At 28.4% G+C, this 230,686-nt stretch carries 216 protein-coding genes, 3 pseudogenes and 4 riboswitches (1 of these 223 cut by a window edge); of the genes and pseudogenes, 22 read left to right on the forward strand and 197 right to left on the reverse strand.

The features are described 5' to 3' along the window. Nucleotides 1-542: 542 nt before the first annotated feature. On the reverse strand, nucleotides 543-2,933 hold the full coding sequence (locus tag IC214_RS17180) for a heavy metal translocating P-type ATPase (protein ID WP_227824796.1): 2,391 nt from the start codon (nucleotides 2,931-2,933) through the stop codon (nucleotides 543-545). 22 nt (nucleotides 2,934-2,955) lie between these two features. Beyond that, complete coding sequence (locus IC214_RS17185; protein WP_227434729.1) at nucleotides 2,956-3,321, reverse strand: ArsR/SmtB family transcription factor; 366 nt, start codon at nucleotides 3,319-3,321, stop codon at nucleotides 2,956-2,958. Between the two features lie 202 nt (nucleotides 3,322-3,523). On the opposite strand from IC214_RS17185, the gene IC214_RS17190 reads away from it, so the two are divergent. Then, nucleotides 3,524-4,384, forward strand: coding sequence for a hypothetical protein (locus IC214_RS17190; RefSeq protein ID WP_227434728.1), 861 nt, complete (start codon nucleotides 3,524-3,526; stop codon nucleotides 4,382-4,384). Between the two features lie 328 nt (nucleotides 4,385-4,712). Here the strand turns inward: IC214_RS17190 and IC214_RS21225 are convergent, their stop codons facing one another. Both IC214_RS21225 and IC214_RS17200 read right to left on the reverse strand, forming a co-directional pair. Next, nucleotides 4,713-4,808 carry a DUF6485 family protein gene (locus IC214_RS21225; RefSeq protein ID WP_227483497.1) on the reverse strand — a complete coding sequence of 32 codons (96 nt, stop codon included), beginning with the start codon at nucleotides 4,806-4,808 and terminating at the stop codon, nucleotides 4,713-4,715. A 478-nt stretch (nucleotides 4,809-5,286) separates the two neighbouring features. Next, nucleotides 5,287-6,375 (reverse strand): hypothetical protein, encoded by a 1,089-nt coding sequence (locus tag IC214_RS17200; RefSeq protein WP_227434726.1) that lies wholly within the window; start codon nucleotides 6,373-6,375, stop codon nucleotides 5,287-5,289. A gap of 125 nt (nucleotides 6,376-6,500) precedes the next feature. On the opposite strand from IC214_RS17200, the gene IC214_RS17205 reads away from it, so the two are divergent. Continuing rightward, nucleotides 6,501-7,229: an HAD family hydrolase gene (locus IC214_RS17205; protein WP_227434725.1), complete on the forward strand. Its 729-nt coding sequence runs from the start codon at nucleotides 6,501-6,503 to the stop codon at nucleotides 7,227-7,229. Nucleotides 7,230-7,552: 323 nt separating this feature from the next. Here the strand turns inward: IC214_RS17205 and IC214_RS17210 are convergent, their stop codons facing one another. The 4 genes from IC214_RS17210 to IC214_RS17225 all read right to left on the reverse strand — a co-directional run bounded on the left by IC214_RS17210 (nucleotide 7,553) and on the right by IC214_RS17225 (nucleotide 10,359). Beyond that, on the reverse strand, nucleotides 7,553-8,050 hold the full coding sequence (locus tag IC214_RS17210; RefSeq protein ID WP_227434724.1) for a hypothetical protein: 498 nt from the start codon (nucleotides 8,048-8,050) through the stop codon (nucleotides 7,553-7,555). Nucleotides 8,051-8,060: 10 nt separating this feature from the next. Next, nucleotides 8,061-8,504 carry a CDC27 family protein gene (locus tag IC214_RS17215; protein WP_227866843.1) on the reverse strand — a complete coding sequence of 148 codons (444 nt, stop codon included), beginning with the start codon at nucleotides 8,502-8,504 and terminating at the stop codon, nucleotides 8,061-8,063. Beyond that, nucleotides 8,494-9,333 carry a DUF5685 family protein gene (locus tag IC214_RS17220; protein ID WP_227434722.1) on the reverse strand — a complete coding sequence of 280 codons (840 nt, stop codon included), beginning with the start codon at nucleotides 9,331-9,333 and terminating at the stop codon, nucleotides 8,494-8,496. The genes IC214_RS17215 and IC214_RS17220 overlap by 11 nt, the downstream gene beginning before the upstream one ends. A 411-nt stretch (nucleotides 9,334-9,744) precedes the next feature. Then, nucleotides 9,745-10,359 (reverse strand): TetR/AcrR family transcriptional regulator, encoded by a 615-nt coding sequence (locus IC214_RS17225; protein ID WP_227434721.1) that lies wholly within the window; start codon nucleotides 10,357-10,359, stop codon nucleotides 9,745-9,747. Nucleotides 10,360-10,623: 264 nt separating this feature from the next. On the opposite strand from IC214_RS17225, the gene IC214_RS17230 reads away from it, so the two are divergent. Then, nucleotides 10,624-11,268: a nitroreductase family protein gene (locus IC214_RS17230; protein WP_227866844.1), complete on the forward strand. Its 645-nt coding sequence runs from the start codon at nucleotides 10,624-10,626 to the stop codon at nucleotides 11,266-11,268. Between the two features lie 365 nt (nucleotides 11,269-11,633). Here the strand turns inward: IC214_RS17230 and IC214_RS17235 are convergent, their stop codons facing one another. From IC214_RS17235 to IC214_RS17310, 16 genes are all read right to left on the reverse strand, one after another. Beyond that, complete coding sequence (locus tag IC214_RS17235; protein ID WP_413926675.1) at nucleotides 11,634-13,019, reverse strand: M20 family metallopeptidase; 1,386 nt, start codon at nucleotides 13,017-13,019, stop codon at nucleotides 11,634-11,636. A 164-nt stretch (nucleotides 13,020-13,183) separates the two neighbouring features. Beyond that, complete coding sequence (locus tag IC214_RS17240; RefSeq protein WP_227434718.1) at nucleotides 13,184-13,927, reverse strand: glutamine amidotransferase; 744 nt, start codon at nucleotides 13,925-13,927, stop codon at nucleotides 13,184-13,186. 19 nt (nucleotides 13,928-13,946) lie between these two features. Further along, nucleotides 13,947-15,209 (reverse strand): ArgE/DapE family deacylase, encoded by a 1,263-nt coding sequence (locus tag IC214_RS17245; RefSeq protein ID WP_227831392.1) that lies wholly within the window; start codon nucleotides 15,207-15,209, stop codon nucleotides 13,947-13,949. A gap of 154 nt (nucleotides 15,210-15,363) precedes the next feature. Continuing rightward, a complete protein-coding gene (locus tag IC214_RS17250) occupies nucleotides 15,364-16,362 on the reverse strand; it encodes an ABC transporter permease (protein WP_227434716.1) in 999 nt (332 codons plus the stop codon). After that, nucleotides 16,346-17,857, reverse strand: coding sequence for a sugar ABC transporter ATP-binding protein (locus tag IC214_RS17255; RefSeq protein ID WP_227866845.1), 1,512 nt, complete (start codon nucleotides 17,855-17,857; stop codon nucleotides 16,346-16,348). The genes IC214_RS17250 and IC214_RS17255 overlap by 17 nt, the downstream gene beginning before the upstream one ends. Nucleotides 17,858-17,907: 50 nt before the next feature. Further along, entirely contained in the window at nucleotides 17,908-18,864 is a 957-nt protein-coding gene (locus tag IC214_RS17260; RefSeq protein WP_227434714.1) for a substrate-binding domain-containing protein, read from the reverse strand. Between the two features lie 47 nt (nucleotides 18,865-18,911). Continuing rightward, entirely contained in the window at nucleotides 18,912-19,805 is an 894-nt protein-coding gene (gene rbsK, locus IC214_RS17265; protein ID WP_227866846.1) for a ribokinase, read from the reverse strand. A 41-nt stretch (nucleotides 19,806-19,846) separates the two neighbouring features. Beyond that, nucleotides 19,847-20,869, reverse strand: a complete 1,023-nt coding sequence (locus IC214_RS17270; protein ID WP_227434712.1) for a LacI family DNA-binding transcriptional regulator — start codon at nucleotides 20,867-20,869, stop codon at nucleotides 19,847-19,849. Between the two features lie 220 nt (nucleotides 20,870-21,089). Beyond that, the gene (gene bioB / locus IC214_RS17275; RefSeq protein ID WP_227866847.1) at nucleotides 21,090-22,067 is read right to left on the reverse strand and encodes a biotin synthase BioB; all 978 of its coding nucleotides are present in this window, start codon (nucleotides 22,065-22,067) and stop codon (nucleotides 21,090-21,092) included. A 207-nt stretch (nucleotides 22,068-22,274) separates the two neighbouring features. Beyond that, complete coding sequence (locus IC214_RS17280) at nucleotides 22,275-22,538, reverse strand: hypothetical protein (RefSeq protein WP_227831395.1); 264 nt, start codon at nucleotides 22,536-22,538, stop codon at nucleotides 22,275-22,277. Nucleotides 22,539-22,607: 69 nt separating this feature from the next. Beyond that, nucleotides 22,608-23,681: a DUF362 domain-containing protein gene (locus tag IC214_RS17285; protein WP_227434710.1), complete on the reverse strand. Its 1,074-nt coding sequence runs from the start codon at nucleotides 23,679-23,681 to the stop codon at nucleotides 22,608-22,610. 404 nt (nucleotides 23,682-24,085) lie between these two features. Then, complete coding sequence (locus IC214_RS17290; protein ID WP_227434709.1) at nucleotides 24,086-24,844, reverse strand: ABC transporter permease; 759 nt, start codon at nucleotides 24,842-24,844, stop codon at nucleotides 24,086-24,088. Next, nucleotides 24,841-25,761 (reverse strand): ABC transporter ATP-binding protein, encoded by a 921-nt coding sequence (locus IC214_RS17295; RefSeq protein ID WP_413926672.1) that lies wholly within the window; start codon nucleotides 25,759-25,761, stop codon nucleotides 24,841-24,843. The genes IC214_RS17290 and IC214_RS17295 overlap by 4 nt, the downstream gene beginning before the upstream one ends. Beyond that, a complete protein-coding gene (locus tag IC214_RS17300) occupies nucleotides 25,758-25,958 on the reverse strand; it encodes a PLD nuclease N-terminal domain-containing protein (RefSeq protein ID WP_227434707.1) in 201 nt (66 codons plus the stop codon). The genes IC214_RS17295 and IC214_RS17300 overlap by 4 nt, the downstream gene beginning before the upstream one ends. A gap of 4 nt (nucleotides 25,959-25,962) precedes the next feature. Then, a complete protein-coding gene (locus IC214_RS17305) occupies nucleotides 25,963-27,057 on the reverse strand; it encodes a helix-turn-helix domain-containing protein (RefSeq protein ID WP_227866849.1) in 1,095 nt (364 codons plus the stop codon). A gap of 224 nt (nucleotides 27,058-27,281) precedes the next feature. Then, nucleotides 27,282-27,716 (reverse strand): helix-turn-helix domain-containing protein, encoded by a 435-nt coding sequence (locus tag IC214_RS17310; RefSeq protein ID WP_227831398.1) that lies wholly within the window; start codon nucleotides 27,714-27,716, stop codon nucleotides 27,282-27,284. Nucleotides 27,717-28,043: 327 nt separating this feature from the next. On the opposite strand from IC214_RS17310, the gene IC214_RS17315 reads away from it, so the two are divergent. The 5 genes from IC214_RS17315 to IC214_RS17335 all read left to right on the forward strand — a co-directional run bounded on the left by IC214_RS17315 (nucleotide 28,044) and on the right by IC214_RS17335 (nucleotide 30,933). Next, nucleotides 28,044-28,220: a hypothetical protein gene (locus tag IC214_RS17315; protein WP_227434704.1), complete on the forward strand. Its 177-nt coding sequence runs from the start codon at nucleotides 28,044-28,046 to the stop codon at nucleotides 28,218-28,220. A gap of 55 nt (nucleotides 28,221-28,275) precedes the next feature. Next, nucleotides 28,276-28,455 carry an acyltransferase gene (locus IC214_RS17320; RefSeq protein ID WP_227834855.1) on the forward strand — a complete coding sequence of 60 codons (180 nt, stop codon included), beginning with the start codon at nucleotides 28,276-28,278 and terminating at the stop codon, nucleotides 28,453-28,455. A gap of 213 nt (nucleotides 28,456-28,668) precedes the next feature. After that, a complete protein-coding gene (locus IC214_RS17325; protein ID WP_227834856.1) occupies nucleotides 28,669-28,980 on the forward strand; it encodes a DUF6442 family protein in 312 nt (103 codons plus the stop codon). 5 nt (nucleotides 28,981-28,985) lie between these two features. Next, nucleotides 28,986-29,195 carry a helix-turn-helix transcriptional regulator gene (locus IC214_RS17330; protein WP_021382875.1) on the forward strand — a complete coding sequence of 70 codons (210 nt, stop codon included), beginning with the start codon at nucleotides 28,986-28,988 and terminating at the stop codon, nucleotides 29,193-29,195. Nucleotides 29,196-29,562: 367 nt separating this feature from the next. After that, entirely contained in the window at nucleotides 29,563-30,933 is a 1,371-nt protein-coding gene (locus IC214_RS17335; RefSeq protein ID WP_227434702.1) for an MATE family efflux transporter, read from the forward strand. Nucleotides 30,934-31,002: 69 nt separating this feature from the next. Here IC214_RS17335 and IC214_RS17340 read toward each other — a convergent pair whose 3' ends face one another. Both IC214_RS17340 and IC214_RS17345 read right to left on the reverse strand, forming a co-directional pair. Further along, complete coding sequence (locus IC214_RS17340; RefSeq protein WP_227434701.1) at nucleotides 31,003-31,209, reverse strand: hypothetical protein; 207 nt, start codon at nucleotides 31,207-31,209, stop codon at nucleotides 31,003-31,005. 405 nt (nucleotides 31,210-31,614) lie between these two features. Continuing rightward, nucleotides 31,615-32,010 (reverse strand): pyridoxamine 5'-phosphate oxidase family protein, encoded by a 396-nt coding sequence (locus tag IC214_RS17345; protein ID WP_227834857.1) that lies wholly within the window; start codon nucleotides 32,008-32,010, stop codon nucleotides 31,615-31,617. A 141-nt stretch (nucleotides 32,011-32,151) separates the two neighbouring features. Here IC214_RS17345 and IC214_RS17350 point away from each other — a divergent pair, with 141 nt between their 5' ends. The 3 genes from IC214_RS17350 to IC214_RS21230 all read left to right on the forward strand — a co-directional run bounded on the left by IC214_RS17350 (nucleotide 32,152) and on the right by IC214_RS21230 (nucleotide 34,274). Next, nucleotides 32,152-32,544 carry a winged helix-turn-helix transcriptional regulator gene (locus IC214_RS17350; RefSeq protein WP_227834858.1) on the forward strand — a complete coding sequence of 131 codons (393 nt, stop codon included), beginning with the start codon at nucleotides 32,152-32,154 and terminating at the stop codon, nucleotides 32,542-32,544. Nucleotides 32,545-32,698: 154 nt separating this feature from the next. Then, nucleotides 32,699-33,679: a CPBP family intramembrane glutamic endopeptidase gene (locus tag IC214_RS17355; RefSeq protein WP_227866850.1), complete on the forward strand. Its 981-nt coding sequence runs from the start codon at nucleotides 32,699-32,701 to the stop codon at nucleotides 33,677-33,679. Nucleotides 33,680-34,088: 409 nt separating this feature from the next. Then, complete coding sequence (locus tag IC214_RS21230; RefSeq protein ID WP_413926676.1) at nucleotides 34,089-34,274, forward strand: hypothetical protein; 186 nt, start codon at nucleotides 34,089-34,091, stop codon at nucleotides 34,272-34,274. Nucleotides 34,275-34,706: 432 nt separating this feature from the next. On the opposite strand, the gene IC214_RS17365 is transcribed toward IC214_RS21230, so the two are convergent. The 81 genes and pseudogenes from IC214_RS17365 to IC214_RS17760 all read right to left on the reverse strand — a co-directional run bounded on the left by IC214_RS17365 (nucleotide 34,707) and on the right by IC214_RS17760 (nucleotide 111,732). Then, nucleotides 34,707-34,991: a DDE-type integrase/transposase/recombinase gene (locus tag IC214_RS17365; protein WP_413926677.1), complete on the reverse strand. Its 285-nt coding sequence runs from the start codon at nucleotides 34,989-34,991 to the stop codon at nucleotides 34,707-34,709. A gap of 42 nt (nucleotides 34,992-35,033) precedes the next feature. Continuing rightward, a pseudogene (locus IC214_RS21235) lies at nucleotides 35,034-35,090 on the reverse strand (hypothetical protein); the annotation flags it as partial. A gap of 363 nt (nucleotides 35,091-35,453) precedes the next feature. Further along, the gene (locus IC214_RS17370; RefSeq protein ID WP_227866852.1) at nucleotides 35,454-35,870 is read right to left on the reverse strand and encodes a DUF3788 domain-containing protein; all 417 of its coding nucleotides are present in this window, start codon (nucleotides 35,868-35,870) and stop codon (nucleotides 35,454-35,456) included. Nucleotides 35,871-35,884: 14 nt separating this feature from the next. After that, a complete protein-coding gene (locus tag IC214_RS17375; RefSeq protein ID WP_227866853.1) occupies nucleotides 35,885-36,796 on the reverse strand; it encodes a helix-turn-helix domain-containing protein in 912 nt (303 codons plus the stop codon). A 312-nt stretch (nucleotides 36,797-37,108) separates the two neighbouring features. Beyond that, on the reverse strand, nucleotides 37,109-38,131 hold the full coding sequence (gene splB, locus IC214_RS17380; RefSeq protein ID WP_227866854.1) for a spore photoproduct lyase: 1,023 nt from the start codon (nucleotides 38,129-38,131) through the stop codon (nucleotides 37,109-37,111). A gap of 211 nt (nucleotides 38,132-38,342) precedes the next feature. Beyond that, complete coding sequence (locus tag IC214_RS17385; RefSeq protein WP_227834863.1) at nucleotides 38,343-39,473, reverse strand: iron-containing alcohol dehydrogenase; 1,131 nt, start codon at nucleotides 39,471-39,473, stop codon at nucleotides 38,343-38,345. Nucleotides 39,474-39,780: 307 nt separating this feature from the next. Further along, entirely contained in the window at nucleotides 39,781-41,721 is a 1,941-nt protein-coding gene (gene htpG, locus IC214_RS17390; protein ID WP_227834864.1) for a molecular chaperone HtpG, read from the reverse strand. A 113-nt stretch (nucleotides 41,722-41,834) separates the two neighbouring features. Further along, nucleotides 41,835-43,205 carry a tetratricopeptide repeat protein gene (locus IC214_RS21240; RefSeq protein ID WP_227834865.1) on the reverse strand — a complete coding sequence of 457 codons (1,371 nt, stop codon included), beginning with the start codon at nucleotides 43,203-43,205 and terminating at the stop codon, nucleotides 41,835-41,837. Nucleotides 43,206-43,236: 31 nt separating this feature from the next. Further along, a complete protein-coding gene (locus tag IC214_RS17400) occupies nucleotides 43,237-43,611 on the reverse strand; it encodes a FliM/FliN family flagellar motor switch protein (protein WP_413926673.1) in 375 nt (124 codons plus the stop codon). Between the two features lie 2 nt (nucleotides 43,612-43,613). Continuing rightward, on the reverse strand, nucleotides 43,614-44,495 hold the full coding sequence (locus tag IC214_RS17405) for a FliM/FliN family flagellar motor switch protein (protein ID WP_227434691.1): 882 nt from the start codon (nucleotides 44,493-44,495) through the stop codon (nucleotides 43,614-43,616). A 22-nt stretch (nucleotides 44,496-44,517) separates the two neighbouring features. Next, complete coding sequence (locus tag IC214_RS17410) at nucleotides 44,518-45,279, reverse strand: flagellar hook-basal body complex protein (protein WP_227434690.1); 762 nt, start codon at nucleotides 45,277-45,279, stop codon at nucleotides 44,518-44,520. A gap of 20 nt (nucleotides 45,280-45,299) precedes the next feature. After that, the gene (locus tag IC214_RS21245) at nucleotides 45,300-46,073 is read right to left on the reverse strand and encodes a flagellar hook-basal body complex protein (protein WP_227834866.1); all 774 of its coding nucleotides are present in this window, start codon (nucleotides 46,071-46,073) and stop codon (nucleotides 45,300-45,302) included. 40 nt (nucleotides 46,074-46,113) lie between these two features. Further along, complete coding sequence (locus IC214_RS17420) at nucleotides 46,114-46,299, reverse strand: flagellar protein (protein ID WP_227434688.1); 186 nt, start codon at nucleotides 46,297-46,299, stop codon at nucleotides 46,114-46,116. Then, nucleotides 46,284-46,706, reverse strand: a complete 423-nt coding sequence (locus IC214_RS17425) for a flagellar protein (RefSeq protein WP_227483432.1) — start codon at nucleotides 46,704-46,706, stop codon at nucleotides 46,284-46,286. The genes IC214_RS17420 and IC214_RS17425 overlap by 16 nt, the downstream gene beginning before the upstream one ends. A gap of 15 nt (nucleotides 46,707-46,721) precedes the next feature. Further along, entirely contained in the window at nucleotides 46,722-47,423 is a 702-nt protein-coding gene (locus IC214_RS17430; RefSeq protein WP_227434686.1) for a sigma-70 family RNA polymerase sigma factor, read from the reverse strand. 13 nt (nucleotides 47,424-47,436) lie between these two features. Continuing rightward, nucleotides 47,437-48,315, reverse strand: a complete 879-nt coding sequence (locus tag IC214_RS17435; protein ID WP_227483433.1) for a MinD/ParA family protein — start codon at nucleotides 48,313-48,315, stop codon at nucleotides 47,437-47,439. Then, the gene (gene flhF, locus IC214_RS17440) at nucleotides 48,312-49,325 is read right to left on the reverse strand and encodes a flagellar biosynthesis protein FlhF (protein ID WP_227434684.1); all 1,014 of its coding nucleotides are present in this window, start codon (nucleotides 49,323-49,325) and stop codon (nucleotides 48,312-48,314) included. The genes IC214_RS17435 and flhF overlap by 4 nt, the downstream gene beginning before the upstream one ends. After that, complete coding sequence (gene flhA / locus IC214_RS17445) at nucleotides 49,303-51,378, reverse strand: flagellar biosynthesis protein FlhA (RefSeq protein WP_227434683.1); 2,076 nt, start codon at nucleotides 51,376-51,378, stop codon at nucleotides 49,303-49,305. The genes flhF and flhA overlap by 23 nt, the downstream gene beginning before the upstream one ends. Nucleotides 51,379-51,386: 8 nt before the next feature. Then, nucleotides 51,387-53,201 carry a fused FliR family export protein/FlhB family type III secretion system protein gene (locus tag IC214_RS17450; RefSeq protein WP_227434682.1) on the reverse strand — a complete coding sequence of 605 codons (1,815 nt, stop codon included), beginning with the start codon at nucleotides 53,199-53,201 and terminating at the stop codon, nucleotides 51,387-51,389. Nucleotides 53,202-53,212: 11 nt separating this feature from the next. After that, nucleotides 53,213-53,482, reverse strand: coding sequence for a flagellar biosynthesis protein FliQ (gene fliQ, locus IC214_RS17455; RefSeq protein WP_009888090.1), 270 nt, complete (start codon nucleotides 53,480-53,482; stop codon nucleotides 53,213-53,215). A 12-nt stretch (nucleotides 53,483-53,494) separates the two neighbouring features. Next, complete coding sequence (fliP, locus tag IC214_RS17460; protein WP_227866855.1) at nucleotides 53,495-54,160, reverse strand: flagellar type III secretion system pore protein FliP; 666 nt, start codon at nucleotides 54,158-54,160, stop codon at nucleotides 53,495-53,497. Next, nucleotides 54,161-54,535 (reverse strand): flagellar biosynthetic protein FliO, encoded by a 375-nt coding sequence (locus tag IC214_RS17465; protein WP_227434680.1) that lies wholly within the window; start codon nucleotides 54,533-54,535, stop codon nucleotides 54,161-54,163. It abuts the gene before it with no gap. A gap of 14 nt (nucleotides 54,536-54,549) precedes the next feature. Then, nucleotides 54,550-54,993 carry a flagellar basal body-associated protein FliL gene (fliL, locus tag IC214_RS17470; RefSeq protein WP_227434679.1) on the reverse strand — a complete coding sequence of 148 codons (444 nt, stop codon included), beginning with the start codon at nucleotides 54,991-54,993 and terminating at the stop codon, nucleotides 54,550-54,552. An 11-nt stretch (nucleotides 54,994-55,004) separates the two neighbouring features. After that, complete coding sequence (locus IC214_RS17475; RefSeq protein WP_227866856.1) at nucleotides 55,005-55,700, reverse strand: OmpA family protein; 696 nt, start codon at nucleotides 55,698-55,700, stop codon at nucleotides 55,005-55,007. Beyond that, entirely contained in the window at nucleotides 55,690-56,508 is an 819-nt protein-coding gene (locus IC214_RS17480) for a motility protein A (RefSeq protein WP_227434677.1), read from the reverse strand. Before IC214_RS17480 ends, IC214_RS17475 begins: the two co-directional genes overlap by 11 nt. Further along, complete coding sequence (locus IC214_RS17485) at nucleotides 56,508-56,711, reverse strand: flagellar FlbD family protein (RefSeq protein ID WP_054268815.1); 204 nt, start codon at nucleotides 56,709-56,711, stop codon at nucleotides 56,508-56,510. The genes IC214_RS17480 and IC214_RS17485 overlap by 1 nt, the downstream gene beginning before the upstream one ends. A gap of 12 nt (nucleotides 56,712-56,723) precedes the next feature. Beyond that, nucleotides 56,724-57,710, reverse strand: coding sequence for a flagellar hook-basal body complex protein (locus IC214_RS17490; protein ID WP_227434676.1), 987 nt, complete (start codon nucleotides 57,708-57,710; stop codon nucleotides 56,724-56,726). 26 nt (nucleotides 57,711-57,736) lie between these two features. Then, a complete protein-coding gene (locus IC214_RS17495) occupies nucleotides 57,737-58,345 on the reverse strand; it encodes a flagellar hook capping FlgD N-terminal domain-containing protein (protein ID WP_227434675.1) in 609 nt (202 codons plus the stop codon). 17 nt (nucleotides 58,346-58,362) lie between these two features. Continuing rightward, nucleotides 58,363-59,565 carry a flagellar hook-length control protein FliK gene (locus IC214_RS17500; RefSeq protein WP_227866857.1) on the reverse strand — a complete coding sequence of 401 codons (1,203 nt, stop codon included), beginning with the start codon at nucleotides 59,563-59,565 and terminating at the stop codon, nucleotides 58,363-58,365. Nucleotides 59,566-59,593: 28 nt separating this feature from the next. Continuing rightward, on the reverse strand, nucleotides 59,594-60,043 hold the full coding sequence (gene fliJ / locus IC214_RS17505) for a flagellar export protein FliJ (protein WP_227824824.1): 450 nt from the start codon (nucleotides 60,041-60,043) through the stop codon (nucleotides 59,594-59,596). Between the two features lie 27 nt (nucleotides 60,044-60,070). Next, the gene (gene fliI / locus IC214_RS17510) at nucleotides 60,071-61,390 is read right to left on the reverse strand and encodes a flagellar protein export ATPase FliI (protein ID WP_227434672.1); all 1,320 of its coding nucleotides are present in this window, start codon (nucleotides 61,388-61,390) and stop codon (nucleotides 60,071-60,073) included. Between the two features lie 3 nt (nucleotides 61,391-61,393). Next, on the reverse strand, nucleotides 61,394-62,134 hold the full coding sequence (locus IC214_RS17515; protein ID WP_227866858.1) for a FliH/SctL family protein: 741 nt from the start codon (nucleotides 62,132-62,134) through the stop codon (nucleotides 61,394-61,396). Continuing rightward, nucleotides 62,118-63,188: a flagellar motor switch protein FliG gene (fliG, locus tag IC214_RS17520; protein ID WP_227831411.1), complete on the reverse strand. Its 1,071-nt coding sequence runs from the start codon at nucleotides 63,186-63,188 to the stop codon at nucleotides 62,118-62,120. The genes IC214_RS17515 and fliG overlap by 17 nt, the downstream gene beginning before the upstream one ends. Before the next feature lie 12 nt (nucleotides 63,189-63,200). Continuing rightward, nucleotides 63,201-64,751 (reverse strand): flagellar basal-body MS-ring/collar protein FliF, encoded by a 1,551-nt coding sequence (fliF, locus tag IC214_RS17525; RefSeq protein ID WP_227866859.1) that lies wholly within the window; start codon nucleotides 64,749-64,751, stop codon nucleotides 63,201-63,203. Between the two features lie 24 nt (nucleotides 64,752-64,775). Beyond that, on the reverse strand, nucleotides 64,776-65,093 hold the full coding sequence (gene fliE / locus IC214_RS17530; RefSeq protein ID WP_227434668.1) for a flagellar hook-basal body complex protein FliE: 318 nt from the start codon (nucleotides 65,091-65,093) through the stop codon (nucleotides 64,776-64,778). Between the two features lie 9 nt (nucleotides 65,094-65,102). Further along, nucleotides 65,103-65,507, reverse strand: a complete 405-nt coding sequence (flgC, locus tag IC214_RS17535) for a flagellar basal body rod protein FlgC (protein WP_227434667.1) — start codon at nucleotides 65,505-65,507, stop codon at nucleotides 65,103-65,105. A 7-nt stretch (nucleotides 65,508-65,514) separates the two neighbouring features. Further along, a complete protein-coding gene (gene flgB, locus IC214_RS17540; RefSeq protein ID WP_227434666.1) occupies nucleotides 65,515-65,832 on the reverse strand; it encodes a flagellar basal body rod protein FlgB in 318 nt (105 codons plus the stop codon). A 275-nt stretch (nucleotides 65,833-66,107) separates the two neighbouring features. Beyond that, nucleotides 66,108-66,266: a hypothetical protein gene (locus tag IC214_RS17545; RefSeq protein ID WP_227434665.1), complete on the reverse strand. Its 159-nt coding sequence runs from the start codon at nucleotides 66,264-66,266 to the stop codon at nucleotides 66,108-66,110. Further along, a riboswitch (cyclic di-GMP riboswitch) is annotated at nucleotides 66,237-66,327 on the reverse strand. (Overlaps the previous gene by 30 nt.) Before the next feature lie 298 nt (nucleotides 66,328-66,625). Further along, nucleotides 66,626-67,717 carry a DegT/DnrJ/EryC1/StrS family aminotransferase gene (locus IC214_RS17550; RefSeq protein WP_227434664.1) on the reverse strand — a complete coding sequence of 364 codons (1,092 nt, stop codon included), beginning with the start codon at nucleotides 67,715-67,717 and terminating at the stop codon, nucleotides 66,626-66,628. 81 nt (nucleotides 67,718-67,798) lie between these two features. After that, nucleotides 67,799-68,206 (reverse strand): sugar 3,4-ketoisomerase, encoded by a 408-nt coding sequence (locus IC214_RS17555; RefSeq protein WP_227866860.1) that lies wholly within the window; start codon nucleotides 68,204-68,206, stop codon nucleotides 67,799-67,801. Nucleotides 68,207-68,295: 89 nt separating this feature from the next. Then, nucleotides 68,296-69,240 carry an ornithine cyclodeaminase gene (locus IC214_RS17560; RefSeq protein WP_227866861.1) on the reverse strand — a complete coding sequence of 315 codons (945 nt, stop codon included), beginning with the start codon at nucleotides 69,238-69,240 and terminating at the stop codon, nucleotides 68,296-68,298. 19 nt (nucleotides 69,241-69,259) lie between these two features. After that, nucleotides 69,260-70,492 (reverse strand): ATP-grasp domain-containing protein, encoded by a 1,233-nt coding sequence (locus IC214_RS17565; protein ID WP_227434661.1) that lies wholly within the window; start codon nucleotides 70,490-70,492, stop codon nucleotides 69,260-69,262. A gap of 91 nt (nucleotides 70,493-70,583) precedes the next feature. After that, a complete protein-coding gene (locus IC214_RS17570; RefSeq protein WP_227434660.1) occupies nucleotides 70,584-71,579 on the reverse strand; it encodes a peptidoglycan bridge formation glycyltransferase FemA/FemB family protein in 996 nt (331 codons plus the stop codon). Nucleotides 71,580-71,587: 8 nt separating this feature from the next. Next, nucleotides 71,588-73,702, reverse strand: a complete 2,115-nt coding sequence (locus IC214_RS17575; RefSeq protein WP_227434659.1) for a glycosyltransferase family protein — start codon at nucleotides 73,700-73,702, stop codon at nucleotides 71,588-71,590. Further along, nucleotides 73,695-75,575 carry a bifunctional glycosyltransferase family 2 protein/class I SAM-dependent methyltransferase gene (locus tag IC214_RS17580; RefSeq protein WP_227434658.1) on the reverse strand — a complete coding sequence of 627 codons (1,881 nt, stop codon included), beginning with the start codon at nucleotides 75,573-75,575 and terminating at the stop codon, nucleotides 73,695-73,697. Before IC214_RS17580 ends, IC214_RS17575 begins: the two co-directional genes overlap by 8 nt. A 24-nt stretch (nucleotides 75,576-75,599) precedes the next feature. Next, on the reverse strand, nucleotides 75,600-77,741 hold the full coding sequence (locus IC214_RS17585) for a glycosyltransferase (protein WP_227434657.1): 2,142 nt from the start codon (nucleotides 77,739-77,741) through the stop codon (nucleotides 75,600-75,602). Nucleotides 77,742-77,832: 91 nt separating this feature from the next. Further along, nucleotides 77,833-78,705, reverse strand: coding sequence for a flagellin (locus IC214_RS17590; protein ID WP_227434656.1), 873 nt, complete (start codon nucleotides 78,703-78,705; stop codon nucleotides 77,833-77,835). A gap of 100 nt (nucleotides 78,706-78,805) precedes the next feature. Then, nucleotides 78,806-79,141 carry a flagellar protein FliT gene (locus tag IC214_RS17595; protein ID WP_227434655.1) on the reverse strand — a complete coding sequence of 112 codons (336 nt, stop codon included), beginning with the start codon at nucleotides 79,139-79,141 and terminating at the stop codon, nucleotides 78,806-78,808. 2 nt (nucleotides 79,142-79,143) lie between these two features. Continuing rightward, the gene (fliD, locus tag IC214_RS17600; RefSeq protein WP_227434654.1) at nucleotides 79,144-80,667 is read right to left on the reverse strand and encodes a flagellar filament capping protein FliD; all 1,524 of its coding nucleotides are present in this window, start codon (nucleotides 80,665-80,667) and stop codon (nucleotides 79,144-79,146) included. Nucleotides 80,668-80,689: 22 nt separating this feature from the next. Then, nucleotides 80,690-81,046, reverse strand: coding sequence for a flagellar export chaperone FliS (fliS, locus tag IC214_RS17605; RefSeq protein ID WP_227434653.1), 357 nt, complete (start codon nucleotides 81,044-81,046; stop codon nucleotides 80,690-80,692). Further along, nucleotides 81,046-81,441: a flagellar export chaperone FliS gene (gene fliS / locus IC214_RS17610; RefSeq protein WP_227434652.1), complete on the reverse strand. Its 396-nt coding sequence runs from the start codon at nucleotides 81,439-81,441 to the stop codon at nucleotides 81,046-81,048. The genes fliS (IC214_RS17605) and fliS (IC214_RS17610) overlap by 1 nt, the downstream gene beginning before the upstream one ends. Before the next feature lie 21 nt (nucleotides 81,442-81,462). Further along, nucleotides 81,463-81,675, reverse strand: a complete 213-nt coding sequence (gene csrA, locus IC214_RS17615; protein ID WP_095892764.1) for a carbon storage regulator CsrA — start codon at nucleotides 81,673-81,675, stop codon at nucleotides 81,463-81,465. Beyond that, nucleotides 81,669-82,061 (reverse strand): flagellar assembly protein FliW, encoded by a 393-nt coding sequence (fliW, locus tag IC214_RS17620; RefSeq protein WP_227434651.1) that lies wholly within the window; start codon nucleotides 82,059-82,061, stop codon nucleotides 81,669-81,671. Before fliW ends, csrA begins: the two co-directional genes overlap by 7 nt. A gap of 15 nt (nucleotides 82,062-82,076) precedes the next feature. After that, nucleotides 82,077-83,009 carry a flagellar hook-associated protein FlgL gene (gene flgL / locus IC214_RS17625; RefSeq protein WP_227434650.1) on the reverse strand — a complete coding sequence of 311 codons (933 nt, stop codon included), beginning with the start codon at nucleotides 83,007-83,009 and terminating at the stop codon, nucleotides 82,077-82,079. An 18-nt stretch (nucleotides 83,010-83,027) separates the two neighbouring features. Beyond that, nucleotides 83,028-84,338, reverse strand: coding sequence for a flagellar hook-associated protein FlgK (gene flgK / locus IC214_RS17630; protein ID WP_227434649.1), 1,311 nt, complete (start codon nucleotides 84,336-84,338; stop codon nucleotides 83,028-83,030). A 17-nt stretch (nucleotides 84,339-84,355) separates the two neighbouring features. Beyond that, complete coding sequence (locus IC214_RS17635; RefSeq protein WP_227434648.1) at nucleotides 84,356-84,772, reverse strand: flagellar protein FlgN; 417 nt, start codon at nucleotides 84,770-84,772, stop codon at nucleotides 84,356-84,358. Between the two features lie 4 nt (nucleotides 84,773-84,776). After that, nucleotides 84,777-85,052 (reverse strand): flagellar biosynthesis anti-sigma factor FlgM, encoded by a 276-nt coding sequence (flgM, locus tag IC214_RS17640; RefSeq protein WP_227434647.1) that lies wholly within the window; start codon nucleotides 85,050-85,052, stop codon nucleotides 84,777-84,779. Nucleotides 85,053-85,203: 151 nt separating this feature from the next. Then, nucleotides 85,204-85,518, reverse strand: a complete 315-nt coding sequence (locus tag IC214_RS17645) for a FliM/FliN family flagellar motor switch protein (RefSeq protein WP_227434646.1) — start codon at nucleotides 85,516-85,518, stop codon at nucleotides 85,204-85,206. Nucleotides 85,519-85,541: 23 nt separating this feature from the next. After that, on the reverse strand, nucleotides 85,542-85,970 hold the full coding sequence (locus IC214_RS17650) for a YaaR family protein (protein ID WP_227434645.1): 429 nt from the start codon (nucleotides 85,968-85,970) through the stop codon (nucleotides 85,542-85,544). A gap of 8 nt (nucleotides 85,971-85,978) precedes the next feature. Then, nucleotides 85,979-86,647 (reverse strand): lytic transglycosylase domain-containing protein, encoded by a 669-nt coding sequence (locus IC214_RS17655; RefSeq protein WP_227434644.1) that lies wholly within the window; start codon nucleotides 86,645-86,647, stop codon nucleotides 85,979-85,981. Nucleotides 86,648-86,685: 38 nt separating this feature from the next. Next, on the reverse strand, nucleotides 86,686-87,669 hold the full coding sequence (gene rfbB / locus IC214_RS17660; protein WP_227824845.1) for a dTDP-glucose 4,6-dehydratase: 984 nt from the start codon (nucleotides 87,667-87,669) through the stop codon (nucleotides 86,686-86,688). Nucleotides 87,670-87,704: 35 nt separating this feature from the next. Further along, complete coding sequence (rfbC, locus tag IC214_RS17665) at nucleotides 87,705-88,262, reverse strand: dTDP-4-dehydrorhamnose 3,5-epimerase (protein WP_227434642.1); 558 nt, start codon at nucleotides 88,260-88,262, stop codon at nucleotides 87,705-87,707. A gap of 51 nt (nucleotides 88,263-88,313) precedes the next feature. Beyond that, nucleotides 88,314-89,183 (reverse strand): glucose-1-phosphate thymidylyltransferase RfbA, encoded by an 870-nt coding sequence (gene rfbA / locus IC214_RS17670; protein WP_227434641.1) that lies wholly within the window; start codon nucleotides 89,181-89,183, stop codon nucleotides 88,314-88,316. A gap of 108 nt (nucleotides 89,184-89,291) precedes the next feature. After that, nucleotides 89,292-90,164 (reverse strand): dTDP-4-dehydrorhamnose reductase, encoded by an 873-nt coding sequence (rfbD, locus tag IC214_RS17675; RefSeq protein ID WP_227434640.1) that lies wholly within the window; start codon nucleotides 90,162-90,164, stop codon nucleotides 89,292-89,294. Nucleotides 90,165-90,370: 206 nt separating this feature from the next. Beyond that, nucleotides 90,371-94,177, reverse strand: coding sequence for a phosphoribosylformylglycinamidine synthase (locus IC214_RS17680; RefSeq protein ID WP_227863104.1), 3,807 nt, complete (start codon nucleotides 94,175-94,177; stop codon nucleotides 90,371-90,373). A gap of 24 nt (nucleotides 94,178-94,201) precedes the next feature. Then, nucleotides 94,202-95,452, reverse strand: coding sequence for a phosphoribosylamine--glycine ligase (gene purD / locus IC214_RS17685; protein ID WP_227831429.1), 1,251 nt, complete (start codon nucleotides 95,450-95,452; stop codon nucleotides 94,202-94,204). Nucleotides 95,453-95,462: 10 nt separating this feature from the next. Then, nucleotides 95,463-96,995, reverse strand: coding sequence for a bifunctional phosphoribosylaminoimidazolecarboxamide formyltransferase/IMP cyclohydrolase (gene purH / locus IC214_RS17690; RefSeq protein ID WP_227863103.1), 1,533 nt, complete (start codon nucleotides 96,993-96,995; stop codon nucleotides 95,463-95,465). Next, entirely contained in the window at nucleotides 96,988-97,581 is a 594-nt protein-coding gene (purN, locus tag IC214_RS17695) for a phosphoribosylglycinamide formyltransferase (RefSeq protein WP_227434636.1), read from the reverse strand. The genes purH and purN overlap by 8 nt, the downstream gene beginning before the upstream one ends. Then, complete coding sequence (purM, locus tag IC214_RS17700) at nucleotides 97,575-98,651, reverse strand: phosphoribosylformylglycinamidine cyclo-ligase (protein ID WP_227434635.1); 1,077 nt, start codon at nucleotides 98,649-98,651, stop codon at nucleotides 97,575-97,577. The genes purN and purM overlap by 7 nt, the downstream gene beginning before the upstream one ends. Then, nucleotides 98,645-100,012: an amidophosphoribosyltransferase gene (gene purF / locus IC214_RS17705; protein WP_227434634.1), complete on the reverse strand. Its 1,368-nt coding sequence runs from the start codon at nucleotides 100,010-100,012 to the stop codon at nucleotides 98,645-98,647. Before purF ends, purM begins: the two co-directional genes overlap by 7 nt. 11 nt (nucleotides 100,013-100,023) lie before the next feature. After that, nucleotides 100,024-100,722: a phosphoribosylaminoimidazolesuccinocarboxamide synthase gene (gene purC, locus IC214_RS17710; RefSeq protein WP_227483465.1), complete on the reverse strand. Its 699-nt coding sequence runs from the start codon at nucleotides 100,720-100,722 to the stop codon at nucleotides 100,024-100,026. A gap of 5 nt (nucleotides 100,723-100,727) precedes the next feature. Then, nucleotides 100,728-101,204, reverse strand: coding sequence for a 5-(carboxyamino)imidazole ribonucleotide mutase (gene purE, locus IC214_RS17715; protein ID WP_003420964.1), 477 nt, complete (start codon nucleotides 101,202-101,204; stop codon nucleotides 100,728-100,730). Nucleotides 101,205-101,680: 476 nt separating this feature from the next. After that, a complete protein-coding gene (locus IC214_RS17720) occupies nucleotides 101,681-102,391 on the reverse strand; it encodes an HAD family hydrolase (RefSeq protein ID WP_227434632.1) in 711 nt (236 codons plus the stop codon). An 87-nt stretch (nucleotides 102,392-102,478) separates the two neighbouring features. After that, nucleotides 102,479-103,744: a class II D-tagatose-bisphosphate aldolase non-catalytic subunit gene (locus IC214_RS17725; protein WP_227863102.1), complete on the reverse strand. Its 1,266-nt coding sequence runs from the start codon at nucleotides 103,742-103,744 to the stop codon at nucleotides 102,479-102,481. A gap of 104 nt (nucleotides 103,745-103,848) precedes the next feature. Beyond that, the gene (locus IC214_RS17730; protein WP_227434630.1) at nucleotides 103,849-104,157 is read right to left on the reverse strand and encodes a PTS fructose-like transporter subunit IIB; all 309 of its coding nucleotides are present in this window, start codon (nucleotides 104,155-104,157) and stop codon (nucleotides 103,849-103,851) included. Nucleotides 104,158-104,235: 78 nt separating this feature from the next. Then, a complete protein-coding gene (locus tag IC214_RS17735; RefSeq protein ID WP_227434629.1) occupies nucleotides 104,236-105,291 on the reverse strand; it encodes a PTS fructose transporter subunit EIIC in 1,056 nt (351 codons plus the stop codon). Nucleotide 105,292: 1 nt separating this feature from the next. Then, nucleotides 105,293-105,745, reverse strand: a complete 453-nt coding sequence (locus IC214_RS17740; protein WP_227863101.1) for a PTS sugar transporter subunit IIA — start codon at nucleotides 105,743-105,745, stop codon at nucleotides 105,293-105,295. Further along, a complete protein-coding gene (locus IC214_RS17745) occupies nucleotides 105,742-107,772 on the reverse strand; it encodes a BglG family transcription antiterminator (RefSeq protein ID WP_227824849.1) in 2,031 nt (676 codons plus the stop codon). The genes IC214_RS17740 and IC214_RS17745 overlap by 4 nt, the downstream gene beginning before the upstream one ends. A 435-nt stretch (nucleotides 107,773-108,207) precedes the next feature. After that, entirely contained in the window at nucleotides 108,208-110,451 is a 2,244-nt protein-coding gene (locus IC214_RS17750) for an EAL domain-containing protein (protein ID WP_227863100.1), read from the reverse strand. 372 nt (nucleotides 110,452-110,823) lie between these two features. Continuing rightward, a pseudogene (locus IC214_RS17755) lies at nucleotides 110,824-111,405 on the reverse strand (sugar O-acetyltransferase). 174 nt (nucleotides 111,406-111,579) lie between these two features. Beyond that, the gene (locus IC214_RS17760) at nucleotides 111,580-111,732 is read right to left on the reverse strand and encodes a hypothetical protein (RefSeq protein ID WP_227866862.1); all 153 of its coding nucleotides are present in this window, start codon (nucleotides 111,730-111,732) and stop codon (nucleotides 111,580-111,582) included. Nucleotides 111,733-112,222: 490 nt separating this feature from the next. Here IC214_RS17760 and IC214_RS17765 point away from each other — a divergent pair, with 490 nt between their 5' ends. After that, entirely contained in the window at nucleotides 112,223-113,056 is an 834-nt protein-coding gene (locus IC214_RS17765; RefSeq protein ID WP_227846108.1) for a serine aminopeptidase domain-containing protein, read from the forward strand. 157 nt (nucleotides 113,057-113,213) lie between these two features. On the opposite strand, the gene IC214_RS17770 is transcribed toward IC214_RS17765, so the two are convergent. Then, nucleotides 113,214-114,113, reverse strand: a complete 900-nt coding sequence (locus tag IC214_RS17770; protein WP_227855500.1) for a hypothetical protein — start codon at nucleotides 114,111-114,113, stop codon at nucleotides 113,214-113,216. Between the two features lie 162 nt (nucleotides 114,114-114,275). Between IC214_RS17770 and IC214_RS17775 the strand changes: the two genes are divergently transcribed. Continuing rightward, nucleotides 114,276-114,755: a MarR family winged helix-turn-helix transcriptional regulator gene (locus IC214_RS17775; RefSeq protein WP_227434622.1), complete on the forward strand. Its 480-nt coding sequence runs from the start codon at nucleotides 114,276-114,278 to the stop codon at nucleotides 114,753-114,755. 192 nt (nucleotides 114,756-114,947) lie between these two features. On the opposite strand, the gene guaA is transcribed toward IC214_RS17775, so the two are convergent. The 8 genes and pseudogenes from guaA to IC214_RS17815 form a co-directional block, all read right to left on the reverse strand. Then, nucleotides 114,948-116,486: a glutamine-hydrolyzing GMP synthase gene (gene guaA / locus IC214_RS17780; RefSeq protein ID WP_227434621.1), complete on the reverse strand. Its 1,539-nt coding sequence runs from the start codon at nucleotides 116,484-116,486 to the stop codon at nucleotides 114,948-114,950. Nucleotides 116,487-116,709: 223 nt separating this feature from the next. Then, nucleotides 116,710-116,811: riboswitch (purine riboswitch) on the reverse strand. Between the two features lie 59 nt (nucleotides 116,812-116,870). Next, nucleotides 116,871-118,096 (reverse strand): annotated as a pseudogene (larC, locus tag IC214_RS21250) (nickel pincer cofactor biosynthesis protein LarC). 47 nt (nucleotides 118,097-118,143) lie between these two features. After that, nucleotides 118,144-118,884, reverse strand: coding sequence for a nickel pincer cofactor biosynthesis protein LarB (gene larB / locus IC214_RS17790; RefSeq protein WP_227824852.1), 741 nt, complete (start codon nucleotides 118,882-118,884; stop codon nucleotides 118,144-118,146). Nucleotides 118,885-119,151: 267 nt separating this feature from the next. Further along, nucleotides 119,152-120,780: a chaperonin GroEL gene (gene groL, locus IC214_RS17795; protein WP_227434619.1), complete on the reverse strand. Its 1,629-nt coding sequence runs from the start codon at nucleotides 120,778-120,780 to the stop codon at nucleotides 119,152-119,154. Nucleotides 120,781-120,812: 32 nt separating this feature from the next. Continuing rightward, a complete protein-coding gene (groES, locus tag IC214_RS17800) occupies nucleotides 120,813-121,097 on the reverse strand; it encodes a co-chaperone GroES (RefSeq protein ID WP_227434618.1) in 285 nt (94 codons plus the stop codon). A gap of 192 nt (nucleotides 121,098-121,289) precedes the next feature. Then, entirely contained in the window at nucleotides 121,290-122,780 is a 1,491-nt protein-coding gene (cls, locus tag IC214_RS17805) for a cardiolipin synthase (RefSeq protein WP_227434617.1), read from the reverse strand. Between the two features lie 19 nt (nucleotides 122,781-122,799). Continuing rightward, a complete protein-coding gene (locus IC214_RS17810) occupies nucleotides 122,800-123,675 on the reverse strand; it encodes a DNA-3-methyladenine glycosylase family protein (protein ID WP_227834951.1) in 876 nt (291 codons plus the stop codon). Between the two features lie 293 nt (nucleotides 123,676-123,968). Then, nucleotides 123,969-125,000, reverse strand: coding sequence for a YeiH family protein (locus tag IC214_RS17815; RefSeq protein ID WP_227434615.1), 1,032 nt, complete (start codon nucleotides 124,998-125,000; stop codon nucleotides 123,969-123,971). A gap of 190 nt (nucleotides 125,001-125,190) precedes the next feature. On the opposite strand from IC214_RS17815, the gene IC214_RS17820 reads away from it, so the two are divergent. Then, entirely contained in the window at nucleotides 125,191-126,087 is an 897-nt protein-coding gene (locus tag IC214_RS17820) for a LysR family transcriptional regulator (protein ID WP_227483533.1), read from the forward strand. 236 nt (nucleotides 126,088-126,323) lie between these two features. On the opposite strand, the gene IC214_RS17825 is transcribed toward IC214_RS17820, so the two are convergent. The 12 genes from IC214_RS17825 to IC214_RS17880 all read right to left on the reverse strand — a co-directional run bounded on the left by IC214_RS17825 (nucleotide 126,324) and on the right by IC214_RS17880 (nucleotide 139,686). Next, nucleotides 126,324-127,058 carry an MBL fold metallo-hydrolase gene (locus IC214_RS17825; RefSeq protein ID WP_227831435.1) on the reverse strand — a complete coding sequence of 245 codons (735 nt, stop codon included), beginning with the start codon at nucleotides 127,056-127,058 and terminating at the stop codon, nucleotides 126,324-126,326. 313 nt (nucleotides 127,059-127,371) lie between these two features. Beyond that, nucleotides 127,372-127,881 (reverse strand): hypothetical protein, encoded by a 510-nt coding sequence (locus IC214_RS17830; protein WP_227863099.1) that lies wholly within the window; start codon nucleotides 127,879-127,881, stop codon nucleotides 127,372-127,374. A gap of 87 nt (nucleotides 127,882-127,968) precedes the next feature. Next, entirely contained in the window at nucleotides 127,969-128,895 is a 927-nt protein-coding gene (locus IC214_RS17835; protein ID WP_227831437.1) for a ketopantoate reductase family protein, read from the reverse strand. Nucleotides 128,896-129,114: 219 nt separating this feature from the next. Next, nucleotides 129,115-129,699 carry an orotate phosphoribosyltransferase gene (gene pyrE / locus IC214_RS17840; protein ID WP_227434610.1) on the reverse strand — a complete coding sequence of 195 codons (585 nt, stop codon included), beginning with the start codon at nucleotides 129,697-129,699 and terminating at the stop codon, nucleotides 129,115-129,117. Nucleotides 129,700-129,792: 93 nt separating this feature from the next. Further along, nucleotides 129,793-130,695: a dihydroorotate dehydrogenase gene (locus IC214_RS17845; RefSeq protein WP_227434609.1), complete on the reverse strand. Its 903-nt coding sequence runs from the start codon at nucleotides 130,693-130,695 to the stop codon at nucleotides 129,793-129,795. Then, entirely contained in the window at nucleotides 130,688-131,380 is a 693-nt protein-coding gene (locus tag IC214_RS17850) for a dihydroorotate dehydrogenase electron transfer subunit (protein WP_227434608.1), read from the reverse strand. The genes IC214_RS17845 and IC214_RS17850 overlap by 8 nt, the downstream gene beginning before the upstream one ends. Before the next feature lie 40 nt (nucleotides 131,381-131,420). Further along, nucleotides 131,421-132,341, reverse strand: coding sequence for an aspartate carbamoyltransferase (pyrB, locus tag IC214_RS17855; RefSeq protein ID WP_227824859.1), 921 nt, complete (start codon nucleotides 132,339-132,341; stop codon nucleotides 131,421-131,423). Between the two features lie 291 nt (nucleotides 132,342-132,632). Continuing rightward, on the reverse strand, nucleotides 132,633-133,661 hold the full coding sequence (locus IC214_RS17860; protein ID WP_227483535.1) for an NlpC/P60 family protein: 1,029 nt from the start codon (nucleotides 133,659-133,661) through the stop codon (nucleotides 132,633-132,635). A gap of 439 nt (nucleotides 133,662-134,100) precedes the next feature. Continuing rightward, nucleotides 134,101-135,234, reverse strand: a complete 1,134-nt coding sequence (locus IC214_RS17865) for a M56 family metallopeptidase (protein WP_227824861.1) — start codon at nucleotides 135,232-135,234, stop codon at nucleotides 134,101-134,103. A 529-nt stretch (nucleotides 135,235-135,763) separates the two neighbouring features. Beyond that, nucleotides 135,764-136,894 (reverse strand): M56 family metallopeptidase, encoded by a 1,131-nt coding sequence (locus IC214_RS17870; RefSeq protein ID WP_227831438.1) that lies wholly within the window; start codon nucleotides 136,892-136,894, stop codon nucleotides 135,764-135,766. A 574-nt stretch (nucleotides 136,895-137,468) separates the two neighbouring features. Next, nucleotides 137,469-138,734, reverse strand: a complete 1,266-nt coding sequence (gluD, locus tag IC214_RS17875; RefSeq protein WP_227434603.1) for a Glu/Leu/Phe/Val family dehydrogenase — start codon at nucleotides 138,732-138,734, stop codon at nucleotides 137,469-137,471. A 127-nt stretch (nucleotides 138,735-138,861) separates the two neighbouring features. Continuing rightward, the gene (locus IC214_RS17880; RefSeq protein WP_227863098.1) at nucleotides 138,862-139,686 is read right to left on the reverse strand and encodes an ATP-binding protein; all 825 of its coding nucleotides are present in this window, start codon (nucleotides 139,684-139,686) and stop codon (nucleotides 138,862-138,864) included. Nucleotides 139,687-139,956: 270 nt separating this feature from the next. On the opposite strand from IC214_RS17880, the gene IC214_RS17885 reads away from it, so the two are divergent. Further along, on the forward strand, nucleotides 139,957-141,144 hold the full coding sequence (locus tag IC214_RS17885; protein WP_227824863.1) for an SAM-dependent methyltransferase: 1,188 nt from the start codon (nucleotides 139,957-139,959) through the stop codon (nucleotides 141,142-141,144). A gap of 142 nt (nucleotides 141,145-141,286) precedes the next feature. On the opposite strand, the gene IC214_RS17890 is transcribed toward IC214_RS17885, so the two are convergent. The 4 genes from IC214_RS17890 to IC214_RS17905 all read right to left on the reverse strand — a co-directional run bounded on the left by IC214_RS17890 (nucleotide 141,287) and on the right by IC214_RS17905 (nucleotide 146,093). After that, entirely contained in the window at nucleotides 141,287-142,513 is a 1,227-nt protein-coding gene (locus tag IC214_RS17890) for an NAD(P)/FAD-dependent oxidoreductase (RefSeq protein WP_227434600.1), read from the reverse strand. Continuing rightward, on the reverse strand, nucleotides 142,488-142,961 hold the full coding sequence (locus tag IC214_RS17895) for a 4Fe-4S dicluster domain-containing protein (protein ID WP_227434599.1): 474 nt from the start codon (nucleotides 142,959-142,961) through the stop codon (nucleotides 142,488-142,490). Before IC214_RS17895 ends, IC214_RS17890 begins: the two co-directional genes overlap by 26 nt. Next, nucleotides 142,954-144,855, reverse strand: a complete 1,902-nt coding sequence (gene cooS, locus IC214_RS17900) for an anaerobic carbon-monoxide dehydrogenase catalytic subunit (RefSeq protein ID WP_227434598.1) — start codon at nucleotides 144,853-144,855, stop codon at nucleotides 142,954-142,956. The genes IC214_RS17895 and cooS overlap by 8 nt, the downstream gene beginning before the upstream one ends. A 170-nt stretch (nucleotides 144,856-145,025) precedes the next feature. Then, the gene (locus IC214_RS17905; RefSeq protein ID WP_227434597.1) at nucleotides 145,026-146,093 is read right to left on the reverse strand and encodes a CapA family protein; all 1,068 of its coding nucleotides are present in this window, start codon (nucleotides 146,091-146,093) and stop codon (nucleotides 145,026-145,028) included. Between the two features lie 284 nt (nucleotides 146,094-146,377). Here IC214_RS17905 and IC214_RS17910 point away from each other — a divergent pair, with 284 nt between their 5' ends. Continuing rightward, nucleotides 146,378-146,548: a DUF362 domain-containing protein gene (locus IC214_RS17910; RefSeq protein WP_009888017.1), complete on the forward strand. Its 171-nt coding sequence runs from the start codon at nucleotides 146,378-146,380 to the stop codon at nucleotides 146,546-146,548. A gap of 634 nt (nucleotides 146,549-147,182) precedes the next feature. Here IC214_RS17910 and IC214_RS17915 read toward each other — a convergent pair. From IC214_RS17915 to IC214_RS17965, 11 genes are all read right to left on the reverse strand, one after another. Next, nucleotides 147,183-148,931, reverse strand: a complete 1,749-nt coding sequence (locus tag IC214_RS17915; RefSeq protein WP_227834955.1) for an ABC transporter ATP-binding protein — start codon at nucleotides 148,929-148,931, stop codon at nucleotides 147,183-147,185. A 54-nt stretch (nucleotides 148,932-148,985) separates the two neighbouring features. Then, complete coding sequence (locus IC214_RS17920; RefSeq protein WP_227824865.1) at nucleotides 148,986-150,002, reverse strand: S8 family serine peptidase; 1,017 nt, start codon at nucleotides 150,000-150,002, stop codon at nucleotides 148,986-148,988. An 11-nt stretch (nucleotides 150,003-150,013) separates the two neighbouring features. Further along, the gene (locus IC214_RS17925) at nucleotides 150,014-150,679 is read right to left on the reverse strand and encodes an ABC transporter ATP-binding protein (RefSeq protein WP_227434593.1); all 666 of its coding nucleotides are present in this window, start codon (nucleotides 150,677-150,679) and stop codon (nucleotides 150,014-150,016) included. 16 nt (nucleotides 150,680-150,695) lie between these two features. Further along, nucleotides 150,696-153,269, reverse strand: a complete 2,574-nt coding sequence (locus IC214_RS17930) for an ABC transporter permease (protein ID WP_227834957.1) — start codon at nucleotides 153,267-153,269, stop codon at nucleotides 150,696-150,698. Between the two features lie 107 nt (nucleotides 153,270-153,376). Then, complete coding sequence (locus IC214_RS17935; protein ID WP_153885192.1) at nucleotides 153,377-153,541, reverse strand: hypothetical protein; 165 nt, start codon at nucleotides 153,539-153,541, stop codon at nucleotides 153,377-153,379. A 79-nt stretch (nucleotides 153,542-153,620) separates the two neighbouring features. Beyond that, nucleotides 153,621-154,640, reverse strand: coding sequence for a radical SAM/SPASM domain-containing protein (locus IC214_RS17940; protein ID WP_227824868.1), 1,020 nt, complete (start codon nucleotides 154,638-154,640; stop codon nucleotides 153,621-153,623). Then, the gene (locus IC214_RS17945) at nucleotides 154,630-155,874 is read right to left on the reverse strand and encodes a radical SAM/SPASM domain-containing protein (protein ID WP_227824869.1); all 1,245 of its coding nucleotides are present in this window, start codon (nucleotides 155,872-155,874) and stop codon (nucleotides 154,630-154,632) included. Before IC214_RS17945 ends, IC214_RS17940 begins: the two co-directional genes overlap by 11 nt. A 927-nt stretch (nucleotides 155,875-156,801) precedes the next feature. After that, a complete protein-coding gene (locus IC214_RS21255) occupies nucleotides 156,802-156,939 on the reverse strand; it encodes a LytTR family transcriptional regulator DNA-binding domain-containing protein (RefSeq protein WP_227824870.1) in 138 nt (45 codons plus the stop codon). A gap of 70 nt (nucleotides 156,940-157,009) precedes the next feature. Next, entirely contained in the window at nucleotides 157,010-157,159 is a 150-nt protein-coding gene (locus IC214_RS17955; RefSeq protein WP_227434588.1) for a hypothetical protein, read from the reverse strand. A 223-nt stretch (nucleotides 157,160-157,382) separates the two neighbouring features. Next, on the reverse strand, nucleotides 157,383-157,913 hold the full coding sequence (locus tag IC214_RS17960) for an FmdE family protein (protein ID WP_413926674.1): 531 nt from the start codon (nucleotides 157,911-157,913) through the stop codon (nucleotides 157,383-157,385). A gap of 147 nt (nucleotides 157,914-158,060) precedes the next feature. Further along, complete coding sequence (locus tag IC214_RS17965; RefSeq protein WP_227434586.1) at nucleotides 158,061-158,693, reverse strand: redox-sensing transcriptional repressor Rex; 633 nt, start codon at nucleotides 158,691-158,693, stop codon at nucleotides 158,061-158,063. Between the two features lie 135 nt (nucleotides 158,694-158,828). Between IC214_RS17965 and IC214_RS17970 the strand changes: the two genes are divergently transcribed. Both IC214_RS17970 and IC214_RS17975 read left to right on the forward strand, forming a co-directional pair. Further along, a complete protein-coding gene (locus tag IC214_RS17970) occupies nucleotides 158,829-160,742 on the forward strand; it encodes an ABC-F family ATP-binding cassette domain-containing protein (protein WP_227483540.1) in 1,914 nt (637 codons plus the stop codon). Between the two features lie 15 nt (nucleotides 160,743-160,757). Then, the gene (locus tag IC214_RS17975) at nucleotides 160,758-162,134 is read left to right on the forward strand and encodes an MATE family efflux transporter (protein WP_227834959.1); all 1,377 of its coding nucleotides are present in this window, start codon (nucleotides 160,758-160,760) and stop codon (nucleotides 162,132-162,134) included. Nucleotides 162,135-162,283: 149 nt separating this feature from the next. Here the strand turns inward: IC214_RS17975 and IC214_RS17980 are convergent, their stop codons facing one another. Further along, nucleotides 162,284-162,934 carry a Crp/Fnr family transcriptional regulator gene (locus IC214_RS17980; RefSeq protein ID WP_227434583.1) on the reverse strand — a complete coding sequence of 217 codons (651 nt, stop codon included), beginning with the start codon at nucleotides 162,932-162,934 and terminating at the stop codon, nucleotides 162,284-162,286. A 612-nt stretch (nucleotides 162,935-163,546) separates the two neighbouring features. Here IC214_RS17980 and IC214_RS17985 point away from each other — a divergent pair. The 3 genes from IC214_RS17985 (at nucleotide 163,547) to IC214_RS17995 (ending at nucleotide 168,540) form a co-directional block, all read left to right on the forward strand. Next, nucleotides 163,547-165,559, forward strand: coding sequence for a sigma 54-interacting transcriptional regulator (locus tag IC214_RS17985; RefSeq protein ID WP_227863097.1), 2,013 nt, complete (start codon nucleotides 163,547-163,549; stop codon nucleotides 165,557-165,559). A gap of 368 nt (nucleotides 165,560-165,927) precedes the next feature. Continuing rightward, nucleotides 165,928-167,148: a M20 family metallopeptidase gene (locus IC214_RS17990; protein ID WP_227863096.1), complete on the forward strand. Its 1,221-nt coding sequence runs from the start codon at nucleotides 165,928-165,930 to the stop codon at nucleotides 167,146-167,148. A gap of 36 nt (nucleotides 167,149-167,184) precedes the next feature. Next, nucleotides 167,185-168,540, forward strand: a complete 1,356-nt coding sequence (locus IC214_RS17995) for an APC family permease (RefSeq protein WP_227863095.1) — start codon at nucleotides 167,185-167,187, stop codon at nucleotides 168,538-168,540. Between the two features lie 134 nt (nucleotides 168,541-168,674). On the opposite strand, the gene nhaC is transcribed toward IC214_RS17995, so the two are convergent. From nhaC to metK, 35 genes are all read right to left on the reverse strand, one after another. Continuing rightward, a complete protein-coding gene (nhaC, locus tag IC214_RS18000) occupies nucleotides 168,675-170,096 on the reverse strand; it encodes a Na+/H+ antiporter NhaC (protein ID WP_227434580.1) in 1,422 nt (473 codons plus the stop codon). A gap of 29 nt (nucleotides 170,097-170,125) precedes the next feature. Further along, nucleotides 170,126-171,190, reverse strand: coding sequence for an ornithine racemase Orr (gene orr / locus IC214_RS18005; protein ID WP_227483545.1), 1,065 nt, complete (start codon nucleotides 171,188-171,190; stop codon nucleotides 170,126-170,128). After that, nucleotides 171,175-172,584, reverse strand: a complete 1,410-nt coding sequence (locus tag IC214_RS18010; protein ID WP_227483546.1) for a GlmL-related ornithine degradation protein — start codon at nucleotides 172,582-172,584, stop codon at nucleotides 171,175-171,177. Before IC214_RS18010 ends, orr begins: the two co-directional genes overlap by 16 nt. Next, on the reverse strand, nucleotides 172,584-174,788 hold the full coding sequence (oraE, locus tag IC214_RS18015) for a D-ornithine 4,5-aminomutase subunit OraE (protein ID WP_227866863.1): 2,205 nt from the start codon (nucleotides 174,786-174,788) through the stop codon (nucleotides 172,584-172,586). The genes IC214_RS18010 and oraE overlap by 1 nt, the downstream gene beginning before the upstream one ends. Beyond that, on the reverse strand, nucleotides 174,782-175,156 hold the full coding sequence (locus IC214_RS18020) for an ornithine aminomutase subunit alpha (RefSeq protein ID WP_227434576.1): 375 nt from the start codon (nucleotides 175,154-175,156) through the stop codon (nucleotides 174,782-174,784). The genes oraE and IC214_RS18020 overlap by 7 nt, the downstream gene beginning before the upstream one ends. Nucleotides 175,157-175,233: 77 nt before the next feature. Beyond that, a complete protein-coding gene (gene ortB / locus IC214_RS18025) occupies nucleotides 175,234-176,664 on the reverse strand; it encodes a 2-amino-4-oxopentanoate thiolase subunit OrtB (protein WP_227483548.1) in 1,431 nt (476 codons plus the stop codon). Next, nucleotides 176,657-176,965 (reverse strand): 2-amino-4-oxopentanoate thiolase subunit OrtA, encoded by a 309-nt coding sequence (gene ortA / locus IC214_RS18030; RefSeq protein WP_227831446.1) that lies wholly within the window; start codon nucleotides 176,963-176,965, stop codon nucleotides 176,657-176,659. Before ortA ends, ortB begins: the two co-directional genes overlap by 8 nt. Before the next feature lie 34 nt (nucleotides 176,966-176,999). Further along, nucleotides 177,000-178,067 (reverse strand): 2,4-diaminopentanoate dehydrogenase, encoded by a 1,068-nt coding sequence (gene ord / locus IC214_RS18035; RefSeq protein ID WP_227434573.1) that lies wholly within the window; start codon nucleotides 178,065-178,067, stop codon nucleotides 177,000-177,002. 215 nt (nucleotides 178,068-178,282) lie between these two features. After that, nucleotides 178,283-179,683, reverse strand: coding sequence for a sigma 54-interacting transcriptional regulator (locus IC214_RS18040; protein ID WP_285894659.1), 1,401 nt, complete (start codon nucleotides 179,681-179,683; stop codon nucleotides 178,283-178,285). 427 nt (nucleotides 179,684-180,110) lie between these two features. Continuing rightward, complete coding sequence (gene hpdA / locus IC214_RS18045; RefSeq protein WP_227434572.1) at nucleotides 180,111-181,061, reverse strand: 4-hydroxyphenylacetate decarboxylase activase; 951 nt, start codon at nucleotides 181,059-181,061, stop codon at nucleotides 180,111-180,113. Beyond that, the gene (gene hpdC, locus IC214_RS18050; RefSeq protein WP_227434571.1) at nucleotides 181,054-181,311 is read right to left on the reverse strand and encodes a 4-hydroxyphenylacetate decarboxylase small subunit; all 258 of its coding nucleotides are present in this window, start codon (nucleotides 181,309-181,311) and stop codon (nucleotides 181,054-181,056) included. Before hpdC ends, hpdA begins: the two co-directional genes overlap by 8 nt. Before the next feature lie 3 nt (nucleotides 181,312-181,314). Then, complete coding sequence (gene hpdB / locus IC214_RS18055; protein WP_227866864.1) at nucleotides 181,315-184,023, reverse strand: 4-hydroxyphenylacetate decarboxylase large subunit; 2,709 nt, start codon at nucleotides 184,021-184,023, stop codon at nucleotides 181,315-181,317. A gap of 272 nt (nucleotides 184,024-184,295) precedes the next feature. After that, nucleotides 184,296-185,312, reverse strand: a complete 1,017-nt coding sequence (gene tsaD, locus IC214_RS18060; protein ID WP_227434569.1) for a tRNA (adenosine(37)-N6)-threonylcarbamoyltransferase complex transferase subunit TsaD — start codon at nucleotides 185,310-185,312, stop codon at nucleotides 184,296-184,298. A 5-nt stretch (nucleotides 185,313-185,317) separates the two neighbouring features. Beyond that, nucleotides 185,318-185,794, reverse strand: coding sequence for a ribosomal protein S18-alanine N-acetyltransferase (gene rimI, locus IC214_RS18065; protein ID WP_227824877.1), 477 nt, complete (start codon nucleotides 185,792-185,794; stop codon nucleotides 185,318-185,320). Then, the gene (tsaB, locus tag IC214_RS18070; protein WP_227866865.1) at nucleotides 185,784-186,500 is read right to left on the reverse strand and encodes a tRNA (adenosine(37)-N6)-threonylcarbamoyltransferase complex dimerization subunit type 1 TsaB; all 717 of its coding nucleotides are present in this window, start codon (nucleotides 186,498-186,500) and stop codon (nucleotides 185,784-185,786) included. The genes rimI and tsaB overlap by 11 nt, the downstream gene beginning before the upstream one ends. Further along, nucleotides 186,500-186,952, reverse strand: a complete 453-nt coding sequence (tsaE, locus tag IC214_RS18075) for a tRNA (adenosine(37)-N6)-threonylcarbamoyltransferase complex ATPase subunit type 1 TsaE (protein WP_227434566.1) — start codon at nucleotides 186,950-186,952, stop codon at nucleotides 186,500-186,502. Before tsaE ends, tsaB begins: the two co-directional genes overlap by 1 nt. A gap of 140 nt (nucleotides 186,953-187,092) precedes the next feature. Next, on the reverse strand, nucleotides 187,093-188,133 hold the full coding sequence (locus IC214_RS18080) for a DUF4116 domain-containing protein (protein ID WP_227434565.1): 1,041 nt from the start codon (nucleotides 188,131-188,133) through the stop codon (nucleotides 187,093-187,095). Between the two features lie 336 nt (nucleotides 188,134-188,469). Further along, nucleotides 188,470-189,075 (reverse strand): ECF transporter S component, encoded by a 606-nt coding sequence (locus tag IC214_RS18085; protein WP_227434564.1) that lies wholly within the window; start codon nucleotides 189,073-189,075, stop codon nucleotides 188,470-188,472. A gap of 125 nt (nucleotides 189,076-189,200) precedes the next feature. Next, nucleotides 189,201-189,318, reverse strand: a riboswitch (FMN riboswitch). 59 nt (nucleotides 189,319-189,377) lie between these two features. Beyond that, nucleotides 189,378-190,544 carry an amidohydrolase gene (locus IC214_RS18090; RefSeq protein ID WP_227824879.1) on the reverse strand — a complete coding sequence of 389 codons (1,167 nt, stop codon included), beginning with the start codon at nucleotides 190,542-190,544 and terminating at the stop codon, nucleotides 189,378-189,380. Nucleotides 190,545-190,691: 147 nt separating this feature from the next. Next, entirely contained in the window at nucleotides 190,692-192,833 is a 2,142-nt protein-coding gene (locus tag IC214_RS18095) for a Tex family protein (protein WP_227846092.1), read from the reverse strand. A 146-nt stretch (nucleotides 192,834-192,979) separates the two neighbouring features. Beyond that, nucleotides 192,980-194,087 (reverse strand): peptide chain release factor 2 gene (prfB, locus tag IC214_RS18100; RefSeq protein WP_227434561.1). Its coding sequence is split into 2 segments (ribosomal slippage): nucleotides 192,980-194,011 and nucleotides 194,013-194,087, totalling 1,107 coding nucleotides; the frame shifts between segments, so codons are not numbered across the junction. A gap of 14 nt (nucleotides 194,088-194,101) precedes the next feature. Next, nucleotides 194,102-196,777 carry a preprotein translocase subunit SecA gene (secA, locus tag IC214_RS18105; RefSeq protein ID WP_227831452.1) on the reverse strand — a complete coding sequence of 892 codons (2,676 nt, stop codon included), beginning with the start codon at nucleotides 196,775-196,777 and terminating at the stop codon, nucleotides 194,102-194,104. A gap of 131 nt (nucleotides 196,778-196,908) precedes the next feature. Beyond that, on the reverse strand, nucleotides 196,909-197,460 hold the full coding sequence (gene hpf, locus IC214_RS18110) for a ribosome hibernation-promoting factor, HPF/YfiA family (protein ID WP_227434559.1): 552 nt from the start codon (nucleotides 197,458-197,460) through the stop codon (nucleotides 196,909-196,911). A gap of 564 nt (nucleotides 197,461-198,024) precedes the next feature. After that, nucleotides 198,025-198,699, reverse strand: a complete 675-nt coding sequence (locus IC214_RS18115) for a copper homeostasis protein CutC (RefSeq protein ID WP_227434558.1) — start codon at nucleotides 198,697-198,699, stop codon at nucleotides 198,025-198,027. Between the two features lie 2 nt (nucleotides 198,700-198,701). Beyond that, entirely contained in the window at nucleotides 198,702-199,754 is a 1,053-nt protein-coding gene (locus tag IC214_RS18120; RefSeq protein WP_227866866.1) for a Sapep family Mn(2+)-dependent dipeptidase, read from the reverse strand. A gap of 53 nt (nucleotides 199,755-199,807) precedes the next feature. Beyond that, the gene (locus IC214_RS18125; RefSeq protein ID WP_227483556.1) at nucleotides 199,808-200,767 is read right to left on the reverse strand and encodes a N(4)-(beta-N-acetylglucosaminyl)-L-asparaginase; all 960 of its coding nucleotides are present in this window, start codon (nucleotides 200,765-200,767) and stop codon (nucleotides 199,808-199,810) included. A gap of 93 nt (nucleotides 200,768-200,860) precedes the next feature. Then, nucleotides 200,861-201,379 (reverse strand): GrdB-related putative oxidoreductase, encoded by a 519-nt coding sequence (locus tag IC214_RS18130; RefSeq protein ID WP_227434555.1) that lies wholly within the window; start codon nucleotides 201,377-201,379, stop codon nucleotides 200,861-200,863. A 10-nt stretch (nucleotides 201,380-201,389) separates the two neighbouring features. Beyond that, on the reverse strand, nucleotides 201,390-202,724 hold the full coding sequence (celB, locus tag IC214_RS18135) for a PTS cellobiose transporter subunit IIC (protein WP_227434554.1): 1,335 nt from the start codon (nucleotides 202,722-202,724) through the stop codon (nucleotides 201,390-201,392). 38 nt (nucleotides 202,725-202,762) lie between these two features. Beyond that, on the reverse strand, nucleotides 202,763-203,089 hold the full coding sequence (locus IC214_RS18140; protein WP_227434553.1) for a PTS sugar transporter subunit IIB: 327 nt from the start codon (nucleotides 203,087-203,089) through the stop codon (nucleotides 202,763-202,765). A 26-nt stretch (nucleotides 203,090-203,115) separates the two neighbouring features. Beyond that, nucleotides 203,116-203,424, reverse strand: a complete 309-nt coding sequence (locus IC214_RS18145) for a PTS lactose/cellobiose transporter subunit IIA (RefSeq protein WP_227434552.1) — start codon at nucleotides 203,422-203,424, stop codon at nucleotides 203,116-203,118. Nucleotides 203,425-203,563: 139 nt separating this feature from the next. Further along, entirely contained in the window at nucleotides 203,564-205,468 is a 1,905-nt protein-coding gene (locus IC214_RS18150; protein WP_227434551.1) for a BglG family transcription antiterminator, read from the reverse strand. Nucleotides 205,469-205,811: 343 nt separating this feature from the next. After that, nucleotides 205,812-206,594, reverse strand: a complete 783-nt coding sequence (locus IC214_RS18155) for a ComF family protein (RefSeq protein ID WP_227434550.1) — start codon at nucleotides 206,592-206,594, stop codon at nucleotides 205,812-205,814. A gap of 2 nt (nucleotides 206,595-206,596) precedes the next feature. After that, on the reverse strand, nucleotides 206,597-208,816 hold the full coding sequence (locus IC214_RS18160) for an ATP-dependent RecD-like DNA helicase (protein WP_227434549.1): 2,220 nt from the start codon (nucleotides 208,814-208,816) through the stop codon (nucleotides 206,597-206,599). 271 nt (nucleotides 208,817-209,087) lie between these two features. After that, entirely contained in the window at nucleotides 209,088-210,185 is a 1,098-nt protein-coding gene (locus IC214_RS18165; protein WP_227434548.1) for a hypothetical protein, read from the reverse strand. 334 nt (nucleotides 210,186-210,519) lie between these two features. Next, nucleotides 210,520-211,713, reverse strand: coding sequence for a methionine adenosyltransferase (gene metK, locus IC214_RS18170; protein WP_227434547.1), 1,194 nt, complete (start codon nucleotides 211,711-211,713; stop codon nucleotides 210,520-210,522). 136 nt (nucleotides 211,714-211,849) lie between these two features. Next, nucleotides 211,850-211,953, reverse strand: a riboswitch (SAM riboswitch). 188 nt (nucleotides 211,954-212,141) lie between these two features. Here metK and yyaC point away from each other — a divergent pair. After that, nucleotides 212,142-212,651: a spore protease YyaC gene (yyaC, locus tag IC214_RS18175; RefSeq protein ID WP_021382545.1), complete on the forward strand. Its 510-nt coding sequence runs from the start codon at nucleotides 212,142-212,144 to the stop codon at nucleotides 212,649-212,651. A gap of 144 nt (nucleotides 212,652-212,795) precedes the next feature. On the opposite strand, the gene fabZ is transcribed toward yyaC, so the two are convergent. The 18 genes from fabZ to glmM form a co-directional block, all read right to left on the reverse strand. Beyond that, nucleotides 212,796-213,224, reverse strand: coding sequence for a 3-hydroxyacyl-ACP dehydratase FabZ (fabZ, locus tag IC214_RS18180; RefSeq protein ID WP_227483562.1), 429 nt, complete (start codon nucleotides 213,222-213,224; stop codon nucleotides 212,796-212,798). Nucleotides 213,225-213,239: 15 nt separating this feature from the next. After that, nucleotides 213,240-214,259: a rod shape-determining protein gene (locus tag IC214_RS18185; RefSeq protein WP_227434545.1), complete on the reverse strand. Its 1,020-nt coding sequence runs from the start codon at nucleotides 214,257-214,259 to the stop codon at nucleotides 213,240-213,242. A 197-nt stretch (nucleotides 214,260-214,456) separates the two neighbouring features. Further along, nucleotides 214,457-214,717, reverse strand: coding sequence for a sporulation transcriptional regulator SpoIIID (gene spoIIID / locus IC214_RS18190; RefSeq protein WP_044212029.1), 261 nt, complete (start codon nucleotides 214,715-214,717; stop codon nucleotides 214,457-214,459). Nucleotides 214,718-214,814: 97 nt separating this feature from the next. Then, the gene (locus tag IC214_RS18195; RefSeq protein ID WP_227434544.1) at nucleotides 214,815-215,483 is read right to left on the reverse strand and encodes a M23 family metallopeptidase; all 669 of its coding nucleotides are present in this window, start codon (nucleotides 215,481-215,483) and stop codon (nucleotides 214,815-214,817) included. A 65-nt stretch (nucleotides 215,484-215,548) separates the two neighbouring features. After that, nucleotides 215,549-216,613 carry a stage II sporulation protein D gene (spoIID, locus tag IC214_RS18200; RefSeq protein WP_227434543.1) on the reverse strand — a complete coding sequence of 355 codons (1,065 nt, stop codon included), beginning with the start codon at nucleotides 216,611-216,613 and terminating at the stop codon, nucleotides 215,549-215,551. Nucleotides 216,614-216,699: 86 nt separating this feature from the next. Further along, the gene (gene murA / locus IC214_RS18205; protein ID WP_227434542.1) at nucleotides 216,700-217,953 is read right to left on the reverse strand and encodes a UDP-N-acetylglucosamine 1-carboxyvinyltransferase; all 1,254 of its coding nucleotides are present in this window, start codon (nucleotides 217,951-217,953) and stop codon (nucleotides 216,700-216,702) included. A 20-nt stretch (nucleotides 217,954-217,973) separates the two neighbouring features. Beyond that, nucleotides 217,974-218,711 (reverse strand): YwmB family TATA-box binding protein, encoded by a 738-nt coding sequence (locus tag IC214_RS18210; protein WP_227434541.1) that lies wholly within the window; start codon nucleotides 218,709-218,711, stop codon nucleotides 217,974-217,976. Between the two features lie 85 nt (nucleotides 218,712-218,796). After that, nucleotides 218,797-219,666, reverse strand: coding sequence for a 4Fe-4S binding protein (locus IC214_RS18215; RefSeq protein WP_227483564.1), 870 nt, complete (start codon nucleotides 219,664-219,666; stop codon nucleotides 218,797-218,799). A 185-nt stretch (nucleotides 219,667-219,851) separates the two neighbouring features. Beyond that, a complete protein-coding gene (locus IC214_RS18220; protein WP_227831459.1) occupies nucleotides 219,852-221,153 on the reverse strand; it encodes a rhodanese-like domain-containing protein in 1,302 nt (433 codons plus the stop codon). A 43-nt stretch (nucleotides 221,154-221,196) separates the two neighbouring features. Further along, nucleotides 221,197-221,937 (reverse strand): rhodanese-like domain-containing protein, encoded by a 741-nt coding sequence (locus IC214_RS18225; RefSeq protein ID WP_227434538.1) that lies wholly within the window; start codon nucleotides 221,935-221,937, stop codon nucleotides 221,197-221,199. A gap of 135 nt (nucleotides 221,938-222,072) precedes the next feature. Further along, entirely contained in the window at nucleotides 222,073-223,110 is a 1,038-nt protein-coding gene (locus IC214_RS18230; RefSeq protein ID WP_227434537.1) for an ABC transporter ATP-binding protein, read from the reverse strand. Nucleotides 223,111-223,130: 20 nt separating this feature from the next. Further along, nucleotides 223,131-223,925, reverse strand: a complete 795-nt coding sequence (locus IC214_RS18235) for an ABC transporter permease subunit (RefSeq protein WP_227434536.1) — start codon at nucleotides 223,923-223,925, stop codon at nucleotides 223,131-223,133. An 8-nt stretch (nucleotides 223,926-223,933) separates the two neighbouring features. After that, complete coding sequence (locus IC214_RS18240; RefSeq protein WP_227434535.1) at nucleotides 223,934-224,809, reverse strand: ABC transporter permease subunit; 876 nt, start codon at nucleotides 224,807-224,809, stop codon at nucleotides 223,934-223,936. After that, nucleotides 224,799-226,016: an ABC transporter substrate-binding protein gene (locus IC214_RS18245; RefSeq protein WP_227866867.1), complete on the reverse strand. Its 1,218-nt coding sequence runs from the start codon at nucleotides 226,014-226,016 to the stop codon at nucleotides 224,799-224,801. Before IC214_RS18245 ends, IC214_RS18240 begins: the two co-directional genes overlap by 11 nt. A gap of 23 nt (nucleotides 226,017-226,039) precedes the next feature. After that, nucleotides 226,040-226,636 (reverse strand): CDP-alcohol phosphatidyltransferase family protein, encoded by a 597-nt coding sequence (locus IC214_RS18250; RefSeq protein WP_227866868.1) that lies wholly within the window; start codon nucleotides 226,634-226,636, stop codon nucleotides 226,040-226,042. A gap of 28 nt (nucleotides 226,637-226,664) precedes the next feature. Then, a complete protein-coding gene (locus IC214_RS18255; RefSeq protein WP_413926678.1) occupies nucleotides 226,665-227,822 on the reverse strand; it encodes a (Fe-S)-binding protein in 1,158 nt (385 codons plus the stop codon). Nucleotides 227,823-227,928: 106 nt separating this feature from the next. Then, a complete protein-coding gene (gene glmS / locus IC214_RS18260) occupies nucleotides 227,929-229,761 on the reverse strand; it encodes a glutamine--fructose-6-phosphate transaminase (isomerizing) (RefSeq protein WP_227434532.1) in 1,833 nt (610 codons plus the stop codon). A gap of 267 nt (nucleotides 229,762-230,028) precedes the next feature. Next, a protein-coding gene (glmM, locus tag IC214_RS18265) for a phosphoglucosamine mutase (RefSeq protein WP_227866869.1) crosses the window boundary here: on the reverse strand, nucleotides 230,029-230,686 show its 3' portion. Its footprint extends 689 nt past the window's final position; only the last 658 of its 1,347 coding nucleotides appear in the window; its start codon lies beyond the right edge, outside the window; its stop codon occupies nucleotides 230,029-230,031.

Here is a 230,686-nt window from a genome sequence, read left to right on the forward strand (position 1 = left end):
ATAAAAGTTTATCAGGCTCAGATACTATTGTTATCTAAATATCTGGCTTTATGGTTTGTTTCTTGTTTTTATAAATTAACCTACTGTTTAATTTTCAAAGTTCATTTTTCATGTTTGCCCTTTTCTTAAGGACAAGTAATACTATATCACCTTAAAAATAATTCGTCAACACTTTTTAAATTTTTTTTTTAAGTTTTTTTAATTTCCATTGTCATATATTCCATCATAATGTAGTAATACCATAGTCTCAATCAATTTTAATATATTTATAATTTTTTATAAAAAATCACATTTGCTTATCTTAACTATTAATATTTTAAATATTTCTATATACAAATTCAACAGTTATAATAGAATTATCCCTATATAGATTGAAAAAATACAGTAGAAAATACAGACAATAAATAAGAATATAGAAATAAATGTAAATAAATATAATAATAAAAGAAGAAGTATTAATACAGTTAGAATAAACTTATCAATACTTCTTCTTTTATTATCTATCTTTTAATATTATAATCTATTCATTTTTAACTTACATATTATCTCATAGCTCTCATAGCATTTAGTACTGCAATAAGTGCTACCCCTACATCAGCAAATATAGCCTCCCACATAGTAGCTATTCCTCCAGCTCCTAATGCCATAACTATAACTTTTACACCTAGAGCAAATATTATATTTTGCCATACTATCTTATTAGTCTTATTTGCTATTTCAATGGCTTTAGATATTTTACTTGGTTCATCTGTCATAAGTACCACATCTGCTGCTTCAATAGCTGCATCTGAACCTAAACCTCCCATTGCTATACCAACATCCGCTCTGGCTAAAACTGGTGCATCATTTATTCCATCACCAACAAAAGCTATTTTTTCTTTTTCTGTTCTACCTTCATACAACTCTTCTAGTCTATCTACCTTTTCATTAGGAAGTAAATTAGAGTAAACTGTATCTAACTCCAACTCTTTAGCAATGTTTTTTGCTACTTTTTCATTATCTCCAGTTAACATTACAACTTTTTTTACTCCTATTGATTTTAAACTTCTTATGGCATTTTTACTATCTTCTTTTATCTCATCAGATATAACTATATAACCTCTATACATTTTATCAACAGCAATATACACTACTGTTCCTACTTCTTTAGCTGGTGAATAGAGTATATTTTCCTTTTTCATAAGTTTTTCATTACCTGCCAATATAAGTTGACCATTGTATTTTACTCTGATTCCATAGGCTGCTATTTCCTCATAACTATCTATTGTATTTAAATCAATTTTTTTACTATAGTAGCTTAATATAGACTTTGCTATTGGATGATTTGAATTTACTTCTGCAAGAGCTGCATATTGCAATAATTCTTCTTCTGATATTCCCACAGGATTTAACTTAGTTACATTAAACACACCTTTAGTAAGAGTTCCTGTTTTGTCAAACACTACTGTATCTACACTTCTTAAAGCCTCTAAGTAATTACTTCCCTTTATAAGTATTCCATTTTTAGATGCAAATCCAATCCCACTAAAGAAACTAAGTGGTATTGATAAAACTAATGCACAAGGACAAGAAACAACTAAGAATATCAACCCTCTGTATAGCCAATCACTAAATACTTCACCTGAAATAACAAGTGGTGGTACAAATGCTATCAATAAAGCAGCTATAACTACTACTGGAGTATAGTATCTTGAAAATTTAGATATAAAATTTTCTGTTTTTGATTTTTTAATGCTAGAATTTTCAACAAGGTCAAGTATTTTTGAAACTGTTGACTCTCCAAAGCTCTTTGTAACCTCAATAGTAAGTAAAGCATTCTTATTTATAACACCTGATAAAATTTCGTCTCCTTTTTCAACTTCCCTTAATACAGACTCACCTGTAAGTGCAGAAGTGTCTAACATAGATACTCCATCTACTACTACACCATCCAATGGCACTTTTTCACCAGGTTTTACTACTATTATATCACCTATATTTACTTCTTCTGGAGATACTACTTTCACTTCAGAGTTAACTTTTAGGTTTGCATAATCTGGTCTTATTTGCATAAGTGAAGTTATAGACTTTCTAGACTTTCCAACCGCAACACCTTGTAAATACTCTCCTACCTTATAGAAAAGCATAACTCCTACTGCTTCTGATAGTTCTCCTATTAATAATGCCCCTACTGTTGCTAGAGCCATTAAGAAGTTTTCATCAAATACTCTTCCTTTTGATATATTTCTTATTGCTCTTAAAAGTACATCTCCACCTACTATCACATAAGCAACTATAAATACTATATTGCTAAATTGACTTTCAAATCCTGTTGCTGTTTGATATATACCAAAAATATATACAAGAGCTCCTATTATAAGTGGAATTAATTCTTTTTTATTTGTATCGCTCACAGTTTCTGACTTTTCAACCGTTCTAGATTTTGTTTTGTCAGAAGACTCTACTTGTATATCAAGTCCTGGTTCTGTTGAGTCTATTATTTCTTTTATTTTATTTATAACAGCATCTTCTTCAAAAGTACTTATTATGTTTACTGTAAGTTTTTTATTTACAAAATTCAAATTAGAAGATTCAACCTCTTTTAGTTTAGAAACTTTGTTGTTAATCTCTTCTGCACAATGTGCACAATTTAACCCTCCTAATATAAGCTCCTTTTTAGCTGATGTTTTGTTGGCTATTGTATTGTCTTTAGAGCTTATTTGTATATTAAGTCCTGGTTCTGTTGAATCTATTATCTCTATTATCTTTTCTATAGTATTTTCTTCATCAAAACTATTTTCTATATTTACTGTAAGTTTTTTATTTATAAAATTTAGATTAGAAGACTTAACCTCTTGTAGCTTAGAAACTTTGTTGTTAATCTCTTCTGCACAATGCGCACAATTCAATCCTCCTAATACAAATTCCTTTTTAATTATATTATTTGCTTCCATATATATTCACTCCTCTCATTTATCATTTATAAGTCTCTCTAATATGATTTAATCCACAGTCAAATATTTGACTTATATGGCTATCATCTAATGAGTAATATACCGTCTTTCCTTCTCTTCTAAATTTTACTAACCTAGCCTGTTTTAATACTCTAAGTTGGTGAGATATTGCAGAGTGAGTCATATTTAATAAACTTGCTATATCACATACACACATTTCATTTGCAAATAATGCATATAATATCTTTACTCTAGTAGTATCTCCAAATACTTTAAATAATTCTGCTAAATCATATAACATTTCTTCATCTGGCATAGTTGACTTAGCTTCTGTTACTATTTCCTCATGTATTATATTACAACTACAATCATTTATCTCTTCTCTCATTATATAATCCTCCATTATTTTAATATATGAATAACTGTTCATATGTTCATTATATGCTATTATATCTAATTTCGCAACAATATTTTTTTATTTATTTAATAATAATTAGAATGCACATATTATGGAGTTTTTTAATATATATATTATTAGAATAAGTTTTTGTAAACTTTTTTATAGTTTTTCTAGGAGGTGCAAGTTTAATATGAGTAATAAGAAAAAAAAGAACTTAGATACTAGCTACATGCCTTACTTAGACCCTGCTAATTATGCAGATTATATTACTAATGAAGAAATTCCTCAAGATGAGTTGAGAAATGACCCACAAATCCCTAGTGGTTATACAAAAATACCTAATAATCAGAATATAAGTAACATTTATCCTAATAGCGTAAATAATTATCCTAAAAGTAGTAATTCTCCAAACAACTTGCCTAACACAAATAATACATCTGGAAATATGAACTACAACACATCTACTCCAAACAATATGCCTAACAACATGAACTATAATACATCTAATAATATGAACAATATGGGTGTACCCACTAATATGTCTGGTAACATGAATAACAATATGGGTATGCCTAACAACATGTCTGGTAACATGAATAATAATATGGGTATGCCTAACAGCATGTCTAGTAACATGAATAATAATATGGGTATGCCTAATAACATGTCTGGTAATATGAATAATAATATGGGTATGCCTAATAACATGTCTGGTAACATGAATAACAATATGGGTATGCCTAACAATATGTCTGGCAACATGAATAATATGGGGTATAATATGAATAACATGTCTGGCAACATGAATAATATGGGATATAATATGAATAACATGGGTATTCCTAACTTATCATGTAATCAAAATATGCCTCCTAATGTACTTATGATGATACCAGGTGTTATATGTCATAATACAATGAATGGTATGCCTGTAGTTATGCCTAGTAATATGCCTTCTAACATGTATCCGACTCCTTATGGTTCTAGTAATATGTCTATACAAGGCATGCCACAAACTAATATTGAGGAGTTTGATGAGGAAGAAATGTAAAATATTTTTATTTTTTAAATAAATTGTATAAGACCTTAATAATTGAACATAATAGTAAATGTATTCCTCATAATATTCCCCCAATATTATTATAGGTATAAAATTTTGATTGAATATCCTTTTATTTAGTCAAAAAATATTAACATAATCTAATAAAATAAATGTAAATAAAAAATCAGATAAAATAAAATTTTATCTGATTTTTTATTTACATTTAACTTAATACTTAAAAAATATCCCTGCATATCACTATTTGTTTGATGTTTATGGAAGTAACCCACAAATCCTTGAATGGAGTAATCAATTACATCACTTATATCTTCATTAACTATACCAAAAAACATGCTGGCATTTTCTTCTCTTTTAGATTGTCAAGGATACATGGTCTACACTCTTTCTCATAGTTTTTGGATTTATTTGGCAGTTCTCAACTTAAGTTTACTAACTCTATGTTATAATGACTCTAACAAGTCATTATCTTGTTTATAGTAGGCATTATTTTGAATAAAATATGTGTATTTTACTTTTCTGGAACTGGTATGATTCTAATATATTTACAAATAAATAAAAGCTAGTAATTTTATTATAACTATCATTCATAACTCTTTAAGATTATTTTATTTTCATTATAAAACTTCATTGCTTTATCATATAACAATCATAAAATATATCTTACTCCCTATATATCTAGTAATATGTTTAGATACGGTATGCTAAAAACCAATATTGGCAAATATTATAAAAAAAAGAAATAAAATATTTTTATATAAATTGTATAAAATTTTAATAATTGACCACAATAATAAATGTATTCCTCATAATATTCCCCCAATATTATAGAAATAAATTTAAGCGAGATTAAATTCAGTTAATCTCGCTTAAATAATGTCAAAAATCATATACTATTCCAAAAAATCATCAAAGTCTATTGAATCTGACTCTGCAAAATCGTATAAAGCATTTTGCTCAAAGAAAAATTTCTCTTCAAATTTAATATATTTGCTATAATTAGACTGACTTATTTCATTAATACAATTACAATCATTATCACTATAAGTCCCTATAAAAAACTTGTTTCCCATTAAGTAATATATAGCTTTCATATCATTATTTATTATATATACATTTTCTTTAACATGGTCATTATTAAAATTAAATCTAGTAAAAAATATACCTTCATTCATATTACTTTTTAATAAGAACGGATTTTCTTCATAAAATACTTTTGCAAATTCCTCAGGTGAACTTACGCTATATACACTTACAAATTCACTCTTAGAAATTTCATCAAAAACTTCAAAATCGTACATAGGCTCTTTATCTGTTACTAGCATAGAATTGATTTTAAAACCAGTATCATTACATTTACTTATACAAAAGGCTATTTTACATGTATAATACCCATCATTATCTTCATATAAAGCCTCACTAATATACCTACCTTGTCCTTTATTACTTACTGTATTTTTAAGTAATGTACCATTGATATTTGTAATATGCATATTTGCAATCTCTTCACTTCCTGAAAAGTATCTTAAGCTTTCTCTATCCCATGCTATAAACCTCATAGTCATATAGTTTATGAATTCAACTTCCTCATCAACTCTTTTACATATTTTATTATATAATTTTTCTATAGTTAAATCTGTTTTATAATTTTTTATAATGTCAATGTATTCACATTTATCTCCTGGCAATATCTTGTTATAACAAATATTCTTATTTCCAAAATAAGATACTAAAAACAGAGATTCCTCCTCTGTTAATCCAATTCTATCTGAGCCAAATCCACCCATTAATCTTTCTTCTTCCCTATAAGCTTCTTCTTGTGTTGGATTTTTTAAACTCACATAATCCGCCAGACCTAATCCTTCTGCATCCAATAAAAAATATTGACAAAAGTGATTGTTTTTATTGTCTATCCAATTTATTATAAGACCCAAGCTCCCCATAAGTCTAGAATTTGTAACCTTTGCAAAATTAAAATTCATACAATCACGTCCTTTAAAATTTAAAATCTTTGTTTTTTAATATATAAATTATTATACATATATTTTAACAACTTAGGTATAATTTATAATATAATATAAGGAAATGATTAATTGAGGTGGTTTTTATGAAAAATATAGCAGCTTTTTTTGATATAGATGGTACTCTTTATAGGGACTCTCTTATGGTTGAACATTTTAAGAAATTAATTAAATATGATATAATTGACCAAAAAAATTGGTATAAACACGCCAGAGATACATTTATGGATTGGGATAAAAGACAAGGCAACTATGATGATTACTTACTAGAAATATGTAATCTTTATGTTGACTCCTTAAAAGGCTTAGACAAAACTTGCATTAATTTTACAAGTGACCAAGTAATTAAATTAAAAGCAGATAGAGTTTATAAATACACACGTTCAAGAATAGATTGGCATTTAAATCAAGGTCACATAGTTATCTTTATTTCTGGCAGCCCTGGGTTTTTGGTTGAAAAAATGGCTAAAAAATACAATGTAACTGACTTCTTAGGAAGTGATTATGTATTTGAAGATGATATATTTACAGGAACAGTCATACCAATGTGGGATTCTATAAGTAAAAATAACGCTATAAATGATTTTGTTGTAAAATATGATTTAGACCTATCAAATTCGTACGCTTATGGAGATACTAATGGCGATATAAATATGCTAAAAAGAGTTGGAAATCCAATCGCAATAAATCCTACAAAAGAACTTTTGGCTCAAATATCACTTAATAAGGAAATTTCTAAAAATGTTGAAATAATAGTAGAAAGAAAAGACATTATCTATTCTTTATCTACAGATGTGAATATGGTAGATATTTAATTTATATTAGCTCTTTTAAAGACTTATACAACAAAAGTCTTATTATAATAAAGGATGTCATCATTGAAGTGATATCCTTTATTTTTATTCATATTATATATTTTAGTTCATAGATGGTAAGTATCTATTTCAAATATAAAAATTGTTATTGCTAAAACATTAAAAGTTTGTATAACAACATAAAAAGACTCTGATATAAAAATCAAAGCCTTTTTTATTAAATAAACTCATACATATGTTAATTTTATTTTTATATTTCAATGTACCTTTGCAAATGTATTATTCATATAAAAATTAAAACCATTCTAAAGTAAAACATTAAGTCAGTTGTTATTTTTAAATAACATCTTTCTTAGTCTATTATTGTAATAATCTATAAAAGAACTATATACATAATCGTATATTATAAAGGCTACCTCAAATGAAGCTACTATAATAATATTTATTGGAATATAAACTATTGTCCTTAATATAAAGTACAATATAACTATCATTATATTTGCAAATACTACTTTCATAAGATACTCAATATATATTGACCTATCTTTTTCTATAAAATATTTAACAATACCATATATCCCAAAAGTAAGAGAATATACAATCCATTGAGATTTACTTGCCATTACTATAAATCCTAATGCTACAGAACCTATATAAAAAGCAATTCCACTTTTAAATCCCCATTCCATTATTACAATTGATACTAAAAGCGATGCTAACCCCATAATAAACAATGTATTTACAGGAATAATATTTGTAAGAGTTAACAGTATCACATTTAATGCTAATAAAACTCCTCCATAAGCAACTTTTATACTCATATTTATCATCCTAACAACAAGATATTAAATCTCCACCAAAACATTCACAACAGGAATCTAGACACCAAAGTTTAGCGCAGTTTTCACAACAATCATCACCTAGACAGCAACAACAGTCATCACAACAACAGCAACAACATCCATCTAAATCATTACGTCTTCTTCTATTATAATTATCAGCTCTATTGTTATATTCATTTCTATATTGTGTATAACTTCTAAGTGCATCATTGTATTCTTGATTTTCAGGCTCCATGAATTTTGCTCTCTTTAAGAAGTCTTCTCCTTCTTCATAATATCCAATATTCATCGCAGAAAAACCAGTTAGATAATGCCACTCTGCACATTTGTCAGTTAATGTTTTTAAAAAATCATAGGCTTTTTTAAATTCACTATTTTCCATAAAAGCTCTTGCTCTCATAAAATTTTCATTATTATAAGTATTACTGTACATTCTTTCCACCTCTACTTTCTAATATATTCATGTATCTTAAATAAACTCCAGAATAAATTATATTTTCTATTATTCCAACATTTTTATTTAGATTTAAATTATCAATTCCCCTAGCTAAAAAACCTAATGATGTTACAATTATTTTTTTTACTTTTTCTTTTAACTCATCATTTTTATCTATATATTCTATAAAAGGATTATATCTTCCTTTCTTAAAATCTTCATCTAAATCTTCATATGCATCTAGTAAATATATATATTTACCTATATTAAAGCCTATCATTCTTAGATTTCTCTCATTTTCATCTTTTTTATATGCAAATACTTCTCCCATTATATTTCCAAAGACATTAGACACTTCATCTATATTTATATTTTTGTCCTTTTCCAACTTATTTAATTCATTTAATTGTTGCTTTATATACTCAGCTTTTTCAGGATATTTCTCATAGGCTAAGTTTAATTTGTTTTTATATATATAATATGCTAATTTATCTTTTATGCGTTTATCATCCATTAAATTATCTTCCAATTTATAATACGTTAAAAGAACATTCATACTTGCTGCATATTCGGTAATATCATTTGTTATTATCTTTTTCTTTTTAAATGGACTGACTACACACACTTCTTCTGTACTTATAGACTCTGGCTTATATACTGAAGTTAATAAGATAATTAGAAATGTTATATCGTAGTTTAAAGAAAACCTTGAGATTTCTCCATGATTTCTTTTTAGATATTTACATAACCCACAATAATAAGCTTTGTAATGGTCATATTCTCTAAATGTTAAATCCATTTTGTTTATTTTAACATATCCAAACATAAATACTCCTTCTTGTACTACTTTTTATATAATAAATTATAATTTGTATTGTAACAATCTATATCTATAAATATCGCATTTAACTCTTTTATATTCACAATACTTCTTTATGGTTTATAAAAAGTATTGTGACTTACATAAATATTTACTTTGTTATCTATAAACTCATTATATTTATTTTCTAAATCATTTATTATATAGTACATTTATGTAAGTTTTTACTCTTTTTTACTTACTAATGTTATATATCCTTTTGACTTACTATGTGTTATCTCTAAGTTACTTATATCATTTAACAGTAGTATATCCTTTGCATTTGAACAAGTCATTATTTCTCTATTTTTTATTAATTATTATTATATCATTAATAAAATTATAATTCATTGTTTAGAATTATTTTTCTGATGGTTTTTATGAGTCTTTACGAATACCTACTGCTCTTAATGGACCAAGTAACGACATTCTAGCAAGTATCAGTGCCATTTCATCAGGAGATTCTTTCATGTTTTTTTCAAGCCAGTATTGAATTACACCTAAGTCCGCTGAAAGTATATATTGTATAAAATATTCTTCCGAAATTATTGCCTCATCTATGTTAAAATTTTTTAATTTTTGTTTCTCAAACAGATTGATTTCAATAAATTTTTTTATTTTTCTTTCAAAGGTAGGGTCACCTTTTGGCCCTAAAATAGATTTAATAATTACTGAATTTTTTCTAAAATATTCAAAAAGCTTTACCATAAATGGAAGAGGTTCATTTGAGGCATCCATGTTCATCATGTTGACTGAATCAAGGTGCTTAGTCTCTTCTTCAATTTCCTGTATTATTTCATTTTCAATTTTCTCTAACAAGTCATACTTATCAACATAATGCAGATAGAAGGTTCCTCTATTTATATCTGCCCTTTGAGTTAAGTCAGTAACTGATATATTGTTAAATCCTTTCTCATCTATTAACTCTGCTAATGCAGACCTAATCATTTTTTTAGTACGTATTGTTCTTCTATCAACAGATACTTTTTTCATGAATTATTTCCTCGCTCTATATAAATTTTTTTAATTTTAATTGACAATTTTATATTAAATGTTTATTACTTAACAATTTAAATATTATTGTTCATTGCATAAATCAATATACATATTATAATATACATATAGATTATTAATCAACAATGTGTTCATAAAAAATAGCAAATTGATTTGAAGTAAATGTTTAATATGACCTAAAATTTCGCCTTTATATGGATGCATTATGGGATATCTTAAGAATAGTATTAATGGAGGATAAAAATGAACAATTTAGATAAAAACAATGTTAATGAAGTTTTGGATATGCTATTAAGAACTCGAAGATCCATAAGAAGTTTTACAAAAGAAGTACCTTCAAAAGAACTGGTTGAAAAAATAATTGAAACTGGAAGACTTGCACCTTATGCAATACTTGCAGTAGCAAAACAAACAGATTTCAGACATTTCTTTGTTATCTCAAATAACAGTTTACAAATGGATAAAATAAAAACTATTCTTGTTGATGTTATTAAAACTCAAATATCAACCCATGAGAAGAAGGCTGAGAACGACATCGCTCTACAATCCTTCATTACTTCTTTAAAGATGCAAGTTAAAAAAGGGGTTCTTGGTGTAGAGTCAGCACCTTATCTTATTATTGTGGCAGAACGTCGTGGAATACCAGCCATAGAACAAAAGTCATTATCTCATGTTATGCAGAATATGTGGCTTAAAGCAACTGCTTTAGGATTAGGTTTTGAACTTGTTAGTGTAATAGGAAGATTAAGTAATAATAAAGATTTTTGCGATATTTTAGGAGTACCAACAGGTGAATATGGCTTTGATGCCTGTACAATTGGTTTCCCTACAACATCTGTAATTAAGGAAGGCAGAGCCATTCCTCATCCATCAATAAAATGGATATAATAAATAATATTGAAAACCAAATATTTATAAACTATTCTTACATATTTTTAATAATAGATGACATGCTGTTTCTCAGAGGAATCTATAATTTAACTGAGCCTAAGATAATCAAATTAATTACAAACAAAGAATAAATATAATAAAAGGACTTATAAATTATAAGTCCTTTTATTGAGCCTGAAACTAAATTCTTTTCCTTCAACTCTGGTAAATAACTTTCCTGTATTTCTTTTAAAGTATATGTATACCATCATAATCAATTATTTTTACTTTTGTTTGTGTCTTAGAATTAGTCGTTCCTATGGCTCTCAATATATATTTATACTAATTCATACAATTCAATCTTACTTACATTAAGTTAATTTTTAAATAATTGGAGTATATTCAAAACTGCCTAAAGTATCTTTTAATTCCTTTTTTGCTTTATCTACAATAGATTCATCAAGCATTACATCATTTATTGAACATGCTATAGATTTTGATGCTAACAACATCGCTTTAAATCCCATGTCAGAACCTGCACTAGCGCAAGATTGCCATGTATGAGCAGAAATACCAATAGGCCAAACTGAACAAGAACATTGTGCTGTGGGAGTTATGTAACTAACATCTCCAATATCTAATGATAGTGATATACAGTTATTATGAGTAAAGGTATCATCTGTAACTTCATCATGTAGATTCATCTTAGTAATTTCCTTGTTTCCACTTAATACACTAGACACACTAATTCTTTTATCTATAGAAACTGTTTCAACTAATTTTTTTGCAAAATAGTAGTCATCTTCATCATACTTTTGTACTCCTATCAATTTCATGTTTTTTGATAAAACATCTGTTAATATTGTATTTGGAATATAGTCATATACTCCACTTACAATATTATATTCCATACTAGTACCAGTCATCAATGCTGCTCCTTTTGCTATATCAACAATTCTGTCAAATACATCTCTTACATGCTCCATTTTAACTCCTCTTATGTAATACCATACTTCTGCAAAGTCTGGAACTATGTTTGGCATTTTTCCACCATTAGTAGTTACATAATGAACTCTACAGCTATCAAATATATGCTCTCTTAAATAGTTACAGCCTATGTTCATAAGTTCCACTGCATCAAGTGCACTTCTTCCGTTATAAGGAGCTTGTGCTGCATGTGCGCTAACACCCTTGTATCTAAACTTTACAGAATAATTAGCAAGAGTTGGAATTCTTATTGGAGTGTTTATATCAAATGGATGCCAACTAAATGCACAATCAATTCCATTAAAGAAACCTTTTTTTATCATTAATACTTTTCCTGACAAATCTTCTTCTGCTGGACATCCATAATATTTTATAGTTCCTTTCAATTTTTTTAGTTTGATTAGTTCCTTTATTGCAATTACAACTCCTATTGAACCCGTACCAAGTAAATTATGTCCACAACCATGACCCGAACCACCATCTGAAATAGGTTCTTTTGTAATGGATACTTTTTGAGACAAACCATCTAATGCATCATATTCACCTAAAACTGCTATAACTGGCTTACTTTCTCCATAGCTAGCTACAAATGCTGTATCCATATCCTCTAATTCATCTACACTAAAATCATGTTTTTTTAAATATTCTTTTTGTAAGTTTGAAGCATAATATTCTTTATATTGAAGTTCTGGATTTTTCCATATTTTATCTGATATATCTCTTAACTCTCCTTGTATTTTATCTATATAATCCATTATAAATTTTTTATTTAAATCATTTATATTAACCATATTCTCCTCCATAAGACTAATAATTATATTATTTAATCATATAAAATAATTATTTTTTAAATAGCTTCTATATTATAATCATTTTATATAAGAAAACCTCTTGACTTGTAAATTACACTTTATCAAGTAAGAGGTCTTTTAAATTTATAAAATTTTTAGCATGTTAACCAATCAAGCATATTAACCCATAATTTATTATAATATTTCCAATCAGTAAATTCTCTTGGACCCCAATGAGGTGCACAATCAGAACTAAAGATAGCAGATTTTCCTTTTCCAAATTCGCCAACAGCTACAAATGGGTCTCCTCCAATAGTCGCTAGCACAGGACAATTATCTTTAGCTATTGTCTTATTATATCCTAAAAACTGTGGCCATTCCTTTGGTATATCTTTTAAAACTGGATGTTCAGAATCAACAACGACTGGAGTTATTCCTGCTGGTTTTTCAACCCTATCATCTTTATCTATCATTGTTATTGGCAATACATCTTTGATAGCAGTTTCTCCAAATCTAGCTTTTGCATCTATACCTGTAAATGACATATATCCACCTACCATGATTAATGCTCCACCGCTATTTACATACTCTTTAACTAACTCAAGTCTATCTGGTTTACTATTACAATCTATAAATGTACTATTAGATAATAAGAATGTATTAGAACCTATATCAGATAATATTATACAATCATACTCATTTAACTCTTCCAATTTATATGGAAAACTGTCTGCTGCTACATGTGCAGGCATATGAACTGCTTCATATCCTCCAGACTCTACTGCTTCTTTTAACCATTTTACTGCTTCTTCATAATGTGTTGTAACAAATGTGTCAAATCCCTTTATATGAGTTATATTTTTTACCCACGATTCCCCTACTATTAATACTTTTTTCATCTATATATTCCTCCTACTTTTATAAGTTTAATATTAGACTGGCATACATAAGTATACTGTCTAAATACTCTTGAATTTCAACATACTCATCTATTGAATGACATTGTTCTATTGAACCTGGCCCTAATATTAGTGTTGGGATTTTAGCTAAGTTTTTCATCAGTCTTGCATCATTTCCAGCCGTTGACCCCTTTATATTTAGCTTTCTTTCTAAGGTTTCTTCTAATATCTTTTGAGTATTAACTATAAATTCAGATTGCTTGTCCATCTCAAAACCTAATCCTGATTGATATATATTTATCTCTGGTTTATTATCTTTAAGCCACAAATCTCCATCAGCTCTTGTCATTATAACCTTAGTTATATCTTCCACAACTTGCTCATAACTCATTGTATTTGGCAAGAAATGTACACATAAATTAAATACACATTTATCTGGTACAGTAGAGCCTGCTGTTCCACCATTTATTACGCCTAGATTTATTGTAGGTGGAGGTAATAAAGCATGTTTATATCTCATAAGCCAATTATGTTCTAACTCTTTTATATCTTGGAGTAATAACATTGCCTTTTCTATAGCATTTACACCTTCCCACTTACTTCCACAGTGGAGAGATACACCTTTAACTTCAACCTCAAAGAATACAAATCCCATATGTGCAATTATTATGTCCTTCTCTGATGGTTCACAAATTACACAGTAATCTCCATCAATTCCATTCATAACTGCATTTATAGTTCCATTTCCTCCACCTTCTTCATCTACCACCGACATTACCTTTATATTGCCAGGTATATTTAAGCCACTATCTTTTATAAGTTTTACAGCTAATATTGAAGCTATTAGACCAGATTTCATATCTGCAGTTCCAAGTCCATAAAGCTTCCCTTTATCTTCTGTAGCACAATATGGATTATATCTCCATTTTTTTATATCACCAGGTGGCATAGTATCTACATGACCATTAAAAACTATTGTCTTACCAGGCAAATTATCACTGTACTTACATATTAAATTATATCTATCATCATAATTGTGACCTAGATTACCTTCTTTATATATGTCTTTTGCCTTTTTAATTAAATCTTCGCTCATTTCTTGCCTATTTACACTAAAACCTATGGAATTTGCAAGTTTTTCAATATATTCTTGACCTTCCTTTTCAAATCCACCTAGTATTCCATGACCTACATCTTCGGTTTTGATACTTACAAGCTCTTTTAAATAGTCTATATATTCTTTTTTATTGCTATTTAATGTATCTAAGAGAATTTTTTTCATATTTCCTCCTAAGATTTATTTTCACATTTCAGATTTCAAAGTTAATATCCTCTGCTTAAATTACAATCTTTCTTTTTATTTAATACCTATCCTTTTTATTTAGCATCTATGCAAAACTAATAATTCTTATAGCTTACTAGTTAAGTAATATTTATTATTTTACTTTAGCTGATTTTTTTAATTTTATGTTATTTATCCATATAGCAAATAACATTACCAAACCTTTTATAATCATCTGATTATATGAAGATACACTCAATAGGTTTAATCCATTTCCTAATATTCCTATTATTCCAACACCTATACATGTACCTACTATAGAACCAGAACCACCCATCATATTAGTACCTCCAAGCACAACTGCTGCTATAGCATCCAATTCGGCTCCATCTCCAACAGTTGGTGAACCTGATGCTAAACGCGAAGATAATATTATTCCAGCTAAAGCTGTTAATAATCCAGCTAAGGCATATACTTTAACTATAACTTTATTTACTTTTACTCCACATAGTCTAGCTGCTTCTTCATTCCCACCTACAGCATGTACATGGCGTCCAAAATCAGTTCTTTTTAAGAGAAAATGTCCTGCTATTACGACTATAATCATAATTATAACTGGTATTGGTATTGGTCCAACATATCCTCTACCAAGCATCTTAAATGCATCTGTGTTTACTGATATAGGTCTACCTCCTGTAAACACAAAGCTTGCTCCACTTATTATTGTCAACATAGCTAAAGTTACGATAAATGGTGGTAATTTTTGTGTCGAAATAATTGCACCTTTTATGATACCTAGTATTGTTCCAATTGCTAATGCCAGTAACATACCCACCCATACAGGTGCATTGTAATTCACTACTGTTGTAGCCCAAAATGTACCTACTAAAGCAATTACTGCTCCTACACTTAAGTCTATTCCTCCTGTAATTATTACAAAAGTCATCCCTACTGCAAGAATTGCATTTATTGATATTTGTCTTCCAACATTAATTAAATTATCTAAAGTTAAAAAATTAGATGAAGCTACGCTCATTATTATAAAAATTATTACAAGTCCTATAGCTGCACTCCCCTGGTCTTTAAATACACTTGTTAATTTTGATAATAATGGAGATGAAGCATTTTCTTTATGCTTAGTTATTGAACTCATTAATTTTACCTCCAAAAGCCAATTTTAATACATTATTTTCAACCATTTCTTCACCTTCTAAAAAGCCACTTATATGACCCTCTCTCATAACCATTATCCTGTCACTCATTGATATCAACTCTGGTATCTCTGAAGATATCATTATGATACTTACGCCATCCTCTACCAAGTCACCCATTAGATTGTATATCTCTGCTTTAGCATTTACATCTATACCTCTAGTCGGTTCATCCATAATTAATATGTCTGGTTGTAATAAAAGCCATCTGGCTATTATAGCTTTTTGTTGGTTACCACCACTTAAGCTCTGTATAACCTGATTCATATGTGGAGTCTTTATTTTTAAAGCTTCTATGTATTTTTCTAAAACTTCTTTTTCTTTTTTTCTATCTATAACTGATTTAAATTTAGATACTTTCTTTAATCCTGCCATAGTTGTATTTTCTTTGACACTCATCTGTAAAAATAATCCAGTGCCTTTTCTATCTTCTGTTATCAAACCTAAACCATTTTCAATTGCATCCGATGGTGTTTTAAATTTAATTTCTTTATTATTTAAATATATTTTCCCAGAACTATATGTTCTAAGTCCAAATATAGCCTCTACGATTTCACTTCTCTTGCTTCCAACTAATCCACCTATTCCTAAAATTTCTCCTTTTCTTATATTAAAGCTGACATTATTAAAAACATTGTTTTTAGTTAGATTTTCTACCCTCATAATTTCTTCTTTGATTTCTACCTTTCTTTTAGGGAAAAATTGGTCTAATTTTCTATCTATCATTAAATTAACTAATTCTTCCTCAGATGATACTTCTTTGGTATTCAATGTCGAAATCGTTTTCCCATCTCGCATTATAGTTATTCTGTCACAAATCTCAAAAAGTTCTTCCATTCTATGAGAAATATATATTATACTAACTCCACTACTCTTTAAATCATTTATAAGTCTAAAAAGTATCTCAGTTTCTTTTTTACTTATTGAAGATGTTGGCTCATCCATTATCAATACCTTAGTTTCTGATGATAAAACTCTTGCTATTTCAACCATTTGCTTTTGAGCTATACTAAGTTCTTTGACTAAGCTACTTGGATTTATATCTATTCCCATATTGTCAAAAATCTTTTTAGATTCTTCATTCATTTTTTTATCATTAGTTAAGACCTTGCCATTTATTTCTTTTCCCATAAAAATATTTTGTGCTACTGTCAATTCATCAAATACTGTTAATTCTTGATATATGGCATTTATACCTATTTTTTTAGAAATATCTGGTGATATATTTTCTATCTCTTTTCCTTCAAAAATAAATTTACCAGCAGTCTTTGCATGTGCACCAGTTAAAATCTTTATCATTGTTGATTTACCAGCACCATTTTCACCCAGTAGTGCATGAACTTCGCCATGAGATAACTCAAAATTAACATTATCCAACGCCCTAACTCCAGGAAATTCCTTAGCAATATTACTTAACTTTAGAATTATATTACTCATAATGACACTCCTTTTTAGATAGGATTTCTTTTAAATAATCTTATTTTTTATTAATTCTTAAAGTCTTTTATATTTTCTTTATCATAAAGTAAGGCTGGTACTGGTATATTTTTCTCTACCTTTTCACCTTTTATAGCCTTTACTACCGCTTCTACTGCCAAACGTCCCATTTCTTTAGGTTGTTGCTGAATCATAGCAAGAACAGTTCCATCTGTTATTCCAGTTGCTGCTTCATCAGTTAAATCAAATCCTACAATCTTAACATCCTTATTTTTTGCAGATTCAAGTGCAGCTTTAGCTCCTAATACACTATTTTCAGCTGTTGCATATATTATATCTACATTTGGATTAGATTGAATTAAGTTTTCTACAGTATTAAGAGATTCTTCTCTATCATATCCTGGTTGTGAGTTTAATATTTTAACATTAGCTGAACCTTTTAATGCTTCTTTAAACCCATCTATTCTTTGCATTTGTATTTGAGATTTTAAATCTGTTACTATTGCAATTTCTGATTTTCCACCTAAGTTTTCATCTATATACTTTTTAGTGTATTCGCCTAATTTTTTACCAGCATCGTAACTAACTGTTCCAACATAACTTGTAATATTTTCAGTATTTAATACAGCATCTACTGTAACTACAGGCATTTTTTCAAATGCTCCCTCTACAGCTGGTACTATAGCTGAATTATCTGTTCCAAGTACTATCATTCCATCTACATCCTGTTGTATAAAATCTTCTATAGCTGATGTTTGCTTAGCTACATCTTGGTCTGGGTCATTTACTATGACTTTTACACCTAGTTCTTTAGCTTTTTCTTTTATCCCTTCATCAATGTCTATAAAAAATTGATGTTGAAGAGTTATTGTAGATACCCCTATAGTTAAATCTTTCTTAGCTGAATTATCCTTCTTTTCTGATTTACCTGGTCCATCCATTGAACATCCTGTTAACATTCCTACTGCTAGTGTTGCAACAATTCCTAAAGATAAAATTTTTCTCATAATTACCCTCCATTTTTAATAGTTTTAGATTTGAACAATTTTAATTTTTATTTATTAATATCTAAATATTTTTCAACATCTTCCCTATAAGGCATTCCAGATTGAGCACCTAATTTTGTTACAGATAGTCCTGACACTACTACAGCATACCCTACTGCTGTATATAAGTCTTTGCCTTCTGTTATAGCTACTGACAATGCTCCATTAAAAGTATCACCTGCCCCTGTAGTATCTTGAACATCAACATTTATACAAGACACATGTTTTACTTCTTTACCATCATAAAATCTAGCTCCATTTTTTCCTTCTGTTACTACAAGTTTATTTGGATGTTTTTTTAATACTTCTTCTATACTTTCCTCTGTGTCAAAAACTATCTTATATTCATGTTCATTTGGTGTTAAATAGGTTACTTTTTCTATTATATCTTCATCTAATCTTATTGCTGGTGCTGGATTTAATAAAACCTTTATATTATTTTCAAAACAGAAATTTACTACATATTTTATTGTTTCTAGTGGAATCTCTAACTGTAGTAATACTATATCTGCATCCTTTATCTCTTCTTCATTCTTTTTAATTAAGTTTATATCTACTAGTTCATTTGTCCCTGGCACAACAACAATACTATTATCATTTTCACATAGTGTTATGACAGCAACACCAGAACTTTTTTGATTATTTCTAGCTATCAAATTATAATCAACTTTATTCTCTTTAAAATTTCGTATCAATTCTTCGCCTAAGCTATCTTCCCCTATACAAGATATCATTTTTACATTTGCACCTAACTTAGATGCTGAAACTGCTTGGTTAGCACCTTTTCCCCCAGGTGATGTAAAAAAGCTATTACCTAGTATTGTTTCTCCTTTTTCTGGTCTTTTATCTACAGAACATACCATGTCCATATTTACACTTCCTATGACAACTATGTTTCCCATTACGTTACTCCTTTACATATCTATTTATGCTTTTCATGCTGTTAATTACTTTCTTTAGTTGAAGCTCTTATCACTAGTTCTGCCTTAAAAATTAATTCATCAAAGGATTCTTTCTTATCTCCTCTTAAACAATTTATTAATATTTCACTGGCTTTATATCCTATATCATAAGATGGTTGTCGTACTGTTGTAAGTGGAGGACTTATTAAACTAGAAGTTTGAATATCATCAAATCCCACAACGCTTACATCGTTTGGTATATTTAATCCTCTTTCTTGAAGACCTCTGATAACACCTATTGCAATTAAATCATTTGCACAAAATATCGCATTAAAATCTATCACTTCTAATTTTTTTATAAATTCTTGCCCCCATTCAATCTTATATTTTCCTTCAAATACATAATTAGAATTGTAATCTAAATTACACTCAGTTAAAGCTTTTTTATATCCTTCTAATCTATCTATTGCTATTTCATTTTGAAGTGGACCACTCAAGTATATTATTTTCTTATTTCCAATATCTAATAAATGTTTTGTAGCTATATATGCACCCTCAAAGTTATTTATTTTAACTATGCCTTTTAAGGTTTCTTTATTCATACTTATTTTCTTATCGATTAATACTGTTGGTATTTTTATATCTTTGTAATTTGCCTCTTTCCAGTTTGTATTTGATGATGCTGCAAATATAATTCCATCTATCATTCTTTCTGATAATGTTCTTATCCCTTCATATTCCTTTTTGGCATCTTCATCTGTATTACATAAAATTATATTATAACCTTCCTCATTAGCTTTATCTTCCACACCTCTTGATACATCTGTGAAAAATGGATTTCGTATATCTGGTATAAGAAGTCCTATTGTATTTGTTCTTTTAGTTACTAAACTTTGTGCTAATTTATTTGGAACATAATTTTTTTCCTTCATTATTTTTAAAATCTTTTCTCTTGTTGCTTGACTTATATTTTCATCTTTATTATTAATGACTTTTGATACAGTTGTTTTGGAAACACCAGCCAATTCGCCAATCTCTTTTATAGTTATACTCAAGAAGTTCACCCCCACAATTTAGGAAACCGTTTTACTTAACCGGTTACCTAGATACTATCATATCTTTTTTCGCTTTGCAACTACTTTATACAAATTTTGATATTTTTCTTATTTTTCATAATATTGCAATTTATAAATTCAAATTTAATATTTATATTAATATACAAAAAAAAATTAATATACTTTTATAATTATTTAAAAGTACATTAATTAATTTAAGTAATCTTTATTAAAGTTCAAGTCCTTGTTCTATAATCATTTTTTTATCATTTTCAATTCCATTTCCTACAGTTGTTAAATAATCACCTACAATTGCAGAATTTACACCACCATTAAATCCAATTTTGTCATACCCTTTTAAAGATAGCCTTCCACCAGCATATCTTATGTATACATTAGGAATTATAAATCTAAATACTGCTGTTGTTTTTAATATTTCCATAGGCTCTAATACATCATAATTTTCCATAGGAGTATTCTTAATAGGGTTTAAAATATTTATTGGAATTGATTTGGTATTTAATTCTCGTATTTCAAAAGCCATTTGTAGTCTTTGTTCTTTACTTTCATTCATCCCAATTATTCCACCTACACATACATCTAATCCAGCCCTTTTAGCTTCTTTAATTGTTCTTATTCTGTCTTGATAAGTATGTGTTGTACATATATTATCAAAATTATCTTTAGATGTCTCGACATTATGATGATATGTAGTCACACCTACTAATTTTAGCTTTTTAGCTTGCTCATAATCTATAATTCCTAGAGATGCACATAATTTTAAATTAGTATTTTCTCTTAATCCTTCATAGATATTTAAAATATCATTAAACTCTTTTCCTGTCATACCTTTACCACTTGCAACTAAAGAGAATCTATGTACTCCTTTACTTTCCATTTCTTTGGCTCTCTTTAAAATCTCATTGTACTCGAGTAATGAATATTCATCTACCCCAGTTTTATAATGAGATGATTGTGCACAAAATTTACAGTCTTCACTACATTTGCCAGACTTAGCATTCATTATTGTACATAAATCCACTCTTCTTCCCATAAAAGCTTCTCTTATTTCATTTGCAGATTTTAATAATATACCAAAAATATTTTTGTTATTTGTATCAAGGCTCATTAAATTAAGAGCTTCTTCATAATTTATTTCTTTTCCATCCAAGACTTTATTTTTTAATTTAATTATGTATTTTTCCATATACCCTCCTATTCGTCAACCCATATCCTTTATATAGTTTACTTATTATCTATAGTATTACATAGGCAATATTTATTAGTCAACCTTATTTTACATATAAGTTTACTATTAAACAAAAAAAATACTGCCTCAAAATAGTATTCATATAATATATTATACATATCACTATTAAAGCAGTATTTTTTATTAAATATTATCCTTATTAACTTACAAAACCATCCTTGTCTTAACTCCATCCAAGCTTTCTATTGTAACAACCTCTAAACCTTCATACTCTCTAAATAGCCATTTTAAATCCTTCATAGCTTGATTAACCTGACTTTTTGTTAGATTATTTATAAAATATTCTTTTCTAGTTTCCTCATACTCTTTGCTAGTTAAAAAGTTTCTTAGAAAATTAAATGCAAATACACTTGGAATATTGTTTACATTAGCTTTCTTGCTATTTTCTTTCTCATAGTAAATTTTCATAAATGCATACTCCTTTGATACTTTTAAATTTCTCTTACAATAATTATATGCATTTAAGTCCTACTATTCTTATAATTTTATTAATTCATATTCTTTATTTCCCATTCCCATCTCACACGCATAGTCTATTATTCTAGTTCCATTTACATGAGGATGCTCATGTTTAAACACATCATGACCCATTTCCTTACAAACCAAATCATAGCATGCTTGTTCAATTGCTACTGGGTCTGTTGATGCTAATATTCCTATATCATGTGCAATCGGTCTACCTGACCAAGGCACACAATCACAAAGTGGAGTCACATTCATAACAAAAGTTATATATCCTACCTTATCTTTTTTGTTTGATACTGCTCCATAAGCGTATTCTGCCATCTTTTCAACAAATACATCTGAGTCACTTTCCCATTGTATAGTTACTGCTCTAGTTGGACAGACAGTTGGACATTCTCCACATCCATAACACACATCAGAATCTATAATCGCCTTCTTATCTACTATACTTATAGCTTTTGTAGGACAAGAATTAACACATTTTCCACATCCTACACACTTCTTCTCTTTTACTACTGGTGTAACATCAGAATGTTGCATTTGCTTTCCTGCTGCACTTGCACACCCCATAGCTAAATTTTTTAATGCTCCTCCAAAACCTGCTGCTTCATGACCTTTAAAATGACTCATTACTATCATTGCAGAAGAATTATAAATTTCGCCACCTATTTTCACACTTTCAAAATGTTTTTTATCTATTTGTACATTTTCATAATTTCTACTGTACAATCCATCTGCAATTATTACTGGTGCATTTACCACTGCATAGGCAAAACCATTTTCTATAGCTGTTGTAAGATGGTCTACAGAATTTGTTCTACTCCCTGTATATAATGTATTTGTATCTGTTAAAAATGGCTTTCCTTCACAATCTTTAATCTTATCAACCACTTGTCTAACTGCTACAGGACTCATATATGTAGTATTTCCTTTTTCTCCAAAGTGAAGTTTGATTGCTACTTGGTCATTCTTTTCTATTAAATCTTTGAATCCTGCTGTATCAAATAATCTTCTTACATTGTTTGGCACATTTTTATTTTGCGAATTTGAGTATAAGTCACAAAAATATACTTTTGACTTTTCCATATCTACACCCCTTTAAAATATTTACTTGAATTAATTTTATCACTTTTAAAGTAATTTTTTAGTATATTTTACCACAATTAAAGATTCTTATCTTTATTTAATAAAAACAATATTATTTTAACTCCTTACTACATTTTTTTAATTCTTTACTAGTTTAGGCTCTATATACTATAGCATATCTTAAATAACCTATAATCACTATATTATAATCTATCTCCTTTTTTATTTTTAAACAGTTCCTTAAGGTAATAATTTAATTATTATAAAATATAATGAGTACGACTAAAACAAAAAAAAGACTTGAAACTTAAGTTCAAGTCTTTTTTACTTAGATATATTCTTATATATTACTAAGCATATTTTTACACAATACAGTGATATTTACAATTATAATAAAGATATCATTAAACTGGTTTTTTATTAAATAAAATAACAGCTGATAACAGACACACTATTGAAATAATAATTGTTACAATGATTGGAATAATAAATTCTGGAGCTGTCACTTTACCTGAAATCAAATCTATATTTTTTGATACTATGAAATTAGGTGTATAAGGTGCAATCTGTTCAGGAATAGAAATTAAACTCAAAACAAGAGTTACTACTAATACAAGTAATACACTTGCAAATGCTGGTCTAAATAGTACACATCCAAGAATTAATATAGTAATATACATAATACCAATTATCCATAAGTTAAATGCTGAAAATACAACATGATTAAGATTTGCAGTTGGCCAAAAATACATTGTATAACCATAAGTACATAAAAAGCTCAACCAGAAACCAATGGTCATAATAATTACTGCAATAGAAAATTTAGACAATACTACAGACGAACGTGACAATCCTTTAGTCAACATAATGACAAGTGTCCCTTTAGAATATTCGTTTGATAAAATATTACAAAAAATAATTAGAGTTAAACTCATTCCAAGACCAGAAATATTGCCAGAAAACTGTGTCCAAGAATCTAAAGCAGTTGGTAGAGCAGTAACTTTTAAAGTTGGGGCAAAATGAGCAATCAAGTCTGGCATAAATTTAGCAGAAAGAGGACTCATTATTCCAAATATTAAAAATAAAATAATCAAACTAAATAATTTATAATTTCTTACGTTCTCTACAAATTCTTTTTTTGTAAATGCTATGTATTCTCTCACTTTACTACCTCCAAAAATAAATTTTCAAGTGACAATTCTATTAATTCCATCTTTATTGGACAAAGATTCATTTCTGCAAGTGTAGATATGGCTGTTTGTTGTATTGATTTTATATCTTTACCATAGAAAATAATTTCCATATTAGTCTCTTCTGAATCTTTAAGTAAGGATTTAATGCTACTACTAGACTTAAATGCTTGGATTTCATCATTACTTGAAAACTCCAATAAAAGTCTATCTTTTCCGTGCATACTTTTTATTTCTGAAAGTGTACCACTAAGAGCAATGCTTCCGTTATTTAATATAGCTACATGGTCACAAATTCTTTCAACATCAGACAGTATATGTGTTGAAAATATTACAGTTGTTGAGTCTTTGATTTTAAACATAATATCTAATATTTCTTTTCTCCCAACAGGGTCAAGTGCGCTTGTTGGTTCATCACAAATAAGTAATTTAGGGCGTGAAAGTAATGCTTGAGCTATCCCAAGACGTTGCTTCATTCCACGAGAAAATCCACCTATTCGTTTCTTTTCATTTCCAAGTCCCACAAGTGTCAACAACTCTTCACTTCTTAACTTTATTTCTTGTTTTGAAAGCCCTGTGATTTCTCCACAAAGAGAAAGATATTCAAGTGGTCTCATATAGTTATAAAACTCTGGAACATCAGGTAGATAACCTACATGGCGATTAGAACTTGTTCTTCCATAAGTCACCTTCTCACCAAAAACATTTATAGTTCCACTATCTGCTTCAAGTAACCCAAGCACCATTTTCATTGTTGTAGTCTTGCCTGCACCATTCTTACCTACAAATCCAAATACTGACCCTTCTGGTACAGTAAGATTTAGCTTATCTATTATCTTTCGATTACCAAAACTTTTTGATAACCCATTTATTGAAACAATATTCATCATTCATCACCTCTTCCTATAGTGAAATATAAAATTGGACCTATTATACTTATAAATAGCACTAAAATAATCCATATTGCCTTATTACCAATTTTATAATTTGGATGTTTTATTATATGAATAAGTGCAGTAATTACAAGTATTAAATTTAAAATAATAACAGGAAGTAAAAGTGGTAGATATTCCATTAAATTTTCCATAATCTTATTCCTCCAATAAAGATAATTTTTCTATAAGAAATCTGTGTTCTTTGTTCTCATTTAATACAGAGAACATAGGATTATTCTTAATAGCAGCAACAATACCTGCCTTTACAATTGTATCATCACGTGTAATACCTGTTCCAATCTCAGAAATCCAGCAATCAATATGATTAAAAAAGTCATCACTATGTAGCATAATTGGATATATATCACTTATTGCCAAATCTACATATCTTTGTAACGACTTAATAGCTCCTTTAGTATTTCCATGTATTAAATTAATTTGTATCTGAGTCAAATATACAGAAAACATAACACCAGGAGATAATTCATTAAGGTCAAATGTATCTGAAATTATTAAAATACGTCTTTCTATTTCTTCAATTTGTGATTTATCTGAGTTTTGCAGAAGTCCCACTAAATCTTGAACTAATAATGTAAGATTCTGATATGCTCCAATCTGTAACGTTTCATTAGCTTCATTAGTTTGACCATTCATCATTTGTCCCTGTGCAAGAAGTATGCTTTCATTTACCATGGGAAAATTGCTATCTTGAAATAAATCAATAACTTCTATAGGCTGATTTAACAAGATATAACAAGTTGCCTCCATACCTTTTGACTGACGACAAATTTCTATATCATCACTTGTTTCTCGTATTCGAATAAAAATTTCTAATGCTTCACTAATTAATAGTTCACGTTTTTTTTCATCTACAAGGTCATAATGATTAATTATCAAAATACCCATCTGATAAATCAAAGGAAAGCATGAATAATATTTTTTTATGGTTTCTCTTATTTCATCCATAACTTCATCAAATGGTTTAACAGTAAAATCTTTACACAATCGCTGATATAGTTTATTAATATCTTCCTTAATCATTTGTGGTTCGTAGCAAATTAATTCATCAACTGTAATGTTGAAATATGTCGCGAGTTGTGGTAAAAAAGTGATATCAGGATAACTTTGCCCAGTTTCCCATTTAGACACAGAAGCTTTAGAGATACCTATATAATTTGCAAGTTCATCTTGTGTAATTCCTTTTTCTTTACGCTTTAAAATTAGTGTTTTTGCAATGTTTAATTCATTCATATCAACGCCTCCTTTGTATAATTATATCCTTAAATACATAAACCTAACAAGCGATTTGAAGTTGACTTTTGATGAAAAAATCAACCATAGAGAAACAAATAAGCAGGTATCTTAGATACCTGCTTAAATATATTTTTAAATTCAATTTATATAATTTTTTATTTATTCCAATCATTTCCACATTTTTATACAAAACCACATATGAATATATCCAAATATATTTTTTATTTATCATGTTTTTTAAACGTCTTGTATAAAATATCTTTTAATATGAGTACATTATTCTCATTGCTCATCCTGTATTCCTTTTCAAATCTTGAATATAATTCTTCAATAGCTATTTGATACTTTTCTATCCCTTCTATGTCAACATATGTTTCTAAAATAGGATACTTAGAGCTCCATGCTTTTGTCCAGTCAACATCCTTACTAATATTATCAGTTACATCTTTAGAACATAAATTACTTTCATCGATTAAGTAATCATAAGTAATATTAAATAGCTTTGATATATTTTTTATATTTTCTAAGTCTGGCTTAGCTTGCCCTAATTCCCACTTGCTAATAGTTTGTCTAGATACATTTAGTCTTTCAGCCAACAATTCTTGAGAATAATTATATTTCTTTCTTAGTTTTGTAATCTTGTCTCCTAAATTCATATATTAAACTCCTTTCAAGGTAAAAATAATTATATTTCAATTATAAAGTATTAAACTCAATGATTCTACAAAGCAAAGTTTGAAATATGTAAACTTTAATTTACATACATGATGAATCATTCTATATGAACAATACTAATATTAATATTTAATTATAGATTTTTTAATAAAAATTAATTATTTATTCTTAAATAATAAAAAAGGCTTGTGTTGTAGTTAACTCCAAGTAGTATACTCTATTTAAGAATTGAGTAAAACATAATGAGTTTTATGTAGAGATATTGTACAGTTTATAAATCATATCATACTAAAAAGGAAATAAGGGAATTGTTTTCTAAACTTACAGGTGTTAATGTTGATGAAAGCCTATATTTAATACCACCATTTTATACAGATTTTGGAGAAAATATAAGAGTTGGAAAGGATGTATTTATTAACCATGCTTGTACATTCATGGATAGAAGTGGAATTACGATTGCAGATGATGTACTGATTGGACCTTAAGGTAAATCTTATAACAATAAACCCTCCTTTAGAGCCCTCAGAAAGACATTCCACTGTGTCTACACCCATAGTTATAAAGAGGAATGCTTGGTTAAGTGCAGGAGCAATGATTATGCCAGGTATTACAGTAGGTGAAAATACTGTTGTTTCTGCAGGAGCAGTAGTCACAAAGGATGTACCTCCAAATACTGTGGTTGCAGGTGTCCCTGATAAGATAATAAAGACTGTATGTTAGATTCTAAATTGAAGTTTTGTTATTAGTTCAATAGAATATTATTATAGTATTTCAATAAAAAAGACATTCTTAATTTAATTAAGTTTGTCTTTTTTTATTGATTTTTATTATACTCATTTCAAGTTTTATTGTCAAAGTTCTTGACAAGTAAACTTGTCATAAGTATAATAAAAGTACCAAGTAAACTTGGCATCCAAATAGGAGGTATCTTACATGAATAAAGAAGAAATTTTAAGTAAGAGTCGTCAATCTACTAAAGACGAAGGATTAGAGTATATTGAAAATAAAGGCAGAAAAATAGGATATTCAATTTTCATATGTGTCTTCGCTTTCATTGTAATATTTAACGCCTTTATTGGACAAAAGAGTGATGCAGTATCTGCTTTATTTTGGACATTTGGCCTTGCTGAAAATATAGCAAAATACCAATTCACACATGAAAAAAAGAATTTAATTTTGGCTATTGGTTTCTTAATTACAACTATATTCTCATTAGCTAATTTTGTTTTATCATCATTAAGGTAAGCAATATGAATGAAGAATTAATATTAAAAAATCACTTAAAAATAGCAAGAACAGAGAAAAAATTATCTCAAAGTCAGCTAGCTGAAATGGTCGGCGTGTCAAGAAACACTATTAGTTCAATAGAAACAGGTCAGTTTAATCCAACAGCAAAATTAGCACTTATTTTATGTATAGCTCTAGATAAAAAATTTGAAGATTTATTTTACTTTGAATAAAATGTATTGTAGTCATAAAATATAAAAGAAACCATAGTTATTGTATATTTTATTCACTTCTAAAACTCAAAATAAAAAGAGGTAAATAAATAAAACAAAAAGAGTAAATGGTTAGATATTTATTATCTTATCACTTTACTCTTTTATTTATTTTAAAGTCTTATACATCTCTTTAATACCCTACATTCCATATTCATTAAAATAACTCCTATTTTCAAAAACCTCATTTTTAAATCCATATGTTGTCTAAATATAAAATAAATATACAGGTACCTTAATAAATATGTTGCAAAATTATTAAGGTGCCTGTATAATATATTTCGTAAGGTGCCTTATCATTATAAATCATATTATTTAGGAGGATAACATGGAAAATGAAAAATCAAACATTAAATATTTAAAAGAAGAACCAATAAAAAAAACTATTCTTTATTTATCTATTCCTATGATGATAGGAATGTCAGCTGGAACTATCTATAATGTAATTAATGCCTACTTTATAGGTTTAGTTCATGACACAGCTATGCTTAGTGCAATAACATTGGGACTCCCTATATTTACAATTCTAATGGCTTTTGGAAATATGTTTGGCGTTGGTGGTAGTACATTCATAACTAGGCTAATTGCACAAAATAATAGTGATGAAGCCAAGAAAATTGCTGGATATACTTTTTATGCAAGTATTATAACAGGTCTATTGATAGGTCTAATTGGCTACTTACTAATGAATCCTATTATTAGATTATTAGGTTCCGATATGACTACATTTGAATATACAAAACAATATGCAATTACACTATTTGTTGGCGGATTTTCTATTATATTGAACTTCTCTCTTGAACAAATTGTAAGGTCTGAAGGTGCATCAAAAGAATCTATGTATGGTATGTTTGTAAGTGTAATAGTTAGTATCATATTAGATGTTTTATTTATACTAGTTCTTAATATGCATGTGTATGGTGCTGCATTATCAATGATACTTTCTAACATTGCATCTAGTGCTTATTATGTTTGGTATTTAAATGTTAAAAGCGAGAACCTTAGAGGGTTTTTACATTACATAAAAATCAGCATAAACAGTCAAGTTGAAATATATAAAGTTGGTGTATCCCAATTAATCCAATGCTCTTTCTTAATTGTGACTACATTATTATCCAATAACTACTCTATGCAATATGGAAATAACATAGTTGCTAGTTTTGGTATAGCACTTAGAATTGCTCAAATTCCAGAATTCTTTGTTATGGGTATTGTTTTAGGTGTAATGCCACTTATAGCATATAATTTTTCTAATAAGAATATACCTCGTTTAAAGGAAAGTATAAAGTATTCTGCTTTATTCATATTTGTAATCGCAGTTGTATTTTCAGGAGTTGTTTATATATTTAGAACCCAAGTAATACAAACATTCTCAGTTGATACGTCAGTTATTGAAATAGGAACGTATGTATTGGTAGCTATGTTAGTATCTGCCTTATTCAATGGAGTTACATCTTTATTTATGACAATATATCAAGCATCAGGAAAAGGCATTGAAACAGGTATAATGTCTATAAGCCAAGGTGGATTGTATATACCTATAGTAATATTGCTTAATTATTTTTATGGACTTGATGGGCTAATATGGTCTATGACAGTAACAGAAATTATAACATTTTTAATAGGTGCAGTTTTATATATACCCTATAGTATAAAACTTAAAAAGGCATCAACTAAAAATAAAGTAAGTCTTATATAAGATTTACTTTATTTTTAATTTTAATGTTAGTCAATACAAATTATTTTATTATATGTAATTATTAATATATTAATCAATTTTATTAAAAATAACAGACTTCTCTTTTAAAGAGATTTTTCCTACTTGATATCCATATTCATTTAATTCTTTTTTATATTTTAAAAACGAATGGTCTATCTCTATTCCTGCAATATCTTTTATTTCTTCAAAAGTTAATTTAAATGATTGATTACCATTTTTCTTGACATATTCCCATAAAGAACTATATTTGCTCATTTTATATCACTCCTTTTAAAATTATATCTTATCTATTAGTTTATATTCTATCACTATTAATTTATAAAGTTATGCTACTTATTATTTATATGAAAAAATATACAAATAATAAGTAGCAATTTTTTATAATTATCATATTTTCTTCATATTTAAGAAAAGTCACTCGTAGTTAAAATATTTTTTTAAAGAAAGTTTACTTCATCAGAAAACAAATTTTAATTGTTCTTATTTTTATTATGTAATTATTCAAGACAATATGTCATTGTTGAAATACAACTCTAATAACTAAATATTTTTATACATTCACTATTTAAAAATCTTTTTTATTGAATTTAAGTTAAATTTATCGACATTTCAGTAATATCGTTTTCTTTATTTTCAATATGAATGTCGATTCTATTATAATTAAAGCTCTACATCAATCTTTTTACCACTCATTGAATAACAACTAACTTTTGCCTTATCAATAGAGAATATTTCAAACTTACCGTCTCCTACAGAGTACATCTGACCTAAACTTGGCATTATTTCAAGTGCCTTAGCTTGTGTTTCTTTTGATGTAACAAATACTGCTTCACCCAAAATACGTAGAGTATTAAGTTTTTGGTCTATACAGCAAAGTTCAACCTTTGGATTAAAAATAAGTTGCTTAAACATATCTTTTTGATTAGATGTGCAAAATGTAAGTTTGCCATCATATTCCATAACAAATCCTAGAGGACGCACATGTGCTTGATTGTTCTCATCAACTGTTGCTAAATAATAAACTCCTGCTTTGTTCAAAAATTCTAATACTTTCATAATTACTACACCCCTTTTAAATACTTGTATTAAGGATTATCCTTTGATATAATTTTAATATAAAATAAGAAAAAAACAAGTATGCAGTTTTTTCTGATAAAGTATAAAAAAGATACTATTGGAATTGAGGAGTGAATTAAAATGAGTTTGGATAATAAAAATAATATAACTGAAAATGCTGAAGGATTAACTTGCCCTATACGTTACGCATTAGATATTGTTGGTGGAAAGTGGAAATTGCCTATTATATGTATGTTAGCAGTTGATAATCCAATTAGGTATAGTAGTATAAAAAGAAAATTAGATGGAATTACAAATACTATGCTAGCTCAATCATTAAAAGATTTAGAGTCTGATGGTATTGTTCATCGTAAACAATACAATGAAATTCCTCCAAAAGTTGAATATACATTAACAGATAAAGGTAAAAGTATTGTACCTATTTTGCGACAGTTTGCTAATTGGGGCGCTATTAATATGCAGGAGAAAAACACATGCGGACTTAATTGTAAAGAATGCAGAAAAATAACTTAATCATATAATATACAATCATTACAAACTTTTTTTTAGTTCTTTAATAATATATAAAAATATTTTTGTTAGTTTTCAATATTTGCTACATATATTTATTTCTATATAAAATTTGTTATTATATATAATTTTAAAATTTAAGATAAGGGGAATTAATATGTCAAATAATATCAAGATAATAAAAAAAGAAATAAACTATTTCTTATTAATAAATTTTTTACTGATTGCTTTTACATCAATATTTTTATTTTGGTCAATATCAAAACCAAATAATAGTGAACTTATATCAAGCTTCTCTGTATTATTTATGTATATTCCTGCATTTTCAGCAATTGTTGTCCTAAAAAAAGTTTCTAATTACAAGTTTGATTCAACAGTGGATAAATTTTTAAAGTTTTTTGCTATAACTACAATTGTGAGAATAGTAATATCTATAGCTGAAACATTTTTAATCCATAGTAGTATTATTTCTTCAACAATAGATACATTAACATCTTTTTATCTTTTAGCGGTTGTTCTTTACAATGAATTTCAATTTGAAGTTTTAAATTTATCTTTAAGTAAAAATTTCAAAAAAGTTTTAGGCATTCTATTAATATTCTTGATATTAATTATAGTTAGAAATATTATTGATAAAGAAAGTTTATCAATTAATGTTGTAAATAAATTTGTCACAGTATTTATAAATATAATTATAAATTTATGTTTTGGTTTTAATTTATTTTTTGGAGAAGAATTTGGATGGAGATACTTTCTTCAACCTAGACTACAAAAGATTTATGGCAAAAAATTTGGTGTATTAATTTTAGGTTTTATATGGGGAATTTGGCATTTGCCTCTTTGTGTCACTTTGTACAGTCCCGAAACCCCATTTTATTGTGTTATTTCTCAGATAGCATATTGTACCTTTATAGGAATATTTTTAGGATATACCTATATGAAGACCAAAAACCTTTGGGCGCCAATATTAATCCACTTAGTAAATAACACTGTTTCTATTATACTTGGAGGAAGTATTGAGTCTATATTTACATTAGAATCACTATTATGGAGTATTCTAGTTGATGCTATATTGTTTTTACCATTCTTATTTACTAGAGAGTACAAAACTAATAACTATGATGAAAGTTCTAACTAGTCTATAAATACATAAATCTCTAGACATAGAGGCTTTTTATATTTGTCCATAATATTGATAAAATACCTGTTTTAATATATAGAAGAATAGTCCTTATGGTATTAAGTAAAATAAAATTACTTTTTATGTAAATTTTAATAATTTACTCATTTTAAAAACCACTTTTCATTAGATGTAAAAAAGTGGTTTTTAAAATAATATTTCTACATTTAATTTTTAGTTCATTCTTATCTAAAACAGATTATTATATATTTATATCAATCTAAAAATATCCATTTTATGTTTTATGGTATAATAAAAATAATACATATCTTACTTTATTTTAAGTAAAATAATTTCTTAGTTTAATTTATATAGAACAGTTAAATTGGCAAAAATCAATCTAATAAAGGACTTCATAAATTTAAATATGGATATAGAAGTAGTTCTTCAAAATCTAGTCGTTATTTTACATTGCTCAAATGATGAAATCTCAATCAACTGGGCAACAAAAGAATTATCTGGATACAATAAAGACGATAGCCTTCCTAAATACAGAACATTATCACTTATTACAAAAACCTGGTACACATATAAAGGCTACAGTAAATATTGATTTAACTGATGTTAATGATATAATATCAAAAGTAAAAGTAAATATTTTAGATATACTATTACTTATTGAAAAAAAATTTGGAAATTTATATGACCTCGATATTGATATATCAGAAACAAATGGAAAAGAGCCAGAAAATATAATTCAATATATTCAAGTTAAGCTATATGATAATAGTATAAGTATAGGAGATAACAATAAAATCAAGAAATCTAATATAACAACCAATGAAGGAAATTCAATATCAATGCTTAAAAAACTAATTCATTTAAAAAAACATACTAAGAATTAATAAAAAGATATAAATTTGTATCAAATCCACATTTTGTGGTGTAATGAAAAGCAAGAAGGACTATACTTTATCGCTGTAGAGTATAGTCCAGAAATTATTGATTATTTTTTTTGAACTTAACTTTTAGTTCAAAACTAAAGCTACTCTTTCGTGAACTGTACCCACTGTTTTATACAGTTAAACCATATAAAAATAGGTTTTGCATTTGGATATAGTTCTATTGCTTTATCAAAAGTTTCGAACACCAAGTTATTGTTATTTGATTTTCCAATAACATATGAAATTATACTTCTATCGCCTAAATCTAGAATTGCACTTAAATAGGCCTTCGTCCCATTGGTTAATTTAAATTCAGTTACATCTGTTAACCATTTTTGATAGGTTTTATCTGCACTAAATTTTCTACTTAATACATTTCCAGCGATTACTTCTGGTGTACATTTAACATAACTGAATTTCTTTTTTCTACAAACAGACCTTAAACCTACGCCTCTCATTAGTCTGTACACTCTCTTGTGATTGACATTAAGTTTATACTCTCAGTTTAAACTGCAGAGTCATCCTTAAAGAGCCAAAAAAACCCATTCTTTTCTTCATATATCTTAGTTATCAAAGCTGCTAATTTAATGTTTTCAAGTTCTAAATTACTTTTATATAGATTGAGCCATTTATAGTATGTTTACAAAAATTTTTAGTTTAAATTATAATTTTATAAAAAACTAAATAATTTCAATATTACAATTAATAGATGATAAAATTAAAACTATATTGCTTAGAAAAATAATTAAGAATTTGAAATGGTGTATCTACCATATTATATTTTAAATATTTTTTAAAAGTTAATATATAAAAACAGGATGAGTATATAAGTCACCCTGTTTTATATATTAAACTCTAAATTTAATAAGCTCAAGTGTGTCATTTAATGCTGACATACTATCTATTTGAATCATTAACCACTTACTTCCATTAAAGAATTTTATCTCATTATACAATTGCTTTATATAATCACAACAAGTGTTAATAAATAAGTCAACCTCAACTCTATTACTTTCATTTACAATGACTAAAGCTTTAAAAGAACCTTCTTGTGGATATAAAGTACATAATGATTTACCTCTTTTTTTGTATTTTACATTCCAACCTCTTTGCATTGAACATTTACTATATCCAAGCTTAGGCTCTACATCATAAGTTGAAGTCAAAGCATTATTTAGATTGTCCCATAATGGACTATTAATAAACGCTTTGATTTGTTCAGGTGTTGGTTTATTATCTTGAAAAAACATATCTTGCCAATCCATATTCATCACCCTTTCTATTGTTCAATAGACACTGGAATAGTCCAATGTTCCATATATGCCACTTCAGGTGTAGTAGGATAATACATTTCAATCGCAAAATCAGTGGCTATTAAATTATGATTCTTCATCCATCTTTCCATAAACTTATCCGCTTTAAAAACAGCTGAATCAACTAACTCATTAAAATTTTCTGCTTCAAATCCACACACTAAATATTCTTTAGCAGGTAACTCAAAAATACTATATCCTTCCACTAATGTACCTGGCTCCACTTCTATACCTGCCATATACATACAATTACCTTCTTTTGCACTTCCCATATAAAGAGCATCAAATTCATTTCCACCTGGAATTTTATTTGGTATATTGTGTTTTTGACTTCCAAGTTTCATCCATAATTCCTTTGCTATCGCTATGCCAGTTGTCTCACCACCCATCAACTGGCAAATAGGTATTTCTTTTTCTATTCCAATAAAAGTCCTTGGGTTACTCAATCTTCTGCGAGTTACTTCAATTACTATATCATCGGCAATCAGTGGCACACCTTCATCAACCATAATATAATTTAAAATTAATTCTGGCTTAACAAATTGATTAAGTTTTACTGGATTTGCTCTATATTCCTCTGGAGTTAATCCATATGCTTTTTTAAAAGCACGTGTAAATGTCTCATGACTTTCAAATCCAAAATTTAAGGCTACATCAAGTATACGATTCTTATGTTCTGCTAAATGTTCAGAAGCTTTTGCAAGGCGACGAAGCTTTATATATTCCATTACGGTCTTATTAACTAACCTTTTAAATAATCGTTGATAATAAAATGGTGATAAATTAGCTGCATTTGCTAAATCATCAATAGATATTTCTTCTGATAACCTTTCTTCTATCAATTCTAGTGTAGTTTGAATGGATTCCCATGCATGCATATTATAATTCCTCCTTATAGTTATCTTAAGCTTCTATATTTATATTATCAAAATCATAAAAATTCTTCTTGATATACAGTGCCTTTTTTAATCTTTACAATACTTACCAACAAGATTATTTAAACTTATTTAACTTGTCTTTAGACAAGTATTCTCCCACTTCTAAGTAATATCATAAGTGGTTATTAGTTCTCTACTCTATGTTAAATATTGTAATATTAATAATAGGCTATATGACAATTACAATATTTTATTGTAAACATAAAGTATTGCAGTAAAAATAAAATATAGCAAATCTTATTTGAAGATTTGCTATATTATATATTTTATTAAATTGTTTTTAAACACTGTATTTATTTCTTTACTAAAAAATTCCTTCATATCATCCAACTGCTCTTTAGTATATACATATTTTCCATATCCAAATTGACCATATTTAAACTTTCTATCATCATTTTCCATTGGCAATAATGTGTCTGGATAAATTTCTAATATTCTATTTTTAGCTTTAGTTGTATATCTATGAGATATAACTTCAAATATAATTTTTCTATCAAAATCTTTTGGAAGAGCTTCTTTTATACTTCTAATCAGACTTCTATACTCCTCTTCCCAACCTTCATATAAAAACACAGGAGCTATTATAAATCCAATCTGATATCCAACTTTTGCAAGCTTTACAGCTGATTCTATTCTTTTCTTTGCAGAAGCTGTATAATGCTCATGTCCATCTATAATTCTAGGTGTATTTATGCTAAATCTTATCTCTGTATGGTTATTATGCTCAGCATCCAACAAGCTATCTACATCACTGTATTTAGTAACAAATCTAAATCTTCCTTTTTCTTCTCTTCCAAAAAACTCTATTGTCTTTTTCAATGAATTGGTATATGGCTCTACTGGAACAGGGTCTGATGTAGCTGCTCCTTCAAATATGGTTACTTGTGGTTTTCTATCTTCAATATACTTCTTTGTTTGTTCAAGTATCTCATCTATATTTACAAACACCCTTATAAAGGGTTTATCACCTAGTTGTGTGTTTAAATAACAATATTCACATCTTCCCATACATCCACTGACAAGTGGTAGTTGATAATTAGCAGAAGGTTTACATGTTTGAAATTTCAAGCTTTTCCTAGTGCCAACTACCATTGTTTGTTTTCCATTTCTATATTGTTCATATAGATTTTCTCCTGGGATATGTTCCTTAACCCTATTTGATGATATCTTAATTATTTCTACATCTTTTTTATCCTTAAATTTATCATATATGTTTTTCCCAATATCAGTATCTAAGCTACCTTTTTCAAATATTATTCTTTTAGGATTAAACATTTATTTCACCTCTACTTAAAGTTTTTAAAATGAAGATTTTTATAAAATATTACTTAGTTAATCTTCCCCTTTTTAAGTTTCTTTATTTATCAGAAAGTAAAATAAACATTTGAGATAAATTTATTTTTTTGCATTAACTAATTACAAGTTTATTTACTTATAACAACTAACACAACCAATTTTTATCTAAAATTTAATTTATAAATTTAATTTACAAAGATTTATAGTATATTTCTCTTATTTGTTCCTTATTAAAAGTCTTTGGATGTCTCTTAATATTTGCAGCAGATATTTTCATACAGTTATCAGTTAACCAATCAATATCTGATTTTACAATACCTAAGTCACTTAGCTTTATATCTAAATCTATCTTTTTAAGGAAATTTTTAACTGCACCTGAACAATCTTCTGCACAAGTTCCACCCAATAGTTTTGATATATTTCCAAACCTTTCAATATCACTATCCCATGAACTTTCTACAATAGTTGGTGTTAAAGCTGCAAGCCCTTTTCCATGCATTACATCTCTAAGACCACTTACAGGATGCTCCATTCCATGTTGAAGAGTTGTTCCAGCTGTACCAATTGTCATCCCACCAATAGTGCTTGCAAGTGTTATTTTCTCCCAAGCTTCTAAATCATCAGAATTATTGTATACATTTACTAAGCTTTCTGATATAAGTTCAATCCCATAGATAGCCTGTACATCTGAAAGAGGATTTCTTCCATTAGAAAGATATGCTTCTATGTTGTGAGCAAGTGCATCAAATCCAACTGATGCAATTATATGTTTTGGCATTGTTACCATAAGCTCTGGGTCAATTATTGAGGCTTTTGCATACATGCTATTCTTTTTTATAGATTTTTTATCTTTAGTATCTGAATTTGTAAGCACTGCAAAACAATTCCCTTCACTACCTGTGCCTGATGTTGTTGGAACTAAAACTATAGGTAGGGCCTCTTCACCTTGTTTAATTCCAAATATGTAATCATTTAAATCACCTGGATTTTTATAAGAAAAAGCTATACTTTTAGCTGCATCCATTATACTTCCACCACCAAGACCTAAAACACAATCACAACCAGTTTCTTTTATAGCTTCTACGCCTGCATATATAGTAGTTATAAGAGGATTTTGCTCTACTCTATCAAAAACTTCATATTCTACTTTAGCACCTTTTAGCAAATCTATTGTCTTATCAAGTAACCCTGTTTTCTTTGTACTGTTTTTCCCAGTTACAATTAATACTTTTTTACCATATTTAGATACTTCTATTCCTACATCATTAATTCTTCCTCTTCCAAATAAAATATTTACTGGCAAACTATAATTAAAATTCATGCTAAAACCTCCTATTTTTCTACTTTAGTAATAACTTTATTTTTTAATAAAAGTATAATTATGTATTGAAACATAATTTATAAAATAATCTTTTACTTAATTATATGTATTATTTTATTTCATATCAAGTTAACTCTATTTAATCAAATATATTTCTTGCTGAAGTACCGTTAAATGATTAAAACTTAACTAAAAATTATAAAAATAAAAAAGAGTTATCTAAAGATAATTTCAATCATCTTAAGACAACTCTTTTCATTTTTGTATCATACAAATTTTTTAAACTTTATTTTCCTATATTTTAAGTCTATAACTCTATTAACATATTCATAAGTTTATTACTTCTTTGTACAAATGAATCTAATTCTCCTGGCTTTAATTCTTTATTAGAAAGTAAAGCTAAATCAGCTATTTGATTACATATAAGTGCTACTTTATCTTTCTTTTCTTCATCATCTTTAAGAGAAACTAATTTTTTGATAATCGGGCTGTTTTCATTTATTACAAGAGTCTTTTCTTCCTCAAAGCTCATTCCTAAATCCATTCCAGCAAATCTTGACTGCATTTCTGCCATTCTAATAGATTGTTCAGATACTAAAATCATAGCTGGAGTTTCTTCGTTTTTTAATCCCTCTACAGAATAATTTTTCACTCTTTCTCCGACAGCTTCTTTAAATAACCCTTCTATCTTAGCTATCTCTTCTTTATTTTCTTCACTATCTTTATTTTCATTTTTGTCTTTTAATACATCAGAAAGGTCTGCATCTATTCTGTTGAATTTAACACCATTTTCTTTGTATTCCATAAATGAAATAAAATGAGTATCTATTGATGAATTTAATACCACAGCATTTAGGTCATATTCCTTAAATAATTTTATATATTGTGATTGTTGCTCTTTATCACTTACATAGAATACTTTATTTTCATGTTTTTCTTTACATTTTTCTAAATAATCTTGAAGTGTTATATACTCATCATCAATAGTTTTAAATAATATACATTCTTTCACTTTTTCATAGAAGCTCTCATCTTTTAAACAACCATATTTAATGAATATTTGTATATCATCCCAAAACTTGTTGTATTCTTCCCTTTGATTTTTACAAAGAGATTTTAACTTATCTGCTACTTTTTTAATTATATGTTTAGAAATTTTACTTACATCTCTATCATTTTGTAAGAAGCTTCTTGATACATTTAGTGGTAAATCTGGGCAATCTATTACACCTTTTAATAAAAGTAAAAACTCTGGTATAACTTCTTTTATGTTGTCAGCTACAAAGACCTGATTGTTATATAATTTTACTTTTCCTTCTGTCAATTCAAATTCATTTTTTAATTTAGGGAAATAAAGTATACCCTTTAAATTGAAAGGATAATCAACATTTAGATGTATCCAAAACAAAGGTTCATCAAATACATTGAATACTTTTCTATAAAACTCTTTATACTCATCATCAGTACAATCCTTTGGAGATTTAAGCCATAAAGGATTAGTATCATTTAATGGTTCAATTACCTTTGCATCTATAACTTCTTCTTCTTTTCCATCTTCTTTTTGCTTTTTAGCTTTTTCTTCATCTTCCTTAGCTTCTCTTTCTAATCTTTCAACATCTTCTAAATATATCTCTACTGGTAGGAAAGAACAGTATTTGTTTATTATTCCTCTTACAGTAAATTCATCTAAAAATTCCTTACTATCATCATCAATAAATAGTGTTATCGTAGTTCCTCTGTCATGTCTACTATCTGATTCAGATATTTCATATTCTGTACCACCTTCAGATATCCATCTTACAGGAGTTGCTCCTTCCATATATGAAAGTGTATCTATTTGTACTTTTTTAGACACCATAAATGCAGAATAAAATCCTAACCCAAAATGACCTATTATGTCATTTGACTCTTCCATTTTATCCTTATATTTATTAAAGAAATCTTCTGCACCTGAAAAGGCAACTTGGTTTATGTATTTTTTTATTTCTTCCTCAGTCATACCTATTCCATTATCAATAAATTTAAGTGTACCCTCACCTTTATTTACAGATACAGTAATTTTATAATCTGATGGATTATTTTCTGATATTTCTCCTAATGATATAAGTCTTTTGTGTTTACTTACTGCATCACATGCATTACTGATAAGCTCCCTTATAAATATGTCCTTATCAGAATATAACCATTTTTTAATTATAGGAAAAATATTTTCTGTATGAATTGAAATACTTCCTTTTTCAAACTCCATTTTTATCCCTCCTCATTTTATAATTACTATTTTAAATTTTTTAAAATAGTATGTCAATATATTATAAATAAATTATTTTAAAATAAAATAATTTATTTTTCTTAGTTATTTTTTTATTCCTCTTTTAAAATTTCCTTTACCTTTGAGTTATTATACATACTATTAGGAACCTTATTAGCTAGTTTTTTTAATGTCAATTTAGAGTTTTTTAAATCACCTTTATTATAATACATCATACCTAAATTATAATACGATTCATCAAAATAGGCATCTTCTTCTGAGTAATTTTCTACATACATTTTATAATATTCTTCAGCAGTATTATAGTCTTTTAATTTTTCACTAAGAATAGCTACTTGATAAGTTGCCTCTGATATATTGCCTTTATTTTCACCAGTATCTACTACCTCTTTATATAATTGTATAGACGACTTGGTTTTCTTTTCCTTCTTTAAATTATTCGCTTTAGACATCAATTCATCTTCTGTAAATAAATCAGTATTTTTATCACTTTCATTGTCTACAGTATTTTTTTCAGAATTTACATCTTCTTTGTCATTACCTCTATCATTATTATTTGCATTAGAAGTCTTATCCTTATTTTCTTTATCATTTAAGCTAGAATTTAATTTTTCTTCATTTTTAACACTAGTGTTTTCAGACATCTGATTTTTTAAATTATTCATCTTATAAGAGCTATATATATTTTGTCCTATTAATAATATACCTAATATTATTGCTAAATGTAGATATTTATTTTTTTTAATATTTTTTTTCTCATTAGAAGCTAAGTTTTTCTGTTTTTCTGTTATATTATCTTTCTTAACAACATCTTTAGTTCCATCAAATTTAGAGTGTTTAATATTTTTATGTGAAAATTCACTTTCATAAATATCTACGTCTGCATTACTTTTAATTTTTTTATTATATGTATCTAATATATTATTCTCTTGGTTTAATAAATGATTTTCTTTATCAATTCTTTTTAAAACTTCTAAACATTCATCAAATTTTATGTAATCTTCTTCTTTATCATAAATCAAAGCAAGTAACTCATAAGGCTCTATTAAGTCACTATATTGCTCAGTTATAAATTTAAAACCTTGTATAGCTTCTTTGTACATTCCTTTATTTATGAATCTTATAAGCTGATTATATTTTTCAAAGAAAATTAAAAACTCCTCAGATGTAAGCATATTTATATACTTTTCACACAGAGCAGTTTTTTCGCAAAGGGAACTCTTATAGAAACTTTCTACAGCCTCATCAAAATTACATTTTAGTAGGTTTACAAGACCTATAAGATTTAAAATATCTACATCATTTGGGCTTAAATCTCTTGCTTCTTTTAAAAAGTTTAATCCACTTGATATACAATTATTATTTATATTATCGATAGATTCATTATATAGAACACATGAGTCTTTTTTATTGAGTTTTAATATATCTTTCTTTACATCATTTAAGTTTAAAATAAATACCACCTCATGCCATAAGTATTAATTGATTTTGTTTCTAAACAAGAGATTTTACCATGTCCTCTTCACTTACTATACTTGTTACTTTTACACCAAAGTTTAAGTCTACCACTACCACTTTTCCATAAGCCAGTACTTTATTGTCTATTAGTATTTCTACATCTTGGTCTGCTAAAGTATCAAGTTCAATAAGAGAACCTTTATTTAGATTTAAAATATCTCTCAAACTCATCTTAGTTCTTCCTATAACTACAGATAACTCTAACTTAAGGTCAAGTATTCTATCTATATTATTTCTATTAGTTTCAGAAATTTCTAAAGCTAATTCATCATCTCCACTAATTTCTTTTTCAATTTTATCATTCAGTAACATTTTTGCTTCTTCATCTGAAATAAGATTACTATTATCCATAACTACACCTCTTTTTTGACAGCATCATTTATTTTCACACCCTTTTTACTTGATATAAATCCTGGTGTTGCTGTGTATGATTTTGAATTTTCTACATATACATCTATATAATCATTTATCTTTTTATTTGTTACTATTACATCTCCAACTTCTAGTTTAAGTAAATCCTCAACATTAATTGATACTTTACCTATCTCTGCAATAACTGATAATTCTATATTAGATACACTATCATAGATTTTCTTAGTGAATTCCTCTGAATTATCCCCTGCATCCATATCTAAAAATTCTACTACAGAAATATTTTCCAAAACGGCCTCTAAAGCATTGTATGGGAAACAAAGTGAAACATTACCAATATGCTTATTATCATTTAGCACTTTTAAATCTACAACACATACAGGTGCAGTTGGTGAACACAATTGTGGTAAATTAATATGTGTATGTGTATCTAACACTTGTATGTTTTCAAAGCCTTCAAATAAATGCATATTTCTTACTAAATCCTCCATAAGATGTAAAAGTAATTTCTTATCAAGTTCTGTAAGTTCTCTGTTAGTATCTATTGTAACTCCATTTCCTCCAGATGTTATATCAATCCACATATCAGCTACACTTCTATCTATTCTAAAAGAAAAGTTTTTCATAATAGGTTCCATCGAATTTTGTACTACTAAACACGAAGATGTCACTTTATCTAAAAAAGTTTGATAATTTACTTGGTCTATATTCTCAACCACCATACTAGAATTACACTTAAGTTCATAAACTATATAGTTTTTATATTTTTTACAGAATTCAGCTAATAAAAAATTTAAGCAAGTTAAATTTTCTCTTGAATAACTCTGAGGTTTGCCGAAATCATAATCTTTCATATCATACATGAATATTCCTCACCTTACATAATTATTTAGCTCTTAAATTATTAGCTATTTGCCACATTTCATCAGCTGTCTTTATTCCTTTTGAATTCATTTGAAATGCTCTTTGAGTAGCTATTAAATCAACAAATTCTTCTTGTAAAGAAACATTTGACCTTTCTCTGTAGCCTTGAACTATATCAACTTTTCCAACTTGTTTGACTTCTCCTGCATCAGTTGCAACAAATAGGCTATCTCCTTCAGATATAAAATTTTGAGTTCCTGTAGGCTCATACAAATTTATCGTTCCTATTTTTTTATTATCTACAAATAAATCTCCATTTCTTGAAACGGTTAAGTTTGTATCAGTTATATTTGTATTATTGTAGTTATAACCTGCATCAAATTGGACATCTAGTATATTTCCACTATCATCTACAATCTTACCTAAAGCATCTACATTAAATCCACCATTTCTTGTATATGCATATGTCCCATCATTTCTTATGACTCTAAAGAATCCTTCTCCATCTATTGCCAAATCACTTTTACTATTTGTTGGAGCTAATGCTCCTTGTTCATAATTTCTCATAGGAGCTGAGGCTTTAGAGCCAGTTCCAGTTGATATGTCTTTACCATTTGTCGGGTAAGATGGTCTATTTAGTACTTCATCTACTAAATCAGAATATTCCATATTTAGCTTTTTATATCCTGTGGAATCAGTATTTGCTATATTATTAGATATTATATCTAGTTTACTTTGATTTGCTGATAAAGCTGTTTTACTAGTATAAAACATTGTGTACATAAAAATTCACCTCCTATTATCTATCTTACTGAACCAATCTCGCTTGCTATTTTTGCTAATTTAGAATCCATAGCTTGAATTATCTTTTGATTTGCTTCATATTCTCTTGAAATTGTCATCATATTATTGATTTCAGATACCATATCTACATTAGATGACTCTATAGCATTTTGTATTGTATATGCATTATTTGCTTTTATAGCTCCTTCTCCAGAATACAGGTTATCGCCTTCTTTTTTTAGCTTATTATAGTCATTAAAATCTACCATATTAAATTTGTACATAGCATTTCCGTCCAGTGATATTGTATTATCATTTGCTACTTCAAATTTCTTATTTCCTACATTTATATGACCCACAGCACCAGTTACAGTATTTGTTCCAAGAACATAGTATCCTTCACTAGTTATAAGGTCTCCTTGATTATCTGTCCTAAAATTACCATTTCTAGTATAAAACTGATTCCCAGCTGCATCACTAACCAAAAAGAACCCCTTACCTTGAATAGCTACATCCATTTTATTATCAGTCTGCTTTATAGGACCTTGGTTAAAATTTGTAATAGTTTCATCCATGGAAATACCTGGACTTATTTCACCTATCTCTTGCTTTTGTTTAGTTCCATTTGCGTAGTTATTGTAAGCTTCTAATTTCAATGAATCAAAACTCTTGGTTAAAAGCTGTTTACTTTTATATCCATTAGTGTCCATATTGGCTAGGTTATTGACAACAACATTTTGCTTTTGTTGATTTGTTATCATAGCCGAAACTGCTGTATATAATCCTCTTATCACATTATGACCTCCTTTTTCGTAAATTGTTTAACAAGATTATTTATTCTAAAACTTTCATCTCACTTGAATATTTCATCCCTAATGCTCTGGCCTTTTTTTCTATCTCTGCTTTGCTCATATCATTATTACTAAAAAGCATTATACATAAAGTCGATATTAATATACCAATTCCTATTCCTAAAAGTACTTTTTTATCAAATAATAATATTCTTATATTTTGTAACAACTCTTTATTAATGACAGCTCACCCTTTCCAATATGTAGCATCTTGCATATTTCCACATCATCATAACCAGAATTTATAAGATGTTTCACTTTAAGAGATAGCTCATTTTCTTGTTTTATTTCCTGTCTTGATTCTATAAAGATACTGTCTTTTTTTTCTTCATTAGTTTTTATTAAGTTATAATTTTCATAAACTTTTATATGATTATTACTTCTTATTTCAGCAAGTACTTTATCTAAAAAGAATCTTCTTTTTTCTGCAACTATCAATCTATCATTTGCCTCATATTCCTGTTCAAATATTTTGTCAAAGTACCTGTTATCTTTGTTTTTCGATTCCTTATGTAAATTTGCTATTATAGTTACTATTATCAAAATAGACACTACTATTAATATAATTTGTATCATCACATCAATCACCATCTATATAGAATATTTAAGTTCTTTTATTTTGCTTCTCAAGTTTCTTATTGATTTTCTGTGGAGTTGTGAAACTCTTGATTCTGAAACACCTAGCACTTTTCCTATTTCCTTTAGATTTAAATCTTCATAATAGTACAGTGAAAGTATTAATTTTTCCTTTTCCTTTAAATTACAAATTGCTTGAGATAAAATTTCTAGTTTTTCTTCTTCCTCTATTACATTTGCTGGAATATCTTCATCTCTGTCACTTATTGTATCTTGTACAGTTTCATTTGTATCTTCAAAGATTACATGGTTTAATGATACAATATTTAGCATGTCTATATTATTTTCGATATCATAAAGTTCCTTTTCTGAAATATTTAATTCATTCGCAATTTCATATGAAGTTGGCTCTCTTAATAACTCAGCCTGCAATTTTTCTACTACTCTATTATATTTATTTACTTTAGTTAAATTATGCTTAGAGATTGGACTTTGATTTCTAATTTCATCTAATATAGCTGATTTTATTTTTATATAAGAGTAACTAGAAAATTTTGCTCCTTTTTCAACATCAAACTTATTTATTGCATCAATCAATCCAATAACTCCACTATTTACTAAATCTTGATATTCAAAGCCTTTCCCAGGTATAAAAAATTTTCTTGCTATACTCTTTACAAGAGGCATATTCTCTTTTATTAATTCTTCTCTATTCATTAACTACGCCTCCTTAGCTTTTAAATATACTAAACATTTTTCTTAGTAGACCCTTATTCTCATCAATATCTTCTCTTGACTGACTTACCATTCTCTTTGCTATAGATATAATACACTTTGAAGCGCTACTTGTAGGATATTCCAGAATAAATGGTATCTGCTTTTTTACACATATTCCTACTTTTTTATCATCTATTATATATCCATATAACTCTAAATTAAGATTTAAAAATTTGTCTACAACCATCTTTATTCTGTTGTATGTAGATTTTGCTTCTTCTAAATTTATTACCCTGTTGATTATTATGTTTGCACTTCTCTTTATCCCAAAATTACTTATGGCCTTTAGTAAGCTATATGCATCAGTTAATGATGTTGGTTCTGGAGTTGTTATTAAGAAAAATTCAGTACTACAATATATAAATGACAATAGACTTTTACTCATACCAGCACCTGTGTCAATTATTATAAAATCGACATCATGAATCTGTTCTATGCTATGTATAAACTTATTTCTTTGAGCTTCTGTAAAATCTTCTATATGATTAAGTGCAGAACCTCCAGAAATTATATTCACACCATATTTAGTACGTGAAATTATATCTTCTATATTTTTTTCTCCATTAATTACATCAATTATCGTACCTTTTACATTTACACCCATTATTATATCTATATTTGACATTCCTATATCTGCATCTAATATAAGAACTTTTTTATTAAGCCTAGTCAAACAGATAGACAAATTTGTAGCGAGATTACTCTTTCCAACACCACCTTTCCCAGAAGCTATTGTAATTATCTTAGGTGCATTCCCATTCTCCACTATAAATTCATCAAGTCCTCTTTTTTCTATTGCCATCTTTCTCAAGATTTGAGCTTGGTCAATCATATACTTTCAACTCCTAATAGTAATCTTATAATCTTATCTTCATTAGGTTTTATAATGTCATCAGGAACACTTTGCCCTATTGTAATATACGATATTGGTTTTTGTGCATAATTCACTATGTTAAAGATGGAACCATATGTGATTGTTTCATCCAGCTTTGTAATTATTAAGCTTTTAAAGTTCACATTTCTATATGAATCTATAATTGCTTTTGTATCATTTTCTCTTGTTGTGCAATTCAAAACTAAGTGTATATTATCAGTTTCAGCTTTATCTATGAGATTTTTGATTTCTAATATTTGCATAGAATTTTTATATCCTCTACCTGTAGTATCTATTAATACAACATCACAATCTTTCATCTCATCAAGTGCCAACTCCATCTCATCAGGGCTTATTACTCCTTTAAAAGGAATATTCATTATGTCAGTATATATCTTTAACTGCTCCACAGCGCCAATTCTATAGGTATCTATAGTTATTACACCTACTTTTTTATTTTCCTCAAATACTAATTTTGCGGCTAACTTTGCTATTGTAGTTGTCTTACCTACTCCTGGTGGTCCAACTAGAGCGATTTTCCCATTTATCGTTGGATTTTCTATTTTAATCTTTTTCTTTAGACTTTCCACTAAATTTTTACTTGTATCAATTCCATTGAACTTCATCTCTTGTAAGTCAGTTCTTATGGACTCTACAATTTCTTCATTTAACTCTAGATTTAGTAGGTTCTTACATATTTTATCTATATCATTGTCATTCTTATTATCAAACCCCATATTACTTATAATTGACTTTAATTGTTCTACCTCTCGTTTCAAGTCATTTTGTTCTACATTATCTCTCTTTTCCCATCCGACAGTTAATTCGATATCTCTCTTTGAAAAAATACCTCGTATTCCAGATTTTCTTACTTCTTTTTTATCTATTAATGTAATATTGTCACCCAATTCCATTTTGGCTAGATTCATAGCATCCTGAATTGTATTAGCTGTATACTTTTTCGTCATCATATATGCTCACCACACCTTCTGCTTTGATTTTAACATCATTAGGTATTTCATTTAATGATAGTACAGTCAAATTAGGATATACAATCTCAACTAGTTTTCTAAATGGTGCTCTTATCTTTGGTGATACTACTATTACTGGTATATTATGATTGAAATATACATTACCTATTACATCTTGTATACTCTCAAATATTTTGTTTGTGTTTTCTGGGTCAACAGCTGGATAAGTTCCATTTACAGACCTTTGTAAATTATTAGATACCAATTCCTCTGTTTCTGGAGATAATGTAGCCACTACAATTGACTTATCTTCATCCACCAAATTCGTACAAATACTTCTAGCTAAAGCTATTCTCACATATTCAGTAAGAAGCTCTATGTCTTTTGTGTTTCTGGACTGGTCTGCAAGTGTTTCAAGGATTGTAACCCTATCCTTTATATTTACTTTTTCTCTCAACAGATTTTTAAGTACTTTTTGAACTTCACCAAGTGTCATTAAGTCTGGTATCAACTCATCAACTACAGCACTATAATTTTCTCTTGCTGCATCTATAATAGTCTTAACTTCTTGTCTTCCCAGTAACTCATGTGCATTGGATTTTATTATATCTAGTAAATGGGTTATAAGTATTGTGGATGAATCTACAACTGTATAACCTTTTAACTCTGCATCTTCTACCTTATCACTTTCTATCCAAAGTGCCTCTATTCCAAAAGTAGGCTCAATTGTCTTTATTCCAAATATATTAAAACCTTGATTCATAGGGTCCATACATAAAACCATATTAGGCATTATCTCATATCCACCAACTACATTACCTTTTATCTTTATGTTATATTGGTTTGGATTTAGTTGTAAATTATCTCTTATTCTTATAGGTTGTACAACTATACCCATGTCTATGGCACATTGTCTTCTTATTGATGCTATTCTCTGAAGTAAATCTCCTCCTGCTGATTCATCAGCTAAAGATATTAAGCCATATCCAATTTCTACTTCTATAGCTTCTACATTTATTAAGTTTGTTACATCTTCTACTTCGTTTTTGTCTGGATTTACCATATCAGGTTTTTCAAAATCTAAATCTTCTAAGGTATCCTTCTTTTCTCTTCCTAAGAAGTAACCTGCTGCTATTGCACCTATTCCCAGTGAAAAAAACGCTGGCTTGGGTAATCCAGGCATCATACCAAGTATAATTAAAACACAACCAGTCATCATTACTGCTTTTGGTATTGCTGTTAATTGCTTACCTACTAAGTCACCAAAGTTTTCATCAGTCGAAGCTCTTGTTACGATTATACCAGCTGATGTGGATATTAGTAGAGCTGGTATCTGGCTTACAAGTCCATCACCTATAGTAAGTCTTACATAAGTCTGAGCTGCACCCATAAGAGTCATGTTTAGCATTACAGCTCCTATTACAATTCCTCCTATTATATTTATTGCTGTTACTATAAGACCTGCTATAGCATCTCCTTTTACAAACTTATTTGCACCATCCATAGAACCATAAAAATCAGCTTCTTGTTGGAGTTCTTTTCTTCTTTTTCTAGCAGTTTTGTCATCTATAACTCCTGCATTTAAATCTGCATCTATACTCATCTGCTTCCCTGGCATGGCATCTAACGTAAATCTAGCTGTTACTTCAGATACTCTTCCAGAACCATTAGTTATAACGACAAATTGAACAATTAATATAATTAGGAATATAATTATCCCTACTACGTAATTTCCACCTACAACAAAACTTCCAAATGCCTCTATAACTTCACCTGCGTATCCTTGAGTTAAAATTAATCTAGTTGATGAAAGATTTAATCCCAATCTAAATAGTGTTGTAACAAGTAACACTGTTGGAAATATAGATAAATCAAGTACATTTGTTGTAAATAATGTCATTAATAAAATTAGCACAGATAAACTTATGTTAATTGCCAGTAAAATATCTAATATAAATGTAGGTAATGGCACTATCATCATAAGAACAATTCCTACAACACCAAAAGCCACTATTACGTCCATATGTTCTTTTAGATTAAACTTATTCATTACTTATCCTACCTTTTTGGGACTTTGTATCTATTTTTGATTTTATATACTGCTACTAAGATCTCTGCAAAAGCTTGATACATGTCCTCTGGAATTTCTTGGTCTATTTCTACTTGCTTATATAACAACCTAGCAATGGGTTTATTTTCTATTATTGGGATGTCATTTCCCTTTGCGATTTCCCTTATTTTAAAAGCTAAATAATCTGCACCTTTTGCCACTACTACTGGAGCTTGGTCCTTCCCTTTTTCATATCTCACTGCTATAGATAAGTGAGTTGGATTGGTTACTATTACAGTAGCGCTTGGTACTGCTTGCATAGTCCTTTGAGATGAGATTTGTCTTTGTTTTTGTTTTATCTTAGCTTTTATTTCTGGGTCTCCTTCTGAGTTTTTATATTCATCTTTAACTTCTTGTTTTGTCATTCTTAGTTGTTTTTTATGACTATACCTTTGATAAAAATAATCTGCAACTGCTATAACTATCATAGCTATACAAATTTTACTTAATATGGAATATACTAAGTCTTTAACTGTATACATTAAAGTTGGTAAGTATATATTCCCTAGTTTTAAGATATCTAAATAATTATCTTGAAAAAATTTATATCCTATGTAAGCTAAGACAGATATAATTGCTGTATCCTTTATTAAAGTTGATAAACTTCTCATAGAAAACATGTTTTTGAATCCACTAATTGGATTTAATTTTGATAAATTTGGTTTTAAAGTTTCCCCAGTAAATAATATTCCCACTTGAAATAGGTTAGCTACTACACCTAAGACCAAAAATGGAATAGCTATTGGCAAAAATATCTTGAAAAAATCCATTAATCCTACTATAATTAAGTTTTCTAGGTTTGAATAATTTATGTTCATATAAAAATTCACGCTTAAAAAATGATTGAGTGAAGATTTAAGTGTGTCCACTACATATGAAAATAATGTAGGGACTAACAAAGTGAATGCAAATAAGGTCATTGCAACAGGTAATTCTCTACTTTTTGCTATATTACCTTTTTTTCTTTGTTCTCCCCTTTTCTTTGGAGTAGCGTCTTCTGTTTTGTCTGTTGAACCCATAAAAAACATAGGGGCTAGTGCAAAAGTTCCCTCATACATCTTTGGTATTTGACTCAATAAATGACTTATTTGGTTGACAATTAAAGGTATTGATATGATAAATAATGCTATACCAACCAATATTTTTAATGGCATACCAACTATCATTACGTTTAGTTGAGGTACACTTCTTGATATAAGACCTAATATAAAATCTGCCATAAGCAGACAAAGTACAATAGGTATTGCTATTTTAAACCCAGTTATAAAGCACTGCACAAATATGTTTATTATATAATCTATATTATTATCTACAAATGATTTCCCTATTGGAATTAACTCAAAACTATACCTTATACCTCGAATTAAAATATGGTGACCATCCATGCTAAAAAATATCATAATTGCTGTCCAGTTCATAAGATTATCAATTAGAGTTGTTTGAGTCATTGAGTTTGGGTCAAACATATTAATCATTGATAATCCCATCTGTTGGTCCATCATAGAACCTGCCATTCTGATACTGTAAAAACATAGATTCGTTATATATCCAAGAATAATCCCTGTTATAGTCTCATTTATACCATATAAAGTAAACATTACAATATTGTCTATATTTGTTACATATTCAATTTGCATAGTACTTGAAATCAATATTGATATAATGATTGCAAAGAGTGACTTAAATAAAGCAGGTGTACCAGCTGGAAATAGCATTCTCAATGTTCCAAAGAAGGCTACTATTCTAATAAATACAAAAATCATATGTATCCTACTTACTTAGTTATAAGAGACATCATATTGAATATCTCAGAAGTAAAACTAATAAGAGTATGTAACATCCAGCTTCCACCAATAGCTACTACCAAAAGAATTGCTATTAGTTTTGGTACAAATGTCAAAGTTTGCTCTTGGATTTGAGTTGTAGCTTGAAATACACTTATTAAAAGTCCAACTACAAGAGAAACAATGAGTACTGGAGCTGCAATCATAGCTCCTGTAAACATACCATTTTTAAGAACACTCATTATCATAAATTCACTCATATTATTTTTCTCCTATCCAAATCCCAATATCAATGTTTTTACTATCAAGTTCCATCCATCCACCATTACAAATAATAACAACTTAAATGGTAATGATATCATAACTGGAGGTAACATAAACATTCCCATAGACATTAAAACACTTGCTACAACAAGGTCTATTATCAAAAATGGTATGTATATTAAAAAACCTATTTGAAAAGCAGTTTTTAGTTCACTTATTGCAAAAGCTGGAACTACAACAGATAAGGGTATATTTTCACGAGTTAATTTTTTTTCTTTTAACCCTGCTTGTTCTACAAATAAATCTAAGTCAGTTTGTCTAGTTTGCTTTAGTAAAAACTCTTTAATAGGTACTTCTGCTTCTTTCATGGCTTTTTCCATAGTAATATCTTTTTTCATATATGGTTGTAATGCCTTTTCGTTTATTTCATTTAATACTGGTCTCATTATAAATATTGTCAATACTATCGCAAGCCCTACCAAAACTTGACTTGGAATTGCTTGTTGTGCTCCTAATGCTGATTTCAAAAATGATAAACTTATGACTATTCTAACAAAGCTTGTCATCATGAACATTACAAATGGTAAAAACATTAATGCCGTTAGAAATAAAAACAATTGCATTGAACTTGTATATGGTACGTCAGACAAAGGTAATTTTGATAATAGTTCCATTTACTTATCTTCCTTTTTTGTAAATTTTCCAATATATCTACTGAAATCATATTTTGCTTTGATTTTTTCCATTTTAAAATCTTGGATTTTAAAATTTCTCTCTTTAATGTCATCTTCTATTTTTGATATTTCTTCTTTGGTCAAATCTTTTATCTTATTCATACTAGCCGAAGAAGATGCAATAATACATCCTTCTTCACCTACTTTTAAAATTATTATGCTATTGTTTTTATTTATACTTACAATGTCTAGTATTTTTACATATTTGTCATTGTATTTTTTTAATAAAGTTCCCTGGCTAATTTTTAAAGATAAGACTATCAATATTAAAATTATTGGAATACATATTAATATCTTTAATAAATAAAGTATCATGTCTTACCATCCTTTTATTGTACTACTATATTTGTGAAATATATGCTTTGTATTACATTTCCACCTAAATTTGTATTTAAAGTATTTTTTATTTCATCTTTTATATTATTTAGGTTTTCAGCAGCAAAATCATCTGCTCTTTTTGCCATAAGGCAATTTATAATATTATCTCTAATTAAAGGTGTATTTTTTTCTATATCTTTATATGAAGCATCATAAGATACAGTTATTGACACCTTTAAATATCTTACACCTTCATCAGCTAGCTTCAATACCATTTCTTCTAAATCAAGATTTTCTGTCTTTATTTCATCTTTAGCTTTTCCTGTTGGAATAAACAAACCTATAATCTTATCAATTTGTCCACTTCCACCTTTACCTAATATAAAAAACCCTGCTCCTGCTGAGAAAACAATCAGTATCAAAATAATTAGAATAATTTTTTTATTTTTGAACAAAACTCTTCCTCCTAGTCGATAGTTATAAGTATATTAACTCTTCTATTTTCAGCTCTTCCCTTTGCTGTATCATTTGAAACTAAAGGTTGATACTCTCCACATCCTGTTGCTGAAAACAATTTAGGGTCCATGCCCTTTTCTTCTACAAAGTATCTTACAACACTTACTGCTCTACTAGAAGATAAATCCCAATTGGACTCATGTGTACTTGATTTTACAGGTACATTATCAGTATGACCTTCTATAACTATCTTATTTTTCATCATTTTTATCATGTCATATACTTTATTTAGAGTAGCTTTACTATCAACTTTTAACTCCGAACTCCCAGAGTCAAATAAGATTGAGTCATCTAACTCTAATAAAATCCCTCTACTATCATCCTTAACTGTTACACTATTTTGCAGGTTAGAATTATTAACCTTATCTTTTAAATCTTGTTCTAAATCTGACTTATCATTTTTATCCACTAAACCACTATCTATTGGAGACTTCGCACTTGTACTTGAACCTGTGTTAAACATACTTACTCCAGAAAACTGACCTTTTAATGCATTTGATATATTTTTAAATTTTTCAATATCTACAACTGATGTTGCATATAGCAATACGAAAAATGTAAGAATTAGAGTTATTGTGTCTGCATAAGTGGCCAACCATGCATCTGGATTTATCTCATCTTTTTTTTTATTTTTTCTACGCGCCATTACTCATTGCTCTTTCTGTATTTTTATTGGATTTCATAAACTGTAATTTTTCAGTTTTTGAAAGATACGTCGCTAAACGTTCCTCAACTACTATACTGCTTTCACCAGATTGTATGCTTATTATACCTTCCAGCATCATCTCTTTTATGTAAACTTCTTTTTCCGTTTTTTCATCTATGTTATATGCAATTGGATTTAAAGCAATATTTGCAAGTAGAGAACCATAAAATGTTGTAATTAACGCCTTTCCCATACCAGAAGCAATCAAATCTGGTGACGTAAGGTCAGATAGCATTTGTATAAGACCGATTAGAGTCCCCAACATTCCAAATGCAGGTGCAAATGTTCCCCAAGTTTTAAATATCTTTGAATATCTGTTATTTGTATCTTCAACAGAATCTATCTCTAATTCTAATATAGACCTTATTTCATTGACTTCCAGGCCATCAATACATAACTCTAATCCTTTTTTCATAAATGGGTCTTGTATTTTCATTACATCACTTTCTATTGACAAAAGACCTTCTCTTCTTGCTTTTTTTGAAAGTGCTTTAAATTGATTCAATAAGTCTAATCTTGATATACTCGTTGTTTTAAATGAGTATTGTAATGCATTTTTTATAAGTTTCATGTCATCAATAGTAAATGTAATCATCAACGCTCCAAATGACCCAAATACTGTTATTAATATTGATGAAAAATCAAAGAAACTTTTTAATCCTGAACTACTTCCTTTTACTGCTCCAAATAAAACTAATACTGTAGATAATATTAGTCCAATGAATGTCAGTGAATCTGTTTTTTTCATTACTTTTCGCTCCTAATATAACCTACATTTATTTTCCTTTTATACTTTATCACTTTATCTACTATCTCATCTACAGACTCTTTTACAAGATTCTTTTCTCCTGTTGTAAGTAATATTCTACTTTCTGGAACGGAGTCAATTCTTACTATAAGGTCTGAGTTTAATATGTAGCTTCTTCCGTTTAAGTCTGTTACTCTTATCATGCTATGTACCTACTATCTCTTAAGACTTATTATTTCTTGAAGTATCTCATCTGATGTAGATATTATTTTACTGTTTGCTTGGAAAGACCTACTTGCTATTATCATTTCTGTAAATTCTTCTGCTATGTCTACATTGGAAGCTTCTATTGCTCCTTGTATTATTGTTCCTGTAGCTCCTGCTATTTGTGGATCCCCTGAGTTTGCTGATGGCTTGTATAAGTTTCCTCCTTCTGCATCTAGTCCTGCTGGATTTTGAAATGCATATGTTTGTACTTTTTGAAGTTTTCCATCATTAGTTGCTATTGCAGGATTTGGTACTTTTCCTACTTCAGAATTGTCAGGAATATCATACACAAACTGAGTTCTTTGACCATCACTCAATAAAAATTCTACTGTTCCATCTTTTGATATATTGTACTCCAGTACATTTTGTACTGTACCATCTTTAGGACTTATACTTTGAAGAGGAATTACAATGGGTTCTTTTCCTTCTGCAGTAGCATTTTTAGTAAATTCACCAGTAGTAGCATTATATGTACCCTTATAAACCTCACCTTGTAACATATACCCATCTCCATTTACAAGTCTTCCACCTTTGACACCGTTCAGAGGTCCAGCTGTTGCTTTAAATCCTGTATCTAAGTTAAAAGAACCATCTCTTGTATACATAACTGTACCTTGCCTTACTACTGGAAGATACCCATCTCCATCTATCATTAAATCTGATGGTCTATTAGTTGGCTGTACATTTCCTTGTGTCATATCTTTATTTATACTTGATATCTTACTACCTACACCTACTTGTCCTAAGTTTGTTCCCCCTAATGCAGCTGTTGGAGCACTTGCATATAGTACAGTTTGATAAAATGAATCTGTTATTCTAGCTGAACTTTTCTTAAAAGCAGTAGTCCCAGCATTTGCTACATTGTTACCTATTACATCTAGTTTAGTTTGATTTGCTTTCATTCCACTTACACCTGAATACATCGCTTTTATCATGAATTTACCTCTTTTCTAATTTAATATTATTCTTGTTCAGGAGATTCTTGCTCTGGTGGGTTATTTTCTTCTCCTGAAGTTGTATCTACTTCTCCTATTTTAAGTAATTTTTCATATTTAACATCTACAGTTTTATCACTACCATCTACTTTCAGTTCTAAGTGTACCTCTCCATCTTTTATATATGTAGACTTTACTACACCTACAATGTTTTCATCTTCCTTCTCTTCTCCGGATACTTCTACTTCTTTACCAATTAATGACGTTGCCATACTCAAAGCAGAGTTTATTAGAGTAGAGTTACTTAAAGCTAAGAGTATATCTAGCTTGTCGTTCATAGCTGACATCTTTTCTAAAGTTGCAAACTGAGCTAATTGTGATACATACTCTGTTGGGTCTTGTGGATTCATTGGGTCTTGATTACCCATTTGTGCTACAAGTATTTTCATAAACAAGTCTTTATCAGCATCATCACCCTGTCCTATAATTGGAGTTCCATTATCTGTTACTGTCTGATTTCCTTTACTTCGAACTTGTTTATTAGCAATATCATTAATATTTCTTTCAAGTTGGCTCAAGTTATTTGACCTATAGTTTCCTTGAACCCCTGCTAAAGCTGTTGCCACTCCATACATACAGTATTTCCCCCTTATTAAGCTAATAAATCTACTCTATCATCATCAATATTTTCTTTAATTTCATCTTCTATGACCATATTGTTACGCTTATTATTTGTATTTTGCTTATTCATATTTTCTTGGTTATTTTGTCTATTCTGTTGTTCAAATGCTTTATCAAAAGTATCTGATGTACTTCTATTATCACTATGCATTTGCACAGATACATCTTTTATATTTACATTCGTAAGTTCAAGATGTTGCTTTAAATCTGTTATATTTTTATTTATAGAGTCAAATACGTCTTTATTAAAAACAGTCACAACAGCTTTCATACTTTCGTTATCTTTCAATAATTGTATGTTCATATCTCCCAATTCTTTTGGCCTTAATCTAATTGTTAATTCTTGGATGTCATTTGTTTTCATATGTTTAATAGCTTTGATAGAATCATCCATAACATTTGATTCTATATGTTTTAAGTCAACATTATCATTTTTAACTTTGTTTATATCCATGCTTTTATTTATTACTTGACCAAAGTTTCCACTTTTATTTCCATTAATACCTGCTAGTTTTTCCAAAATATCAGAGTTATCATCTCTTTTCTTATTTGAATTAAGGTTATCCATTCTATTACTATCAAAGTTGTATAAATCTATGCTTTTATTATCATCCTCTGTAGTTTTACTAATTACTTCAAAGTTTTCATTAACATTATTATCTAAAAACTCTCTTAACTTCATCATGTCTAAATTTTGCATATCATTAGAGTTATTCATGTCAGCCTTATTTAACTCTGCATTTTGCTTTACAATATTATTCAATATATTTTTATTAAGTTTAAGCTCTTGTTTCAATTCATCCGATATATTTAGTTTTTCCATACCATTCAATATAGAATTTATATCTTTATCTTTTTCAGTATTATTTTTTAAAAGATTCAATAATTGTTGTAAAATCTCATTATTCTTACTACAATCTTTTTCATATGTACTTTCATCCTCTAAGTGATTACTTTTATCTACATCTGAATGACACTCATTATCACTATCTTCTGATTTATTTGAACTGATATTTTGATCACTTGTTTCTTTTTTGTCTTTAACTTGTCCATTATCTGTTGCCTTATATAGATTATCCTCAAATTTATTATTTTTCACATCTTTATTCTTAGATGAACTCTTTTTATTCCCAATATCTTTAATAACATTATAAGAATCTGCTTGTATCTTCATACAATAATATCCTCACTTCCTACTCTTCTTATAGAACTTGTCTTTTTCTCAAATAACTCATGCTTGCAAACTCATCATTAGTTTTTTGTTCTTTTAAATTTTCTTCTTTATAATATTGACCATATTTTTTTTCTTTTAGTTTTTCTAATGATTTTCTTTCTATCTGCTTATCTATGAGTTGTTTTCTAGCCTTTTCAAGTTCATTTGTTGACTTGTCCAATTCCTCTGATAAATCTTTTATAGAGTTATTTAAAGCTAACAAATAGTTAATAGTTATTTTTTGATTTTGAATACTATCATTATTTTTACTTATTGAATACTTGTTATAATTACTTTCCAGGTTTTCTAAATTATTTTCTATATCTATTTTTTTTTGTTGAATCTTAGCAAATTCCATTTTTATCTTCTCTTCATCTTTCATTTTTAAGTCTAAAACCTTCTGTAATCTAAACTTAAAGTTCTTATCCAACTCTATCACAACCTATTCAAATATTTTTTTAATTATTTATTCAAATATTCTTTTCAAACTACTTATAGTTTCGTTAAAAGAACTCTTTTCATTTATCCCTTGTTTTAAAAAATTGATAATATGCTCATGATAATAGATTGCTTCATCTATTTTTTTATTGGTCCCTGAAGCATATGCACCTATATTTATCAAATCTTCTGCCTCCCTATATTCAGAGAGCATATCTCTTGCAAATGATGCTACTTTTATATCTTCTTTTGAAGCAATTTCATTCATAAGTCTACTTAAACTATTTAAAACATCTATAGAAGGATAATGATTCTTGTTAGCTAAATCTCTAGATAGAACTATATGACCATCAAGTATTCCTCTTGTAGTATCTGCTATTGGCTCATTAAAATCATCTCCATCAACTAATACTGTATAAAAAGCGGTTATAGAGCCTTTATCTGATGTCCCTGTTCTCTCCATGAGTTTTGGTAAAATTGCAAATACAGATGGTGTATATCCTTTTTGTGCTGGTGGCTCTCCTATGGCTATTCCTACTTCTCTTTGAGCCATAGCAAATCTAGTCACAGAATCCATCATAAGTATTACCTTTTTCCCTTGGTCTCTAAAGTATTCGGCTATTGCAGTGGCTGTAAGGGCACCTTTAAGTCTAACTAATGGTGCTTTATCTGATGTTGCGCATACAACAACAGATTTTTTCATTCCCTCTTCACCTAAGTCTTTATCAATAAAGTCTAATACTTCTCTTCCTCTTTCTCCAACAAGGGCAATTACATTTACATCTGCTTTTGCATTTCTAGCAATCATACCTAGCGTTGTACTCTTACCTACTCCACTTCCTGCAAATATTCCTATTCTCTGTCCTTCACCACAAGTAGTAAATGCGTCTATTGCTCTTACACCTGTTTCCATTATATTTCGTATCTTTTTTCTCTTCATTGGGTCAGGAGGTTCATTATTCAAGTTGTATCTATCTCCTAAAACAACTTCTGAGTTATCTATAGGATTTCCAAGACCATCAAGTACTTTACCTAGTAAATTATCACTACACATAACACTTAGAGGTATGCCCTTAGAAATAACTTTACAACCAGGTGATATTAATGTTAACTCTCCTAATGCCATTAATATTACTTCTTTATCTTTAAATCCTACTACCTCACAATTCACTGGCTTATTGACTTGATTATATATAACACATAACTCGCCAACAAAAGCTTTTATTCCTTCAACTTCTACAGTAAGTCCTATTATCTTTTTAACTCTACCTTCTGATATAGTGAGTTCTAAATTTTCTATTTTCTTATTTATTTTGTCAAAATCTATAGAGATATCAGTTTTATACATATTTTATTCACCAAGCAATTCTTCTTTTAGTTTTTCCATAGCACAATCAATACCAACTATTATTCTCCCATTTTCCTTTTGTATAATAGCATTTCCTTTATCTATACTATCATCTGCGATAACAAATACACTTGATTTTAATGATGTTTCTTCTTTAAATAATTCAAACTCTTTCTCTATATTGTCTTTATAGAAAGAATTACATCTTACTATGAATGAACTACTTCCTTCATAATCTTGAATAATTTGTTTTAACAAATCGCTCATAGAGTCTTCATCTTCAAAGCGATTTTTTAGCACAGAACTAGCCATATTAATAGCAAGTCTTATAATCTCTTTATTTTTTTCTTTTATGAACTCAGTCATTTTCTCATTAGCTTGTAATAAGATTAAATTTGCCTGATTTCTTATAGAATCTGCTTCATCTTTAGCTTTTTGGGTATACTCATTATACGACTCTTTATATCCATCCTCATATCCATTTTTCTGACCTTGACTATATCCTTTTTCATATGCTTGCTTTTCTATATTTTGTGCGTTTATTTTTGCTTCTTCCAATATCTCATTCTTTTTTATCTCAGCAGATTCTATAGCTTCTTTTATTACTTCATCTCTAAATCTACAATCATTATCCTCGTTTATATTTGATTCTCCCAATCTAGCTTTATCTATTATAGATAAGTCCAGCACTCCTTTATATGATGCTTTTTCACTCTTAATAATTTTATTATTCAACAAAGTCATCACCAAAATTCCTTACAATAGTTATGGCACCTTCTCTTTCAAGTTTCCTTACAATACTTACTATTTTTTGTTGAGCACCTTCAACCTGAGTAACCTTTATAACACCAACCATTTCCATTTCTTCTTTAAGTGCTTCTGCTGCTCTAGAAGATTGGTTTCTATATATAGCATCTGATATTTCATCATCCACACCTTTTAAAGCATATACTAAATCCTTCATAGTTACTTCTTTCAGTACTTTCTGTATGCTTATATCATCTAACTTGACAATATCTTCAAATACAAATATATTAGATTTAATTTGAGCTGCTAAGGCTGGGTCTTTTTCTTCAATAGTATTTAAAATATTCTTTTCTGTTTTTCTATCAGAATTAAGTAATATTTGAACTAATGTAGATATTCCTCCATAGTCTTTAAAATCTTCACCACTTATTGAATGTAATTTATCCTCTAATGAGCTTTCAATTACACTTATAACATCTGGAGATATTGAACCCATTGAACTTATTCTCATAGCTACTTCATTTTGTAAATCAAAATCTAAATAAGCTAAAACTTCTGCACCATTTTCAGGTTCCATATGTGCAAGTAAAATAGCTATAGTCTGTGCACTTTCATTTCTAAGTATTTCTAATATCTTCTTTACATCTAGTTTTATAATATGTTTAAAAGGTTTTGTACTTGTATCTATTGATATACCTTCAAGTAATTTACTTGCTTTGGCATTTCCCAGAGCATTACTTAACAATTCTTTGGCATATTCAAGCCCGCCTTCTATAACATAATCTTTCGCTTTATTTATTTCTACAAACTCTTTTAATATTTCTCTTCTTTCTTTTGAAGCTATTGAAGAAATATTTGCAATTTCCAAACCTATTTTTTGAACTTGTTTATCTGGTAGACTTTTTATTATATCACTAGCCACAGTTGGACCTAATGTCATTAACAGTACAGCGGCTTTTTTTAAACCTTCACCTTCTACCTTCTCTTTCTTATCATTTTCACTTATATCACTTAAATCAAACGCATTAACATTTGTAATTTCCGCGGACACTTTCTATCCCCCTTACTCGTTTAACCAAGTTTTTATTATCTCTGTGACTTGGTCTGGTTTTTCTTCTGCATACATTTTAACAGCTTCCTCTAATGTCAATTCTGGGTCATCCCCTAATAGAGGATTGTCTTTCTTATCAATAGAATTAGAATTAGTACTATAAACTTCATCTTCATAGTCCATATCTTCTTGTTCACTTCTCTTTTTATATATTAAGTATCCAATAACACCTACTGCAACAACTGCTACTACTCCAACAACCGCTTTTATTATATTGTTTTTGAATCCTTCTTTTTCAATATCTTCCATTTCTTGTTTAGCTTCTGCCTTACCTTTAGGGTCAAATACCATTGAAACAACGCTAAGAGTATCTCCTCTCGCTCCATCCATACCTATAGCATTATTAACAATATCTTCCACATCAGCTTGAACACCTTTAGCTATTTTTCCATCTATAGCAACAGAAGCTGTCAGTCTTTTAAGTTCTCCAGGCGCAACTATAGTGTGAGTTTCAATCTTACCTGTTTCATATTCAAAACTCTCATCCAAACTATCTTCTGTATTAGTACCATTTTTATTTCCTTGGTTATTCATATTAGCATCTACACCTTGGACATTATTTGTCGAAGATTTAGATGAATTTTTTGACCTTGTTTCCTTTATAGCAACTTTATCAGGGTCAATTTTTATTTCAGTTTTTTCAGCTGTATCAAAACTCAAATCAGCATTTACTGTAGCTTTTACTTTTCCTGTACCAAATATTGGTTCTAACATATCTAAAATAGATTTTTCTAATTGTTTATTCAGCGCCTGCTCAGATGCCTTATTTTTTTCAATACTAATAGCACCATTTATCGGTTGATTGTTTTCATCAACTTCTTCATCATCTAAGATGCCTTCAGATAATAAGTTCATTTTGTTATCAATAACTTGAACATTTTTCTCTGGTATATTTGTAACACTTCCTGATACAAGTGCCATAACAGATTTTATTTGATTTTTCTCTAAAGTAGTTCCTGGCTTTAGCATCAAATAAACTGCTGCACTTCCTGGAACAGCTTCCTTCTCAAATACAGAAGACTCACCAAATGTTATATGTACTCTAGTATCTTCCACCTGAGGAAAACTCTTGATTGTTTTTTCTATTTCTCCTTGTATCATTCGTTGCTTCTTAATTTGAAACTCTTCATCAGTAAGACCTATTGATGAACTATCATCCATAAGTGCAAATCCTTTAGAACCACTTGTCAAACTTGGAGCTAACTCTAATCTCAACTTATCAACTTCTGTTCTAGGAACATAAATTGTACTTCCTTTTACCTTGGTATCTATCTTTCTAGACTCTAATTCTGCTGATATATCTGCAGCATCTTGAACATCTAGTTCTGAAAATAAGACTGCATACTTATTTTTGCTTGCAGATATTGCTGTAAATACTAGTGCTAAACATATAGCAACAATCCCTATACCTAATGCTATCTTAGTTCCCTTTTTTAGAGAACTTATTTTTGTCCTAGATTTAGCAACTTGCTCCTTAATCTTATTTTTAAAACTGGCTATCATTGATTATTACTCCTGTTCAAAAGGCTAAATTTGTACTTTATTCATTTCTTGATATGCATCATGAATCTTATTTCTAACTTCTATTAAATATTGCATAGATAGTTGTGCTTCTTGACCTTTTAACATAACTTCATGCATAGAAACATCTTCGCCTTTTATAAATTTTTCTTTCATATTATCTGCTGTAACTTGCTGAAAATTGACTTTATCTATAGTATCCATTATTACATCTTCGAAATTCTTTTTTTCTTCTTTATTATTAAAATTTAATGGTTTTGTTTCTCCAATTAAATTATCTAACTTTGCACCTTGCATTAAATTGTTAATTTGTGTAATTGGCATAATTTATCCCTACTTTCCTATTTCCAGTGCTTTTGATATCATAGACTTCTGAGCATTTAATGTATCTATATTAGACTCATATGCTCGTGAAGCTGTTATTAAATCTGTCATTTCAACCAATATATTTACATTTGGATATTCTACATATCCATTTGGCTTTGCATCTGGATGAGATGGGTCATATACTTCTTTAAGAGGTGATTTATCATCTTCAACAGATGTGACTTTTACTCCTAGCATACCTAATTTGTTATCATAATTTTCTTCAAAGGAAACAATTTTTCTTCTGTATGCTTCCCCATTTGGACCTCTTGTAGCGTTTATGTTAGCTACATTAGATGATATGATATCCATTTTCAAGCTTTCTGCTGTTAAACCACTAGCAGAGATCTCCATTCCACTGAACACACTCATCTTCTAATTACCTCCCACTTATTATTGATTTGGTCATTGCTATTTTACCATTTGCAAAACCTATCAAAGCATTGTATTGTAACGTTGTCATTGCTTGATTTACTTTTTCTTCTTCTATATCCACATTATTTCCATCCACTCTTAAACCTTTAGAATTATCTGTTTTTTCTTCTATTTTTGGCATGGCATCATTTAATGTTTCTTCAAAGGTTACGTAATGTTTTTTGTAGCCTTCAGTATTTATATTTGCTATATTATTCGCTATTGCCTGACTTCTTAGATTAGTTGCATCTAATCCCATTTTTATAATGTCATATGTATTCATACTCACTCCTCCTCAAAATATATTTATCTACTATATTTAGTGATTAAAGTTGAAGTTGCTATATTACAAAAAATGACTTCTTTACCCATCTAAATTTATTACATTTCTATTATATTCAATATAACGCTTTATTTTTTAGTAATAAAACAAATCTTTTTTTAATTAACCTCAATGAAAATAAAAAAAAATTTTAATATGTATTTAAATATTTCTACGTAAAGTTGCTCTTTTTTGTAAAATAGCAACTTTTCTAGATAGTCTATTTTTATTTTTACTTATACTTGGTAAAATATGTTATAATTTATATTTCCTACTGTAATAAAGTGAACTTTAGCAACAAAATGACTGCCAAAAAGGCAGTCATTTTCGACTAATTCTACATATACAGTATACTTAGGATTCTTTTTGGCAACTGGCTGACATAGTTCGTACATACAAACCTTAGCCCCTATAGCTTTGCGTCACTAGATTTATCTAGTTTTGCCTATTTAGTTTTAATTTAAGTATACAATAAATAACAATTTTTTTAAATATTTTTTTTATGTATACTTAAACATTTTATTTTAAAAACTTAGTTATTATTAATTATACAGATTATAAATACTATATTCTACAATTTTATAATAAATTATCTGAAAATATTTTTATTTTAGAAAAATATAAGACAAATCTCATCTTTATTGTATATATTTCAATTTTATTTATATAATATATCAATATCTAAAAATATTAATTAACGAATCTTAAATAAACTATACATAAAAAATTTATTTATGGTATTATTATAATTCATTTAATATTCATTTATAATTTTAATTACATAGCTAACTTCTTCATCTTTCATACCAACAAATAAAGGTATACTAACAACTTTATTCGAATAATTCTCAGCTATATTAAAACTTCCCTTTTTATATCCCAAATAAGAATATGCTTCAGATAAATGGGGTGGTATAGGATAATGTATTATAGACTCTATACCATTTTTCTTTAAGTATTTCATAAATGTCTCTCGTTTTTCAACTTGTAAAACAAATAAATGCCATACATGTGTACAGTTCTTTTCTATTTTTGGAAGTATAACTTTTGAATTGTTAATTTCATTAAGATATCTATGTACGATTTTTGACTTTTCATTTTCAATTTCATTAAGATATTTAAGTTTTACTCTTAACAAACCTGCCTGAATTTCATCCAATCTTGAATTATATCCAACAAATTTATTATGATATCTCTTTTCTGAACCATAATTTCTAAACACTTTCACTTTATCAGCTATTTCTTTATTACTCGTTACTATAGCACCTGCATCTCCAAATGCACCTAAATTTTTACTTGGATAAAAGCTAAAACATCCTACATCTCCAAATGTCCCTGTCATTTTTCCATCATATTTAGCTCCATGAGATTGAGCACAATCTTCAATTAAATACAAATTATATTTTTCACACAATTCTTGTATCTCTTTCATTTTACTTGCCTGACCATATAAATGTACTACTAATATAGCTTTTGTCTTACTATTTATCTTTTTTTCTATCTTAGATGAGTCTATATTATAATACTCGTTAGGTTCTACAAATACTGGTTTAGCTCCATTTATACTTATTCCCATGACACTAGCAATATATGTATTTGATTGCACTATTACTTCATCGCCTTTACCTATCCCTAATGCTCTAAATGCAATTATCAGTGAATCTAAACCACTAGCTAAACCTACACAATATTTGCTACCTACATATCTAGCAAATTCTTCTTCAAAGTACTTTACTTCATTTCCAAGGATATAATATCCACTTTCCATTACATCCATAACCTTCTTTTCATATTCTTCTTTATGGATCTTAAATTGTTCTAATAAATTATTAAACTTAACTAACATAAAGTTACATCCTTATCTATCTATTATCTATGTGGCTATGCTAAATTCATTTAATTAATAAGATATCTGTATGCATAGTAACTAGATAATATCTATGTATTTTAAAAACTCTTCATAATCTCTGATATAATCATCTTCATTATAGTATTCAGAAGCTATTGAAATTAAAACAGTTTTCTCATCAAAATCAAACATTTCATGCCATACCCCTGGTCCTATATACAGTCCCACATCATTTCTATTTAGAACAATGGTTGTATCTCTCACACCATCAAAACATCTTATCTTAACACTTCCATTTAGGCAAACTAACACTTGCTCTAAAGTTTTATGAGCATGAAAACCTCTCCTTACACGATGTGGTACATCATATATGTAATACACTCTCTTTATATCAAAAGGTATAGCCTTATTTGATTCTAATGCAATTAAACTTCCTACGTACTCACTTCCAATAGATTCAAACTTAATTAAATTGTACTTTTCCATAAATGTCCCTACCCTGTTTATAATAACTTTTTAATAAGATATTACTTCATATTTTAATTTACAATAAATTCTCGTTAATAAAAAATATACTACATCCAATATTTGTCCTTTGGCTCTTTTAAGTCTATCTCCTCACAATTTAGAGTTTCACATAATTCATAGATTTTACTTGCAAATAATATATCATGTATTGATAGGCCTATATTGTAAGACACTATTCTCTCGTCATCAAGTTCTCTTCCTTGTGCTTGTTTACTTAAAACATCATGAAATTCACATGAATACTTGTATTTATCTATATTTTCCAGATGTTTCAAATGATTATAATCGTCTAAATATACTTTATCAAATAAATAATCTACATTTCCAAAGCCCATAACATGTACAGGTAATAGTAAAGCACCTTTTTTAAACCATTCAAATTCTGAAAGGTATTCATCTGTATATGTAACAGTTGAAATTACCACATCTGAATCCATAATGAGTTCTTTATGTGTATCACATATCTTAAAACTAAACTGGTCATTATCCTTATATTTTTGTACAAACGACTGTGCTTGGTCTTTATATCTAAGCAACTTTATATTTATATTCATATTTTTAAGGGTATACAAAAGCATATTCATTATAGAAGAAGCAGTTACTCCTAACCCCATAATAGCAATAGTATTAAAGTCTTTTTTAGCAAAAGTATCAATCGCGAGAGCAGCCACAGCAGCAGTCCTAAAGGCTGTAATATAATTACCATCTAAAATAGCCTTTAGCTTAGCATTCTTCATATCATATAGAAATATATCTGAATTTAAACTTGGATTTCTTCCTGGTAATCTTGTAACCATTTTTATTCCACCAATCATATGATTATGATTTAAAGATGGCATTATATTGTAAAATACATGCCCTTGTTCTACCATACTTATTTTTGGTGGTAATTGACAATCTTTTTTTGTTAAAAATGATTCTTTTATCCACTCATATCCTTGCTTCTGAGATATATTCAATGACATAATTTGTTCATGAGTTATTAACTTCATATCTACCATGCTCCCTTATTTAAAAATTTTCTATCATATTCTCATTATTCTCATCAAGTATTTCTATCATTTCATGAATATATTTCTTCTTTATATTTGCATCAAATATATTATTTGCTATTCCATAAATTCTTCCACAATCCTGTCTCTCATCCTCATATAATCCTATTGTATCTCCGTCTTTTACTAGTAATAGAAATTGAGTTACATAATCTAATTTTTCTATTTTATCTATATTATTTATCGTCTTTATTGTTCCAGGCCTTATGTATATTGGTAATGCGTATGCACACTTTGATAAATGCATATTATATTTTTTTATTTCATTAAAATCTATGTCATTATTCACACTAAAATTTGCAAATAGCCTTCCTATATCTAAATCTGTTATCTGTGAAATTGCTAAATAATCACATCCTCCAGGTAATCTTGGCATAACTTCAGATACCTTTATTCCATCTTCCCCCACTAGCATCTGAACATAAAGAGGTCCATTCTTTATATTAAAAGCCTCTGTTATCTTTTGATATATCGATTTTATTTCTTCTTCATACTGAAAACAATACTTTGATGGATATAGTAATCTGTCTGGCTTTCCAGCTCTCCCTACATGTATATTTACAAGTTCTCTATCTCCGATATAAAATACATGTGACTCTCCATTGTAGACCCAAGCTAGTCCTTGTATTTCCTCACTTTCATAAAATTCTTCAATTATTACTTTTCCATCTTGTGAAATTTCCCTAGAATATTTAAATTTTTCTATTAATTCCTCTATATTTGATACAAAATATACACCTCTTGAACCATAACCATCAACAGGTTTTATTACAAGCGGAAAATTTAACCCTTGTATTTTTTCTAAATCTTTTAAACTTTCAAGAATACAATAATCAGTTGTAGGTATTCCATTGTTTTTAAAATATTTTTTCATAACAGCCTTATTAGTTACAGACTCAAGTTGATTGCAAGAAATCACACATGGTAAATTTAATTCATTTGCAATATAAACATATGGTTTCATTAAAGAATCTGTAAATCCAGTCAAAATTCCATCTATCTTTTTATCTATGGCTATATTTTTTATTTTATCAAAATCAAATACATCAACATCTATTGCTTCATCACAAACTTTTTTTGCAGGAGTATCAATTCTATTATCACAAACAATTGTGTATATTCCTTCTTTTTTAGCTGACATAACAATATTCTCAAAATACTTAATTGAGCCTAAAATCATTAATCTTTTCATATACAAACCTTCTTTATAAGTTAATTACTTTTATGTAAAATTATAATACTAGATATTTACTATATTCTATAAACTCTATAAATCATAATTATCACTTATTTATACTTTTATAGTATGTTCTGTTACAGATTGCACTCGATCCAAAACCTTCTTTAAATGTAGCTAGACCTTCATCTAAATATTTTCCTCTATTTAGAGTGCTAATTCCAAAAGAAAGATACTTAAAATTTCTCTCTAAGGCATTTTTTATTAGATTATAGTATAAAAATATCATTGGATAATATTTATTATACTTTGAGTTTGATGCTAGATATTGAGTATGATAAACTCTTTCTTGAAAGTTAAATACCATACTTCCACAAATCATAATGTCATCAATATATACTGCATAAAATTCCACAATATCTCTTAATCTATTATTTTTAAACTCCAAAAGTTCTTCTATTGAATGTATTACTTTAGCTCCTTTACTATCTAAACAATTAGAAAGTAAATCAAAAAAATATACTATATCTTTATCACCATGTAGTCTTTTAAAGGTAAGATTGTTCTTCAAAGAATATTTAAAATATCTTCTTTTACTATATCTAAAATTGGCTAATATATCTTCTTTATACTTATTCAACTCTAAAAACATATTTAGTTCATCATAAAACATGTAATTATTCTTAAATAGAAAATACTCTAGTAATGAAGTATCTTCCTTACAAAATATTCTTGATGTATTTTTTAAATATACTTTATTAAAATTTTGTTCTTGTAAATACATTTCTAACTCATTTGTAATGGCATTTACATGCCTAATATCATTAAAACCACTTCTTATTATAATGCCCCCAAAGGTGCTTCCTAAATGAGAAAAAAATATTTTTTCACCATTTTCATAAATTTCACATGCAGGCACAACTGCGAGTATTTCTTCACCTTTATATATTACTAATGAGTGGTCAGAGAATTTTCCCTCTTTATGATAATTAAGGAAATTTCTAGTTTGCAGAAATGTACCATTTATAGATTTATTTTCTACAAAATAATCCCAGTTCTTTTCACAACTTTTTTCAAATTTATTAATATGAATATTGTTCATTTTATCACCTATAACATTTTTTTATTTTCTACCATATAACCATATAAAGCTACAAAAAATTGATAATCTTCGATTTCATCATTTTTATGTAAATCATACTTAACTTTATGATAATTAGCCTCACTGTATATTTTGTCTATATAGTTTTTTATTTCAACACAATGTTTATTCATAACAAAATGTTTTATTTCTAATTGTTTTTCTTTTAGATCATTCCTATCAAATTCATTAGCATTGTATCTTTTTATCATATCTACAACCTCTTTGATATTGTTATAATCAAATTTATCTATAAAATCCCACATATTTGTGAAAATTGGTGAAACTTCATTTTTAAATTTAACAGGAATTAAACCATATAAAATTGCATCTAATTTTGAAGTATGGCTTCCTACCATAAAAGATTCTAAATATATGTCTGAAATTCTGTAGAAATCATCTATATTCTTCGCAGTCCCAAAGCATAGAATTCTATTATTTGTAACATTACTTAGAGTTTTCCAATAGATATTATCTGTATCAACTCCTACAACAATAATAATTGTATTATCTGTATTTTCAATTAATGTCTTAGCAATCTTAAAGTAATTAATATCATTTACACTATTGTATTTTCTTTCACTAGCAATAGTTAATATTATTGTCACATCATCATCCAAATTATATTGCTTTCTAATTTTAGATTTTGAAAAAACTTCTTTTTCTATTAATGGAATTGGCAATATTTCAGATTTATCTACACCTCTTTTATTCAAAGTAATTGATTGACTAACTTCGCTAAAATCAATAACAATATCTGCAGTACTTGCTCCTAACCAAAAAGTACTATCATAATGATTAACATGTAAAATGGGTATTTTTCCATCAATTCCAAAAGCAACAACTGGTATTGTATCCCACATATGAACATATAAAACAACTATATCAGCCCAATCATAGGCTATTGTTCTTAAAGCCATAGCTCTTTTTAAATAATCATCTGAGACTGAATCCAAAGATATAATTTCACCACCACTCTCATCTGTTGCTTTTAATAACCAATCTGGCAATGTCTCTGATTGCCATGTAGTTATAATTGAATGAACAGAATCTTTGTCACTTTCAATCCAATTTTTAACTACTCTTGTATGACCTCCTGTTGAATACCCCTCACTTAAAACATGTAATACCTTTCTTCTTTTTAAATCTTTTTTCGTAAATAACTTTATATTTTCTACATCAGGTAAATTATTGGCACATTCTAACAATGCTCTTTCGCATTTTTCACAAGAATACAAACCAGTATGATTAAAAACAGAAAAACGAGCAATTTTAGAAACAATGTCTAAAACAGCATTATAGTTCTTTAATTTTAATTGTTGCTCAATTCCTTCTTTTAAACACTCTGTTACATACTTGTTTTTATTAAGTATAGTACAGGCCTTATCTTTATCAAATTCATAAAAATCTTCTCTTTCTAAATCAAGTTTTATGTACTCTTTTACAAATTTTAGTCTATATTCATCATAGCCATTACTTATATTTGCTATCCCAGAGTCATGCATGCACCAAGGTTTATCTTGTTTTGGTACAATAACCTTGTAGTTATTTTGCTTAAATTCCATACTTTGTGACAAATCATAAAAATGCCATCCATCAAATTTATCTTCTCTCCATAATATATCATACTGAGTAATCATAATTAATCCATCTATAGCCATGACTGTATCAAAATCTCCTTCAAAGCTATTAAATTCATAAATATCCATTCTACCTGTATGACTATCATATACTTTCCCCACTTTATTATTAGAATCCCACCAAACTCCACTTACAGGTATGTCTTTCACTCCAGCTACACCAATCATTCCTACATCAATATTTTTATTAAATATATCTAAAATATCATATATAAAGTTTTTATTAATTATAAATGTATCTTGATGTAAATATACCTTATATTTAGCATCTACTTCTCTCATAGCTTTATTATAAGCAGATGAAATTGAATTAGCTCCTCTCAAAGCAATTGTTTCTATACTAAAATCTTTTGGAATATCTAGACTATTTATATATACAAGACATTCCTCATAAAGTCTTTCATCATTTACACAGGTTATAAAACATAGCTTTTCATTATTCATATTTCTTTCTTCCTTCAATAAAATAAAGTATATCTTGTATATCACTTTCACTCTGTACTTTCTCACTACTATTCTTAATTAAGTCATAAGCAATTTCAAATTCTTTTAAATCACACAATACAGTAGTTATATTGTATATTGTGTCAATGTTATCTCTATCTATATTTAAAGCCATCATAAACATACTTATGCTAAAATCACCCAGACCTCTATTAAATGCCTCAGCACCCAATCTATTTAGTATAGTTGTCTTATTTATTGAAAACATATCAACTAAATATTCAATATCATCAATAAAACATTGTTCAGTTATATTATAATTATCAAATATATAACTTAAATTATCATCCACATCTAACTCATTATCAATTCTCATTAAAGCATATTTTAAATTAACCATACTAACGCTAGAATATCTTCTAGTATCTACACAGTTAGAAGCTTTTACTATATATTGATAACACTCATATTGTTCTCTCATATCTTTATGGCTTTCTTTACACATTGTATCGATGAATCTATTGTCATCCTCTGAAAGCCTCATTCTAGTAGCACTAATACTATCTATTATGTAATTACTATCATTAAACATTCTTATTATCTCATTTAATGTAAAAAATCTTAAGTGAGTCCTATCCAAAATTCCTGAATCAGTATATGTAAAATTACCTTGTACAAGGTTTCTTAAAACGGACACATGCATAATATTTGGTATACTTGATATCAAATGACCATCCTTCTTTAGATATCTCTTTAGGTCATTGACTATCTTCCATGGATTAACTAAATGTTCAAGTACATCTCCCAATATTATATAATCGAAGAAATTTTTATTATAATCTAATTGTACTTTTTCTATGTCTGCTATCAGTACCTCTCCAGTGTTTTTTGCTAATTTACCTGCTGATTCACTTATTTCTATTCCATATATGGATGAATTTTTATATATATTTTTTATTTCTAAAAGAGTAGCTCCTAAACCACAACCTATTTCTAAAACATTGATATTTTTCTCTACATTACAATCTATTTCAGAAATTAAGTCAGTTCGTATCATTCCACTGTATTCTGGATTAAAGCCCCATTTAGTCTCAAATTTTCTTCTATTAATATCCATTATATCTGTGTATTTATTACGATTTTCTTTAAAAGATACACTTCCAAAATGGTGTATAAAAGTATCCTGGCATAATAATAATTTGTATCCTTCTTCTAACATTCTAAAAGATAAATCATCATCTTCAAAATTTCCAGGTGTAAATAGCTCATCTAAAACACCTACATTATCTACTACAGATTTCTTTATTAACATACAGAAACCAACTAATTTAACTCTATATTTCCATGAATTGATGTTAGATTTATTTATTTTTTGTGCAAATATAAACATATCCTCAATTGATTTGTAATCCACATCAATTTGTTGATAATATGAGCATGCATTTGTTATTGGACCCACAGCTCCTATATTATCTTGTGACCATAAAGCTTTATTCAAATTATAAAGCCAATTAGGAGTAACTATTACATCATTATTTAATAATAATATGTTTTCACCCTTAGCTAACTCAATACCTTGGTTGCACCCTTTTGGAAACCCTAAGTTTTTATTATTATATACAGATTTTATATCTGATTGTTCCTTTAGCCAATCCACTGTTTCATCTGAAGAGTTATTATCAATTATTATTATTTCATATTTATTTTTTGGCGTAAATTTTCTAATACTTTCAATGCATAATTTGGTATATTCTATTTGATTATATGTCAATATTATTATACTGGTAAATTTTATATCTTCATTTGCAAACGTATATTGCCAATCTTTTATTATATTTTTAGATTCTTCATTAACGGTTATTGGTATGCTCATTCTCTAAGTCTCCTATTTTTAAATTTATTTTAAACTTTTTAGGTATTCTATATTATATATAGTATCCTCATTTTCTACATCTAATGATAACGCCTTTTTTAACATAAAATCAGCTTTCTCAAGTTTATTTTCAAACATATATAAAATCCCTTTTATATTTAAAATTTTGACATCATCTACAAATGTTTTTGAATAGTCTTCTACCAATAATTTTGCATCATTTATTTTGCCATTTTCAATCATATTTTCTATACTAATAATAAATCTATCTTTTAATTCTTTAAATTCTTGACTTTCTTTTATATTTTCTTCTAATTCATTTATAAGTATTTTTATTATTTTGTTATAAAAAGGATATTCATTTAGTAATTTACTCATATTATTTATATATTCTAATTTTTCATTAGTATCATTTATTTTGTTCTTAGTATCAAGTAGATTCTTAAATTCTATAGTAAATTTATCTAAATCATTACACACAAACTTTATTAATTCAAAATCACTTAGATTACTATATATGTATTTTATATATTTATAAGAGTACATTATATAAATATAAAAAATATCCTTATACTTTTCATCACTTAAACTAATATTTTCTAAAACTACTTTCGATATAACTTTATATACTCTTATCTTTTCTATTTCTGATGTGTTTGGACGACTAATTATGTACTTATATAATTCTAAATTAAAACTTCTTTCCAATGCTAAAAGATATTTTAGATATTTCTCTATCCAAACATATTCCATATCATAAAAAATATCTAGTAAATCAATTTTTTCTTCAAAAGCTATTTTTATAATACATGCATAAATTATTTCTTTCTCTTCATTTAGTATTTCTTTGCATGTATCTACAGATACATGTTTATTTATTCTTATCTGATTTAAAAGTCCATAATTACCTTCAATATCACAAAAGCTTTTATATACAGCCTCTTTTTCATCATCTTTTATATTATTTATAAATTCTTCTATATTTCTATAAAAACTATTTCTTTCAACTTTAGAATTTGGAATTTCCTTATAATAGTTTTTTATATCTTCAAATCTATTCAATTTATATAAGGACATAAATAAGCTAAAATACACATTTTTCTTTTTTTCTATATCTTCAATATTATCATATTCTGAAATCACTAAATCATATTTTTCAAGCTTATAATAGACCTTTATCAATGTAATAATAGCCTCATCTCTAAGCCCTACAGTATCAGTATCTGAAAATAAGCTATTTGCTTGTGTACTTATTTCATAATTATCTAACAGATAAATATATCTCTTGTACGAATCTATACTATTCTCGTATTTACCTAAATCAACTTGTGCTCGTGCAACATAATAATATATATCAATATTATTCATATCTTTCTTGATATACTTTAAACATAATTTTTCACATTTCTTATGTTTTCCTAAGTATAAATATGTTTTTACAAGGCTTGTTATCAAGTAACCAGGTGCCGATTCTAGTTTAGAGTATAATTCATAAGACTTCTCAAGATAATCTAAAGCCTCTTGATATTTTCCTAATATAATAAAATTTTTCCCTAATTGGTAATTTATATATGGAGATCTCTCATCCTCTTTTAACTCTTCAAACAATAATTTTTCATTTCTTTTTACTTTATTTAACCTTATTTCTTCATCTTCAAACAAATATCCATAATGTTCAAAGTCAGCAATATTATTAAATATAGGATTTTTGTACATTGGTTGTTCATGAACTTTCCCATGGTATTTAAAATCAACATTCTTGAAAAGTCTAAGTACTGAACAATATCCATATGATTTTTTATCATATGAATAAAGATTTTTTAATTGTATAGATGCAGAATTAAATTTTTTATCAAGTCCATCTTTAAAAAATCTTACAATAGTTGAAGAATCAATTAGTATTTCATCTGCATCTAATATAAGTAGCCATTCACCCTTGGCATATGATATTGATATGTTTCTCATACTAGAAAAATCATTATTCCAATTATGAACATATACCTTCTCTGTGTATTTTCTAGATATTTTTATAGTGTCATCTGTAGAACCTGTATCGACTATTATAAGTTCACTGTCTATAGAGTTTCTTAATGTGGTTAATGATTTTAAAGTTTTTTCAAGTATCTTCTCTTCATTTTTGACAATCATGACTATACTAAGTAACATATATATTTTCCTTTCAAAGCTATATTTTCTAAAAAAGAAAAGAGTAAAGCAAAGCCCTACTCTTCTTCTCTATCCAATATACAAAATTATTTTATCCTAATAATTGTAAAACTCCTTGTGGCTGTTGATTAGCTTGAGCAAGCATTGATTGTGATGCTTGAACTAATATATTCATTTTAGATAAGTTAACCATTTCTGAAGCTACATCTGTATCTCTTATTCTTGATTCAGCAGCTGTAACATTTTCTAAAGTATTACTCAAGTTAGTTTGAGTTGACTCTAGTCTATTTTGTTGTGCCCCTAATTTTGCTCTTGATGTATTTAATTCTTTAAGAGCTGCATCTAAGCTAGATACCATTTGTTTAGCTGCCTCAGTTCCTGAAGTTCCATCTACATTCATACTTGCTATTGTAGAACTAGTTATTCCAGCTGAACTCATTATACTTGCAGTGTTTACTAGTGCAACTTTTATTTCATTGTTATTATAAGATGTACCTGCAACATTTGTTCCATAGTTAGCTCCAACTTGTAATCTTACCTCTGTAGAACTTCCATCAAGTAGTTTCTTACCATTAAACTCTGTTGAACTTGATATTCTTTCAACTTCATCTTTTAGTTGTGATAACTCATTAGCTATTTTTTCTCTTTCTTCAGCATTATTAGTTTCATTTGAAGATTGTACTGATAAAGTTCTCATTCTTTGTAGTATGTTTCCAGTCTCTTCTAATGCACCCTCTGCTGTTTGTACAACAGATATACCATCTTGAACGTTTCTTCCTGCTTGGTCTAAACCTTTTATTTGAGCTCTCATTTTCTCAGATATTGCAAGTCCAGCAGCATCATCAGCAGCTCTCTTTATTCTAACCCCAGAAGATAACTTCTCCATAGACTTACTTTGCGCATTTACGTTTCTTCCCATTTGATTATTTGCTACCAAAGCACTTACATTTGTATTAACTCTCATTATTTTACCCTCCTTAGTATAGTTGACATCCTTGTCATTTCTACTTTTAACCTTTATATTAATTCTTCAATTATATCATCGGACAAGTTAACCTATAACTTTATACTTTTTTATTAAAAATATTTACTTTTTCTCTATTTAAGCTATAATACATTGTGTTTACTTGTTTAGTAAGCTTGTACTCATGTAACTCTTTTTTTACTTCTGACAATTGTTCTTGTAAAGAATTTCTTATTCTATCATCAATTTCAATTAATTCCATATCATTATAAAACTGTATAAAGTCATTTTTATCCACTTCACTTATACTATTTATAATATTTTGTCTCTCATTTAATCTATTACTTATATTTTTATACTCCTCTTTTTCAATCAAGGTTATAATTTGTAAAGATATATCTTTATATAAGTTTATTTTTTCTTCTAATTTATCCATAACTAATTACCTTGTGCTTGTGAGAAATAGTTCATTTGGGAAGAATATTGATTTAATAAAGACTCCAAAGCTGAATATTTAGCATAAAGTCTTTTCTCTTTATCATTCATTTTTTCAACTAGTCTGTTTATATTTTTTTCTTGCTCTGCAATTTGTTTTGAATACACATTTTCACTGGCAGAAGAAGTCTTTTCTATACCTGATTTTTTAACAAATTTAGAAAATGAACTTCCTGAATAATCATATACGATATCTTTCAGTTTTTCAAACATTCCCTTATCATCATAATTTGAAGAATATCCAGCTAAAGTTTTGTACACCTTGTCACTATCATCTATAAGTGCTTTTGAAAAAGCATCTGCATTAAATGATATTTGACCTTTTTTATTATAATTCTCATGTTCATTGATACCTAATTTACTTAATACAGAAATATTTTTCCCATCTCCAAAAAATGCAGATTGAATCTCTTCAACAAAAGCTCTTAATTCATCATCGTTTCTAAGTATACCTTCTTTAGCCTTTTTTTCCCATTTTTCTATTTCTTCAGTTGTCATATCTTCTTTTTGGTCATCTGTAAGAGGTGGATAATCTTTTGGCTTTTTAGTAGTAACTAGTCCATAAACCTTATCCATCAACTTATTATAGTCATCTACAAATGCCTTCATATTTTTAGTAGCTTCTTCAGTATCAGTAACAGAAACTAGTTTAGCATTTCCTTTTGAATTTACATTGTAATCAATATTATCTATTTTAAATGAGTTCTGTTCTTTACTTATATGTGTTACTCTTCCTTGTTCATCAGTTACATCAGCTTCTAGATTTTTTCCATGTACCACTGCAAATTTACTTCCACTAGTATCAGTTCCAAATGTAATACCATTATCAGTAGCAATTTGCTGAGCTAAATTATCATTTCCAGTTACTTTTAAATCAAGATCTGATGACGAACCAGTCTGTTTTCTCGAAATAATCAATTCACCTGTCATCTCGCTATAAGAAGCCTTTATATCGCTATCTGCACAAAGTGAATTTATCTTACTTACAATAGTACTTGTAGTATCTTGTTCAGATATTGGTACATTTACACCACCTATAGTTAAAGAACTAGCTCCACTAGCATTTGGTGGGAATTGTTGAACAATAGGGTCACTTGAGTTTAACTTAATAGTCACTTTTGCTGGTTCAGCCATTTGAGAAACTGCAAATTGATAATTTATTTTCTCTGCACCAGCTGACCCTTTTGCTACTATAATGCTTTCATCAGAGCTAGTTATTCTTGTAGCAGAGTATGCATTTTTACTTACTATACTGTTAGGAGATTCTATACTTAAATACTTATCATAAAGATCCTTTGATTCCTGTATAATATTTCTATATATTTCTTGTTTCCATTTAACTATTTGTTGATCCTGTTTCGCTTTATCAACTTTTTCCTTATCTCTTGTCATACTAGCTTCTATTATACCTTCCATATCAAAATTTCCTGAAAGGCCTGTAACTCTTATAGGACTTATACTTGACATATATTTATCCCCCCATCCATAATTATACTTCTAATTTACTATAAACTTCATGCCATGTATCTCTAATCTGTTCTACTATTGGCAATATCTCATCAATTATTTTAATCTCCTTATTTACATCAGCTCTTATTAATTCAGCTTTTATAAACTCATAAACCTTATACATATCTTTTGCCCATTGTCCTGCATTTTGGTCTAATGTAGTCATTAATTCTGTAAATATATTTTGAACTCTCACAAGTTCACTATGTGCTTTCAAATAATCCTTATTTAAAAGTGCTACTCTTGATATATTAGTATATTCTACTGTAGCATCTACAAGCATTAATAGTAGTTCTTCTTTTGATAACTCATTTAGTTTATCTAAATTTAAATTCATTATTTATACCTACTTCTTTCTTCTTTGCTTTTTTTATCAGCTTCATGCCATGTATCTTTAATTTGCTCTATTACAGGTAACACATTATCTATTATCTGAATGTCTTTTCTAATATTGGCTCTTGAAAGTTCATATCTTACAAAATCATAAACTTTGTACATATCTTTTGCCCATTGTCCTGCATTTTGGTCCAATGTAACCATTAATTCTGTAAATATATCCTGTACTCTTATAAGCTCTCTATGTGCTCTTTGTGTATTTTTATCTACAATAGCTCCTCTGGCTATTTTTGTATATTTTACTGCCCCATCAACAAGCATAAGCAACAATTGTTCCTTTGATGCCATAAAAACAGCATTTTGCTTATAAGAACTATAAGGGTTTTCTCCATACATATATTACTTCCTCCAAGAATTTTATTTTAATGATTTTAAAATTTTTATATTTTTATTTGTAGCCTTTATATTTTCACTCTTTACTTTCTCATATATTTCTTTTCTTAGTATATTTATATTGTTAGGAGCTGATATGGCTAGTTTGACATTATTTCCATCTACTCCTACAACTTTGACCTCTATGTTCTCTCCTATAAGTACTGCTTCATCTTTTTTCCTTGAAATGACTAGCATCCACCATCACCTCTCAGTAATGGATGCCTTATTGAATATTTCTCATCCTGTAAAATTATTTGCATTCCAAAATTATTTCTTACATTTATTACTATAGGAGCTTTCATGTTCACAGTTGATTCTTCAAGCGTCTGTCCAAGAGTGATTATGTTCAATAACATAATATCATTTGGAGATTTCACTTCTAGTTTTTCAATTGTATCCTGATTTAGGACTATCTCATATTCTTTAATAATTTCAAATGGGGATACAACAATAAATCCGATACAATCTTCCTTGGTAGAATTAAACTCTTTTAAAATATCATTATCTTCTATATCTAAAAGCTTGTATTCTCTTAAATTTTCAAATCCTAGTATCCCTTTTTTTAATGTAACCTTCATCATATCTGCGTTATTTTACTATATGTAATCTAATATAGATACATTAAATAACTTTCCTCCTGTTTGTAGTGAAGCTTGATAAGTTAATTCTGCTGCCTTTAATTGAACAAGTTTTTCTCCATAATCTATTTCTTCATTTTGTGACAGAATATCCTTTAACTGTATCAAACTATCATTATTTTTTTCCTTCATAGCCTCTACTGTATTTGCTTTTGTACCATATATAGACCTAACATTCACTGTATTTTCTATTAGTTGTTCCATGTCACCTAAACAAGTTGTTGTCAGCTCTTTTATAGCATCCGCATCTGGATTTGCTAATTTTTTTGATATATTATTTAACTCTTTAAAGGGGTCAGCCTGTGTTGGGTCAAATCCAAGACTACTCAATTTAACGTTATAATCTACACTTATCCCTTGAGCTATATCCATACTCAAAGAGTCATTTAATTTATTAAGATTTAGACTAGAATTAAACTTTAAACTCACTGAACCGTCAGCATTATCTATACATTCAACAGGTGGTACACCTGTATTTGAGCCTGAAAATATGTACTTTCCTTCATGTGTTGCATTTAAAGCATTTGCAATTTCTTTCATTTTTTCATTAGTTTCATTACTAAGAGTCTTTAGTTCATCATCTGAATATGCACCATCACCACTTGCCACCAAAGTTTTCTTTATATCTGATAATAGTTTTCCAAGCTGATCTAATGCGGTATCAGTAGTTTCTAACCAATCTCCTGTATCTTTACAATTCTCAACATAAGTCTCCATAGTTTTTATTTCACTTTTTGAGTTCAATATTTTTATTGCTTTATATGGATTATCGGATAGTTTGTTTATTTCTTTTGTTGTATTAACTTGTCTATTAACCTTATCTAATCTTTGTAGATTATCTTGTAGCGAGTTTAGATAACTGCTAGACATCATACCTGTACTAACTCTCATTATAAATTCCCCCTTCTATTAAATTATTCCATTTATTACAACATCCAATAGTTGCACAGCCGTGGACATAACTTTTGCACTGGCTTGATATGAACGTTGTACTTTTATAAGCTCTGTCATTTCTTCATCTAAGGATACTCCTGAAACACTCATTCGAGAGCTATCAATATTATTTATAATTTTACGTTGATTCACTTCATCTTGATTTACTTTTTTAGAATCTAAACCTACTGATTCTGCAAAAGCTTTATAGTGGTCACTTATTGTACTTACTTTTCCACCAACTACCCCAATATCTATTTTTTCATCCTTTAATTTAGCAATCTTTGAAGCCTCATCAGCAGTAAGCTTTAATTCATTTGGATTACTCTTTATAGCTGGATTTACCTTTATGATATCTTCACCAGCTACATTTGAAGTTACAAAAAAATCTCTTACTGTTATTCCAGCAGATGTATTATAAACATCATTTATCTGTTTAGCTAATCCATCAGATACATCTTTTAAATCGCTTTTATATGTATCAATCTTACCATGCATTTCAAACAGCCCTTGTAAAGTTCCTGATACACCTGTTTTCCAAGTTCCATCTGGATTTTTTAATTCATTAAGTTCTAATTTACCATCTGCAAGCATATTTTTAACATCACCATTTTCAAGGTCTAATTTAAAACTTAAGTCATCTAATATTCTATCTCTTTCATCAAGTAAATCATTTGGAGTAGAACCTGAGCCAGATATAACATCAATAGATTTATTCAAATCTTCAAGACTTTTTAACATATCATTTATCTGTTTTATTTCAGAGTTTATATTATCATCTATATCTCCTTTTAACTTATCAAGCTTCTTATAACTTTCACTTATTAAAGTTGCTAAATTTGATGCATTTTCTACCACGAGACTTTTTTTACTGTCACTATTTATATCTTTTGCTAATGATTCCCATCCTTTAAAAAAGTCATCTATACCTGCAGATATTCCATAATCCGATGGTTCATTTATTATAGTTTCTATAGTATTATAATAGTCATACTTTGAAACTGTCTTACCATATTTATGGGCTTCTGCTCTAAATTGATAATCATAAAAACTATTTCTAGCTCTTGTTACATCTGTTACATGTACACCTGTACCTAATTGACCTCTCCCAATTGCATTGTTCAAGCTAGGCATATACATAGGGCTATTTGTGGCAAATTCTGTTCTTTGCCTAGAATAACCTTCCGTATCTAGATTACTTATATTATGAGAAATCGTCTGTATTGCTTTTTGATGTGCATTCATTCCTGAATTGGCTGTATTTAAAATGGAAAATAATCCTGCCATATTTTTCCTCCTAATATCTATTTTCTAATATTTCCATAAGAATTATAAGTTGTAGTTTGTTTGTCCATTGGTTTTATAAAATTAATCATCTTTTTTGTAAAGATAAGTTCTTTCTTTATTAGAGAATCATTTGACTCTTGTTGATTTTTAGCCAAAGCAATAATGTTCTTTAAATCTGTATATATTTCTTTTAGATATTCATCATTACTATTTTCAACAACTTCACTCATTGAAATATCTTCATTAAAAAGTTGTCTTCTCTTTATCTCTATAGATGCAAGTTCCCTACTAATATCTTCTAATTTAGGATTTAACCTATTTAAATTTTCTATATCTTTTGCAACTATATAGTCAAATTGCTCTTTTAATAATTCCATCATATTACTAAGTATCTTTTTTTCTTCATATATTATAACTTTTAAGTCTGTAATCATGACTTTATCCTCGCATATCCTCTATCATTTTTTTCGCAATTTCTTCTGGTTTTATTTTGTAAGTTCCATTTTCCAATGCATTTTTTATTTCATCGATTTTTTTATTTCTAATAGTCTCATCACTCATATTTGATACACTTGCCATTTCCTTTGCAAATTTAGATAGCTCTATCTTGTCTGTTTTACTAGTTTTTTGAACTTCTTCCACTTTTTTTACACCTGATGTATTCTTTAAATAATTATTTATTACAATATTTGAACTTACATTTTTAATATCCATATTTTCACCTCCAAAATTACATACTTATAATTTAGTTATCGCTCAAAAAATAAAAACATTTATATGATTCAAACATATTTTAAATTTTTTATAAAAATATCCCCTTAGCTAAACTCATACAGAACAGCTTAAAGGGATACTATTTAAAATGCTAATTTATATCTGAATCTTCTATTTTAGATAATCTTACAGATAATTTCTCATTTGTAATAATGCTTTCTCCATAAGCAAACAATCTATCATTTGCATATATATCTAATTTTTCATCCACATTCTTATTTAGTTTTATTATAGAACCTTCTTTTAATTCTAATATATTTTTTATTGTTTCTGTTGTATTTCCTATAGAAACAGCTACATTTACTTTTGCATTAAAAACATTTTGATTTTCTTCTATAACGCCAGTCTTTTCTTCTATTAGTTGCCCAAAATTCAATTCATATATATCCTCTTTTTTGCTATTCATAAAACTTTTCTCCTTGTATAACCTTATCTATACATATCTATCAACAAGCCTTGTATCATATCAACAGTAGAAACAATATCTATGTTTTCTTTTTCTTCACTAAGTAATTTACTAGTCATATCCTCAAGTTTATCATCAACAATCTTTACATTCTTATAGTATTGATGCTCCCAAAAACTGCTATTTTTATCAAGTGAATACATATTATCTACAACAGATTTTAGGTATTCTTTTACTGCATTTTTGTATATACTAATATCACCATAGTTTTGAGTAAGTACAAGCCTTTCCCCCGCCTTTTTTACACTTTCCAGATTTCGTTTTATATCTTCCATTGAAGAAGATTGTTTTACAGAGTTTAAGTTATCAGAAAATTTATTATTCTCTTTTAGTTTTTTAACCTCTATATTTCTACTTGGACTTATGTTTAGCTTATCTATATTTATACCCATAATAAAGCCTACCCTCTATAATATTTCATAACCTTAGGAATATAATTTTGTGTTTCTTTTGGCATTTTATACAGGTCAGAAATTGATTCTACCCCTCTGCTTTTCATCCTTCCAGGACCACCATTATATGCCATCAATCCCATTTCTATGCTCCCTCCAAACATATCAATGTATTCCTTAATGTGTCTAGTTCCAGCATCTATATTCTGTTCTATATTAAAAGGGTCTGTAACACCCAAATCTTTGCAATTTTCCGGCATAAGTTGCATAAGACCCTTCGCACCAGCAGAAGATACAGTATTTGGATTAAAATCTGATTCAACTTTAATTATTGCTTTTATAAGGTTCGCATCCACATTATATTTTTTTGATGCTTGCTCTACAGCACTTTCAATTCTTGACTTTAAATTTTTATCTTTTGTATCAACATCTATAAACCTACTAGATGTATTATTTACTGCATTATCAAGCTCGTTAAATAAATTTTCAGAATTAGACAATAAATTATATCCATTAGAAGTCTGTTGATTATTTTGTGACAATGCTTTTAACAATGTCATCATAACCATGTCAAATCCAGATGAATTATTATATGTACAGTTACACTGATTTGTAGTGTTGCTACCAGATAATTGAGTTAATGCCAATATATTAATTAATGAACTTATCTCATTCAATATAAAACTCCCCTTTCTAAATTTTATAAACTTCAAAATTAAACTGATAGAACAGATTTCCACCAATATTCATGCTCTATATACCATTTAACTGTTTCTTTTATACCTGAATCAAAATCATATTTTGCCTTCCAACCTAACTCATTCTCTATTTTAGATGGGTCGATAGCATATCTTAAGTCATGACCAGGTCTATCATTTACATAGGATATTAAATCCTCAGATTTACCTAAAATATTTAATATAGTTTTTACTACTTCTATATTACTTCTTTCATTATGACCACCTATATTATAAACCTCACCAATTTTTCCTTTATGTATTATTAAATCTACAGCAGTACAATGGTCGTATACATGTAACCAGTCTCTTATATTTTCTCCATTTCCATACACTGGCAATTGTTTGTCTTCAAAAGCATTTAAAATCATAAGCGGTATCAATTTTTCAGGAAAATGATATGGCCCATAATTATTTGAACATCTAGATATAGTTGTTGGAAGTCCATATGTCCTATAGTAAGAGTTAACCAATAAATCTGCTGCTGTTTTAGACGCTGAATAAGGGGAACTTGGATTAATAGCTGATTTCTCTGTAAAGAATAAATCCCTTCTATCAATTGGTAAATCACCATAGACTTCATCTGTAGAAACCTGATGATATCTTTTTATCCCATATTTTCTACATGCATCTAAAAGTACTTGTGTTCCTATAATATTTGTTTGTATAAATAATTGTGGATTTTCAACTGACCTATCTACATGAGATTCTGCCGCAAAGTTAACAACTATATCAAACTTTTCCTCTTCAAATAATTTATAGACATGCTCTCTATCTGAAATATCTCCTCTAACAAATTTATAATTGGGCTTATCTTGTACTTCTTTTAATGTTTCCAAATTACCAGCATAAGTCAATAAATCTAGATTAACAATAGAATAATTTAGATACTTATTAAGCATATAATGTACAAAATTACTTCCAATAAATCCTGCTCCTCCAGTTATCAGTATTTTTTTCATATTTTTCTCCTAAATATTAATTCTAATAAATTTTATTAACGTTCTATACAGATATCTTTAAAACTTTTTTGTTTTTTGTCCTTTACTGATAAGAATATTTCTTCAATTCCTTCTAAAGGCCAATCAATCGATACTTGCTTATCATTCCACATAAAACCACTCTCAAATTCTGGATAATAATAATTTGTACACTTATAACTAAATACAGCTTTTTCTGATAAAACTAAAAATCCATGTGCAAATCCTTCTGGAATATAAAATTGCTTTTTATTTTTATCAGACAGTATTACTCCTTCCCACTCTCCAAATGTTTGTGAATCTTTCCTTAAGTCAACTGCAACATCGAAAACTTCTCCCTCTGTAACTCTAACTAATTTTCCTTGAGGATATCTATTTTGAAAATGCATTCCCCTTAATACGCCTTTCCTTGAGCTAGATTCATTATCTTGAACAAAACACATATCAAGTCCAAACTCCATAAAATCTTTTTTATTATAACTCTCAAAAAAATATCCTCTATTATCATAAAACACATTTGGTTCGACTATATATAGCCCTTCTATTTTTGTCTTTATAAAATTGAATTTTACCATTACAATAAACTCCTTTATTGAAATAAAATTTATGATAAATTTTATTTCATATTACATATCTTCATTGGCTAGTTTTAATAGATACTGGCCATACTCAGTTTTTATCAGTGGTCTAGCTAGTTCAATTAACTTCTCTCTACTTATATATCCCTTTGTATATGCAATCTCTTCTAAACATGCTATATACAATCCCTGTCTTGTCTGAACTACTTCAACATAATTAGAAGCATCTAATAGCCCCTTATGTGTACCAGTATCCAACCAAGCCATACCTCTTCCTAAAAGTTCTACTTTTAGTTTTCCTCGTTTTAGATATTCATTATTTATTGAAGTTATTTCTAGTTCCCCTCTATCTGATGGTTCAACAATCTTTGCTATTTCTACAACATCATTGTCATAAAAGTATAACCCTGGTATAGCATAATTAGATTTAGGTATTTTAGGTTTTTCTTCTATTGATAAAACATTAAACTCTTCATCAAATTCCACAACACCAAAAGCATTTGGATTACTAACATGATATCCGAATATGGTTGCTCCAGTTCTTTTAACTGCATTCTCTAATCTTTCGCTAAATCCATACCCATAAAATATGTTATCACCTAATACAAGAGAAACACTATCACTTCCTATAAATTCTTCTCCTATTATAAATGCTTCTGCAATCCCATTTGGTTTTTCCTGAATTGCATATGCTATTTTAAGTCCCAATGAACTTCCATCTCCAAATAGTTCCTCAAAAGCTATTATATCTCTTGGTGTAGATATTATAAGTATTTCTTGTATCCCTGCCAACATAAGAACTGACATTGGATAATATATCATTGGCTTATCATATATTGGAAGTGTTTGTTTTGATATACATTTTGTTATAGGATATAGTCTTGTTCCAGACCCTCCTGCTAAAATAATTCCTTTCATATTTATTCCATCCTTAAATTTACTTTGTCATATAATGATTATCGGATAAATAAAAGAAATATTTATATTTTACGTAATATCTTATTTTATTTTTTATAAATAGAATATTTACCTTCTAATGATATCATATTCTTTTAAATACTCTTCTATAGACTCTTCCCATTTTCTAAATGAATTTAATCCAATTAATTTCAGCATAAAATTATCAAGTACAGAATATTGTGGTCTTTGAGTTTTACTCTTAAAATCTTTACTTTTAATTGGATTTACTTTTATATCTATATTTTTTAACTCAAATATCTTTTTAGCAAAATCATACCAACTACACTCACCTTCACATGTGGCATGATAAACTCCATAATTCTCTGTTTCCATAATATTTATTATAACCTTTGCTAAGTCTACTGTACTTGTTGGACTCCCAAACTGGTCATCAACGACATTAACTTCTTTATTTTGTTTAGAAAATTTTATCATAGTCTTTACAAAATTATTTCCATCACCATATAGCCATGCTGTTCTCAATATAAAGTACTTATGTGAGAATTGTTCCACAAATTTTTCTCCCATAAGTTTACTTTTTCCATAAATAGAATTAGGTTCAGTTTTATTATCTTCTTTATATGGATATTTAGAAATACCATTAAATACATAATCAGTTGATATGTGGACAAGTTTAGCATTCACTTTTTTTGATGCTATTGCTAAATTCCTAGCTCCTAAAGAATTTATTTTATATGAAGTTTCTATATTGTCTTCACATGCATCGACCTTTGTATATGCTGCACAGTTTATAATTACATCAGGTTTATTATATGTTATAAAGCTATCTACATTAGCTTGATTAGATATATCTAAATCATCTCTTGTTGTAGGTAATATATCATATTTTACTTGTTTTATACTTTGATTAATTGATTCTAATTGATTGACCAATTCTCTCCCTAATTGACCATTAGATCCTGTTATTAATATTTTCATTGATTGTTTTTACCCTCCAATAAATATTCAATTCCTCTTAATAATTAATTATAACATAGCTTATATTTTGACTTAGGTAGAATATATATTATTTTTATATAAATAAAAAAAGAGATGTAACATTAAATGATTATCATCACATTATTACATCCCTTTAAATCTAAATATATAAAATATATTGTAATTACCAATTAATTACCAGAATCCTATCTAAAATACTTAACTCCAGATTCAAATATCTTTTGATCTTTCTCACCTATGATATTCTTAAATACTTCCTCACCAATTCTCTCAGAATGTCCCATTTTACCAAACACTCTACCATCAGCACTAGTTATACCTTCAACAGCATAGAATGAACCATTTGGATTAAATTCAATATCATAAGTAGCTTCATTATTAAAATTAACATATTGAGTTGCTACTTGTCCATTAGCAATTAATTCTCTCATAACATCTTCACTAGCAACAAATTTACCTTCTCCATGAGAAATAGCTATATTGTGAATATCTTCAACATTAGTTTGAGCTAGCCAAGGAGATTTATTAGATGAAATTCTAGTTCTAGCAATCTTAGCTTGATGACGTCCAATATTATTGTAAGTAAGTGTTGGTGCACTTTCACTTGGAACTCTTATTTCTCCATATGGAACTAAACCTAACTTAATTAATACTTGGAATCCATTACAGATACCTAACATCAAACCATCTTTTTGAGTTAAAAACTCATTTATAGCTTCTTGAACTCTAGGGTTTCTAAATACAGTAGCTATAAATTTACCAGAACCATCTGGCTCATCACCAGCACTAAATCCTCCTGGTAACATTATTATTTGAGAAGATTTTATTTCATTCACTATTGTATCTATAGAATCTTCTATGTCTTTATAAGTTAAATTCTTAAATACTCTTATATTTGCATTAGCCCCTGCTCTTTCAAATGCTCTTGCAGAGTCATATTCACAGTTTGTTCCAGGGAATGCTGGTATAAATACTCTTGGAGTAGCTATACTTAATGATGATTTTTTAGCCTCTCCTTGTGATATATAGCTTATAGTCTCTATTTTTGACTTTACTTCTTCTGTTTTAGTTGGGAATATAGGCTCTAAAGTACTACAATGTGCTTTATATAATTCATCTAATGAAAGTTCTTCACCTTTAATGAATATACTAGCATCTTTAACTGTACTTCCAAGCACTATGTAATTATATCCATCTAACATGCTTAAATCATCATTTGCTAATTCAAGTACTATATCTCCATAACTAGCTTCAAATAATTTATCATCTGTATATACTTTTTCAGCTTCTTCATTAAACTTAAATCCTATTTTGTTACCAAAAGCCATTTTACTTATTGCTTCACCTACACCTGCAAATCCCAATGCATATGTTGATAAAACTTTATTTTCATGTATAAGTTCTCTTACTTTATCTAAGTTTTTCTTTAGTTCTTCAAAGTCTATAACATTATTTTCTGCTTTATTTACACATAACATTACTACTTTTGAATCTGCTTTTTTAAATTCTGGAGATACTACTTTTCTAGCATCTACTGTATCAACAGCAAATGAAACTAATGTTGGTGGAACTTCAATATCTTTAAATGTACCAGACATACTGTCTTTTCCACCTATAGCAGGTATTTCAAACTTACTTTGTGCATAAAATGCTCCTAAAAGTGCTGAGAATGGTTTGCCCCATTTTTCTGGATTGTTACCAAGTTTTTCAAAGTACTCTTGGAATGTAAGTCTTGTTGTACTGTAATTTCCTCCAATAGCAACTAATTTACATACAGATTCTACTACTGCATATAAAGCTCCATGGAATGGACTCCATTTCCCTACTTTTGGATTATATCCATAAGTCATTATTGTAGAAGTATTAGTTTCTCCACCAAGAACTGGTATCTTAGCAACCATACCTTGAGTTGGAGTAGCTTGATACTTTCCACCAAATGGCATAAGTACTGTATTTCCACCAATTGTATTATCAAACATCTCTACTAATCCTTTTTGAGAACAAACATTAAGGTCAGATAATACTTTTGTAAATTTGTCTTTCATACTTGCACACTTAACATCTTTTACTATTTCATTAGAGCTAAAGAATGTGTTTTCTTCATCTACTTTAGTAACATGGACATCAGTAGTTTGTTTCACTCCATTTGTATCTAAAAACTCTCTATTTATATCTACAATTGCTTTTCCATTCCAGAACATTCTTAAATATCCTGTGTCAGTTACTGTAGCTACATGTGTAGCTTCTAAGTTTTCTTCTACTGCTAATTGTATAAATTTATCTTTATTTTCTTTTTTTATAGCTACTGCCATACGCTCTTGTGATTCTGAAATTGAAAGTTCAGTTCCATCAAGCCCATCGTATTTTTTAGGCACTAAATCTAAGTTTATATCTAAACTATCAGCAATCTCACCTATAGCAACACAAACTCCTCCTGCTCCAAAGTCATTACATCTTTTTATCATTTGAGCAACTTCTTTATTTCTAAAGAATCTTTGTATTTTTCTTTCGTTAGGAGCATCACCTTTTTGGACTTCTGCACTACAAGTTAATATTGATTCTTCACTATGTTCTTTAGATGAACCAGTTGCACCTCCACAGCCATCTCTTCCTGTTTTTCCGCCAAGAAGAACTATTACATCTCCTGCTTCAGGTCTTTCTCTTACTACATTTTCTTTTGGTGCTGCTGCTATAACTGCACCTATTTCCATTCTTTTTGCAACAAAGTTTTCGTCATATACTTCTGCAACTTGTCCAGTTGTAAGACCTATTTGGTTCCCATATGAACTATATCCATGAGCTGCTTCTGTAGTTATTTTTCTTTGCATAAGCTTTCCAGGTAAAGTGTCCTCTAAAGTTGTTCTTGGGTCAGCACTTCCTGTAACACGCATTGCTTGATAAACATAACTTCTTCCTGATAATGGGTCTCTTATAGCTCCACCTAAACAAGTAGCTGCTCCACCAAACGGCTCTATTTCAGTTGGATGGTTATGAGTTTCATTTTTAAACATTACTAAATATTTTTCCATCTTTCCATCAACTTCAACATCCACATTTATACTACATGCATTTATTTCTTCACTTTCATCTAGGTCATTTAACTTACCATTTTTCTTTAATTCTTTTACTGCAACTGTAGCTATATCCATTAAGCATATATCTTTATGTCTATTAACATATACATTGTCTCTTGAGTTAAGATACATTTGATACGCTTCTTTTACTATATCATTAAATTTACCATCTTCTATTTTCACATTTTCTATTTCAGTCATAAAAGTAGTGTGTCTACAATGATCAGACCAATAAGTATCTAGAACTTTTATTTCTGTTATAGTTGGGTTTCTCTTTTCTGTATCTTTGAAATATTTTTGAACATGTTGTAAGTCTCCTAAAGTCATTGCTAATCCTTTGTCACTTACAAATGATTTTAATCCGTCTTCATTTAAATCTATAAATCCATCTAATATTTCAACTGCTGTTGGTATCTCAGTTTCCATTTTTAATGTTTCTGGTTTTTCTAAAGATGCTTCTCTACTATCCACTGGATTTATGCAGTAATCCTTTATTTTGCTAAATTCTTCATCAGTTATTTTACCTGATAATATATAAACCTTTGCTGTATTAATAGCAGGTCTTATACCTTGATTTACTATTTGGACACATTGAGCTGCCCAGTCACCCCTTTGGTCATATTGACCAGGTAGGAACTCTATTGCAAATACTCTTTCTCCATTTAATTCTGGTATTTCCTCATAGTATACTACATCTAGATTTGGCTCAGAAAAGATTGTCTTTGCTGCATTTTCATAAACATCTTCTGATATTCCTTCTACATCATATCTATTTAATATTCTTAAATCTTCTATACTACTTATGTGCAAGCTTTCCACTAAATCCTTTTTTAAAGCTTTAGCCTCAAGGTCAAAACCTTCTCTTTTTTCAACTAGTACTCTTCTAACCATTGAGTCTTTATTTCCAGTATTCAACATACCTTATCCTCCATTTTAGAAAAATTATCTACCTATGTCTGTTCTATAGTGCATTCCTTCAAAGTTTATTTTTTTTATATTTTCATAAACTTTTTCTGCTGCATCTTTAACTGTAGCTGATTTTGTAGTTATACCAATTACTCTTCCCCCATTAGTAACTAAATTGCCGTCAAGCATCTTAGTACCACTGTGGAATACTACTATATCATCATCTAAATTTTCAAGACCAGTTATAACTTTTCCTTTTTCATAACTGTCTGGATACCCACCTGATGTAAGCATAACACATACAGCTTCATCATCACTATAATTTATTTCTATGTCTTTTAACTTATTATCAAGTATAGCTTCCATTATTTCATGTAAATCTGTTTCTAATCTAAATAAAACAGATTGTGTTTCAGGGTCTCCAAATCTTACATTATATTCAAGTACTTTCTCTCCATCATCAGTTATCATAAGACCAACAAATAAAATACCTTTAAAGTTAAGTCCATCTTTTTTGAATCCTTCTAATGTTTTTTCTAGTACTGTTTCTTTTACTTTATTTGCTAATTCTTCTGTATAGATTTCACTAGGTGAAAAAGTTCCCATTCCACCTGTATTCGGTCCTTGTTCATAATTGTTTACCTTTTTATGGTCTTTTGCACTTGCCATAGGAACTATTGTATTATTGTCTACAAATGCCAAGATAGAAGTTTCTATACCTTTTAAAAATTCTTCAATTACTATTTTATCTCCAGCAGTTCCAAATTTCTTATCTGACATCATTTCTTTTAAAGTTGCTATAGCATCTTCTCTATTTTCAGGTATTACAACACCTTTTCCAGCAGCTAATCCGTCCGCTTTTATTACTACTGGATACCCAAAGCTATCTATTTCTGATATAGCTTCTTCTAAGTTTGTATATTCTTTATATTTTGCAGTAGGTATGTTATGCTTTATCATAAAATCTTTTGAAAAAGCTTTACTTCCTTCAAGTTGAGCACATTTTTTATTAGGTCCAAATACTCTTAAACCTTCTTTTTCAAATTCATCTACTATTCCCATAACTAGTGGTACTTCTGGACCTACTATTGTTAGACCTATTTTGTTATTCTTGGCAAATTTTAAAAGCCCTTCTACATCAGTATCACCTATATTTACACATTCTGCTACATTTGCGATTCCTGCATTACCTGGCGCACAATAAACTTTTTCTACATTTTTTTCATTGCTTAATTTCCAGCATATAGCATGTTCTCTTCCGCCACCGCCTACAACCAATATCTTCATAATATCCTCCTTAGTGTTTGAAGTGTCTTATTCCTGTAAATACCATAACCATATCATACTTATCACAAGCTTCTATTGAATCTTTATCTTTTATAGAACCACCTGGCTGAACTACTGCTGATATTCCATATTCATGAGCTAATGTTACACAATCATCAAATGGGAAAAATGCATCTGATGCTAAAACAGCTCCTGTAAAATCTTTATCTTTATTATTTTCAAGAGCATTTTTTAATGCCCAAATTCTTGATGTTTGTCCACAACCTAGAGCTAGAGTTTGACCATTTTTTACTATTGCAATTGCATTTGACTTCATATTTTTTACCACTCTCATACCAAATTCCATGTCTTTAAGTTGCTCATCTGTTGGTTTTGCTTTTGTTACATTTTCACTTTTTTCTGCTAATGTATTGTTTCTATCTTGTATCAATAATTTTCCATCTAAGTATTTCATTTCATATGGTTGTAAACTATTTTCTATCTTAGCTAATTTTAAGATTCTTAGATTTTTCTTTTGTTTAAGTATCTCTAATGCTTCTGGTTCAAAATCGTATGCTACTACTATTTCTAAGAATATTTCATTTAATTTCTCTGCTGTAGCTTTGTCTACAGTAGAAGTTATTCCTACTATTCCACCAAAGATTGATACTTTATCTGCTTCATAACATTTTGTATATGCTTCAAAAGCATCTTTTCCTAATCCTACACCACATGAATTAGCATGTTTTATAGCTACTGAAACTACTTCTTCACTGTCTTTAAATTCTCTCATAACTTCTAAGCAACCATGTAAATCATTTAAGTTGTTGAAAGAAAGTTCTTTACCACCTAGTTGTTCATAATTTAAGATTGGATTTTTTGCATTTGATTGTGAATATAAGAAACCATTTTGATGTGGATTTTCTCCATATCTTAAAGTTTGTTCTTTTTGGAAAGTTAAATTTAATATGTCAGGATATGTATCTCCTACTTCTCCAGCAAAATAGCTAGATATTAAAGCATCATATCTTCCTGTAGTTGAGAAAGCTTTATATGATAATTTTTTTCTATCTTCTAATGTCATTGTCTCTGTTTTTAATTTTTCTATTATAGAATCATAATCTTTTATATCTACTACTACTATTACATCTTTATAGTTTTTAGCAGCAGAACGTATCATAGATGGTCCACCGATATCTATATTTTCTATCATTTCATCGTGGCTTTTTCCAGCTTTTAAAGTTCCTTCAAAATCATATAGATTTACAGCTACTAAATCTATTGAATGTATTTTATGTTCATTCACAGTTTCTACATGAGATTCTTTGTCTCTTTTATAAAGTATTCCACCATGTATATATGGATTTAATGTTTTTACTCTTCCATCCAATATTTCTGGGAAGTTTGTAACATCTTCAACTTGCATTACATTAACTCCATTTTCTTTTAATGTCTTAAAAGTATTTCCTGTAGATATAATTTCATAGTCTAACTTATTTAATTCTTTAGCAAATTCAACTACACCTGTTTTGTCAGTTACACTTATTAAAGCTCTCTTACTCATTTATAAACACTCTCCTACCTTGAAGTTTTAATTTATTTTCACAAAAAAGACTTAAACTCTCTTCCAAAATCCTATGTTCAACTTCTAACACTCTTTTTGCAAGTGTTTTTGCATCATCATCTTGATTTACCTTAACTACATCTTGCATTATTATTGGTCCAGTATCAGCACCTTCATCCACAAAATGAACTGTAGCACCAGTTACTTTAGCCCCATAATCTATTACTCCCTGATGGACTCTTTCTCCATAGAATCCAGCCCCACAAAATGAAGGAATTAATGATGGATGTATGTTTATCATTTTGTTTCTAAACTCATTAACCAGCTTTGGGCTGATTATTTTTAAATAACCAGCCAAAACTACTAAATCTATTTTATTTTCTTTAAGAATTTCTATTATCTTGTCTTCATTAGTTTCACAAATTGCCTTTATGTTATGATTTTTAGCTCTCTCTAAACCATAAGCATCTTGCTTACTTGAGATAACTACTTTAACCTGACCTTTTATTTTTCCAGACTCAGTACCATCTATAACTGCTTGTAAATTTGTTCCTCCACCAGATATCAAAACTCCTATATTTAGCATAATTCTACACCTTCATGACTATCTACTACTTCACCAATTATATATGCTTTATCTTCTAATAATTCACTATACTTTTTATCTACATAAGCAGCATTGTCATTTTCTCTATTATTTATAAAGTTTACAACATCGTTGGCATTTTCTTTATCTACTATTAAAACTAGTCCAATACCCATATTAAAACTCTTATGAAGTTCTCTCTCATCTACAGCATTAAAACCTTCTATCATTTTGAATATAGGAGGTTTCTCCCAAGATTTCTTATTGATATCTAATCCTAATCCTTTAGGTATAACTCTTGTTATATTTTCTATAAGCCCTCCACCAGTTATGTGAGCTATAGCTTTTATATCATGTTTAGCTAATACATCTAAAGCTAACTTAACATATATTTTAGTTGGTGTTAAAAGTGCTTCCCCAACTGTCATTCCTAGTTCTTCTACATATTGTTCCATCTTATAATCATAAGTTTCTAAGAATATCTTTCTTATAAAAGAAAATCCATTACTGTGTACTCCACTTGAAGATATACCAACTAATACATCTCCTGATTTAACATCATTTCCAGAAACAATCTTTTCTTTGTCAGCTATACCTACAGAGAATCCTGCTAAATCATAATCATCATCTCCATACATTCCAGGCATTTCAGCAGTTTCTCCACCAATTAGTGCACAACCAGACATCTTACAGCCATCTGCTATTCCACCAACTACTTTTTCTATATGCTCAGGAACTAATTTTCCAAGAGCTATATAATCAAGGAAGAATAATGGCTTAGCACCTTGACATATTAAATCATTTACACACATTGCAACTAAATCTATTCCAACAGTATCATGCTTGTCCATCATTTGAGCTATTTTTAACTTAGTCCCAACACCATCTGTAGATGCAAGCAAAACTGGCTCTTTCATTCCCACAAAATCTTTTAAACTGTATAATCCACTAAAGTTTCCTAAATCTCCAACTACATTTCCATCATAAGTTCCTTTAATTTTACCTTTTATAAGGTCTACTGCTCTATTTCCTTCATCTATATCTACACCTGATTCTTTATATGTTAACATGAAAGTAGTTCCTCCTTATCAATTTTTTTAACTGGGTATTCTCCATCAAAACAAGCTTTACAGAAAGTAGACTTATGTTCTGCTGCATCTAACATTCCTTCTATATCTAGGAATTTTAAACTATCACATCCAATATATTCTCTCATTTCTTCTACGTTGTTACTTGATGCAATTAACTTAGAGCGATTTGGAGTATCTATTCCATAATAACAAGAGTAAGCTACTGGAGGAGATGTTATTCTAAGATGAATTTCTTTTGCTCCTGCTTCTCTTAAAGATTTTACTAACTGTTTAGATGTAGTTCCTCTTACTATTGAATCATCTACTAAAATTATAGATTTTCCTTTTATTACTGTTGAAAGAGGATTTAATTTTATTTTTACAGCTATTTCTCTTTCCTCTTGTGTAGGTTTTATAAATGTTCTTCCTACATATCTATTTTTAACTAGACCTTCACTTATTTTTAATCCACTAGCATTTGCATAACCAATAGCTCCTGGCCAACCTGAATCAGGAACTGGAACTACTACATCTGCTTTTACATTTTCATCTTGAGCTAATCTTTCCCCACATTTAATTCTGAACTCATATGCATTTACATTATCTATAGTTGCATCATTTCTTGCAAAGTATATGTGTTCAAATATACAACTTTTCTTAACTGGTTTATAATTTTCTGAATAAAAATATGATTTTAATTCACCATCTTTAACTACTATTATTTCTCCTGGCTCTACATCTCTTATAACTTCTCCGCCAAGTATGTCTATTGCACAATTTTCTGATGCAAATATATATTCATCGCCCTTTTTACCAAGTACAAGAGGTCTGAATCCATGTGGATCTCTAACTGCAACCAATTCATCTTGACTCATTATTACAAGGGCATATGCACCTTTGATATAGTCCATTGTTACTTTTAAACTTTCTACTATATCACCTTTGTAATATCTTGCAAGTATATATAAAATTACTTCTGTATCTGAATTAGTTTGGAACATATATCCATCTTCTTCTAGCATATCTTTTAAATAATTTGCATTTACTAGATTTCCATTATGAGCTATAGCTAATTGTCTTTTTCTGCAACTTCCAACTAAAGGCTGACAGTTAGAAACATGACTTCCTCCAGCTGTTGAATATCTAACATGTCCAATACCTATATTTCCTTTTAACTTAGATAATTCACTTTCCTTAAAAACATCTCCAACTAATCCCATATCTTTTTTGTACTTAATTTCTCCATCATCTAAAAGAGCTAAACCACAGCTTTCCTGCCCTCTGTGTTGCATAGAATATAAAGAATAATATAGTTCTTTAGTTACATCTTTATTAGAGTAAATCCCTAAAACTCCACACATACATTTGCCTCCTATTTATTATTCATTCTCGAAAGTACTTCCATATAACCTTCTACAAGGTCTCCAAGATCTCTTCTAAATCTGTCTTTGTCTAATTTTTCATTTGTGTTTACATCCCAAAGTCTACAAGTGTCTGGTGATACTTCATCTGCCAATATTATGTTTCCTTCTGAATCTTTACCAAATTCTATTTTAAAGTCAACTAACTTTAGGTTTAATTTTAAGAAGAATGTTTTTAGCAATTCATTTATTTTTAGAGTTTCTTCTCTTAAGAATTTCAATTCTTCTCTAGTTGCTAATTTCATTGCCACTGCATAATCGTCATTTAGCATTGGGTCACCATAATCATCGTTTTTATAGCTTATTTCAAAGATTGGCTCATCGAAAACTACACCTTCTTCAAGACCAACTCTTTTGCAGATAGAACCAGCAGCAATATTTCTTACTATCACTTCTAATGGTAAAATTTCTACTTTCTTAACTAGCATTTCTCTGTCTGATAAACTTTTTATAAAGTGTGTATTTATATTATTTTCTTTTAACATTTCAAAGATTATTGTTGATATTTTATTATTTAGTATACCTTTTGAAGATATTTCTGCTTTTTTTTCTCCATTAAATGCTGTTGCATCATCTTTATAATAAACAACATATTCGTTTTCATTATCTGTAGAATATACTTGTTTTGCTTTTCCTTCATATAATAACATTTCTGTTACCCCCTTAAGTTCTTGTCGTCTTCTAGCACCTTTTGTGCCATTTCTTCTCTATATGATTTCAAATCTTCTTTTAATTTTGGGTATTTTAGAGTCATTATTTGTAATGCCAATAAAGCTGCATTTAAACCTAAATCTATTGTAACTGTTGCAACTGGTATTCCTTTTGGCATTTGAACTATTGATAAAAGTGAGTCTAATCCATCCATAGTTGATGATTTAATAGGCAATCCTATTACTGGAATTAGAGTTTGTGAAGCTATTACACCTGGTAGATGTGCTGCTTTTCCTGCTGCTGCTATTATTACATCTGTATCATCTTCTATTTCTTTTAGGAATGTTGAAAGTTGTTCTGGTGTTCTATGAGCAGATAATGCTCTTGCTACAACTTCTATTCCATATTTTTCAAGCAGTTTTATCCCTTCTTCTAATTTTGGATAATCTGATTTTGAACCCATAACTACTGCTACTTTCATTAGACTTCCCCTCTCCGTTTATAAGTTATTTTACATTTTAAATCATTCGTATCATTATACGAATGATACACCTTAAATTTTATATTAATATACATATATTATCAACTCTTTTTTGAAATTTTTTAAAAAAAATATTACTTGTATTTTTTTTATTCGCCCCATATCGAACTTTATTCGCTTTTTTTGATACCTAATAAAATTACTTTTCATTTATTTATTATTTTTTGATAAATAAATATATTTTATATAATTTTAAAGTAAACTTGCATAGTATTTTTTAAATTATAAGATTTATAATTCAGTAAGATACTCATTTCTATACATACTTGTATCAGAGTCTATACTAAAAAAGGAAGTTAATTATCATAAATCATCTTCCTTTTCATTAGTGTATAATTTTATAGTTGTTAATTTAAAAATATAAAGTGCCGTTTTTAATTCTGTATTTTATCAATAAATTCATATCTTGCCAATAGTTAATCATCCTTAAATAATCTTTTATATAACAATTTCATTTCTTGATAATCTAAAATTACAAAATCAGGCTCATAAATCAAATCTTCTAAACTATTCCCCCTATGATTCATCCAGATACTCTTCCATCCAGCTTTTTTAGCACCTACTACATCATTTTTATAAGAGTCACCTATATAATATGTATTTGCCCTATCTAAACCCATAAATTTCTCAGCTAATCTAAAAATATTAATGTCTGGCTTAGAAAAGCCAACTTCACTAGAAATAAAAATATTCTCTTCATCAACCCACTTTTCAATATTTAATTGCTTTAATTTCATTCTTTGATGAGAAGATGGTCCATTAGTTATAATTCCAATATTAATATTTTTTTCTTTAGCAAAATTCAAAACTTGCTCCATCTCTGGTATTAGAGTTATTTGTGATTGTTGATATATATACTCATCTTGAAAATTTTGAGCATCTTTTTCTGTAATGGGGTTTCCTAACTCTTCAAAAGCTTTCATTATTCTATACACATGCATTTTTTCAATTGGCATCTCTCCACTCTCAGTCAAATGAAATACCTCATCACTATACTTTCTGCTACTGATATATAAATCTTTAACAGAAATATTCTTTATTGAAGAAAATACTTTATCATATGCGATATAAAAAGGTGTTAACTGATTGTATAAAGTATCATCTACATCAAAAATTAAATTAATCAAAATATTAGTCCTCCAAAATTTAATAGTGGTAAATATAATTATAACTATAAATACCTAGTATAACAATACCTACCACTATAAGTCCTATTATTTATTTAAAATTCTAGTAGTTACACCTTTTAGATTATAACATTCTGCATAATCACGTAAAGGACGCTTAATATGGTCTACAACAAATCTTTGACCATTGATGTTATTTTTTCTTAAATTACTATAAAGCATTTCTATCTCTCTTTTAACATCATCATTATTGAATGTATAGTGACCTGCAATATCTAATATTTCATTAGATAAAACTTCATCCTTAAAGATTTCTTCAGTAGTTATATTTTTCTGTTCTCCTATCACCCATTTTCTCCAACGTCCACATTCAATAGCATCTACAAGAAGAACATGTCTAATATTTGAAGTCTTTTCAATTAATCCTTCTTCCTTTAGTTTTCTTTCAACTTCTGCTAGCTTTAAGTATGCTCTAGTCTCTTCAGTACCATATTGAGGAGCAACATTTGTCGCAATAATTTGAGATGGTATATGTTCTAATAAAGTCACATCATCCAAATAATCTCCATTATGTTCCTTTAACCCAACTCCATACTTTTTAGCCATTTGAGCTAAATCATAAGCATTCTTAAAGTTAAAAGTGCCTACCTGTTCTGTTTTTCTAGTTAGAGTACCTGTCTGACCAACTATAAATGTCGGCATTGGCAAATCTCTCTTTTCAAGTTCAACTTTTAATCTAGTTATAAATGTTTCATATGTCTCAGTTGAAGTTAAGCCTCCATTTGTTTCCTCTGTCCCAACTTCATATCCTATCTCTGGCAAATTAAGTCTTTTTCTTTCTTTTTCGCAATATTCAATTAATTCTACAGTTCGTTCTAACACTATATCCAATGGAATCACTTTTCCCATTTCAAATGGGTCTTTTGTAGGGTCAATCATTAATAAATCAAAACCTGCCTCAATATCAGCTAAATAAGATTTTTTTCCTAATTCCATAGCTTTGTCAACAGGTAAATGGTCATTTCTCTCTTTATCTCTTTGCCATGGTCCTCCATGGTCTCTGCATAAGTAATATAAACCATCAAATCCCACTTCATCAGCTATTTTCTTAATATCTCTTGTAAATGTTTCTTGATTCCAACCATTTACATAACCTCCTCCTAGCTCATCTGCATCTACTTGATTTCTACTTGCAATAAACATTAAAGGAAAATCATCATCCTTTGCTAATTCAAAACTCGCTTGTAACAAATTAGGTGACATAGGACCAATCCCTAAAAGTGTTGCACTTTTCCCCTCTTTTTGTAAGTCTAGTAATCGTTGTACGACAGTTTTTATTGGTAATTTTTTCATTACTATATCTCCTTTTATTCTATTTTTTAAGATGTTTTCAAAGATGCTTTTAATAAAATCTTCAATAAAAACATCTTTATGTTATATGTAAAATAAATCAAACTTTATTGAAAAGTATCTTTTATTTTCTTAATTAATGCATCAGATTTTTTAATAATATCAGACACACTCATTCTTACTACTTTCTTGCCTTTAAAACGCTCCATATTTCTAATCTCAACATCATTAGTTAATATTACACAAGTTGCTTCTTCAATTTCTTTAATTGACAACTCATTATCTATTCCAGAGCTTCCTTGAGTTTCAACCTTTATTTCTATACCAAATTTTTTTGCTGATAATTCAAGTGATTCAGCTGACATATAAGTATGGGCCACTCCACTAGGACAAGATGTTACTGCTACAATTTTCATATCTTTATCTCCTTTAAATTTATAGTTCTATATAATTTTCTTACAATTTTATATAAATTAATTTATTATTTTATATATCTATAATTCTTCAAATATTAGTTCAATAGAATCATCTATATCTTCTTCAATTTCTTCATCTTCTTTTACATCTTTCTTTACTAATTTCATCAATATTGCGACAACAACTGCTCCAGTTAGTACAGATGCTATATAACCCAACCTGTTATCAACAACTGGAAGTACTATCAATCCTCCCCAAGGAGCATGATTTAAACATCCCAGTAAAAAAGCCATAATATTTCCAATAATTGAACCAGCCATAATACAAGGAATTACTCTAACAGGGTCCGCTGTTGCAAATGGAATAGCTCCTTCCGTAATTCCAACACATCCCATTAGAAGTGATGCTTTTCCTGAATCTCTTTCTTCTTTACTAAATTTTTTTGGGAATAATAATGTTGCTAACCCTAATCCAATTGGAGGTATACAAATCGCAACTCCAACTCCTCCCATTAAGTATGGAAGTGTATCAACTTGTGTTTGAGCAAAAGTCGCAGCAACTTTATTTATAGGACCACCCATATCAGAAGCTATCATTCCTCCCAAAATACCCCCTAAAGGAATCTTTGAAACACCAGACATTCCATTTAACCAGTTCGTCATCCATGCCATAAAAGAAGCTATAGGTTCTCCAATTAAAAATACAATTATACCACCTGTAATCAATGTACCAAGCAAAGGATAAATAAATATGGAACCTAGAGTTCTCATTGTAGGAGCTAATTTTATTTTCTTCAGTTGTAATACAACAAATCCTGCTATGAACCCTGCTATAATACCACCTATAAAACCAGCATTTACTTCTTTTGCTAAGTATGCACCTATCATACCTGGTGCTAGCCCTGGCTTATCTGCCATACTAAATGCTATATATCCGCCTAATATTGGAATGAATAAAGCTAGACCTGCAGCACCAATTTGATTTAGTTTAGCTAACCATCCAGTTTCAGGAACAGCAGCTTGTCCACTTAATGTTACTGATAAAGCAAATAATATTCCCCCAGCAACTACAAATGGAATCATATATGATGTTGCTGTCATAAGATGTTTTTGTAAAAACTTTAAAATCCTCATTTTAATCTTCCTCCCCTATCTTTTCTTTTATAAGATTATAAACCGTTTGTTCATCTGCCCCTCTAATTTGATTTCTAAAACTCTCATGCATCAATAAACGTGCCAGTTTTGATAAAATCTTTAAATGAAGATTATTTTCATTATCTTTTGTTACTGATATTAAAAATATCAAGTCTACTTTTTCACCTTCTTCTGTCCATTCAATAGGAACATCAAGCTTTCCAATTGTAATACAAGAATCTTTGACCCCTATACTTTGACTATGAGGTAGACCTATACCATGCCCAATATATGTTGATAATGTTTCCTCTCTCTTTAAAACATCTTCTAAAAATTGATTTTTATCTCTTAAATACCCCTCTTTTGATACTACATCCACTAATGATGTAATAGCTTCTTCTTTTGAATCTGCTTTCATTTTGAATGAGCATTTTACATTGACTAATTTACTCATACAGTGACCTCCTCCTCATATTTATGAATTAAACCTTCTGCTTCTTCTTTTGTCCTTGCACTTTCTAACATACTAATAAAATTAGTCTTATAAACCATTTTAGTTAAATTAATTATTGCTGGAATTTGCTCTTTCTTATCTCTACTTGCTAAACAAAATATAACTTTAACCTTTTTATCACCAAAACTAATTGGCTCTTTACATATTAGTAAACTTATTGAACTTACTTTAACTAATGAACTGTCATTTCCATGCAATAAAGCAAACTCTTCATCTTTTACAGCATAGAAACCTACATTATTTAAAATATCTATAATATTCTCAGCATATTGTGTTGATACAAAATCACAATTAGCAAGTATATTTGAACTAATTTTAACAGCATCTTCCCACTTAACTTCTCTATCAATTATACTGATAGTATCAGCACCTATTAAATCACTTAATTTAAGCTGTCTAGATAATATTCTCTCATCACTATATCCAAGCTCCTGCCATATGATACTCAATACTCTTTTTTGAGCATCTTCTTCTAAGAAATCCAGCCTTTTTTTGATTGATATATAGTTAGTCAAGACATTCTTTCTTTTTATTCCTTTTTCTTCGAGTTTTAAATAATCGTTTTCCTGCAAAAATGGATTAATCTCAATAACTACTTTAGGCAAAGTTACAACTATCTTTGATGTTGTTATAATAAAATCGATATTTTCCCATTCCTTATAATCTTGTAATTTATATGCTGGAATACTATCCACTATATTTATTTGATAATCATTTATTAGAGTATCTTTTAACATAGCAATTACACCATATCCAAATCCACAAACTAATAATATGTTTTTATAATTGTTTCTCTCATTTCTTTGTACACTTCCTAAAAAGTGTATTGCTAAAAGTATTATTTCATTTTCATTTTTTATTTGATTTAACATCCTATTTTTTTGTATAGAAACCTTAGTAGCTTCAAGTACATATTGATACTTATCTGGTATTACATGAAATAGTTCTTCATAAATCTGTATGTTTTGCTTGATTCTTTCTATTAATGGGGCAATATGATTAAGCAATCCTTTATAAAGAATCATATCTTCTTTAAAATCAACACTCAATATTTCTGACATATTGTAAATTAAATCTTGAACTATTATTTCTGTACTAATCAAATCCATATCTTCATTTAAACTTGCATATTTATTTGTAAAAAACACAAAACTTTTTAGCAATAAAATTTGTTCTTTAGTCAATTTTTTTTGAATGATTTGTTCAAATTCTTGGTCAAATTTATTTTCAAAATATGGTTCACTTAATGAGGAAGATTCCAAAGGATGTTTTTCATCTGAATGTATGTACCATGTAAAAAGAAAAATATTTGAAACATACCATGTGAAAGATTCATCATTTAAAATCCAATCCATTTTGGAAAGTAAATCTATTGACCAATTATATATATTATTCAAGGAAATCCCCTTGAATATTTGTTCAATAATTTTCACTAAGTACTGCTCAAACACACTTAAATCAGACTTTTCTTTACCAAATAGGTAAGAATATAATTTTAATATACTTAGTCTTTGTTTATATATAGTGTTTTCATCTCCACTTATTTTGAAAGTCTTATCATATGTAATAGTTATTTGGTTTCTTTCTAATTCACTTGATAGAACATTAAGGTCGTTTTTAATTGAACTTCTAGAAACCTGGAATTCTTTGCTCAACTTTTCTAAATTTAGCTTATCTATTTTAAACATTGATATAATCTTCATAATAGATACTCTCTCAGTTAAAGAAAATACATATTCATTATTATCTATATATACTACTTGGAAATTCTTAGGAATAATTAGTACACCTTTATTTATTTTTTGTATTAATGGTTTATTTAATGACTGTAAAACTATATTTAAATTATTTATGTCATATCTAACTTTTCTTTCTTCTATACTTAATTGTTGGCTAATTTCCTTATAACTTGTCTTCTCTTTTCCTTTTAGAAAATTCATAATGAGTAACATTCTTCCACTTATCATATTTTCCCTCCTTTCAAAATAATTAGAGTTATTAATACTGCAAATTTTATGTTATTCTGTATATTTAAGTTTTTTTATGTCTAAAAATAGTAACTATCTTTCTATATTCAGAATAATACAATAAAGCTTTAACTACAACTTACAATATTTGAAAATTGTTTTTACAAAATCTGTAGACGTATTTTTATTAAAAAATATAATATTTATATTTAAAACTTTATATCACCTACTAATTACAATATATTTTAACATTACATAGTATTTTCAACGCTTTACTAATAACTGCTATATATCTGTAACTATATGGGTAACAACAAAATAGTTAAAAGTTTTACTTAAAAGTAAAACTATATCTGTAGATTTAAACATACAAATAAAAAAAGCAAGCTATATATTTAAATTATATAACTTGCCTAAATATTTAATTTTATAAACCTAATCATTAGGTATTGTTAAATTTTTTACTTTATCACCATTATATGCGAATTCTTCAAATTCATGTATTGATAATGGTTTAGAAAAAACATAACCTTGAATATAATCACATCCAATACTTTTTAAGAAATATACTTGTTCAACTTCTTCAATACCTTCAGCAATTACTTTCATACCAAGTCTCCTGCTAAGTTCAATAATAGATTCCACAACAACTTTACCACGTTCTATATTATTTTTACTAACAAAAAATGAACGATCTAATTTAATTATATCGACTTTAAACTCCTTTAATATCCCTAATGATGAATATCCAAATCCAAAATCATCTATAGAACATTTAAAGCCTTTACTGTGGATATCATCTATTACACAAATTGCTTCTGGATTTTCTAAAAAAATAGATTCTGTAAGTTCTAAGTCTATTAAAGATGTAGGTACATTATATTTAATACATATCATCTCATATTTTTCTAAGAATGATTTATCCTTTAAATGTTGTCTTGATACATTAACAGAAATTATTAATAATTCCTTACATTCTTTTATCCATTTAGAAATCAATTTACATGTTTCTTCAAGAACATATAGGTCTAACTCACATATAAATCCACTTTTTTCAAAAATGGGAACAAAATCACTAGGATAAATTATCCCCTTCTCTGGGCTATTCCAACGAACAAGAGATTCTGCACCACTAACCTTTCCAGTTTTTATATCAATCTTTGGTTGTAAGCATATAAAAAATTCTTTATCATCAAGAGCTTTTTCCATTAAATTTGACAATTCCTTTTCAAATATCAATCGTTTTTTTTCTATATCACTATAAAAATTAAAATCACTTTTATGTGCTTTATTAAAACTTTTTCTTGCTGTATTCACATGGTCTTGTATTGTAATTAAATCTTCGTCATGATTTTCAATTGCGTAAATACCTACTGATATTCTTAAAAAGTATGGGTTTTCTTTTCCTTTGTTAAAATAATTAATCTCATCTTCTATTTTATACAGTAATTCTAAAACTTCTAATACTGGTCTATTCTTCATAAATAGATAGAACAGGTCTGCATCATGCCGACATACAAACTCCTCATCATTAGCAATATTTTTTTCTAAAACATTATAAATATATTTAAGTGTATTATTTCCTTTTTCACTACCAAAACAGTCATTTATTAGCTTAAAATCCTTTATATTTATTGCTATCATCATATAAGTATTATCAGGAGATTTTGAAATTAAAGGTTTTATTAACATACTAAATTTTGTTGAATTAATACCATTTGTTATATTATCTAAATAAGCAATATCTTCAATTTGTTTTATGTATTTTCTTCTAATAGTATATAAAATCCATGTTATAATTCCAATAATAAAAATAATTATAAAGGTCATTATTATTGTAAAAATGTTTAATTTATTCAATTCACCTAAAACAGCTTCTTCAGGCACTATAAGAATGAAATACCAATCATTTAAATCTTTTGTTACTGGATGATACGTTAGCAGACACTTTACATTTTTTGACGAAGTTATTGTAATTTCTCCTGATTCTTCATTCTTAAAGTCATCCATTATTTTGGGAACCCAATGCTCATTTGTAGCACCTTTATATTTATGACTAAGGTCCTTTATCAACTCACTATTTTTACCTATAAAGAGAGGTTTCCCCTTAGTATTAACAATTTCAATAGTTCCTTCTCCGTTAAAACTGTCAATACCAAGAATATTATTCACACTTTCTTTTTGAGAAACACCTACTAAAATACTAGATACCTCATGTTTATAATCAAATATAGGTACACTGTAGAGTACAACATCTATTGACTCTATAAGTTCTGTGTATTCCTTTCCCTCTATCCCCTTTTTATATGAAATAGTATTCTTTAAATCCGCTTCTTTTCCACTTAAAAACTTTGTTTTACCTTTTAAATCTATTATTCCAATATCAGAATATTTATAACTAGTTTTTCTTTTTGCTAAGTAATCATATCGACTATCACCTTCATATTGTTTAATAAAATCTGCCATTAGCCTTAAATCAGATAAAATAAACTTAATTTGATTATCAACATTTGTTACAACTTGTGTAGATACATCATTTAGATAGTTTTTAGTTTGCTTATTAGATATGTTGTACAGTTTTACAGTAGTAAAAACAGTAATTACAAGAATTGAAATAATAAGTGCACATAAAACCACAGACAAAACCATATTATTTTTTTCGTACCTTGATAATTTCATTTTTTGTCCTCCAAACTATAAGTCCATTTTTAGCATAAATACTAACTCTACAAATTTCATTACCAAAAAACTATTCACACTATATTATAATATTCTACTTATCAATATTCAACAAAACTCCTTTATATTTCAATAATAATTCATTAATAAGCATTTTATTGATTTTATTTATGTAATATTTTTCCTTAAACTGCTGTAGAATATTGTTTAAAAACAAATTCCATAATCTAAGTTTATGTTTCTATTTATTCAAGACTAACAAATTCTATATACTTATATCAAAAAAGCTATCCCATATTTTAAGATAGCTCTTTATTTTAATGAGACACTTAATATCTCTAATATCTCATAACTAAATATATTATTAAACCTTCACTTATTTTCTTTAATAACACAACAAGGATTCCCATAAGCTATAGTATTAGATGGAATTGACTTTGTTACAACACTACCTGCACCAATAGTTACATTGTCTCCTATTGTTACTCCTGGTAAAATAATACTCCCTCCACCAATCCAAACATCATTACCAATTTTCACTGGTGCAGTTATAGTTTTGCAAAAACTAAATCCATCCTCAGTTCTTTCCTCAAATCTATCTTTAGCATTAGTTGGATGAAATGCTGTATATATTTGTACATTAGGAGCAATCAATGCATTGTCACCTATTATGATTTCATTATCATCTAAAAATGTACAATTCATATTTACTTAGCAATTATTACCAAAATAAATATTATTTCCATAATCAGCATAAAAAGGTGCAGTAATCCATATATTTTTTCCCTTTCCACCTAAGAGTTCTGTTAAGATACGTTCCTTGTTAATACTATCATCTGATTTCAAACTATTATACTCTTTTGTTAAATCCTTGGCTTTGTGCCATTGACATAATAATTCTTTATCTCCACAGTCATACAATTCTCCTGCCAACATCTTTTCACGTTCTGTCATCCCAACCTCCTAAAATATATTAGTATATTAACTAAAAATAATATTTGTTATTAATATTGTTCCATATTTATATTGTAATATAAAAAATTAAATACTCAATGAAACTATCTTATTGAATATTTAATTTACTTACATCTTGCAAATACAAAGTTAGTATATAATTATAGGTTCTACTTAAATCAAATCTATACTATAGATATTTTCATTATTCATTGAATCAAAAATGCTAAATTTAAAATCTACTTTTTTCAATAAATTATTTGAAGCCAGATTATCTGATAAAGCACTTGCTAATACTTGTATACATTTTTGTTTTGTTTTATCCAATCCAATATCCCCCTTATTGCCTCTTGTTAATATCCTTGCCTTGCATAATTTGGAGAGATTATACAACAAATATAACACAAACTATCTTTCTGTTACAATTCATAATTACATTATTTATTTAATTATTTTTAAATATTTGATATTAGAATTAAGAATTATTTATTATCTTCGGTCTTCAAAAGCTTTTTGTATCTAAAATATCGACGATAGTAAAACAATAGTTTATCATAATGTACAAATACTATTCTTTGCTCTACTACCTTTGTAAAAGTATCAAGATTCTAATCTAAAATTAAAAGCTGGTTTTTTAATTATTCTGAAAATAACTTTTATTATATGAATTTCATTCTAAACACTGATTTATTATTAATATTTATAATACAACTAAAAAATAAATGACTTTAATATGTAACTGTGATAAAATATGACCAATAAATAAGTTATAATTTGATTATTATAATATTTTATATATGAAAGAGAGGAAAAGTAAATGAGTTGGCAACATATAAAAATACCAAACGGAAATACAGTGATTTTTTGTAATGCATTCATTACTGGAAAATCATCTATGAATATTATTGTTACACATACTCCTATCATAACTACGCTTGATTTACAGTTAGCATACGAACCTCTTTCCCAATATGATGTAAATGTCTTTGCATTTGATTTTTCAGGAACAGGTAAAAGTGGTGGTAATGAGAAAGATTTTTCACGTAATTCAATTGTAAAAGACTTAGACTCTGTCATTGCATATATAGAAAAGAATTATTCTTCCAACATACATCTATACGGAAATGCAGGTATTGGTGGCATGTTTGCACAGTATTATGCATGTACAAGCAATAAGTTAAAAAGTTTTGCCCAGTTTGCCTGTGTTGATTATAAAAATACGTCAGGAGTAGGTTATCCTTATCCCACTGTTAAATTACTAAACTTTTTCCTCAAACTCCTTCCTAATTTTCATGTAACAGTAAAACCACCTAAATATGAAGGTTATAATGAAGCCCATGACAATGCATTTTACAAAATGATTGAGCAAAATAACCCTAATGTTTGGAAAAATAGCACAAAGGTAATGAATACAATGTTAGAATGTTTTGTCGCACAAGATAGTGTAATAAAGAATGGAGTTAACATTCCAACACTTGTTTTTAAAACGCTTCATGACAGATATTTCAAACCTAAGTATTTTGATAGCTATTATAATTCGTTGAGCTGTAAAAAGAAGCTTGTTGAAATTGATGATGTTCATAATAGCTACTATTTAAATAGTGAAAAATTTTGTCAGACAGTATATGAGTGGTTTATAGAAAATCAATAGAATACAACAAAAATACTAAACATAAAATTAAAGTTTAATGATTAATATATAATAGTAAGGGGTATATGTCATTACGACATATACCTTTTAAAATGCATATGATAAAAACAATTTACGATGATGTATTCTACTTGTTCTGAGCTTGAATCCTGTAAAACTAAAAATTATTACTTGACAGAATCACTGTAATTCTTTTTTTATTTAACTTATCAAAATAGATAGAGATTATAGCAAGTGTCACAAAAATAGTAACTTTCGTAATCAATTCAGGAATTGGAATATAAATGCCTGCTCGTAGCTGTACAAGAGTTTGTATTGGAAGCATTACCCCAATAACTTTTAATGTTACTAATATCATTCTATATAAGACTAATGAAATATAGCTTTTCTTTTTTATTAATAGATAGATAACAATAAAAACTAAGGGGCTAATAATACCCATATCAAGCACATAAGTAATTTCTGTAGTATACATTTCTATGCTCTCAAGTGTACTACCTGTAAATAATGAATGTAATACATCTGGTAACCATGCAATAATATTTGAAGCACCTGCTAATATCAAAAATACTAATTCTATCTTTCTTAAATAGAAAGAACAGTTGTAGCAAAATGATATTCCATAAAGCTCTAGCAGTAAAGTAAATAGGGTGAAAAATGAAATTGAAGTTAACAAAATATATACTAGTTGTAATTGATTATGTGCAACTCCAAATGAAATACTAAAAGCATAATACAAAATGATACCTAGAATTGTTAGAAAATTTGTTTTTTGTTCTACTGTATCTATATCACGAAATATGTATGAACCAATGACTGGAACGATAATTAAAATCATTGTTAAGTCTGAACCTATCAATATAGGTGCCTTGAAATATGAGTCATATTGATAAATACCTGTACCATACATCTCAATAACCTGCCCATATAGGTTTATTGCTTCATATTTATTATCTATAGAAAATGAAAATATTCCACAAACTGTAATGATTAGCAATAATATAAATATAATGGTTGCTGAAATATTTAGCCAGGTCATTTGTTTTTTCTTTATCATTTAATTTCCTCCCTAAGGTAAAGTGTTTAAAGACTCTAAATGTTATCAGTTAGTATAACTAAAAAATCTTTTGTATAAATCCATAGTAATAAGTTACCATTTACACTATAGCAACTTATTACTATAATATAAATAATAGATTTCACATGAAAGGAGTATCTTATGCAAATTAAAAACATGATTAGAAATTTTAGTGGTGAAAGAAATAATGAAGTTCGTGGTATTTTTGCAAGCATATTTATTTTACAAAACCGATTACAAACTATTTTTGATAAAGCAGATGAACATCTTACTTTAAAACAATTTATGCTTCTTACAATGGTAAAGCATGCTGATGAAAAAACTACTTTTACTTATCTTGGGAAACTCTTAGGGTCTTCACGTCAAAATATAAAAAAACTAGCTGTTTCTCTTGAAAACAAAGGTTTTATAACTATTGAACATGAACCCAATAATAAAAGAAATACTTCTATTGTGCTAACAAAAAAAGCAGATGAATATTCACAAAAAGTACAGGAACTCCATACTGAGAAATTAAACAATATATTTCAGGATTATTCAAATGAAGAAATCAGCCTGTTTTATCAAATGATTACAAAACTATATACAGGAGTTGAAAGAGAAGAAAAATACTATGAGTAAAATAATTATTTATAGCACAAAATTTAACTCAACTAATATGTATTATGACTTTGAATTTTATGCATTCCATTGAAAACATAAATATAGTCCAAAAGAATAGTTACACAGCACGATATGTATTAAAACAAGTAAAAAATAGACCGAAAAAGAGCTAGAAATACCCTATTTAAAGGCTTTCTAGCTCATTATTAATTATTCCCATTCTATTGTTCCAGGTGGTTTAGAAGTTATATCATAAACTACTCTATTTACTCCATCAACTTCATTAATTATTCTATTAGAAATTTTTTCTAACACATCATAAGGCATCTTATACCAGTCAGAAGTCATTCCATCAGAAGAAGTAACTGCTCTTAAACCAACTAAATAAGCATATGTTCTTTCATCTCCCATAACTCCAACAGTCTTAACATCTGGTAATGTTGCAAAAGCTTGCCATATTTCTCTATATAAACCAGCTTTTCTAAGCTCGTCCATATAAACAGCATCTGCTTCTCTTAATATATCACATTTTTCTTTAGTTACATCACCTATAACTCTTATTCCAAGACCTGGCCCTGGGAAAGGATGTCTAAATATTAATCCTTCTTCTATACCAAGTTCTAATCCTATTTTTCTAACTTCATCCTTAAATAGTTCTCTTAATGGCTCAACTATTTCTTGGAAATCCACATCTTCAGGAATTCCACCAACATTATGGTGAGATTTTATAGTAGCAGCACCATTTCCATGTCCACTTTCTATAACATCTGGATAAATTGTTCCTTGAACTAAGAAATCCATTTTTCCTAATTTATTTGATTCTTCTTCAAATACTCTTATAAATTCTTCACCAATTATCTTTCTCTTAGCTTCTGGCTCAGAAATTCCTTTTAGTTTAGATAAGAATCTATCTTCTGCATTAACTCTTATTAAATTTATATCGAATTTCTCTCTAAATATTCTTTCTACATCGTCACCTTCATTTTTTCTAAGTAAACCATGGTCAACAAATATACAAGTCAAGTTATCTCCAATTGCTCTATGAATAAGAACTGCAGCAACAGAAGAGTCAACACCTCCACTTAAAGCACATAAAGCTTTTTTGTCACCTATTTTTTCTTTTAATTCTTTTATTTTATCTTCTATGAATGAATCTGTAGTCCAGTCACCTTTTACTTCACATACATTGTATAAGAAATTTTTAAGTATCTTATCTCCCTCTAAACAATGTTCTACTTCTGGATGGAATTGAACTCCATATAGTTTTTGTTCTACATTTTCCATAGCCGCTACTGGACAATCTTTAGTATTTGCAACTATAGTAAATCCTTCTGGAGCCTTTTCTATTAAATCAGTATGACTCATCCAAACACTATTTGTAGTAATCCCTTCAAATAATGATGATTTTCCATAAGTTATAGATGTTTTTCCATATTCTTTTTCTTGTTTATTGCCTTTTCTTACAACTCCACCTAATACATGAGACATTATTTGAACTCCATAACATATACCAAGTATTGGTACTCCTAGTTCAAATATTTCTTTTGATATTGTTGGAGAATCTTCTAAGTATGCACTATTTGGCCCACCTGTAAATATTATCCCTTTAGGATTTTTTGCTTTTATTCTTTCTATGCTTGCAGTACATGGAAGTATTTCACAATATACGTTGTTTTCTCTAACTCTTCTAGCTATTAACTGATTATATTGACCTCCAAAATCTATTACAAGTACTAATTCATGTTTCATAAATTTCCATCTCTCCTTGTATAATATAGTTTTTATATATATTTATTTTAACACAATACAGTCTAAATTATATTAAATCTTTTTACACAAAAAACCTGTATAGTAACTTCCATAATTTCTAGCAAAAGTGAAATTACTATACAGGCTTCCAAAATGCCCCTTATCTTATAGCCAACATATAGGGAGTATAACTCAGCCTACACATTTACTTAACTAGGTCTTTTGGTATAATAATTTCACTCATAGTCAAGATATTTACGGTATCTTGGTAGAGACTCTCAGACCATATCTCTGAGCATATACGAGTGAGTTTATATTTTATATATTTTTTTCTGTTTGCTTTTATTTATTAAAGCTGAGTATTAATTTATCAAAATTTATTACTTATGTCAATAAGTTTTCACTAAATTCTTCTTTTATTCTAAAATTTATATCAGCAAACACTTTTTTTATAGGAATATCTTCATTTTTTGCTATAGTTTTACATTCATCATATTCTGGAGTAGCTTTAACTAATTTATCTTTGTAATACCCTAGTTTTATTGTAACTAATCCATATTTTGTGTCTAATTTTACAAACTTTCTATCTAAAATTTCTCTGTTGTAAGCATTATATCGTACTCCAAAAGTGCTAGTTTCTAAAAGCAATATTTCAATAAATTTTTCTAAATCTACTTTATTGCATAAAATCGATATTTTTGTTGCAGGTCTATTCTTTTTCATATAAATGCTTTCTGTATAAATATCTAACGCTTTCTCGTCTAATATTTTTTCATACAAATAAGAATATACTTCTGAAGACATATCATCAATATTTGCACTAATTTCATAAATTAATTCTTCTTTTTTTTTTCTCCTAATACTGTTCTTAACATATTAGGTACTTCAAATTTCTTATGACCTATTCCATATCCAATTTTTATTGGAGAAAACTCAAAATCCTCTACAAATTCATCACACAGAACTTTTATTATTGCAGCTCCTGTTGGAGTCGTACATTCTCCTTTTACATTATTTAATTTGATTGGTACACCTTTTAATATTTCCATAGTTGCAGGTGCAGGTACAGGCATGACTCCATGGTCACATTTTACAAATCCTGAACCAACAGATACTGTACTAGAATAAATCTTATCTATACAAAGTAAATCAACTAATATAGATGCTCCTACGATATCTACAATTGAATCTATAGCTCCTACCTCATGGAAGTGTATCTTATCTATTGTAGTTCCATGAACCTTTGCTTCTGCTTCTCCAATTACCATAAATATTTTTTTAGCATTAGCTTTTACATTTTCATTTAAATCACTTTCATCTATAATTTCAAATATATCCACTAAATTCCTGTGCATATGTGTTTCTTTCGTAATTACTTTTACTGTTATACCTGATATTCCACTTTCATTTTTTGAGCTTATATTTATATTAAATTCATCGCTCATTTTTAGTTTATGAATTTCCTCCAAAAAAATTTCCTCAGGTACACCTAAATTTAATAAGCTTGCAAGGGTCATATCCCCTGATATACCACTTACTATATCAAAATAAAGTATTTTTTCACTCATATATTTCTCCTCAGTTTTAATAATGAAAAATCTAATAAACATTAGATTAACATCGTATAATTTATGTTTAATTTATATCAATATACCTATTATAATTTATTTATCATAGCTGCCAAATATCCTGCTCCAAAACCATTATCAATATTTACAACAGATATTCCAGATGCACAACTATTTAACATAGCCAATAATGCTGCTAATCCTCCAAAATTGGCTCCATATCCAACAGATGTTGGTACAGCTATTACTGGAACATCAACTAGACCTCCAATTACACTTGCAAGTGCACCTTCCATTCCTGCAACAGCTACTACTACTCTAGCACTATCTATTTTGTGTCTCTTATTTAAAAGCCTATGTATACCAGCCACTCCAACATCATATATTCTATCAACATCATTACCTAAAAATTTAGCTGTATAATATGCTTCATCTGCTACTGGTATATCAGAAGTTCCTCCTGTTGCAATTACAATTTTGCCTTTTCCAAGATTCTCTATAGCATGATTTTGAATTTTAAGAATTTTAGATAATTCTTCGTATTCAGCATGACTATAAATTTCTTTAACTTTTAAAAATGTTTCTTTTCTACATCTTGTCCCCAATATATTAGAACCTTTTTGATTCATTTTATCAATAATTCCTAAAATATGTTCATCACTTTTACCTTCACAATAAATTACTTCTGGATATCCATTTCTTAATTCTCTATGATGGTCTATATTGGCATATCCAAGGTCTTCATAGGGTAAATCTTTTAATTGTTCTAATGCAACATCTATATCAATGTTTTCATTTTTAACCTGTTCAAGCAATTTTCTTAAGTCCATATTATCGCATCCTTTTAAACTTTGATTTATTCTCTATCAACAATTATACCTTAATTAATATATATCTAACATCATAACCTAAAAAATAACAATACAACTTCAAAGATATTATTATAATCCAGATACTAATTATCCAGATATATATATTAAAATTGTAAATACACAAAAAAATTAAATATATACAAAAGAACTATTTCAACTTAGATACTAAAATCTAAGTCAAAATAGTTCTATATCTTAAAATTTATATTTTTAAATATTTTAAGATTACATCATTCCTGGCATACCGCCACCCATTCCTGGCATTCCTACATCTTCTTTTTCAGGAAGGTCAGCAACAGCAGCTTCAGTAGTTAAGAAAGTACTTGCTATTGATGCAGCATTTTGTAGAGCACTTCTACTAACTTTAGTTGGGTCAACTATACCAGCTTCTATCATATTTACATATTTTTCATTTAAAGCATCAAATCCAGTTTCTGCTTCAGCGTTAACAACATTTTGTACAATTACAGCACCTTCAAGACCAGCATTTATAGCTATTTGTCTTAATGGTTCTTCTAATGCTTTTTTAACTATTTGAGCACCTAGTTTAACTTCTCCAGTTAAACTCTCAACTAGTGTTCCTATTGCTGGTATAACACTAACAAAAGCAGTTCCTCCACCAGCTACTATTCCTTCTTCTACAGCAGCTCTAGTTGCATTAAGAGCATCTTCTATTCTTAATTTTCTTTCTTTTAACTCAACCTCTGTAGCAGCACCAACTTTTACAACAGCTACTCCACCAGCAAGTTTAGCTAATCTTTCCATTAATTTTTCTCTATCAAAATCTGAAGTAGTTTGCTCTACTTGATGTTTGATTTGATTTACTCTATCTTCTATAGCTTTTTTATCTCCAGAACCATCTACTATTGTAGTATTTTCTTTAGTTACTTTAACAGATGAAGCTCTACCTAACATAGATAAATCAGCTTCTTTTAAATCATATCCTAATTCTTCTGATATTACTTGACCACCTGTAAGTATAGCTATATCTTGAAGCATTTCTTTTCTTCTATCTCCAAATCCTGGAGCTTTAACTGCTACTACATCAAATGTTCCTCTTAATTTATTAACAACTAATGTAGATAATGCTTCACCTTCTACATCTTCAGCAATTATTAGTAGCTTTTTACCTTGTTGAACTATTTGTTCAAGAACTGGTAATAGCTCTTGTATGTTAGATATTTTTTTATCAGTAATTAATATATATGGGTCATTTAAAACTGCTTCCATCTTGTCTACATCTGTAACCATATATGCAGAAACAAATCCTCTGTCAAATTGCATACCTTCAACAGCATCCAATTCAGTATTCATAGTTTGAGATTCTTCAACAGTTATAACTCCATCTTTACCTACTATTTCCATAGCTTCTGCTATTAATTTTCCAACTTCTTCATCACCAGCAGATATAGAAGCAACTTGAGATATAGCTTCTTGTGTTTCTACTATTCTTGATTGATTTTTTAATTCTTCTACTGCTACTGTTACTGCTTTTTGTATTCCTTTTCTTAAAAGTATTGGGTTAGCACCTGCTGTTACATTTTTTAAACCTTCTCTGATTATAGCTTGTGCTAAAACTGTAGCAGTTGTAGTACCATCTCCAGCTACATCATTAGTTTTAGTTGCTACTTCTTTAACCAACTGAGCACCCATATTTTCAAATCTATCTTCTAATTCTATTTCTTTTGCTATAGTTACACCATCATTAGTTATAAGTGGAGAACCAAATTTTTTATCTAATATAACATTTCTTCCTTTAGGTCCTAATGTTACTTTTACTGTATCTGCTAATTTATTTACACCAGCTTCTAAAGCTCTTCTTGTTTCCTCTGAAAATTTAATTTCTTTAGCCATTTTAAACCCCTCCTAATAAATTTATTCTATATTTATTCAATAACAGCTAATACATCACTTTGTCTTAGTATTGTATACTCTTGTCCTTCTATTTTAACTTCTGTTCCAGAATATTTTTGGAATATAACCTTGTCTCCAACTGCTAATTCCATTTTTACTTCTTTTCCTTCAACTATCCCACCTGGTCCAACTTCTACAACTTCAGCTATTTGAGGTTGCTCTTTAGCTGCTCCTGGTAAAACTATTCCACTTGCAGTTTTTTCTTCTGCTTCCACTTTTTTAATTACTACTCTGTCAGCTAATGGTCTTATTTTCATTATTCACGCCTCCTAAAATATTAAGTATAGACTAGTTTGCCTATGTTTTTAGTTATTTTTAAATTAATACTACTTTTATATGTAGATTTATATATATACTTTTTATTTATTATCACTCTATCTACTAGAGTGCTAACAATTATTATAATATACCAATCACACATAATTTTCAATACCTTTTTTAATAATTTTTTATAATATTGGTGAAAACAATCTGGCTACAGATTCTTTAATTTTTTGTACAATATTTCTGTTCTTAAATACCTCTAAATTAAGTTCTTCACAATGACTTAAATCTTCATAGAAATCATCTGTCATTACTTTAATAACATCTTCATCATAGATAAAAGCATTTACTTCAAAATTAAGCATGAAACTTCTTAGGTCCATATTTGCTGTACCTGCAGAAGCAATTTTATCATCTATTATTACGACTTTGGAATGTATAAATCCTTTTTTATACAAATAAACTTTACCACCTGCTCTTAATATTTCTTCAAAATATGAATAAGATGCTATATTAACTATTTTGTGGTCTGCAATTTTAGGAAATATTATTCTTACATCTACACCACTAAGCGCAGCACTTTTTATAGCTTTCAGCAGACTCTCATCTGGAATAAAATATGGAGTCTCTATATAAACACTTTGTTTAGCTTGACATATAGCAGAAAAATAAGCATAATGAATGTCTTCCCAATCACTATCTGGTCCACTAGCTACAACTTGTATCATACTCTCACCTATATTTCCGACACTTGGAAAGTAATTTTTAGTAACTAAAACCTCTTTTGTTGTATAGTACCAATCAATCAAAAATGTCATTTGAAGCATATATACAGAAATTCCTTTAATTCTAATATGAGTATCTCTCCAATACCCAAACTTCTCATTTTTTCCTAAATATTCATCTCCTATATTTATTCCACCTGTATATCCAATTATTCCATCAATAACAACAATTTTTCTATGATTCCTATAGTTTAACTTTCCTCCTATTATAGGGAATTTTGTAGGTAAAAAAGCTGCTATTTCTATACCTACTTCTCTCATTTCTCGGAAAAATTTTCTATTAAACCAAAATCTCCAACACCCTACATCATCATATAAAATTCTTATTTTAATACCTTCCTTAGCTTTTTTTATAAGCTCTTCTTTTAACACCCTACCTATTTCACTGTCTTTGATTATAAAGTACTCTAAATGAATATGGTCTTTAGCTTCTCTTATATCTTCTATAAGTCTCTTGAATTTTTCATTTCCATCTACAAAAACATCTACTTTATTGTTCTTAGTAAATGGAAACATCCCAGTCTTTAGTAGCATACTTATGACTCTTTTTCTATAGCTACCATCTTCCTCATCTCTTAAAAGCTTATTTTGCCTTATAGATTCTTTTTCTAGTTCAACAATTTCTGTTATCTTTTCTAATGTATCAAAAAGTTTCTTTTCTTTTATATTATTAGCTAGTTTTTGAGTTTTAAATAATTTTCGTTTTCTAATATTTCTACCCGAAATAGCATATATAATTAACCCTATCCCAGGAAATATGATAAACATCAATAACCAAGACATGGTTTTTGCAGGATCTCTATTTTCAAGTAATATAATTACAGAAATTATGGCTCCAGCTAGATATGATATAATTAAATAGAACAGAAATATTGTGCCTATCACTCCCATAATTCCTTCCCCCTTAAGTCTATTTTCCTATACCCAACTCTCTTGCATAGTAAAATAGATATTGTTGTGCAAACCCAGACATTTCTCCAAATTTATCAATCCCATAAGTTCTCATTTTAGGTAAACTCATATCTTCATTTATGTAGAACTCTTGCATAACTCTCTTAACCCACACATCAACTGGAAAAGAATCATATTTTTGCATACCAAATAACGCAATACAATCACATACCTTTGGACCTACTCCATTAAATTTTAAAAGCTCTTTTCTACAATCATCTGTACTTAAATTTACATATTCAGATACCTTATAATTATTTTCTATAACTGCCTGTGTAGTACTCTTTATGTACTTGTCTCTAAAACCTGTTTGACATGCTCTTATTTCCTCTTGTGAGGCTTTATTTAACTCTTCTGGTGTTGGAAATGCATAGTATTCTTTACCTTCATACTCACCTATGTATTTACCAAAACTTTTTGATAAGTTTTCTATAGCTCTTTGTATCATAGGAATTCTATTATTAGAAGAAATTATGAATGATATAAGCATTTCCCATCCATCTTGTCTCAAAATTCTTATTCCCCATCCAAATTCAGTAGCTTTATTTAAATATTCATCCATACTTTTTAGATTGTTTTTTATTTCTGTATAATCAGTCCCTAAATCAAAGTAATTATACCAAATGCTATTAAACTCCTCTAAATTTGTATTATTTAAATATACTTTATCATCTTCTTTTTTTACATTTAATATTCTACCTTTTGCAACTCCTGTGTATGAGCCATCTTCTTGCTTATGCCATCTAAAACATTGACCACACTCAAATATATGTTTTGGATCAAAATCTGTTACTCCTTCTAGTATAACTACATTATTCTTTTCATAAACATTCATATAAAAAATCTCCTTAATATTTATATTTTTATTTTATTTATCTACTTAAATACTTAACTGTGATATGTGCATTTTTCTTATTTTAACACAAAGATAAGTAATTTCAAAATTTATAATGTTATTATTATGTAAAATAATATTTTACTTTAAATTTTCACTATAAATAAAAAATGAACTCCAATAAGCTTATACCCATCTACACTTATTAGAATTCATTTTTTATTTATATTATCAGTTATTAATAACATATTATTTTGATTAAGTAAATTGATATTATAATCAATACTTCTATTCTATATAAATATTTTTATCAAAACTATCGCTGATATAACTTGTATTGTTCCTACAAATAGACCATATAAAGAAACTGCTTTACCTTGTCTTACTAAGTCTTTTACATTAACTTTTAATCCAATTGCTGCTAGTGCTATTATTTCAAATTTATTACTTATTTCTTTGCACAATACAGATACTTCTTTTGGTATAATATTAATTGAAAAAAGTGCACAAGTTATGAAAAAACCAATTACATACCATGGTATATTTATTTTTTTCTTTTTTATTTCATCTTTTTCTTCTTCAATAATTTCACTGTTAGACTTATTTTTCAAATGTCCAAATACTAAAACAACTACAACTAAGAATATTACTCTAACTATTTTGAAAATAGTTGCTAAATCCTTTACATTTTCCCCAACTATAGCTCCACTTGCCACAACTTGACCAATTGATTGTAATGTTCCACCTATCATTGCTGATGTTTTTACAAGCTCATGACTATATAAGAATTGAGATATTATTGGAAGTAAAAACATAAGAAATATACCAGTAACATTGACAATAGTTATTGCTATTCCTTTTTCTTTGTCTGTAGCATTAACTACTGGAACTGTTGCTGCTATAGCAGAAGAACCACATACTGCATTCCCACTTGCCATAAGAAATCTAAAGTTTTCACCAAAACCTAGCTTTTTACCTATATAAAGTGCTGATACTATTGTTATTGTCATTTGTAATATTATAAACAATATGCCTGAAATTTTTAAATCTATTAGAGTAGATATACTAAGGGTTGCTCCTAATAATACTATTGAATATGATAGCAAATCTGTTTCTGAAAATTTATAGCCCCTTTGAAAGACTTTCTGATTTAAAAATAAATTTCCTACAAACATACCTAAAAATATAGAAATTGATGCTGCTCCTACTTTAGGTATTAATGTTGAAATAAATATACTAATATAACCTACTAATACAGATACAACCAACCCAGGTAATATTTCTTTTATATTCTTTAATGTAAAACTGCTTTTATTCTTTAACATAATATACCTACCTTCTAATTAATATAGTTTTCTTTACAATAATAGTATATAATTGTAATAACCATAAGTAAAATAAATATATAATATCGTAATGATTAATAATTTTAATGATTAATGTATATATTACAATTATCTGTAAGTAACTGATAAAAAATACAAAATTTTTATTATGCAAAGGAGATGTAAAAAATTGTTTGAAGAATTAAAAACATTTGTTGCTGTTGTTGAATATAAAAACTTCACCAAAGCTGGTGAATACCTAAATTTATCACAACCAAGTGTAAGTAAACATATTAAAAACTTAGAAAATTACTTTAAGGTTGTACTTATAAATAGATCTATTAAACAGAAAACTATTTTTATTACAGAAAGTGGACAAATATTATATAAAAGAGCCAAGGAAATACTAAATCTTTTAAGTGTTACATATCACGATGTAAATCAGGTTTCAGATGCTATAACTGGGCGTTTAAAGATTGGCGCAAGTTTAACTATTGGAGAATATATTCTTCCTAATTTTCTTGCACTATTTTCTCAAAAGTATCCTGATATAGATGTAGAAATTTTCATAGAAAATACATCCATTGTATCTTCTCATGTTAAGGATTATATTTTAGATATTGGACTTATTGAAGGGACTTGTTCTTCTCCCTCATTTATGCAAGAATATTTTTTTGAAGATAAGATGGTTTTAGCACTTCCGTATAATAGCCCTTTATTAAAAGATTTTAGTTTTGATAAGCTTCAAAATCAAAAATGGATAGTTAGAGAAGATGGTTCTGGAACTAGAGATTATTTAGATATGTTTTTAAGCATTAAGGAAATTATTCCAAAAAGTATGATGGTCTTTGGAAGTAATTATGCTGTCAAAGAATCAGTTAGAAATAATTTAGGAATTACAATAGTATCTAATCTCGTAACAAGCTTACCTGTTTTAAACAACGAACTGTCTGTCATAGAACTTGGAAGCAACTATAACAGACATTTTTCATATATCTTTCCAAAAGATATAACTTTATCAAAAGCAGCAAGTATTTTCATTGAAGAGTTAAAAGTATTTAGTAATTTAAATAGCATAAAAGATTAATATAATTTAAAGCTAACAATAAATTATAAGTTTTTTGAGAATGTTTATAGATTTGTGTAAATATATTTTTTCTTACTCAATATTACTGGAAATTTCTAATTCCAGTAATATTTTTATTCTCAAAATATTAAGTAAGTAATTATTTATAAATTTTTTGTTTCTTTCCTATTCATATTTAATTATTGTTTAAATAAACTTTTCATAAAGAACTGGATAGTATTTTCAATCATGTAACATTATTCAATAACTATATTTTTTAATGTTTCCATTATGTTTTTTTTATATAATCCACCATGACTAAAAACTATTTCCTCTATATCATAGTTACTTAATTTTTTAATAGCTTTTATCAATTCTTGCTTATCACTATGCATTACATCAACTGGTCTAAGTTTACCATCTCTTATATCTAATAAATCTCCAGCAATAAGTACTTTAGATTTTTTTAAATAAAGACATATATGACCCCTAGTATGACCTCCTGTGTGTATAACCTCTACTTCTTCACTTAAATTTAAAACTTCATGATTGTTTAAAGATACATCTACTGTAGTATATGATGACTTAAATCCAAATTTCATAGCATTTAACATATCAAGCATTTTATCATTAAGACTATCTATTTCTTGTTCTAACATGCAAAGTTTAAATGGGGTTTCTTCCCCTGTTATATAGTTGACTTCACTTTTGTATGCATATACCTTTATATCATTTTTAGATTTTTCTCTTAAATATTTTATATTTCCTATATGGTCTATATCATGGTGAGTTATTACTATATTTTTTAATTTATTAAAACTTGTATTACTATTATTAAGAGCATCAATTATTAAATCTCCTTGACCAGGAAGTCCAGTATCAACAAGAGTTACCTCATCTTCTGTATAGATTACTGGAATATATATAACTTTATCTTTGCCTAATATACTTGATGGAATTTCTAAAATATCTAATCCTTTTTTTAAATTCATAATATTTCTCCTTATAAGTATTGAGCTAGAGGTAAATTTAATCAAAAAAATTAAAAAACATAGATTGTCCTCTAGTTACATTATATTTATAAAAAACTATTAAAACCTAGTATATCACTGAAATAGAGAGATTACTCGACTTGATTTTTTTGTTATTTTATGATATAGTATTTAATATAAAAATAAGTAATCCCAATAGTTGTAGCTATTAAAAATATTTTTTAATTCGCATTTGATATATTATAAGATGGATAGTTCTAAAATTAAATTAACATTGAATTTCAAACCACTCTTAGTCATATTTGGGTGTTTTTTATTTTAGATAAAAGATAATTTTTATTTTAGACATCAAATATGTTGTTGGGAATCCTAACATCTGACAGAACCCTACTCCAAAAGCAAGAGGTTTAGAACCAATGATTTTCCAACCTGGAAGCACCTTCATCATAATGAATATATCAATAATAGAAACTGCAAACATACCTACAATTGGTACAAAAAGACTGATTAAACCTGTCAAAGAAACTTTTGCTAAAGAAGGAATAACAGCTGCGAACACAACCAGGTTGATAAAACCTTTGATTTTTCCTTTTTCTAAGATGTCTTTTGGTACAATACCAATACGAGTTACAAGAACACCAACAACAAGACATACAATAGAATAGTTCACATGGATAACCTCTGAAAACTCATATCCTAAATAAGAGAATATAGCTATAAGAAATATACAAATATTTGTAGAATAATATTTATCATATTTCTCACAGAATACTTGTTTTACTTTTGCTTCATGATACTCTACTAAAAGACAGTTTGCTTCCATTTTTATCAATTATGTCTACTAAAAAAGCTGTAGATAAATTTGTTTTGCACAGATTTACTTACAGCCTCAATTTTTTCTAAAAATTTTCTAAAATCTACTTTCAATTACTTTTATCATATAAAAAAAAGTCTGATTTATAGGAGTTGGTATGTTATACTTTCTTCCAAGCTCACAAATATTCTTAGAGAACATATCTACTTCTGTAAGTCTATGAGCCTCTACATCCTGAAGCATTGATGTTCTACCTTCTCTTGAATGTTCTAGTATTCTATGTAATGAATTTTCTACATCATCTTCCGTAAGGCATATACCTTTTACTTGAGCTATATCAACCACTTCTCTCATTGCAGATTTTGCTAACTCTCTTAGATATTCAGAATCTTGAAATACTCCATAAGAAGCGCCAAGTATAGCTGAAGTTTGATTCACCCCAATATTAACCATGTATTTCCACCACATGTCTCGTTGAATATTTTTTGATAATACATATTCTATATTTACACTATCAAAAACTTCAGTTATTATATCTGTTTTTCTATCTTCACTATTATCTTTATTTCCAAATACAATTATTCCATCTGTAGTATGTATAATATTATTTTCTATTTTTTTTGCATCTATATTTGTTACATATGAATATACCATTTTTTCAATTCCAAATCTTTCTCCTATTATCTCTTCACTATTAACTCCATTTAGTAAAGACATTAGTACTGTATCTTTTCCAACTAATCCATCTAACTCTTCTATATTTTCTTTTAGGTTATTATATTTTAAACCTATAATTATAAAATCAGCTTCTTGTTTATATTCATCTTTAGTTATATAATCGAAGTCATATCTTTTTCCATTTATTATAAAACCCTCTTCTAAATATCTTTTTTTTCTTTTTTGGTCACAAAGAATTTTAAAATCATATTTAGAATTTAAAAATTGTTCTGCAAAGGTAGCTCCAACAGCACCAACACCAAAAAATACAACCTTTTTTTGATTTTTCTTTAATTGATTACTCATACCGAAACCCTCCCCAATATATATAATAATTTTTTATCTTATAATTATATTGTACTGCTACCAGCTACTGTTTTGTAAATATATTTTTAACAAAAAACAGCTAGCTTTTTAAATGAAAGCTAGCTGTTTATTATATCTTATTTATATATTTAAATTGATATTTATTTAGTAAAAAAATTTGTATTTACTAAAATAATGTTAAATTTAATTAATTGGTTATTACATTCCTAATTCTTTAAATTCTCTACTTCCAGGTTTAACAACTGGTAATTTTCCTTCTTTACATAAAGGACATTCATCAGCTTCATAAACTTGAATATCAAGTTTTATTGCACTATATATAGGCATACCTATGTCATGATTAGTTCTATCAGCTATACAAGCGACACCTATAACTTCGCCACCTAACGCTTCTAATACTCTTTTTGTTTCCATAGTTGACTTACCAGTAGTAACAACATCTTCAGCAATTATTATCTTTGCACCTTTTTTAACTTCAAATCCTCTTCTTAACTCCATTGTATTATCTTTTCTCTCAGTGAATATAGCTTCTTTTCCTAATTGTCTTCCTAGCTCATAAGAAACTACTACTCCACCCATAGCTGGACCAACTACTAAGTCTATATCTAAATCTTTTATTTGTTCAACAACTGTATTTAATACCTCAGCTGCATACTCTGGAAATCTTAATAGCTTTGCACATTGCACATATCTGTTACTGTGCTTTCCTGAAGATAATAAAAAATGTCCTTCTAATAATGCATCACTTTTCTTTAATATATCTACTACATCTACTTTACTCATATTATTTTTTCCTCCATGTTAAATATTATAAAATTATATTTATTTTAATTTATATTCTTTGCTTTAATTGTACTTATTTGTCATACCTGTAACCTATATAATTCCTCTTATTTCTTCTAAATTCTTTATTCCTTCTCTATCCATAAATTCATTGATTCCATCTATTATCTCAAGCCCAATTTTAGGATTCATGAAATTTGCAGTTCCAACTTGAATACAAGTAGCTCCTGCCATTATAAATTCTATCGCATCTGTAGCTTTAGTTATTCCACCCATTCCCATTACTGGTATATTTACATTTTTACAAACTTCATGTACCATTCTAAGAGCTATAGGCTTTATAGCTGGTCCAGATAATCCAGCATATACATTTTCAAATACTGGCTTTCTATTTTTTATATCAATTGCCATTGCTTTAAAAGTATTAACTAAAGATACTCCATCAGCACCTTCTTCTTCACAAACTTTTGCCATACCCACAATATCTTCAGCATTAGGTGATAATTTTATTACTAGAGGTAGTTTAGTTGCGTTTCTTACCTCACGAACAACTTCTCTTGCCACTTCATTTTTTATACCAAAAGCCATTCCTCCTGCTTTGACATTTGGACAAGATATGTTCAATTCAATAATATCTATAGGTTTATCATTTAACAGCTTAACCCCAAGTAGATAATCTTCTAATGTTCCACCTCCAACATTAGCAATTCTAACTAAATCTAACTCACTGAAGAAAGGAAGTTCACTGTCTATAAATCCTTGAACTCCAGGATTTTCAAGTCCAACACTGTTCATCATACCTGATGGCGTCTCATGAACTCTCATACCATTGTTACCAGGTTTTTTATTTAAAGTAAGACCTTTACTACTTATACCACCAAGTTTTTGTATATCATAAATTTCATTATATTCTCTTCCAAATCCAAAAGTCCCAGACGCCATTATTACTGGATTTTTAAAATCAATATTTCCAAATTTTACGTTTAAATTAGCCATTAAAAATCACGTCCTCTCCCCAAAATACTGGACCGTCTTTGCAAGTTTTTTTATTTCCTTTAGTAGTCTTACATGTACATACTAAACACGCTCCTACTCCACATGCCATATGATTTTCAAGTGACACCATAATCCTTGTTTTAGTACCTTCTACCATTTTAACCAATTTTTCCATCATTGGAGTTGGCCCACATGTTAATATATAGTCATATTTTTCTACATCAATTATGTCTGTTACAAACTTATTTCCTACTGTTGTATATACCTCATTGCAAACTTCTCTATATTCATTTTCTAATATAACATCTTCTCTAAATCCAAGATAAGCATCGCAGTCTTTTATGTTTTTAGCAACTAAATATAATGGTGCTATACCGATTCCACCACCTACTAGAGCTACTTTTCCATCAACTTTACTATATCCATTTCCATAAGGACCCTCTAGTTTTATAGTATCGTTTACTTTTAAATTACTAATAATTTGAGTTCCTTCTCCTACTACTTTATAAAGAAAAGTTATACCTTCTTCATCTATATCATGTATACTTATAGGTCTTGAAAGGACTGGATAAGTATCCCATGCTCTTAGCATATAAAATTGCCCCATCTTACCTTCAAAAGCGCCTTTTACTTTCATTCTATACATATCTTCACCTATGTATATATTTTCTAGAATTTTATACATCCCAAAATCTCCTTTACTTCACTATTATATAATGTAACTACTAACCTTCATTTACACCTAGAAGCTTTATTATTAATGCCATTCTAACGAACATTCCATATTTAGCTTGCTTAAAATAAACAGCTCTATCATCTGTATCTACATCAACATCTATTTCATTTACTCTTGGTAGTGGATGCATTACTAACATACTTTCAGATGCTTTTTCTAATTTAGCTTTATTTAAAATATAATAGTTTTTTAGTCTTTCGTATTCTGATTTATCTTCAAATCTTTCTTGTTGAATTCTAGTCATATATAAAACATCCAAACTTCCTATAACATCATCTAAATTATTAGTTTCATAGTAAGCATGTCCCTTTATAGCTTCTTTTATATAGTCTGGCATTTTTAGTTCTTCAGGTGCTATAAATACAAACTTAGTATTTTTGTATCTCGCCATAGCCTTAACTAAAGAATGTACAGTTCTTCCATATTTTAAATCACCACATAATCCTATTGTGTGATTTTCTAAAGTTCCTTTTAATGATTTTATAGTAAGTAAATCTGTAAGTGTTTGGGTTGGATGCTGATTTCCGCCATCTCCTGCATTTATAAATGGTACTTCTGTAAATTTTGATGCTTCTGTAGCTGCACCTGATTGAGGGTGTCTCATAGCTATTATATCAACATAACTAGATACTATCCTCATCGTATCACCTAAAGTTTCACCCTTTGATGCAGATGATGAATTTGGCTCTGAAAAACCTACGACACGACCTCCTAGTCTGTTCATAGCAGATTCAAAACTTAATCTTGTTCTTGTTGATGGTTCATAAAATAATGTAGCTAATAGTTTACCTTCACATATATGAGAATATTTTGACAGATTGTCAATTATTTTTTGAGCTAATTCTAATATTTCATCTATTTCTTCTATAGAAAAGTCTTCTGGTTGGATTAAATTTCTTGATTTTAACATCTTTCGTCCTCCTTTTTTAGCCTCTCTGAACTAAAATTAAAAGTATTTTTGTACTGTTAGTAGCTTATCACCTTTACCTTATCCTGTCAAGGTATTGCGCAAATAATCATTATCTGGAAAGAATACTATTTAATAGTAATATTAATATAAGTCCACATCAAAATTTAAGATAATACAAAAACACTCTATATTGCATTTAACATATAATCATTTTATATTTCCTGATTAAATTAAATATAATATAGAGCATTTGTATTTATGTATTTATCAATTTGTTATAGTACAAATCGATTATAAGATTCTTTTTGCTGTAACAAATCTCGCTGTATAGTATGCTGAATTTATACTAGTTACACGGACTGTTTTTCCTGTTGATGGTGAATGTATCATATTACCTCCACCTACATATATACCAACATGACTAACAGAACCAGAACCATTAGTTGTAAAGAATACTAAGTCTCCTGGCTGTAAATTTGCCTTACTTACAGTTTGTCCATAATTAGATTGTGCCTTAGATGTTCTTGGTATCTTCTTTCCTACTGCATTTCTGTATACATATTGTGTGAATCCTGAACAGTCAAAAGTATTTGGCCCTTCTGCTCCCCAAACATATGGGCAACCTTGCTTAGAATAAGCCAAATTAAGTACAGCTTGAACTGCATTAGAGTTAGCTGTTGGCACATTTGAATTATTATTTTGTTGATTATTATTTGTGTTGTTTTGTTGAGTGTTATTTGTGTTTGTAGAATCTCCATTTTGAGTAACATTTTGGTCTACTTGCGGTTCTTCTATTACTGGAGCTTTATCAGTTACATAAGATGATTTTACATATCCTTCTGTTTCTCCATCTTTAACTTTCAACCAATCTCCATTTTCCTCTAAAACCAATAAAGAGCTTCCTTTTTCTAGCTCTCCAATTACTTCTGAATTTTCACTTTTATCTTTTCTTAAGTTTACTTTATCAGCGTTAGTATATCCTACCCCTTCAGATATATCTACATATCTAGTAGCTAACCAACCTTCGCCATCTTCAACTTTAACTTTAACCCATTCTCCTTGAATTCCTAGAACTGTAAATTCGTCTCCAGAATAAGCTATATTTTGAACTTGACCTTCTTCTCTTATCTTTATAGCTACTCCATCTTTTATTCTTGCAACTTTATATTTTACTTCTTTATATTCGCCTAAATTTAATTCAGTATTTGTTTTATCATCTTTATTTTGAGATGAATCATTTATTTCATCTGCATTTACAATTGAACTTACTGATAATGCCATAACTGATGCAAATACTGGTATTAATATCTTTTTCTTCACGATAAACCTCCTAAAATTTTCCCATAATTATCTTATGATTCTATTTTGTAGGTGAAGAGTACCTAAGGATAAAATACTAATACACAATACATTAATAAAAGCTCTATCTGTAACTTTTTTGTAAACCTCTTTATATAACTTTTATAGTATCATTATATTAATAAATAATAATTAATTAGTTTATCCAATATGTCACCTAAATATACATTATTTACTTCATTATATAATATGAGTTTGTAAAAGTAAAGAATTTTGTACCTTTTGAAGCTAAAGTACGCATAAATATTGTTTTATGTGTTTTTTTGTGCGTTTTTATGCATCGTATATTTTTTAATAAAACTTCTATAAAGTTAGAAATATAGTGAATTTTTTAACTTATTCTAAGTAAAAAGTCACCTTTATAAAAGTGACTTTTAGATTATAATTTTTTTAAATTTGATTATGGTTCTACTAGTATATCATAAAATTCTACAACAATCTCCATTCTGTCAGAATCTTTAGGAGTTAATCCTATACTTTCACAGTTTTCTTTATGTTCTCTTCTCATACTTTCAGGAGCATCTGCATATGTAAATGGTATGGTTGAAACTGTCATAGAAAAAATGTTTCCTGTAACTTTTACATCTTTAGGCAATATATTCAAATCAATGATACTAGTTAAGCTAATCTTTAAAAAAGTAATAGAAGATAATAAGCATAAAATTAATGCTATTAAAATACCATTTTTATATTTTTCATTAAACATATTCATTACTCTTTTTCTAATATCAGATTGTTTATGTAATCCAGCCACAAATTTATTTGAAGTATTTGAACCTCTTCTCATTGCATTTATAATTGTTAAAGCATAGTCTTGTTTTTCTTCTTCACTACGGTTCTTTAAAACTCTCTCATCACAATAAAGTTCACAGTCTAAATCTATATGTTTATCCATTATATATACAAATGGATTAAACCAATATACTATTTTCAAAAATATCATTACATACTTTAGACAAAGGTCTTTACTCTTAAAATGCATAAGCTCATGCCTAAAAATCCAGTCGAGTTCTTTTAAATTATAGTCATGTGGTGGTAAAAGTACACATGAATCAAAAAATGCTGGTGTTTCAACTTCATAAGAATATTTTAATTTTATATCTTTTGTTATATCAAATTCTTTTAATATATCTTTATAAAGATTTATTATTTCTTTATCCTCAACATCATAGGATAAATCATTTATTAAATTTTTAAGTTTTATGTATTTAAATATAGTATAAATTAAATATATTACTACAGTTATAAGCCAAGTATATAATAAAATATTATTCTTTAAATTTGAAATATTATTAAAGCCTTCTAAATTTATATTATTAATATTGATATTTTCTTTGTTTCTCAAGATGTTTATTGTAAATGTATAGTATGTAAAAGGTAACAACAACTTAATAACTATTATCATCCATATGTAATAATTAAATTTTTTACTAAATCTTTTGAATACATTTTTCTTAAAAATCAATATCAGAAAAATACTTAAGCTACTTACTATAGTAGTTCTAAAAATCCCATTTAGAATTAAGTTAGTCATTAATTCTCACCCATCTTATTTTTTAATATTTTATATTTAAGTTTAATTATTTGTTAAATTTTTCATAAAATGTTTTTAAATTTTCAATTTAAATGTTTATTTAATAAAATTATTTTAATATTTATATACATTTAATAGCATATTAAATATATATTATTTCTTGTTTTTATTAGATATTCTTTACTCTTTAATATATCTATTTCTTATTGTTTTGAATTATCATAAGTTATAATAATAAATAATCTTTGTTTAATTATAACTTAGCAAGAATTAGCTCACAATTTTCATTAGTTAATTAAAATAATTATCTATAAATTTTATTTTTAATATTTTATCATAATATTATAAATAACAGTTGAAAAATGTCTTAAATAATTTTGATTCATCTAATTTTTAATGCTTGTACACAATACAATTTTTTTATACCTTGGATAATTATATTTTATTATTTGATATGGATAAATTCCTATACCCATATCATAATTGAGTATCTATAAGAAGGTTTAATTGATGACTCTAGACAATTTAACTATTGCATTAATACATCATTATATTGTATGGGAGTATCTATAATATCAGAATCTTTAGGAATCATGCCCAATGCTTCACAATTTTTTTTATATCTTTCTCTAACTTTTTCAGGAGCATCTGCATATGTAAATGGTAAAGTTAAAACTACTGTACTACCAATAATTTGTGTTTCTTCCATATTTTTAGGTAATACATTTAAATTAACAATACTGGTTGAACTAATTTTCAGAAAAGTAATAGAAGATAATAAGCATAAAGTTAATGCCATTAGAATACCATTTTTATATTTTTCATTAAACATATTCATTACTCTTTTTCTAATATCAGATTGTTTATGTAATCCAGCCACAAATTTATTTGAAATGTTTGAACCTCTTCTCATTGCATTTATAATTGTTAGAGCATAATCTTGTTTTTCTTCTTCACTACGATTCTTTAAAACTCTTTCATCACAATAAAGTTCACAATCTAAATCTATATGTTTGTCCATTATATATACAAATGGATTAAACCAATATACTATTTTCAAAAATATCATTACATACTTTAGACAAAGGTCTTTACTCCTGAAATGCATAAGTTCATGCCTAAAAATCCAATCAAGTTCTTTTAGCTTATAGTCATGTGGTGGTAAAAGTACACATGAATCAAAAAATGCTGGTGTTTCAACTTCATAAGAATATTTTAATTTTATATCTTTTGTTATATTAAATTCTTTTAATATATCTTTATAAAGATTTATTACTTCTTCATCCTCAACATCATAGGATAAATCATTTATTAAGTTTTTAAGTTTTATGTATTTAAAGATATTATAAATTAAATATATTACTACAGTTATAAGCCAAGCATACAATAAGATGCTATTCTTTAAAGTTGAAATATTATTGAATCCCTCTAAATTAATATTATTAATATTGATATTTTCTTTGCTTCTCAAGATGTTTATTGTAAAGGTATAGTATGTAAAGGGCAATAACAGCTTAATAACAACTATCATCCATATGTAATAATTAAATTTTTTACTAAATCTTTTAAATACATTTTTCTTGAAAATCAATATCAGAAGAATACTTAAACTACTTACTATAACAGTTCTAAAAATACCATTTAGAATTGAATTAACCATATATTTTCACCTAACTTATTTATTAGTATTTTGTATTTGAATTTAATTAGCTCTCTAAGTTCTTTCTATGACTTTTTATGTAATAATAAATGTCCATCTTACTTCAATGTGTATTGATTCTATATAAACATGGAGATTTAACTAAAGTTAAACTAGTTTTTGATTTCCTTTACAAAACCTCTTTTATTTAAATCATATTTATTTTAGAAATATATTTATTTTTATTTAATATTTTTTCAATTAAGTTTATAAAACTATTTTTATTTAATTATAGCTTATTCATAATTAGCACGTCAATTGACAAGAATTAGTTTAAGTCATAAATATAGACTCTATCTAAAACCCATTAATATTACATTGTAAATGTTTTGAAAGTAAATAATTTTAATTGCATCAACTTTAGTTTTATTGCTTCTAATTGTATTTAATTTTTTTCATAAGTTACACTAATATGTTCTACAAAATAAAAAATGACCCAAATCACTTTGAGTCATATAACTTTTAAGGACTGTACATAGTACAGCCCTTTTTATATATTAAATAATTATATCCTATTATTTATTAAGAGTAAATTCTAGTACCATCCTCTTAATTTCATAGCTTCAGCAACTCTCTTAATTGAATGCATATAAGCAGCTTCTCTCATTGTAACATTGTACTCTTCTTTGATTTTCCAAATAGATTCAAATGCTTTAACCATAGCTACTTCTTCTTTTTGCTCTACTTCTTCTTCTGACCAGTAGTATCCATATAAGTTTTGTACCCACTCGAAGTAAGAAACTGTAACTCCACCAGCATTAGTTAATATGTCTGGAGTAAGAACTATTCCTCTTTCAGCAAATACTTCATCAGCCTCTGGAGTAGTTGGTCCATTAGCAGCTTCACAAACTAATTTAGCTTTTATAGATTCAGCAACTTCTTTAGTTATAGAGTTTTCTAATGCAGCTGGTATTACTATATCAACATCTGAAGCCCAGAACTCTTCTAAAGATATTCTCTTAGCTCCTGGGAAGTTTAATAAGTTACCATGCTCTTTCATATGATCTAACATAGCTTGACCATCTAAACCATTTTCATTGTATATAGCATAAGAACCTTCTGATTTACACCATTCAGCCATAGCTACAACAGTACCACCAAGTTTTTCACAGTTAAGAACTGTGTAAGAACCAACGTTTCCTATACCTTGAACAGCTAATTTAGCTTTTTTCATATCTATTCCTAATTTAGCAGCAGCTTCTCTTGCAGTTACAGCAACACCAAATCCAGTAGCAGCTGTTCTTCCTAAAGAACCACCAAATTCAACTGGTTTACCAGTTAAAACACCTATAGCACTTTGTCCAGTTAATTTATTATATTCATCAACCATCCAAGACATTATTTGTCCATTAGTGTTTACGTCTGGTGCAGGAACGTCAACTTTTTCACCTATTAATTTATATATTCCATCTATGTATCCTCTACTTAATCTTTCTAATTCACCTTGAGATAAAGTTGATGGATCTACTATTATTCCACCTTTACCTCCACCATATGGTATACCTGTTACAGAACATTTGAAAGTCATCCATATAGATAAAGCTTTTACTTCGTCTCTTGAAACATTTGGATGGAATCTTATTCCACCTTTTGTTGGCCCTACTGCATCATTATGTTGTGATCTAAATCCTTTAAAAGTTTTTATAGAACCGTCATCCATTTTTACTGGAATTGAAACCTCAATAACTCTCATAGGTTCTTTTAATAATTCATAAACTGCTGGTTCCATACCTAATTTATCACATGCATTTTTTACTTGAGATTGCGCCATCTCGAAGACATTTACATCTTTTCCTGACATTTGAAAGCCCCCTTATAAATACGTTATAATTATGTATACTCCATTTAGAAAAACCATTTCCTAAATTTACAGTTTAATTATAGCACACTTTATTGCAAATTAGTATATCATTTTTTCAGTTTATTTTTTAACATGGGAGGAAGTTTATTTTTTTAATTTTATGAATGTTAATATCTATTTTTTGTACATTAACTAAAGTCATTCTCTCAATAGACTTTTTTATTATCTGTTGCATACTTTCAATTTTTTTTATAATTTCTAAATCATTGATATTTATACTTACAAAAATATTCATAAAATTATTGCAATTCTCTATATTGATTTTATTTATTCTATCAATGCTTCCAAAGTTGTACACTTCATATTCAATTATTTGTTTAATTACATCTGCATCAATATAAACTTTGCCAATATAACTAAAAGTAGGTCTTATAATTGTCTTTTCTAAAACGACCATATTTATATTATTTCCTTTTCTAAAAAGCCTTTTTAATGGATTTATACTAAGACCACTTGTCATATTTTTTATTTCAACTGCTGGAACAGGAATTACATGATTTCCTTCTTTTCTAGATTGTTTTGCTATTGCTATTTCATATTTAGTACTTATATCTTGAATATTTATAAATTTATAAACTTTTCCGATTGATAATCTATCTACAATCTGATTAATCATTTTTTTTGAAGTTCCTATAACAAGAATCTTATTTATATTTTCCTTCTCTATTACCTCTCTAACCTTCTGCCGATGTTCTAAATTATAAAAAATAGCTCTTTTAACTGCCTCAACAGTAGTCTTTGCTTGTTTTGCTGATATACCTGCTAAAACTTTATTTCTATATATTAAAATACCATCATCAATTATATAATCTATGTCATTTTCATATGCAAACTCTAGTGCCTTATAACTTTTTCCTGTACCACTTGACCCAACTAAAGCATATACTTCCATTTGATATCTCCTTTATTAAATAGTTTCAGACTAATTGCTTCAAAACTTTATTATTAATTAAAGTTATTATATCACTACTAATTGAATATTATATCCAATACTAAAATTTATAAAATAAATAAAATACTAAAAGATAAGATTCCTTTATAAAGTAAAAAGTTGATTCAACGAAAAATCAACAAAAAAAATTTTACTTTTTAAAAAAAAGGAATATAATATACTTTAAAGCAAGGAAAACTTACTGGATTTACATTAAAAGGAGCTGGTAATATGAACATTACAAAAAATTTTTTAAAAGACTATTTAGAAAAATTTAATGAAACACCATTTCTAGTTAGGCTTAAAGATGGGGAAGAATTTCTAGTTGGAGATAGCTCTCCTCAATTTAAAGTTATTGTAAATAATGATATTAGCAAATCTGAATTATTAAAAAGTACATCTTTAGCACTTGGAGAGGCCTATATAAATAGAGACATTGAAATTGAAGGAGATTTATTTTTAACCTTAAACCTACTTCTAAAACAAATAGACAAATTTAGTATTGATAACTCAGCTGTAAAACATTTGCTACATTCATCTAATTCGATGAGACATCAAAAGAAGGAAATACACGCTCATTATGACATTGGAAATGATTTTTATAGTTTATGGCTAGACAAAACACTTAGTTATTCTTGTGCATATTTTAAATATGATAATGATAATCTTTACGAGGCTCAGGTTAATAAAGTTCATCACATATTAACTAAACTAAATTTAGAAGAAGGTATGAGTCTTCTTGATATTGGTTGTGGATGGGGATTTCTATTAATAGAAGCTGCAAAAAAATATAAAATTCATGGTGTGGGAATTACACTTAGCGAAGAACAATTTAAAGAGTTTAATACTAGAATTAAAGAAGAGAATCTTCAAGATTACCTTGAAGTAAAACTTATGGACTATCGAGAACTTAAAGAATCAAACCTTACATTTGATAGAGTTGTTAGCGTTGGTATGCTTGAACATGTTGGCAGAGAAAACTATGAACTTTTTATTAAAAATGTAAATGCTGTCCTAAAAGATAGTGGATTATTTTTGCTTCACTATATAAGTGGCTTAAAAGAATCTTATGGAGACCCTTGGATAAAAAAATATATTTTCCCAGGTGGAGTTATCCCTAGCTTAAGAGAAATGATACATATTTGTAGCGATTATAACTATCATACTATAGATGTTGAAAGTTTAAGATTACATTATGTAAAAACTTTATTATCTTGGCATGAAAATTTCTATGATAATCTTCCTAAGATTAAAGAAATGTTTGATGATAAATTTATAAGAATGTGGGATTTATATCTTTGTTCTTGTGCTGCTGCTTTTAATACTGGCATTATAGATATACATCAAATACTTTTCACTAAAGGCATAAAAAATGATTTACCTCTAACTAGAGATTACATGTATTCTTGTTCAAAATAGATATTTTTATAAATTAATCAAATTTTGAACTTAATTATAAAAATAGAGCTATCTTTAAGTAAAGATTTTTATAAAGTAAAAATTCTCTATATTAAAATAGCTCTATTTATTATATTCTTATAAGCTTCTATTCAGCTATGTATTATACACTATAACAAAACTCTCCATTTTCTTTTATGTTAAAGAAGTCTGCATAACACACATCAAATATCCTATTTTCTAAATCAGATATTTCAACCTTATTTTTTATCAAATAAGTTAATACACCTACATATGAAATATCTCCTTGTATAACTGCTCCATAGATTATATTATCTTTAAAAATAAACTTTTTATAACAATCATTTCCATGTCTAGTTAATACTTTATAACTATCATCTACAGGTGTATTCATGCCTATAGAAATGGTTGGTATATCCATAAAATTCATACTATTTTTAAAAGCAAATTCATCTTCTACCTTTTTATCTTTTCCAACCATATTGTGTGCAGCTATAATTCCTTGTTTTACAGCTATAGGCCAGATAGCATTTTTACCTACAACATCCCCTGCTGCATAGATATCTTTTTGCGTTGTTTGGCATCTATCATCTATTATTATGCCTCTATCATATTCTATTCCTGTTTCATCTAAAAAGTCAGCATTAGGTTTCACTCCTGTAGCTACGATTACCATGTCTGCATCAAGAATTTCTCCATTTGAAAATGCAACGCCTTTAACATCTTTACTATCATCTAAAACAATTTCTTGTATTGATGCACTTGGATAAAATTTTACGCCTTTTTCTTTAAATTTATTTTCGTATACTGATGCTGTATATTCATCTAATTGTCTATCTAGAATATATTTTTCCATAAAGGCCACTGAAATATCCAGCTGTTCATATTTAAATAGACCAATTAAAGCATCTATTCCAACTAATCCTGCCCCTATTATAACAACTTTCTTTGATTTTTCTGCCTTCTCTTTTATTTTATAAATATCATCTATGTTTCTTACAGAGTATACAAAATTTCCTTCTCTTAAATTCTTTATAGGAGGAATAGCAGAAGATGCACCTGTAGCTATTAAAAGCTTATCATAATTTACAGCGATGTCTTCCATTTGAACTAGTTTTTTATCTGTATCTATTCCTTTAACCGTTTTACCTGAAATCCAGTTTATGTTGTTTTTCTCCATAAAGTCTTCATCAACAAAGTTTATTTGCTTTAAAGTTCTGTGTTCAGATATAACATGATGTAGCATACATCTTGAGTATATATTTTCATCTTTAGAAATTACCACTATATTAGAATCTTTATCTAATTCTCTCAATGTTTTTGCTGCATTTATACCAGCAGCACTAGCCCCTAACACTACATAATTCATCATTTTCCTCCTTCTGTAATTCAATTGCACCACTTGGACAATTAGCTACACATCTAGGATATTCTTCATCTTTACATAAATCACATTTAAGTATGTTTTGCTTGCTTCTATCATCTGGTTTTAATAATCCATATGGACAAGACATTACACACATATAACATGAACCACATTTTTCTTCATCATATGAAACGATTCCACTCTGACTATCTTTATGCATTGCACCACTCATACATGCTAAAGCACATTCTGGCTCATCACAGTGTCTGCAAAGAATTGGAACTGGATTATTATGTTTGCTATCTAGTTCTATATGCCCTCTACTATCATTATCTACATTTTCTAAATCAAGAGTATACATGTTATAATCTTTATTATGCTTTAACATACAAGCTAATACACAACTTTTACAGCCTGTACATAAATCTTTATTTATAAAAATTCTATGCATTACATTCCACATCCTTTAACCCTAAATTTTTTCTTCTGTCTATTATTATTTGTTCTAATTGATCAGCTGAAGATTTAGGATCTGGATTCACTATAACATGTCCTCCTGTTAAGTCTTTTAATTTTTCTGTTAATACCTCTGTTACTAACTTTCCTCCTGTTATAAATGGAGGTAATGCTAAATGAAGAGGTAAACCAAGAGCAAGTCCAAAAGCTCCATCAGCTAATGCTTGTTCTTCCAACCATTGTGGAGCTGAAAGCACTAATGGTAATTGTGGTAAATCTATTCCAAGCTCAGCCGCTAACTCTGTTGCTACTATTTCAAGTCTACCTATAGCTAAACATGGCCCGAAATTTAATACTGGTGGTATTCCTAAAGTCTTACATACTTCTTTTAAGTTTTCCCCTGCTAATTCTTCTGCTCCAGGTGACATAAGACCAACATTTTCTAATCCTCCAGTAGAACATCCTGCTGAAAGTACTATAATATCTTTTTTAATTAACTCCTTAGTCAATTCAACAGTATTTATATCATGACCTCCTGCTGTCATATTTGAACATCCTACAACAGCTGCAACCCCTTTAATTTTTCCTTCTGCAATTAAATTAATAAGAGGTTTCCATGAATCTCCTAAAAATGCTTTTAAATTCTTTTCACTTACACCAGTTAAAGACTGCTCAAATCCATGGTCTTTTGGTATATCTATTTCAACACTTCCTCTTCTCTCCTTATAAGATTCTAGTGATTTTTGTATTAATGAATTACTAAGTTCATCTAAATTACTTCTATCTAATTCTATATATTCTGCATTTGCTTTTTTAGCAACATCATCTAAGCAAACCATTTTTACTTTATACTTATCTGCTATTGGCTCAAGTCCAGGTATAGTACAGTTAAATTCAGAAAGAACTATATCTATTGCTCCAGTTGATAAAACAGCTTCACTTGTAAAGTTATTACCCGCATGACCAGCAAATACTTCTTGATAATGTTCTCCTCTTAATTGTAAGTCTTGACCAACACATGTACATCCTACTAACTTAAATCCTTTTGCCCCAACAGATTGAGCTAACTTTATAACATCTTCATCTTTTAATCTATCTTGGAAATTTGCAAATGTTGAATGTTGATGACCTGTTATCATTATATTTATGTAGTCTGGATCTATTACATTAAATCCTACAGGAGCCATTCTTATAACTGGTTCTCCTAACATAACATCATTTAAAAGATTCGTTAGAGTAAGACCATATAACCCTGTTGATATTCCTAAATTTAAACAGTTAACTAACATGTCTACTGGGTCACTGTTTAAGTTTGTTGATGATTTTACTATTGCATCAAATACTTCTGATTTTGCACCACCAGGCATTATGCCTAACTCTTTCCATTTTTTTACTCTAGGTGCATAAGCTATTTTTTCTACTAATTCCATCTTGTCATCTCTTGATTTATATAAATCATTTATAACTTTATCAGCTACTTTTATACATTTATCGTATTTTTCATCACTTTCTATTCCAAACATCTCTGCTAATTGATTTAATGTTTTTTCTCCCTTAATAACACCTTTAGTTATTCCAACATTTTTTAAATTCTTAGCTGTATTTTCTACCACATGTAAATAACAAGCTGCTCCTGATGCTACTGCTCTTAAAAAGTTTCTTGCTACTATAGTATCTGCATCTGCTCCACATACACCTCTTGGTGATTTTGGAGTTACTCTACATGGTCCATTTGAACAGAGTCTACAACAGACTCCTTGAAGTCCAAAACCACATTTAACCTTTTGATCTTCTGTTCTATGAAATGCTGTTTCAACATCCTTTGAAGCTACAAAACTTTCTAATTTCTTGTCCGCACTTTCGCACATTTTACAAGTGTTACAAGCCATTACAAATTCCCCCTTATATTTTTATATTAAAAAAGTAGATTTGATAGTATTATAGCAATTGACTATAATTTAACTATTAAAATCTACTTATTTAATACCACGTTTTCCCAACTTTAAAACAAAATATAAATTATTAAAATAAATATATATATTTATTTTTTTTTACACTTTTAATTATTTAAATCTTTACTTATTTTTTCTAGCTTATTTAAAACTCTACCTTTCTCACTTCCATCTAGTACTTTTGGTTGATAATTATTCCTAGAACTACTAGATGTTATTGCTGTTGGTATTATATTTGGCTCTTTAATTGAAGATAGTTTATTATCTGAGAAGGTAAAAGTTTGTTGATATATATAGCTATCTGTATCAGAAGGATTCTTATTTCCTCCAAAACAAAAATTTCCTAAACTGTAAGCTATATACTTATCTTTATACTTTTCTATACCTTGAACTACATGAGGATGAGAACCTATAACCAGGTCTGCACCCTTATCTATTGCATAATGAGCAAAATCTTTTTGTTTTTTATCTGGATAATATTCCAGTTCTATTCCCCAGTGAAAATAAACCATAACAACATCTGACTTCTCTTTTATGGCTTTAATATCATCTTCCATTTGTTTTAAGTTTTTTTCATTGTATTCAGTTGACAATCCATTATATCCCAATAAACCTACTTTAATTCCATTAACATCTATTACTGCGTCTTTACCTAAACCAAAATAATTTATCTTATTTTCATCCAGTATGAACTTTGTATCTTTCATACCTTCCTCAAAATAATCCTCTGAATGGTTATTTGCAACACTTACTGCTTCTACACTTCCAGACTTCAAAATGTTTATATATTCTGGTTTGCCTTTAAATGCAAACTTCTTCTCTTTCGCCTTTGATGCATTAGTAAGAGGACCTTCTAAATTAACTACTGTTAAATCATCTTTTTCAAATATAGATTTTACATTTTTAAGAAAATAATCATTATCTTTTCCTTGTCTTTCAAATTCATGGTCGAAACTACCATAGTATGATGAACCTTTATAGTTTCCCATAGTTACATCACCAGCAAAACTTATAGTTATATCTTGTTTTACAGGCTCTCTTTTTTGTTCTTCAACCTGACTTTGATTATTATTAGAATCTTTTTTAATGTTATTTTCCTTCTCAGAATTATTAGAACACCCTACTACAAATAACAATAAACTCATAATACATATGTAAACTAACTTATTTTTCATGTTAAATCTCCTTTAAAGCAACAAATTCTTAATAAAATATACTCTTTTAAAAGTATAACATTTTTAAATGTACTCCATACATAACTTTTAAACTTTAATTTTATTTTTAAGGTAAACTTCTCTAAGATAAATAAAAATATAAGCAGATTAAACTTTATTGTAAAACTTTAAAATAAGAATATCATAATAAAGTTTTTGTTGTAGAATTAATTTAATTGTTATATTCAATAATATTTGTTATAATGTTATTGAATTACAATACATATAAAAGGGAGGATTTCAAAATGGCATATAAAATTACTGACGCTTGTATAAGCTGTGGTGCTTGTGAGGCTGAATGCCCTGTTAGCTGTATATCAGCTGGAGACGACGCATATGTTATAGATGCTGGTTCTTGTATAGACTGTGGTTCTTGTGCAGGAGCTTGTCCTGTAGATGCACCTCAACCAGAATAATAATTGGTTATTCATAAAGAGACTGGCTTAATTTGATTTTATCAATATTAATCAGTCTCTTTTATTTATAGCTTAATTGTATTTTATATTTTAGAATGATACTCTGATATATAAATAAATCAGTTTTAAATTATTCGTTAAATATGACTCATTTCTAAGCTATTAATTTTAATATCACCTATATACCATATTCTATTTTCACAAGTTATATCTTGTTTTGCATCAAAAAAATTCAAATATAATCTATGAATATTACTATAAGTTTCTTTACATATGTTTATTTCTCAAGTCCACAGGATTCTTATTTTCTACTTTTCTATAAATAGCATATAATATGGAGTTAAATATAAATCTAATATTTTTAAAAACTATTTTATATATTCAATACTCTTATACTTTATTTCTAAAAATATACACCGTACTCTCATTACTCAAAACCTGATTTTTTATTATTTTAAAATATTTTTTAGTTTATTTGTTTTAGTTTTTTCAATAAAAAGGCATTGAACAGATATGTTATTATTTAAATATGTGTATTATCACAAGCTTATCTATTACAGGATGCTTATTTTGTATACTAAAAAGAGAGGCTCTATTGCATGATCTTTAAAACCATTTTGGAGCACTCTCTTCTTTATCCAATACCACATTCATATTCTTGTTCATTTAAAAAACTATAATAATATTTTCCAGTATTTATAAGTTCCTCATGAGTTCCCTCCTCTACAGATTTTCCGTCCTTGATGACATATATCTTGTCTACATTTTTTATTGTCGATAGTCTATGTGCTATAATTATAGTTGTTTTATTTTTCAAAAACTCATTTATATTTTTTAATATATCTCTTTGTGATATATTGTCCAATGCTGATGTTGCTTCATCAAATATCAATATTTTAGAATTGCTTAGCAACGCTCTTGCAATAGATATTTTCTGTTTCTGTCCCCCAGATAGTTTTACACCTTTCTCTCCAACTATAGTTTCAAAACTATTCTCAAGGTTGCTTATAAAATCATACACATCGATTTTTTTACAGATATACTCTACATCGTTTTTAGATATATTTTTATTCCCTAAAGTTAAATTGTTGAAAATTGTATCATCAAATAATAGTAAGTCTTGAGTTATAACAGATATCTGTTTTCTTATATCCACTAAATTATAATCCTTTAAATCAACATCATCTACTTTTATACTTCCTTTATCAATATCCCAAAGTCTAAATATCAACCTAGCTATTGTAGATTTACCACATCCGCTAGATCCAACTAATGCAGTTGTTTTTCCATTTTTAAACTCTAAAGTTAGATTATCTATAGTCTTAATCTCATTATCATAGGAAAATTCAACATTCTTAAATTCGATATTGCCTACAAAATTTTCTTTACACCTATTTCCATTATTATTTTGTTTTATAATTACTGGTTCATCCAATGCATTAAATATCCTATCTATGGAGACTGATGCCTGTTGAATTCTAGTATTAGACTTAATTATACTTGTGCAAGGCATAATCAGCATACTTGTATATTGTTGAAATGCAATAAGTTCCCCTATACTCATTTCCCCCTTTATTATTTTTATTCCTCCATAACAATAAATTGATATTGTTATTAAACTGCTCAATATCATTGCTATTGAAATATTTGTTGAAATTATTGTATTGAGCCTTATCCATTTATCTACTATTCCTTTTTCTTTTTTTACATATGTTCTAAAAAACTTTAATACTGATTTTGATATCACTATATTCATCATATTAGAAACATATTCTTGAACTAAGTTTGACACATCTCCTGAATCTGTTCTTATTTCTTTTGTCTTAAGTGCTATTTTTTTTGTAAATTTCGATTGACTAAATATTATTACTATCTGAATTACTAAAACTATAAGTAATAAATCAAATCTAATATTAACTAAAAATACTAATGCCGAAAAAGCTGTTATAACATTTACAATCAAAGAAAATATCATTTCTATCCCAAAATTCTCAACTATAAATATGTCATTTTCTAATATGGTTAATATATTTCCAGATTTTATATTTGTGTAATAGTTGCCAGATAGTTTTGATAGATGTTTTAGTAGCTTTAATTTTAGATTTATTGTTATTCTTTTTTTCATCTTTGAATATATATATTGTAGAGCTATTTCAGATAATGCCACGGTTATCTTTATTACAGAAAATACTATAACAAGCTTTATCAGCAATTCTACATTCCCTAGTTGTATAGCATCATCTAATATAATTTTTATCACTTGAGGAATTACTAAATCCAAAGCAGATATTGTCAATACGATAATAAATGCCATCATAATAACAACTCTATTATTTTTAAAAACCATTCTTAGAAATTTCTTTATATTTTTTTTATTTTTCAAAAGTTTACCTCCCAAGCATCTAAACATAACAAAACTTCATAAATAAAATATTATTCACACTTGTCCATTTATATTTAACTCAACAAGTTTTGTTAGAGTATGTACTGACACAAAGTCATATCTTGAGACATTTATGTATTCAATTTTTATATTAAATTTCTCTTCCATTTTTCTTATTACACTGAAACAATTATGATCATTTAAACCAACTCTATTACTAAACAAATTATAATCATATATATCTTCACTCTTATTATCTATTTTTAATACTTCTTTCAAAGTTTCCTTTACACTTTTTAAAATATAATTATTACTGTCATATGGTTCAACTTTATTATCATAATATCTTTTACTTGATAATAAGTCACTCTCAGACCATCTATTTTTTAATGCTAAAGATTCAAGTTCTTCATTCAAACCTTCCAATTCTATTTTGGGATATTTTGACATAACCTTAGCTATTTTTCCTGTTAATCTAGCTGTAGCTTGGCTGTTGCTTTTCCCAAATAATTGATATGAGTTATTTAAACTACAACTTAAATAAGAATTGTTGTCTATTACACATTGTATGTCATAATCCTTATTGTACCAAAATGAATCCTTATTCTCTAAGATAAATCCTTTTACTCCTATTACATTATCAAATATACATGGATAACTTGATTTATATCTATTTGCAAGTGAGCTTACTATTATTTTCCCATTTAAAAATAATTCTTTACATATACTATATAAATCACTTTGAAATTTATTTTCCTTTATTGATAAGCTTAAATTTATCAACCTTATATCTGTTTTCAATATAAATTTTAATGCTTCTTCAAGAACTTGTATATTGCTTCTTCCTTGACTATCCAATATTTTAATTGCAAATATATCTATATCTTTAAATTCTTTTTTTATTAGAGATGCACAAGCACTCCCATGACCATTATCATCACTGTATTCATCTCCAATTAATATATTTTTATCATTTAATATAAATGACCTTCCTCCAATTATATTTTCTTTTAAATAGTCATGTTTAATATCTATTCCAGTATCTAATATTGCTACTTTCACTCTGCTCATTGTAAAATCACCTATTCTTTTATTTTCCCATCAATTATAGAAATAACTCTATCTGAAATTTTGGCAATATTATTATCATGAGTTACAAGAAGTAATGTTTTATTAAGCCTTTTAGTAGACATCTTTAAAAGATCTATAACTATATCGCTATTTTTACTGTCTAGATTTCCTGTAGGTTCATCTGCTAATATAATGCTTGGAGATGTAGATAATGCTCGTCCTATAGCAACTCTTTGCTGTTGACCCCCAGATAACTGACTTGGAAGGGATTTCCTCTTATCTTTAAGCCCAAGCATATCTATTAATTCGTTTATATAATTCTCATCAACTTTTTCTTTTCCCATTAACAGTGGAAGTTTAATATTTTCTTCAACTGTAAGTATTGGGATTAGATTATACTGTTGAAATACAAAACCAATTTTTTTCCTTCTATATTCTGACATAGTTATATCTGAAAATATATTTATATCCTTATTATCAACAATTATTTTTCCAGAAGTAGCTCTCTCAATACCTCCTAATAAATAAAGCAATGTGCTTTTTCCACTTCCACTTGGACCCATTATTGATACAAATTCGCCTTTATCAATTTCAATATTTATATTTCTTAGAACTTCAACTCTTGATTCCTTTCTCCCATATATCTTGCACAAGTCTATTGTTTTTAATATATTCATTTTTCCTCCTGTAACTTTATTCTACTCCATTTATACATTCAACCACACGTTTGCTTTTAATTTGCTTGAATTGCAAATGAGCAGTTACAGCTCCTATAATTATATTTACTGCTGTAATTAATATATAATCCCAATATAGTAGGCTAAATTCTATTCCTAAACTTGATACTCCACTATTGAGATATATTCTTTTCTGCAAAATACATGATAATATAACGGTAACTAAACTTGACAATACTCCATAAGATATACCTTCATATACTATCATTTTATTTAAAATCTTTTGATTTGCTCCTATTGCTATTAATATTCCAAATTCATTGATTCTTGAGATTATGCTATATCCTATATTATTTATCACATTTATAATAGTAATTATAAAAATTATAAATACTATTCCTGTATTATAAATTTTGATTTTTTTATTTAATATCTCAACATCTTGTTTCTGCTTCACTATATTTGTCAATATTATTCTTTTAGCATTTGATTTTGATATGATTTTTGATATTTTATCTTCTATATTTTTATCATCTGCGCCTCTATCTAAGTTGATATTAACAGAATAATAATCATTTATACCTGTGCTAGCTTTAAATGTTTCCTGGTCGACAATAACATCCACGCTATTACTAGTTGTATTATACGCTTCATGCATATAATCATATGATACTATAGCTCCAACTTTAAATTGTTTATATACATATTCTGAATCGTAATCAGTTAATTTATAATACTTATCATCTATAATATTATCTTTCCTAAATTTTATACTAATTTCGTCACCAGGTTTTATATCTACAACACTTTTTCCATTTACTTGTGGAACAGGATTTTTTCCATTTATTTGAGGGATATATACAATAGCCAAATTATTTTCTTTAATTTTATTTATATCTATATTTCCTTCTATAATATAATCTTTCAATCTATTAAGAGCATTATCATTATATCCTCTAAAGTTGTTCTTTAAAATAGTCTCTTTTATTAATTTATCATTCATCAAATACTCTTTTTTAGGAGTATCTTTATTATAATAATTTAAATCATTAAAATAATCTTTATTCAAAATTTTTATATTATTCATTATTAACTTTGAATATGTAACTTGAGATGACTCTATATTTTTTACACCTTCAATTTTTTCTATCTCTTCTAAAATACTTTCATTTATTCCACTACTCTTATTATCATTGTATATATTCATCATAAAATCAGAATTCATATGTAAATTAGAAAAATAAACTGGATATCTCTTCTCTTTTAGATACCCATTATAGTTCAATAGAACAAACATAGTTCCACAAATACACATAGAAAGGATTATCATAAAAAAAGTTTTTTTATTTCTAAATATATTTTTAAGAGAAATTGCCTTAGAAAATTCTACAAACCTATTAAAGAAACTAAAACTAACAAAATTTCTTTCAAATACATTATCATTGCTTCTTTTTATCAAACTTATAATAGTATTGTTCATAATATTCCTACAAGTTAAAAAAGCTATTAATATTATAATAACTCCAATTGATAAGATTGATAAAATTATTATGTCTGCTGGAAAAATCAAACCTATTTTTATGATTTCACCATTTAATATAAATTTTGTATTTATATTTTCACCTAATTTATAAAAAATTTTAGCTCCTAAATATCCTGTTATTATACCTATAGGTATCGAAATAAAATATAAAATTCTTAGTTCTTGTAATATAACTTTAAACATGCCATTTCTATTAGTTCCTATTGCTCTTAATACACCATATTCTCCCATTCTGTTATATATAGATATATTGAATATTCCATATATAACAATTCCACATATTAAACTTACTACTAAAACTATTTTAAACTTATTATAAATTTCTTTATTTTCTGATGTTTCTAAACCTATTAAATCATTATGAGGTCTGATATTTTCCTTAGGGATGGAATTTTCTTTTGCTATTTTATTTATTTCATTGTTTATATCAATATTATTTTTAAATGCTATATATGTATTTATTTTATCCATATTATACAAATCAAGTGGTAACATTAGTTCCATATTAGCAATTGCCTTATGACTCTCTCTATCTTTAATAATACCAACTATCTTGAATTTTTCTTTTTTAAATCCTTTTTTATCATCTTTAACTTTCAACTCAATTTCTTGATTAATGTCAGGTTTAATACTTAAATTTTTCAATACCCAACTTTCAGCAATCATTTCATTTTTTTTATTTGGAAATCTTCCTTTTATTATTTCGGAGTCGCTTTTTATATAATCTTCGTTTACTAAAGTGAGCTCAACTAATTGCTTTTCTTCTTTTGATGTTGAAGCATTGTATACTTTCAAACCCATGTTAGCTATATTAGCTTTATCTTCAATCCTTTTAATCTGTTTTTTATTCAAATCACTAAATATTACATGATAAATTCCTTGAGTATACCTCATATTTTGTATTTCTGCATATCTTGTTGTCTCTAATAAACTTCCGATACCAACAATGAGAGCTATAGAAAGTATCATGCTTAGTACTATTGATATAGATCTTTTTCTATACATTTTTATATATTTTTTACTTAAATTAAAACAATCTTTATTCATTCAGCATCATGTCCTCCTTATGTCTCATATAATTAATATCATTTTGCATTTGATAAAAGTAATCATCTTATATAAAGATGATTACTTTTGTCATTTAAAATTTAATTTTACCAATATTGACTTCCAAAATATGCTGGTTTATCGTCAGCTGTACAGTCATCCCAACAAGGTGCATAATAATTACCATCTGGATCTGCTTGTGTTGAGCAATCTCTACTTTGAGATAAAACTTCTACCTCTTGTTTGTCCTGTATTTTTTCTACCTTTAACATATACATTTCCCCCTTTTATAAATTTATAATTTATCTTAAAATACTATGTGTATTTCAAAATCATAGCTATCAAATTTATCTATATAAAGATATTTTTTATATTAAATTTATATCTCATTTTCTCCATAGCACATTGCATAGGAGGTGGTAAAAGATAATCTCCTGTAATTATTTTATTAATTATCTTACATCTAGCTCCATCACAGTACTGGTATAAATCGCATCCATTACACTCTGGATTTATCTTTTTAGAATAGCTCAATATTTTTTCTAGTTTATTTTCGTCCATCCCATCCTTCAAATTCCCTATACAAAATTCATTAATACCAACTGATAAAATACAAGGATATAAGTTTCCATCAGGATCTATATCAAAGCCTGACCTTCCTCCAACACAACAGCTTTTTTTAAAGTGTAAATCTTTATCAAGTATACTGACCACTACATTTTCTTTGTGTTCTAAATATTCTTTCAATTTTTTAACTTGAGCTTGTAATATATATAATGATTCCTCATCCCAATTTTTATCAAATAAATTTGGAGCTGGCACTATACATTTAAAGCCACCTTCAATCAGAAATTTAACATCTTCATATAAAGTTCTAACACTTTTACTATCAAATGTAGTTCTTATTCTCATATTAGGAATATATTTAAGTATTTCATTTGCATTTCTTAATACTATATGATGAGTTCCATTCCCATTTTTAAACTGTCTGTTCATATCATGTGTTTCCCTAGCTCCATCAATGCTGAAAGTTATATTTTTAATATCTTTTATAATAAACTCTTTTATTTTTCTATTCATAATTGTTCCATTTGTAGTAGTTGCAAATGAAATATTTATACGGTTTTCATCCACTTGTCTTCTAAAACAATTTACTATATATTCAATTATTTCAAATGCTAAAAATGGTTCTCCTCCATGTATTGAAACTATTAATTCATTTGTATTTAATTTTTTAATGTAGTTCAACGTATAATTTATAGCCTTATCAATAACATTTTTAGACATGTATTTTTTAGCTTTATCCTGGCCCTCATAGCAATAATTACACTTCAAATTACAGTCATTAGTTACCCAAAATTTAACTATCACAACAAACCTTCTCTCCCCAAATTTCTTCAAATAATATTGGTCTGATTTTTTTACACCTTTTTTCAAAAACTCTTTCATTCTTAATTATTCTTTTAAATTCAGACATACAAGACCAGCAAAATAAACTAACTTCACAATTAATACAGTTTGATTGACTAATGTTATACAATTTGCTATTATCATATTTATTAGTTGTATCTTCTAAATTTTTGATTTCATTTAAATTACCTAGTCTATATTCTGACTTCATAAAAGATGGACAAGGATATATATCTCCATTGTATGTTATGAAAACTTCTCTTTTAGCTGCAGCGCAACTGAAAAATTTAATAGGTCTTCTGCTTTCTCTCTTTAAAAATTTGTCTGGAATCTTAAATTCTGAATCATTAGTTGTCAAAAATATTTCCTTACTATCTTTACCTCTTCCAATACTCATAAATCTTCTTATAATAGCTTTTGTTTTTAGTTTATCGCTTAATTCTCTGAACTTCTCTTCTATGTATTCATTTTTATCACCTGTTACTATAGATAAACTTATTTGATGAAATCCATTGTTTTGTAGAAGTTTTACACTTTCAATAACCTTGTTAAAAATACCTTTTCCTCTTATAATTGAACATGTTTTTTCATCATATCCATCTAAACTTATATCAATTTGAGATGCACATTCAGCTAATATTTCTACATTTTCATTATTTATAAGAGTCCCATTAGTTGATATTATTATTTTTCCTTTGTAATGATCTTTTAAATATTTTAATAGTTCTATGAAATCATTTCTAATCATAGGCTCCCCACCACTTAACATTATTCTTTCTGGATTCCATAAAATTAATTTGTCTAATATATCTTTCAATTCAGAAGTTGTTAAGTCTTCCTTTGTACTATTTTTCATACTATCTGCATCTATTCCACAATGGATACAATTTAAATTACATTTATGTGTCATCTCAACTGAAGCTATTTTATTAGTGAACTCTGGTTTATTTTTTCCATCATCAAGTATTCCCATAAAAATTAGCTTTTTATATAGATTTTCAATATAATTCTTGTCCTCATCATCATACAGATTTAATTTTAATTCTTCTAATGAGATTTTATTCTCTATAGATGAATCCAATATATTGAAAACTTCTTGTGATATCCTTATCCATTGACCAGTTTTTGTATTCCCTAATACAACTTTATTGTTATATATAATTTTTTTACTATACTGACTAAATTCATATGTCATAATATCACCCTTTCAATAATTTAAAATTTTTTAAACTTATAAATGTTTGTTGGTACTTTTGATTGATATAATGTCTAAGCACAAGTTGAATTTGCTGATAGAAATATAATTTTGCCACTGCTAATTTACCAATATTTCTTATATATCATATTTGATAATTTTTTCATACTTTAAAATTCTCCACATTACTTTAAATGCCTAAGATTAACATTATAAAAATCCACATTATTGCTGATGATATATAAAAAGAATATTTATAAATTCGCTTTATATTTATACCTACAATAATAAAAAATAAAGATACAACCAATACATAAGTGCAAATTTTACAATTCTCATCGTTTATTGAGTTATTATAAAGCAAAATAGATGTTATCTTTTCAGCACATAATTTAATATTTTTTCTTCTCAATTAAATTATTTTTATGCTTAAAAGATAACATCTATTATTAACTATTTCAATATCTATGCCCTAACAGGTCAATTTAAAGCCCCAACAGGTATTTTTCTACATATTTTTTAACAGATTTTTCTACACTGTTTATACCTATTCCATGTGCAAACTCTTTTTTTTATTTCTTTTTGTATACTATCATCATCTATTTTTTTACATGCTTCTATTGCATTGTCACTTATATTAGAAATATTAAACTAACAATAATTCTCATAAATAATTTTATATTTATAGAAGTACTTATAACATTTGACATGTTCACATAATTAAAAATAGCGCACAAAGACATAAGTATTAAAAAGGAAATTAGTACAAACATTTTGTTTTTCTAATGTAAAAAATTTCATCTAATAAAAATTTAAATACCAAACATTCTATTACTATTGTCAAAATATCTATTGTATTGTCAGAATAAGTCATTCTCTAACATAGCGTCTCCTCCAATACATAAGATAACTTATCTTTTAATTTCTTTAATTATGCTTACTTACAGGTATATTATCACTATAAATTGAAATCACACCTTTTTTTAAATACTCAATCTGCTTTAGATTGACTAAAAAGCTTTTATGACATCTAAAAAAATTATGAGTTTCTAATTCTAGCTCCATTTTCCAATACTTTTCCTAATCTTGTAGTCCTTATATCTAGTATGTATTGTTAAATTTTTTCTATCAATTTCTATGTATGTGTTATATCATTAATAAAAATTTTATTTATTTCTCCATTATTTGTAACTACTATAAATTTTTGCAAATTCTCTCTTATCTTTTTAAGACAATTTAAAAGATAAGTCTCTAGTTCATCATCACATATAACTATTTTATACATAAAAAGTTTCTCTCCCCTTATTTCAATCTATAAACTAATCTTAATAATAATTATGCACAAATTATATATACTTTTTTAAATTTAAGTTATTCTATATCATAAATATTTTTCAAAACAAAAATGCTATCTAATAACGTTAAAAATTTAAGTATCCATTTAAATTTTTTGCTTAATGTTAAAAATATAGCATCTTATCTTTTATACATAATTTTAAATTTTTTTATTAATCTTCTTCATAAAACCTTTCATATTTACTAAAACAATCAAGACATACTTTTTTTGTATTTTGAATTCTTATATATTGCTCAGGTGCAAACTCTCCACACACTTCACATTTAAGAGACTTAAATATTCTTGCCTTTTCTGGAAGTCTTAATTTTGTGTCTGTAATTTCAAATATATCTTCAAATTCACTTTCCAATAAGTATTTTTTATACCCTTCTCTATCCATATCAAATGGTTTTGACTTTACATATATTCTTATAGACTTTCCATTTTCCCTATTAAAAAAATGGTATACTGATTTCCCTGTCATTCTAAGCAGCAAATTCCCTTTACCCATTGTACAACTTAATACAACTTGTATACCATCTATTCCACATGCATCATTTTCAGAAATACATACAATTTCCTCATCTCCTGATTGTTTACATCCTAAATATTCTCTTGCTGCAAGTGCCGCTTTAAATCCTATAGCTAAACCTGGACATTCATGACCATGAAATTCAATTGCTTTTTTCCATAATTCCTCCACAAAACTCACGCTCCCTAATATTATTTATTTGCATACATTATTTAAACTTTTATCCTAATATTTTAAAAAGCCAGATGATTTAATATTAAATCTTCTGACTTTCTCAATACTCTTCATAGTTACTTATTATTAATATGTTTAAGTTGTCTACTTTCCTTCTTTCATCAAATATGATAAAGTAAATAAGCTTTCTGTTAGGTTTACATTTTCAACTATAACACCTTTCGGAACTTCTAAATCTAATGGTGCAAAATTCCATACACCTTTTATTCCAGCTTTTACAACTCTATTAATAACTTCTTGTGCTCCATTTTTAGGTATACATAATACAGCAATATCTATATCATTGTTTTTTATAAACTCTTCTAAAGTGTCTGAATCTAACACTTCAAATTCTCTTATCTTTAAACCTATCATTCTAGGATTTGCATCAAATAAAGCTTTTATCTCGAACCCAGCTTTTCTAAATCCTGCATAATTGGCTATAGCTTGTCCTAAGTTACCTGCTCCTACAAGAACTGCATTATATGGTCGGTCTAATCCAAGTATTTTACCTATCTCAGTATGAAGGGCCTCTACATTATAACCATACCCTTGTTGTCCAAATCCACCAAAGTTGTTCAAATCTTGTCTTATTTGAGAAGCAGTAAAACCTATTATATCACTCAATTCTTTAGAAGATATTCTTTGTATATCCCTATCTAATAAGTCTCCAAGATATCTATGATATTTTGGGAGCCTTCTTATAACTGCCATTGATATATTTTTATTTCCCAACATTTTCACCTCCTAAAAGTGTCCTCTTTTTTGTTTGATTCACAATAAAATATTTCTTTTTCAAAACTAATACATATAACCTTGATTATATTATATCAAAACATTATAATTTTAGATAGTTCAAGGAGGTAGAAATTTATGATTGTTTTGTCATGTAACAACTTAAATAAAAGTTTTGGTATAGATTCTATATTGGAAAATATTAGTTTTACAGTAAATGAAGGCGATAAAATTGGTATAATTGGCATTAATGGTACTGGAAAAACTACTTTATTTAAAATAATATCAGGAATTTATGGCTATGATAGTGGAGATATTTACACTTCTAAAGATTGTGAAATCGGATATTTAGAACAAAATACCAATTTTTATTCGGATAATACCATTTTAGAAGAAGTGTTGGAAGTTTTTAAAGATTTGATAGATATGGAGTCCTATTTAAGAGAATTGGAAGTTAAAATATCTGAGGAAAGCACAAAAACAAACTCTCCAATTTTAGAAAAAATCATGGATGAATATTCACATAAGTTGGAATTATTTTCAGATTTAAATGGATATGGATATAAGTCTGAAGCTAAGGGAGTTTTAAAAGGATTAGGATTTAGTGACAATGATATGGATAAACCAATAAGTATACTTTCTGGTGGTGAAAAAACTAGGGTTCTTTTAGGAAAATTACTTCTTAAAAAACCAACTTTATTATTACTTGACGAGCCTACTAACCACTTAGATTCTGAAGCAATAGAATGGTTAGAAGTATTTTTAAAACAATACAAAGGTACTGTTATGCTAATATCTCATGATAGATATTTCTTAGACCAAGCTGTAAATAGAATTTTTGAAATTCACAATAAAAGACTTAGAGTATATAATGGTAACTATTCTAAATTTGTTGAACTGTCTAAAATAGAAAAAGAACTAGAACTAAAAAAATTCGAAGACCAACAAAAAGAAATAAAAAAACAAGAAGAATCTATTGAAAGACTAAAGGCGTATGGTCGGGAAAAGCACCTAAAACGTGCAAGAAGCAAAGAAAAAGCATTGGATAAAGTGGATGTTTTAGATAAGCCAGAAGCTTATAGAAAAAAAGCTCGTATACAATTTACTCCATCTGTTCAAAGTGGGAATGATGTCCTTCAAATTAGAGACGTCTCTATGGGATATGGAAAAAGAATACTTTTTAAAGATTTAAACTTAGACATATATAGAGGAGAGAAAGTTGCTCTCATAGGTGCAAATGGCATTGGTAAGTCTACATTATTTAAAATAATAACTAATGAGCTACAACCTATTAATGGTAATATTAAATTTGGAACTAATGTCCATGTTTCTTACTTCCATCAGGAACAAAAAACTCTTAATTTGGATAACACTATAATTGATGAAATTTGGGAAAACAATAATCATCTTACTCAAACCACTTTAAGAAATATGTTAGGAGCATTTTTATTTGTTGATGAAGAAGTTTTCAAGAAAATTTCTACATTAAGTGGTGGAGAAAGAGCTAGAGTGGCTATACTTAAACTTATATTATCAAATGCAAATTTCTTATTGTTAGATGAGCCTACTAACCATCTAGATATTGATTCTAAAGAGGTTCTTGAGGAAGCATTAACTAATTATGATGGTACTATATTTACAATATCACATGATAGATATTTTCTAAATACTGTTGTAGATAAGATTCTTGTTTTAGATGAAGATGGAGTTACTGAATATTTAGGTAACTATGATTATTATATTGATAAGAAAAGACAAGTTCAAGAAATGAGTATTGTTGAAGAGAAAGAAGAAAAAACAAGGACTCAAATAAAAGATGAAAAAAGAAAAGAAAGAGAGCAAAGAGAATCAGAAAAGAAAAATAGAATAAAAAGGCAAAGTATAGAAAAAGAAATTGAAAAACTAGAACTTAAAATTGAAGAATTAGATGTGCTATTGTGTCAAGAAGAAGTATACTCTAATCCTGAGAAAGCTAAAGAAGTCAGTCAAGAAAAAATCAGTTTAGAAAATGAACTTTCCTCTCTATATGATGAGTGGGAAGAGTTTATGTAAAAAGGAGAGGATTATTTGCAAGCATTGTTTTCTTTAAAGGATGAAAATAAAAGGTTTTACAAGATACTTCTATCTTTATGTATACCTATTATCATACAAAACTTAATTTCTACATCTGTAAATGTAATAGATACAGTTATGATAAGTAGTTTAGGTGAAGTATCTGTAGCTTCAGTTGGAGTTGCAAACCAATTTTTCTTTCTTTTTAATATGTCTCTGTCTGGTATTACAGGCGGGGCTGGAGTTTTTATTTCACAGTTTTATGGAAAAAAAGATATTAGTAATATAAGAAAGGTTACAGGTCTTACCTGTATATTAGCACTTGCTTTAAGCTTTGTATTTGTTATCCCTGCTCTACTAACACCAAAACCAATAATACACATATTTTCTTATGATTCAGAGGTTGTAAGACTTTGTATAGACTATTTTAGTATCGCAGTATTTAGTTATCCATTGATAGCTATAAGTACAGTGTTTAGTACTGGTTCTAGAGGTGTTAGGAATCCTAAGTTGGGTATGATTTGCAGTGCATTTGCTCTTGTAACAAATGTTATTTTAAATTATGGATTTATATTTGGTAATTTAGGGCTTCCTGCATTAGGCGTAAAAGGAGCTGCTTTAGCAACTGTAATTGCAAGAATATGCGAATTAATTTTAATGCTTACTTATGTGTATTTTTATAAAAAAGACTATATATTAAAATTTGGGTTGAAAAATCTAAAGGCTATCGATAGGATTTTTATCAAATCTTTTTCATCAAAGAGTTTCCCTATATTTGTAAATGACTCTGCATGGGCAGTTGGAACTGTCCTATATTCTGTTGCTTATTCAAGAGCAGGTACATCTGCTATAGCAGCAAGTCAAATAGCAACTAGTACAGGTAACTTCTTTATAATGACTGCTGTATGTATTGCATCTGGTGCATCTATTATGCTTGGTAATGAACTTGGTGCTGACCATATCAAAAGAGCCATTGAATATGCTAAGAAATTTTCTATACTAGTGTTTTTAGCTGGTTTAATACTTGGAGTTATTTTAATTTTAAATATCCCATTATTATTAAAGATGTTCAGTGTTTCTGATAGCTTGTCTTCTGATATAACTAAAATATTTTTTATAATGGGTATACTAATGGCTCTAAAATCATTTAATACATTAATTATAATTGGTATTTTGAGAAGTGGTGGAGATACTAAATATGCTCTATTTTTAGAATTAGGATGTATGTGGTTAGCTTCACTTCCTTTAACTTTTATAGCTGCATTCAAAGGTGCACCTATATTTATCCTTGTTCTACTCACTTACAGTGAAGAAGTTGTAAAATTTATATTTGGGGTACCTAGAGCATTATCTAAAAAATGGGCTATTAACATAGTTAAGGAAATTGATTAATAACAATAGTGTATTTTAGTAGTATATAATACTTTAAAATAGTATCACTGAAAACAGCTAAATTATTTCTAGTTTTCAGTGAAGCTATTTTTTATTTTTTATATAAATTATTATATTATATTTTAATTAAATAATAATAATATTAATAACTATTTATCTTCTAAAAATTCCTTTACTTCAAAGGCTAATCTATGTAATTTATCATAATTCAAAACTTCATATGTGCTATCTATTTTTTTAATTATACCCTTTTCAATTAAATTCAATAGGGAGTGGTATCTACTTTTTCTACTGATTGAATAAATTTCACTAAAATTACGAATATGCTTTGCTTTACATATACTATGCTCTTGTTTTTTTAGGATACAATAAGCAATAACTTCCGTACAAGAAAATAATTCTCTTACCATTCTAGTTTTGTACAACTCATATATTCTTCTTGTACATTTACTGTGAAATAATTCAATAAAATCTCTTTTAAGATATAACTCATCAAATACATCTTTTTTAAATCTAAATAATCTTATATTAGTTTTTGCAAATATATCACATTTCAAGTTATGTTCATATATATAACTAATTTTACCTATAAATTCATTTTCTGGTACAATATCAACAAGAAATTTATTTCCTCCTCTAGTGGAACATTCTACTAATGCAACTCCCTCTATTATAAAAAAGACTTCTTGCAAATCTTCATCTGATGCTACAAATCTTTGCCCTTTTTTATATTCAACAATGGATACTTGATTTAAATTATTTTTAATAATTGGGTATATGCTCGTCTCTTCTGCTTTCATTAAATTCTCCTTTTATGATATATTGTATAAAATATTCTATTCATATATTTTAATTTAGATTAATTTTTAACAAAAGATAATATAACAATTAAATTAATCTTGACAAATCTATTCTACTCAAGCAGAATAAACTTATACATATATATTTTCATATATTATTTATTTTAATATAATTCTATATTTATGAAATTGTATTATCAATAGAATTTGTTAAAATAAATTTTTTAGATGTATATTATAATTTAATCGAATAGAAATGAAAAATATACATACATTTTGAATTTTAAGCAACAATTAGGGGGATTTGGTGACAAGATTTAATTATAAGGAAGAAGGTTTCTATGTATGATTCTCAAAAAATCATATCTAGGCACCTTCTTTTTTGTATAAAACGCTATTAAATTTAAAATGTTATATATAAAGTTATTGATGTTATATAAAAAAGATATTAAAATTAAATTATTTTATAGTATTAATAATGTTTAATAGTTTAAGTATTAATATTATATAAGTTTTGTACAATTTTAGATACAATAAGATATATTGATTATGGAAATAACCTTCCTGTAAATATTATTAAAAACTATTTATTATATAAATAAGGAGAAATCAATGAAAAAATCAGTAGCTTTGGTAAATGATAGCAGAAAAGATTTAATAGATTTTTTGGAAAATAACTTAAAGTTAGTTTTTGGAGATTACATAAAAATTAACAGATACTTTATAGATGAAATAAATAATGATGATATTATAAATGATGATGTAATATTGGTAATGTCTGTAGAAAGATTAGACAAAATTATAAATAATATATTAGACAAGAAAAAAGTTATTGTAATAAGAAGAACTTTTAAGGAAGATAAAGTATATGATTTATTATCCTTACCACAAGGTACAAATGCTTTAATTGTAAATGATTCTGATGAAACTACTTTAGAGACTATAAGCTTATTTTATAAGATTGGAGTAACTAATATTAGACCAGTTCCATATATGAACGAAAATAATTATAAAGATATAAAGATAGCTATAACTCCAGGAGTTCCAGAAAAAGTCCCTAGTTCTATCTCAGATATTTTTGATTTAGGTCATAGATATATAGATATTTCTACCTTTATAGAAATAATAAACTTATTACAAATCGACTCAAAAGAAATACAATCTAATCTGGTTAAATACTCAGAAGAAATAATAAGTTTAGACACAGGTATAAAAGATAAATATAAAGAACTGTTTTTAAAGATAGAAGAATTAGATACAATATTGAACTTATCAAAAGATGGAATATTATTTACTTCAAAAGATGGTGTAATAAATACATATAATAGTAAAGTAAAAGACATCTTAAACATAAAAGAGGATATCTATGGTAAATATATTCAAGAAGTGTTTATAGATAGTTTAAAGGTTTTATTAAGTGAAAAAGAGATATTGGACAAGGTTATTATATTTGATAAAAAGTATATAAATGTAAATAAAAAAAACATATACAATAAAGATGAAAAAATGGGTACATATTACAGTTTACAAGAAATAACATACATAAAAAAGCTGGAACAAAATTTAACTAAAAAATTAAGAGAAAAAGGGCAAATAGCGAAATATACATTCAAAGATATAAAAACAAATAGCCCAAAGATGCTTGAATGCATAGATTTAGCTAAAAAAGTTTCTAAATCTGATTTAAGTATACTTATTAGAGGTGAAAGTGGAACTGGTAAAGAACTCATAGCCCAATCTATACACAATAATTCAACTAGAAAAAATCAGCCATTTATAGCAGTAAATTGCGCAGCTGTTCCTGAAAACTTACTAGAAAGTCAGTTATTTGGATATGATAAAGGTACTTTTACTGGGGGTCTAAAAGAAGGAAAACAGGGATTATTTGAATTAGCAAATAATGGAACTATATTCTTAGATGAAATTGGCGACATGCCCTTAGAACTACAAACAAAGCTACTTAGAGTTCTCCAAGAAAAACAAATAATGCCTGTTGGTTCTCATAATATAATTAACATAGATGTTAGAATCATATCGGCTACTAATAAAAACCTAGAACAAATGATTGATAATAGTAGATTTAGAGAGGATTTATATTATAGATTAAATACAATTCCAATAAATATACCTCCTTTAAGGGAGAGAAAAGAAGATATCTTAATTATTATGGAAGATTTAATTAATAAAAAGTTATTGATTACACCAGAGGCAAAAGAACTTATACAAAACTATAAATGGAAAGGTAATATAAGAGAACTCCAAAATGTAACCTCTTACTTAAATATTATGTGTGATGATATTGTACTTGAAAAGGACTTACCTCCAAACTTAAGGACTTTAGATAATAAGAATTCCCCATTAAAACTAAAGTATAATAAAAATGATATTTTAAATATAATAGAATTGTTGATTTTAAATAAAGAATCAGATGTTGGTATTGGTAGAGGACTAATTTTGCAAAGATTACTAGATAAAAATATTCAAATTACTGAAGGTAAAATAAAAAAAATATTTGAATATCTAAAAAAAGAAGAATTTATAATTTGTAATTCGGGAAGATATGGAAGTAAAATAACTCAAAAAGGAGAAATCTTTTATAGTAAATTAAAGTATGAAACTCTATAAGTTTATCAACTATTAAATAAAGAATCTATTAGGGAATAGTTTGTCTCCTTAGTAGATTTTTTTGTTTGCTAAATACATCAAAATTATAGTCTATTTTTATCTAATTAATAGGAATTAATAGGAATAGGATAAATAACAATTTTCCTATTTTTTTTATAAATACTCATATATAGTGCAATCTTTATCTAAAACAAAATTTTTTACTGAAAATTGCAATATAATATTTATTTTTCATACTTTCCATACAATATAATGATTTTTTTTATTCAATATTTTTATAAAAAACAAAATTCTTAAGTAAAAAAACATGGCATAATAATTGCTTAACTATATTAACAAGACAATAAAAAGTAATTGGAGGAATAAAAATGCAACCAGCTTTAAAATTAAAAAATCAAGTTAAAGAATTGGAAAAAGATTTTGTAATAGAAAGTTGTAATTCTATAAAACCTTGGTTAATAGATGTTAGAAGAGAATTACATAGAATACCAGAATTAGCTCTTGAGGAAAATCTTACAAAACAAAAAGTCATTTCTTATTTAAAAGAAATAGGAATTGATTATATGGAATTTACAAAACACAATGGAATTATGGCATACATTTTAAAAGAAAATGCAGATAAAACTATTTGTATAAGAGCAGATATGGATGCGCTTCCTATAGAAGAAGAAAACGATATACCTTATAAATCAATACATAATGGAAAAATGCACGCTTGTGGTCATGATGCGCATACAACAATGTTACTTGGAGCATGCAAAGTACTCTATTCAATGAAAGATAATCTAAATGTAAATGTAAAATTTTTATTTCAACCAGCAGAAGAAGGTTTTGGTGGAGCAAAGTTCTTGGTTGAGGATGGGTGTTTAGAAAACCCTAAAGCTGATTATATATTTGGGCTTCATGTCATGCCACACATTAAAACAGGATTTATTGAAACGAAATACGACACATTAAATGCAAGTGTTGATACTATAGAAATAAGTGTTAAGGGTAAAAGAGCTCATGGTGCGTATCCTGAAAATGGTATTGATGCAATAGTCACAGCTTCACAAATTGTTACATCACTACAAACCATAATAAGTAGAAACCTAGAACCAAATAATGCTGCAGTTTTGACTATAGGCAAAATATATGGTGGTGATGCACATAATGTAATATGTGAAGATGTAAAATTAGAGGGTACATTGAGAACTTTAAATAGCGAGACAAGAGATTTTGTAATTAATAAGATTACTAAAATTGTTGAAGATACAGCATCTGCATTTGGATGTATTGGAACATTACACGTGAGCGATGAAAATTACCCTGCTGTTATAAATGAAAGGGAATTAGTAGATACTGTTATTTCAAGTACTAAGGAATTACTTGGAGGAGAAAAATTTATACTGAGAGCAAACCCTTCATTAGGTGGTGAAGATTTTTCTTTTTATACAGAACATTGCAAAGGAGCATTCTTCCATTTAGGGTGCAAAAACGAGGAAAAAGGACTGACTTCACCTCTTCATACCTCTAAATTTAATGTAGATGAGGATTGTCTTCCAATAGGAGTTATGATGCATGTAATGAATACTTTATATTTTAATTAATATGGTAATTAATAAAAGAATAGGAGATAAATTAATATGGAAAAAGCTAAAAAATTAGGGTTATTTAGTATGATATTATTAGGAATTAATAGTATCATAGGTTCAGGTATATTCTTACTACCAGGTAAAGTTTACAATCTAGCGAGCCAAAATAGTATATTTATATATATTTTTGCTACACTTCTGGTTCTATCAATACTTTTATGTTTTGCAGAGGCTGGAAGTATATTTGACAAAAATGGAGGTGCATATTTATACTCCAAAAAGGCATTTGGTGATTTTATAGGTTTTGAAGTTGGTACAATGTCTTGGGTTATTAGAATCATATCATGGTCTACACTAGCAGTAGGATTTGCAACAGCTTTAGGTGCATTTTGGCCAGAAGCTGCTACTGAATATAAAGGATATATCGCAGTGGCATTAGTAACATTACTTTCAATAAATAGCTTATTTGGAATTAAAAGTACAAAGATAATGAATAATGTAATAACCATAGCTAAATTAGTACCATTAATAGTTTTTGTAATAGTAGGAATATTCTTTATAAAATTTGGTAATGTTGTTCCTTCAGGCAATGTTGTAAATTCTAGTATAGGACCAGCTATAATATTAGTATTTTACGCGTTTACTGGATTTGAATCATTTGTTGTAGCAAGTGGAGAAATGGATAATCCTAAAAAAAATCTTCCAATAGCATTAATAACTACAATATTTATATGTGCAATAATTTATATCTTAATTCAAGTTGTCTGTATGGGTATACTTGGAGACAAATTATTTGAAAATAGTATTCCAATCGCAGACGCTTCAAGCGTATTTTTAGGCAATTATGGTAAAGTATTTATATCTGTAGCAACATTAATATCTATATTTGGAATAAATATAGGTTCTTCAATAGTAACTCCCAAGTGTGGTTCTGCTCTAGCAGAAGAAGGCTCTCTTCCAGCATTTATAGGAAAAACAAATAAATATGATGCTCCATATGTAGCAATAATAATATCTTTAATCTTCTGCATACCACTTGTATTAACTGGAAGTTTTGAACAGCTTGCAGTAATGAGTGTAATTGCCAGATTTGCTCAATACATACCAACTTGTTTAGCCGTAATAGTTTTAAGAAAAAGAGCAGATATCCAGGCTTCATTTAAAATTCCTTTTGGCCCTGTTATACCAACAGTAGCTATATTAGGTAGTTTATGGCTGTTACAACAAGCTTGGGTTGAAGATATGTCAAAACCTATAACTCAAAATAGGGTTTTGATAGGATTAGGAGCAATGTTATTGATAGTACCTTTATATGTACTTATGAAAAAAAATAAAAAAATTGAATGTGAGTGCAAAGATAAGTCAGAAGATTCAAAATTATATATTCCAAGAGAAAAAATTCAGTAATATTTTATAGATTGCTTGACATTCTTTTTTATTTAAAATCTATAGAAAAAGTTAATAAAGACCTAAACTTTATTATTTACACAAAGTTTAGGCCTTTATTTTTTCTAATAAGTAACATATATCAAATACTATAATCAAACATCAAAATTCAAACAAGTTTCAGGTTCATCTTCTATTTTTGCTATTTTAAACTTACATGCAATTAATGCTAGAGATACCAATGGATTTATGATATTTAATAATGCATATGGACCATACGTTAATGCAGATACACCTAATGTTGCTGTTATATACGCTCCACATGTATTCCATGGTACCAATGGAGAACTTAAAGTTCCACTATCTTCTAAAGCTCTTGATAACATCTTAGGATGTATACCTCTCTTTTTATATTCCTTATTATACATTCTTCCTGGTATAACTATAGACAAGTATTGTTCTCCTGCTATTATGTTAGTAACTGTGCAAGTTACCATTGTACATAATACTGTTCCAAATACACCCTTTGCTAACCTTAGTAAAGAAGAAGCTACTGCTTCAAGCATGCCTGTTTTTTCTAAAATACCTCCAAGAGATAAGGCACATATTGTTAAAGATACAGTAGACATCATATTCATAATCCCACCTTTAGACAATAAAGCATCTACCTCTTCTACTTGTGTTGATGAAACATATCCATTTTGTGCTGCATCTAATATTACATTCATAGATTCTCCTTGGAAAACTACTGCAAACAATACTCCTAATACAGCACCTACTATAAGCCCTGGTATAGCAGGAACTTTGAATATAACCAATCCAATTACTATTGCTGGAGCTAATAATAATACTGGTGATAAAGTATTAAATGTAGAATCTAATGTAGACCTAATTAGCTCTATCTGTTTTATATCTAATGCTTGACCTGAATACTTCATTCCGATTACACCATAAATTACTAGGCAAATTAATAATGATGGTATAGTTGAATATAACATATATTTTATATGTGTAAACAAATCTGTTCCTGCCATTGCTGGTGCTAAGTTAGTCGTTTCAGATAAAGGTGATAGTTTATCTCCAAAGTAAGCTCCAGATATTATAGAACCCACTATTAATCCAGTTGGCATACCTAAACTTTGCCCAATTCCTAAAAGTGCCACGCCTACTGTACCCATTGTACTCCAAGATGACCCTGTTGCAAGAGACACTATTGAGCAGACTAATGTGGATGCTACTAAAAAAATATTTGGTGATAAAATTTTTAGTCCCCAGTAAATCATACATGGAACTACTCCACTTACTATCCAAGTTCCTATAAGCACACCTATTATAATTATGATTAAGATTGCTTGCATTGCCATCTTTATACTATTAAACATACTTAATTCTAGGTCTTTCCATTTAAATCCAAGCCTATATACAGCTACAAGGCCTGCTACTGCTGCAGCTCCTATTAGTGGTACATGAGGTGATGAGCCATACATTAATACCCCTAAACTTAAAAATAATATCAAGCAAGTAATTGGTATCATTGCATCAAACAGATTTGCTTTTCTACATTCTCGCTCTTTCATAAAATAATTTCCTCCTAATTATTTGAACACTATACTATAATTTTCTTTGAAACATATTCGCTTGTACTAGATGACATGATACCTCCATAAGTTAATAAAAAATCTACATTGTCGCCTAATTTATAATCACATTTTGTATTACTTACATCTAATATCATGTGGTCTGAACTTGCCCCTAATATCTCTATATCAGTGTCTATTGGAATTAAAGAGTCAATATTTATGTCCTGCTTACCTATGGCTATAATTGCCCTTTTTAAGATTCCTTTATCTTCATAAACAGGTTTATTTCTAAACGCATCAACTCCTATTTCTCCAATAGGAACTGATGGTTTTTCTTTACATTCAACTATTTGACATATTAATTTGAATACATCTTGATATGTCCCATTTATATTTTTACCGTATGCCGTTTCTCTACCAAGTAAAATAGATTCACCTATTCTCAAATTATTAATACCTTCTGGCATATTATTACTTGTCATTAAATGTATAGAACTTGAATTACCTCCTGATACTATTTCTAGATTTATTCCAAATTTACCTTCTATCTTTTGAGCTATACTTACTAGCCTACCTGTATTTTCTTTAGATGGTATAATAGCTCCATAACAAGTTAAGTTTGTAGCTATACCAATTATTTTAATATTTTTTAGTTTTACTATCTCTTTTATACTATTAAAGAGGTCTTCTTCATAAAAATACCCTTCTCGTAAATCTCCTAAGTCAAACATAAGAACTATATTATGAATAATATTTTTACTTTCACATAATTCATTTAATTTCTTTATAGTTTCTAATTCTGAGTTAAAACTTATATCACAATAATTGATAACTTCTTCTAGTTCACTTATCATGGGTATTCTAATTAGTATTTTAGGTAAATTTATATTTTGTAACTTTTTTAAGTTTTGTATTCTTGAATCTGCTATATGATCTATTCCTTCATTATATACTGCTTCTACTATTTCTTTTCGTGCACAAAATGATTTAGTTACGAAAGATACTTTAATGTTTCTTTCATGACAACTCTGTAAAATTACTTTAGCATTATGTCTTAATTTTTCTATATCTATTTCTAATCTAGGGTACATAGTCTTTCCTCCTTGAAGTTTAAACTTTTTAGTAGGAGCTTAAGAGATGCTTCTTCGTATTTTTTAGATAAAACCCCCATAGATGCCATAATATAGTCATTATCTATCAATATCTTTGTTTTTTCCTTTGGAAATAGTAATTCTTTATTTTTATTGTATTTAGTTATACCATCTAATATTTTAATTCTACTAGGGAGCCTAGTAAGTGCTCCCCCTGTACCCACTATATATCTTACTTCTGTTAAATCTTTTCCTTCTGCAATTTTGGTTTTTCCAGTTGTTCCATAAATATTTCTTATTTTCCCTGAATGCCTTAACATAGCTTTAATAACAGCTTCTTTTGTCAATCTCTCCACAAATAATATTTCTTCTTTTGATTTTGGTATTGGTGGATAATTATCTATTACTTTATCAATATCTATAGATAATTCATTTTGTAAATTTTCTTTACCTATAACTTCTACTATATTTTTCATATTTACATATACACCTAAATCTCCCTCAACACTTCTCTTAGCTACAGGTTCAGGATTAACTAATATTTTATTAATATAGTCACTCCCATATGTAACAGAATGCACATCAGTAGTTGCTCCACCTACATCTAGAGTTAATAAATCTCCAATATTTTTATATAAAAGTTTAGAAGCTTCCATTACAGCCCCTGGAGTTGGGGTAATATTTTCATTAACCATTTCTTTGATATACCTCATTCCTGGCGCTGTAGTTATGTGGTCTTCAAACACACCTTGAATGATTTTTCTTGTAGGTTCTATATTCAATAAATCTATTTTAGGGTATACATTTTCTGTTATATAAAGCTTATAATTCGTATCTTCAAATATTAACCTTACTTCTTCTTGATTTTCAACATTACCAGCATATATAACTGGTATACCTAAACTCATAGAAGCTATCATTTCAGCATTATAAATAGCTGTATCTCTTTCTCCATAGTCAACTCCACCAGCTATTAAGATTATGTTGGGATTTATTTCTTTTATTTTCTTTAAATCAGTTCTTTTAATTCTACCTGATGTTACTTGACGAATAACAGCTCCAGCTCCTAGAGCAGCTTCTTTAGCTGCTTTTACTGTCATATCATACACTAATCCATGAACAGTCATTTTTAATCCACCAGCTGCACTAGAAGTTGCAAACATATCATTATACTTTATATCATCTACAGATAATTTATTAGCTAAATCTTTAATAGCACCCGATAAGCCATTTCTTACATCGCCACCTTCAAATACTGTTGTTGGAGCCTGACCTTGACCCGAAAATACAGGATTATCAGAATCAATATTATGGAAAGCGTTTACTACAGTGGTAGTACTTCCTATTTCAGCTACCAACACATCTATTTTTAAAGAAACTTTTTTATTCTCCATTATTTATTATTCATTTCTCTTCTTTTTTCAACTAAGAAAGTGGCTACATGTATACCTTTGCTGTTTCTTCCAAATCCAGCATCTATTCCTTGTTCAATGGCTATTTCAGGTGTTACCTGTGTTCCTCCACAAGCAATCATTACTTTATCTCTTATACCTTTTTCTACACAATAATCGTGTAATTTCTTCATATTTTTATAATGAATATCATCATGACTTATTATTGTAGATGCAAGTATTGCATCTGCATTTAGCTCTATTGCTGCGTCTACTAATTTTTCTACAGGTACAGAAGTTCCCAAGTAATGACATTCTATACCATATTTTTCAATACCACCATGTTTTATATCTATTATTTCTCTTAAACCAACTGAGTGTTCGTCTTCTCCAACTGTAGCTGAAACTATTTTCATAGGCTTTTCTTCTATATCTGCTCTTATTTCTTCATCAGTTAGTACTTTAGGTTCTTCTGGTATTACTAAGTCATTTAAATCTATATCAAATGGAACTCTTCCCTTCACTTCTATCCTAGTGCCTTCGGATTCATGCATAACTTCTCTACTTATAACTTCAACTTCTTGTAAATTCATTTTTTTGACAAATTCCAATGCTGCAAACTCAGCTGTTCTTTTATCAGTAGGAAGCATCATTGTTATCATCACAATTCCATCTGCACACCATTCCATTTCAGGTTTGATTTTAGTTCCACCTCTGTATTCCTCTGATTCTTTTAGTCTATTTTCTACATTATCAAAATCATCAAGTTCATCGATATATATTATTTTGTTTGGATTTTCAAATGTACATCCATCTATTAATATTGATGGATTATCTATAGCTTTTTCATCACATTGAGCTACATTATTGTATCCAAAGTGAGCAGTTACAGGTGCTAAATAATCTTTATCTCTTTCATAAACAGTACCCTCACCAACTCCGCCTTTTATTTTTCTAGATATACCATCACCATTTCTTTCTGGATAATTTCCTGAGTCAACGAAGAATCCTTGTTCTACTGATTCAAAATATCCTCCAACTTCAAAGATTTCTTCCATATATAGTACAGCTCTTTCTTTAAGCTCTCTTGCTTTGTATCTTAATTCTCCAACATCCTTAAGTTCTATCATATCCATAAGACCATCCATGCCAACTAAAGCTTGCTTTGCTGTATCACATGCTTCTATGTTGTATATATGCCAAGGTACATTTCTACCTTCGTCAGGTGTTATAGTTGATTGTATGTCAGCTCTAGTTAGTACTGATGTTAATAAATTTAATACATGAGTAACTGTTGCTTCTCTAGTTGATGATTCCATATATTTAGTATTCATTTGAGCTCTCATCTTATAATCACTAAATAATTCTCTAAGTGCAACAGCATAAGGTAAGTCTATTCTTAAACATGGTGCTGGAGGGGCTGTTGGTGGCACTGTTGATAAGCATATATTACTTTTATCTATTCCTATTTTTTCTGAAAATATAGAATTTAAAGCGTGTTGAACCATAAGTTCAGGCATTACCTTCCATGCTTCTCTAGCCGTAGCATTAGCATTATGTGCTCCATCTATTTGAGCTATATTTGCAAAAGCCATTATTTGCTTAGCTTCACAAGCATCTACAAAAGATCTTACCATGTTTATATTTCTATATAGAACATTATATTGTGGGTCTTGATGTGCTCCATTGACCCCTTCTTCAGCAAACATTACTGCTACTTCAGGACCCGCAACACCACTTACATATGAATGGTAATTAATAGGTCTACCAACTTCTTCTTCTATAAAGTCAAGAGCTTTTCTTTGAGCTCTTACTTGTTTTCTTGTTATTGGAACACCTCCTATACCTTGAGGGGTTCCTTCTATAAGTCCGTCAAAATGTGATTGCCCAGCAGTTCTAATGACCATTAAGTGGTCAGCACCGTGATGAGCTGCCATCCTCATTCTTCTTATATCATCTTCAAATCTTCCAGAAGCTATTTCAGTAGTAATAATTGGGCTTGGTTGAGGGTCTATATTATTAAAATATTTAGATGATGGTAACCCTACACTCTTCTTTAAAGGTTTTGTACAGTCTTTATATTCAAAAGGTCCCATTTCAAGATTTTCCAAGTGTTCTCTCCAAACCCAACCTCTTCTTTTTGGTTTATATTTATCCAAATCTTTTAATATATAGTCTATATCTAATTTTTTATTTTCCTTTAACATGATTCTACCCCTTCTCTAAATAAACATGTAACTTCATCCCAATATTCACCATTAACTAATAATAAACCAGCTTCTCTAACTGATATATTTTTAGATTTAGCAAGCTTATAAACTACATGCCCTGCTCCCTTACCTATAAGACCTCTTTCCATAACACCTTCTAAAATAGGTTTTACCTCAAGAGAAGAAAATCCCATTCTTAACAAAACAGACCTTTCTATTGATGGCGTTGTATTCTTTTTGCCAAGGTCTATCATTGGTTCTACTATCTGGGCAGCTAAACTCCAAAATCTTTCTTTTAACTCATCATCGCTCAATTTCTGAAGATGTTTTCTTCTAACCTCAAAATCATCCTCTCTTTTTTTCATGAACATTCCCCCATTCATATTAATTTAAGTGAATTTTCCAACTATTCATTTCATGTTAAATTAAAAAATAGTAATTATTATAAATTATCTAACGTATCAATAACAAAATCTCTTGAACTTTTTACTTCTTTCATTAGAAACTCTATATCTTCATTACTTAGACTATTAACATCATCAATACCATTATGAGATATACAATTTTTTATAAATGATTTTCTTATTTTATTTATGTCGATATCAACACATTTTAATAATTCTGGTCTTTCTGGTAATATTAAGTTTACTCCTGCAATTTCTTCTCTTGGATTTCCAAATTTTATATCTATTCCATTTTCTTTTGCAAATGTAAGCTGTGGACATATGTGTTTACCTGCACCTGTATACTCTGTCTCTTGTACTACTACAACTTTATCTTCATCCAATTCTTGTGCTAAGGAAAATGCTGCTGCTAAAGATGTATTTCCAGCAGGTCCTCTTTCTATACCTTCCAACTGTGCCAATAATTCAGTTGTATAGAAAACTTCTCCTTGTTTTACTAACACATATCTGTCCATATATCTAAGTGGTCTAGCTGCAGACCTAGGTACATCTGACCTATCAGGCCATGTACAGAATGGTATACCAAAACCTGTATGTCCTGTTGTAAATGATTTTTTATTAAATTGACTATCACTAGCCATGTGTAATCCTTTTAAATCAACACTTGCTCCAACTACTTTTGTGTTAAGAGAACCAGCTTTTATTAGTCCTCTTGCTGTTCCAGTGAGATTACCTCCACCTGCATTTGTACAAACAACTACATCAGGGTCTTTTTTATATTTTTCTCTAAATTGAATAGCTAGCTCATATCCTAAAGTTTCTACACCTGCAATTCCAAATGGTGAATATAACGATGCGTTAAAATAGCTTGTTTCTTCTAGTAGGACTAAGAATGTATAAAATAATTCTGGTCCAACAGTTAATTGAATAACTTCTGCACCATATGCCTCACATTTTCTTGCTTTCTCTATAATCTCAGGTTGACCTAGACCATTAGAATCATAACATTCTTGAACTATTATACATTTTAAACCCTGCATTGCTGCCTGAGATGCTACAGCTGCTCCATAGTTACCACTAGTAGCTGCTATTACACCTTTATATCCCATTTTTTTAGCATGATATACTGCAGTAGCTGCTCTTCTTGCTTTAAAACTACCAGATGCATTCATTGCTTCATCTTTTACAAATATTCTAGCACCTTTACCTTCTGGAGCACATCTTCTGGCCAACTTAGTTAAATTTTTAAGTTCTATTATAGGAGTATTTCCAACAGCATATTGTGATTGAATTGCTTCAATATCTTGTAATGTATATCCTGTTTCACCCATCATTTTTTCATAGTCAAATCCTATTCCTTCTTGTTCAAAAGATGAGTAATCCAATCCAATTGCGTTTTTCATTATTTCATTGTTTCTTCCCATGACAGCTTGATAGCTCATATCTTTCATTGATGCTGCATTATTCATTATATACACCTCCAAATAATATTTCTTTAGCCTGTATTCCTATTTGGAGTAACTCAGGTATACATTTACCATAATCATGAGTATAATATGGATTTACTTTAAGTAAATCACCTTTTACAAGTCTACCCGTAATTGTTTTAACTTCTACTAAATCACCTATAGAGGCATCCTTTTGTATAAACCCTTTAACCCACATTTCTAAGGATACTTTCTTAGTATCCTCTGGAACTTGTGGAGCTCTTTCTTCTGGAGTCAACACTATATTGTGTATAATAACCCAATCATTAATTTTAGCATCCATTTTTTCATCCCCTTATCAGCTAACTGTTATTTTATTAATTTGCTTTTGACTCTTCTTCTAACTCAATTTCTATCTGATTTCTTATATCTCCCATTATTGCTCTAGGTACTGGTATATCCAACATAGTTTTAAGGCCTGGTCTAGCATTTATTATTAATGGAATAGAGTTTACTATCATTGCATAAGTACCTACCCCTCCAGGTATTTCAGGATTTATTTGTAAATCAATATTTGGTATCCCTTTTATTGATACATAGTCTCCTGTTTTAATACCTTCTGCTTCAGGTATTATCTGTTGTGGATGCTCCATTTCAATTAAAACATCTCCATTTACATATCCATATCCACATTGTCTACAACCAGCAACATTTCCAGCCAATGCCTCTCCGTACTTAGATTTTCTATCTACTGTAGTCATTATTGGTTCTTTTGTTTGTTCTATCTTATCTAGTTTCCACCCTAATCCATCAGCTATCATATTTATTGATTCTACAAATCCTACATGACCTGCTATAGTATTATTTTCTACACCTTTTATGAACTCTTCTTTTGTTACTCCAACACCTTGTTCTACCATAACAGATTTTCCAAATGGTGATAAATCATTTACCCTCTTCGCTTTTATACTATTAACTTCTTCACAAGTACCTGAAAGCGCTAATACTAGTAAATCTAGTACAAACCCTGGATTGATTCCTGTTCCAAGAATACTTACTCCATTCTCTTTTGCAACTTCATCCATTTTCTTAGCCAAGTCTGCATCATCAGCTTGTGGATATGCCATTTGTTCTGCTGTTGATATAACATTTATTTTTCTATTTAATAAGAACATTATTTTATCAAAAGCCTTTTTAGTAAATGAATCAGTTGCTAATAAAACAACATCTACACTTTTTTCTTTAAAAACTTCTTCATAATTTCCATTGATAATAACTTCTGTTCTTTCTCCTCTTTCAATTCCTAGGACATCATACATACTTTTACCTGAAGTACTTCTACTGCAAACAGATACTATTTCTATACCTTCTTTTTTTAAAATCATATTAGCCATGCCTATCCCCATAGCTCCAAATCCCCATATACCAACTCTTACTTTTCTCATATATACACCCTCCTAAAAATTTATATTCTTAATTATTAGTTAAAGCATGAATCGTGCCAACTTCAAAACAAAAATAAATATTTATTAGAACGTTGAAACTATAATTATCTTGTTATGTATTTTCATAAATAAAAAATAATATTTTTTCTGAGAAATAAAAAAAGAGCAAAAAAATTTGCTCTTTTATAATAATTTTGCGCCTTTATTTTACTTCTTTATAGGACTTTAATATTATATTTTTTTATTTTATATTGTAAATTTTGCCTATTCATACCTAAAATTGATGCAGCCTTAGTTATATTATATGATGCCTTTTCTAATGATTCATATATATACTTCTCTTCTATCTCACTGAGAACATTATTAAGTGTCTTATTCTCTAAATCATTTAAAGAATAAGTATTCCCCTCTTTATTCTCTTTAAGATTGTAATAGTCATTTAAATTAATCATGCTTGTTTCTATTTGTATCTCGTTTTCCATCATACTCATAGTACAATAAATTATGTTTTCTAATTCTCTTATGTTCCCTTGCCAGTCATAATTTTTTAAAACCCTGATAGCTTCATCTGAAATACCTACTACTTTTTTATTTAACTTTTTATTATACTTTGAAATAAATTTTTTGCATAATACAGATATATCCTCTTTTCTATCTCTAAGAGGAGGAATTTTTATATCTATTATGTTAAGCCTATAATATAAATCTTTTCTCATTTTATTCTCATTTAAAATAACTTTTGGACTTTCATTTGTTGTTGCAATAATTCTTACATCAACAGGTATATCCTTAGTCCCTCCAACTCTTCTTACATAACCTTCCTGCAAAACTCTTAGCAATTTAGCCTGTAACATAATAGGCATGGAGTTTATTTCATCTAATAATAATGTCCCTTTGTTAGCTTGCTCAAATAAACCTGGCCTGTCTATTGCCCCTGTAAATCCTCCCTTAGCAGTTCCAAATAGTATTCCTTCGAATAATGATTCTGGTAAAGCTGCACAATTTTGTGCTATAAATGGATAATTTTTTCTATTACTTCCATAGTGAATGGACTGGCTAAATAGCTCTTTGCCTGTCCCAGTTTCACCATATATAAATACTGAGGCATCAGACTTACAAGCTTTCTTAGATTTTGCTATTGCCTCTTTAATCAGATTACTTTCCCCTAAAATATCATCAAATTCATAGCCCTTTTTTTGTTTATTGTCAACTTTATTAATTAAATTTTTTTTATAGCTTCTGTTTAATAAATTTTCTATAGTTGTCATATTCTTTGATATTTCAAGTGCCCCTACAAATTCTCCTTTAATATCAATTGGTATCGTAGTATTTATTGCTGTTATTTCTTTTCCATTTTTATCTAGATATTTTTGAATATTGTCTTTAATAATTTCCCTTTTTTCCAAAACTTCTACTAGTGTACTTCTATTTATTTTCATTTTGCTGACTATATCAAAAAATGAATTAGTTAAAACATCATGTCTATTCATTTTTTCCATTTTTTGTACAGAATCATTGTAGATTATAGTTTTCCCTTCTTTATTAACAAAATGTACCCCTTCATCAATATTTTCCAATATTTCATTCATTACTTTAAAAAATATTTCTTGGTTCAACTATATCACCCCAGTACCTAAATATATAACAACCCAAAAATAAGTAAAATATTTCTATATATTTATCTTATCACATATTTATGATATTTTTTATGTCCATTATATTTTTAATTAATACTTGATGAACTACATAGTAAAGCATGAATAGTAATGGTTATATTCTTAGTATTTTCCCTTTTGTTGATATTTCCTTATTAAAAAAAATATTCTAAATATATTATTTATACTCAAATATTATCTAAAAAAGAGTATTTGTATACCTTTATTCTCGTACATATTTTTAACTTAAAATATAAACTTTATATAAAACAAGTTAAAATATACTTAATTAAAATACGTAAAAAAGAGCTATCACAGAACAAATTTAATTTACTCATGCGATAACTCGATTCTACAAACTAATATTTAATTTTCATAATATTTATTTCTAAAAAGCAGTCTCATGCCCAACATAACAGGCTATGCCATTATCTAAAAATATGTCCTGTAATTCTTCAAGATGCTCTTCATCAACATCTCCTTTATCAGAATACTCATATTCTTTACCTAATTGAATCCATTTTGACTCTCCTAGTCTATGAAATGGTAACAGATTAATTTCTACTAAATTATTTTTATGCATAAAAGATATAATATCATTTATATTTTCTATACTATCATTAAATCCTGAAATAACTGGTACTCTAAGTACTAATCTTCCACCCCAGTCAGAGTTTACAAGATTTGATATGTTTTCTAATACTAAATCATTATACACACCTGTTTGTTCCTTATGCTTTTCTCTATCCATATGTTTTATATCAATAAATGCAAAGTCGATATCCTTAAATATATTATTAAAAATTTCATTTGAAACACATGCACTCGTTTCAATAGCAGTGTGCACATTTGTTTCATGACATTTTAATAGCACTTCATGTAAAAATTCATGTTGAAGTAGTGGCTCTCCTCCACTAAATGTTACTCCTCCATTACTTCTCCAGTTATTAGAATCACGCTTAATCACCTTTACAAGTTCCTCTACAGTATATGGCTTTGCACATAATTTAAACGCATTATAATAACACGAGTTGACACATTCAAAACTCTCACAATTCTTACATATGCCCCAATCTATGACTGGCTTATTGTCAAGGTCAAAACTCAATGCACCATTTTTACATTTACCATGACATACAGTACATCCATTTTCATATTGACAAGACAACTCACTAAACATCATATGTGGTCTAACAGTCCAACTTTCAGGATTTGCACACCACTTACAACTAAGTGGACATCCATTTAAAAACACAGTTGTTCTACAACCTGGCCCATCATGAACTGAAAAGCTTTGTATATCAAAAATCATTCCTTCTAATTGTCTTTGACTATTCATTAAACACATGCCCTTCACAAGTAATTGCGTTTAATGTTGAGTATACCCAATCTTCATTCTCTAGCCCAACACATTTACCTATACCTTCATCATTAGCATCAACAAAATTTTTACAATTTTTACATTTTGGCATTACTTTTATTTCTGAACATGCTTCATCATCTAAATTAATCATTTGTTTTGATAATCTACAAATCCCTTTAGTCGCATCTACTGCGCAAAAATTCATACAATCACTATGTTTTCTCATATTTTACACCCCTTCATACTCTGTTCTAGCAATTACTTCATCTTGTATTGGTTTACCTAGTTCACACCAGTATTGAGTAAATCCAGCAACACGTACCATTAGTTGACGATAATTATCAGGATTTTTTTGTGCGTCTTTCAAAGTTTCTGAGTCCACAACATTGTATTGAATATGGAATCCACCTTTTCTCAAGTAACTTCTTGTTAAATCTAACAGTTTTTTTGTTCCTTGTTGTCCTCTAATAGTTGTAGGATGAAGTTTTAAATTCATTTGAGAATTTTGAACTACTGCTTGATCCCAAATAGTCGCAGATTCAAATAATGCATACACACCATTTTTATCTGTTCCTGCATATGCAGAAACTGAACCATCTGAATATGTTGTTCCACTTAATCTACCATCTGGGGTAGCTAAAGTAGCAGCTCCTTGTGGTCCATGTGTAGATACAGAAATTTGACAAGGATACATTTTTTTAGCATATAAAGATTGTGCTTCTTCACACACTTTTGCTAGCCATATTTCATAATTTTTAAGAATCATATCTGCATACAAATCATTGTTTCCATATTTAGGTGCATCAAGACAGGCCTTATAAATAGCATCATATTTGCCAGTCTTATCCACTTTTACTTGGTCTGCCATAGAATAATTACCAACTTCTAATGCATCTTTAAATCCAAAATTATTTAATACAGCATCCTTCATTTCTTCAACTGTAAAAGCTTTGTCATCATATACAAGTTTTTTAAGTGCAGCAAATGAGTTAACCATAGTAACAGTTCCACAAGTTTCTACATTTAATGTTGCATTATAACGATATCCCATATTTCCTATATGTTGACCTTTATCTAAACAGTCTGGTTTTAATAGAGAATTTATTATAGAAGTATCAAACTTTCTCCATATATCTAACTCAATATTATTTGCTCTCTCAATAACATTTATTGCTTGTTTATAATAGTCTTTAAATACTTCTACAACTTCTTCATAAGTATCTAATGGCTTATTATGAGGTTCAAATACTTGTATATTCATACGATGGTCTTTACCATTCATGAGAACAAGTTCTAATATTTTAGGATTAGCAATAAAGTGAACTCCAGAACCAGCAGATTGTCCTGCTCCACCTGCAATAGAATATGTCTTTCCATTTAAAGTCAGTTGTTTCCAGCATCCTGGAGATGTTTCCAGACATCCACCTAATGCAAATGCTCTAGCTTCTTCAACAGTCATTCCTTCATCAGCAAATTGCTTCATCATAAATGTTGTCCCATTTGAATTGTTTACCCATGCTGGATAACCAGAACCAAGTTTTGTACATTCAACAGCTTTCATTAAAAAATCTTCTGGAAGTTTTTCATCATATAACATAGTTAAGCTAGGCTGAGGAGTTCTACATCTCATACTTGCCTCTAATAATAATTCTTCTAATTCATTAGCTCCTGTAGAACCATCTTCTCTTAAGCCACCTATAGATAAAGTATTGAATGTATTTCCTGATAAGACTCCTCCATTTACACCTGCTGAAGCAAAACAGTCAATACAAGTGATTTTTATTCTATAAAGTTCTAATAATTCAATAACTTCTTCTTTTGTAATTAGTCCTTTTTCCATATCCTGTTCATACCAAGGATATAAAATTTGACCAAAACGACCTATAGACATACCAGATATAGCATCTTCATTTACTGATGCTATATGAATTGTATAAGTCAATTGAAGAGCTTCTCTAAATGTACGAGGTTGTTTATGTGCAATATGTTCTAATATCTCTACTAAATCTGAATATTCTTTTTTTGATTCTAAATCTGTTTCTATACTCTCTAAATATTTTGCATGTTTTGCATAGTTTAAAATCCAAGCTTGTAACCCTTCAATGACTTGAATAACAGCTTCATAAAAATATAGACGATCCATTCCGATAAGCCCATCTCCAGATGCATTTCCTGCAACTGCTTTTTTACATTCTTTTGCCATTTCTATAATTCCATCTAATCCATAATTTAAAGGATAAAAATAGTTTATAACTTCTCTACCTTGAGGAAGTGTATATCCTGAATCAAACATACATATAAGTGTACTCATTAAATTTTCTTTTAAATCATAATCTGGCATCATCTTTTCATAGTGAAATCCTAAATCTTCAACTGATTTTCCAACCCATTCCTTTGCCATTTTTACAAGAACAGGTACTTCTTCTTTTCTCATTCCAAATTTACCAGCTATTGAAACAACATTTCCAAAACTTTCAGTTACATTTCCTCCACCAGAACCAAATTTTGTAAGCTCATCTGCTGTATTACTAGCTAATTTCTTTGCTTCTTCTTTCATTTGTTCTCCCTGAGCAACAAAGAAACTTTCACTTACCCAAGGCATTGGGAAAGAACCTCTATAATGGCGTGTTTTTTGCATTACTATCTTCTCACCAGGTATTATATTTGGTGTCATATGAGAAAAAGCAGCTTTAAGAGCTTTAGCTCTTCTAACTACTGCTATATCCCCATCTGATTTTCTATATTCTCTATTGTACCAATATGGAAATTCCATATCAGCTGTAGACAATGTATTGTAATATACATTCAATAAATCATCTGCTCTTTTACTTGCTTTTTTTTCACTAAGTTCATCTAAATTTTCCTGATTTTGAAAATTTGCTTTAATATTTTTTGCTTCTAAAATACTTCTTATTTTATCTTCTTTACTTTGACTCATTTCTTCCCCTCCTTAAACTTTCTATACTTAGTATAAAACTTTTTAAGAAGGGAAAAAAAGAGTCTATTACCCACTTTCTAAAATAATCTTTCTACAAAAAAATAAAACTTAAAACATTTTAGACCATAAATTTACCTTATATCTAAATATCTAAAAACCTACTGATTTATTAAAATATAAAGATTGTCCATTGTCTTGTTTTAAGCTTTAACATATACTATATTTAATTTTATAAAAATACTTAATCAATATATTTTTAAACTTAGTTTATATTACTGGTTTATCTTAAGATTCGGAACTGCATTCAGACTCATATCATGTGTTTTATTGTTTATAAAATTATAATATCCTGCGCAACCTATCATAGCAGCATTATCTGTACATAAAATTAAAGGAGGATATTTAACTATAATTCCACTCTCTTTTGCAAGTTCTGTTATTTTAGCTCTAAGACCAGAGTTGGAAGCAACTCCACCAGAAAGAGTTATAACATCATAACCTTTATCTTTTGTCGCTTTTAATGCTTTAGTAGCTAAAACTTCAACTACTGCTTCTTGAAAAGATGCAGCAACATCTTCAACTACTATTTCTTCGTTTTTCATCCTTTTTCCATTTAAATAATTTAATACAGAAGATTTTAGACCACTAAAACTAAAGTCATAGCTATCATCTTCTAAATAAGCTCTTGGAAATTCTATAGCATGCTTATTCCCTTTTTTAGCTAAATTATCAATAATAGGTCCTCCTGGATACCCCAAATTCATAGCCCTTGAAATCTTATCAAAGGCTTCTCCAGATGCATCATCTCTAGTCTTTCCTAAAATTTCATATTTACCATAATCTTTAACTTCTACTAAGTGAGTATGACCTCCAGATACTATTAATGTTATAAAAGGAGGTTTTAAATCTTTATGCTCTATATAGTTTGCACTTAGATGTCCTTCAATATGATTTACTCCTACAAGAGGAATATCCAATGTATATGCAAGTGCTTTAGCATAAGATAATCCTACTAATAAAGCCCCTACTAGTCCTGGGCCATATGTAACTGCAATGTGGTCTATATCATTAAATCCTATATTTGCCCCATCTAAAGCTTCTTGAACAACTATATCAATATTTTCAACGTGTTTTCTTGAAGCCACCTCTGGTACTACTCCGCCAAACTTTTTATGTGTTTCTATTTGAGTAGAGATTATGTTTGAAAGTACTTCTCTACCATTTTTTAAAACTGATGCAGCTGTTTCATCACAGCTACTCTCTATAGCTAATGTTATTATATCACCCATAAACTCTACACCTCTTTTAATTGATTCCACATTATAATTGCATCTTCTTTGTTATCATTATAGTATTCTTTTCTGATTCCACCCATTTTAAATCCATATTTTCTATATAGATTTTGTGCTATTTTATTTGATGCTCTAACTTCTAATGTCATAGACGCAATATTATTATCTTTACATAAATCAACTAATCTTTTTATTAACTTATCTCCTATTTTTTTGCCTCTATAGTCACTATGAACAGCCACATTATTTATATGACCTTCATCAAGTATAAGCCAAATTCCAACATATCCAACTACTTTTCCATCTAGTTTTGCTACTATATACTTTGCTACTTCATTAGATAACTCTTTTCTAAAAGATTCTTTTGACCAATAATCTTCAAAACAATTTTTTTCCACTTCAAAAACTTCATCTATATCTTTAATAGTCATTTCTTCTATTTTTACATCATCTATTATTTGTTTTGTATTATCTTTCATTATTTATCCTCTTCATTTTTTCGTCATATTGTACTTCGGCCTGAGATTTTCTGATATACATAGGGTTTATTGTATAACAAGTATGTACATCTATATTTTTACTATATTTATTTAGTGCTACAGAACATAAGCTTCCTGCTTTAGATACATTATGAGCTGGTGAAGGTATCTTTATATTTTTTACGTTTTCTAGCTCATCCTTATATTTATAAACAGCTTCTCCAACTATTATAAATTCTTCATCACTTGATTTAATTTCCTTTAGTAAAGTTTCAAATTCTACAACATCAACACTATCTAACTCTATTAACTCTCCATCTTCAAACTTATATTTAGCTGAATACACCTGATTTTTTTGTGCATCTAATATAGAGCATATTTTTCTTTCACATAAATTCATATTACCTGCTAAAGATTCTAAAGAATTTACTGCTATTATTGGTAGATTATTTACATGGGCTATAGCTTTTACTGTAGCCATACCTATTCTAAGACCTGTAAATGAACCAGGGCCTATACATATCGCTAACAAATCCATCTCTTTTATCTTTAAATCACTCATATCCAACATATTTTCTATCATTGGCATAAGCTTTTGTGAATGAGTTTTTTTGTTATTTACTGTAAACTCACAGATTAAATTATCATCTTCAACAACTGCTACACTTGCTGCCATAGAAGATGTATCTATACCTAATATCTTCATTATTTAATCAACTCCTCAACTATACTTTTATAATAATCTCCTTTTGGAGTTAATATCATTTCTCTTCCTTCATCTTTGTACCTTAATTCTATGTTTAAATATTCTTTTGGAAGTATATCTTCTATTAAATTACCCCATTCAATTATACAGATTCCATTTGAATTTATATATTCATCATATCCAATATCATACATTTCATCACTACTACCAATTCTATAAACATCAAAATGATACAAAGGTATTTTTCCTTCATATTCGTTTATTATAGTAAAAGTTGGGCTTGTTATATAATCATTTATACCTAATGAGTCTGCTAAGCTTTGTGTCATTGTGGTCTTTCCAGCTCCTAAATCCCCCACTAAACAAATTACACTACCTTCTTTTAATAATTTACCTAATTTATATCCTATTTCTCTAGTTTTACTTTCATTTTCTAAATATATTTTTGCCATTAATTCATCTCCATCTTGATATAATCGTCGTGTGAATTTATATCACTGCTTAATTAATTATAGTATAAGCCCCAACTATTATAAAGTACTTCTATTTATCTTTTTTGTTTATCTTTCAATATTGATGATTCTATTAAAACTTATATATAATCATCAATAGCAATCCTTACATATTCTTTTGCCTTACAATTTTGTTTCAGGGCTTCTTTACATATTTCCTCTGATTGCTCTTTTACATACTTGAGAGATTTATAATTTTCTTTTACTGCTTCAATGCACATTTTTTCTGTTTGATTCTTTATATACATAAGCATCTTTCCATTTTGTCTTACAATCTCTGTACATATCTCTTCTGTATAGTTATCTATGTAATTTAGTACATCTTTAATATTGTACTTTTTATCCAAGTATCTTATAGCTCTTATACATGTTTCTTCTGTCTTATTATTAACAAATTGTAGGCTTCTTCCATCTTGTTTAACTGCTTCTAAACATATTCTTTCTGTCTGCTGATTTACATATTGTAATGCCATACCATTTTGACTTACAGCTTCAATACACATTTTTTCTGTTTGGTTTTGTACATATTTAAGTGCTTTATAGTTTCGTTTTATTGCTTCTATACATAATTCTTCACTTTGTTCTCTAACATATGCAAGACACCTGCCATCTTTTTTAATTGCTTCTAAACATATTTTTCTTGTTTGAACCTCTAAAGCTTTTAATATACTTACAACATCTATATTAGAAGAACATCTTATTGCTTTTATAATAAGTTCTTCTGTTTGATTTCTTACATACTTAAGTGCATTGCAATCTTTTTTTATTGCTTCAAGGCATATATACTCAGTTTGTTCTTTTACATATTCAAGTGCTCTATAATTGTACCTTATAGCTTCTAAACATAATTCTTCTGTTTGCTCTTTTACATACTTCAAAGCTTTATAATTCTGTCTTATAGCTAAAATACACATACCATCTGTTTGATTATTTATATTTTCTAATTCATGATAGTCATACTTCACTCTTTCCATATTTTCAATATATTCATTCGTAATATACTTTAAAGAATCTCCTAACATTTTACTATCAATGCCTATATGAATATTTTCCCAATCACTATTAAAATAATACCCTTTATCGTCTAAAAATACTTTTTTCATTTTTTTACATACTTTCATAAATCTACTCTCCTATCATCATTAAATTAGTTATTATTAAGAATTACAATTCAAAACATTATTTATTCTTAATAATAACTTTATTTTTTGTCTATTATGAATTCGCTCTGCATATTGTAGATACCTTTTTAGTATTTTAATAGTTAATCGTTTTAATTCTTCCTTTATTTTAAAAATTAAATCTGTCTAAATATTTCTTATTTTAAATACATTTTTTGATAAATTAATAAAGCCATAATGTATTTAATACATCAATCACAACATGAGACTGAAGTTATAAATAAATTATGGCTTTCCAATATATTTAATTTTAAAATTTTATATTTTCTTGTCTGATTATTTTTTTATTACATTTCCCATTTTTTTATAAAGTGGTAATGTTACTAAAGATATTATCACAGCTTTTAGTACATTAAATGGAGCTATCATCCAAATTACAAAAGTAAATAGGTCATGAATCTTAGGATTTATAGCTGAACCTAACCCTATTATAGCATCTAGTCCCATAAATTGACCATAAAGTGGTAACATTACAAAGTAATTTAACACTGAGCCAATTATAGTCATAGCTATTGTTCCTAATACAAATCCAATTAATATGCCTTTTAAATCTTTACTTTTCTTATATGAATAACAAAGTATCATTACATAAGAACCACCAATTAATATATTTGCAAACTCTCCTACTCCTCCAGTTGTTGTTGCTGTAATCGCTTGTAGTATATTTTTTACTACAACTATTCCAAATCCAACTAATGGTCCTAAAGACATCCCTCCAAATATTGCTGGAATATCTGATAAGTCAATTTTTAAGAAATCTGGAAATATACCTGGTATTGGTGCTTGAATAAACATTAGTAAATAAGATATTGCTGATAAAATTGACATTACTACTAAAGTTCTTGTTGAAATCATATTACTTCTTTTTGCTGTACTTTGCATAATTATTATCCTCCTAATAAATATATTTATATTTTTTTAGGAAAAACAAAAAACTCGAAGACCTTATCTTCGAGTTTTTATGGATATAGTTTAAACAAACTAAAATAAACTTATTTATATTCCATAAATATCTTCTCTCATCCAGACTTTACTGTCGGCTTTGGAATTTCACCAAATCAACCACATAAGTAGTTCGCGGGCTATACCGCCGGTAGGGAATCTCACCCTGCCCCGAAGATCTTCTTTGATTTTTTAATTTTCCTTACACTCTTATATTAGTTAATTTTTTAATAATTGTCAAGTTATTTTTTTTCATACACTACTTTCCCATTTATTATAGTGTAAAGTACATTACTTTGAATCTCTAGTGGAGAATTATCCCAAATTACTATATCTGCATCTTTACCAACTTCTATAGAACCTACTCTATCTTCAATTCCTAGAGTCTTAGCTGGATTTATTGTAATGGATTCTATTGCTTTTTCTTCTTTCATTCCATGCTTAACTGCTATCCCTGCACATATTGGAAGATATTGAACTGGTATTACTGGATGGTCTGTCATTATACATACATCGAGTCCTGCATTTGAAAGTATTCCAGCTGTATTAAACGTTAAATTTCTAAGTTCAAATTTAGACCTTTCTGATAATGATGGCCCTACTATTACAGGAAATCCTTCTTCCAATAGCTCCTCCACTATAAGATGGCCTTCTGTACAATGGTCTAATGTAAGCTTTAAATTAAACTCTTTTGCAATCCTTATGGCTGTGAACATATCATCAGCTCTATGGGCATGTGCTTTAAAAGGAATTTCTCCTCTTAAAACGGGTATTAAACTTTCCATTTTTATATCATATTCAGGTTTTTCACAATCTTCATCATCATGACTTTCATACAGGTCGACTTCCTCTAAATATTCTTCTGCTTTTTTAAGATTCTCTCTAAGTAATGAAGCTATTGCCATTCTAGTTTGTGGAGATTTATCATCTTGACCATAACAGCTTTTTGGATTTTCTCCAAAGGCTATTTTAGACGCTACTGGATTTTTTATTACCATTTTATCAATTCTTTTCCCATAGGTCTTTATAGCTATACATTGACCTCCCATAACATTTGCACTTCCAGGAGTTGTACATACAGAAGTTATACCACCTTCAAAAGCTTCTTTAAATGTTCTGTCCATTGGATTAATCCCATCTATAGGATTTAATTGTGGTGTTATTGGGTCAGTTTCTTCATTTCCATCTGCTCCTTCAAATCCTATACCATCTTCCCACAATCCTAAATGAGTATGGGCATCTATAAACCCTGGAAACACAAATTTACCACTTGCATCTATCACCTCTACATCTAAAGGTGCTATTAAGTCTTTTCCTATCTCTATTATTTTTCCTTGGTCTATAAGTATATCTCCCTGAATTATTCCATTTGTTATGGTATTTATATTACCATTTTTTATAAAAACCATTCATTTTCCTCCTGATTTTCAATACTATACTAACTATTTTAAATATTATCTCTTTACAGTCTCATTTCATAATTTCTTAAATTTTTTATTATGCTACTTACATTTATAATTGTTACACATAAGTATCATAACTAAACATAAATTAACCTATTTTTTCATTGATAATGCAACTCTTTTTTTATTTAAATCAATTCCAATTACCTTTACATCTACTATATCACCTACTGTAACAATACTCATAGGGTCTTTTACAAAGCTATTACTCATTTCTGATTTATGAACTAGCCCATCATTTTTTATTCCAATATCTACAAATGCTCCAAAATCTACAACATTTCTTATTGTACCTTTTAAAGACATCCCTTCTTGTATATCTTCAATTTTTAGGACATCAGTTCTAAGTATAGGCTTTATTCCTTCTTCTCTTGGGTCTCTTCCTGGTTTTTTAATCTCAGCTATGATATCTCTTAAAGTAACTTGGCCTACTTCCAATTTTTCACTTAATTCTCTCAAACCAATTTCCTTAACTTTTTCATCTATTTCTTCTATATTTTTATTTTTTACATCATCCAAAGAATATCCTATTATTTCAATCATTTTTTTGCATATATCATAACTTTCAGGATGTACACCTGTATTATCTAGAGGATTCTTTCCATCTAAGATTCTCATAAATCCAGCACATTGAGTAAATGCTTGAGGGCCAAGTCTTTTTACTTTTTTCAGTTGTACTCTTGATGTAAAGTCTCCATTTTCTTCTCTATATGCTATTATATTTTTTGCGATAACCTTACTTATTCCTGCAATATGCTCTAATAGAGAATATGATGCAGTATTTAAATCTACTCCAACACTATTTACGGAATCCTCAACAACTCCATTTAATACTTCTTCTAATCTCTTCTTATTTAAGTCATGTTGATATTGGCCTACACCTATACTCTTAGGGTCTATTTTCACAAGTTCTGCTAAGGGGTCTTGTAGTCTTCTCGCTATAGATATAGCTCCTCTTATTGATACATTTATATCTGGATGTTCTTCATTTGCGAGTTCAGATGCTGAGTAAACTGATGCACCAGCTTCGCTGACTATAACATATTGAACGTCTCTATCTATCTCTTTTATCATTTCTGACACAAATGTTTCTGACTCTCTTGATGCTGTCCCATTTCCTATTGAAATTATGTCTATATTATATTTTTCAATTAATTCTTTTAAAGTCTTCTTTGCCCCTTCTACATTATTTTGAGGGTCTGTTGGATATACTGTTGTATAGTCCAATAATTTACCATTTTTATCTACAACCGCTATTTTGCAACCAGTTCTAAATGCAGGGTCAAATCCCATAACTACTTTATCTTTAACTGGTGGTTGAAGTAATAAACTTTTAACATTTTTTCCAAATACACTTATAGCCCTTTCTTGAGCTATTTCTGTCAGATGATTTCTTATTTCTCTTTCTATCGATGGGAAAATTAATCTTTTATATGAATCTTCTATTGAATTTACAATTTCATCTTTATTCTTAAAGTTTTTATCATTTACATATTCATTTACTATATAATTTAAAACTTTATCATTATTTATTTCTAATTTGACTTTTAAAAAATTCTCTTTTTCTCCTCTATTTATTGCTAAAACTCTATGTGGAGCCATACTTTTCACTGCTTCACTATAATCATAATACATATCATAAACTGATTTCTCATCAGTAGAACTTTTACTAACTATCATTCCTTCTCTTAAAGCAAGCTCTCTTATGTATTTTCTAATCTTCGCATCATCTGAAACTGTTTCTGCAATTATATCTCTTGCACCTTTTAAGGCATCCTCAACAGAAGTTACTTCTTTTTCTTCATTTATATAACTCTTCGCCTCTAAATCTATATTATCTAGATTACTCTCTAGTATTGATACTGCTAGATTTTCTAACCCTTTTTCTTTTGCTATTGTTGCTCTAGTTCTTTTCTTTTGTTTATATGGAGCATATATATCTTCTACTTCTTGTAGTGTTTTTGCTTTTTCTATATTTTGTGTTATCTCATCTGTTAATTTTCCTTGTTCATCTATTAATCTAACTACATCATCTTTTCTACTTTGAAGGTTTCTTAGATACATCAATTTTTCATAGAATTCCCTTAATGTGACATCACTCATCTCACCAGTCATTTCTTTTCTGTATCTAGCTATAAATGGTATTGTATTTCCTTCATCAATAAGCTTTAGCGTATTATTTATTTGTTCATCTTTGAGATTAAATTCATTTTTTAAGATTTGATTTATATCCAATTTTTTTCACTCCTAATGTTAGTTTTTTCATAAGTATAACAAACAGAACGAAGGCTGAGGGTTGTAGTCCTCAGCCTAAGTGCTGTAAAGTGCATAGTAAGCACTAACCTTCTTATATATCTATCTTAATTACTGTACATTGTTTATTAAACTGTCTTATTCATTTTTAAGTATTCGTTGATAAACAAGTCTATATTCCCATTCATCACACTATCTACATTTCCAAACTCAGCATTTGTCCTATGGTCTTTGACTAACTTATATGGTTGGAAAACATAGGACCTAATTTGGCTACCCCACGTTATTTGTGAGTATTTGCCTTGTATATCTTCTATTTTTTCCTTTTGCTCTAATTCTTTTAACTCTATCAATTTTGCCATCAAAAGTCTCATAGCTCTATCTTTATTTAAATGTTGAGACCTTTCATTTTGACACTGAACCACTACACCAGTAGGAATATGTGTTATTCTAACAGCTGAATCAGTTGTGTTTACATGTTGTCCTCCAGCACCAGACGCTCTATATGTGTCTATCTTCAAATCTGATGAATTAATTTCTACTTCTATATTTTCATCTAACTCTGGTGTTACATCTATAGAAGCAAATGAAGTATGTCTCTTTCCTGATGGGTCAAATGGAGATATTCTTACCAATCTATGAACCCCTTTTTCACTTTTTAAATATCCATAAGTGTTGGTTCCTTCTACAAGAATTGTAGCTGTCTTTATTCCCGCTTCAGGGTCTGATATTATATCTAAAAGCTTAACTTTATAACCCTTACCTTCTGCCCATCTTATATACATTCTTAAAAGCATCTGAGCCCAATCTTGAGCATCTAGACCCCCAGTTCCAGCATTTATAGATAATATAGCATTATTTTTATCATACTCGCCATTTAAAAGAGTTTTTATTTTCATCTCAGATAATTTTTCTTCTATTGATTCTATAGACATTTCTATATCCTTTTCAACAGAATCATCCTCTTCTTCTAGGCCTATTTCAATCAATACTTCTACATCTTCTAATAAGTTTTTTAGACTTTCATATTCATCTATAGTTTCTTTTAAAGCTTTGTTTTCTTGAAGTACTTTTTGCGCTACTTCATTGTCATTCCAAAAATCTTGTTTATTTATCTTCTCTTCATTAATTTTTATCTTTTCCATCAATGAAGCTACGTCAAAGAGAAACCCTCAATTCTTCTAAATTTGAAGCTATTTGCTCCACACTATGTCTATACTCTTGTATCTTTAACATTTAATCCTCCAAAACTATCTTCCACAACAGTTTTTATATTTCTTACCACTTCCACAAGGACATAAATCATTTCTTCCAACTTTTTCATCTTTTTTAATAGTTTTGCTTGTTGGAAGAGTTCCATCTGAGGGAGAAGTTAGATTTTCAACATCTACAACTGCTTTTCTTTCTACTGGAGCCTCTATTGTTATATTAAATAAATATCTTACAGTATCTTCTTTAATATGTTTATTCATCTCATCAAACATATCAAAACCTTCCATTTTATAAGCAATAACTGGGTCTTGTTGACCTACAGCACGAAGCCCTATACCTTGACGTAATTGATCCATTGCATCTATATGGTCTATCCAATGATTATCAACAGCTTGAAGTAAGATAACTCTCTCAACTTCTCTCATTCTTTCATAACCTATTTGTTCTTCTTTTGCAGTATATATCTTCATAGCTATTTCATAAACTTTTTCTGTTATTTCAACTGGATTAAGCTTTTCTATCTCTGGGATTTCTATACTACCTTTTGGTAAGAACAGATTATACATATGTTCCTTAAATCCTTCTTCATCAAATCCTTTATCTTGTGTATAAAGAGTCACTGATTCTTCTATTATAGAATGAGTCATTGATTGTACTTGCTCTTGTAAATCTTCACCTTCTAATACACGTTTTCTCTCTGCATATATTATTTCTCTTTGCTTATTCATAACATCATCATATTGAAGTACATGTTTTCTTATTCCAAAGTTTTTACCTTCGACTTTCTTTTGTGCACCTTCAATAGACTTAGATAATATTCTATGTTCTATAGGCATGTCTTCTTCAAGACCTATTTTATTTACGATTCCAGATATTCTATCGCTTCCAAACAATCTCATAAGGTCATCATCAAGACCTATATAAAATCTTGAGCTACCTGGGTCACCTTGACGACCAGCACGACCTCTTAACTGGTTATCTATTCTTCGAGATTCATGTCTTTCTGTACCAATTATAGCAAGTCCACCTGCTTCTACTACTTGTTTTTGTTCGTCTTCTGTTTGTTGCTTAAATTGTTTATATAATCTTTCGTACTCTGCTCTAGCTTCAAATAAAATTTCATTTCCTGCCACAGGTATTCCTTCTATTGGAGTATCAACTCTATTTACTACATCTTCTTTAAATCCATTTCTTCTCATTTCTCTCTTAGTTAAGAAATCTGGATTCCCACCTAAAACTATATCAGTACCACGACCAGCCATGTTAGTAGCTATTGTAACAGCTCCAAGTCTACCTGCTTGAGCTATTATTTCTGCTTCTTTATCATGGTGTTTAGCATTTAATACTTCATGTCTAATACCTTTTTTCTTTAATATTTGTGATAGTAGTTCTGACTTTTCTATCGAAACTGTACCTACAAGTATTGGTTGATTAACTTTATGTCTTTCAATTATTTCTTCAGCTACAGCATTAAATTTACCTATCTCACTTTTATATACACAATCTGGCAAGTCTTCTCTTACCATAAGCTTATTAGTAGGCACTTGGAAGACATCCATTTTATATATTGCTTTAAACTCTTCTTCTTCTGTTTTTGCTGTACCAGTCATACCTGAAAGTTTTTTATACATTCTAAAGTAATTTTGGAATGTTACAGTAGCTAGTGTTTTAGATTCTCTCTGTATTTTAAGACCTTCTTTTGCTTCTATTGCTTGATGCAAGCCTTCTGAATATCTTCTACCAAACATAAGTCTACCAGTAAACTCATCAACTATTACTATTTCTCCATCTTTAGCAACATAATCAACATCTTTTTTCATTATTACATGTGCCCTTAAAGCCTGATTTATATGGTGATATAACTCTGTATGAGATATATCTGTTATATTATCAACATTAAAATATACTTCTGCTTTTTGTATACCTGATGCTGTTAGAGATACAGCCTTATCTTTTTCTTCTAATTCATAGTCATCAGGTTTTAAAGTTAACACAAATGTATTTGCATCTGAATATAGGTGAGTTGATTTATCTCCAGGCCCAGATATAATAAGTGGTGTTCTAGCCTCATCTATAAGTATAGAGTCGACCTCATCCACTATCGCATAATTTAATCCTCTTTGAACTCTTTGCTCTTTGTGTATTACCATATTGTCTTTTAAGTAGTCAAATCCATATTCATTATTTGTACCATAAGTTATATCACAATCATATTGTTCTTTTCTAACTTTTGGATTTTGACCATGTACAATAACACCTACACTCATTCCTAAAAACTCATAAACTTTTGCCATTTGGTCTCTATCACGTTTTGCAAGATAATCATTTACCGTTACAACATGTACACCTTTTCCAGTAAGAGCATTCAAATAAACAGGAGCAGTTGCAACCAAAGTTTTACCTTCACCTGTTTTCATCTCAGCTATTCTTCCTTGATGTAATACTATACCTCCAATCATTTGAACTCTGTAGTGTCTAAGACCTAATACTCTTTTAGAAGTCTCTCTGACTACTGCAAATGCTTCTGGAAGTATATCATCTATACTTTCTCCATTTTCTAATCTTTCTTTAAATGTATTTGTCATATTTTTAAGTTCCGAGTCTGCCATAGATTCAAATTTAGGTTCTAATGAATCTATTATATCAACAGTCTTATTGAACTTTTTCAATTCTTTTTTATCTGCCATGTTGAATAAACTATCCATAAAGCTCATATTTTACATCTCTCCTCGTTCTTTATTGTACTATTATTCATTTTACCATAAAAACTATACTTTTAATATTAATTTAAAAAGCTATCGATAAATAATTTATCGATAGCTAATATGATTAAATCTAAATTGCTTTATTCATGTTCTATTATACCATATCCGCCATTATGACGTTTATAAACTACAGCTATTTCATCTGAATCTATATTCTTGAACATATAGAAATCATGTCCTACTAATTCCATTTGTAATACAGCTTCTTCTTCGCTCATTGGCTTAACACTAAATTTCTTACGTCTTTGAATTACTATATCTTGATTTTCATCTTCATAATCTTCTTGTTCATCTGCTAGATTTATCTCTGCATCTTGGAATCTTATACTCTTATTGTCTTGATGCTTATCTTGTAATCTCTTTTTATATTTTTTTAATTGTTTGCTTAATTTATCATATACAACATCTATAGCTGTGTATAAATTCTCCTGCATATCTTCTGCTCTAATTATAGGACCATTTACAGTAGCTATTGTTACTTCTATTTTTTGTCTTGTTTTTTTAGCACTTACTGTAACCTTTACATCAGTGTCTGGATGAATGTAATTATCTAACTTACTTAACTTGCTTTCGATTTTATTTTTTATTGCATCAGTTAATTCGATTTGTTTTCCAGATATAATTATGTTCATAAGTACATCTCCCTTCAATTATGCCAGTATAAGAAAATTTATACTTAATAATATATTCTACACGAAATCTCATAATCCTTCTTTTATTATTAACTTTTGTGATTTTTTCTATTCAATTGATAGAATTATTTTTCATTTTTAATCACCTTAATGCTTATGTGGATTAATATTATAACAATACCCTGTGGATAATGTGGATAAAACTGTTAATAACTCTTGTTCCTGTGTATTTAAAGCTATTTTTATTATCCTTTCTATCCACAAATATCTCCAATAATTGTTTATTAATATGTGAATTCATGTCATAAAGTGGTAATTTTAGGAAATTATATGTATTATATGTTACTTAACTTTTATAAATTTTTCATAGTTATCCACCTTCTAAAACCTCCATGTTTCATTTTTTCTTTCACTATTTAGTTTAACTTCAAAATTATCTAAAAGTAGTAAAGCATCATAACAATAATTTCTTAATCAATACTCATAATATTCATATACCCAAACTACAATTGACTAACACTCTTTATTTAATCTAATAAGTTATATAAATTATATATGTTTATATTATTTCGAAATTATATCCACTAATTGTTTTAGCTTTTGTCTGTCTATATCTTCAAATGGATTTTTATCTATTCTAACAGCTGTACCAAAATGAAAATTATTTGCCTTAGTTACTCCCTTTATTTCAACTATATTATTAAAATTAAGACCTCCACCTAAAAGAATTTTTATATTATTAGAGTTAAGCATCATATCTTTTATAATTTTTATATTCTCTCTTATACTTCCCTTTCCCCCTGACGTTAATATATTTGTAATTCTGTCATAATTCTTTAAAAGATTAACACTTTCTATTGTATTTGATTCATCTATTGCTCTATGAAATGTAACATCAAGATTATCGCAATATTGCAACAAAAAATTTAAATTTTCTTCATCTATATTATTATTCTTGTCTAACATTCCAAATACAACTCCATTAGCTCCAATCTTTTTGACTGTATTTATATCTTTTAACATTATATTTATGTCTTCTTTACTATATACAAAGCTTTTAGCATGTGGTCTTATCATTACGTTCACAGGTATCTTTACACTGTTAACAACACTTTCTATAAGTCCAAAACTTGGTGTTAGCCCTCCTTCAGTTAAAGCACTAACTAATTCTATTCTATCTGCGCCACAATCTTCTATAATCTTAGCGTCTTCTACTGTCATTCCTATTATCTCTAGCATAACTACTCCTTTGCTAATTCATATATTGCATTTGAAAATATCTTTGCATTTAAGATTATATCATCTATATCCATATATTCGTCAGGATTATGTGCTATTCCTTTTTGTCCTGGAAACGAAGGTCCAAATGGAACTATATTTGGCATTACTTTTGCATATGTACCTCCATTAGTTGTTACTGGAGTACCATCTAATGATGTTACTCTTTCATAAGCTATTTGAAGTTTTTTAACAAGCTTACTATCCTTATCAAAATATACAGGGTTAAAATTAGAAATTACTTCTATCTCTGTATCATTGGGAAAATTAGATTTTATTTCATCTAAGACATCTTCTAGTTTATAACTAAATTCATATTTTACCTTTATCTCAAGTATTATGTAACTATTCTCTTTATGTAACTCTTTATTTGTGACAATCACCTTTTCAGACATATTTTCTATAAAGCTTAAAAATGTATCTTCCTTATAGTTACAGTTATTTTTGATTATAATTTTCGCCATACCTTTTTCACCATATACAACAGGATATTTGCAATCTGGTGTGAACCCCATTATAGGAGGTTTTTCATTTTTTAAATAATATGGTATATCTTTAAATCCACTTTCTTCATTTGTGCCAAAAATTATCCTAACTTTTTTATCTAACTTTAAACCTAATTCCTTAATAACATATAATCCATATAAAGCACACATTATAGGTCCTTTATTATCTAATACCCCTCTACCATAGATTTTTCCATTATATATTTCTCCTCCATAAGGTTGATATATCCAATTTTCCCCTTCATGTACTACATCTACGTGGCCAATTACACAGATATAATCTTCGCTATCTCCATATTCTGCATAACCAATATAATTGTCTAAGTTTCTAACTTTAAAGCCTAATTTTCTTGAAATTTCTAGTGCTTTATTGAGTGCTTTTCCTACCTTTTCGCCAAAAGGGAAGTCATTTTCTGACTCCCCTTTAACGCTAGGTATTTTTACAATATCTACAATATCACTTAATAAATGTTCTTTTATCTCGTCTACTTTATTGTTTATAATATTCATAAAAATCTCCTTTTAAATATTAAAGACTCTACTTTGCTGCATAAATACAAACTTTATTCACTCACTTCTATTGGAGCCTTTATCCTAGCTTCATATGCTTCCATCCACTCGTTTGACACAACCTTATGTATAGTTTTACCATCTATTCTATTTGATATATACACTGTAGGTTCTTCTGCTTTAGTAGCTACTGAGAATGTAAAGTCAGCTATGTTTGTAGCTACTCCCCATTCTCCTTTATTATTCATAGCAACTAATGATAAGTCTCCAGCTTTTCCTCGTCTTTTGATAAGTTGTTCATCTAACTCATTTACTGCTATATCACATGCCTCTTGTGGATGTTTTCCTTCTTTCATAAGTCTAACTATCTCATATGATATACACCCTTTCATCAAATCTTCTCCAAGACCAGTAGCTGTAGCCCCTCCTATGTTACTATCAACGAAAAACCCTGAACCAGATAGTGCAGAATCTCCTATTCTACCTCTTTTCTTCATAAATAGACCACTTGTTGAGGTTGCTGCACACATCTTTCCATCTCTATCTAAAGATATCATCCCAACAGTATCATGACCAGCATATGGGCTTAATCCTTTATCTAAAGTTTCTTTTTTTCTCTTCTTATAATGTAGTTTCGCTCTATCTGTTAACATATTTTTTCTTTCAAATCCATTTTTATGGGCATATTCTTCAGCTCCGATTCCAACTAAGAAATTATTCACTTTCTCATAACTTAGTTTTCTAGCTATGCTGACAGGGTTAGAATAATCTCTTATACCTGCAACTGCTCCTATATCTAGTGTGTTTCCATCCATAAATGCAGCATCAAGTTCTACTTCACAATTTTCATTTGGAAGTCCTCCATATCCAACCGATTTATAGAATGGATAATCTTCGACTCTTCTTACAGCAAGTTCTACAGCATCTCCTGCTTCCATTCCTTTTTCTAAATGTTCTGATGCTTCAGTGATTCCTTCTATAGCCATTCTCCATGTTGCTATCATTCCCCACATATCAGAAAATACCTCCTTAATTATAGAAACTCTATCCACATACTTTAATGTAAATAATATTTTACTTAAACCTGTCCCCTAGTAAAGTGTTAATTAATAACAAAATTCTTCTTTCATTAAAGTTATGTCTTCTTTATTTGCTATTGAATTTGCTAATTTACATATATTGTTTAGTGAATCATTAAGACCAATTCCACCTTTTTTAGGTGTCTTAACTATACATATATCATTTTTGTATTCGTTTATTACGTATGTATTTTCTTCTGACATAGCTGCAAAAGCTGGTATATCTGTTTTATTATTTATATTTTTAGATAATATTGCTGACATCTTAGAAAAATTTTCATAGTTAAAACTTGGTCCACAAATTACTACATCAGGATTTAACTTTTTAACCATAGCTATCATTTTATTTGTCACTTCTTCTTCATTGTTTATAAAAAATTCATCCCCACAGAAAAGTGTCGCTATTACTTTAGATTCTTTTAAAAATGGTTCCATCATTACACCTGGACCTAATGGACTTGATTTTCCAGCAGGAGGTATATTGCTTTTTTCTTTCCCACCTGCACCTGCTTGTATTTGATCCAATATCATAACTATTTTCTTCATAATTTTCCTCCTATAATACTAAATCATCAAAAGATATATCATCATCTTCCTCTTCAACATTTGTTTTTTCTTCTTTTAAATATTGTTTATCTAACATCTTTATAAATGGCATGTACATAAATATTCCTAGTACAAGAAGTATTATTTGTAATAAAGCACCTTGCCATCCTGTTGTTAGAAATCCAGAGAATATAATTGGAGTTGTCCATGGTAATTGAACTCCATTTGTAAGTGGTACTAATCCTGCTGACATACAGAAATAGGCTATTATTATGTTTATTGTTGGAACTATTGCAAATGGTATCAATAATATTGGGTTAAGCATTATTGGTAGACCAAATATTAATGGCTCATTTATTCCAAATATCCCTGGTAAAATTGATAATTTACCCATTGATTTTATACGTTTACTTTTGCATATAAGTAACATAGCTATAATTAAGGATAGTGTACTACCTGCCCCACCAAATGTTGCAAACATATCCTGGAATTGACCAGTTATTATGTTTGGTATTTTTGAACCAGCTTGAAAAGCCGCTAAATTTTCAGCTGATAAAATTTTTAATATTGGATTATAGACAGCTCCAACAACACTACTACCATTTATTCCAAAGAACCAGAATAAATGTAAGAATATATAAGCTATTGCCATAGCACCTAAACTATTTCCTAATTTTAATAATGGCATTTGTAAAAACTTAAATATAAATTCATGTATACTTCCATATGGTGTAGCTTCAAAAGCAATCTTGACTAAAAAGAAAACTACCATAACTATTGCACTTGGTATTAATGCAGCAAATGATTTTGAAACAGTTGGAGGAACTCCATCTGGCATCTTCAATGTCCACCCTTTTTTGACAACTACTGCAAATAACTTAACAGATGTTATTGCGGTTATCATTCCTACAAACATTCCCTTAGAACCCATCCAACCTAATGGGATACCAGTTACCATATAGACTGCCTTTGTTCCTTCTGGTGTATATGGTATTACAAATGGTGTAACTATAAAAAAGGCGACTATTGCAACTGCTGCTGATGCAATTGGGTCTACATCTATTTGTTTAGCATAAGAGTAACCAATTCCTAAAACTGCAAGTAAAGTCATTACTTCAAAAGTCGCTATAGTTGGCTGTTGTAATTTTACTGCCCAATCTGGACCAAAAATTTGACCTACAAATTCGTCCCATCCTTTTATTGGGAAGTTTGCTACTAATAAAAATAATGACCCTATTATCAATAATGGTGATGATACTAAAAAACCATCTCTAATTGCAATTAATAATTTATTTTTACCTATTTTTTCAGCCAACGGCATAAGTATTCTTTCCAATTTATTCATCTATCCACCCTCATTTCTCAGTATCTTTTTACTATATTTTAAGCTTGTTTAGATTTTATTAATTTTATAGCAAGCTTTAGTACTTTTTCTCCATTCATAGTTCCATAATCAGTTTCGTTTATTATATCCACAGGTTTTCCTTGAGCTTCAAACTTTGGCTTTAACTCCTTTAGCATGTATTTAACTTGAGGTCCTAACAATATACAATCTGGATTCTTCTCTGCAACTATCTTATCAATTTCTGCTATTGGAAATGCTTCTACTTCTATTGGTAAATTGTGTTCATCTGCTACTTTCTGCATCTTTCCTGCAAGTAAGCTTGTTGACATACCAAAACTACAAAATAAATATACTTTTCTCTTCATTATCTTAAATCCCCCTTAATTACTTTTTATTTTAATTTTTGAATTTCTTTTCTTAGCACTATCATTTCTTTTATAAGGTTTCTTTCACTCATACAAGTCATTAAATGGTCTTGAGAGTGAATTAGTAAAATAGATATATCTGATTTATTTCCTCCTGCTTCCTTTTGTATAAGTTCTGTTTGTACTTTATGTGCTTTTAATATTTCTTCATTTGCACTTTCGATTAATTCATCAGCCTTTTCAAAATCGTTTTCCTTTGCACAATTAAGAGCTTCATAAAGCATAGATTTTGCATTTCCAGCATGAATTATAATCTTTAATACTATTTCTTCCATTTCTTCCTCCTAAATTACTTGTCTACTTTTAACTGATTTCTATCTGATAGATATATAATATCTTATAAAAACAAAAAAACATGCACAACTTTTTCCACTACATGGAAAATTTTGTGCTTATTCACATTTTGATATAAATTTATATAAGAATATTTTTTATATTTTTAATATCACATTTACTTAGCACATCAAGCATATTTTCATCTTCTGTCAATTTAGATATTTCTTTGAATAATTCTCTAAATACTTTTCTATCATCATCTTTTTTATAAGCTAATAAAAGTATAATCTTTATGTATTTTCCATTTCTAATTTTTATTGGTGTTTTCAATCTTGCAAAACATAAGACAGATTGTTTTATATACTTCATATCTCCATGAGGAAATAATATTCCTTTCCCAACATTAGTTGGATATGCCTTTTCTCTCTCTATAATAGAATTTAAATATTCTTTATCTGCATAATGCTTTTCGATTAATAAATTAGTTAAGTATGCTATAGCCTCATAAATATCATTATGTTCTAGCTCTCTTATTAAATAATCAGACATCATTAATCTATTCATAAGTTTATATGATGTATCTTTTTCTTTTATTTTGTTGGTAAATTCTTTGAGTTTATTTTCATCTTCATCAGTAAATAGTGGCGTTGTTATAAAAATTGGCTTTTGTACATTTTCATATTCTTGAAATGCAATTATAAAATCTATCATTTTATTGAAGTTATCTCTTCTTAAATCTTCTTCCCTTAGTGTTTCAACTATTTCTATATTATTAAATCTCTTTTCTATCTTTACTTTTAGTAACATACTTACTCCAAAACTAAATGGGCACACGATACTTGCTTTTTTAGTTGATTCTCTCTTATTACTTTTTCTTTCTAAAGATGTTTGAAAGTGAAGAGTAAGATAACCTATTTCATCTTCAGTTATTTGTGTTCCTTTTTGCTCAATTCCTATTGAATTTGAAATTACTGTAAATAAAAAACAAAATTTATTTTTTATATTATCTAAAAGTGGATTTTCCAAATAAACGTTACTTTGCATTTGGTGCATTGTAACATTTAAGTGACATATTAATTGGTCATAAAGCAATATATCATTATTAAAGTTTATACCCGATTCTTCTGATACCAGATTTATAATTCTTTTTGTATACTCTGATAATTCTTCATTAAGGTATAGTGATTTTTTAGTATCTTTACTATTTATTTGTTTATTCATGCCAAGTATTAGTGATTCTATAAATAATTTTTCTTCATGGTTTAATACTATAGATAGACTGGATTTCAACTCATTTTCTATATCTAATATAAGAATTTCTAACTTTAATTCTTTTTTAATATTTACTATTTCAAAAGAATTCCCCAACCTTATTCGTATGATATTTATAAGTAAAAATAACATCAATTGCCTGAATGAAACATCTGTAAGTCTTATATCCATTTTATCTTCTATTATAGACATTATATTTTTGACAACTATTATGTCTACTATATGGAAATATTCTATTTCATCCATGTTTAGTCTGTATTTATCTATATATTTAAATAAAAATGCCACTAACATTATCCTTATGTCTTTCTCATTTCCCTCAATACATATACCACTGCCCGTTTTAGTTGAAATTTTCAAATTATAATTACTTAATTCTACTGATAATGTATTTATTTCTTCCCTAACAATATTTTTATTTATATACAATTTATTGGACAAATCATTTAAGGTAATCTTCTTATTATTGCAAAGTAATAGATTCAATATCTCAACTTGTTTATGGAGTTCACTATTTACTCTTTTAACTTCACCTCTTAACTTCTGATTTACTATTATTTTATCTGTATCATCTCCACTAAACTTAATTCCTATTTTAGGCTTTCTTTTAATATAAGCACTACAAAAAGTAGACAACCATTCATCAATGTACTTACAATCATTTCTTATTGTTCTCTCTGAGCACTCAAAATCGTTAGCAATGTCATTGATATTTATAAATTCTTCTTTCAATAGCAATACTGTCAACAAGTTCTCTTGTCTTTTGTTCATATATATCACCTCTTTATGATTCAATCTAAATTTATTATATATAAAAAAGAGCTACACATAAAAACATTATGCTAGCTCTCTTTTAATATGATATTTAGCTGACCTGGTCTTTGACCCCACACTCGCCTACTGGAGGGTTCGCTTGGGTTCGCCGCACTACTACTCTCTCTCGATTTTATTATCGGTAGGTCTTACTTCTAAGCCGCACCATGCTCATTAACCCAATTTTTAGTGTTAACTTACGTGGATCCTTTTGCCTGCGACTGGCTTGGACTTTCAACCACAGACCTAAATATCACTTATTCATTTTAATATTTTAAAGTAAAATTGTCAATATATAAGATTATTCCATAACGTAGTTGTCATTTGCTCTTGTAAGCAACGTCATTACAAAAACCTTATTAACACCAGATAACTTTAAAATCTTAGATATTTCATTTGTTGTCACGCCAGTTGTAAATATATCATCTATCAAAAGTACATTTTTATTATTTATTAATTTAATATTTTTGTTAACAGCAAACACATTTTTTAATTCCTTTTTTCTCTCTTGTTTACTTAACTTATAAAGCATCCTTGTATTTTTTTCCCTGGATATACAATCTAACATTGGAACATTGATTATTTTACTCAAACTCAAAGCTATTTTTTGTGCTTGGTTAAATCCTCTTTTATTAAGTCTTTTCTTATGAAGTGGAACAAATAATATATAATCAAATTTCACATTTTCTAAATCCAACTTTTCTTTCATTATTTGCGCTATGTATTTAGCCATAAATGTTTTTTGATTGTACTTTAATCCTAATATTATTTTTTTAGTTATCTCGTTGTATTCAATACAGGAGATTGACTTGTCAAAATAAAAACTTTTATCAAAACAATAGCTACATCCTTCAATAAATTCTTTTTCAAGTGAATGATGTATTATTGGCTTTCCACATTTTATACACCCATTCAGTATAAAATTCATTTCATTAAAACAACTTTTACAGACTGAATAGGTATTAGTTTTTTTTATTGATTTATCACAAATTATGCAATTTATATTTTCAGGATAAATAAAATCCAGACATTTATTAATTAGATTTCTAAGACTCTTAATAAAATTATCATTGCATATTTTCATATTTACTCTATCAACAGCCCTTCTTGTTTGAATTTGTTTAACTTATATCCTAAGTTTGAATATCTTTGATTTACTCTGTTATTTTTTATCATATATTCCAAATATTTCACATCTCCAACTAACACAACTAATTTTTTTGCTCTTGTCACTGCTGTATATAATAAATTACGACTTAGTAACATAGGAGGAGCCCAAGTTATTGGTATCACTACGACTGGGAATTCACTTCCTTGACTTTTATGTATGGTTGTACAAAAACTATGGTCAATCTCATCTAATTCATCATATAAGTATGATACAATTTTAGTTTGGTCAAATAGTACATAAATAGTTTTCTTATCCTTATCTATATGATATACATAGCCTATATCTCCATTATATATACCTTCCCCACTTTCCTTTTGGTCTTCTGTCTCCCACTTTTTTGTATAATTATTTTTTACTTGCATTACCTTGTCACCAACTCTAAACAACCTTTTAGAAAAACTTTCTTCTACTTTAAACTTCTCCTTTTTGTTAAGATACTTTTGTAACTCTATATTAAGATTGGTAACTCCTAGCTCTCCTTTTCTCATTGAAGATAACACTTGTATATCTTTTAGTTTATCAACATTATAAAATTTAGGTAATCTTTCATTTACCAAACCTATTATTTCATTTAATATCTCTTCATTTGTTGATTTTCTTATAAAAAAGAAGTCTTTTCCCTTTGTATTTAAATGAAGTGGTTCTCCATTATTTATCTTATGAGCATTCACAATTATCATACTTTGTTGAGCTTGTCTAAATATTTCATTTAATTTGACTACATTTATAATATTTGAATCTATCATGTCCTTAAGTACATTGCCTGCACCTACAGAAGGTAATTGGTCGCTATCCCCAACTAATATTACTCTTGTTCCTAATTTTATTGCTCTAAGTAAATTATACATTAAGATAATATCTACCATTGATACTTCATCGACTATTATTACATCTGAATTTATTGGGTCTTCTTCATCTTTAAAAAATGTTAAATCATCATCTGTTGAAAATCCCATTTCTAATAATCTATGTATAGTCTTTGCTTCTTTATTAGAAGTTTCACTCATTCTCTTAGCTGCTCTTCCCGTTGGAGCAGCTAAAGTTACACTTTTCCCATTATTTTCAAATATATCTATAATTGCATTAATAGTGGTAGTTTTTCCGGTACCTGGCCCACCAGTTATAATTAATACGCCACTATTCACAGATTCTTTAACTGCTAAAACTTGCTTCTCTGCTAACTTAATATTCTTATCATCTTCTAAAATTTTAATTTCATTTTCTATATCTATATTCAAATCTTCAAATTCATACTGCGACAATTTTACTATTTGACTACATACTCCATTTTCAGACAAATAGTAGGGCATAAGATATATGAGATTTTCATTATTTACTTTTTCTATATGTATTTTTTGATTATATACCAACATCATTACACATTCTTTTACTATGTCTCCACTTAACTCCAACAATTTTTCCGAATCTTGTATTAGAATATGTTCTGGCAAATATGTATGCCCATTACTTAGTGATTTATTTAAGGTATATAATATTCCTTGGCATATTCTATCTTTAGAATTCTTATCTATACCAATTTTATTAGCTATACTATCAGCTACTTTAAACCCTATTCCTCTTATGTCTTCAGCAAGCTGATACGGATTTTTATTTATAATTTCTATTGCACTACTTTTATATTTTTTATATATTTTTAGACAGTAGTTGGGTGTTATTCCAAAAGGAGATAGTTCAATTATTATGTTTCTTAATTCTCTATCTTCTTCATAACTCTTTACTATTTGCTTTACCTTTTTACTACCTATCCCCTCTACTTCTTGTAATTTTTCTGGGTAGTTTTGTATTATATCTAGTGTGTCAACACCAAACTTATCAATTATTCTCTTAGCCATTTTTTCGCCAATTCCATGTATCATACCAGAAGATAAGTAAACATAAATTCCTTCCAAAGATGATGGTGTCACTGGCATAAAACTATTCACTTCAAATTGAGTTCCATAAATTTTGTGGTTTACCCATTTACCTTCAACCTCTATACTCTCTCCCATTGCTAAAGTAGGCATACATCCTACAACAACAATTTCATCATTTTCATTTACCAGATGAGCTATTGTATAGCCATTATCTTCATTTTTAAAGACTATTTCACTTATCATTCCTTCTAATTTTTCCATTTTTATCTCCTAAAAATACTAATAATTGTTCCGTTCGTATGTTAGTATACTTAAATATATTAAGTTCTATGATAGGATTCTATCAGAAAATTTTTCTATATTTTTATACTTAACTTAATTTCTAACTATTATACATTTTATCAGAAACAAAAAAAATCTGCACCCTAAAAATATGGTACCTTAAAGTAAAGGTACCATATATAAATAATTATTTTATTTCAACCAGCTTACTTCTAAAACATAGATTAAATTTCACAAATTTATTTTGATATTAATTTACCTCAGATTTATTTTCCTTGTATCCTTCAGTTTTGGTAATTCTTCGATAAAGCATACATAGTAAAATTAAAATTCCCATATAACCTGTATATGGATATAATGTCCCTACAAGCTTATCAAATGGTAATAATCCTCCTATACATGCTAATATGCTTACTACTACTGTTATTATTTTAAATTTAGGATGGTCATCTTCCACAAATCTATTAGTTACTGACCATAATAATGGTACAGCTGTAGTATATATTCCTAATAAAAGTACTACTGAGAATAAAATACCTATAATTGGAGATATCTTGTCAGCTAAATAAAGAGCTGGTATTTCTTTTGTGTATATATTTCCTACATCTGAAAGTAATGCTAGATTCATCATTATAGCAGCTGCCATAAGGGCTACTCCACCTACTATACCTCCCCATACAGCATCTTTCTTATTTTTTGCTGAAGCTCCCATTCCAGTTAAAAATGTTATTACTATTATTACATTATAGCAAGTATAAAGTACACCTGAGAAATATCCATTTGATGTAGCAGTTTTAACGTTTAGACTATCAATTATAGCTCCTGCATTTGATAAAGCGCCAATATTACTAAATAGACTAATTGCTCCTACTAAAAGTGTAAATATTATTATTATAGGACCTATATTACCTAGTATCTTTGAAAGCCTTGTCAAACCTAGAGATACAGTTATTAGGGAAACGATTGCCATACCAATTCTACCTACATATGGATTTAGACCATAATACTCTGATAATGTAGCTCCTGCTCCTGCAATCATTATTACTAATGTACCAAACAAAAACAATGGTCCAAACCACTCAAAAAATGTACCAAGATATTTTCCACAATATACTTGATAAATCTTTATTGGTTCTTTAAGCTTTAATTCTCTCCCTTTTTCTATAACTTCTGCTCCAAACCATGAGAATAATACCATAGATATTATTCCTCCTATAATTCCAGCATACCCATAAAACGTAAAGAATTGTACTATCTCTTGACCAGTTGCAAATCCAGAACCTATTACAGTCGCTACATATGCTCCAGCAAAACTTATAACCATTTTGATGTTTATTTTATCCGACATACACACTACTCCCTCCTAAATAAAATAAATTTTTTAATAAGTAAAATTTAATTTAAGTTTATTAAGACTATATTAGTTGTATTATTGATGCTTTTCAATATTTTTTGAATTATTTAACATTACTTAACGAAATCTTAACCAATTTTTAACATATGCCTTCTACTATGTATTAATTTAATGCAATATTATATAATGAAATATATTAATCTCACTAAATAATGTTTATTTATTATATGATTTAAAATTAGTATTTATTAAATATATTTAATCATAAAATAAAAAACTGCTAAAACGTAATTTTAAAATTACATTCTAGCAGCTCCTTATCTAAGCATTATTCACCTAATGCGTCTTTTCTTAATTGTTCTACTTTATCAGTTCTTTCCCATGGTAAATCTATATCCGTTCTACCAAAGTGACCATAAGCAGCAACCTTTTTGTAAAGAGGCTTTCTTAAATCTAAATCTCTTATTATTGCTCCTGGTCTTAAATCAAAGTGTTTGTTTACTAGTTCAACAAGCTTCTCTTCTGAAACTTTACCTGTCCCAAAAGTATCTATAAATATAGATAATGGTCTAGCTATACCTATAGCATATGCAAGTTCTATCTCACATTTATCTGCAAGTCCAGCCGCAACAATATTTTTAGCAACATATCTAGCAGCATAAGCAGCAGATCTATCAACTTTTGTAGGGTCTTTTCCTGAAAAAGCTCCTCCACCATGTCTAGAATATCCTCCATAAGTGTCTATTATTATTTTTCTTCCTGTAAGACCTGTATCCCCTTGAGGTCCTCCTATAACGAATCTGCCTGTTGGGTTTATATAAATTTTAGTATCTTCATCAAGTAATTCAGCTGGTATAACTGATTTTATAACATGCTCAATTAAATCTTGTCTTATCTTATCATTTGATACTGTTTCACAATGCTGAGCTGATATAAGAACTGTATGTACTCTTACAGCTTTATTTCCTTCATATTCAACAGTAACTTGAGTTTTTCCATCTGGTCTTAAATAATCAACTAAACCTGTCTTTCTAACTTCTGTAAGTCTTCTTGATAATTTATGAGCTAATGATATTGGAAGTGGCATTAATTCTGGAGTTTCATTACATGCAAATCCAAACATTATACCTTGGTCTCCAGCTCCTACTTTTTCTATTTCTTGCTCTATTTCTTCTCCAGTCTTACTTTCTAGACCTTCATCAACTCCCATAGCTATATCTCCAGATTGTTCATCTATAGAAGTTATAACTGCACAAGTGTCACAGTCAAATCCATATTTTGCTCTTGTATATCCAATTTCTTTTACTGTTTCTCTTACTAATTTAGGTATATCTACATAAGCAGATGTACTTATTTCTCCAGCTACTAAAACTAAGCCTGTTGTTACTGTAGTTTCACAAGCTACTCTAGATTGTGGGTCTTTTTCTAACAATGCATCTAATATTGAATCTGATATTTGGTCACATATCTTATCAGGATGTCCTTCTGTAACTGATTCTGACGTAAATAAATGTCTTGCCATTTTTGTTCCTCCTTATTCATTCTTAATTTTTATTATAGATTTTACCTTATCTTCAATTCTTAGAAATTTTACTCAAAATAAAAAACCTCTCCTTATAAGAAGAGGTTAATAATCGTAATCGCATACTAATTAACTGACCTCATCTTTCAAGACTTTTGTCTTGTAGGAATTAGCACCTTTTCCCATTTGGGTGGTTGCTGGGCTTCACAGGGCCTATCCCTCAGCCGCTCTTGATAAGGTAATCAAGATTTAAGTTTTATTTTACTTTATTAGCTTACTATTTTTTTAAAATTTTGTCAAGATTTTTAGTCATATTTTTGCTATTACTTTTTTTGTGAGACAAATAAAATATTATCTCTATCTGAAATTTAAAGTTAGGTCTTTTTAGTGTTTTTTATTCATATATTTTTTTGAAGGGGGTGTTCCTATTGTATTTAGCTAAAGTAAATTACAGCGATGATGATGTTATACAGATGCTAAGTTCAGTTCTCAAAACCATAATTAATGAAAATACGATTGTTGTTTGCATAGGAACAGACAGGGCTATAGGTGATACTTTAGGCCCTTTAGTTGGAACAATACTTAAAAACAGTAAATTTAAATACCCCGTTTACGGTACACTAGATAACCCTATTCACGCCTTAAATATATATGAGTCTTTAGATACTATAAAAAATACACATATGCAAGGTAACTTCTTGGCTATAGATGCTTGCTTGGGGTCACAGAGTAACATAGGCAATATACAGATTAGAGAAGGACCTATCCTGCCCGGAAAAGGTGTGGGAAAAAAACTACCTCAAATAGGAAATTATTCTATAGTAGGAATTGTAGATAAAATTGATGAAAATAACAGACTTTCATTTAATAATATACGTCTTAGCTTTATACTAGACTTAGCTGAAACAATAGCCTTAGCACTATTGGTATCTACTTAAATCTTATATAAGGTAACTGATAAAATTTTTTGTATTAAAAAGGTAGATACTATAGAGTATTTAATTTAATAAATACTCCAAATTATCTACCTTTTTATTTTGATATTTATTCTTCTGTTTTAATGCTTTTCATTCTTAAAAATTTTATTTCTCTACTAGAGCAAACATTAACTCACCTTTACAGACAAGTTCTTCACCAACATAAGCTTTAGCATCTGCTTTTGCTATATTTCTTCTAAGCGTTGTCATTTCAACTTCCATAGTCAATGTATCTCCTGGTCTTACTTCTCTCTTGATTCTAACTTTATCAATACCAGCAAATACACCTAATTTCCCTTTATTTTCTTCCAAAGACATCATTGCTACTCCACACACTTGTGCTAGAGCTTCTACTATCAGCACTCCTGGCATCAATGGGTAATTTGGAAAATGACCTTGAAAAAATGGTTCATTAACTGTTACATTTTTTATACCAACAGCTCTTTTTCCAACTTCTAACTCTGTAATCTTGTCCACTAATAAAAATGGATATCTATGTGGTATTAGTTCTTTTATTTCATCTATATTTAACATTTTAAACTCTCCTAATTATTTTCTTTTGAAAGACCCACCTGTTTCAAGTAAATCTATTGAGCCCAAAGCAATCCCTGTTCCTTTCGCAACACAAGATAGTGGTTCATCTGCTATTGTAACAGTTATTCCTGTTCTCTGTTCTATTATCTTATCTAATCCATATAATAATGAGCCTCCGCCAGTCATTATTATACCAACATCACCTATGTCTGCTGCTAATTCAGGTGGTGTTTTTTCTAAAACAGCATGAGTTGCAACAACTATTTGTTCAACACATTCTCTAAGGGCTTCTAACATTTCTGCTGAGTTTATAGTTATAGAACTAGGAAGACCTGTAATCAGATTTCTTCCTGTTATTTTCATATACTTTTCTTCTTCTCTCTTAAATGCAGAACCAATTTCAAACTTAATTTTTTCTGCGGTTCTTTCTCCAATAAGAAGATTATGTTGTTTTTTCATGTACTTAACTATAGCATCATCAAATCGGTCTCCGCCAACTTTTATAGATTCACTTACAACTGCTCCCCCTAGTGATATTACGGCTATATCTACAGTTCCTCCACCAATATCTATAATCATATTACCATTAGGTTGTGATATGTCTACACCAGCTCCTATAGCTGCTGCTATTGGCTCTTCTATGATATACACTTCTCTAGCCCCAGCTTGTCTAGTAGCATCCTCTACTGCTCTCTTTTCTACTTCTGTAACACCTGTTGGCACACATACCATAATTCTAGGCATGAAAAATCTTCCAAATCCCTTTTTATCAACTATCTTATCTATAAAAGATTTTAACATCTTCTCAGTTACATCATAATCTGAAATTACACCATCTCTTAAAGGTCTTATTGCAACTATATTTCCTGGTGTTCTTCCTATCATTTTTTTAGCCTCTTCTCCTACAGCTAAAACAGAATCTGTTCTGTTGTCTATTGCAACAACAGATGGTTCTTCTAAAACGATTCCCTTACCACTAACATAAACAAGTACATTTGCAGTACCTAAATCTATGCCTATATCAGCTCCAGCCATTTTTTCAACTCCTTCATTTATATATTAGATTATATTATAAGCCTATTTATTAATACTCCTATAATAAAGCATATACAAAAATCTCGCTTTAATCAAGAGAAAATAAATGTTTTGAGAGTATTATTCTTTTGCTATTTATAATTATATAATATATTTCTTACAATAATTTAATGTAATAAAAAAAGTAGGTTTTTAACCTACATTTTTTTATGTTCCTTCTCATACTTTAATTTCGTTGCTAATCCCCCTCTAATATGTCTCTCTGATTTATTTTTGTCTAGCACACTTTTAACTTCTTTGGCAAGGGATGGATTTATTTCCTTTAATCTTTCTGTAACATCCTTGTGAATTGTACTCTTACTTACTCCAAATGTCTTGGCTGTTTGTCTTACTGTAGTGTTTTTTTCAAGTATATATTTTGCTACCACTATGGCTCTTTCCTCTATATGAGATCTCAAAGATTACCCCCCTCACATAATAGCTTTAATGATATATATGTAAAAACACCAAAAAATATAACAAGCTTAACCAAATATGATTAAACTTGTTATACTTTTACTTAATTAGACTCATTGGGTCTATAGATTTTTCTCCATTATATGCTTCTAAATGCACATGTATACCCTCTTCACTTTCTATCTGAGAAGTACTTCCTACAGTCCCTAATGATTGTCCTTCTGTTACTTTCTGATTCTTCTTAACACTAACATTTTCATCTAGATTTGAATATACTACTACAGTATTATTGTCGCTTTTTATTTTTACTGATTTTCCATATTCTTCATCATCAAATACATCTACTACCATTCCGTTTAATAGAGATTTTATTTCTTTACCTTTAGTACAACTAACATCTATACCTTTATGAGTTTCCCAAACATCCAATGTTTTAGAATAACTAGGTTCTTTTTCTGAATATTCTCTTATTATCTTATCACCAATGTAATTTAATTTTGTTGTACTTGACTTATTTTCTTCTTTTGCCTTAGCTTTTTCTAAGTTTTGTTTTGAATCTGTCGCAGTAGGAATAGCATCTTTCTTATCTTTTTCAATTAAATGTATTTCCTCTTCACTATCTTTATTAGATTTTTCTATCATGCCTTTATTAGAAGCTAATTTATCTACATTATTATTTGTAAACCAAACTCCACCTACTGCTAATAAACAAACACATACAAATAAAGATAAATAAAAACCATCTTTTTCTAACAGTTTTTTCTTCATTTCGCACCTCCAAATATATTTCTACATTTGGATTATTGACGTGTTTTTGGTATTTTATACAATTATTAGTATATATCTTTTATTTTTGTATCAGTATAGTAATGTGATAATATATCATAGTATTTATAGCCTTCTTCTGCCATACCTTCAGCTCCCCATTGACTCATACCAACACCATGACCATATCCTTTTACTACAAAATCTATGTATCCTTCTCCAAATTTTATATCAAAGTTTGCAGAATTTAAGTTAAAAACAGTCCTAACATCTTTTCCTGTGACTTCTTTGTTTCCTAATTTTATTTTTTCTACAGTTCCAGCATCGCTTCTTTCAGTTATTGCAACTTGTTTACTCAAATTATTTACATCTATCACAATACTACTATAAGACTTTCTAAGACTCTTAACAAAATCTGTGTTGCTTATTTTAAGTGTTGATGCAAATTTGGGAGAATACTTATCATATGGGCTTTCTACAGATTTTAAATAAGGATATTTTGATGAAAATACCTCTTCACTATTCTCTGTTTTCCCTGATGAGGTAGAGAAATAAAGAGGAAGTATAGCCTTATCATTGTAAGTTATTATCTGCCCCTTAGTGCCTTTAACTGCGTTTTTAATTTTAGAATACTTATTTTTAATCCATTCTTCACCATTCAACTTTTTAAGAGTCGCATAACTCTTGTATTCTTGACAGTGTTTATAATCAGTACATACCACTGCATTTTTATGTTTACTTGATTTCCCATGTTCTTGCTTATATACTACATACGTTCTAGCTGCTACAGCTTGGGCTTTTAAGGCCTCTATATCAAAATCCGAGGACATCTCACCAGCTAGTACTCCACATAAATAGTTTTCCATGTCCATTTTTTCAACTTTACCTGACATGTGATTATAGACATTTATAACTGGTGTTTTTTTGTCTACAGTTTCATAGTTTACTACCTTTTTATCTTCTTTCTTACCTTCATTTTTAATATCATTTTTTTTAATGGTTTTGTTTATGGAAACTACTTTCTCTGGTTTTTCAGTTAGCTCCACATTTTTGTAAGAAACTAAAGTTATCAATGAAGGGACTAACACAGAGCAAGTTACAAATCCTAACAAAACAACCAATGGGTTCTTCATATACTCTCCTCCTTAGCTTTTAAAACCTTGTATTTAAGTATATGAACAACCCTATCAATTTATAACTTACTTATCTAAACCAATTATTAATCTTCTACTATTTTGATTTGACCACCTAATGCTGTTATCTTTTTATCTATATCAACATAACCTCTTTGAATATGGTATATTTCTCCTATTTGAGTTTCTCCTTCTGCTATAAGACCGCATAAAATAAGCGCTGCTCCTGCTCTTAAATCAGTAGCATTCACTGCTGCACCGTGTAATTCATCTACTCCATTAACAACCGCACTTCTTCCATCTATTTTTATATTAGCACCCATTCTATTGAATTCAGCAACATGCATAAATCTATTTTCAAAAACAGTTTCTATAACTACACCAGTTCCATTAGCTACAGTAAGCATAGCCATAAATTGAGCTTGCACATCTGTAGGAAACCCTGGATGTGGTAAAGTCTTTATGTCTATTGGCTTTAATACCTTTGGACCTACTACTCTAACAGAATTGTCCATCTCTGTAATTTCACAACCAGCTTCTCTTAATTTAGCTACAACTGGCTTTAAATGCTCCATTAAAACATTTTCAACTGTTATATCACCTTTTGTCATAGCTGCTGCAACCATATAAGTTGCTGCTTCTATTCTGTCTGGAATTACATTATGTTCTGCTCCTTTTAACTCCTTAACACCTTTTATCTTTATAGTGTTAGTACCTGCACCTTTAACATCTGCTCCCATTTCATTTAAGAAATTAGCTAAGTCAACTATTTCTGGTTCTTCTGCTGCATTTTCTATTATTGTAGTTCCTTCTGCTAAAGAAGCTGCCATCATTATATTTTCAGTAGCTCCAACAGATGGGAAATCTAAATACAATTTATTTCCTACTAATTTTTCTGTTGCGGCTTCAACAAAACCGTGGTCCATTTCTATTTTTGCACCTAAAGCTTTAAATCCTTTTAAATGTAAATCTATAGGTCTCGTTCCTATAGCACATCCTCCTGGCATAGAAATTTTTGTACTATTAAATCTAGCAAGTAATGGTCCCATAACCAAAAAAGAAGCTCTCATCTTTCTTACAAGCTCATATGGAGCTTCACAAGTTCTTATATTACTTGCGTCAACAGTAAGTGTATTTTCTTTATATTCAACTTCTGCTCCTACATGTCTTAATAAATCTGATATAACATGAACATCTCTTAAATTTGGAACTCCATTTAAAGTTGATTTCCCGTTTGCTAATAAAGTTGCTGCTATTATTGGTAAAACTGCGTTTTTTGCGCCATCTATTTTAACACTACCTTTAAGTGGATTACTCTTTTTTACTATTATCTTAGCCATATTTTCTGATCTCCTCATAATTAATAATCTAATTTTATAATTGGTGTGGCAATATATATGAGTGTTTTTCCATCGTCCTCATTATATTTAATTCCTATATTTAAATTGATTTTTTCCCCTAAATATTCTAAATCATCATCATTTAATACTTTACTATATGCTGTTATAGATAAAAAGTTTACGTCTTTCACTTTATCTATTTGCTTAGCACTCATATTATATAATATTTTTTGTAAAATATCATCATATTTGTGGTTTTGTAACCTTTTTGTGTATTCTCCAACAATACAAGCAGATACATCTACTTGAGATGAATATTTATTTAACACGTTTTCTACACTACTATAAATATCCTCTTTATGTTTATATACTTTGTTGTCCAATATGTCAACTATTATGTAGCTTTCTTTATTATTTTTATTTATTCCTTTTATAGAAATTTCTTTATCGCTATCTTTTATAGTAGCATATAATTGTATTTCATCGCCATACCCTTTTTGGTTCCAATTTATTCCTTTTTCATCTAACTTTAGATTGTTAATTATTTCTAGAAAAATATTATGTAATTCTTTATTTGATAAATTGTAATTTATAACAGAATTAATTTTCATATTATAATATTTAAAATCGGCTTCTGAAGTTTCAAGAGCACTAATTAATTTATTATATCTAGTATTTATATTTGCATCTGCATAAGATATTGTCATGCCTATAGCCATTAACATAAAAAAACTTACAACTAATTTTATTATCTTCATAATAAAAATCCCCCTTAAATTTGTTTTTCTCTATAACAGAATTATTAACAAATTTAAGAGAGATATACTTTATCAATATGTATTTTTATGCATTTTGTAATTTTATATTAAATAAATGTTTTTCAAACTCTTCGATTCCAATTCTCTCTAATACTTTACTTATTCTTTCTCCTGGACTTGCTAATTGTTTATATGTATAAAATACATCTTGCACTAATTCTTCTATATTATCCTCTGTATACAAATTACTAAGTCTATCTCCAAATCTATAGCCTCTTCCCATTCTACCACCAAGATAAACAGCTAGTCCTTTTTTATCAACTTCCATAGCTCCAAATGGACATGCTTGAGCACACTTTCCACAATTTACACATTCTTCTTTATTCCACACTAATTTCTTATCTTCCATATAAACTGATTTTTGTCTACAAGATGATGTACACAATCCACAATTTTTACATTTATCTTCATTAAATTTTACGTATACTTGACCTACTATACCCACATCATTAGTATTTGCTTTTGCACAGTTATTTGGACATCCAACTAGTGTAATTTTAGTTTTAGATGGTAAATCATATCCAAAATATGAATCATGTAACTTTCCACATAATTCTTGTGTATCATATATTCCATGTTGACATACAGTACCTTTGCATGCGACTAATGGTCTTACTTTTTTACCCGTACCACCATGCTTTAGCCCTACAGCTTTTAAATCTTCCTTCATTAAATCTATATCTTCATACTTTATCCATGGTATTTCAACAGCTAATCTAGTAGTAACACCTAAATAACCTCTACCATATTTTTCAGATAACTTTGATAAGTTGATAAGCTGTTCTGCTGTAAAGTTTCCCGCTCTACTCAATATTCTTATTGAGAAATACCCTTCTTGGCTTTGGGCTAATATACCTTCAGCTTTTAACCTTGCTTTTTCATCTTTACTAATCATATTTCACACCTCATAATATATAATTTTATAATTCTATATTGCTAATAATATGTTTAAATAAGTGCACATCCATATAAGCATATTCTAACTATGTTTATATTTTAAAACATAACAAAGGTATATTCAACTTAATAAACTGAATATACCTTCATTTTAAACAATTATATTATATTTTTTACAAAATTCTATTTTGAATCTCCTGTTTCAATTGGATTTGAATCATCAAGACTCCATCCCATCCATCCATCACTATAGAGAGAAGTATTTTCAAATCCCATAACATTTGCATATGTTAATACCTCTGCAGCACGCCATCCACTGCCACACATAAATGCAAGTTGTTTATTAGTATCTATATTTTCTTTATCCCACATTGCCAATATTTCATATTGATTTCTCATTGTGTTATCTATATTACGATACTCTTCTAGTGATACACTGTCACTACCTGCATGACCATATAAGGCTCCTGGTATACGACCTTTTTTATCATAATAGCTATATCCAGATATTTTACCTATATGTTCATCCCAAGAACGATTGTCCACTAATGTAAATTTATTTTTATCTCTTAGTTTTTGCTTTAATTCTGGTATACTAACAATTAGTTGTGGATTAGCTGGTATATTTGCCCCAAAAGTAGTACATGAACTTTTTGGATTACTAGTTAACTCCAGCTCATATCCTTCTGATAACCATGAGTTTATTCCACCATTCAAAACTCTTACATCTCTTACTCCTATATATCGTAATATAATAGCAATTCTATAAGAAGCCATAGATGCGCTACTTGAAACTATCACAGTATCATCTTTTGTAAATCCATAGTCTAAAGCAAATTTGGCCAAATTATCATTGTTAGTAAGCATCCATGTTGGAGGAGGTTCTATAATATCAGTATTTATATGAACACTTGTAGGTATATGCCCTTTTGCATAAGATTCTTTTTCTTCTCCCCAACTTGCTTCAATCATTTTTATATTCTTAGAATATTCAAATGTCTCTGGAATTTTTCCATCCAAGATATCTTTTATTATGGAAGCAGGTACTATCATTTGATAATTTTTATATCTTTCCATTGGAAGATTTTCATTATTTGCCCATTGTTTAATATCATATTTATATAGATTTTTATATCCTTTTTTAGATAAGTAAGTAGCTACAAGTAAAGCATCTTTTCCATTAGCATCATATAGTACTATATTTTTATCTAAATCAATACCTTTTGTTTTTAGTGCTTGTTCTAATACTTTGTCTTTTTTATCTGAGTCTACATATAACCAATTCGCAGAAAAATCTACTGCTCCTCTTATATGTCCACCTCTTTTTACTCCATCTAATTTCCAGCCATTATATGCATCATTTAAACGAGTATCAACTATAACCCAAGATTCATCTTGTACTTTCTCTTTCAAATCTTCTGTAGAAATTGATTTAACATTAGCACAAAAACCTTCTTCTATTTCTTCTCTTAATTTCTTCGACATAATTTGTACTCCGATTTCTAATCAATCTTTTATTATTTTGAATCTATTTAACTAAATCAAAATCATATTCATCCACACCATCAACTGAATTATATACTTTTGTAAATCCATTCTCTGAAAGTATTTTAGCTGCTTGCCCACTTCTATTTCCAGTTCTACAGTATAAAATTATATCCTTATTTTTATCAAGTTCTCCCATTTTCTTTTCTGTGTCTTCTAGTGGTATATTGATAGCTTCTTTTAAATGTCCAGTTTCAAATTCTTTTGACTTTCTAGCATCTATTACTATAGAATCTTTATTTTCGCTTATTAACTTTAACATTTCAGGCGCAGTTATATCATTATATGTAACTAATTCATAATCAAAATCTTTCACACCTTCTACATTATAAACATCTTTAAATCCATTTTTTACTAATATTTCAGCAGCTTTTGCACTTTTTTTACCTGAGTTACAATACGCTAATATAGTTTTATCCTTATATCCTTCTAAAGCACTTAATTTATCTTCTAAATCATCTACTGATATATTTATACCATTTATAATATGACCTTTAGCATAGTCCTCTGCACCTCTTACATCTAATATCAATAATTCTTTATTTTTCTTCATCATTTTTACAGCCTCTTCACCTGTGGCTTCTTTATAACTAGCCTTATCTTGACTTTGAGAAGATTCTTTTGGTTTTTCTGATTCTTTAGAATCACAACCAACTACACTCCCTAATGTTAATACTAAAGTTAAACCAATAGCTAAAACTTTAAATCTTTTACTAAATTTCATAAAATTACCCTCCAAATATTAAAAATATTCCCTTTTTTGATATAAAATCTTATTTTATTATAGTATTCGAATTCATTATAACAAAATTAAAATATATTTGATACTTATTTACTTGTTTACAGCCATAGTTTTTTTCTATAGTTCAACAGGAAAGAATAGAATTTTTCTTTGTTCCATAAACACATCTACCTTTTCATTTATTTCATATAAATTATTGTTGCTACTAGCTTTTAATACCGTTCCATCAATATCTACATCATAGTAAACTTTATCTCCTGCATATCTTTTTTTTAATATAGACCCTTGTCTTCCTACATCATTATCAATCGTTTTTAGGATTATACTTTCTTTTGGTATCATTAACTCTACATTATCTATATTTATATTTTTATATTTATCTAATTTAATAGAAATTATATCATTTACAAATTCTCCATTTCTTATATTTCCGATTAAATAATTTTTTTCTCCAAATATATTTGCAACTTCTTTACTTTTGGGATTTTCATAAAGATTATCTGGTGTGTCGAATTGTTTAACCTCACCATTTAACATAACTGCTATTCTATCACTCATCATTAACGCTTCTTCTTTGTCATGTGTTACTAATATCGTTGTTATCTTTAGATGTTTTTGTAATCCTAATACAAATTCCCTCATTTCATTGCGTAAATTAATATCTAAATTTGAAAATGGCTCATCTAATAACAGTACCTTTGGATTTATTGCTAAAGACCTTGCTATTGCAACACGTTGTTGTTGTCCTCCTGAGAGTTCGTTTGGATATTTATTTTCATATCCTTTTAACTTAACTAAATTTATAAGTTCGTTTACTTTACTTTTTCTTATATTCTTATTTATTTTTTTCATTTTAAGACCGAATTCTATATTTTCATATAAAGTCATATGTGGAAATAATAAATAATCTTGAAAAACTATTACAGTATCTCTTTTTCCTATAGGTATATCTAATACTGATTCATTATTTAAAAGTATATCTCCGCAATCAGGATGTAAAATACCAGCAATTAATTTTAGAGTAGTACTTTTTCCACAACCTGATGGACCTAAAAGAGAAACTATTTCTCCTTCTTTTATATCTAAATTCATATTGTTTAAAACTTTGATTTTGTTAAAACTCTTACATAAATTTATAAGTTTAACTGATGACAATTATTACACCTCCAATCGTACTAAAATAGCCTTGTATTTTGAATATGCTTATAGTTCTTTTTTACATTGTATTCTATTATTATCAAGATAAATAAACTTATTATTAAAAAGAGCATACTATACAAAGATGCGATTGTCCTGTCTCCACTTTGTATATATGGAAACATAATCATTGGATAAGTTATGACACTACCTCCCCCTATAAGAAGAGTCAAAAAATATTGACTAAAGGATATTATGAAAGACATACTTGATGCACCCAATATCCCTGGCAAAATCAAAGGGAAAGTTACATATCTAAATGTATTAAATCTACTTGCTCCAAGTACTTTCGCTTGTATTTCTAAATTATCACCTATTAATTTATAAACATCTGTTATTATTCGAACTGAATATGGTATACATGGAAGTATATTTATAATAATTACTCCCAAAATATTATTGGCCAGACCTATTCTAATAAATGCTATATGTATGCCCATAGCAACAGATATTAGTGGAATTATAATTGGAGACAATATCAGTAACTCACAAAACCTTTTTCCTTTAAAGTCATATAGTGCTAACGCTTTAGATGCTGGTATACTTAATAAAATAGTAACTAAGACTACAGTTATTGATATTATAATACTTCTCAAAATGATATTCAGATTATTTATATCCAAAATATATCTAAATCCTCTTAATGAAAATTCCTTAGGTAAAAGATTTGGAAATGGCCATGTATTTACAACTCCCCATATTAACAATAATATTATAGGAGCTATAATAACTACAAACATGATATTAAGAATTATATTAAATTTTTTACTCATAGATACTCCTATACATTATATTTTGATATTTTATTAAAAAATCTATCATAAATTATTAATAGTATAAAACTTATTCCAGATAATACAACATTGATACACATTGAGATTGGTCTTTGCATTAAATCTGAACTAGAATAACTCAGATATGCTTGAACTGGTAATGCTTTTGGAGTTGATGCACCTATTAAAAAAGGTACTTCAAAAGAACCAAATGAAAAGGCAAAAATTATTATAAATGAAGAAATTATTGTAGGCATAGCAAGCGGCAACACTATATATCTAAACGTTTGAAGTTTACTTGCACCTAAATTTATAGACACTTGTTGTAGATTATCATTTATATTTTTCAATATATTATAAACCATTAGTGTTATATATGGTATTCCTTTCCACAAATAAACTGAAATTATCCCTATTCCATTTTTATCAGAAACCATTGGTATAAATTCAGATGAATCCTTTATTATATTGAAAAAATAAAATACTCTTGAAACTATACCTGTTTGAGAAAATATTATAAATACCAATAATACAGCTATTATATGTGGAACTACTAGCGGAACATTTAGAATCATATATCTAACTTTAGAAAATTTATTTTGAGACATTATATATGCTAAAAGTATACCTATAATAATAGCCAAAATTGATGACACTAAAGAAATCTTCAAACTAAAGATAAGAGATTCTAAAAAATTAGAATCTCTAAAAATTTCTCTATAATAATTTAATGTAATTTGCTCAAGACCAATCTGAGGAAAAAATCCTAGACTTTGTGAGATGCAATTTATAATTCCTACACCCATTATAAGTATCAGGATGATAGATACAGGTGCTATTAATAAATATGGAATTATTTTATCATTAATTATTTTACTTTTCACTTTCTAGTACCTCTTTAGTCCATATTTTTTCTATTATTGGAACTATTCCCGCTTTTAATTCTGGAACTGAATTTTTTAATACTATAGTTTCACTAAATTTCTTAACATCTTCACCTGGAATCTTCTTCATATCTAAAACAGATGTATCTCCCCAATTTTTAGTTTCTGTCTTAGAGGATTGTGCATCTATACTCATCAAAAAATCTATTAACACTATTGCACCTTCTTTATTTTGAGAATTATCTGGTATAGCAACAAAATGTGTGTTACTTATATTTCCTTTTTCAAATTCTATTGCTTTTGTAGATTTGCTAAACTCTCCACTTTCTATCCTTCCTAATAATACATTGGGAGCATAAGTCATTGTAAAATAGGTTTCATTATCTGAATACATATTATCTAACTGAGAAGATGTCGCAGGATAAGTTTTACCTTTATTCCATAAGTATGGTTTTATTTCTTTAAGATACTCCATAGCAGGTTGTATGACTTGTTTTACTTTATCTTCATCTTCTGGTAAATTTTTTACTTTATCATATCCTACTACATCATATATTATATTTCTAACAAATGCACTTCCTGTAAAATCTGGTGGGGCTGGATAGGTAAATTTTCCAGGATTAGATACAATTACTTTTTTTAGTGTTTTTGCATCAGTTATTTTTGTATTAATCTTAGATATGTCTGTTACAACTGCAAATTGAGATTTACCCCAAGGAGCTTCCATCCCCTCTACCTTAACTCCAAAATCTGTAGTAATATCTTCAGAAGATGAATCAACATACTTTTCATAATTAGAAAGTTTCTCTACAAAAGGTCCAAATAGCAATTTATTCTCTTTTGCTGTTTTGAAGTTTTCTCCATTTATCCAAACCACATCTATAGTACCCTTAGCATTTCCAGCTTGTTTTTCTGACAATAGTTTATTAAGAATGTTTTCTATATCCATTCCTACTCTTTTTACAGTTATGTCATAGTCTTCTTTCATCTTTGGAATTACATAACTATCAAACCATTTATTCATTACTTCATTTCCACCATATCCATAAAAGTTAACTGTTGTACCTTTTGCAGATTTTAAAATCTCTTCATTGCTACTTTTTAATATATCTTTTTGAGGCTCTTCTTTTTTATCGTTATTTGAACACCCTACCAATCCAAATACGAGCCCTAAACATAATAATATTGTTAATATCCTTTTTTTCATTTTTTCCCCTCTCAAAAATTAATTTATAATATTTTTTTTGCTTCTAGTAGTCTTTGAACTGCTGTAAATAAAACGACTATAGAAAATAGATTTGCTATCGTTCCAATATAACTTTGAAATAAAATCATCAAAGTAAAAAGTATAAATCCCTCACTCCTTTCAGCTACACCAGCTTGATAATAAAATGATTTCATACCTTTTTTATCAGTTAAGGCCCCAACAGTTAAAAATATAGTCATTGACATAAGAATACTACTTAAAAGAATCATTAGATTTAACCTTACATCAATCATCTTCAAGCCAAATACTAAAATCATACTTATTTCTACTATTCTGTCAAAAGTAATATCCATTAATGTTCCAAATAAGGATGTTTTATTACTACTTCTCCCCATATCACCATCTACAGCATCTAGGTATCCTGAAACCCATAATGTAATTATTGCTAGCACTTTCATATCGAGATATATAAATAAAGACGTAGATATTCCAACTATAAGTGCTATTATTGTCACGTTATTTGGAGTTAATTTAAGTTTTAAAAAGAACTCTGCTCCTTTGATTATAAATGGCTCTACATATTTTCTTGCATGTGTATCTAACATATTATTTCCTTTCATTAGCTTATATACTTTTTATGGGAATTTATTAAGTTTCTATATTCATCTTCTTTGCTACTTCTATTCCTTTATACCTTGTACTCCATTTTTTAATAGATGATGTTTTTTTCTGGGTTAATTTATTTTTGTTTATAACATCAACATCAAAAATTAAATCTAATACATGTAGTACTTTTTTATCTGCCATTAACATAGACTCACAACAAGATTGACAGTATGAGATTACATAATCTGTTTTTTCATTATTTGCTCTATTTTTGGTCTGGTTTATAGCAACTTCATTATTAGTAACTCTTACCATACCTCCAGAGCCACAACACTCTGTGTTTTCTCTATTTTTTTCAAATTCAATTATTTTTATTCCCATAAAACCTAGTATATATCTGACTGATTCATGTATATTATGCTCATTTCTTATAGGGCATGGGTCATTTAATAAAAATTCCTGATTTAAATCATCATAATGATTTTTTAGATTTTCTGGAAGTCCATATTCTTTTATCACTTCCCATATTGAAGTCACTTTTATATCACTATTATTTCTTATAGTATTAAAACAATTTGGACAAGTTACGATTACTTCGTCTATATCATTTTCTCTAAATAGCTTGTCTATTTTAGAATAATATTTATCAAATTTATTTGTATCTCCCATAGCTAAAGTTGGCTTTCCACAACATTCAAAAGCTAAGGATATATTTTCTATATGATTTTCTAAATATTTATATGTTGCTAATACTAAGTCACTACTATAGCTAGAAAGGCTACATCCTGGAAAAAAAATCTTTTTGGTGTTTTTTTTAATAAATTTTTTTGAGAATAATGAAGAGAAACTATTAGTTTGATGAAATTTTATTGTTCTATATCCTATATCATTTAATTCTTTTTGATTGCTATGAAATATTTCTTTCCTTACATCAAAAAACATTTCTTTTAAATCTATATCTTTTGGACACTCTACCTTGCATATTCCACATAACATGCAAGAATATGGTATATTTTTATTTATTGATTTATTTTGCAAAATGTCTATCATAAGTTCTCTTGGTGAGTCTCCAAATTCTTTCATCATAGGACATACCTTAAAACATTTTTTGCAATTTATACAATCATTGTTATTTTTTTCGATTTTTTTTAACGTCTCTAATTTTAACTTTACCTCTTTTATACAAATACACCTCCATATTGATTAATAGCTTTTTTCTATAATAAAAAAACTCATTCTATAAAATTATAACAAATAGAATGAGTTTTTTCTAATAGATATTATCTATGCACTTTTTAATATATTTTTATTCAACCGTTACTGATTTAGCTAAGTTTCTTGGCTTATCTACATCACAACCTCTTAATACAGAAACATGATAAGCAAGTAATTGCATTGGTACAACTGCTAATATTGGTGATAAAATATCATCTGAGTTTGGTATATAAATTATTTTTTCAGCAGCTTTTTCAACGTCTTTATTATGACTTTGAGCAATTGCTACAACATAAGCTCCTCTTGCTCTTACTTCTTCCATATTAGAAACCATTTTTTCAAATAATTTTTCTTGAGTAGCTATAGCAATTACAGGAGTTCCTTTTTCTATTAATGCTATTGTTCCATGTTTTAATTCTCCTGCTGCAAAAGCTTCTGCATGTATATATGATATTTCTTTTAATTTTAATGAACCTTCCATTGCTAAACTATAATCTATACCTCTTCCTAAATAGAAAGCATGGTCAGAGCTAACAACTGTTTTAGCAACTTCTTTTATATATTCTTCATTATCTAATATTTCTTGTATTTTTGATGGTATTTCTTTCATCTTAGTAATCATACCATCATAAAACTCTCTAGTTATTGTTCCTTTTTTAATAGCAAAATCTAAAGCTATCATATATAAAGAAGTTATTTGAGTTGTATATGCCTTAGTTGATGCAACTGCTACTTCAGGTCCTGCCCAAGTATAGAAAACATCATCTGATTCTCTTGCTATAGATGAACCTACAACATTAGTTATTGAAAGTATTCTTGCTCCTTTAGCTTTTGAATCTCTTAGTACTGCTAAAGTATCTGCTGTTTCACCAGATTGGCTAACTAATATTACTAATGAGTTTTCATCTACAAATGGGTCACTATATCTAAATTCTGATGCTATATCAGTTATTACTGGTATATTTACAAATTTTTCTATAGCATACTTACCAAGTAATCCAGCATTATATGCCGTTCCACAAGCTACTATATAAACTTTATTTATTTTATCTAAATCTTCTTTAGAAATATTTATACTATCTAAAATTATATTTCCATTATCATCAAGTCTTCTTTCTAGAGTTTCTCTAACTCCTGTTGGTTGCTCATGTATTTCTTTTGACATAAAGTAATCATATCCACCTTTAGATGCAGCTTCTACATCCCATGTTACATGGAATACTTCTTTTTCTACAACATTTCTATTAGAGTCATAAATTGTTACATTTTCATCTTTTAGGTGAACTATCTCTCCATTTTCTAAGAAATAAACATCTCTAGTATATTTTAATAAAGCAGGTATATCTGATGCTATAAAGTTTTCGCCTTCACCCACACCAACTACAAGAGGACTATCTTTTCTTACTGCAACTAATTCATTTCCATGTTCTTTACATATAACACCTAATGCATAAGCTCCTCTTAATTTTGATATAGTTTTATATACAGCGTCTAATAAGTTACCTTCATAGTATTTATCTACTAAATGTGCTATTACTTCTGTATCTGTTTGAGATTCAAATTTAACACCTTCAGAAATTAATTCTTCTTTGATTTCCATATAATTTTCTATTATCCCATTATGAACAACTGCTATTGTTTTAGCTTGATTAAAATGAGGATGTGAATTTACATCAGATGGTTCTCCATGAGTTGCCCATCTTGTATGTCCTATTCCCAAATTTCCATCAATAGGATTTTTTTCTAAATCTTCTGCAAGCACAGAAAGTCTACCTTTGAACTTTCTAATATTAAGTTCATCACAATTAGAACCATTAACTGCTACACCTGCTGAGTCATAACCTCTGTACTCTAGCTTAGAAAGCCCCTCTATGATAACTTCTGCTGCCTTTCTACTTCCTAAATATCCAACTATTCCACACATTATTTGTGTCCTCCTAAAAATATTATTTATATATTTTAAGAGTTAGGTCATATAAGTTTACTTTGGCTTCCCTTTGTCCATAGGATTACTCCTATTATTTAAAGAAGTCTTTCGATGGTAAACACACCGCAGAGCATCCGCCGACAATTCGATTAACTCTGACCTCGTCAACTTAGTTCCAATAATACTTAATTCTTGTGCCTATAACTAAGTTCTGGCGCTTAGAAAGGTGTCCTCAGGGTTTATATCTGAGAATACCCTTATAAATTACGATAATTTTTCTTGTATAAGATTAGCTAAATTTGTTGCTAATTCTTTTATTTGACCTTCCTCTTTACCCTCTAACATAACTCTAACTAATGGTTCAGTTCCTGATGGTCTTATTAAGACTCTACCATTTCCATCTAAAATAGATTCTATTCTTTCTATTTCAGCTTTTATTTCTGGATATTCCATATATTTGGTTTTATTTTCATTTTTTATTGTTGCATTCACTAGTACTTGTGGATATTGACTCATTATTGATGCAAGTTCTGATAAAGGTTTCTTTTCTTGCAATATTATATTTGCAAGTATTAAAGAACTAAGAACTCCATCTCCTGTAGTATTGTAATCTAAGAATATCATGTGTCCAGATTGTTCTCCACCAAGATTATATCCTTTTTTAGCCATGTCTTCTAAAACATATCTATCTCCAACTGCTGTAGTAGATAATTTTATTCCATTTTCTTTTGCAGCTATTGTTAATCCTATATTACTCATAACTGTAACTACTAAAGTATCTTGTGCTAATTTATTATTTTTCTTTAAATTTAAAGCACTCAATATCATTATATGGTCTCCATCAACAATTTGACCCTCTTCATTTACTGCAATTAATCTATCAGCATCTCCATCATACGCAAGACCTAAGTCAGCATTATGT

Origin of the sequence: Clostridioides sp. ES-S-0190-01 (genome assembly GCF_020658275.1) — a bacterium.
Taxonomy (GTDB): Bacteria; Bacillota; Clostridia; order Peptostreptococcales; family Peptostreptococcaceae; genus Clostridioides.

Coding starts and splice junctions, on each gene's coding strand:
- IC214_RS17180 (WP_227824796.1), bottom strand. CDS start 2,933: ATGGAAGCAAATAATATAATTAAAAAGGAATTTGTATTAGGAGGATTG.
- IC214_RS17185 (WP_227434729.1), bottom strand. CDS start 3,321: ATGAGAGAAGAGATAAATGATTGTAGTTGTAATATAATACATGAGGAA.
- IC214_RS17190 (WP_227434728.1), top strand. CDS start 3,524: ATGAGTAATAAGAAAAAAAAGAACTTAGATACTAGCTACATGCCTTAC.
- IC214_RS17200 (WP_227434726.1), bottom strand. CDS start 6,375: ATGAATTTTAATTTTGCAAAGGTTACAAATTCTAGACTTATGGGGAGC.
- IC214_RS17205 (WP_227434725.1), top strand. CDS start 6,501: ATGAAAAATATAGCAGCTTTTTTTGATATAGATGGTACTCTTTATAGG.
- IC214_RS17210 (WP_227434724.1), bottom strand. CDS start 8,050: ATGAGTATAAAAGTTGCTTATGGAGGAGTTTTATTAGCATTAAATGTG.
- IC214_RS17215 (WP_227866843.1), bottom strand. CDS start 8,504: ATGTACAGTAATACTTATAATAATGAAAATTTTATGAGAGCAAGAGCT.
- IC214_RS17220 (WP_227434722.1), bottom strand. CDS start 9,333: ATGTTTGGATATGTTAAAATAAACAAAATGGATTTAACATTTAGAGAA.
- IC214_RS17225 (WP_227434721.1), bottom strand. CDS start 10,359: ATGAAAAAAGTATCTGTTGATAGAAGAACAATACGTACTAAAAAAATG.
- IC214_RS17230 (WP_227866844.1), top strand. CDS start 10,624: ATGAACAATTTAGATAAAAACAATGTTAATGAAGTTTTGGATATGCTA.
- IC214_RS17240 (WP_227434718.1), bottom strand. CDS start 13,927: ATGAAAAAAGTATTAATAGTAGGGGAATCGTGGGTAAAAAATATAACT.
- IC214_RS17245 (WP_227831392.1), bottom strand. CDS start 15,209: ATGAAAAAAATTCTCTTAGATACATTAAATAGCAATAAAAAAGAATAT.
- IC214_RS17250 (WP_227434716.1), bottom strand. CDS start 16,362: ATGAGTTCAATAACTAAGCATAAAGAAAATGCTTCATCTCCATTATTA.
- IC214_RS17255 (WP_227866845.1), bottom strand. CDS start 17,857: ATGAGTAATATAATTCTAAAGTTAAGTAATATTGCTAAGGAATTTCCT.
- IC214_RS17260 (WP_227434714.1), bottom strand. CDS start 18,864: ATGAGAAAAATTTTATCTTTAGGAATTGTTGCAACACTAGCAGTAGGA.
- rbsK (WP_227866846.1), bottom strand. CDS start 19,805: ATGGGAAACATAGTTGTCATAGGAAGTGTAAATATGGACATGGTATGT.
- bioB (WP_227866847.1), bottom strand. CDS start 22,067: ATGGAAAAATACATAATTAAATTAAAAAATAAAGTCTTGGATGGAAAA.
- IC214_RS17280 (WP_227831395.1), bottom strand. CDS start 22,538: ATGAAAATTTACTATGAGAAAGAAAATAGCAAGAAAGCTAATGTAAAC.
- IC214_RS17285 (WP_227434710.1), bottom strand. CDS start 23,681: ATGGAAAAGTCAAAAGTATATTTTTGTGACTTATACTCAAATTCGCAA.
- IC214_RS17295 (WP_413926672.1), bottom strand. CDS start 25,761: ATGATGAATATTGTTTCAATAAATGGGTTATCAAAAAGTTTTGGTAAT.
- IC214_RS17300 (WP_227434707.1), bottom strand. CDS start 25,958: ATGGAAAATTTAATGGAATATCTACCACTTTTACTTCCTGTTATTATT.
- IC214_RS17305 (WP_227866849.1), bottom strand. CDS start 27,057: ATGAATGAATTAAACATTGCAAAAACACTAATTTTAAAGCGTAAAGAA.
- IC214_RS17310 (WP_227831398.1), bottom strand. CDS start 27,716: ATGAATTTAGGAGACAAGATTACAAAACTAAGAAAGAAATATAATTAT.
- IC214_RS17325 (WP_227834856.1), top strand. CDS start 28,669: ATGAATAAAGAAGAAATTTTAAGTAAGAGTCGTCAATCTACTAAAGAC.
- IC214_RS17330 (WP_021382875.1), top strand. CDS start 28,986: ATGAATGAAGAATTAATATTAAAAAATCACTTAAAAATAGCAAGAACA.
- IC214_RS17335 (WP_227434702.1), top strand. CDS start 29,563: ATGGAAAATGAAAAATCAAACATTAAATATTTAAAAGAAGAACCAATA.
- IC214_RS17340 (WP_227434701.1), bottom strand. CDS start 31,209: ATGAGCAAATATAGTTCTTTATGGGAATATGTCAAGAAAAATGGTAAT.
- IC214_RS17345 (WP_227834857.1), bottom strand. CDS start 32,010: ATGAAAGTATTAGAATTTTTGAACAAAGCAGGAGTTTATTATTTAGCA.
- IC214_RS17350 (WP_227834858.1), top strand. CDS start 32,152: ATGAGTTTGGATAATAAAAATAATATAACTGAAAATGCTGAAGGATTA.
- IC214_RS17355 (WP_227866850.1), top strand. CDS start 32,699: ATGTCAAATAATATCAAGATAATAAAAAAAGAAATAAACTATTTCTTA.
- IC214_RS21230 (WP_413926676.1), top strand. CDS start 34,089: ATGGATATAGAAGTAGTTCTTCAAAATCTAGTCGTTATTTTACATTGC.
- IC214_RS17370 (WP_227866852.1), bottom strand. CDS start 35,870: ATGGATTGGCAAGATATGTTTTTTCAAGATAATAAACCAACACCTGAA.
- IC214_RS17375 (WP_227866853.1), bottom strand. CDS start 36,796: ATGCATGCATGGGAATCCATTCAAACTACACTAGAATTGATAGAAGAA.
- splB (WP_227866854.1), bottom strand. CDS start 38,131: ATGTTTAATCCTAAAAGAATAATATTTGAAAAAGGTAGCTTAGATACT.
- IC214_RS17385 (WP_227834863.1), bottom strand. CDS start 39,473: ATGAATTTTAATTATAGTTTGCCAGTAAATATTTTATTTGGAAGAGGA.
- htpG (WP_227834864.1), bottom strand. CDS start 41,721: ATGGAGTTTGAAAAAGGAAGTATTTCAATTCATACAGAAAATATTTTT.
- IC214_RS17400 (WP_413926673.1), bottom strand. CDS start 43,611: ATGGATAATAGTAATCTTATTTCAGATGAAGAAGCAAAAATGTTACTG.
- IC214_RS17405 (WP_227434691.1), bottom strand. CDS start 44,495: ATGTATGATATGAAAGATTATGATTTCGGCAAACCTCAGAGTTATTCA.
- IC214_RS17410 (WP_227434690.1), bottom strand. CDS start 45,279: ATGTACACAATGTTTTATACTAGTAAAACAGCTTTATCAGCAAATCAA.
- IC214_RS17425 (WP_227483432.1), bottom strand. CDS start 46,706: ATGATACAAATTATATTAATAGTAGTGTCTATTTTGATAATAGTAACT.
- IC214_RS17430 (WP_227434686.1), bottom strand. CDS start 47,423: ATGAATAGAGAAGAATTAATAAAAGAGAATATGCCTCTTGTAAAGAGT.
- IC214_RS17435 (WP_227483433.1), bottom strand. CDS start 48,315: ATGATTGACCAAGCTCAAATCTTGAGAAAGATGGCAATAGAAAAAAGA.
- flhF (WP_227434684.1), bottom strand. CDS start 49,325: ATGACGAAAAAGTATACAGCTAATACAATTCAGGATGCTATGAATCTA.
- flhA (WP_227434683.1), bottom strand. CDS start 51,378: ATGAATAAGTTTAATCTAAAAGAACATATGGACGTAATAGTGGCTTTT.
- IC214_RS17450 (WP_227434682.1), bottom strand. CDS start 53,201: ATGATTTTTGTATTTATTAGAATAGTAGCCTTCTTTGGAACATTGAGA.
- fliQ (WP_009888090.1), bottom strand. CDS start 53,482: ATGAGTGAATTTATGATAATGAGTGTTCTTAAAAATGGTATGTTTACA.
- fliP (WP_227866855.1), bottom strand. CDS start 54,160: ATGGAACTATTATCAAAATTACCTTTGTCTGACGTACCATATACAAGT.
- IC214_RS17465 (WP_227434680.1), bottom strand. CDS start 54,535: ATGATACTTTATTTATTAAAGATATTAATATGTATTCCAATAATTTTA.
- IC214_RS17475 (WP_227866856.1), bottom strand. CDS start 55,700: ATGGCGCGTAGAAAAAATAAAAAAAAAGATGAGATAAATCCAGATGCA.
- IC214_RS17480 (WP_227434677.1), bottom strand. CDS start 56,508: ATGAAAAAAACAGATTCACTGACATTCATTGGACTAATATTATCTACA.
- IC214_RS17485 (WP_054268815.1), bottom strand. CDS start 56,711: ATGATAAGAGTAACAGACTTAAACGGAAGAAGCTACATATTAAACTCA.
- IC214_RS17490 (WP_227434676.1), bottom strand. CDS start 57,710: ATGATAAAAGCGATGTATTCAGGTGTAAGTGGAATGAAAGCAAATCAA.
- IC214_RS17495 (WP_227434675.1), bottom strand. CDS start 58,345: ATGTATGGAGTGGCAACAGCTTTAGCAGGGGTTCAAGGAAACTATAGG.
- IC214_RS17500 (WP_227866857.1), bottom strand. CDS start 59,565: ATGAAGATACAAGCAGATTCTTATAATGTTATTAAAGATATTGGGAAT.
- fliI (WP_227434672.1), bottom strand. CDS start 61,390: ATGTATAAAACTGATATCTCTATAGATTTTGACAAAATAAATAAGAAA.
- IC214_RS17515 (WP_227866858.1), bottom strand. CDS start 62,134: ATGACTTTGTTGAATAATAAAATTATTAAGAGTGAAAAAGCATCATAT.
- fliF (WP_227866859.1), bottom strand. CDS start 64,751: ATGATAGCCAGTTTTAAAAATAAGATTAAGGAGCAAGTTGCTAAATCT.
- fliE (WP_227434668.1), bottom strand. CDS start 65,093: ATGCCAATTACACAAATTAACAATTTAATGCAAGGTGCAAAGTTAGAT.
- flgC (WP_227434667.1), bottom strand. CDS start 65,507: ATGAGTGTGTTCAGTGGAATGGAGATCTCTGCTAGTGGTTTAACAGCA.
- flgB (WP_227434666.1), bottom strand. CDS start 65,832: ATGAATACATATGACATTATAAAAATGGGATTAGATGCAACTAATCTA.
- IC214_RS17545 (WP_227434665.1), bottom strand. CDS start 66,266: ATGTACGAACTATGTCAGCCAGTTGCCAAAAAGAATCCTAAGTATACT.
- IC214_RS17550 (WP_227434664.1), bottom strand. CDS start 67,717: ATGTTAGTTAAGTTTAATAATTTATTAGAACAATTTAAGATCCATAAA.
- IC214_RS17555 (WP_227866860.1), bottom strand. CDS start 68,206: ATGGAAAAGTACAATTTAATTAAGTTTGAATCTATTGGAAGTGAGTAC.
- IC214_RS17560 (WP_227866861.1), bottom strand. CDS start 69,240: ATGAAGTTAATAACTCATGAACAAATTATGTCATTGAATATATCTCAG.
- IC214_RS17565 (WP_227434661.1), bottom strand. CDS start 70,492: ATGAAAAGATTAATGATTTTAGGCTCAATTAAGTATTTTGAGAATATT.
- IC214_RS17570 (WP_227434660.1), bottom strand. CDS start 71,579: ATGAACAATATTCATATTAATAAATTTGAAAAAAGTTGTGAAAAGAAC.
- IC214_RS17575 (WP_227434659.1), bottom strand. CDS start 73,702: ATGAATAATGAAAAGCTATGTTTTATAACCTGTGTAAATGATGAAAGA.
- IC214_RS17580 (WP_227434658.1), bottom strand. CDS start 75,575: ATGAGCATACCAATAACCGTTAATGAAGAATCTAAAAATATAATAAAA.
- IC214_RS17585 (WP_227434657.1), bottom strand. CDS start 77,741: ATGTTACTTAGTATAGTCATGATTGTCAAAAATGAAGAGAAGATACTT.
- IC214_RS17590 (WP_227434656.1), bottom strand. CDS start 78,705: ATGAGAGTTAATACAAATGTAAGTGCTTTGGTAGCAAATAATCAAATG.
- IC214_RS17595 (WP_227434655.1), bottom strand. CDS start 79,141: ATGGATAAATTAGAAGAAAAAATAAACTTATATAAAGATATATCTTTA.
- fliD (WP_227434654.1), bottom strand. CDS start 80,667: ATGTCAAGTATAAGTCCTATAAGAGTTACAGGCCTTTCAGGAAATTTT.
- fliS (WP_227434653.1), bottom strand. CDS start 81,046: ATGAATTTAAATTTAGATAAACTAAATGAGTTATCAAAAGAAGAACTA.
- fliS (WP_227434652.1), bottom strand. CDS start 81,441: ATGTATGGAGAAAACCCTTATAGTTCTTATAAGCAAAATGCTGTTTTT.
- csrA (WP_095892764.1), bottom strand. CDS start 81,675: ATGCTAGTCATTTCAAGGAAAAAAGATGAAGCAGTACTTATAGGAGAG.
- fliW (WP_227434651.1), bottom strand. CDS start 82,061: ATGATGAAGGTTACATTAAAAAAAGGGATACTAGGATTTGAAAATTTA.
- flgL (WP_227434650.1), bottom strand. CDS start 83,009: ATGAGAGTTAGTACAGGTATGATGTCTAGCAGTTATCTAAACTCGCTA.
- flgK (WP_227434649.1), bottom strand. CDS start 84,338: ATGGCAGGATTATTTTCCATTTTAAATACAGCCAATTCAGGAATGAAT.
- IC214_RS17635 (WP_227434648.1), bottom strand. CDS start 84,772: ATGATTACAGACTTAAAAGTTATAATATATGAAGAAAAAAAGATACTT.
- flgM (WP_227434647.1), bottom strand. CDS start 85,052: ATGGATATTAAAAATGTAAGTTCAAATATTGTAATAAATAATTATTTA.
- IC214_RS17645 (WP_227434646.1), bottom strand. CDS start 85,518: ATGAATAGCAAAAAAGAGGATATATATGAATTGAATTTTGGGCAACTA.
- IC214_RS17650 (WP_227434645.1), bottom strand. CDS start 85,970: ATGGGTATAAATATAGATAAGCTAAACATAAGTCCAAGTAGAAATATA.
- rfbB (WP_227824845.1), bottom strand. CDS start 87,669: ATGAAAAAAATACTGATAACTGGAGGAGCAGGATTTATTGGAAGTAAT.
- rfbC (WP_227434642.1), bottom strand. CDS start 88,262: ATGGTAAAATTCAATTTTATAAAGACAAAAATAGAAGGGCTATATATA.
- rfbA (WP_227434641.1), bottom strand. CDS start 89,183: ATGAAAGGAATTATTTTAGCAGGAGGGTCTGGAACAAGACTATATCCT.
- rfbD (WP_227434640.1), bottom strand. CDS start 90,164: ATGAAAATATTAATAACAGGATCTAATGGTCAATTAGGGAGAGAATTG.
- IC214_RS17680 (WP_227863104.1), bottom strand. CDS start 94,177: ATGTTGAATACTGGAAATAAAGACTCAATGGTTAGAAGAGTACTAGTT.
- purD (WP_227831429.1), bottom strand. CDS start 95,452: ATGAAGATATTGGTTGTAGGCGGTGGCGGAAGAGAACATGCTATATGC.
- purH (WP_227863103.1), bottom strand. CDS start 96,995: ATGAGTAAGAGAGCTTTAATAAGTGTAACTGACAAAACAGGTGTAGTT.
- purN (WP_227434636.1), bottom strand. CDS start 97,581: ATGCTAAATATAGGAGTTTTGATATCTGGTGGAGGAACAAATTTACAA.
- purM (WP_227434635.1), bottom strand. CDS start 98,651: ATGTTAACATATAAAGAATCAGGTGTAGATATAGATGAAGGAAATAGA.
- purF (WP_227434634.1), bottom strand. CDS start 100,012: ATGTGTGGAGTTTTAGGGATTTACTCTAATAAAGATGTAACTAAAGAA.
- purC (WP_227483465.1), bottom strand. CDS start 100,722: ATGTTATTATATGAAGGAAAAGCAAAACAAGTATATTCTACAGATAAT.
- purE (WP_003420964.1), bottom strand. CDS start 101,204: ATGAAAGTAGCAGTAGTTATGGGTTCAAAATCAGATTATCCAAAATTA.
- IC214_RS17725 (WP_227863102.1), bottom strand. CDS start 103,744: ATGAAAAAATTACCAATAAAAACTGTCGTACAACGATTACTAGACTTA.
- IC214_RS17730 (WP_227434630.1), bottom strand. CDS start 104,157: ATGAAAATTGTAGCAGTAACATCTTGTCCTAGTGGAGTGGCCCATACT.
- IC214_RS17735 (WP_227434629.1), bottom strand. CDS start 105,291: ATGAGGATTTTAAAGTTTTTACAAAAACATCTTATGACAGCAACATCA.
- IC214_RS17740 (WP_227863101.1), bottom strand. CDS start 105,745: ATGAGTAAATTAGTCAATGTAAAATGCTCATTCAAAATGAAAGCAGAT.
- IC214_RS17745 (WP_227824849.1), bottom strand. CDS start 107,772: ATGATAAGTGGAAGAATGTTACTCATTATGAATTTTCTAAAAGGAAAA.
- IC214_RS17750 (WP_227863100.1), bottom strand. CDS start 110,451: ATGAAATTATCAAGGTACGAAAAAAATAATATGGTTTTGTCTGTGGTT.
- IC214_RS17765 (WP_227846108.1), top strand. CDS start 112,223: ATGAGTTGGCAACATATAAAAATACCAAACGGAAATACAGTGATTTTT.
- IC214_RS17770 (WP_227855500.1), bottom strand. CDS start 114,113: ATGATAAAGAAAAAACAAATGACCTGGCTAAATATTTCAGCAACCATT.
- IC214_RS17775 (WP_227434622.1), top strand. CDS start 114,276: ATGCAAATTAAAAACATGATTAGAAATTTTAGTGGTGAAAGAAATAAT.
- guaA (WP_227434621.1), bottom strand. CDS start 116,486: ATGAAACATGAATTAGTACTTGTAATAGATTTTGGAGGTCAATATAAT.
- larB (WP_227824852.1), bottom strand. CDS start 118,884: ATGGACTTAAGAAAATTGCTTGAACAGGTTAAAAATGAAAACATTGAT.
- groL (WP_227434619.1), bottom strand. CDS start 120,780: ATGGCTAAAGAAATTAAATTTTCAGAGGAAACAAGAAGAGCTTTAGAA.
- groES (WP_227434618.1), bottom strand. CDS start 121,097: ATGAAAATAAGACCATTAGCTGACAGAGTAGTAATTAAAAAAGTGGAA.
- cls (WP_227434617.1), bottom strand. CDS start 122,780: ATGGGAGTGATAGGCACAATATTTCTGTTCTATTTAATTATATCATAT.
- IC214_RS17810 (WP_227834951.1), bottom strand. CDS start 123,675: ATGAATGTTTATGAAAAGAATAATGTAGTTATACTAGAAGGAGTAACA.
- IC214_RS17815 (WP_227434615.1), bottom strand. CDS start 125,000: ATGTTAAAGAATAAAAGCAGTTTTACATTAAAGAATATAAAAGAAATA.
- IC214_RS17825 (WP_227831435.1), bottom strand. CDS start 127,058: ATGAATTTAAAAAAAGGATTAGATATTTTAGAAATTCCATCAAGTATA.
- IC214_RS17830 (WP_227863099.1), bottom strand. CDS start 127,881: ATGGAAGCAAACTGTCTTTTAGTAGAGTATCATGAAGCAAAAGTAAAA.
- IC214_RS17835 (WP_227831437.1), bottom strand. CDS start 128,895: ATGAGTAATCAATTAAAGAAAAATCAAAAAAAGGTTGTATTTTTTGGT.
- pyrE (WP_227434610.1), bottom strand. CDS start 129,699: ATGAGTAAAGTAGATGTAGTAGATATATTAAAGAAAAGTGATGCATTA.
- IC214_RS17845 (WP_227434609.1), bottom strand. CDS start 130,695: ATGGCTAATTTAAACGTAAAATTTGGAAATATTGATTTTAAAAATCCA.
- IC214_RS17850 (WP_227434608.1), bottom strand. CDS start 131,380: ATGTATAAAATTCTAGAAAATATATACATAGGTGAAGATATGTATAGA.
- pyrB (WP_227824859.1), bottom strand. CDS start 132,341: ATGTTAAAATCAAGAAATTTAATCCAACCAGAAGACTTTTCTATAGAA.
- IC214_RS17865 (WP_227824861.1), bottom strand. CDS start 135,234: ATGACTAACTTAATTCTAAATGGGATTTTTAGAACTACTATAGTAAGT.
- IC214_RS17870 (WP_227831438.1), bottom strand. CDS start 136,894: ATGGTTAATTCAATTCTAAATGGTATTTTTAGAACTGTTATAGTAAGT.
- gluD (WP_227434603.1), bottom strand. CDS start 138,734: ATGTCAGGAAAAGATGTAAATGTCTTCGAGATGGCGCAATCTCAAGTA.
- IC214_RS17880 (WP_227863098.1), bottom strand. CDS start 139,686: ATGGAAGTATATGCTTTAGTTGGGTCAAGTGGTACAGGAAAAAGTTAT.
- IC214_RS17885 (WP_227824863.1), top strand. CDS start 139,957: ATGAACATTACAAAAAATTTTTTAAAAGACTATTTAGAAAAATTTAAT.
- IC214_RS17890 (WP_227434600.1), bottom strand. CDS start 142,513: ATGAATTATGTAGTGTTAGGGGCTAGTGCTGCTGGTATAAATGCAGCA.
- IC214_RS17895 (WP_227434599.1), bottom strand. CDS start 142,961: ATGCATAGAATTTTTATAAATAAAGATTTATGTACAGGCTGTAAAAGT.
- cooS (WP_227434598.1), bottom strand. CDS start 144,855: ATGGCTTGTAACACTTGTAAAATGTGCGAAAGTGCGGACAAGAAATTA.
- IC214_RS17905 (WP_227434597.1), bottom strand. CDS start 146,093: ATGAAAAATAAGTTAGTTTACATATGTATTATGAGTTTATTGTTATTT.
- IC214_RS17910 (WP_009888017.1), top strand. CDS start 146,378: ATGGCATATAAAATTACTGACGCTTGTATAAGCTGTGGTGCTTGTGAG.
- IC214_RS17920 (WP_227824865.1), bottom strand. CDS start 150,002: ATGAGCAGAGTGAAAGTAGCAATATTAGATACTGGAATAGATATTAAA.
- IC214_RS17925 (WP_227434593.1), bottom strand. CDS start 150,679: ATGAATATATTAAAAACAATAGACTTGTGCAAGATATATGGGAGAAAG.
- IC214_RS17930 (WP_227834957.1), bottom strand. CDS start 153,269: ATGAATAAAGATTGTTTTAATTTAAGTAAAAAATATATAAAAATGTAT.
- IC214_RS17935 (WP_153885192.1), bottom strand. CDS start 153,541: ATGTTAAAGGTAGAAAAAATACAGGACAAACAAGAGGTAGAAGTTTTA.
- IC214_RS17945 (WP_227824869.1), bottom strand. CDS start 155,874: ATGACATATGAATTTAGTCAGTATAGTAAAAAAATTATATATAACAAT.
- IC214_RS21255 (WP_227824870.1), bottom strand. CDS start 156,939: ATGGAGCTAGAATTAGAAACTCATAATTTTTTTAGATGTCATAAAAGC.
- IC214_RS17955 (WP_227434588.1), bottom strand. CDS start 157,159: ATGTATAAAATAGTTATATGTGATGATGAACTAGAGACTTATCTTTTA.
- IC214_RS17965 (WP_227434586.1), bottom strand. CDS start 158,693: ATGTTGGGAAATAAAAATATATCAATGGCAGTTATAAGAAGGCTCCCA.
- IC214_RS17970 (WP_227483540.1), top strand. CDS start 158,829: ATGATTGTTTTGTCATGTAACAACTTAAATAAAAGTTTTGGTATAGAT.
- IC214_RS17980 (WP_227434583.1), bottom strand. CDS start 162,934: ATGAAAGCAGAAGAGACGAGCATATACCCAATTATTAAAAATAATTTA.
- IC214_RS17985 (WP_227863097.1), top strand. CDS start 163,547: ATGAAAAAATCAGTAGCTTTGGTAAATGATAGCAGAAAAGATTTAATA.
- IC214_RS17990 (WP_227863096.1), top strand. CDS start 165,928: ATGCAACCAGCTTTAAAATTAAAAAATCAAGTTAAAGAATTGGAAAAA.
- IC214_RS17995 (WP_227863095.1), top strand. CDS start 167,185: ATGGAAAAAGCTAAAAAATTAGGGTTATTTAGTATGATATTATTAGGA.
- nhaC (WP_227434580.1), bottom strand. CDS start 170,096: ATGAAAGAGCGAGAATGTAGAAAAGCAAATCTGTTTGATGCAATGATA.
- orr (WP_227483545.1), bottom strand. CDS start 171,190: ATGTACCCTAGATTAGAAATAGATATAGAAAAATTAAGACATAATGCT.
- IC214_RS18010 (WP_227483546.1), bottom strand. CDS start 172,584: ATGGAGAATAAAAAAGTTTCTTTAAAAATAGATGTGTTGGTAGCTGAA.
- oraE (WP_227866863.1), bottom strand. CDS start 174,788: ATGTTAAAGGAAAATAAAAAATTAGATATAGACTATATATTAAAAGAT.
- IC214_RS18020 (WP_227434576.1), bottom strand. CDS start 175,156: ATGAAAAAAAGAGAGGATGATTTTGAGGTTAGAAGAAAACATCTTCAG.
- ortB (WP_227483548.1), bottom strand. CDS start 176,664: ATGAATAATGCAGCATCAATGAAAGATATGAGCTATCAAGCTGTCATG.
- ortA (WP_227831446.1), bottom strand. CDS start 176,965: ATGGATGCTAAAATTAATGATTGGGTTATTATACACAATATAGTGTTG.
- ord (WP_227434573.1), bottom strand. CDS start 178,067: ATGAGAAAAGTAAGAGTTGGTATATGGGGATTTGGAGCTATGGGGATA.
- hpdA (WP_227434572.1), bottom strand. CDS start 181,061: ATGAATAGTCAAAGACAATTAGAAGGAATGATTTTTGATATACAAAGC.
- hpdC (WP_227434571.1), bottom strand. CDS start 181,311: ATGAGAAAACATAGTGATTGTATGAATTTTTGCGCAGTAGATGCGACT.
- hpdB (WP_227866864.1), bottom strand. CDS start 184,023: ATGAGTCAAAGTAAAGAAGATAAAATAAGAAGTATTTTAGAAGCAAAA.
- tsaD (WP_227434569.1), bottom strand. CDS start 185,312: ATGGGTGATATAATAACATTAGCTATAGAGAGTAGCTGTGATGAAACA.
- rimI (WP_227824877.1), bottom strand. CDS start 185,794: ATGAAAGATAATACAAAACAAATAATAGATGATGTAAAAATAGAAGAA.
- tsaB (WP_227866865.1), bottom strand. CDS start 186,500: ATGAAGATATTAGGTATAGATACATCTTCTATGGCAGCAAGTGTAGCA.
- tsaE (WP_227434566.1), bottom strand. CDS start 186,952: ATGGCAAAAATATATTTAGAAAATGAAAGTAAAACTAGAGAAATAGGA.
- IC214_RS18080 (WP_227434565.1), bottom strand. CDS start 188,133: ATGAAAGTATGTAAAAAAATGAAAAAAGTATTTTTAGACGATAAAGGG.
- IC214_RS18085 (WP_227434564.1), bottom strand. CDS start 189,075: ATGCAAAGTACAGCAAAAAGAAGTAATATGATTTCAACAAGAACTTTA.
- IC214_RS18090 (WP_227824879.1), bottom strand. CDS start 190,544: ATGGTTTTTATAAAAAATGGTAATATAAATACCATAACAAATGGAATA.
- secA (WP_227831452.1), bottom strand. CDS start 196,777: ATGAGCTTTATGGATAGTTTATTCAACATGGCAGATAAAAAAGAATTG.
- hpf (WP_227434559.1), bottom strand. CDS start 197,460: ATGAACATAATTATATCTGGAAAACAAATCGAATTAACTGATGCAATA.
- IC214_RS18115 (WP_227434558.1), bottom strand. CDS start 198,699: ATGCTAGAGATAATAGGAATGACAGTAGAAGACGCTAAGATTATAGAA.
- IC214_RS18120 (WP_227866866.1), bottom strand. CDS start 199,754: ATGAATATTATAAACAATAAAGTAGACGAGATAAAAGAACATTTATTA.
- IC214_RS18125 (WP_227483556.1), bottom strand. CDS start 200,767: ATGTGGGGAATGATAGCAACATGGAGAATGGCTATAGAAGGAATCACT.
- IC214_RS18130 (WP_227434555.1), bottom strand. CDS start 201,379: ATGAAGAAAATAGTTATGATATTGGATCAAATACAAGCAGGTGCAGGT.
- celB (WP_227434554.1), bottom strand. CDS start 202,724: ATGAATAAATTGGAAAGAATACTTATGCCGTTGGCTGAAAAAATAGGT.
- IC214_RS18140 (WP_227434553.1), bottom strand. CDS start 203,089: ATGAAGAGAAAAGTATATTTATTTTGTAGTTTTGGTATGTCAACAAGC.
- IC214_RS18145 (WP_227434552.1), bottom strand. CDS start 203,424: ATGGAAGAAATAGTATTAAAGATTATAATTCATGCTGGAAATGCAAAA.
- IC214_RS18150 (WP_227434551.1), bottom strand. CDS start 205,468: ATGAACAAAAGACAAGAGAACTTGTTGACAGTATTGCTATTGAAAGAA.
- IC214_RS18155 (WP_227434550.1), bottom strand. CDS start 206,594: ATGAAAATATGCAATGATAATTTTATTAAGAGTCTTAGAAATCTAATT.
- IC214_RS18160 (WP_227434549.1), bottom strand. CDS start 208,816: ATGGAAAAATTAGAAGGAATGATAAGTGAAATAGTCTTTAAAAATGAA.
- IC214_RS18165 (WP_227434548.1), bottom strand. CDS start 210,185: ATGTCGGATAAAATAAACATCAAAATGGTTATAAGTTTTGCTGGAGCA.
- metK (WP_227434547.1), bottom strand. CDS start 211,713: ATGGCAAGACATTTATTTACGTCAGAATCAGTTACAGAAGGACATCCT.
- fabZ (WP_227483562.1), bottom strand. CDS start 213,224: ATGTTAAATATAGATGAAATAAAAGAACTAATACCACATAGATATCCA.
- IC214_RS18185 (WP_227434545.1), bottom strand. CDS start 214,259: ATGGCTGGAGCTGATATAGGCATAGATTTAGGTACTGCAAATGTACTT.
- IC214_RS18195 (WP_227434544.1), bottom strand. CDS start 215,483: ATGAAGAAAAAACTGTTAGAAAAAGATGGTTTTTATTTATCTTTATTT.
- spoIID (WP_227434543.1), bottom strand. CDS start 216,613: ATGAAGAACCCATTGGTTGTTTTGTTAGGATTTGTAACTTGCTCTGTG.
- murA (WP_227434542.1), bottom strand. CDS start 217,953: ATGGCTAAGATAATAGTAAAAAAGAGTAATCCACTTAAAGGTAGTGTT.
- IC214_RS18210 (WP_227434541.1), bottom strand. CDS start 218,711: ATGAAGATAATAAAATTAGTTGTAAGTTTTTTTATGTTAATGGCTATA.
- IC214_RS18215 (WP_227483564.1), bottom strand. CDS start 219,666: ATGATTAGTAAAGATGAAAAAGCAAGGTTAAAAGCTGAAGGTATATTA.
- IC214_RS18220 (WP_227831459.1), bottom strand. CDS start 221,153: ATGTCGAAGAAATTAAGAGAAGAAATAGAAGAAGGTTTTTGTGCTAAT.
- IC214_RS18225 (WP_227434538.1), bottom strand. CDS start 221,937: ATGAAATTTAGTAAAAGATTTAAAGTTTTAGCTATTGGTTTAACTTTA.
- IC214_RS18235 (WP_227434536.1), bottom strand. CDS start 223,925: ATGAGTAAAAAATTTAATATAATTCTTAATATCATGTTTGTAGTTATT.
- IC214_RS18245 (WP_227866867.1), bottom strand. CDS start 226,016: ATGAAAAAAAGGATATTAACAATATTATTATGTTTAGGGCTCGTATTT.
- IC214_RS18250 (WP_227866868.1), bottom strand. CDS start 226,636: ATGAAAGGAAATAATATGTTAGATACACATGCAAGAAAATATGTAGAG.
- glmS (WP_227434532.1), bottom strand. CDS start 229,761: ATGTGTGGAATAGTTGGATATTTAGGAAGTAGAAAGGCAGCAGAAGTT.